The following is a 224318-nucleotide window of genomic DNA, read 5'->3' as shown; positions in this document are numbered from 1 at the left end:
CTCGGCTCGGCTCGGCTCGGCTCGGCTCGGCTCGGCTCGGCTCGGCTCGGCTCGGCTCGGCTCGGCTCGGCTCGGCTCGGCTCGGGCGAAGGCCCTGTCCACTCATGGTCACGCCCGCGGCGAGGCGGCGGGCATGGACAGCGACGCGACGTAGTCGCGCAGGGCCGCCGCGGCGACGGCGAGCGGGAAGCGGGCGCCCAGGTGCCCGTCCGGGCGGACGACGAAGCCGGTCGGGCCGTCCGGGTCGTAGAGCCGGGCGAACTCCCCTGCGGCGTCGTGGTATCCGGGGACAGCGGCCAGTCCGTCCAGGCCCGTCCGGGGTGCCTCGCGGGCGAGGACGGCGAGGGTCTGCGGGCGGTGTTCCGCCTGCGGGCCGCCGTCGGGCCACCGCACCACCCCGCTGGCGACCGCCGCCGCGGCCAGCTGGGCGGGCTCGGCCGCGTACAGGAGCAGGACGTGCTCCGTGCGGCCCCGCAGGATGTCGAGCAGGCGTAGCAGGTACGCGGCGACGGCGGTCGTCAGGCCGGCGCAGTCCGGAGCCCGGTCGCCGGGCCGGGGCGCTCGGGCCTGTCCGTAGGTGCTTCGGGCGAGGGGGCCGCCCCGGTAGCTGACGAGCAGTTGGGCCTCGCGGAGCATCACGGTCCGCGGGTCGTCGGGGTCGGCGTCGGTGCCCTGGGTGGCGTGACGAACGGTGCGGCCGACGACCTCTTCGCCGACCGGGCGGCGCTCGGCGTCGTAACTGGCGAGCAGGTCGGGGCCCGCCTCGCCGCGGCAGGCGAGGGCGAGCTTCCAGGCCAGGTTGCCGGCGTCCTGGATGCCGGTGTTCATGCCCTGCGCGCCGGTGGGCGGGTGGATGTGGGCGGCGTCGCCCGCGACGAACACCCGGCCTTCGCCGTAGCGGTCGACGATCCGGTGGCTGATCCGGAAGACGGAGGACCAGCGCATCCGGGAGAGGGTGGCCGGCATGGGGCCGAGGCGATCCACGACGGCCTGGATGTGGGGCAGTTCCGGGGCCCTGCCCGCCTCCAGGCCGTGCGCCACGCCGTCGCCCCTCGCGGTGCCGCCCGTGCCGTCCGAGCTGCCCGTGCCGTCCGGGACCGTGGCTGCCGTGGAGAGCCCGGGCGGGACCAGCATCGACATGCGATAGCGCCCCGTCCCGGGTAGCGGGATGCAGACCAGCAGGTCGTCGGTGGATCCGTCGTCGGCGACGTGGCTGGACCGTACGCCGTATCCGTACGGCAGGTCCCAGTCGGCCTCGACGTCGGCCAGCATGTACTCCTCGGGGAAGGCCCCGCCCTCGAAGGTCAGGCCCAGCTGCTTGCGGACGGTGCTGTGGGCGCCGTCGCAGCCGATCAGATACCCCACCCGGGCCTCCTCCTCGGCGCCGGCGGCCGTGCGGAGGACGGCGGTGACCCCGTCTTCGTCCTGCGTGAACGACAGCAGCTCGGTGCCGCGCTCGATGGTCGTGCCCAGGCCGATGACGTACTCCTCCAGGAGGCGCTCGGTCTCGTACTGCGGGAGCGCGGCGAAACCGTACGGCACCTCGGGCGGCAGCGTGAGCTCGATCCGCACCCGTTCCCGGCCGTTGACGTAGACCAGCTGCCCGCGCATGTCGATCGCCGCCTCCAGGGCGGCGCGGGCCAGGCCCATCCGGTCCCATATCTCCACGGGTGCGCGGCTGGATCCCGACGGCCTTGGCGTACGGGAGGGGGGCCGCGAGCCGGTCGATGAGGCGGCAGCGCACGCGCCTGCGGCGGAGCTCGGCGGCGGCGCTCAGTCCTACGGGACCTGCGCCCACGACGAGGACATCGGTCGTGCGGGTGCGCGCCACGGCTGCCTCCCAGCGGCTGATCCCCGGGTCGGTCCCCGACTCCCCCGCCGTCGTCCCGGTCGTCTCCATCGTCACTCGGCGGTGCGGGAGCGGCGAGCCGGGGATCCGGGAAATCAGTGATCGTTCCGGGGGCTGTCGTGGTGCAATGCGCGCATGACGAATCTCGTGGAGAAGGCCCGGCTGTTCCGTTCGCTGCACGTCCCCGGTAAGCCCCTGGTCCTGCCCAACGCCTGGGATGCCGCGTCCGCCCGGGTCGTGGCGGAGGTCGGTGCGCCCGCGGTCGCGACCACCAGCGCCGGGGTGGCGTGGTCTCTGGGCCACGGCGACGGGGATCACCTGAGCCGTGACGAGGCTCTGGGTGCCGTCGCGCGGATCACGGCCGCCGTCGACGTACCCGTCACCGCCGACATCGAGCGTGGCTACGCGGCCGACCCCGAGGGAGTGGCCGAGACCGTGCGGGGCGTCCTGGCGGCCGGAGCGGTGGGCATCAACCTGGAGGACAGCCTGCGGCCCGTCGCCGAACAGGTCGAGCGGATCGCGGCCGCGCGCCGGGCGGCGGACGAGGCGGGCGTCCCGCTGTTCGTCAACGCGCGCATCGACACCCACCGGATGCCCTCCGGCGACCCGGCGGCATGGCTGGCGGAGACGCTCGTCCGTGCCCGCGCCTACGAGGCGGCCGGTGCGGACGGCATCTTCGTCCTCAGTGGTCTGGACACGGCGACGATCGGGCTGCTCGTGGACGGTTCGCCCCTGCCGGTGAACCTCGTCGCCGGACCCGGCGCGCTGCCCGTCTCGGCGCTCGCCGAAGCGGGGGTCGCCCGTGTGAGCGCGGGATCCTCCATCGCCGAGGCGGCGTACGGACTGGTCCGACGGGCCGCCCGTGAGCTGCTGGAGCAGGGCACGACGGGCGCGCTGGAGGGTGGATTCGACTACGCGACGCTCAACGAACTGCTGCTGGCGGACCGTACGACCTGATGCGTGCGGGGGGCTACTTCCAGGGGGGCTACTTCCACTCGTAGATCTTGGCGGTGGCCTTCCCGCTCTCCTCCACATGGAACTCGAAGAGGCCGGCGATGCCGGTGAGTCGCGCGAACTTCTCCGAGACGGTCTCGAAGAAGAGCGCACCGCGCCAGTCGACCGCGCCGGTGTCGTCGAAGCGGCCCACGCCGGAGCCGTGCCAGGTGATCGTCTCGCCCTCCTGGGTCATCAGGACACCCTGGCCTTCTCCCCAGAGGGTGCCGTCGGCCCGTAGGACCGACTCGTACGTGCCCATGTCCTTGACCCCGACGCCCAGGAGGGTGCCGGTCGCCTGGAAGGACGCCTCCATTACGGGGTGGCCGCCGTCGGTGGACAGCACCCGGATTCCCGTGGTGTCTCCTTGTTCCTCGCCGAGCAGGTCGCCGAGCATGATGGGACTCCTCTCCGCGGATTCGACGCATGGGTCCCCTCTTCCGGACTACGCCCGGCCATGGGAGCTGTCAACCGGAGTCCCGGGGGCCGCGCGTCAGGGCAGGTGTGACAGCAGGAGCTCGGTGAGGCGGTCGGCCGTGCGGAGCGGCAGGTAGTGGTCGGCGTCCGGGATCGTCTCGCCGCGGGCTCCGGGGATGTCGGTGGCGAGTCGTTCGGCGATCACCGCGATCTCCGGGTGGTCGTGGGCACCGTGGACGACCAGAGTCGGCGCGGTGATGGCTCCGAGGTGCGGTTCGGCATCACGGCCCGTGGAGACGACGCAGTGCTGTTCGCTCACGACTCGCCGCTCGGCGTTCGAGGCGACCATCGTCTCGATGAGGTCCGCCCCGGGAGCCGTACGGCCCATGGCTGCCCAGATCGACAGTTCCAGCTCGGCCAGGGTGGCCGTGTCCCGCCCGCGCCGAGCCGTGGAGTAGGCCGACAGCTCGGGGCTCTCCGGCCAGACGTGACCGCTGACCGAGGCACCGACGAGGGCCAGGGCGGCGACGCGCTCCGGGTGGGCGAGGGCGAAGTCCAGCGCGGTCTCCCCGCCCATGCTCAAGCCGACCAGCGCGGCTCGGCGCAGTCCGAAGTGGTCGAGGACGGCGCGCAGATCCTCGACGTCGCCGAACGGCTCGCTCGGTGGTGTGGAGCGTCCGAGTCCGCGGGCGTCGTAGCGGATCACGTCGTGGTGGCGGGCCAGCTCGGGGACGACGGCGTCCCACAGACGGGAGTCCATGCCGGCGCCGTGCAGGAGCACGACCGGGGTTCCGGTGCCGCTGCGCTCGGCCCAGAGTCGACCGCCGTCGGGGGTGGGGACGAGGGCTTCGTGTGCCGGTCCGTCAGATCGTTCGGTGAAGTCGCTTGTCACGCGTTGATCATTTCAGAGCGTGCCGACCCTCGGGAGGGCCGCCGTTCGAGGCGGACGCCGGCGCGCGTACGCCCGTACTATCGAGGACTCTGATGGGCGGACGGGGCGGGGGCGGGGTTCATGGGGACGTCGAGGTCGGTGAGTCGACGTGGGTGGCTGATGCTCGGCGGGCTCTTCGTGCTGGGCGGGGGCGGCGCCGTCGCGTGCGCGTCCGGTGACGGCAAGGCCGAGCCGGACCTTCGGGAAGTGAACACCGACGTCGAACCGTTGCAGCGCCGGTTCGGAGCGATCGGCCGGCTGTCCGACCCCCACTGGCTCGGCTACAACCCGAACGACTCGGGGCGCGAATGGATTCCGGACCAGGATCCGCGGATCCGGGTCGTCGGGGTGGCGCGGCTGCCCGCCGGGGCCGTCACCTCCATCGTCGCCAAGCCGGTGCACGCCTTCGAGCCCTCCGTGCTCCCTCACCCTCCGGAGGAACTGGCGGAGTTCCTGCCCGAGGACGCCGCGTGGGTGAGCAGTGTCCGCTACGACAAGCTCATCACCGGCTCGCTCTACATCGGCCGGTTCCACCTCTCCCCGACGACGGACCACGTGTACTTCGACACCGTGAACCCCGAGATCGTGACGAGCACGCCGTCCATGCAGTGAGGCGGGCGCGCACGCCATCCTCACCTCACCCGCCGGGCCACCGCCCGCCGGCATGGTGCAGGGTGGATCCCATGCTTGCTGATCATGACGAGTACGACGTGGTCGTCACCGGCGTGGCTCCGGTCGGGGCCCTCGTGCGCACCGAGGGGTACGAGGGCTTCATCGACCAGGCCAAACACCCCTCATGGTGGTCGGACGCGCCCCGCCCGGCAGTCGGTGACCGCATGCGGGCCGTGGTGCTGGACGCCACCAGGAATCCGGCTCGGTTCAGCGCCCTGCCGAGTGACATCCGGACGGCCCGCGGCCTGCGCCACACCCGCCCGCTGGAACGGCTCTGCCCGCCGCCGCACGACAGTGGCCGGGCCGTCGAATGGGACGCCGTCGAGGAGAAGTTGGGCCTCGTCCTGCCGGCCGACTACAAGCGGCTCGTCCGGACCTACGGCGGCGGGGTCTTCGCGGGGCTGCTCTGGCTCCTGGAGCCGGACTGCCCCGACGCGATGTACGACCTCGTCGCCCAGACCGCCGAACGCGAGGAGATCCTCGCCGGTCTCTGGGACATGGGCGAGGAGAAGCCTTCGGAACTCGAAGCGGGCGACGTGCGGCTGGTGCCCTGGGGGTACGTGGAGGGCGCGGGCCACGTCCTGTACTGGCTGGTCCGGCCCGGCGTCGAGCCGGAGGAGTGGACCGTGATCCTCAACGAGGGCCGCGGCCCGTACTGGGAGGCCCATGCGATGTCGTGCAGCCGGTTCGTCCTCGATGTGGTCGCCGGCACGACGACGTCGTACTACTTCGACGACATCGACGAGATCGCCGACCCGGAGGAAAGGACCCTCTTCCTGCCCACCTCACGGATCCTCAGCCGCTAGGGGGTGCCTGGTAATCGATCTTGTGGTGGGTCGTGGCGAGGGCGCCTCGGGCCGGGGCCGGGCGGCCCCGCCGCAGGCCCGACGCGATCGCCCCGGACAAGGCGTACTCGTCCGGGGCGATCCGTCAGACCCTGCGGCGCAGGGGCACCCGGGGTGAAGGCCGGCATCTGCCGGTCACCGTGCCGATGGCAGGCTTCCCCGACGTCACGACGTGATCCACGTGCGTTTCTTATGCGCATGTGCCTGAATGAAGAGAGGTGAGTTGCCCCTCGATCACACAGCTCCGGACAGTGAATCTGGAATCGCTGCTTCCTTGTGGAAGTTTACGCAGGGCCCACCAATGCGACGTTATGCGATCGCTGAAGTGAGCAGATCGCCGGTCGCGTCACTCGGCGTGCGAGCCCTGCGAGCGGACGGGCCCACCCTGGATGTCTCAGTCGGAGGCCCACCCGCCGCATCAGGACGCCCCTCTGTGCTGTAAGGCGCCGTCACGCCGAGCCGTCACCCTGATCAGAGGATGGTGAGTCGTCATGACCCAGCAAATGAACCGGAACATCGCAGAACCAGGTCACGAGGAAATGGTGGCACGGGTTCGCGAAAGCCTGAAGAAGTCCGGAATCGACTCCTTCGATGCGATCGTGGAACGGTTGGCTGCGACCGCACCTCGAATCACGCATGAAGATCACCTCATGATGATCGGCCACACCGAAGGCGAGGCCCAACTGCCCCCGAGGCCACACCGACCGCCCGAGATGATGGTGGTGATCGACGGCGAGACGAACGAGCCCGAAACGGTCCACGAATTCGATGGACAAGCGCTCTACTCGACGCCTGGTCTCGATGGGAAAGGGAACGAAGTTCTCTACATGTTCACCTCACTCGAGGGGATGAGGGACCACCTTGTCGCTCATGCACGCCACGGCGACATCGGCACCTCCAACCCGGACTCACTCTCGGTCGACTCGCACTACTACGAGCACGACGACCTCGGTGGAGACTGGCTGCAGAATGGCCCCGGAAGGGGATGGAGTAACCTCAAGAATGTGCCCCGCGGAATCTTCGGCCTGGGGGACTGGAATGACATAATTTCGTCGGTCGACTGGTGTCGATGGCACATAACGCTGTTCGACAGGCCCAATTGGGGAGGCTCGCGGCTCGAACTTCCGGCCGGTCGGACACGCTACCACCTGAGCAATTTCGGATGGAACGACTGCGTCTCCGGAACCGTGAACTGGGGGAGACGCTTCTGAATTCTTGGAAACACACCAATTGTTGGCACTCGACACCCTGACGAGGTCCACCTCCCGTCCACGGTTCAGGAGGCCGCCAACCGGTCTGCGCGCCTCAGCCCCGGAAGCCCTCGGTCGGGACTTCCGGCAGCCCCCTCGACATCGGGGGTGGCGTGGCGAGAATGGGATTCCACGCCACGCGATGGGGGCAGCGTGTCACTGTTCATTCGGGCGAGCGGCAGGCAGCACGACAGCGGTGGGGCCCGGGGGTGGATCAGGTACGTGGCGGCCGTCGGGGTCGGTGCCTTCGCTCTGGCGCTGGCCGCCACCTGGACCTCGGGACCGCTGGCCACCGGGATCGGCGCGGCCGCCTCGGCCGTCTACGCGCTCGTCGCGGACCTCCTGCAGCCGTCCCAGCGGGTCCATGCTCCCGGCGGCGCCCTGCTCCGTACGGCGGCGGGACGCGTCCCCCGCTTCGGTCGGCTGGACCGGCCCGAGCTCGCGGGGGTCCACCCTGCCGACGGACCCGGTGACCGTCGCGCTCCTCCGCCGTACGTGGAGCGCGACGCGGAGCCCTCGGTTCGCCGGGCGCTGGAGGACGGCGGTTTCGTTCTCATCGTCGGCGAGTCGACGGCCGGGAAGACGCGCCTGGCGTACGAGGTCGCGCGGTCCCGGTTTCCCCGGCACGCGTTCGTACGACCCATGGACCGGAGCGCGCTGGCCCCGGCGGTCGCGGTGGCTCGTCGGCGTCGCCGCGCCGTGCTGTGGCTGGACGATCTGGAGAACTACCTGGGCGCCGACGGTGTGACGGCGCCCATGGTGGACGAGCTCCTCGGGCGTCGACCCGGGCGCGTCGTCATCCTGGCGACGATGCGCTCGGAGGAGTTCCGGCGGTACGACGCCCGCGAGGAGAGCCGGCTGACGGGGTCCGACCGGGACGCCTGGCGCGTCCAACGCGACGTGCTGAACGCGGCGGTGAAGATCCGGCTCGAACGGCACTGGTCCGAAGCGGAGCAGCTGCGCGCCGCGGCGCATCGCGAGGATCCACGGATCAGGCTCGCGCTGGAGAGCGGCGACCGGTTCGGACTCGCCGAGGTCGTGGCGGCCGGACCGGAGCTGCTCACCGCCTGGCAGAACGCCTGGGCTCCCGGAGCCAACCCCCGGGGTGCGGCGGTCGTGGCCGCCGCCGTCGACTGCCGCCGGTCGGGACTGCGGCGGCCGGTCAGCAGGGAATGGCTCCAGGACCTCCACCGTCCCTATCTCGCCGAGCGCGGAGGGCCCGACCTGCAGCCGGAGCCCTTCGCCGAGGCGATGGCTTGGGCCTGCCAGGCCGCGTACGCGACGAGCGGGCTGCTGATCGGGAACTACAGCCAGGGGTACACCGCCTTCGACTACGTGCTGACAGCCTCGGACCTGCCGCCCGTGCCCGACCACCTGTGGGACGCGCTGCTGGCCCTCGTCGAGCCCGCCGACGCCTACGACATGGGGCTCGTCGCGCATCAGGCAGGCAGGCTCCCCCGGGCCGCCGCCGCCCTCGAACGGGCCCGCGCGGGAGGCGCGGCGGAAGCCGACTTCCTCCTCGCGATCGTGACCGGCGACCGCGGCAGGCCACGGCACGCGGCCCGCGACCTCCTGCGCGTGGTGGAACGGAGGAGGGCGGCACTCGGCGCGGCTCACCCGGAGACACTGGCCGCCGTCCACCAGTGGGCGTTCTTCACGGGCGAGTCCGGCGAGGCCCGGGCCGCGTCGGCAGCGTTCGTACGGCTCGTCGCCGACGCCACGGCGGCACTGGGCGCCGAACACACCGACACCCTCGCCGCACGGCACCAGCAGGCCTACTTCGCGGGCGAGGCGGGCGAAGTCGACACAGCTGTACGGGAGTTGGCCGCCCTCCTGGACGTTCGGCTGCGGCGTGCGGAGGCCGACCATCCGCAGGCCCTCGCCGTGCGGCGCAGCCTCATCTGGTTCTCCAGCCTGCGGGGCGACCTCGCGGAGGCGGAACGCGAGCTACGCCTGCTCCTCACCGACGCCGAACGGGCCTTGGGGCCGCACAACCCCCATACCCTCGCCATCCGCAGCACCCAGGCGGCGTTCGCCGCGCAGGCGGGCCGCACCGAAGAGGCGATCGCGGAGTTCACCCGGCTCGTCTCCGAGCGGAGCCGCCTCCTCGGACACGACCACCCCCATGTGACGCACAGCCGACTCCAGCGAGTCCAGGGGCTGATCGCCGTCGGACGCGGCGCGGAGGCGCGGGGCGAACTCACGGAGATACTCGAGGAAGCGCGACGAGTCCTCGAACCCGGTCACCGACACCTCGTCCTGGCACGCTCCCTGCTCGCTCCGCCTCGGCACGAGCCGTGACCGCCGCCGCCCGGCCATCGGGGCGGAGTCACTGCACGTTCAGTCGGAACGGGTGGGTGAGGTCCTCCGGGCAGGAGAAGACGCGGAGTTCGCCTGAGCGGCCCATGGTGAGCTTCGGGTCACCCCCGCTGTCCAGCGTCAGGAGAAGTCGCATGCGGGCCCCGCAGGCGCAGTCGATCGGCACGAGGTCGGTGAGGTGCCAGCTCGGCCAGCCTCCGGCCTTCCAGCCGCGCAGGCAGGCCAGGTGGCGGTATGCGACGGCCCGGGCATCCGCCCACGCGTGTGCCGTGCCGACGAGCTCCGCCGGGAGTTCGTCCTCCGCGGGCAGATCGACGACGCGGACCGGGTCGAGGACGCAGGGACGGGGGAGGTAGACGCCCTTGGAGTGCTCCGGCCGCGGAGGGTCGGCCACCGTGCGGACCGACGCCGCTGCGCGGTGGCGCACTTCGACGTTCGGTCCCCAGTAGTGCGGCTGGCCGGGCGGCTCGGCATGGTCGTCCGGGCACCACAGCAGCTGGAGCAGGTCCGCCCCCTCCGGCAGGGGCAGGCCGGGGACGTCCCGGGCGTGGAGCTGGAGCACCGGGATCATCGGCACGGGGGTGGCGGGGTGCTCCGAGACGGTTCGGATCCGTTCCCAGGTCTTCAGGTCGATCGCGCTCGCCCCGTCCATGATCCGGGTCCTGGCCTCGTCCTCCTCCGCCCTCATCACGGACGAGCCTCGGGTCCGCGCCCGCCTGCGGGCCTTCATCCGGCGGTCGTACTCCTGCCAGAGCTCGCGGTCCCCGTCCGACAGCCTCTCCCGCTTCCCCACCACGTGCGGGGCCCGGCACACCGGCCACGGCTCGTCCGCCGGCCACAGCAGCGTTCCGCCGACGGAGCTGTCACGGGGGCCGGGGTCGCCCGCCGTCGGGCGGAGGAGAGTCGCCGGGCGGGCGTACGCGGCGAGGAGGTCGGGTACGTCATCGACCGGTGTCGGCCACATGGAGGCGCGGCCGGCGTCTTCCTCGGTCACGGTCGCTGTTCCTCCAGTCCTGCCGCGGCGGTGTCGATCATCCAGTGCATCACCGAATCCGGCAGCGCCGGGTTCATGACGGCGTCCCGCCCGAGGTCACGGTCGCGCAGCGCACGGACCAAGGACCGTGCGGGCAGTGCGGGATGACGGGCCGCCGCATGCCGGACGGCGGCGCTCCCGTCGTCGAGCAGGCGGACCGCCGAGGCCGCCGAGAGACGGGGGTCGGTGGCGGCCCGGAGCCGGACCTCGCCGTCCTCGTCCCGGCTGAACCGCTCCACCAGCTCGGGGGTGGATTCGGGGTCGTCCAGGGCCAGTTGGCGAAGGCGTGGGTGCGGGTCGGTCGCGTACGGGAGCAGGCCCGCGCGTGGGAAGTTGGGGTGGGTGCGAGGGCGCCCGGGTGAGCTGAAGCTGCCGTTCCACCACTGCCAGACCTCCAGCAGCATGTCGGCCGGCGCGTCGTCGCAGGATTCCGCGAGGAAGAGGCGTACGACCCTGTCCTCGTCCCGCGCGAGGCGTTCGACGACATCCGGCGGGAGATGCCGGGCCCTGGCGACGGTGCCGCGCAGCAGCGGGTGGCATGAGGCGGCGATCCGGCGCATCGCCTCCGGGTCGCCATGGAGGTCCCGCACCCAGGGCACGTCGTGCCGCATGCCGTCGAGGTCGAGGCCCGGCAGGCATTCCGCCCGCTGCTCCTCGGAGAGTTCGGGGTGGACGGACGCCGCCCGGCGCACCGGCTCGTTCTCGTCCGCCAGGAGCGCGGCGAGGGCGGCGGCCGGCAGTCGGGGGTGCGCGGCGAGGGTCCGTCGTACGTCCGCGTGTTCGTCGGCGGTGAGGAGGGCGAGCGCCTGGGGGTGCGCGTGCGGATCGGCGGCCAGGGTCCGTCGGATGTGGGGGTCGTCGTGCGCGGCCAGGGCCTCGTACGCGGCCCGGTCCATCGGGCGGGGCGAAGCCCCCGGGTGGGGTCGGGCATCGCCGGCGGCGGCGGCCCGTACGGACGGGTCCGGATCGGCGGCGAGGGCCGACAGGAGGTGTGCCGGGAGGCCGGGGGTCCTGGCGGCTTCCGCGCGGACGAGAGGGGACGGGTCGGTGGCGAGCCGTTCGTGTCCTGCTTCCGTCAGGCCGCCCCTGGCGGCGGCGATCTCGACGAGCAGAGCCCTCCGGGCCGGGCTGCCCTCGCCGAGGACCAGGGCGGTCCACTGCTCGGGGGCCATGGGCCGCCGTCGCTCGGCGAGCGCGGCACGGATCTGCGGGTCGGCGTGCGCGAGGGCGGCGTCGAGGACGGCAGCGGACGACGTGCGGTGCAGGAAGGAGACGGCTCCGAGGTCGAGCAGCCGGATCAGCACCTCGTCGCTCGCGGCGTCGTTGAAGCCGAGCCAGTCCACCCACGTCCCCCACAGCCGTTTCGTGGGCCGGAGCCGCGCGCTGCGCAGCCCGTCCCATGCGGCCTCGCGCTCCTCGGGGGTCTCCCGCGCCGTCGCCCGGGCCTCTTCCTCGCGTCGTTCCCGGACTCCGCCGACGGCGACGAGCCAGACCTCGTACTCCTCACAGGTCACTCCGAGGAGTGCGTCCCCGTCCACGGAGAGCGTGACGAACTCGGGCTGCCCGGCGCGGTCGCCGAGGACGCCCGCGAGGTCCCAGGTCGCGGCGAGGCGGACCCTGGCCCAGGTGTCGTCGTCCGCGACATGGATGAGGAACTCGCCCTTGTCGTCGATGACTCCGTACTCGCGCGCGAGTCGGTGCCACTGCACGTTGAGTGCCGGGACGAGGTCGGGTCGGTCCTCACGGACGGTGGCGGTCGGCACGGCCTCGTACCAGATGACGGGTCGCCAGGCGGCCGCGGGTGTCAGGACGTTCTCGGGGCCCCACTCCCCCACGAGCTCCAGTCCCGCCCGCTCCAGCAGTGCGGCCAGTTCCGCCCTCGTACGCCCGCGTCGGTTCCCCATGGCGCCATCCTGCCCGAGTCGGCGGGTGGGGCATCGCGGCGGGGGCACCAGTGCCCCCTCACGTCACTCCACCGTCCCCCACCATGCCCCGGCGGGCCCGGCGTCCGCCGCCGGGTGGTCGGCGGCGCCGTCGCGAAGGGCGAGCCGGGAGACGATGCGGTAGCGGTCGCCGCGGTAGAGGGAGCGCACGTACTCGACGGGTCTGCCGCCCGTGTCGGAGGTGATCCGGTCGAAGAGCAGCGCGGGTGAGAGGACGGGGACGTCCAGCAGCGCGGCCTCCTCCTCGCTCAGTACCGTCGGTTCGATGGACTGCACCGCGTGGGCCGTGCGGATGCCGCGCTTCTCGCGCAGGTGGGCGTAGAAGCCGCCCTCCATGTCGGCGACGGTGAGACCGGGGACCAGGTCCGCCGGGACGTGCAGGTGCTCCAGGGCGATCGGGTCGCCGTCCACATATCGGAGGCGGGTCACGTGCACCAGCTCCGCCGCCGGGGAGAGCGTGAGCTTGCGGCCGATCCGCGCGCCGGCTCGTACGGTGCGGAGTTCGAGCACCCTGCTCGTCCAGCCGCCCCGGCCGCCCTGACCGCGGGGCGCGTCGGCCGTGTGCTGTTCGGCGACCAGTTCCTGGGTGATCTTGGCGGGGGCGACGAACATGCCCCGGCCGTGCTCCCGCACCAGCAGGCCCGTGGCCACCAGTTCGTCGACCGCTGCGCGCAGGGTGGGGCGGGAGACGCCGAGGGTGGCGCAGAGGGTGCGCTCGGAGGGGATGGCGTCACCGGGGCGGCGGGCGTCGATGACGGTGAGCAGATGCTCCCGTACGCGCTCGCGCTTGAGCTCCGGCCGGGCCGCGCCATCCGACTGCGCCCCGGCCTGCGCGTCCGGCCGCGCCTTGGCCGGCCTGTCCGGCTGCGTCCTGGCCTGCGCGTCCGGCTGCGTCCCTGCCTGCGCCTTCGGCTGCGCGCTGCCCTCTCCGTGCGGCTTCATCCCGGCCCTTCTCCCCGTCGTCCGATCGGTTGCGCGTCAGTATGCATCCCCCTCGGTGGAGGAGGTCACGAGGCCGTCGCGCGTGAAGTCGAGGCGGGAGACGATGCGGTAGCGGTCACCGCGGTACACCGAGTGGACGTACTCGACGGGACGGCCCGCGGTGTCGAGGGTGAGGCGTTCGATCAGCAGGGCGGGCGAGAGGACGGGGACGTCGAGGAGCGCCGCCTCGTCCTCGCTGACGACGGTGGGTTCGATCGACTGGGTGGCCTCCTGGACGTGGACTTCGTGGTGCTCCCGCAGGTGGTCGTAGAGGTCGCCCGCTTCGAGCTCCTCCGGGGTGAGCGCGGCGCCGACCAGGTCCGCCGGGATGTGCAGGTGCTCGATGGCCATGGGGGCGCCGTCGACGAGGCGGAGGCGGGCGATGTAGAGCAGTTCGGCGGCGGGCGAGAGGCGGAGCCTGCGGCCGATGCGGGCGCCGGCCCGGACCGTGGCGGATTCCAGGACCGTGCTGGACCAGGTGCCGGAGGCCCGGGGGACGGCGAAGGCCGCGTCGTCGGGGGCGAGGCGCTGGGTGATCTTGGCGGGGGCGACGAACATGCCGCGGCCGTGTTCCCGTACGAGCGCGCCTGTGGCGACAAGTTCGTCGACGGCGGCGCGAAGGGTGGGGCGGGAGACGCCGAGGGTCGCGCAGAGGGTGCGCTCGGACGGGATCGGGTCGCCGGGGCCGCCGGCTTCGATCAGGCCCAGGAGGTGCTCCCGTACGCGTTCCCGCTTCAGCACCCCGCTGGAGGAGTCGTCGTTCATGCCGTGCCGCCCTTCATGCCACGCCCCCTGCTCGTCAGACGTCAACTGGTCAACTGGTAAGTCGGATACTAGTCGGCCGAGTTGACCTGTCATCGACTGAACAACACATCTTTTCCCGGGGATTGACGGCGCGATTGGTCCATGCCACCTTCTGGACACAGACCTGACCACCTAACCAATTGGTCAACTATCCATCGAGGTGCCCGTGCAGACTCTCCCCCGTACCGTCGTCCTCGCGACGGCTGTCCTCCTCGCCGCCACGGCCTGTGGCGGGCCGAGCTCCCCGGCCGCCGACGGCGGGGTGGAGAAGGTGACCGTATGGATCATGAAGGACAGCGTCACCGACTCCTTCCTCACCCGCTTCCGTGCCGGCTTCGAGGCGGAGCACAAGGACATCGACCTCGACATCCAGATCCAGGAGTGGGACGGCATCGGCGAGAAGGTCACGGCCGCCCTCGCCAGCAAGGACGCCCCGGACGTCATCGAGGTGGGCAACACCCAGGTCGCGCAGTACGCGGCGAGCGGCGGCGTCCGCGACCTCAGCGACAAGGTGACCGAGCTGAACGGCGCCGACTGGCTCCCGGGGCTCGCCGAGCCGGGCAAGGTCGACGGCAAGCAGTACGGCGTCCCCTGGTACGCGGCCAACCGTGTCGTGATCTACCACAAGGACCTCTTCGCCGCGGCAGGCGTCACCGCGCCCCCGAAGACGCAGGCCGAGTGGCTCGCCGTGACCGCGAAGCTCAACCGGGGCAGGACCCAGGGCATCTACCTCCCCGGCCAGAACTGGTTCACCCTCTCCGGCTTCGTCTGGGAGGAGGGCGGCGACCTCGCCGTCCAGGACGGCACGGCGTGGAAGGGCGCGCTCGACACCCCGCAGGCCCTCGCCGGCATGGACTTCTACCGGCGCCTCCAGTCCCTCGGCAAGGGTCCGAAGGACGCCGACGAGGCGAAGCCGCCACAGGCAGAGGTCTTCGCCAAGGGCGACGTCGCCCAGATCATCGCCGTGCCGGGCGGCGCGAAGATCGTCGAGGAGATCAACCCCGCGCTCAAGGGCAAGCTCGGCTTCTTCCCCGTGCCCGGGAAGTCTGCGGACCGGCCCGGTGCGGTCTTCACCGGCGGCTCCGACCTCCTCGTCCCCGAGGCGTCGACCCACCCGGAGGCCGCCTACCGGGTCGTCGCGGCCCTGGCGGGCGAGAAGTGGCAGACGGACATGGCGAGAACGATGAGCTACGTCCCCAACCGCACCTCACTCGCCCGCGTCATCCAGAACGACGCCGGCACGGCCGCGATGGCCGCCGGCGCGGCCCAGGGCCGGGCCACACCCAACTCCCCGCAGTGGGCGGCCGTCGAGGCCACCAACCCGATCAAGCAGTACATGACCGCCGTGCTGACGGGCGGCGATCCGGCGACGGCGGCCGCGACCGCGTCCCGGAGCATCACGAAGACCCTCGGCTCGTGACCGGGCCGGAGGCGACGAGCCGACCGGCACCGACGAGTCGCCCAGGACCGAAGCACGACCCGCGACCGAAGCTTCGGCCAGGACCGAAGAACCACCCGCGGCCGAAGCACCACTCAGGGCCGAAGCCCCGCCCAGGACCGAAGCGCCTCCCCCGCCTCCCCCATGGGTCCGCCCTCTGGCCGTACCTCCTCGTCGCCCCTACCGTCCTCGGCGGAGCACTCCTCCTCGGATACCCCCTCGTCCGCAACCTGCTGATCTCCTTCCAGGAGTACGGCATGGGCGAACTCATCCGCGGCGGCGCCCCTTTCGTCGGCCTCGACAACTACCGGACCGTCCTGACCGACCCCGAGTTCTGGGCGGTCGTTCGGCGCACCTTCTGGTGGACGTTCGTCAACGTCGTCCTGATCATGGGGTTCGGCACGCTGATCGCCCTGATGATGCGGAAGCTCGGCCGGCGGATGCGGATCCTCGTGACGAGCGGGCTCGTGCTCGCGTGGGCCAGCCCCGTCATCGCCACCACCACCGTCTTCCAGTGGCTCTTCGCCTCCCGCCTCGGCGTGGTCAACTGGCTCCTCGTCCGGCTCGGGTTCGAGTCCTTCGAGGGCTACTCGTGGCTGGCCGACGGCCCCGCCGCGTTCACCGTCCTCGTCCTGCTCGTCGTCTGGCAGTCGGTCCCCTTCGCCGCGATCACCCTGCACTCGGCGCTGCTGACCGTCCCCGCCGAGCTGTACGAGTCGGCCCGGCTGGACGGGGCCGGCGGCGGGCGGATCTTCCGCTCGATCACACTGCCCCTCCTCCGCCCGATCTTCGGCCTCGTCCTCTGCCTCGAAGTCATCTGGGTCTTCCGCTGCTTCGCCCAGATCTGGGCCGTCACCAAGGGCGGTCCGGGCGAGGCGACGACCACCCTGCCCGTCTACGCCTACCGCGTGGCCCAGTCCCTGCACCGCTACGACCTCGGGGCGGCCGTCTCCACGCTCACCGTCCTCCTCCTCGTGGCCGCGCTGATCGCCTACTTCCGCCAGCTGCTCCGACAGGAGGCCGACCGGTGACACCCCGCTCCCGTCTCCGTTCCCGCTCCCGCTCCTTGCGCCGACTCCCCCTGAACACGGCGGCGGCGGTCGTCTTCGTGCTGGCCGTCTTCCCGGTGTACTGGATGGTCCTCACCGCCTTCCGTCCGACCCGTGACATCCAGTCCGAGACCCCGGGCTTCCTCCCCGTCTCCGTCACCCTGGAGCACTTCGGGAAGGCCGTGGCCGCCGACGGCTTCTGGACTTTCTGGCGCAACAGCCTGCTCGTGACCGCCGGGTGCGTCCTGCTCGCCCTGGTGGTGGCGCTCGCCGCCGCCTTCGCCGTCGCCCGGATGCGCTGGCGCGGCCGGCGCGGCTTCATCCTCATGGTCTTCCTCGCGCAGGTCGCACCCTGGGAGGCGCTGTTGATCCCGATGTACGTCATCGCCCGGGACGCCGACCTGCTCGACCGGCTGGCGACCCTGAGCCTGATCTACTTCATGATCACCCTGCCGTTCACCGTCGTCACCCTGCGCTCCTTCCTGGCGGCCGTCCCGGCCGAGCTGGAGGAAGCCGCTCAGGTCGACGGCTGCACACGCGCCGTCGCCTTCCGCCGTGTGACCCTCCCCCTGCTCGCCCCGGGGCTGCTCGCGACCTCGCTCTTCGGATTCATCACCGCCTGGAACGAGTTCGCCTTCGCCAACATGCTCGTCATCAAGAACCAGGACGACCGCACGCTGCCCGTCTGGCTCTCGTCCTTCTCCAATGTCTTCGGCACGGACTGGGGCGCCACCATGGCCGCCTCCACCCTCTTCGCCCTGCCCGTACTCGTCCTCTTCCTGGTCCTCCAGGGCCGGGTCTCCGCCGGAATGACCGGCGGAGCCGTGAAGGGATAACGCACCTCGATGCCCCTGCCCCGACTCGTCCCCGCACCCACCCACCTCTCGCCCCTGCCCGGCCGGTTCACCTTCGACGCGAGGACCGCGCTGAGGGTCTCGCCCGGCGCCGACCCCGCCGCGCGACTGCTGCGGACCCTGCTCGGGCCGGCCACCGGGCTTCCGCTGCCCGCCCACCCGGACGGCTCCGTCGTCCTCGCCGTCGACAGCGCCCTCACCGGCCTCGGTGAGGAGGGGTACGGGCTCACCGTCGGCGCAGAAGCGATCCTGCTGCGGGCCGCCCACCCCCGTGGACTCCTCTCCGGGGTCCAGACCCTGCGCCAGCTCCTGCCCGTCGAAGCCCTCGGCGACGAGCCCGCGCGCGGGGTCGAGTGGTCCGTGCCCTGCGTCCAGATCACCGACACCCCGCGCTTCCCCTGGCGCGGTTCGATGCTCGACGTCGCCCGCCGTTTCCGCCCCGTCTCCTACCTCCACAGGTACGTCGACCTGCTCGCCCTCCACAAGCTCAACGTCCTCCACCTCCATCTCACCGACGACCAGGGCTGGCGCATGCCGGTCGCCGCCCTCCCCCGGCTCACCGAGGTCGGCGGGGTGCCGCACGGCGGCGCCTACACCCGGGCCGAACTCACCGGGCTCGTCACGTACGCGGCGGAGCGCGGCGTCACCGTCGTGCCCGAGATCGAGATGCCCGGCCACGTCCGCGCCGCGCTCGCCGCCTACCCCGAGCTCGGCAACCACCCGGGGCGTACGTATGACGTCTGGGACCGGTGGGGCGTCTGCGACACGATTCTCGGCGTCCACGACGAGGCCCTCGACTTCTGCCGCACCGTCCTGGACGAGGTGATGGACGTCTTCCCCTCCTCGTACGTCCACATCGGGGGCGAGGAGTGCCCCACCACCGAGTGGCACACCTCGGCGTCCGCGCTCCGGCGGGCCGCCGAGGAGGGGCTCGCGGGTCCCGACGCCCTGCACGGCTGGTTCATGGAGCGGATCGGACGGCACCTCCTCGACGCGGGCCGGCAGCCGCTCAGCTGGACCGAGAACGGCGCCGACCTCCCCCCGTACTTCACCGTCATGCCCTGGCGCGACTCCGACCACGGCCGCGTCGCCGTGCAACGCGGCCACCGCGTCGTCATGGCACCCCACCGCACGACCTACCTCGACTACCCCCAGTCCACGAGCCCTTCCGAACCGCCCGGCCAGGCCGGCGAGGTCGTCGACCTCCGCACGGTCCACGGCAACGACCCGGCGCCGGCGGAGTGGAGCCCCGAGGAGTCGGCACGGGTCCTCGGCTCCCAGGCCCAGTTGTGGACCGAATACGTGCCGACCGCGGCGCACGCCGAGTACCTCACGTTTCCCCGGCTCTGCGCCCTCGCCGAGGTCGTCTGGACCGGCCGGCACGACTGGCCCGGCTTCCAGGAGCGCCTCCGCCACCACAGGACCCGGCTCGACGCCCTCGGGGTGCCGCGCCGTCTCTCACCCGTGTCCGTCCCCACCTGAGGAGAGGAACCACCACCATGAACGTCCCCACGAGGACCAGGAGCGGCCTGCGGCTCCGTGCCGCGCTCGCCGTCGCCGCGGTGACCGGGCTCGGCGCCACCGCCCTGACCGCGCTGCCGGCGGCGGCCGCCGGTGAGGCCGTCACCGTCCAGTACCGGCAGAGCGCCACCGGCGGCGATCAGGTCGAGCCCTGGCTCAAGGTCGTCAACACCGGTACGGCGAGCGTGCCGTTGAGCCAGGTCAAGGTGCGCTACTACTTCAAGGCCGAGGCGGGGGCCTCGTACACCTACGCCTGCTCCTGGGCCGTGAAGGGCTGCGCGAACCTCACCGGCACCTTCGGAACCCTGGCCGCCCCGACCGCGACCGCCGACCGCTACCTGGAGGTCGGCTTCACCGCCGGCGCCGGCACGCTCGCCCCCGGCGCGGACACCGGCGACATGCAGCTGCGCTTCCACCGCTCCAACTGGCAGCCGCTGAACCAGAGCGACGACTACTCCTTCGGGCCCGCGCAGACCACGTACGCCAACTGGTCGAAGGTCACCGCGACCGTCGGCGGCGTCCAGGTCTGGGGGACGGCCCCTGCGGGCAACGAACCCACCCCGACGCCGACCGATCCGACCACTCCCCCGCCCACCGGGGCCGCGCTCTTCGACGACTTCGACTACACGGGCCACACCGACCCGGCGATCGCGGCCCACGGCTGGAGCGTCCGGTCCAACTCCGGCGGCCCCGGAGTGCCGGGCGCCACCTGGGCCCCCGAGAACGTCACCTTCGCCAAGGAGGGCACGAACTCCCTCATGAACCTGCGGAGTTCGACCGCCGGTACGGGCGAGTCGACCAAGCACACGGAGATCCTCACCCGCGCGTCGAAGTTCCGGAACGGCACCTACGCGGCGCGCGTGCGCTTCTCCGACGCGCCGCTGTCGGGACCGGACGGCGACCGCGTCGTCCAGACCTTCTTCACCATCAACGACCTCAAGGCCCCGATGGCCGACGACTACGCCGAGTACGACTTCGAGTACCTGCCCAACGGCGGCTGGGGCGAGCCCGCCAACATCCTCTACACGACGTCGTGGGAGACGTACCGGCCCGACCCGTGGGAGGCCGTCAACCAGCACTCGGAGGTCCGGGCGAGCTACGCCGGCTGGCACGACCTCGTCCTGACCATCGACGACAACTCCCTCGTCTACTACGTCGACGGCCAGGAGTTCGGCCGCCACGACGCGCGCTACCTGCCCGAACGGCCCATGTCCATCAACTTCAACCAGTGGCTGATAGACCTGGCCGGCCAGACCTCGACGACCCCGCGCGCGTACGACCAGAAGGTCGACTACGTCCTGCACGTCAAGGACCAGGTGCTGACCCCGGCCCAGGTGGCGGCCAAGGTCGCCGCGTACCGCTCGTCGGGCACCGCCTTCGAGGACTCGGTCCCGGCGGTGTCGTAGTCCCCACTGACCGGTGAGCCGAAGGGGGCGGGCGAGATCACCTTTCGCCCGCCCACTTCGGCGAGCCGGATGCCGGGCCGTTCAGCCCTGGAGGTGGGTGCCGATCGCGAGGAACGCCTGCACGAGCGGGACGGCCGGTACGGCCGGGGAGACGATCTGGGAGGCGTAGTGGACGATCACGAGGTCGAGCCCGGGTGAGACGAAGAGGCGCTGGCCGTGGATGCCGCTGGCCATGAACGATCCGTACGGGTCGTTCGGGATCCACCACAGGTCGTGGTACGAGAGGGTGGCGGGCGTGCTCGCCGGTGCACCGGGAAAGCGGACGCGTCGGGGGTGGCCGTCCTGGACACCGGAGACGATCGTCGAGGCCACGGCCTCGGGGACGACCTGCCGGCCACCCGTCGCGCCGCCGCAGCGGAGCGTCTCGCCGAGGCGGACCAGGTCGCGGGCGGTCGCGCCGAAGCCGCCCGAGGCGGCCTCCGTGCCGTCCGCGTCGAGGAGGTAGTAGGCGTCCTCCTCGGTGCCGATGCGGGACCAGATCATCTCGGAGAGCAGCGCCGAGGTGGTCGTGCCGGTGACCCGGCGCAGGACCTCCGCCAGGGCTTCGACGTTGCCGTTCTCGTAGCGGAATTCGACGCCCGGCGCGCCGGTGGACCGGGCGGTGGAGAGATGCTCGCGGATCGTCGCCGGCCCGCTGTAGCCGTACGGGCGCAGCCGGGGAGCGAGGACGGCGAAGTAGCGCTGGGCCTCCAGGGCCTTGTCGTACGGGCGGCCCGCGTAGCTCATCCGGGTGCCCATGTGGAGGAGGTCGTCGACCCGGGCCTCGCCGAACGCGGTGCCGGCCAGTTCGGGGACGTACTTCGTGACCCGGGTGCCGCGGTCGAGGAGCCCTTCGTGGGCGAGGGTCGCGGCGAGGAGGCCGAGGTAGGACTTGGCGGCCGAGGCGTTGAAGTGGGGGACGTGGGGCTCGTATCCGTGCAGGTACTGCTCGTGGACGAGTGTCCCGCGGTGCATGACGAGCAGGGCGTCGGTCTCGGCGCGGGCGAGCAGCTCGGCGAGGGGGAGCCGCCGCCCGTCCGGTCCTGCGAGGGCGAGGCCGTCGAGGGCGCCGGGGGGCGCGGCGGTCAGCGGGGTGGGCGTTCCGGTGGCGCGTCGGACACAGCGGCTGGGAACGAGCTCCCGGGCCGCTGTCATGTGCCGACGGGCCCAGGCCGGATCGGTGTATCCCCGCGCCCAGACGAGGTCGGCCAGTGGGGGTATGCCTGGTATGCCGGTCATGCGTCCGCTCCGCTCCGAGAGGTCGTGCGCCTACTGGGCTCGTTACCGTACATGGTGTTCGGTAACTCGACCAGGAAGGGCGTCGAAGAGCCGGAGAGCCCGCTTGGCAACGCGGCGGTTCAGGGGGTGAGGTCGAGGGCTCCGGGGGCGTCGGAGGGAGTGAGGCCGGTGGCCCAGACGCGGCCGTACACGGACAGGTCGCGCAGGTGGGCGGTGATGTCCGCGGCGCTGTAGCCGGTGTCGTTCTCGACCCACCAGGTCAGCAGGCCGATGAGCTCGCCGGTCCAGGCCCGGGCGACCACGTCGAGCGGGATCCTCGGCGTCACCCCGAGCTGTTCGGTCCGCGCCCGGAAGGCCGCCTCCGCGTGTGCGCAGATCAGGTCGGTGAACTCGCGCAGGGCCCGGCCGTCGCCCTCGCCGCGCAGGACGACCCGGTAGACGGGCTTCTCCTGTTCGGCGTGCTCGAAGATGTACTTCACCGGCAGGCCGGTGAAGCCCTGGGCGTGCGCCTGCCTGACCGCCGGCAGGAGGCGCTCACGGTCCTCCGCGAGGTCGCGGACGATGCCGACCAGCAGGTCCTCCTTGTCGCGGTAGTGGGCGTAGAACGTGGCCCGGCCGACGTCGGCGCGTTCGGTGATCTCCTCGACGGTGATCGCCTGGAACCCCCTGTCCAGGACCAGTTCGACCAGGGCCTGGCGCAGCGCGGCCCTGGTCCTGCGGACGCGGCGGTCCCCCGTCGGCTTCGTCTCCACGTCGACCCTTTCCCCTCCGGACTGTTGACCTGACCCTAACGCTGCCCTTACGTTGCCGCACACCAAGCTTGATACCGAACAGAATGTTCGGAAACTTTGGAGGTGCGATGAACCTCGGGCGGTACATACGCCGGACCGCCGGCCACCAACCCGATGCCGAAGCCGTGGTCTGCGGCCCCACCCGGCTGACGTACGCGGAGCTCGACGACCACAGCGACCGGCTCGCCGCCGCGCTCCGCGGACGCGGCCTGGGCAGGGGCGACCGCGTGGCGACCCTCGCCGCCAACCGCGCCGAACTCGTCGTCACGGAAGTCGCCCTGTACAAGGCCGGGCTGACACGCGCGCCGATCAACGCCCGGCTCGGTGCCACGGAGGTGGCCCACCTGCTGCGCGAGTCGGAGGCCCGGGTGCTGCTGACGGAAGCGGCCCACCTGGAGACGGCCCGCGCGGCCGTCCCCGGGACGGGAGTGAGGACGGTCGTCGGCTACGACGGCCCGAGCGATCTGGGGCCCGGCTACGCGCAGATCCTCGCCGAGGCCGAGGGTCGGGGCGGGGCCGAGGGTGAGGCCCCGGTCGACGTGGAGTGCGAGGAGGACGACGCCGCCGTCCTGCACTTCACGTCCGGTTCCACGGGAAAGCTGAAGGCGGCGGTCCAGACGTACGGCAACCGCCTGACCCTGCTGCGCAAGTCGGTCATGAGCGCCGACACCCGGATCGGCCCCGGCTGCCGGCAGATCCTCGCCGGGCCCGTCACCCACGCCTCCGGCATGCCCCTCATGGGCATCTTCTTCGCCGGGGGCTGCGCGATCGTCCTTCCGCGCTGGGACCCGGAGGAGTTCCTCGCCACCGTCGAGCGCGAGCGCGCCACCCACGCGTTCGTCGTCCCGACGATGGTCAACACCGTCCTCGCGCTGCCCGGCGCCCGTGACCACGACCTCTCCAGCCTGCGTCAGCTGATCTACGGCGCCGCGCCCATGTCCCCGCGGCGCATCCGCGAGGCGTGGGACCTGTTCGGCCCCGTGCTCTCCCAGGGCTACGGCTGCGGCGAGACGACCTCGGGTGTCCTGTTCCTGTCGACCGAGGATCACCGGCGGGCGATCGAGGGGGAGGACGAGGAGCTGCTGCTCTCCTGCGGACGGCCGCTGGCCGAGGCCGACGTGCGGATCGTCGACGAGGCCGGCGCACCCGTCGCGGACGGTGAGGTCGGCGAGATCGTCGTCCGCGGACCCGATGTCGTCCCCGGCTACCACAACGAACCGGAGCTCACGGCGGAGAGCTTCCGCGACGGCTGGTTCCACACCGGCGACCTCGCCCGCCGCAGGTCCGACGGGTACGTCTTCATCGTCGACCGCAAGAAGGACATGATCATCTCGGGCGGGTTCAACATCTACGCCGTGGAGGTCGAGTCCGTCCTCCACCAGCACCCCGCCGTCTTCGAGGCCGCCGTGGTCGGCGTCCCGGACGAGCGGTGGGGCGAGGCGGTCAAGGCCGTCGTCGTCCCCCGCGCGGGCGCCGTCCTCGACGAGGCCGGACTCATCGACTACTGCGCCGAGCACCTCGCCCGTATGAAGAAGCCCCGCTCCGTCGATGTCGTCGGCGCGCTGCCCCACAACCCCAACGGCAAGATCGACCGCCGTGCGATCCGCGAGCGGTACTGGGCCGGCACCGAGCGCCGCGTCCACTGACCCAGGAACAGGAACCCGCACCATGCCCTACTCCCTCGAACCCTCCTACGACGACGACCCGCGCCTCCGGGAACTGGTCGTCCGGCTCCGCGCCTACCTGAACGACGAGCTCCTCCCCTACGAGCGCGAGCGCGGCATCACCCCGGAGAGCCGGGTCGACCGCCCGACCCTCGAACACGTCTGGAAGCGCAGTCGCGAGCTCGGTTTCTACGGCATCAGCCTGCCGCCCGAACTCGGCGGCCAGGGCATCGGCTTCACCGAACTGTGCGCCCTGAAGGAGGAGTTGACCGCGTCGGGAGCGGCGCTCTCCCACTCCGTCCTCGGCGACATGGGCGGCCCGCTCCGGGTCGGCGCGATCGTGAAGTACGCCACCGCCGACCAGCTGGAGCGGTATCTCATGCCTGTCGTCCGCGGCGAGCGCGCCTGCTGCTTCTCGATCACCGAGGAGGACGCCGGATCCGACGTGCGGCGGATGAGGACCACCGCGACCCCCGACGGCGACTCCTACGTCCTCGACGGACACAAGGTGTTCAGCTCCGCCGCACCGTTCGCGGACTTCGCGATCGTCGTCGCCCGCATGGCCGGCACGGAAGAGGCGTACAGCGCGTTCCTCGTCGACCTCGACACCCCCGGCTGCCGGGTGTTCGACGGCGAAGTCCCCATGTCCGGCCAGCAGATGGAGGGCGACCTCGTCTTCGAGAACTGCCGGATACCCGCCGAGAACCTGCTCGGCGAGATCGGGCAGGGGCTGCGGATCGGCATCGGACGCATCACCCTCAACCGGCTCCTGCACTGCCCTTCCCTGATCGGCGCCGCCCGGCGCGCCTGGGACCTGTCGGTCGCCCACGCCAAGAGCCGTGTCGCCTTCGGACAGCCCCTGCTCGCCCTCCAGGCCGTCCAGCACAAGCTCGCCGACATGGCCACGGAGGTGTACGCCGCCCGTTCCATGGTCATGGCCACGGCGGCGCGCGCCGATCGCGGCGAGAACATCGCCGTCGAGGCCAACATGTGCAAGCTGTTCGCCTCCGAGGCGTGCTTCCGCGTCGCCGACCAGGCCGTCCAGATCCACGGCAAGGCCGGACTGACGCGCGGCCACGAGGTCGAGCAGATCTTCCGCACGCTGCGCATGTTCCGGATCGTCACCGGCACGACGGAGATCCACAAGAACGCCATCGTCAAGGCGCTCGTCTGAGGCGGGCGAGGCGGAACCGGCGCGCCCCGCGCCCGGTCGAGGGGATCCGCCTCGCCCCGGCCCGGCCTTCTGCTCCACCCACACCTCGCAGGAGTCACCCATGGCACCCCTACCTTCCGCGCCCGCCGCCCCGCGCTCCGACGAAGATGCGGCCGACGCTCCCCCGTACGACCGGCGCAGGGCCTGGCTCGTCACCGCCATGATCGTCGCCTTCATGGTCATCAACTTCGCCGACAAGGCCGTCCTCGGGCTCGCCGCCGTTCCGATCATGGACGAACTGCGCATCAGCAACAGCACCTACGGCCTGGTCTCCAGCTCCTTCTCGCTGCTGTTCAGCCTCTCCGGACTCGTCGTCGGCTTCCTGTCCTCACGCATCTCCAGCCGAACTCTGCTGTTCGTGATGACGCTGACCTGGGCCGTCGCCCAGCTGCCCGTCCTGATCGTGGCGGCCGTCCCGACGCTGATAGCCGGCCGTGTGCTCCTCGGCGCCGCCGAAGGCCCGGCCGCCTCCATGTCCATGCACGCCCTCTACAAGTGGTTCCCCGCGCACCGCCGGGGTGTTCCCTCCGCCCTGCAGATCGGCGGCGCCGCGCTGGGGACCCTCGTCTCCGCGCCCGTCCTCACCTGGCTCATCACCGACCACGGCTGGCGCTCCGCCTACGCCGCACTCGCCGTCGTCAGCGCGGCCTGGGCGCTGGTCTGGTGGTGCGTGGGGCACGACGGCCCCTTCGACCACGCCCGCCCCTCGGGCGCCGGAAAGCAGCCGCCCGGCACCACGCACCTCCCCTACCGCAAGCTCCTTCTGTCCGGCACGGTGCTCGGCAGCATCTCCAGCGCCTTCGGCGCCGCGTGGGCCCTCTCCCTCAGCCACGTCTGGCTGCCCTCCTACCTCCGCACCGAACTCGGCATGACCCCCGGTACGTCCGCGACCGTCATCAGCACCGTCTCCGCCTTCAGCCTCGTCCTGCTGCTGACCGTCTCGCCGCTGATGGACGCGCTCAAGGCACGTGGCGTCAGCAGCCGCTGGTCGAGCGGTGCCACCCAGGGCTTCGCGGTGTGCCTCGCCGGCTGCGCGATGGCGGTGTTCCCCTTCGTCGACGCGGCCGTGCCCCGCCTGCTGCTCATCGGGCTCGCCTTCGGCACCGTCGCCGTGGCCATCCCCCTCCACTACATGACCGCCGCCGAAGTCGTCCCCACCGCACAGCGTGGCGCTCTCTTCGGCATCGTCGCCGCCACGGGCACCCTTCCGGGACTCGTCGCGCCCTACCTCACGGGCCGCCTCATCGACGGCGCGGACACCGCGGCCTCCGGCTACACCACCGCCTTCCTGATCGCCGCCGTGGTCATGGTCCTCGCCGGTCTGCTCGCCGTGACGGCCATCCGCCCGGAGCGCGACGCACGACGCCTGGGTCTCGGTCAGGAGCCGCACCGAGCCCTGGCGGACAGCGCGCGCTGACGCCGCGCGCCCCCACAACGCCCCACCGCGCGCCGCCGCCGGTCGGCCACCTCACCTGCGCGGTTGTCCTGAACTGGACGCGTCCGCCCCTCGGCGTCGGGGAACGATCACCGACGTGCGTCGAGGGAGAGGTGCGGGTACGTGAGCCTGTCGAATGCGGCCGAGGCCTGGGGCGGTACGGAGGAGTTCGTCGCGCTGTCCTCGGCGCTGAGCGGATTCAGCGTGCCCGAACTGGAGAAGACGGGGATGGCCGAGGCGTACGCGGAGTTCGTCGCGGCGCAAGTGGGCGCCGGACCGTGCCGCGCGCTGCGGGCCGCCCTGGCCGGGCTCCCCCGTGCACCGGAATCCGTCGGGGAGCTCGCGGAGAGGATGGCGGAGGAGCCGCTCGACCTCGCGAGATCCCTCACCTGTCTCTGGTACACGGGCTGTTGGCCGGGGCGGCCGGGCTCGGCGCCCACCGTCGTCTCCGCCCGCGCCTACGCGGAGGGGCTGGTGTGGCGGGCCCTCGGCGGGCACGCGCCCGGCACCGGCCGGCCCGGGTTCGGGAGCTGGTCCGAGGCTCCTGACGGGGCCGTCCGATGAGCGCCGGAAGGAGGCCCGCCGCCGCTCCTGGTCCCGGTCCCTACGACGTGATCGTGGTCGGCGCCGGGATCGCCGGTTCGCTCGTCGCCCGGCGGCTCGGCGAGCTGGGGCGGCGGGTCCTCGTCCTGGAGGCCGGGCCCGCGGCGGCCGACCCCGAGTCCGGACACCGGCACGCCCTCCACACCTTCCTCACGGCCGGCGCCAAGGTACCCGGCTCCCCGTACGTCCCGAGCCCCGAGGCGGCATGGCCGGAGGTCACCGACCTGGCCGGCCCGCCCTCGGGCGGGTACACGGCCGAGGGCCACCTGCTCCAGCGGGGACCCCTCCCGTACGCCAGCGGATACATCCGCGTCAACGGCGGCACCGGGAACGTCTGGACCGGCCTCACCCCGCGGATGCACCCGGAGGACTTCCGCACGGCCGCGTTCGGCTACGGGCGCAGCTGGCCGATCGGCTACGACGAACTGGAGCCCCACTACCGGGCGGCGGAGTACGAGATCGGGGTCGCCGCCGACGTCGACGAACAGCGCGAGCACGTCGGGCTGTCGTTCCCGGAGGGCTACACCTTCCCGATGAAGGCCCTGCCCGTCAGCCGCCTCGACCGGATGCTCGCCGCGCGGCTCGACGGACGGACGCTGCCCGACCCGGCCACCGGTGACCCGGTCGTCCTGCGGGTCACCGGCACCCCGCACGGCCGCAACGGCATCCCCGATCCCCGCTACGCCGACGGCGCCGGGTACGTCCCCGTGGGCGCGCACGGCCGGCCCGACCCCGACAGCCGGTGCCTCGGCAGCGCCAGCTGCATCCCGATCTGCCCCAGCCACGCCAAGTACACACCCCTCAAGACCCAGGCCCGCTGGAGCGATTCGGTGACGCTCGTCGACCGGGCGGTCGTCCACCGGGTCCTCGTCGACGGCAACGGCCGCGCGACGGGCGTCGAGTACCTGCGCTGGGGTGCCGGTCCTGCGACGCCGGGCACGGTCTCCGCGGACGTCGTGGTCCTGGCCGCGCACGCCGTCGAGAACGCCCGACTGCTGCTCCTGTCCGGCCTCGCCAACCGCAGCGACCAGGTCGGCCGCAATCTGATGGACCATCCGGTGCTGCTCACCTGGGGGCTGATGCCCGAGGAGGTCGGCCCGTACCGGGGCCCGGGCTCCACCTCCGGTCTGGAAGGGTTCCGCTTCGGCCCCGCTCGCCGCGCCCGCGCGCCCTTCCGCGTCGAGATCGGCAACTGGGGCTGGGTGTGGGCCAGGGGGCCCGTCGACGGAGACGTCGCCGCGCTCCTGCGCACCGGGGGCGCGGGCGGCCGGGGGCTCTTCGGCCCGGCGCTGCGGTCCGCCGTGCGGGAGCGCGTGGGGCGCCAGTTCACGCTCCAGTTCGAGATGGAGCAGGAGGCGGACCCGGCCAACCGCGTCACCCTCGACCCGCGCAGCCGCGACGCGCTCGGCCTGCCGCGCCCGGCGGTCACGTACGACCTGTCCCCGCACGTCAGGGAGGGCATGGCCGCCGCGCGGCAGGTCTCCGACGGGATCTTCGCCCTGCTCGGCGCCGAGGACCACACCGACGCCGCGGCCGGTCCGGGCCGCTTCGAGCACCGGGGCAGGACGTACGCCTATCGGGGGGCCGGCCACGGAGCGGGCACCCACGTCATGGGCGACGACCCGGCCACCTCCGTCGTCGACTCCCACCAGCGCTGCTGGGACCATCCCGGTCTGTACGCCGTGGGCTGCGGCAGCATGCCCTCGGTCGCCACCTCCAACCCGACGCTGACCATGGCCGCCCTCGCGCTGCGCAGCGCGGAGGCCGTCGCGCGCGAGCTCGCCGCTCGCGACCGGCCCGCCGACCTCACCTCAGGAGCCGCCCCGTGACCCCCCTGCCGCTGCCGCCCGTCCCCGCGCCGTACCAACTGCCGTTCCACTACGGAGCGCTGCACCAGATCGGCGTCGACTTCCTCGTGGATCCCGAGCCGGTGCGGGATCTGCTGGCCAAGCGTCATCCGGCCCTCAGCGCGGCCGAGTTCGACGGGCGGGCCGTCGTGTCCCTCAACTACCAGCTGTACTTCGCCCAGTACGCCTTCGGCGGTGGTGTCACCCAGGAGATCGAGTTCAACATCATCGCCCACCCGACGGCGGAGGCCCACCGGCTGCCGCACCTCTCCTACGAGGAGTACGCGCACGGCGTCGACCAGACCCGGTTGCTCGGCATCGCCCGTGTCCATGTCCTGTGCGACAACCCGCTGGCCATCGACGCGGGACGGCGTCTCTTCGCCGAGCCCAAGCGTCCGGGCTGGTTCGAGACGACGATGCCGTCCCCCAACGGTCCCGCGGGTGACGCCTGGACCGTGCACTGCCGCAGGGCCTCGGCGGCCGCCGACGGTTCGGACACCGTGGTCCGGCACGACGAGGACGTCTTCACCCTCACCGCCGACCTCACGGGGCTGGGCTCGGTTCCGGCGAACAACGCCCCGGTCACCGGTTACGGCACCGATGCCGAGGGGCGCGCGCTGGCCGGGCCGATGAACCTCTACCAGCCCTACCGGCACCACGCGCTCGACCCCGTCGCCGATGCCGACCGGATCCGTCTGACCGTCCATGACGGGACGTCGGAGCTCGGGCAGGACCTCACCGCCCTCGTGGGCCCCGGCCCTGCGGTCGGCGCCTGGACGTTCCAGTCCCCTCCGGTGGCCGCCCACAACCGCCCGTACTACCTACCCAGCCCGCGCTGAGGGAGCCGCCCGGGGCCCGGGGGCTCAGGTCAGCAGGCTGTTGGGGTGCGAGGACCGCCGCGCCGCGGCGAAGAGCGCGTGGATCCGGGAGGCGGCCTCGTCGATGTGGGTGACGGCGGTGGGGAAGGGCAGCCGGGCGTCCTGGTGGCCCGTGGGGTACTCCAGGCGCAGGGTGATTCCGTAGCGGTCCAGGGCGACCGGCAGGACGCGGACCATGCGCCGCTCGGGGCGCGGCCGGACGAGGCGCAGGAGCAGCGGGACGAGTTCGGTGTGGCTGTCGACGAGGTGGGTGAGCATGGCCGCCTCGCGGGTGGCGATGGGGTCGACGTCCGCCGCGTGGAGGGCGTCCAGGGTGACGTACGTCCGTCCCTCGGCGTCCTCGAGGAGCGCCTGGCCGAACTCCAGGCACGTGCTCTCGGTCGCATCGTGCGCGTACTCCGCGCCGAGCAGCCCGGTGAGGGTGAGGCGCGCCCGAAGGCGTTCGCGTACGGCGGTGGGGGCGATGTCCGTGAGCTCCAGGCGAACGGGGATGCGCGCGTCCCGGCCGTCGTGGACTCCCTCGGACGGGTCGTGGAGGTGGAGGTGGCCCATCGGTCCCGTCCCGTCCAGGAGGTGGACCTCCTGGCGGTGTCCGTCGGCCACGACCGTCATCGAGTGCGCCGAGGCCAGGATCGAGCGCACGCGTTCCGCGGGGGTGGGCTGGGTGACGGGGGTACTGAAGGGGCGCATCCGAGCTCTCCAAGGGCGAGGTGAGGAGATACCCAAGTCGCTACTTAGGCAAGCCTAACCTAACTCATCCTTGGAGTGGTGGGAAGACGGAGGGCCGGGCCCGTCGGGTGACGGGCCCGGCCTTTCCCGGCAGGGGACGCGATCAGACGCGGTCGGCCGCGATGAGCACGTACTGGAAGGAGCCGTCCTTGTACGACTCGATGAACGCCTCCTCGATCCCGGTGACCAGGGACGAGGTGGCCCGCAGCTCCCAGTAGGGCAGGGTCGCGGGCGTCAGGTCGACGACCGCCTGCGGGACGAGCCGGTTGTCGGCCATGGCGCGGAGGTACTCACGACGGGAGTGGATGTTGCACTCGAAGTGCGCGTTGATCTGCGAGACCCACTTCGAGGGCTGGCCGTACCGCGGGTTCCAGCAACCCGTGATGGTCACGTAGCGGCCGCCGACCTTGAGGAAGCGGGAGTGCTCGGCGAAGAGGTCGTCCAGGTCGACGTACATGCTCGACTCGTTGTTCCACGAGGCGGCGATGCTGCCCTTCTCGAACGGCGTGTCGAGCATGTTGCAGACCTGGGCACGGACGTGGTCGTCGATGCCGAGCTCCTTCGCGCGCCGGTTGCCGAACTCGGCCTGCGTGGAGGAGAGGGTGACGCCCTCGACCTTGCAGCCGAAGCGCTGGTGCGCCATGACGCTCGAACCGCCGCGGCCGCAGCCGGCGTCGACGAGCGTGTCGTCCTGCCCGATGACGCCGAGGTGGTCGAGGAGGACCTCGGCCTGCGCCGACTCCAGGCGGTGCAGCTCGGCGATCAGCTTCTTCTCGTACTCGCTGTCCTCGGTGTCGCCGAGGGCGGTGTGGTCGATGTCGCCGATGCCGTAGTGGTGGTGGTAGAGCCCGTCGACGTCGCCGAGGCGCAGGTTCACGGGCCTGGCCTCCTGGTTCCAGTAACGGGCGATGTCGCTCTGGTAGGGCGACGCCGGAGCCGGCACGAACGCGGAAGTGGCGTTGGCGGAGGTGAGCTCGGTGCTGGTCACAAGGTTTTCCATTTCTTACCAGAAATCGGGCAGGCTGTAGCGGAAGGTGTTGGTCTGGTGCCAGTAGTGGTTGCCGTCGACCCATACGGCGACTCCCCGCAGGAAGCGCAGCACGCTGGGGACGGGACAGGCGGCGGCGAGGGCGGCGGCCTCGGACTCGAAGTCGCGCATGAGGTCGTTGTGGACCTCGACCGCCTTGAGGTAGCCGTCCTGGTCCGAGAGGTTCTCCCGGTCGGCGAGCACCACGGGCAGGTTCAAGTGCCGGCCGGGGCTGGCGAGTTCCTTGGTGTACGAGTACAGGTCGTTGACGATGGTGCACGCGTTCCCGGCGAGCGCGAGCACCCGCTGCATGGCGGGCTGGGCATGCAGGTCCGCCGGGAGTTCGTAGCCGCCGACGGTGTCGGTGATGGTGGGACACGGCCGGAAGTTGTTGAACTGCCGCATCACCAGGTACTCCCACACCTCGGGGGTGTGGTCGGTCTCGGCCCAGGAGCCCTCCGCGAGGTATCCCAGGTGGAGGCGGGCCATGTCGTGACGGAACCGGTCGGCCTGGGAGGGCGTGGCCTGCCGGACGAAGTACTCCATGGCCGAGCGGTACGAGCGTCGCGGGGCGTCCTCGTGGAGCGACTCCGCCCACTGCGGGTGGTACTCCGCCGTCGTGTGCAGGGGGTCGAGGGCGGTGTGCGCGAGGAGGAGGCGTCCGCCGAGTCCGACGGGCGAGCCCCCGTGGTCCTCGCAGTAGCAGTCGTCGACCGCGTTCTCGGCGACCATCAGTCGCGCGGCGATCATCAGGTGCTCGATGCTCGGGGCGTCCGGGTGGCAGGCGACCATGTACTTCCCGACGGAGAAGCCGTCGAACTGACCCTCCCACTCGTCGGGGTACAGCTGCACCTCGTCCAGCGCCCAGTCCTTGATCCGGCGGCTGAGCTCCTCCACCCGCACCGGATCGGGCTCCGCCACCGGGTGGTAGTAGAGACCCGGGATGTGCAGGGCGTCGACGGGTGCCGCGGGGGCCGGCGCGACCGGCGGTTCCACGACGGGCGGCTCCACGGGCCGGGCCGCCAGACTCAGCCCCGCCGTGCCGAGGCCACTGGGCCCGCGGAGGATCCGGCCGAGGTCGGGCCCCGGCTCCGGCTCCGCCACCGCGGCGGGAACGGGGACGGTCGACGGCGCGGCGTCGGCGGCTTCGACGCCGACGGAGCCGGCCTGGGTGAGGACGTGCGCCCCGAAGTGGGCCGCTGCGGTGGGCAGGCTCGACTGCAGAGGGGAAAGCCCGGGCTCGGGCATCCGTGACTCCTAGAGGGGGTGGGGTGGTTCGTCCCGGATCCCGGGCATGGTCGCCCGGCCCGGAAGGGGCCGGGCTGTGGTGTCGGCCGGACGGGTGCGGATCCGGTGCGGGTCAGCGCCTGCGGGCGATCTGGACGTTCTCCAGGACGCCGAGCGCATTGGGCACGAGGATCGCGGCGGAGTAGTACGTGGTGACCAGGTACGACATGATCGCCTGCTCGCTGATCCCCATGAACCGCACGGACAGGCCCGGCTCGTACTCCTCCGGCAGACCGGTCTGGCGGAGACCGATGACGCCCTGGTTGTCCTCGCCGAGGCGCATGGCGAGGATCGAGCTGGTGTTCTCCTTGCTGATGGGGATCTTGTTGCAGGGCAGGATCGGGACCCCGCGCCAGGACGGGACCTGGTGCCCGTCGAGGAGGACCGTGTCCGGGTAGAGCCCGGCCCGGTTCCACTCGCGGCCGATCGCCGCGATCGTCCGCGGGTGGGCGAGGAAGAGCTTGGTGCCGCGACGGCGGGTGAGCAGCTCGTCGAGGTCGTCCGGGGTGGGCGGGCCCGAGTGGGTCTGGATCCGCTGCTTGAAGTCGGCGTTGTGGAGGAGGCCGAACTCCGGGTGGTTGATGAGCTCGTGCTCCTGGCGCTCGCGCAGGGCCTCGATGGTGAGCTTGAGCTGCTGTTCGGTCTGGTTCATCGGGCCGTTGTAGAGGTCGGCGACCCGGGTGTGGACCTTGAGGACGGTCTGGGCGACGGAGAGTTCGTACTCGCGCGGCTTGAGCTCGTAGTCCACGAAGGCGCCCGGGAGCGCGACCTCGCCGACGTGGCCGGCGGACATCGCGATCTCGGCCTCGCCGTGACGGTTCTGCCGCTGCTGGGGAAGCGAGCTGAACTCGTCGAGGTGCGCCCGGAGGGCGGGCGCGGAGTCCACGATCGAGGCGAAGTCGGCGCGGGACAGCGTGAGCAGGGTGCCGGCGGTCTCGGCGGTGGCGGTGTAGTCCCACCTGGCGTCGGCGTCCAGGAGGGCGTTCTCGCCGAGGCGGTCGCCGTCGGCGAGGACGGAGACCGCGACCTCGTCGCCGTACTTGCCGACGGAGGTCTGATTGATCCGGCCGTGGGCGATCAGGTGGATCTGCTCCGCGGGGGTGCCGAGCGCGGCCAGCACCTCGCCGGCGCGGAAGTCGCGCTGGACGCAGCGGTCGGCGATCGCGGTGAGCACCTCGACGTCGTCGAAGCCGCGCAGCAGGGCGAGTTCGCCGAGCTCCTGCGGGATCACACGGACGCGGGAGCCGTCCTGGACGAACTCGATGCGGCCGTCGCCGACGGTGTAGCTCAGTCGGCGGTTCACCCGGTAGGCGCCGCCCTTCGTCTCCACCCAGGGGAGCATCCGGAGCAGCCAGCGGGAGGAGATCTCCTGCATCTGCGGGGTGGACTTGGTCGTGGTGGCGAGGTTACGGGCTGCCGCCGTGCTCAGGCTGGACTGCCTGGGCGGCTCCACCTGCACTTCCGGGCCGGTATCAACGGTCATCGGGGCGAGCTCTCCTTCGGGTGGACGACGGTCGGCGTGCGGACACCGCCGGTGAAAGAGGAAATAGGGGGTCAATCTCTGGGAATTCGTCCAGATCCCGGGGAACAGTAACGGCCGGTAAGCCCCGCTCACCCCATCAGTTCGAGGGCATTACCCCGAAAAAGTGATCTTGCTTCGCGGGAGGTTTAACCGGGCGGTCGACGGTTTCCGGCCACGTTCGTCGGGGAACGCGAAAGCCCTCCGGCTCCGTGGTGCGGGAGCGGGAGGGCTGCGCTGCGGCTCAGGGGTTACGCGCGACCGGCGGCCAGGTCCATCAGGCGGGCGAGGACGCGGCCTCCGGAGGCGGCCACGCCGTCGTGTTCCCACTCGTTGGTGACCCAGACGCGGGTGGCGCCGATGCGGCGGGCGGTGGCGAGGGAGATGCCCGCGTCGACGTACATGTCGTCGTGGTAGACGATCGCGGCGAGCGGGACCTCGTTGGCGGCGAGGCGGCTCGGGTCGTAGAGGGGCGGCCAGTCCGTGCGCGCGGCGAGCAGGTCGGCGGCGTCGGCGAAGGGGCGCAGGCCCGCGATCTCCCGGAACATCCAGGGGTACATCATCTCGCCGGTGAGCAGGAGGGGGTCGGCGTCCTCGGCGAACTCGGGGAAGTCGGCCAGGGCGCGGGCGGCCGCCCAGCCGGTCGGGCCCGCCCCCTGTCCGTACAGCGACTCCTGCATGACGGCGAAGAGTGGGTTGTCGGTGAAGCCGGTCAGGGTCGTCACCTGATGGAGGAAGGTGTCGCTCAACTCGCCGTCCTCGCCGAGGGCTTCGTCGAGGAGCCAGTGGACGCGCTCGAAGCCGTCGCCCATGCCGAGCGCGAGTCCGAGGGTGCGCAGGCGGTGCGGGGTGAGGCGGTCGCCGTTCGGGAGGCGGACGACGTCGGCCGCGAGGAGGTCGGCGATCTTCCGCAGGCGGGGGCCGTCCTCGGGGTAGCGGGCGTAGAGGTCGAGGACGCGGTCGCGGACGCGGGGGTAGGTGCGGGCGTACACGTCGTCGGCGGTGGCGGTGAGGCCGGGCAGGCCGCCGGTGACGTAGCAGGCGCGCAGCCCCTCGGGGGCCTGGGAGAGATAGGTGAGGGTGATGAAGCCGCCGTAGCTCTGGCCGAGGGTCTCCCAGGGGGCGTCGCCGCAGAGTTCGCGGCGGATCAGCTCCGCGTCGGCGACGATCGCGTCGGCCCGGAAGTGGGCGAGGTGTCCGGCGAGGGCCTCGGGTGAGGCGAACCGGGCGGCGGACCTCGCGGTGACCGGGGTGGAGCGGCCGGTGCCGCGCTGGTCGAGGAGCAGCACGCGGTGGGTCTTGAGCGCCTGGGCCAGCCATCCGGGCGAACCGGCGGACGGGCGGGGCGACTTGCCGCCGGGTCCGCCCTGGAGGTAGAGCAGCCAGGGGAGTTCCTCGCCGGCGCGGGCCGGGTCGGCGACCTCCCGGGCGAAGACCTCGATGGTGGGGCCGTCGGGCACCGCGTGGTCCAGAGGGACGGTGAAGGTGTGGTCGATGGTCGCGTACGCGGGGTTCATGGCTTCCTTCCACGGCCGCGGACGGCCGGTCGGATGTGACGTTGCATCGAGGGGTGGCCGTCGTCCGCCCGTCGAGAGAAGCCACTGTCCGGCCGTCGGCCGGTGCCGCTACTCCCCGGTCGGGCGGTCGCCCTTGGCCCAGAGGGAACGGACGTGGCCGAGGTGCCGGGTCATGCACTTCTCCGCGCCCTTGGCGTCGCCGGCGAGCATCAGGTCGAGCAGCTCCAGGTGCTCCTCGGCCGACGGGACGAGGCCGCCGCTCTTGTCCAGGGCGGTGAGCCCGTACAGACGGGACCGCTTGCGCAGTTCGCCGACGGTCTCGACGAGCCGTTCGTTCCCCGCGAGGCCGAGCAGCGTGAGGTGGAACAGCCGGTCCGCCTCCAGATAGCCGATGAGGTCGTGCTCGCGGGCCGCGCGCACGATGTCCTCGGCGACCGGCCGCAGCGCCTCCAGGTCCTCCCGGGCGGCGATCCGGGTGACCCTGCCGACCATCGGGATCTCGATGAGCGCGCGGATCTCGGTGTACTGGTCGAGGTCGCGCTCGTCGACCTCGGTGACCCGGAAGCCCTTGTTGCGGACGGGCTCGACCAGGCCCTCGCGGGCCAGGTCGAGCATCGCCTCGCGGACCGGGGTGGCGGAGATCCCGAAGTCCTCGGCGAGGGTCGGCGCCGAGTACACCACCCCGGGGCGGAGCTCGCCCGAGATCAGGGCGGCTCGCAGGGCATGGGCGACCTGGTCGCGCAGCCGCTCCCGGGAGGCGTTGAGGTCGCGGTGGGTCAGGTGCCCCATGACGGTGGTGATCCCTTCGTTCTGGTTGACATCACCACCGTACGATGTCACGCCGCGGGGCCCGCGGGTGCCAGCGTGTACGTCCGGCTCGACGTGTAGAAGTCGAGGGCCGCCCGGCCCTGCTCACGGGGCCCGTGGCTGGATGCCTTGGAGCCGCCGAAGGGCAGGTGGAAGTCGACTCCGGTGGACGGGGCGTTGAGCCGGATCATGCCGGTGTCGAGCAGGTCGAGGCCGCTCAGCGCGGTGTTCAGGTCTGCGGTGTGGACCGAGGTGACCAGACCGTACGGCACGGAGTTGGTGATCCGGATCGCGTGGGCGAGGTCCTCCGCCGCGAGCAGGGACGCGACGGGGCCGAAGACCTCCTCGCGCAGCAGGCGGTGCCCCGGGGAGACCTTCTCGACCAGGGTCGGGGCCGCGTACCAGCCGGACCGGTCGGGCACGGTGCCGCCGGCGAGGACGGAGAGCCCCCGGCAGGCCTCGCCGACCTGGTCGCGGGCGTACTCGTGGATGAGCGGCCCGCACACGGTGGCCGGGTCGGCGGGGTCGCCGACGGGGACGGCCCGCAGGGCTTCGGAGAGCGCCTCGCGCAGCGGGTCGAGCGCGGCGCCGACCGCGATGACCCGGCTGGTGGCGGTGCACTTCTGGCCGGCGTACCCGGAGACGGCGGCGGCGATGTGGGCGGCGGCCTGCTCGATGTCCGCGTCCGGCAGGACGAGCGCGGCGTTCAGGCCGCCCATCTCGGCCTGCACCGGGATGCCCCGGGCGGTCGCGGCCCGGGCAACGGCCTGGCCGACGGGGGTGGAGCCGGTGAAGGAGACGACGTCGGCGGCGGAGACGAGCGCGTTGCCCTCGGTCGCGCCGCCGGGCAGCACGGTGAACACCGCCTCGGGCAGGGCCCGCTGGACGATCTCGCCCAGGCGCTGGGCGCACGCCGTGGCTTCGGGGGCGGGCTTGAGGACGACCGTGTTGCCCGTGGCGAGCGCCGGGGCGGCCTTCCAGGTCGGGATGGCGAAGGGGAAGTTCCAGGGCGTGATGAGCCCTGCCACCCCGTGCGGGCGGCGGCGGGTCAGGAGCAGCCCGGGGCCCGCCGCGGTCTCGTGGACCGCTCCGGTGGGCTCGAAGGGCGCCTGGGCGTAGTAGCGCCAGATGGCGGCGGTACGGGCGACCTCGGCCCTGGCCTCGGCGAGCGGCTTGCCCACCTCGCGTACGGCGAGCGCGGCCAGTTCGTCGGCCGCGCCCTCGACGGCGGCGGCGACGGCTCCCAGGGCGGCCGAGCGGGCGGCGGCCCCGGCGAGCAGCCAGCCGGGCTGGGCGGCGCGCGCCCGCTCGACGGTGTCGACCGCCGTGAAGGCGCCGGGGGCGGGGATCCGCAGGAGCACGTCGGCCGGGTCGGCCGGGTTGCGGGAGATGACGGTCGGGAGTGTGTCGGTCACGGGAGGAAGCCTCCGGGGAAGGGTCGTCCGGGTCGAGGAGGTGCTGCGCGATGCCGGTGGTCCGGGCCCGGCCGGTGGCCGTCGGGACGACGGCGGGCGGGCCGCCGTCCCGGTCTCGACAGCGGGGACGGAATGCGGTGGAGACAGCGTGGACGCCGACGGTGGTGGTCGGCGGTGCGGGTCAGCGGTGACGGTCGGCGGTGCGGGTCAGCGGTGGCCGTCGGCGACGGCCTTCTCCGTGGCGGTCCGCACGCCGGCCTCGATCTCGCCGGTGAGCGGGTGGCGCGGGGGACGGGTCGGTCCGCCCCGGCGGCCGGCGATGTCCATGGAGAGCTTGATGGACTGGACGAACTCGGTCTTCGAGTCCCAGCGCAGGAGGGAGTGCAGGGACTTGTAGAGCGGCACGGCGGTGGCCAGGTCGCCCGAGACGGCCGCGTGGTAGAGCTCGGCGCAGCTCGTGGGGAAGGCGTTGGGGTAGCCGGCGATCCAGCCGACCGCGCCCGCGACGGCCAGCTCCAGGAGGACGTCGTCGGCGCCGATCAGAAGGTCGAGTTCCGGGGCGAGCTCGCCGATCTCGTACGCCCTGCGGACGTCGCCGCTGAACTCCTTGACGGCGACGATGCTGCCGTCGCGGTGCAGGCGCGCCAGCAGCTCGGGGGTGAGGTCGACCTTGGTGTCGATCGGGTTGTTGTAGGCGACGATCGGGATCCCGGCCTTGGCGACCTCGCTGTAGTGGGCGCGCACGGCGGCCGGTTCGGCGCGGTACGCGTTGGGCGGCAGGAGCAGGACGGATCCGGCCCCGGCCTCGGCGGCCTGCTCGGCCCAGCGGCGGGACTCGGCGCTGCCGTAGGCGGCGACGCCCGGCATGACCCGCGCCCCGTCACCGGCGGCCGCGACGGCGGTACGGACGACCTGGGCGCGCTCCGCGTCGGTGAGGGTCTGGTACTCGCCGAGGGAGCCGTTGGGGACGACGCCGTCGCAGCCGTTGGCGATCAGCCAGGCCACGTGCTCGGCGTACGCGTCGTAGTCGACGGACAGGTCCTCGCGGAACGGGAGGGTGGTGGCGACCATGATGCCGCGCCAGGGTCGGTCGGTGTTCCAGGTGGTGGCGGTCATGTCGACGGCCTTTCTGTAATGTGTGACATTTTATAGAAGGGGAAGGAAGAGAGGCCTCGTGGGCCTCTCCCCCGTGGTTCTAGAGGTTCTGTTCGGTTGCCCGCTCGTCCAGCGCGGCAAGTGTCGCGAGGGGTACGGGGACGGCGAACGGACGGCGTTCCGCCGGCGGTTCGGGTGTGCCGCCGCGCGCCGCGAGGCACGCCACGGCCGTCCCGCACATCCGCCCCTGGCACCAGCCCATGCCGGCTCGCGTGAGGAGCTTGACGGTCCGTGCGTCGCGCGCCCCGAGCTCGGTGACCGCCTCGCGCACACGCCCCGCGGTCACCTCCTCGCAGCGGCACACGTCCGTCTCGTCCTCCAGCCACGCGGGCCATCCCGGGCCCGGCGCGTGCGCCGCGGACATGACGTCCGCGAAGGCCCGCATCCGGTCCCGCCGGCGCCGGAGTTCGCCTACCCGGCCCGGGCCCACTCCCCGGCCCGGGTCCGGGTCGGCCCGGCGGCCGCGCAGCCGGGCGGCGATCGCCCGGCCCGCCAGCTCGCCCTCGGTGCGGGCGAGTTCGGCGCCTCCCACACCGCCGGTCTCACCCGCCGCCCACAGGCCGGCCACCGAGGTCTCCTGGAGGTCGTCCAGGGCGAGACCCAGGGTCCCGTCGGGCAGTGCGCGGGTGGCGCAGCCGACGGCCGTGGCCAGCTCGATCTGGGGCACGAGGCCGTGCCCGACGGCGAGCGCGTCGCAGGCGATCCTGCGACCCGTCCCCGGTACGGGCGTCCAGTCACCGTCCAGGCGGCTGACGGTGACGGCCTCCACCCGGTCGGTGCCGTGCACCTCGGTGACCGCGCTGCCCGGCAGCACCCGCACGCGGTGCCTGAGCAGTGCGGCCCCGTGCACCAGGGCTTCGGCGGCCTTCGCCGGATTGGTCACGAGCGCGCGGGGGCTGCGGGCGTACCGCAGATAGCCCGCGGCCTCGACCACGGCCGGGACCCGCGCGCCCGCCGCGGCGAGCGACGAGGCGACGGCGAGCAGCAGAGGGCCGCTGCCGGCCACCACGATGCGCCGTCCGGGCAGCACGAGCCCGGACTTGAGCATGGCCTGCGCCCCGCCGGCGCCGACGACACCGGGCAGGGTCCAGCCGGGGAAGGGGAGTTGGCGCTCGTACGCTCCGGTGGCGAGGAGCAGTGCCCGGGCCGTGATCCGGACGGGCTGCTCCTCGGTGCCGTCGGCGCCGGTGATCGCGTGGACCGCCCAGGTCTCGCCGGTTTCCCCTGCTGCCGCACCGGACTCGCCGGACTCCCGTACGACGGACCACACATGGTGGCCCGTCAGATGGGTGACCGTGCTTGCTGCGAGCCTTCGCCGCAGGTCGGAGAAGGCGGACCAGTCGTGGTGCAGGGCCTCGGGCCGTACCGCGCCCAGGGCGGGGGCGGGGTGCCGGTAGAACTGCCCGCCGGACTGGGTGGTGGAGTCCAGCAGGGCGACGGAGAGCCCCAGTTCGGCGGCGGTCACGGCGCCCGCGAGCCCCGCGGAACCCGCTCCGACGACCACCAGGTCGTACGGTTCAGACGGCGAGGCGGTCATGGCCGTGGCCTTCCTGGGTGGTGATGGCGTCGCCGGGGCGGGCGGGGACCAGGCAGGCGCGCCGGTTGGGCTCGCCGTTGACGGTGGCGAGGCAGTCGTAGCACTGGCCGATGCCGCAGAACGCGCCGCGCGGCCGTCCCCCTTCCCGGGTGGTGCGCCAGGCCAGGATGCCGGCGCCCCAGAGGGCGGCGGCGACGGTCTGGCCGGGCAGGGCGGTGACGCTCCGGCCGTCGAAGGTGATCTCGAACGGCGGATCGGGCTGTGCCCCGACCAGGTCGGCGGGCGTGCGGGCCACGGGCCCTCCTCTCGTGAAGGTGACGGTGACGGCGGCGGTTCGGGCGCGCGTCAGGGTGCCGGGTCGGATCCGGGTGCGGGCGCGGGTTCGGGGGCGGTGAACCGGTCCGGGCGGAACGGGTCGATGTCGAGGGGCAGTTCGCCACTCGTCAGGCAGCGGGCGATGATCTGTCCCGTCACCGGCGCGAGGCCGATCCCCGCCCCTTCGTGGCCGCAGGCGTGCAGCAGTCCGTGGACGCGCGGGTCGGGTCCGATCGCGGGCAGGTGGTCCGGCAGGTACGGCCGGAAGCCCGGGTAGGTCCGCATGGCCCGGACGGTGCCGAGGACCGGGAAGAGGCCGGTGGCCCCGGCGGCGAGCCGGCGCAGGACCTCGATGGAGAGGGTGCGGTCGAAGCCGACTCGTTCCCGGCTGGCACCGATGAGGACCGGTCCCGCCGGGGTGCCTTCGACGACCGCCGAGGTCTGGAGGGCGGCCGAGCCGCTGGCCACGTCGGCCACGTAGTCGGCGGCGTACACCTTGTGGCGCACCACGCGCGGCAGTGGTTCGGTGACGAGGACGAAGCCCCTGCGGGGCAGCACGGGGAGGTGGACGCCCGCGAGTTCGGCGAGGGCGCCGCCCCAGGTGCCGGCGGCGTTGACCACGTACGGGGCGTGGAGCTCGCCGGCCGCGGTCCGCACCCCGCGGATCTCGCCGGCCGCGCCGGTGAGGATGCCGGTGACCTCCTCCCCCAGACGCAGCCGGACGCGGTCGCCGGCGGCGTGCAGCAGCTGGGCCGCGGCGTGGGCGGGCATCACCTGGGAGTCCTGCGGATAGAGGAAGCCTCCGGCGAGGCCAGGAGCGAGGTGGGGCTCCAGATCATGGAGCCGGTCCCCGGGGACCTCCTGGGTGGTGACGCCCGCCTTCTCCTGGCGGGCCGCGAAGTCGCGCAGGGCGCGCATCCCCGACTCGCCGGAGGCGACCACGAGGCCTCCCTTGGCCTCGTACTCGACGTGCGGCGGGAGCACGTCCGCCAGCTCCCGCCACAGGGTGTTGGCGAGGAGGGCAAGTTCGAGCTCCGGTCCCGGCTCCTTGTCGGAGACCAGGAGGTTTCCCTCGCCGGCTCCCGTCGTCCCGCCCGCGACGGAACCGCGGTCGACGACGGTGACGGAGAGGCCGGCTTGGGCGGCGTAGTAGGCGCAGGCCGCGCCGACGACGCCGGCGCCGACGACGATGACATCCGAGGGTTTTCTCGTGGGCACGTCAGTAATATTTCACATTGCACTAGATCTTGCCAAGACCCCGAAACGGAGCATTCCAGTCGCAGGGCGCTCCCCCGAGCACCGCCCGGACACGGATGAGTAACGGACCGCCCGATACCTTGTCAGTGCAATTTCACATTACTATGTTACAGGTCACATTCCAGCCATCGGGCTGTTCGACCGCTCTCTCGGAGTGACCTATGAACAAGCGCACTTACACCCTGGCCACCGCCCTCGTGACGGCCCTCGCCCTCGGTGCGACCGGCTGTACCGACGGCAAGAAGTCCGACGGCACCCGGGACCGCGGCAAGAACCCCGCAATCTCCAACAACGGTGCGGTGGTCGGCGGCACCCCGCAGAAGGGCGGCACGCTGACCATCCTGTCCAACCAGGACTTCACCCACCTCGACCCGGCCCGCAACTGGGTCATGGGCGACATGGACTTCGGCACGCGCCTGCTCTACCGCACCCTCCTCACGTACAAGGCCGAGCCGGGCGCGAAGGGCGGGGAGCTCACCACCGACCTCGCCGAGGACCTCGGCGTCTCCTCCAACGGCGCCAAGACCTGGACCTTCAAGCTCAAGCCGGGGCTGAAGTACGAGGACGGCACCCCGATCACCGCCCAGGACGTCAAGTACAACGTGGAGCGGTCCTTCTCCCCCGACCTGCCCGGCGGCCCCGACTACGCGGCCCGCTACCTCGTCGGCGCCGAGGGCTACAAGGGCCCGGCGCAGGGCAAGCACCTCGACTCCGTGAAGACCCCGGACGACCGCACGATCGTCTTCGAGCTCCGCAAGCCCTTCGCCGAGTTCCCCTACGCGACCGTGCTGCCCACCTTCAGCCCCGTGCCCAAGTCCCAGGACAAGGGCCCGCAGTACGACAACCGGCCCTTCTCCTCCGGCCCGTACAAGATCGAGACGTACGCCCGGGACAAGCAGATCGTCCTCGTGCGCAACACCCACTGGAGCGCCTCGACCGACACCGTCCGCAAGGCCTACCCGGACCGGATCGTCGTCACGATGGGCCTCAAGGCCAACCAGATCGACGACCGCCTCATCGCCTCCACCGGCGGCGACGCCTCCGCCGTCGCCTGGGCCTCGCTCCGCCCCGAGTCCACGCCCAAGGTGCTCACCAAGCCGGATGTCAGGGCGCGTCTCCTCGCCGAGTCGACCAGCTGCACCGAGATGGTCCAGATGCATACCGGCCGCGCGCCGTTCGACGACGTCAAGGTGCGCCAGGCCGTGCAGTACGCCCTCGACCGCGAAGCTCTCGTCACCGCCACCGGCGGCCCCGCGCTCAACGACCCTGCCACCGCGCTCATGCCCGGCCTGCTCTTCCCCGGCGGCAAGCAGCCCGACACCCTGAAGATCCCGCTCACCGGCGACGTCGAGAAGGCCAAGCAGCTGCTGAAGGAGGCGGGCAAGGCCGGCGGCTTCTCCACGAGCGTCACCGTCTCCACCGGCGACAAGGCCGTCGGCGAGGCCATCCAGCAGTCCCTCGGCCGCGCCGGGATCAAGGTCACCATCGAGACCGTCGACCCGTCCGCCTTCTACGACACGATCGGCGACACCAAGAACCGCACGGACCTCGCCTACACCGGCTGGTGCCCGGACTTCCCCTCCGGCTCGACCTTCCTCCCCTTCGTCTTCGACGGCCGCTACATCAAGGAGAAGGGCAACTCCGGCAACCACTCCCTCTTCCGTGACGACGTCACGATGAAGCGCATGGACGAGATCGCCGCGATGACCGACGCCCAGCAGGCGAACAAGGCCTGGCAGGAGCTCGACGCGCAGATCCTCGCCAAGGCCCCGACCGCGCCCGCCCTCGTCGAGCGCAAGCCCCTGCTCATCGGCACCAACGTCGCCGGCGCCTACGGCCACACCTCCTTCGGCGGCCAGATCGACTACGCGACGATCGGCCTCAAGGACCCCGCGAAGAGCACCCGTTGAAGGCCGGAACGACCACGACCACGACCATGACCACCACCACCACCTCCGCCGCCCCGCCCGTCCGGGCGGGCAGCGGGCCCTGGCAGCTCGCCCGAGCGGAGCTGCGCCGCCGCACGTCCGTCAAGCTGTCGCTCGTCGTCGTCGCGTTCTTCGCGCTCCTGACCGTCGCCGCACCGCTGATCGGCTCGCTGGGCGGCTGGGGCCCCGAGGAGTTCGACAAGAGCGCCGTCGATCCGTACCTGGGCGGCCTGCCCATCGGGCCGCTCGGCGGCGTCTCGGCCGAGCACTGGCTCGGCGTCGAACCCGTCACCGGCCGCGACCTGTTCGCCCGGGTCGTGCACGGCGGGCAGGTCTCCCTGCTCATCGCCTTCTCGGCGACGGCGATCGTCGTCGTCGCCGGGACCGCGGCCGGCATCGCCGCGGGCTACTTCGGCGGCCGCACCGACACCGTGCTGTCCCGGCTGATGGACCTCACCATGTCCTTCCCGTCCCTCATCTTCATGATCGCGATGATGTCGGTGGCGCGGGACGTCAACCGGACCCTCCTGATGACCGTCGTCATCGGCCTCTTCGGCTGGCCCGGCATCGCCCGGGTCGTCCGCGGCCAGACCCTGTCGCTCAAGCACCGCGAGTACGTCGACGCCGCCCGCGTCGGCGGCTCCGGCCCCCTGCGGATCCTCGCCCGCGACATCCTGCCGGGCGTCGCCGGGCCGGTCATCGCGTACACCACGCTGATCATCCCCGGGATGATCGCCACCGAGGCGGCCCTCAGCTATCTGGGCGTCGGTGTGCGCCCGCCGACCCCGTCCTGGGGCCAGATGATCGCCGAGAGCGTCGCGTACTACGACACGGACCCCATGTACTTTCTCGTCCCGAGCCTCTGCCTGTTCCTCACCGTGCTCGCGTTCACCCTGCTCGGGGACGCGCTGCGCGACATCCTCGACCCGAGAGGCAGCGGCTCGTGATCCTCTACCTCGGCCGCCGGCTCCTGGGCGTCCTCGGCGTCCTTCTCGCCATCGCCGCCGTCACCTTCACCATCTTCTACGTCCTCCCCTCCGACCCGGCGGCCGCCGCCTGCGGCAAGTCGTGCAGCACCGAGCGCCTGGAGGCGATCCGCGCCAACATGGGCCTCGACGCCCCGCTGTGGCGGCAGTTCGCCGACTTCGTCACCGGCATCTTCACCGGCCGCACGACGGGCACCGGCCAGTACGCCCTGACCTGCGACTTCCCCTGTCTGGGCTACTCGTACGAGAACAGCCAGAGCGTGTGGGACCTGCTCGTGGACCGGCTGCCCGTCTCGGCCTCGCTGGCCCTGGGCGCCGCCGCGATCTGGCTGGTCCTCGGGCTCACCGCGGGCGTCACCGCCGCGCTCCACAAGGACACGCTCATCGACCGGGCCCTGATGGTCGGCGCGGTCGCCGCGGCCTCCCTGCCCGTCTACTTCACCTCGGTGCTGCTGATCTTCGGGCTGATCCGGGTCTCCGGTCTGCTGCCCTACCCGCAGTACGTGGCCTTCGGCGACGATCCGCTGTCCTGGGCCACCAACCTGCTGCTCCCCTGGCTGGCGCTCGCCGTCCTGTACGCCGCGATGTACGCGCGGCAGAGCCGCAGTTCGATGATCGAGAGCATGGCGGAGCCGTACATCCGCACCGCCCGCGCCAAGGGTCTCCCGCGCCGCACGGTCGTCGTCAAGCACGGGCTGCGCGCGGGCATGACCCCGATCCTGACCATCTTCGGCATGGACCTGGGCGGACTCCTCGCGGGTGCCGTGATCACCGAGTCCATCTTCGGACTGCCCGGCATCGGCCGCCTGTTCTACGGCGCCCTCTCCAGCGGGGACCAGCCCGTCATCCTCGGGGTCACCCTGCTCGCCGCCACCTTCATCGTCGTCGCCAACCTGGCCGTCGACCTGCTGTACGCCGTCGTCGACCCGCGAGTGAGGTACTGATGGCCGACCCTGCTCCCCTCCTGTCGGTACGGGACCTCACGGTCACCTTCCCCACGAAGCGCGGCCCGGTCCGGGCCGTCGACTCCCTCGCGTTCGACGTGCGGCCCGGCCGGACCCTCGGCATCGTCGGCGAGTCCGGCTCCGGGAAGTCCGTGACCTCGCTCGCCGTCATGGGCCTGCACACGGGCGCCGAGGTCACCGGCTCCGTCACCCTCGGCGGGCGCGAACTGATCGGCCTGTCCGACCGCGAGCTCAACGGGCTGCGCGGCCGGCGGATGGCCATGATCTTCCAGGATCCGCTGTCCAGCCTGCACCCCTACTACACCGTCGGGGAGCAGATCGCCGAGCACCACCGGGTCCACTTCGGCTCCCGCCGCGCGGCCGCCCGCGAGCGGGCCGTCGAGGCGCTCGGCGAGGTCGGCATCCCCGAACCGCGCCGCCGGGCCGGGGAGTACCCCCACCAGTTCTCGGGCGGCATGCGCCAGCGCGTGATGATCGCGATGGCCCTGTCCTGCGAGCCCGACCTCCTGATCGCCGACGAACCCACCACCGCGCTCGACGTCACCGTCCAGGCCCAGATCCTGGAGCTGATCGCCCGGATCCAGCAGGAACGGGGGCTCGCCGTCGTCATGATCACGCACGATCTGGGCGTGGTCGCGCGCGTGGCCCACGACGTCCTGGTGATGTACGGCGGCCGGGCGGCCGAACACGCCCCGGTGGACTCCCTCTTCGCCTCCCCCGCCCACCCCTACACCCGCGGTCTGCTCGACTCCCTGCCCCGGCTCGACGATGACGACGACGCGCCGCTGCGGGCGATACCGGGCAGCCCGCCGTCCCTGCTCGACCCCGCTCCCGGCTGCGCGTTCGCACCCCGCTGCCCCCGGGCGGCCGCCGGCTCCGAGGAGGAGCGGGCGCGCTGCGCGGGCGAACGCCCGCTGCTCGTCGGCCCGGAGGGGCATCCGGCAGCCTGCCATTTCCCTGCGTTCCCCGCGTACGAAGGCGTCGCCTCATGACCACGACCACCACCGCGACCTCGGGCGCGGCCACGAGCACGACGTCCACGCCCCTGCTCAGCGTGCGGGACCTGACGATGACCTTCCCGGGGCGCCGGTCCCGCTCGGTGCCCGTCCGGGCGGTCGACGGCATCGGCTTCGACGTGGCGGCGGGCGAGACCCTGGGCCTCGTCGGCGAGTCCGGCTGCGGCAAGTCGACCACCGGGCGCATGATCGTGCGGCTCCTGGAGCCGACCGCCGGCTCCGTCTCGTACGACGGACGCGACATCACGCATCTGTCGCAGCGGCAGCTCAAGCCGCTCCGCCGCGACCTCCAGATGGTCTTCCAGGACCCGCACTCCTCCCTCAACCCCCGCCAGACCGTGGCCCGGATCATCTCCGATCCGCTGATGGTGCAGGGGAGTTCGGCGGCCGACGCCCGCAAGCGGGCCGTGGAGCTGATGGATCTGGTCGGGCTCATCCCGGAGCACATCGACCGCTATCCGCACGAGTTCTCCGGCGGGCAGGCGCAGCGCATCGGCATCGCCCGGTCCCTGGCCACGAGCCCGCGGCTCGTCGTCGCCGACGAACCCGTCTCCGCGCTCGACGTCTCCGTCCAAGCGCAGATCGTCAATCTGATGGAACGGCTCCAGCGCGAGCTGGGACTCGCCTACCTCTTCATCGCCCACGACCTCTCGGTCGTCAAGCGGGTCTGCGACCGGGTCGCCGTGATGTACCTCGGCCGGATCGTGGAGATCGGGGTGAAGGAGCGGGTGTACGCGGCCCCCGCGCACCCGTACACGCGGGCGCTGCTCTCCGCCGTACCGCTGCCCGACCCGGCGGCCGAGCGGGCCCGGGAGCGGATCACGCTGCTCGGCGACCCGCCGAGCCCGGCCGCTCCGCCGCCCGGCTGCACCTTCCACCCGCGCTGCCCCAAGGCGCAGGAGATCTGTCGGACGGAGGCACCGCTGCTGCGGATCGCCTCACCCGGCGAGGCGCGCCAGGTCGCCTGCCACTTCCCCGAGGCGGCCTGAGCATGCCGAACGCCCCGGTCCCGCGTGTGCGGGGCCGGGGCGTTCGGCGTGAACCTGCCGTCCTTACGGCGCGGCGAGTGCCGCCTCGTAGAGCGCGCCGGCCACGGCGAGGTCCTCCCAGGCCATGCCGACGCTCTTGAAGAACCGCGGGCGTTCGGTCGTGGGGGTGCGGCGGCCGGTGACCAGGTCCGCGATGCCGGCGACGATGTGGTCCTCCTCGATCGTCCCTTCGGCCGTGGGGACGAGCAGGTCACCGGCCTCGCGCAGGGCGGCGCCGCGCGCCTCGACGTACACCTCGGACCGGGCCACGAGCGTGCTGTCGACCTCCCGGGCGTCCGGTTCGTGCGAGCCGACGGCGACGACGGTGGCGCCGGGGGCGACGAGCGCGCCGTCGAAGAGGGGCTCGCGGGCGGTGGTGCAGCAGACGACGAGGTCGGCCTTGGCCACGTCGTCGGGCGTGCCGGTCCGGGCGAGGACGCCGAGCGTGCGCGCGTACCCGGCGAGGGCCCGGGCGCCGATCTGGTTGCGCCCGACGACGATCGCCTCGGCGACCTGGCGTACGGCGAGGACGGCCTCCAGATGCCCGTACGCCTGGGGGCCGGTACCGAAGAGCACGAGGCGCAGCGGCTTGCCGGTGGGGGTCAGGTGGCGTACGGCGAGGGCGGAGACCGCCGGAGTGCGCAGTTCGGTGAGGGCGGCGCCGTCGAGGAGGGCGAGGGGGCGCAGGTTCGCGCCGTCGAGAAGCAGGTAGGAGCCCGTGATGCGGGGCAGACCCGCGGCGGGGTTGGCGGGGGCCACGCCGGCGATCTTCACTCCGGCGTAGGGGCCGAAGGCGGCGGGCATGAGGAGGAGTTCGCCGGCGGGCACGCGGACGGAGGTGCGGGCCGGTCCTTCCTCGGGGTCGAGTCCGGCGCGCAGGACGTCGGCCAGGACGTCGATCGCCGCGGCCGGGCCCAGCAGGCGGGCCATGGTCGCGGCGTCGATCTGGGTCAGGTGCGTCACAGCAGGAACCCCGTCCCCAGGTCGTCGTCAGGTTCGAGGAGGAAGGTGTGGGTGCCGGTGCGGTAGGCGGTTCCGGTGACCTCGGTGACTCCTCCGGGGAGCAGCCGGCCGGTGAACACGGTGCCCGCGACGGATTCGTGCGTCAGGGTCTCGCCGGGGGCGAGGCGCCCGTCCGCGGCGAGCAGGGCGAGCCGGGCGGAGGTGCCGGATCCGCAGGGCGAGCGGTCGATCTGGCCGTCGGCGAAGACGGTGACGTTCCGCTGGCGCGGACCTTCGCTGGTGGCGGCGTCGGGCAGGTCCTCGTACAGGATGACGCCGTACACGCCGGAGAGGCGCGGGTCGCCCGCGTGCCGGGTGGCCGGGTGGTCGGCGAGGGCCGCGCGGATCTCCTGGCCGGCGCGGACGAGCGCGGGCAGGGCCGCCTTGGTGGTGTCGAGGCCGAGGTCGCGGGCCGCGACGGAGGCGTAACAGGCGCCGGAGTGGGCGAGGTCGACCTCGACGGCTCCGAAGGAGGTCGTGACGTGGACCTTCCGGGCGGTGACGAAGGTCGGGACGTTGCGGAAGGTGACGCCCGTGGTGCGGCCGGCCGTGCGGTGCACGGTCGCGGTGACGCGGCCCGAGGGCACGTCGATGCGGACGGGGACGTCGCCGTCGTCGGGTGCCGGGACGCGGCCGGAGTCGACGGCCCAGGCGCCGAGCGCCATGGTGCCGTGGCCGCACGCCGTGGAGTAGCCGTCCTTGTGCCAGAACAGCACACCGAAGTGGGCGCCGTCGTCGTCGGCCGGGACGACGAAACCGCCGTACATGCCCGCATGTCCGCGGGGTTCCCGGACGAGGAGGCGGCGCACGTCGTCGAGGGGTCCCGGGCGCGGGTCCGTGGCCGTGCCGCCGGCGCCGATCACGGTGGCGCGCCGTTCGGCGACGGTGTCGCCGGGGATCGGTGGCAGGTCCTGGTCGACGATCCTGAAGGGTTCGCCTGCGGCGTGGTAGTCGGTGGTGCGCACGGAGTGCGGGGTGGTGCTCACGAGGTACGGCCTCCGGGAAACGGGTTCGGGGGAACTTGCCGGTGATGCGGAAACGCGGAAGCCGGGCCGGCCTCTCCCCCGTGAGTGAGGCCGGCCCGGACGACGGGGGGTCAGCTGCGCAGGGGGCCCTCACAGCTGAAGCTCGACGTGCCCGCGACCTTGCTGGACCAGATGTCGATCGGTCCGAAGGAGCAGTTCATGTCGGCGAGGTTGTTGGACGCGGTGCCCGCGCGGTCGAGGATGAAGTAGTCGACCGTCTCGGACATGTCCTTGAAGTTCTGGTCCTCGCTGGCCGAGTTGGACAGGTTGGCGGTGATCCGGCCGGTGCAGGTGAACCGGCGCTTGCCCGGGTCGCCGTTCTCGACGCAGTCGGGGGTGTTGTAGGTGGCGGTGGCGAACGCGGACTTCACGTTCGCGAGCGCGGAGTCGCGGAGCTGGTCGTTGGGCGTGTAGGTGGTGTTCGGGACGAACAGCTCGTCGACCTTGGCGATCTGCTTGTCGAGGAAGAGGTTGTACTCGCGCTGGATGTTGGCGTCGGAGCCCATCCGGTTGCGCCACGAGTCGTACGCCTGGACGTCGTTGGCCCGCAGGTGCCGGTACATCTCGCGCAGGAAGCCGGGCCGCTCGGTCCAGAGGTACTCGAAGAAGGTGCCGGCGTAGCTGTAGAAGCGGAAGCCGTCGCCGGCGTAGGTGGCGTTGAGGATCTGGCTCACGCTCATGCGGGGGCCGCCGTTGGCGGTGTCGCTGATGACGCTCTTGACGAGGGACTTGCGGACGGCGATGCCGTTGTCGCGGGTGGCTCCGTCGAAGAACTCGGCCGTGCCCTCGTCCATGAAGGTGGTGCGGTCGTTCTGGTACCACGGGCCCTCGCCGAAGGAGCCGTGCACGGCGTAGCGGCCGTTGAGGTAGTGGACGTACTCGTGGCGGAACAGCTCCTCGAGGGTGAGGGAGGAGTCCTGCGGGACGCGCCGCTGGTAGGTGTAGAAGGTGGCGCCGCGCTCGATGTAGATGCCGCCGTTGTTGGTGTCCATGCCGGTCAGGACGGGGTGGTAGTTCTCGTAGTCCGCGCGGGAGGCGTAGAGGACGATGTTCAGGGTGGTGTTGGTGTCGCCGGTGACCGGCTGCTCGCTGCCGAGGACGCGGTGGAACTGCGCCTTGACGAGCTTGCTGGCGTAGTAGAGCTGGTCGACGGTGGCCCGGTCGAGTCCGGTGCGGACCTTGATGCCGCCGTTGTCGTAGGTGTACGTGTACGGGAAGATCCGCTTCTCGATGTCCTCCTTGCACACGCCGTACGGCTTGCAGGCCTCGTAGAAGTTGAGCCACGAGACGACCTTCGCCCACTGCGGACTGCCGCTGCCGAAGGTGTTCACGACCGTGCCGAAGGTCTCGCCGAGTCCGGCGACGATCTCCGTCTTCAGGACCGCGATCTGGCCGAAGCGGCCGTACTCGCTGAGGGCGTCACGGGCCACCCAGGCGTTGGCGGTGCCCTTCAGGTGTCCGTAGGACGCGAAGGCCTTGAAGGCGGCGCGGTACGAGGGGTCGGCGGCCGCGGCGGCGTGGAAGCCGGCGTCCTGGTTGCCCGGGTAGATGCCGAGGTAGTTGACGGAGAGCGCGGCGAGCGCGGCACCCGCCCAGGCCGGGTCCTGGTTGGTGGCGGTGTGGGACGGGTCCATGGTGGCCAGGACCCGCTTGACCAGGCCGATCTGGTGCTGGCGCAGGCCGGGGCCGCTCGCGGCGTAGAGGGCCTCGCGCAGGGCGGTCGCGTTGCTCTTCGTGACGTCGAAGGTGCGCGGGGCGTTGCCGAAGGCGGTGACGGCCTGGGTGATCGCGTTCACGGTGGGCGCGTCGGTGGTGTCGATCTCGCCGCGCGAGAAGTCGTGGTACACGACGGCGTGCAGGTACGTGAACATCTCCTCCAGGTGCGAGGAGTTCTTGCCGTCGTGGGAGGCGGCCAGGCTCGATATACGGCGGGCGACGGCCTGCACGTGGGCGTCGGACATCACGGGGGTGAGCCGGGCGTCCCACTTCCAGATGAGGCCGTTGAGACAGCCCTCGTTGGTGACCGCGGGGTCGGCGAGGAAGTCGGCGAACCGCTCCGGGGAAAGACCGGTGATCCCGTCGAGCGTGCAGGGCACGCCCGCGGCCGTGGTGCCGGCGTCCGCGGCGGTCGTCCGCGCGGCGGATTCGGTGGCCTTGGCCGTCGACTTGGTGGCGGCCTTGGGGGTGGCGGTGTCGGTGGCCTTGGCCTTTCCGGCGACGCGGCCGGCGGCGAGACCGCCGGGGGCGGGCGCGGGTCCGAAGGTCGTGCCGGGAGCGGTGGCGAGGTGCTCGACCTCGTCGAAGGGGTTGGCCGCGGTCTTGGCCTGCGGCGCCGCCGGACCGGCCACCGGGGACGCCGGTGCGGGCGAGTTCTCCGTGTCCGCCGCGGACACGGCCGACTGGCCGGCGGAGGAGAGGAGGGTGACCGCGATGGCGGAGGCGAGCAGGGACGAGCGCACGCGTCGGTGGAGGGACAACAGAACTCCTGCTGTTGAGGGGGGTAAGTGCGGGGATCGGCAAGCAAGAACAGCTCTGGTTCGCACGGTGTATGACGGCGGTTCATCACCCCGTGTGCGCTGTAACATAGTAATGTGAAATTGCACTGACAACCCCTCCGGCGGCACCAGTTCTCCGGAGACTCCCGAGCCCCTCGGCTATGCCGGTGCAATCACCCTCATACCGGCACCACTCGCCCGCGGATGACTCAGCCGATGTCGTCGAGCCGGGCCATGTACCGGGCCACACCCCGCTGGACCCGGTAGAGGAAGTGGCCCCCGTCGCCGTCGGAGTCGTAGAGCTGGGTGGCGGCCGAGTCGTAGGCCATCCGTCGCGTGATGCCTTGCCAGGGGCGGGCGAGCAGGGCGCCCTTCAGCTCGTCGCGGCCGCCTTCGTCCCCCAGCCGGGTCACCCCTTGGACGGCGAAGCCCACGGCGTCGTACGCCTCGGCCGCCCATGAGGCGGGCGGGGTTCCGTAGCGCGCGCGGTGGGCGACGGCGAAGGCACGGGTGCGCAGGTCGGCGGCGGCGTCGAGGTGGCAGGCGGCCACGTACCAGCCCTCGCCGTCCCTGAGGAAGGGCGCCGCCAGGACGTGCTCCCCGGCCACGCACACACCCCGGTGACCGGCGGCGCGCAGGGCGCGCGCGAGGGCCGCGGCGCGGGCGGGCGTCACGCCCGCGAAGAGCACCGCGGCGGTGGGGTGTTCGGCGATCCGCTCCGCCGCAGCATCGAAGCCGGTACCGGCGGTGACCTCCTCCGTGACGATCGTGCCCACGGTCAGCTTTCCGTGGCTGACGGCCATCCGGAAGGTCGGCAGCCCTCTCCCGCCGTCGCCCAGATCCCGGACCACGACCGTCCGTTCCGCCGCGACGACCCGGTTGAGGTGACGTACTCCGGCGAGCGGCCCGACGGTCTCGGTGGCCCGGAGCATCAGCGCCGTGGTGGTGTTGACGGTGTTGAGGTCCTCCGTGTCGGCGCGCACCACCAGGACGGTGAGCCCCGCGGCTGTGCAGGCGGCGACGGCGGCGGGCACGGTGGTGTTGGTGCCGGCCGCGATCACCGCGTACACACGGGGGTCGGCGGCGAGCGCGGTCACGGCGGCCGCCGCCCCGGCCCCGGTGCCGCCGTCATGGACGGTACGGAGGGTGAGGTCCATGGTCCGGGCAGGATCCCGCCGGTGCCGGTCCACGGCGAGCTGCGCACCTCGTGCCTGGGCGGTGACGAGCGGGTCGGCGGAGGTACCGAGGAGCGCGACCGTGCGCTGGGGCAGGGCGCGCCGCTCCTTTCGCCCGCCGCCGGTGGGGGCGGGGGTACGGCCCCACTCCCACCAGGCGCCCGCACCCCCGACGACGGTGACTCCGAGGGCGGCGCCGGCGGCGAGCAGGCGGCGCCGGGAGGGCGGGATGACGGCCGCCCGCGTGGTCGGCGCGTCGGGGCCGGGGTCGGCACCGGCACCGGCACCGGCACCGGCCGTGGTCCCGCCGGTCTCGTCGACGTCGGCGGTCTGGTCGACGTCTGCAATCCCGTCGAGCTGGCTGGCCCCGCCGGTCCCGCCGTCGATCTGGGTGGGTCGGGGCAGAGGCAGGTCCAGGACGCGGTGCGCGCGTTCGGCGACCAGTGCGGGCAGGCCCTCCGGGAGCCAGCCGTCCTCCGTGAAGCCACCGAACGCCTCCCGCAGTTCACCCATGCACGGCCGGTCCTCGGGGTCCTTCGCCACGCAGGCCCGAACGGTCTCCGCGAGGGGCCCCGACAGGCCGTCGAGGTCGGGTTCCTCGTGGACGGTCCGGTAGAGGACGACGGGGGCCCTGCCGGTGCCGAAGGGATGCCGTCCCGTGGCGGTGTGGGCGAGGACGCAGCCGAGCGAGAACACGTCACCGGGCGGTCCGACCCGCCCTCCCCGGGCCTGTTCCGGGGAGAGGTAGCCGGCCGAGCCGATGACCGAGCCCGTCTCCGTGAGACCCGTCGACCCGACGGCCCGCGCGATCCCGAAGTCGATCAGACGGGGGCCGTCGGCGGCCAGCAGGACGTTGTCGGGCTTGACGTCCCGGTGCACGAGCCCGGCCGTGTGCACGGCGTCCAGGGCCTCGACGAGCGCCGCCGCCAGCGTCCGTACCCGATCGGCCAGCCACGGCCCGCGGACGGCGACGGCCTCGGAGAGCGGCAGCCCGGGGACGTATGCGGTGGCCAACCAGGGTTCGCGCGCGTCGGCGTCGGCGGCGAGCACCGGCACCGTCCACCGGGAGGTGATGCGCGCGGCCAGTTCGGCCTCGCGGCGGAACCTGGCCCGGAAGCCCGGGTCCGCCGCGTACTCCGCGCGGATCACCTTCACCGCCGCCCAGCCTCCGAGCGGGGTCCTGGCCAGGTAGACCACGCCCATGCCGCCCGCCCCGAGCCGGGCGACGAGGCGATGGCCGCCGACCGAGGACGGGTCGGCGGCGCGCAGGCGGTCCACGGCTCACGTACCGCGCGGGGAGACCGGCCCGAGCTGTCTGAACGCCGCGTCGCGCACCTCGTACGCGTACAGCGCGGTCAGGGCGACCCGGACCTGGTGGTAGTCGCCGAAGGCGTACGTCCGGTCGAGGCCCTCGAACGTCGCCTTCGGCATCCGCCCGGCCAGCGCTCCGCGGGCCGGACGCGTGTCCGCCCCCGGCTTCGCCGGGACGGTGGCGGCGAACTCGGTGAGCAGGAGCCGTGCGCTGTCGTACGCCTCCGTGGCGAACGGCTCGGGCGCCGTGCCGTACCTCGCGCGCCAAGCCGTCGTGAAGGCACGGGCCCTGGCGTCCGTGAGGACGGCCGGGTCGACGGCCGAGGAGACCACGTACCACCCGGAGCCCGCGGCGCCCGCCAGGCGGGGGAAGTCGCTCCCGTACAGCTGGGCGGACATCCAGCGCGGACCGCGGTAGCCGGTGGCCGCGAGCGTCCGGGCGGCTCGCGCGGTGCGGTCGGGCGGACCCATGTACGCGAACGCGTCGATGCCTTCGCGGACCAGGGACCGTACGGCGGCTTCCGCGTCGCCCGGCGCGGAGGCCGCGATCACCCGGGGGGCCGTCGGCTGTTTGAGAGTGTTGCGCCACTGGGCGGCGAGCGAGCCGCCCTGCTCCACGACGGCGGTGTCGCCGGACCTGTCGAGCACGATGCCGAGGCGGCCCGTCGCCGTCGCTCCCCTGGCTGCCGCGAGCGTGAACGCGTGCAGCGCGGCCCCGCTGCCGAGGGCGACGTGCGAGTACATCGTCTGGAACGAGGACTTCCGGGAGGTGACGTAGAAGTCGCTGAGACCGGTGGTGGCCGAGGCGTGGGTGAGCGAGGCCCCGTCGTACAGCGGTGCGGCGAGCCGCATCGCGATTTCGGTGACGGGGCCGAGGACGGCGACCACGGACCGGTCGGCGACGAAGTCGGAGGCCACGCGGACGGCCCCGTCCTGGTCTCCGCCGTCGTCCAGGACCTTCACCTCCAGGTCGCGTCGCTGCGCGTCCGCGTTGTGCCCGGCCACCGCGAGGTGCGCGGCACGCTCACAGGCGCGGCCGAGCCGGGCGGCGTCGCCCGTGCGCGTGGTGTGGACGCCGATGACGTACACCGGGCGGAGCGGGGCGGGCGGGGGCACGGCGGCGGGGTCGTTCCCGTCCCGCGAGGCCCACAGGGCGATACCGGTGCCGCCGCCCGCGGCGAGGAGAAGGGCGCCGGCGGCGGCCAGGAAGCGACGGCGGGGAGGGGAGGCCGCGTCCTTGACGCTGTCGCTGTCGGCATCAGGCTCGGCGGCCTCGTCGTCGAGCGCGCCGTCACGCTCGACGACGAGCTCCTCCTCCGGGGACGCGCCGCCCCGTCCCGCCACGGGCCTGTCGACCGCCGTCGGTGCCACCTCGGGCAGCGCGAGCCCCTCGGCGCCGCGTCGGGCGACGGTTCTGGCGACCGCGTCCGGCAGCCAGTGGTCGGCCGTCCCCGCGTCCTGCGGCGCGTCCCGCTCGATGCCCTCACCGAACAGGGCGATCAGCTCGGAGGTGCCGGGGCGCTCGTACGGGTCCTTGTCGAGGAACGGGGCGATCCGTTCCCGTATCCCGTCCGGTACGCCGGAGAGATCGGGCTCGTCGTGGACGGTCCGGTACAGCAGGGCGTCGGCCGTGCCCGTACCGAACGGGGGCCGGCCGCTCGCCGCGTACGCGAGGACGCAGCCGAGCGCGAACACGTCGCCGGCGTCGGCGGAGCCGTCGCCCGTCGCCTGCTCGGGCGCGAGAAAGCCCGGCGTGCCGATGACGAGTCCGGTGGCGGTGAGCCCGGTGCCCCGGATCGACCGGGCGATCCCGAAGTCGATCAGACGCGGCCCGTCGAGGGCGAGGAGGATGTTGCCCGGTTTGACGTCCCGGTGGACGAATCCGGCGGTGTGCACGGCATACAGCGCGTCGGCGAGGCGCGCGCCGAGCACCCGTACGGTGCGCGGCGGCAGCGGACCGTGCGCGGTGACCGCCTCGGCGAGCGAGGGGCCCGGCACGTACACGGTGGCGAGCCAGGGTGTGGGGGCGTCGGCGTCGGCGTCCATCAGGCCCGCCACCCAGGGGCTGTCGACCCGGCTCGCCAGCTCGATCTCCCGGGTGAATCGCGCCCGGAACCCGGGATCGTCGGCGTCTGCGCCCCGGATCGCCTTCACCGCGGCCGGGGCGCCGTCCTCGGAACGTCCGAGGTAGACCACGCCCATGCCGCCCGCGCCGAGGCGGCGCAGGAGGCGGTAGCCGCCGAGCCGGGACGGGTCGGACGGCAGCAGGGGTTCACTCATCGCCGGCCCCCTTGTCGTCGAGCTGCTTGCCGCGCTGCGCGCCGCGGCGGTCGATGTCCGCGCCGACGAGGCCGATGCCGGAGGCGACACCGGTGGTGGTCTCGGCCTCCTCGGCCTCGGTCTCGCCTCCGCCGGATCGGGCGGTGACCGAGAGGGTGATCGGTCCGAGCCGGTACTTGTACCAGGAGAAGCCGTTCCACACGCCGTTCCCCGACGTGTACTCCCCGGTCTCGTTCAGGTCGTCGTCGGAGATCGCCGCCCGCATTCCGCCGTGGCTGTCGCCCCGCGACCACAGTTTCCGGATCCGCTCGGTCGTGCTGAGCCGCTGCTCGGGGCAGCGCATCGAGGTCTCCAGGGAGACCGCCATGTCCCGGTCGGCGGCGGTGACGGACTCGTGCACGGTCACGGTCACCTTCACCCGCGCCGCCTCCTTGCCGCCCGCGCCCGGCTTCACGAACTCCCGGGTCAGGCTGGCCCGTACGTGCGGGGGCAGCGGCTCGCGGCGCCAGAGACAGTCCCTGCCGAGGACGGACCACCGCGTGGGATCACCTTCGTACGGATCGGCCCTGCGGAAGCCGGCCCCGAAGCCGTCCGCCGTGATCGTGACCGACCGGACGAAGGCGAGGGCCTCGGTCTTGGAGGAGGGCAGCGCCTTCTCGGGAAAGGTGTACTGGTCGTCTCGCGCGGCCGTGGCGGTCGAGGAGGGCTTCGGAGCCGGTCCCGCCGGCTCGCCGGCGCCGCTTCCCGTCGTACTCGGACTCGTCGTCGCGCCTGGCCGGACGGGGGCTTCCGCCCCACCGCCCGAGCACCCGGTCACCGCCACCAGCGCGGCGGCTCCCGCCGCCCGTAACGCGACGCGACGGCGTCTGTGCGTCGTCGCCATGTTCCCGCCCGTCGACACGTGTCCCCCCGACAACTCGAACGCGATGCACGAACCCTAGGGGTCACATGGTCACCCCTGACTCCAACTCATGCAATATTGTTGAACGTTAGGACGGAAAAACAATCTCGGCGACATCGAGACTCGCCCCGGACTCGCCCCCCAGGCTCGACCATCGCGCTCGACCGTCGAGTACGGACACGGAACCCCCGAACGCCCCCGCCGTCACTCGCGCCCCGGAGACCACATAGCCTCGTGCGACGACGGGAACACGAGCGGGGATCGGAAGATGACTGAGCCAGCGGGTGGGGACACCCACGCCGAGTCCGCGACCGTGCGCGTGTTCATCGCCCTCGCTCCGCCCGACGAGGCGAAGGACGAGCTGGCGCACGCGCTGGGGCCCGCCTACGACACGTACCCCCGCATGCGGTGGAACCGCATCGAGGACTGGCACATCACGCTGGCGTTCCTCGGTGAGCTCCCGGTCGCGGCCGTGCCGCTCCTGCGCCCCCCGCTCGCGCGGCTCGCGGCGACCCGGCGGCCCCTGGAGCTGGGGCTGGTGGGCGGCGGGCACTTCGACGAGCGGGTGCTGTGGAGCGGGATCGACGGAGACGTCGAGGGACTGCAGGAGCTCGCCGCCGAGGTGCGGACCGTGGTGCGGGAGTGCGGCATCACGTTCCAGGAGCGCCCCCTGCGCCCCCATCTGACACTGGCCCGGGCGCGCCGCGACGATCCGGCGAGTGTGGTGGAGGTCGCCGCCCAGCTGGCCGGCTTCACCGGCCGCAGATGGCGGACGGAACGCCTCCACCTCGTCGGGAGCAACTTCGGCCGCGGCCCTGCGCCGATCCGATACCGCGACATCGAGGCCTGGCCGTTCGACGCACCCTGAAACCGGGGCGGGGCGAGCTTCGTCGCTTGAGGGGACGGCCCGATGAGCACGGTCGCGGAGCTGCTCATGGCTGCTCATGGGCGTCGTACGAGACGGCGGGGACGAACGCGCCGGCGGCCCGGCACACGTCCTACGAAACGAAGCCCACGACGCCGAACCCGGGGCGCGACTCCACGTGACGGAGCCAGCCCATGACGTCCATGACGGCGTCGACGACCTCGGGCTCCAGCGGCGGCGCGTGGCCTGCCTGCTTGGTCTCCTCGAACTGGGCCAGGGCCTCCAGGCACTGCTTGTGCGTCCACTCGCCGCAGCGCGGCAGGTCGGAGGACGGGACGCCCGCGGGGAAGCCGCTGGAGTAGCCGAACTCCGCCACCGAGACGGCGGTGATCCGCAGGGCGCGCAGCCCCTCGTCGACCATTTCGAGCCAGTCGCCCCGGAACGGGCTGAAGCAGGAGTTGTCCAGGAAGGATCCGGTCAGCGAGCAGAGGCGCTTGTAGGCGTAGCCGTACTGGAAGGCGTACTGACGGTCCTCGGGAAACGGCCCGCCGTACACGACCGTCCGCAGCGCCTCGTACGCGGTGGGGGCGCCGTCCTCGATCTCGGAGGAGAACCAACTGTCGTCGGACGCCAGGTCGTCACCGAAACTGTCGCGGACGACCTGGAGCAACTGGTCGTCGCGCGACCCGACGAAGGCGCGCGCGGCCGTGGGGTCGATCAGGTACACGCTCAGGGATGAACTCATGTGATCACGTTAGCCACCGGCACTGACAACGCGATCACGGGTGGCGCGGCGCTTCACGCTCGCCGCAGTGTGGCCTCCTTGCCCCACTCCGACCCTTCGAGGAACAGGGTCACCCCCTTGAGCCTGAAATCGATCTGCGCCTCGGCTCGGCAGGTCTCCTTGGGGTCCTCGGTGATGACCTCGTGCACGACCAGCTTCTCCGACATGACAGCCAGCAGGGTCAGTTCGCCCTTGCACGACGCCAAGGGCCATTCGATCGTGCCGACCACCTGGCCCTCCTTCCCCGCCCACAGGTTCACAATGATCAGCTCCTCGTCATTGCTGGTGGAGCCGCGCCACTTCCCTGCCCAGCCTTCGGGGGTACGGCCACTGAGGGCCGGGGAGACGGGCGTCGCGGACGAGGAAGCATCCGCTTCGGGTGTCGTCGTCGGCGCCTTCGGTTCAGCGGGCCGGGTGGTACCTCCGGAAGGTGCGCCGTCACCTGTCCCGGCCGCAGCCGAATCGCCGGGGCGCCGCCCGTCCGACCTCGCCCCGTCGACCACGGGAAACAACCAGGCCAACAGTCCGACGATGATGCCGAGAGCCGTGACACCCAGACTCGCGAACACCGGCCATGGCGGCCTCGATGCAGCCACTCGCGCCTCCCCCGCTCCCAGCACTTCCGCGACCGGATCAATGGTGACTCATGCCCGGATCACCCGCCAGGGAACCCGCCACGGTTCGGCATGCGGCGGGCGAGCTGCTCGGAGAGCGCCGGAGCCGGTTCGAGGCCCCGACGCCGGCCGAGCTGGAGCTGTTGGATCCACCCCTGTCCTAGGCGGCGATCGGTGGCCGGCCACCGCGGAATCCGCGTGCTGCTGGGGTCGGGCTCGGGCAGGATGGCGTGATGGAGCAGCCTCTCGTCGTACCCGAGCTTGCCGCCGGTGGTGGTTTCGCCCTGCGGGCCTGGCGCCTTTCGGACGTTCCGCTTGTCCGTGAGGCGGCGGACGACGACTACATCCCGCTGACCACCACGGTCCCCAGCCCCTGGTCCGAGTCGGCTGCCCACGCGTTCGTCGAGCGGCAGTGGGGGCGGGCCGCATCGGGGGCCGGGTATCCGTTCGTCATCGTGGACCCCGACGGGCGTCCCGTCGGAACCGTGGGGCTGTGGCTGAGGGAGCTCGCGCTGGGGCGCGCCACGCTCGGCTACTGGGTCGTCGGGTCGGCGCGGGGGCGCGGCGCCGCCGGGATCGCCGTGCGGGCCGTCGCCGCCTGGGCGCTGAAGGACCTGCGGATCCCGCGGCTCGAGCTGTACGTCGAGCCGTGGAACACGGCCTCCGTACGAACCGCCGAGCGCGCGGGGTTCCAGCGTGAAGGGCTGCTGCGGGGTTGGCAGGAAGTCGGCTCCGAGCGCCGGGACATGTACATGTACGCCTTGCTCGACGGCGACCCCGTGCCCCGCGCTCAGGCGTAGGGGTCGAAGGGGATGCCCGACGGTTTCGCCTTCGCCAGGTGGGCGGCGAAGTTGCCGTCCTTGAGACCGAAGACCGCGCTGCCGAAGTTCGCCTGGGTGAGCTTGTCGCGGAGCCCCGCGGGGTAGCCGTTCCAGCCGACCAGGCTCGGGAACTGCCAGGTGTGCTGGTGGTTCTCGGGCGGCTCGTCGTTCGAGTTCGCCGGGCGGAAGCAGTGGGTGCTGATGCCGTCCTTGTGGTAGACGATCTTGGGGTGGGTGCCGTCCCAGCGGATCCGGTCGCGGCCGTACACCGAGAAGCCTCCGTGGGCGGAGGTGGAGACGTACTGCGCCTGGTTGTTCTGCACCCACACCACCACGTGCTCCCAGTCGTGGCGGTGTCCCCCGAGGCCGCTGCCGGCGACGGCCTGGTCCTTCTCGAAGTACAGACCGTAGATGATGGCGCACCAGCCGTTGTTGCACTTGTACCGCGCGTACCCGTTGGTGTTGGCGAGGTCCCATGAGTCGCGGCACTGGCCGTTGAGGGCGCCGGAGGGGTTGAGTCCGCCGTTGATCGTCCCGTCGGCGCCGATGGCCGGCGTGGGGTAGCAGCCGTCCGTGTCGTAGTCGTACGCCGGCTGGAACGTCTGCTCCAGACCGTCCGCGTTGGCGGGCAGGGCCGGCGGCGGGGCGGCGAGCGCGCTGCCCGCCAGGGCGACCAGCAGCGCGAGCGAACTACCGAGGGTGAGTGCTCCCTTGACGAGGTGGCGCTTGATCCTCACTCCGACTCCCTGACCTGGACTGGGCGGCGCGTGCGGCGCGCGCGATGGCGCGATTGGCATGCCCATTCCAAGCAGCGGGGAATCATGCGCGACCGAAGGGGATCAGTCGGGACGGTGGGGACGGTGGGGGCGGCGACCTTCAGGCGACGCCTCGCGGGCGGAACTGGACGCTGATGCGGGGTCCGACGGCGCGTGTCGTCTTCGGGACGGCGTGCTCCCAGGTGCGCTGGCACGAGCCGCCCATCACCACGAGGTCACCGTGCCCCAGCGGGAGGCGCAGCTCGACCGGCCCCCCGCCGCGCGGCCGGAACGCGAGATCACGAGGATCCCCCAGGGAGAGGATGGCGACCATCGTGTCCTGCGTGGCGGAGCGGCCGCTCCGGTCGCCGTGCCAGGCGACGCTGTCACGTCCGTCGCGGTAGAGGCAGAGCCCGGCCGTGACGAACGGTTCTCCGAGCTCGGGCGCGTAGTGACTGTTGAGGGCCTCGCGCGCCTCCAGGAGCGCGGGGTGCGGGAGGGGGACGTCCTCGCGGTAGTACGCCAGGAGGCGCGGCACGGCGACGACCCGGTCGTACATCTCGCGCTCCTCGGCCTGCCACGGCACGGAGCCGGCCAGCTCCTCGAAGAGCGCGTCGGCGCCGTGGAACCAGCCGGGCAGGTGGTCCACCCACGCACCACCACCGCCGAGCGCGATCCGCCTCAGGCCACCCAGCGGGCCCGGCCCACTGTCGGCCCCCTGGTCGAACAGGGAGCCCTGGAGGCCGGGGACATCGGATCGTGGCGCCGTCATGGGTCCAGCATAGACCCGTTATCGAATGTGTGTGCGAATGCGGTCAGGCCGCCTGTCAGTGGCGTGCTCCAGACTGGTGATCATGTTCACGGGGATCGACGACGTCGACTGGGCGTCCATGGGTCATGCGTACGGCAACGCCTCCGACGTGCCCGAGCTCCTGCAGGGGCTCGCCTCGGTCGACGCGGCCGAGCGGGAGATCGCGCTCGACGGGATGTACGGCGCGGTGCACCACCAGGGGGACGTGTACGACAGCACGGTGGCCTGCGTCCCCTTTCTCTTCGAGCTGGTCGCGACGGCCGGGCTGCCGGGGCGGGGCGAGATCGTCGAGCTGCTCCGCAGCATCGACGGCGACGGCCGCGACCCCGAGGAGATGGACTTCTGGTCCGACGACGAGGACGAGTACGCCGCCTGGGCGGAGCTCCTCGCGCGGGCCGAGTCGGACACCCGTGCGCGCAGCGGAGTGCTCCTCGACGTCCTCGCGGATCCCGACGCTCGGCTGCGGCGGGCGGTGCCGGGTGCGCTGGTGCAGTTGCACGGCGATCCGGAGGAAGTACTGACGGTGCTGCGGCGGCGGCTCGCCGTGGAGCGGGACGGGGGCACCCTGCGGGCCCTGGCCGCGGCTGTGGGAGAACTGGGCGTCCGGTACGAGGAGTTCGCGGACGCGTCGGGTGCCGTTCTGGCCGCCCTGCTCAACCACGGGGACGGGCCGGACAACCCCGGGCTGCGGTTGTCGGCTCTCGTGCAGCTCGCCCGCTGCTCGCCGTCCGGACCGCTTCCGGAGCGGGCCGTCGGGATCGCCCTCGATGCCATGCGGGAGGCCCGGGAGGGGGCGGAGGAGGACGTCGAGCGGGATGTCGAGGAGGGCGCCGAGGGAGGTGCCGGGAAGGGGGCCGAGGGTGACGGCGTCAGGTCCGGGACTCCGACGCTGATCTCCTACCTTCGTCAGCTCAGGGCATCCCGGCGCGGCTCGGTGAAGGCCCCCTGGGCCACGGAGCTTCTCGGGGAGCTGCACCGCGCCCTGGACGACCGGGTCGCCGAGCGCTTCTCGCTCCTGGAGGACCAGTTGCGCAGTCCCGACTGGGGGCAGAGGCGCGAGGCGATCGACATGGGCGGCCTGCTCCTCACCGGCTGGCGCGGCCCTCACGAGGAGTCCGTGCGGCTCCTGGGCGAGCAGCTCCGGGAGGCGGACCACCGCATCGTCCGGTGGGCTGCCGGAGAGCTGGAGGGGTTGTACGCGATCGGGGGCCCGGCGGTGGAGGCCCTGGCCGCGCGGGTGGCGGGGGGACCCGAGTTCCTCCCGCAGGCCCGGTGGCGCGAGACGTCCTACGGGGCGGCTCTGTGCGCGCTCGCCGCGCAGGGGGACGCTCGGGCCGTCCCCGCGCTCGGCGACGTGCTGCGGTTCGGGGAGGTGCCCGAGGACCTCGGCGACTGGATCGGCAGGATGGCCCCGGCGGCGGCCGCCGCGCTCGCGCCCGTGCTGCTCGGGAGGCTGTCCCGGATCGTCCCCGGGAAGCAGCCCCGCCGTACGGAACACCTGTTGAAGGCCGCGGCCGCTACCGGTGTCGCCGAGGCGGTCGGGCCCGCCCTGCGGATCCTGCGGGCACCCGCTGACGTGGCCCGCCCCGTGCTCCGCGACGCCGTGCGCGCACTCGCCGAGCTCGGCGAGCCGGCACGGGAGGCCCTGCCGGAGCTGCGGCGACTGGCCCGGGAGGGCGAGACGCACCTCCGTGTCCACGCGGCTGCGGCGCTCTGGTCGGCAGGGGGCGAGACGGAGGCCGTCCTGCCCGTCCTGTCCCTGGGGCTCACCGCGGACCACTGGTCGGGGCGGATCGACGCCCTGCGGGTGATCGCCCGCATGGGGCCCGAGGCCGCGGGCCTGCTGCCCGAGCTGCGCGGGCTCGTCGCGTCACCCGAGGAGAACGGCGGCTGGGTCGCGGGCGCCCTCGCCACGGCCCTGTGGGAGGCGGGCCGCGACGAGGAGGAGTCCCTGCCCGTACTGCTGCGCGCCTGGTCCGCGCATGTCGACAACCGGCCGGACGTGGCGGGCGTCTGGGCGCAGATGGGTACCGCGGCACGGTCCGCCGTACCGGTCGTCCGCAAGGAGCTCCTCGCCGCCCGCCGCCACGACAACACGGGCGGCACCGGCAGGATCCGCTACCGCTGCGCCGACGACGAACTGCTGCTCGGCCACGGGCGCGCGCTCCTGGAGGCCTGCCACGACTGAGGCGACGTGAACTCCGGTCGACGCGTTGTCGCCTGGCACCACGGACGACGGCGCGCGCAGCCTGCGCGCGTGCAGCGAGACAGACCGCGAGGTCGCCGGACACGGACGACGGGCGGCGGTCGGGCCAGGTTCGGGTGGCGGCCGACATCGTGTTGGTGCACGGGGACTGCTTCTCCTTCGCGACGCGGTCCGCAGCGCGGGCCGCGGTGCAACAGCTCGACGTGAGCGGCGACTCGAACCCCGTGCGGATCGCGGCGGGCCTGGTGGCGTGCGAGGCGGTCGTCAAGGACCCGTCCTCCTGCCGGACCAGGCCACAGGATTGGCCAAAGAGCGATCACTTGGTTCGCGGGGCCAGAGGATCGGGGAGGCCAGGACGAGTCCGACGCGGTCCTCTTGCCAGAGGAACTTGCAGCGGCTTCTTGCGGCGCGTCATGCCCACACCCACCAACACGACCACCATGCCCGCCGCCGCGCGCGGGCTGAAGGGTTCGTCCAGCACCACGAATCCCAGGACCAGCGACACCACGGGCAGCAGATAGCCGACGGTCGCGGCGTTGGTGGCGCCCTCGTCGGCGATGATCCGGTAGGTGAGGTGGAACGTGATCCCCGTGGCGAAGATCCCCAGGACCACGACCGCGATCAGGCCCGCCGGGGGGATGTGAGCCGGGGGCCGGCCGTCGAACGGCAGGCTCAGCCCGGTCAGGACGGTCGCTGCGACGAGCTGGGCGGAGGAGAGGGACAGCGTCGCGTGGCCCCGCCCCACAAGGTGCCGGCCCATGTACGCGAAGCCGACCGCGTAGCTCGCCGCCGCCGCGACGATGGCCAGGGCGCCCCAGCCGACCTGTCCCGTGCCCTGCCACGGGGCGAAGATCACCACCACGCCGGCGAAGCCGAGCAGCAGGCCGCCTGCGCGGACGGGGCGGAGACCGCGCTCCGTACCGAGGGCGAGGCCGAGCAGCAGGGACCAGAGCGGGGTCGTCGCGTTCAGCACTCCGGCCAGTCCCGAGCCGACGGTCCGCTGGCCGAGGCTGAACAGCGCGAACGGCAGGGCGTTGCACCAGAAGGCCGCCACGAACACATGGCCCCAGACGGCGCGACCGCGCGGGAGGCGCCGCCCTGTCGCCAGGCACAGGACGAGCAGGGTGCCCGCGCCGAGGAGGCAGCGGGCCACGGTGACCTGGAGCGGGGACAGGGCACGCAGGGCCAGCTCGATCCAGAGGAAGGTCGACCCCCACAACAGGGCGAGCACGCCCATCCGGGCCCCGGCCCGTACTCCGCTCTCGGCACTCTTCACTCTCGGTCTCCCCTTCCCAGGACCCCGTCCGGCTGAGGAGAACCACGATGCCGCCTCACCACCCTTCAGCACCATCACAAGATGGTTCAGCACGCTTAAGCTGAACTACATGCTTGACGTGAGACGGATGCAGATCCTGCGGGCCGTGGTCACCAGCGGATCGGTGACCGCCGCAGCAGCGGAGTTGGGGTACACACCGTCCGCGGTGAGCCAGCAGGTGGCGGCCCTGGAGCGGGAGGCCGGGACCGCCCTGCTCGAACGGGCAGGCCGCGGGGTACGGCCGACGGCGGCCGGCCTGCTCCTCACCCAGTACACCGCGACCATCAGCCGGAACCTCGCCGAGGCCGAAGCCGCCCTGGCCGATCTACGGGCCGGCCGGACCGGCAGCCTCGCCGTCCGCTACTTCGGCTCGGTCGGTCCCGCGCTGGTGGCCCCCGCACTGGCCCGGCTCCGCCGGGAGCACCCCGGCGTCCGGCTCGACCTCACACTGCTCGATCCTCAGGAAGCGCTCGCCGAGGTCGCCCGGGCAGACGCGGACGTCGCGGTCGTGGTCCGGCCGCGCGAGGACACGGCCCCCGGCCTCCGCCTCGTCCATCTGCTCGACGACGAGTACCTCGCGGCGCTGCCGCCGGGGCACCCGCTGGCCGCGCGGCGCGTCCTCGACCTGGCCGATCTGGCCGCCGAGCCGTGGGTCGGGAGCGAGCCTCAGGGGCCGTGCCTCGACGTGGTGCTCGGGGCGTGCGCCGCGGCGGGGTTCAGCCCGGACTTCGTGGCGGGCAGCGAGGACTACGCGACCGCTCTGGGGTTCGTCGCGGCCGGTCTCGGCGTCGGCCTCGTCCCCCGGCTCGGCACGGGCGGCCGCCGTACGGACGTCGTGCTGCGCAGGGTACGGAACCCCCGCCCGGTCAGGACCGTACAAGCGGCCGTCCGCGAGGGCGCGCCCGCCCACCCGGCCCTCACCACGCTGCTCGAAGCGCTCGCCGAGGAGGGGCGTCGGTCCGTGTCGGCGGATGCCGGGCGGCGGCCACGGGGCCGCGGGTAGTCCGAGGGCGGCCCGGTTGCCGTCACCTCGCGGCGGGGTCGCTCAGTGGGTCGATCGGGCGGTCGATCCGGTACACGTAGTGGGCACGGTCGTCGATCGGGTTGTCGGGTTCGAGAGAGGCCTCGGCGACTCGGTGGAGGCCTGCCTTCTCCAGGGCCCGCCAGGACGGACGGTTGGCCGTGTGGACGGGGACGATGATCGTGGTGCTTCCGGGGTGGTCGGTCCAGGTCGCCGCGACGATCGCCCGGATCAGCTCCGCACCGTGGCCCCGACCCGTCAGAACGGGTTCGCCGATCAGGTAGTCGAGGGTCATCGCACCGTCCGGTACGGCGACTTCGGCCGCCTTCAGCTCGGCCTCGTACTCCGGGTAGTCGGCGAAGCGGCAGCGCTGGATCAGGCCGATCGGCCGGCCGTCAAGGAGGACGAACAGGTCCTCCGAAGCCTCCTCGCCCCGGGCGGCCGGGCCGAAGTCGCGCGCGACGGCCTCGGGCGAGGTCTCATGGTTCCACCAGCGTGCGACGTGCGGCTGGGACAGCCACTCCCCCACCTGCGGGAAGTCGGCTTCGCCGAGCCTGCGCCAGGTGATCATCGGTGCTGCTCCACGGGTGGACGGACGGCATCTGTCGTACTCGACAAAGCGTAGGGCCCGCAGCGGACGCACTTCCGGCGAAAACGCGTTTCGCGCCGCGCGCCCGGCGCCCTACTGTGACGCGGTGACGACTCAGATGATCATCCTCAACGGCGGTTCCAGCTCGGGGAAGTCCGGGATCGTGCGGTGTCTGCAATCGGTGCTGCCCGATTCCTGGCTGGCCTTCGGCTGCGACTCGTTCGTCGACGCCCTGCCCGCGCGGATGCAGGCCTCGGACGACGGAATCGCCTTCGCGGCGGACGGCGAGGTCAGCATCGGGGCGGACTTCCTCACGCTGGAGGCGGCCTGGCGGGCAGGCGTCGCAACGATGGCGCGCGCGGGCGCGCGGATCATCATCGACGACGTCTTCCTCGGCGGATCGGCGTCACAGCAGCGGTGGCGGACGGCACTCGGCGACGTACCGGTGCTGTGGGTGGGCGTGCGGTGCGCGAGCGAGACCGCCGCCGGCCGGGAGATCGCGCGGGGAGACCGTGTCCAGGGCATGGCGGCGACGCAGGCGGAGTCGGTGCACAAGGACGTGTTCTACGACCTGGAGGTGGACACGACGCACACCGAGTCCCTGGACTGCGCGCGCATCATCGCCGCCCGGATCGGCTGAGACCGGCTGACATCGGCTTCGAGCCGCACCGTGACGCCGGACGGGCCCCCGGGCGCGTGTCCGGCGGAGCCGAGGCATCCGCCGCACAGGTGACTCACCTCATCAACCGACCGGCTGCCACTTCTGATTGGCCGCGCCCTCGCAGGACCGGATCTGCGCTCGGGTTGCTCCGCGCGTCGACTCGTGGCCGAGGGCCGGGACCAATCTGCAGAAGCTGCGGTGCCGAACGCGGCATGCCGACGTAGGGGCAGCGCACGGAGTTCCGGTCGCGACGTGCCCATCCGCGCACCCAAGGCATCAGGTGCTCGTTGTCGATCCGGAGTGTGCCGTCAGGCAGCAGGTGTCCGATGCTGTTCGCCGGATCATTGAGCGCCACGGTGCACTTCGCGATGTTGCCGTTGGACCGAATGACGAACGAGTTCGGACGTGCCGCGTAGCAGACATCCATGGATTTGGGTTCTCGCGAGGTGGATGGCCGGGCACCGAGTACCTCCTCAAGGTCCTCGATGATTTTGGCCCGTGCGCTCCCTGAAATGATGTCAATGGACTCGTCGTTGGGGCCGCCCATTCGTTCGACCGGCCTGAGGCTGACGGAGAAGCGCTCATCGTCAAGGAATGTGTCACGGACCTGAACGAGGAAGTCCGGCATACACGACAAGGTGGCGGGCGCGAGATGGATTCGGAGAGTGACACGCACCGGGACCCTACTTGCCCGGATCGACAACAGATTGTTCCAGACGCGCTGAAAGGTGCCGCTGCCGTTGACTCTGACGCGGGTGGTGTCGTGTACGGCTTCCGGCCCATCCAGGGAGATCTGGTAGGCGCGGATGCCAAGCGCTGCCAGCTTCTCCGTCGTCGGAAGATCGAGGAGATAGCCATTGGTGGTCATATCGGCCTCGTACCGCAGTCCTGGCCTGGCAGCCGCTGCTTCGGTGATGTGGGTCGACACATCCTCCACCACTCCTCGCCCCAAGAGGGGCTCGCCACCGAACCACGAGATGCTCAAGCGCTGCAGCCCATCCAGCCTTCTGTCCAACAGCCGCTTGATGCCCTGCACCGTGGTCGGATCCATCTGGCCGATCGCAAAGTCCTCGTAGCAGTATGTGCAACGGAAATTGCATTGCTCAGTTGGAAGGATGATCAAGTGCAGGGTTTCATCCGTGAATGATGCGACGAGTTCTTCCTGGAAGGCTTCTTGCGCACGACTGGACGAGCCGGCTGAATTACTCATGGATCACACCCCGATGCGTTGACGAAGGCGAACAGTGTTCGACAGGAGAGGAGTCGGAGCCACCTGCGGCCGGCCAGTCGCGGCCGCAGGCACTTGGGTCTCGGTCGACCGCTCGCTACTCCTGCGGGGTGAAGCCGCACATGGGCACGAGGTTGCAACCATTGTTGATTACGGTTCGCGCCATGGCAGGTGAGGAAGATTTTGCTTCTCGTAGCTGCGTTGCAATCTCCGGCGCATTGACGATGATGCGGCCTGCGTCGTCGACTTCGACGTCGACCGAGGGCTGGTTCCTGCCCCTTTCAGAACCCATAGCGGTCTCCTTTACGAATAGAGAATCGATGGCCCTTCCTCACCAACAGTCGTGCGCAGCCTCTCCCCCCGCCACTCCCCACAGCCAGACGGGCGACGAGTGGACCTCTTTCATCCTGTGCCGGGAGTGTGAAATGGCCTGGTGGGCGGGGGTGTGACAGGGCAGGACCCCTGGTCGTTCGACCGCCCCGACGGCACACCGCTCTTGTTCTCCCAGGCCACGCCGGGACACACCCACGACCTGACCGCCGCGGACGTAGGCGAACTTCGGCGAAGGCTGCGACTCGCTGAAGCGTGAGGGAGTAGGTGGTTGATCGAGGCTCCGGGAGGCTCACGGTCTCCGGATCGAAGGGCAAGGACATCCCTTCGGGATCGTGGAGCGCTTCGGCCCGGGCGGTGAGTGGGAGTTGTCCTTCGGCACCCTCCCGCTGGTCGCCGACCGGGCGGAGATCGACGCGCTCTTCCGGAAGCTGGCCCAGCCCTAGCTTGCTCTGGGTCTGGCCGAGCGCCCCGCGCGCGTCGGCATCGCCGATCCCCGCCCACCGTCCCCGACAGCCGACGTAGGCTTCGGTCGGCATCGACGCGGTGGGGAGCGGAGTACATGGCGACTGGGGAAGTACGGCGGTGGGGGTCGGCACTCGACTCGGTCGTCGTGTACGCGCAGGGGGCGGTCTGCGTCCGTCTCGCCCGGGGTGTTCTGCCCTCCGACGGCCGGATACGGGTGACGGGCCTGCCCCGCTCGCTGGACCCCGGGTCCCTGCGGGCTCGTGTCCGGGGAGCGGCCGGAGTGCGGGTGACCGAGGCTCGGGTGGAGGTCGAGGCCGAGCCGATCGGCACCGGGGCGTCCGATGCGACGCGGCGCGAGGTCGAGCGGCTGCTCGACGTGTACAAGGCTGCGCTGGGGCGCCGGGACCGGCAGCGGGAGCGCATCGACGAGGTCCAGGCCCTTCGCCCCATCGCACCCGCCCGCAAGCGCGAGGATCCGCACCGCCGTGCCCCGGTCGACGCCTGGCTGGAGCTCGCCGACTTCGTCGACGACCGGCTGACGGCTCAGCACGCGCGCCTCGTCGAGCTGGAGGAGGCGCTGCGCGTCGCCGAGCACGAGGTGACCGTCGCCACCGACCGGCTCGACCGCGCCTCCACCGACGCCCCTCAGGCGCACGTGCAGACCTCGGTGTGCGCGGTCCTGACCCTCGACGTCGCCGGTGCCGGTGAGGCCGGCCGTGACGTCGAGGGTGACCCTGAGGTGGAGGTCGAGGTGGAGTACGGGGTGCCCGGTGCCGTCTGGGTGCCGACGTACCGTCTCCGTCACCGTCAGGGCGACGACACCGGGCGCCTGATGCTGCGCGCCTCGGTCGCTCAGCGGACCGGCGAGGACTGGGCCGGCGTGCGCGTCGCGCTGGCCACCGCCGATCTCCGTCGCCGTACGGATCTGCCGCAGCTCCGCTCGATCCGGGTCGGACGCCGTCAGGAAGCCGCCGCGCCGTCCGGCTGGCGCGAGCCTCCGGCGGGGCTCGCCGACCTGTTCTCCGGTTTCGACGCGGCAGGGCCTCGGCCGGCTGTCGGCGGGACCGCGGCCTGGGGCGAGGCGGCCGGCGGCGCACCCGGATTCACTGCGCCGCCCCCACCGCCCCCACCGCCGCCATCGATGCCTCTTCCGTCGGCGCCGCAGGGTTACGGCGGTGCTCCCGGCGCGCTCCCCGCACCCGGCGGACCGGCCGGTGGCCTCTCGGAGGACCGCCGCCGTGCCGTCGGCGGGGCCTTCACCGGCGCCCCCGCTCCCCTGGCCCGCATGGCTCCCCCGCCGGCGCCGTCGGCACCCGGCGCGCCCGCCCCCGCCCCCGCCCCCGCCGCGCCTGCGCCCCCTCCGGCGCCGGTGAACGGTCCGCCGCGACCGAGCGGCGCCGAGCTCGACTACGCCGCCCTCGTCCTGTCCGGCCCCGAGGAGCAGGGCTCGCGCAGGGGCCGGCTGTTCCCCGACGCCCCCTTCGATCCCGTGGCGGCCGAGCACCGCCGGCGCGCCGAGGCGGTGGCCGCGCTGCCGCTGCCCGGGCACGCCAGGCGGCCCCGCGAGTCGGCCGGTTCCTTCGACCACCGCTTCGACGCCGCCGCCCGCGCCGACATCCCCTCGGACGGCACCTGGCACACCGTCACCGTCGGCGAGATCCCGGTCGGTCTGCGCACCGAGTACCTCTGCGTGCCGTCCGTGGAACCGACGGTGTACGCGACGCTGGTCCTCGACAACTCCACCCCTCAGGCCCTCCTCGCGGGGCCCGTGGAGGTCACCGTCGACGACGACTTCCTGCTGACCGCCGCCCTGCCCACGCTCGCGCCGGGCGGAGTCCGCCGGGTGGGGCTCGGACCTGCCGAGGGCATCCGGGTCACGCGGCGCACGAACGTCCACGAGTCGACCTCGGGCCTGCGCAACAACACCACCGTCCTCGACCACCGCGTCCATGTGGAGCTGGCCAACGGGCTCGCGAGGCCCGTCACGGTCGAGGTCCACGAGCGGGTGCCGGTCACCTCCGAGTCGGACGTGCGGATCGAGGAGCGCGCCGACTGGACGACGCCCGCCGCCGACACGGGGGCCGATCGCCACGCACCGGGCACCCGTGTCTGGCGGGTCGACCTGCCCGCAGGCGCCACCACCGCCCTCGACGGCGGTTACGAGATCCGCATCCCGACCGGCAAGGCCCTGGTCGGCGGCAACCGCAGGAGCTGACACCCTTCATGTCCACGGACCCGAAGCCGATACCTCTCCCCGTCACCGCCGTCACCTGCCTGGAGGACCGCGCCCACGTCGAACGCTCCACCGTGCTCGACCTGGTGGCCGGGGTCCAGCGGCTGCGTCTCGGCCCCATCAGCGCGCTGGCCGTCGACCGCACCCTCCACGCCGAGGTGACCGCCCTGACGACCGTCGGAGTGAACTCCGACATCAGGGCCGAACGCACCGACGAGCCGGCCGCCGGTCGTCCCGCGACCGTGCTCGACGTGCGGATCGTCCGCGACTGGACGCCGCGCGGTCCGCTGCCGTCGGCCGACGACGACTCGGACCTGCGCCGCCGCGTCCACGCCCTCGAAGAGGAGCGGGTCACCCTGGAGCAGCGGCGCGACCGGCTCGGCGCCCGGCTCGCCCTGCTCGGCCGCCTCGCCTCGGACGTCCTGCGGGAGATCGGCGAGGGCACGGGTCACGGGGAGAGCGAGCGGCCCCGCTGGGCCCGTGAGCTCGACCGGGTGGACGAGGAGCGCGACGAGCACGGCGAGCGACTCCGTACCGTCGAGGCCCGGTTGTCCGCCGTCACCGCCGAACTCGTCTCCTGCCGACGGGCCATGGAGCTCGCCGAGGAGGAGCCCGCCGAGCTGGTCGGCCATGTGGAGCTGACCGTGGAGGCCCCGGCCGCCGGGCCCGCCGGCCTGCGGCTGAGCCATCTGACCTCGTGTGCGCTGTGGCGGCCCGCCTATCGGGCCGTGCTCGACGGGAAGTCGCTGACGCTGGAGACCGAGGCGACGGTCTGGCAGCGCACGGGCGAGGACTGGTCGGACGTACGCCTGACCCTGTCGACGGCCCGCTCGGCGCTGGCCACCGAGCCGCCCCGGCTCGCGGAGGACCGTCTGACGCTCAAGGACCGCTCTGCGGCGGAGCGCCGTACCGTCGACGTCGAGCTGCGGGAGGAGGAGATCGGGAACCTCGGCCCGGCTCCGGTGCTCGGTCTGCCGGGGGTGGACGACGGCGGCGAGGCACGGGTGCTGAGGTCTCCCGCGCCGGTCTCGGTGCCCGGTGACGGGCGTGCCCACCGCGTGCCGCTCTCCGCCTTCACGACCGCCGCGCACCGGGAGTACGCCTGCTCCCCCGAGCTGTCCCCCCTGGTGACCCAGGTCGTGCGGTTCGACAACCTCTCCGGCCACGCGCTGCTGGCCGGCCCCGTGGACCTGGTCCGTGACGGCGGGTTCGGCGGTCGGGGCACGCTGGAGTTCGCCGCTCCCGGCGCCCCCGTCGAGCTGGCCTTCGGCAGCCGTGACGACTACCGGGTCGTCCGGCGGGCCGAGGAGAAGCGCGACACCACCGGGATCACCCAGCGGACCGTGGTCACCCGTACGGTCCAGTTGTACCTGTCGCGGTTCTCCGGCCCCGGCGAGCGGGACGACCGGGTGGTCGCGCTGCGGGAGCGGATCCCGGTCTCCGAAGTCGCCGCGGTGGAGGTGCGTCTGCGGGCGGACGCGTGCTCGCCCGTGCCGGACGAGGTCGACGCCGAGGGCATCGTCCGCTGGGACGTCGCCCTGCCGCCCGGCGGGCGCCGAAAGGTCACCCTGGTCTACGAGTTGTCGGCGAGCTCCAAGGTCACCGGTCTCTGACCGCCCCGCAGCGGACGCCTGCGTGGAGGTCCACGCGGAGCCATGAGCAGGGCGCTCGGGCAGGCGCCTACGCGGGCGTCCAGTCCGTCTGCGGCCAGTCGTACGCGTCGAAGCCGTCCGGCAGCTCGCCGCAAGGGGCGTACACATGGACGACGAAGGTCGACGTGGGCTCGTACCAGTCCACGTCCACCAGGTCGCCGCTCCCGGGGCGTTCGAAGCGGAATCCCCGGTCGGAGACGTTCTGGCTGACGAGCTTCCAGCCCTCCCGCTCCAGGCGCAGGCGGGTGCGGTCCTGCGCGGCGCGGGCGGTGTCCTCCGGTACGCCGACGATCTGCCACGACAGCCCGAAGCTGCGCACGTCGCTCCTGCCCTGGTCGATGTGGGCGAGGGACCTCAGGCCGCGGTAGTAGCAGGTGCCCGGCTCCACCCGCGAGGGCGCGTCGGGGGCGCCGGGCAGGGCCGCTTCGTCGTACACCCGCCGCGCCTCCGCCTTGAGCTGTGCGGCGACCCGGTCGGGGTCGGCCTTCGGGTACGGAGGGCCGTTCCACACCCAGTGGCCCGCGAAGCACACGCCGGCGACGAGCAGGCCGCCGCCGAGCCACAGGAACGGGCGGGCGCGACGGCTCCGCGGCGGGGGACTCGCCGCGGGACGCGGCATTCGGCTCAGCACTCGACTCATGATCCGGAGCCTAGGCAGCCGCCGTCGCGCCCCGCGTGGGCTCCCCTACTCATCCGCTACTCGATCCATGGGTGAGTAGCCGTCGGACCATGGCGGGAAGCTCTGAATGATGCTTCACTTCTTCCATGGCCTACCGCAAGACCCCCGCAGAGCTCCGTCGGCTCGAAACCGCCCGCGACCACCTCGTCGCCCGGGCGACCGAGGTCGTCGCCGAGGTCGGCTGGGCGCAGGCGTCCGTGACGGCGGTCGCAGACGCGGCCGGGATCGCCGCCGGCTCGGTCTACCAGCACTTCCCGTCCAAGGCCGCCCTCGCCGTCGAGGTGTTCCGGCGTGCCTCCGGCCATGAGGTCGAGGTCCTCGGCGAGGTGCTGCGCGCCGAAGGCGACCCCGTCGAGCGCCTCGCCCGGGGCGTGGAGACCTTCGCCCGGCGCGCCCTGGAGAACCGCGGGCTTGCGTACGCGCTCCTCGCCGCGCCCGCCGAACCGGCCGTCGGCGCCGAGCGGCTCGCCTACCGCCTGCGCTACCGGGCCCTGTTCGCCGAGACGGTAGAGCAGGGCATGGCGGCGGGGCTGCTGCCGCCGCAGGACGGGCGGATCACCGCCGCCGCCCTCACCGGGGCGATCGGCGAGGTCCTCGTCGATCCGCTCGGCACCCCTGACGAGGGCAGCACCGAGGCACTCCTCGTCGAACTCGTCGCCATGGCCCTGCGCTGCGCGGGCGCCGCGCCGGCGCCGTGACGCACGCGCACCTCCTTCCACCACTCGCCACCTGGAGGAATCCGATGACCGCCACCGTCCCCCGCACCGCCCCGAGCGCCGTGACGCACGAGGTGACCAACCAGCCCCCGCCGCTCTCGGGCCACGACGTCGCCGACGACCCGGTGCTGATCGAGGGTGTGCGCCGGGAGGGCGCGGAGTGGTACCTCGACGACCTGCACCGGATCGGGCGGCTGGCGGGCAGCGAGGAGACGCAGCGCTGGGCCGAGGAGGCCAATCGGTACGAGCCCGTGCTCCGCACCCACGACCGCTACGGCCACCGCGTCGACGAGGTCGACTTCCACCCCTCGTACCACTCCCTCATGGACGTGGCGGTGAGCGAGGGCCTCGCCGGCAGCGCCTGGGCCGATCCGCGGCCCGGCGCCCATGTGGCGCGCGCCGCCGGGTTCATGGTGTGGAGCAGCACCGAGGCCGGGCACGGCTGCCCCGTCTCCATGACGTACGCGGTCGTCCCCGCCCTGCGCCGCTCCCCCGAACTCGCCGCGCTCTACGAGCCGTTGCTCACGAGCCGGGTGTACGACCCGGGGCTGCGCGCGCCCGGCGGGAAGCGCGGTCTGCTGGCCGGGATGGGCATGACGGAGAAGCAGGGCGGAACCGACGTCCGCGCCAACACCACCACCGCCGAGGAGCAGCCGGACGGGACCTGGCGGCTGCGCGGGCACAAGTGGTTCACGAGCGCGCCGATGAACGACCTCTTCCTCGTCCTCGCCCAGGCGCCCGGCGGCCTGTCCTGCTTCCTCGTGCCGCGGGTGCTGCCCGACGGCAGCCGCAACACGTTCCGCATCCAGCGGCTCAAGGACAAGCTGGGCAACCGCTCCAACGCCAGCAGCGAGCCCGAGTTCGACGACACCGTCGCCTGGCTCGTCGGCGACGAGGGCAAGGGCGTGCGCACCATCATCGACATGGTGACCATGACCCGGCTGGACTGTGTGCTCGGCTCCGCCTCGGGTACCCGCGCCGCGCTCGCCCAGGCCGCCCACCACGCGCGCCACCGGTCCGTCTTCGGCGCGCGTCTCGTCGAGCAGCCCCTGATGCGGAACGTCCTGGCCGACCTCGGCCTGGAGTCGGAGGCCGCGACCGCTCTCGCGCTGCGCCTGGCCGGGGCGGCGGACCGTGCCCAGCGCGGCGACGCCGGGGAGCGCGCCTTCCTGCGGCTGGCCACGGCGGTCGGCAAGTACTGGGTCTGCAAGCGGCAGCCGGCCGCGGTCGCCGAGGCCCTGGAGTGCCTCGGCGGCAACGGCTACGACGAGGCGTCCGGCCTGCCCCGCCTCTACCGCGACGCCCCGCTCAACGGCATCTGGGAAGGCTCCGGCAACGTCAACGCGCTCGACATGCTGCGCGCGCTGGCCCGTGAGCCGGAGTCCCTCGACGCCTTCGGCGCGGAGATCGAGGCCGCCCTCGGGGCGGACCGGCGGCTCGACGCCGCGTGGCGCGAGCTGCGCGCGGAGCTCGTCCTCACCGAGGACGCGCAGCTGCGCGCCCGGCGGCTGATCGAGCGGGCCGCTCTCGTGCTCCAGGGTTCGCTGCTGGTCCGGCACGCGCCGACCGCGGTCGCCGACGCGTTCTGCGCGTCCCGCCTCGCCGGCGACCGCGGTCTCGCCTTCGGCACGCTCCCGGCCGGCACCGACTTCACGGCGCTGCTCGACCGCCTGCCGAGGTAGCCGAGGCCCGGCCCGGCAACCGACGCCGACCGGGCAACCGGCGCCCGAGCCTGCGTCCCACACCCGGCGCGGCGCCCGTCGCCCTACCGGGTAGCCGGGCAGCCGGCACCTTCCGCGACAGTCGGCACGTTCCGCGACAGCCGACGCCCGGCCCCCGTCAGTCCGCCGTACCCGAGTGGCTCCACCGAACGGCAGTCCCGGCGCCCGCCCTTCTCGTACGGGGGCGGGCGCCGGTGGCTCGTCCGGCGGGTCGGATCGGACTTCGCGGCGGTCAACGGTACGTATCGCCGTATCTAGGGTGTCCGCCATGACCCCCGCTCCCCCCGCCCACTTCGCCATGTTCTCGATCGCCGCCCACGGACACGTGAACCCGAGCCTGGACGTCGTCCGCGAGCTCGTCGCGCGCGGCCACCGCGTCAGTTACGCGATCCCCGCCCCCTTCGCCGAGAAGGTCGCGGAGACCGGGGCCACGCCCGTCGTCTACGCCTCGACGCTGCCGACCGACGACGACCCGGACGCCTGGGGCACGGAGCTCATCGACCACGTCGAACCGTTCCTGAACGACGCCGTGCAGGCCTTGCCGCAGCTCGCCAAGGCCTTCGAGGAGGACGTGCCGGACCTGGTGCTCCACGACATCACGGCCTACCCGGCCCCCGTCCTCGCCCACACCTGGGGCGTGCCCGCGCTCTCGCTGTGGCCGAACCTCGTGCCGTGGGAGGGGTACGAGGAGGAGGTCGCCGAGCCGATGTTCGCCGAGCTCAAGGCGTCGCCGCGCGGCAAGGCGTACTACGCGCGGTTCGAGGCGTGGCTGGCCGAGCACGGGGTCGACACCCCTCCGGACCGGCTGATCGCGCGGCCGAGGCGCGCGCTCGTGCTCATCCCCCGGGCGCTCCAGCCGCACGCCGACCGGGTCGACGAGTCCGTCTACACCTTCGTCGGCGCCTGCCAGGGCGCGCGCGCCGGCCAGGGCGAGTGGCGGCGGCCGGCGGGCGCGGAGAGGGTCGTCCTGGTGTCGCTGGGTTCCTCCTTCACTAAGCGGCCGGAGTTCTACCGGGCCTGCGCGGAGGCGTTCCGCACGCTGCCGGACTGGCACGTCGTCCTGCAGATCGGGCGGTTCGTCGATGCCGCCGAGCTCGGTGACCTGCCGGGCAATGTCGAAGTGCACTCCTGGGTATCCCAGTTGGCGATCCTGCGGCAGGCCGACGTCTTCGTCACCCACGCGGGTGCGGGCGGGAGCCAGGAGGGACTGGCCACCGCGACGCCGATGGTCGCCGTCCCGCAGGCCGTCGACCAGTTCGGGAACGCCGAGGTGCTGCAGGCCCTGGGGGTCGCCCGGCACCTGCCGATGGAGGACGTCACCCCCGAGCGGCTGCGCGAGGCCGTGCTCGCGCTCGTCGACGACCCCGAGGTGGCCCGCCGGGCCGCCCGCATCCAGGCGGACATGGCGCAGGAGGGCGGCACGCGCCGCGCCGCCGACCTGATCGAGGCCGAGCTCGACCGAGGCCCGCGGCGCGGCTGAGATCCCTGGGGACCGGCTACAGGGATTCCCGGCGACCGGCTGCCGGGTCCCTGGCGACCGGCTACCGGCTACCGGCTACCGGGATCCCTGGGGGTCGAGGCGTCAGACCACCGCACCCGAGCGGTCCCGGCCCGAGCCCGCCCGCTGCCGCTGAGCGGCCGTGGCCTGCGGTGCGGGGGCCGGGTGGCGGGACTCCAGGGTGACGGCCAACGGCATCGCGGTGAAGACGGTGGACGCCATGCCGAACACCACGCCGGCGAGCACGGCAATGGAGAAGTCCGTCAGCGAGTCGCCGCCCAGGACGGCCAGGGCCACCAGGACGAAGAGCGCGCCCATGCCGGTGTTGACCGTACGCGGGAGGGTCTGGGCGACGGCCCTGTCGGCGAGGTCGGGGAGCGGGATGCCGCCGCCCCGGCGCCGCAGTTCGCGCAGCCGGTCGAGGACGACCACGGAGTCGTTGACCGAGTAGCCGACGACCGTCAGCAGCGCGGCGAGGAACACACTGTCGACGGGCTTGCCCAGCCAGGCGAACAGGCCGACGACGAGCAGGACGTCCTGGGTCATGGCCGCGACCGTGGCCGCCGCGTACGTCCAGCGGAACCGGACGGTCAGGTAGAGGAGTTGGGCCGCCACCGCGAGACCGAGGGCGATGAGCGCATGGGTGCGCAGCTCGCCGCCGAGGCTCGGGCCGATCAGGTCGTCTCGCTCCACGGCGACCGGTCCCGCGACGCCGCTCAGCGCCTCGCGGATCTCCCGCTGCTCGTCGTCCCCGGTCTCCCTGGTGCGTACCGAGACGGACTCGTCGCCCGTCGTCTGCACCACGGCGTCGGAGAAGCCCGCGCCGACCACGGCCGCGCGTGCCGTGTCGGCGTCCACGGGCCGTTCGGCCGCGTACTGGACGACCCGGCCGCCGGTGAACTCGACGCCGAGTTCCAGGCCTCGGACGCCGATCCCGGACAGAGCCACCATCAGGAGCGCGGCGCAGCCGATCAGCCAGCGCCGGCGCCGGGCCATCAGCCGGGGCACGCGCCGGTTGAGGCGCGTCCGCAGCCGGCCGAGGCCGGCGATGCCGATGATCGCCGGCCGCCGGCGCACGGCGGGCAGCCGCAGGGTCCACTCCGCGAAGAGGCGGGTGATGACCATGGCGGTGAGCATCGAGGCGACGACGCCGATCGCGAGCGTCACACCGAAGCCCTTGACGGGGCCCGAGGCGAACACGAAGAGCAGGCCGGCCGCGAGCAGGGTGGTGACGTTGGAGTCCGCGACGGCGCTCCACACCTTGCCGAAGGCGGTCGCCACCGGGCGGCGAGGATCGCGCGCGGCGGCGGGACGGCCGAGGGCCGCGTACTCCTCCCTCGCCCGTTCGAAGACCAGGACGTTGGCGTCGACGGCGATGCCGACGGCCAGGACGAAGCCCGCGAGTCCGGGCAGGGTGAGGGTGGCTCCGAGGGCGACGACGGCGGCGTACGAGATCAGCCCGTACAGCAGGAGGGAGAGGGTCGCGAGGAGACCGAGGAGGCGGTAGACCACGATGACGAAGACGCCGGTGCAGGCCAGGCCGATCACGGCGGCGAGGGCGCTGGCGCGGATGGCGTCGGCGCCGAGCGTCGGTCCCACGGTGCTCTGCTCGACGGTCGTCACGGGCACGGGCAGCGCACCGCCCTGGACGAGCGCGGCGAGGTCGCGCGCCTCCTGCCCGGAGAAGCCTCCGGTGATCTGCGCGGAGCCGCCGCCGATGCCCGCTCCGCAAGGGACGCCGGACTGCATGGCGGGGGCGGAGACGATCCGGTCGTCGAGGACGATCGCGACCCTGCGGGCCGGGTCGCCGGGCGCCGCGCAGGCGGCGTCGCCGGTGAGCCGCGCCCAGGTGTCCGCGGCCCGGTCGCGGAAGGAGAGGTCGACGGTCCAGCCGCGGCCGGTCGTGGTGTCGAGGGTGGCCTCGGCCTCCTCGACGCCCTCGCCGGTGAGGGCGGGTGCCGCGAGGGCGAGGAAGCGGCCCGGCGCGTCCGGGTCGGCGAGGACGCGCTTCCCGTCGGCGGCCGCGGGTCCGGCCGGTCCTTCGGCGGCGCCGGTGACGGCGTGCAGGGTGAGCTGCGCCGTTCGGCCGATCACCTCGGCGGCCTGGCGCGGGTCGCGCAGGCCGGGGAGTTCGACGACGATGCGGCGCTCGCCGGAGCGGGCGAGCGAGGGTTCGGCGACGCCGAGGCCGTCGACGCGTTTGCGCAGGACCTCCAGGGCGCGGTCGGTGGCCGCCGCGTCGGCGCGGACGGAGGGCGTGTCCCGGGTCTCCAGGACGATGCGGGTCCCGCCGCGGAGGTCGAGTCCGAGGCGGGGCGGGGTGGTCAGGGTGATCCAGACGGAGAGCGCGACGACGGCGAGCGCGAGGAGCGCGCGCCAGAGGACGGCACGGGAGGACAGGGAGGACATGGGTGACTCCACGGGCGGCGCACGGTCGGCGGGCCGCCACCTGGTGGGGCCCTGCCGTCCGTGCCGGACGAACGGTCGGATACGCGCCGATGAAGGACCGGTCCGGGACATGCCGATGGCCCGGACGGCGGGCGCGGGAGAACGTCAGCTGTGCCGGGGAGCGGGAGGGCCGCGGGAGTCCCGCGGTGCGTGGCGGTCGCCGGGCGGCGCGCGCTCACGTCGGGGACCGCCCGCGAGGACGCCGCGGGCGGGTACGGAGAGGTCGGGCACCGCGGCGGCCGGCGCGGCGGGCGGGACCGGGAAGCGTACGGAGTGCTCGACGGCGGCCGGGAGTTCGGCGACCGTGTCGGCCGCGAGATGCGGATCCGGCGGCGTGGTGACGCGCTTGGCGCCGACGTGCGGGGTGTGGTCCGCGGCCCCGGCAGTCTCGGCGTGATGCGAGGCCCTGACGGTCTCGCCGTCGTGCGCGGCCCCGGAGGTCTCGCCGTCATGCGCCGTTTCGGGGTACGCGGTGACGGACACGGGCGCGGGGGCGGGGGCCGCCTGGGCGTCCGGTGTCTGGAGCAGGAGCAGGGACCACAGGGCGCAGAGGACCACGGTCAGGAGAGCCGTGAGCTGTCGCGCGGCACGTATCACCGGTTCGGCCCCCCTCTCCCGTACGTGGCTGTCTCACCGTCATGTGTGTGCTGGGGCCTCAGCGTAGACCGAACGGGATGCGGGCCGGACACCGGCTCGCGTCCTGGGGTGCCGCGCGCACGGCGGATGAGTACGCGTGCTCATGTCCGGGCCGCGGGGTCTCGGGACGATGGTCCTGTTCACCGCTTCGTCCTCGGATCCAGGGGGCCCACCCGTGCTCAGCCGTCTCGCCGCGAACCTCGTCCCGTTCTTCGGGCGTCTCACCGTCACGACCGACCCCGGGACCCGCCTCGAACCCGGCAGCATCCTGGTCGTCAACCACACCTCGCTCGCCGACCCGGCGCTCGTGCTCGCCGCGCTGCGCGGGCGGCTGGCCGTCGAACCCGTCCTGCTGGCCGCCGCGGGGCTCTGGCGGATCCCGCTGCTCGGCCGGGCCCTGGCCCGGGAGGGTCACGTGCCCGTCCACCGGAACTCGGCGCGGGCCGCCGCCGCCCTGGACCACGCGGCGGTCGCGCTCGCCTCGGGGCGGCACGTGATGCTGTACGCGGAGGGCCGCATCCCGCCTCGGGGGGACGCCGCGGAGAACCCGCCGGAGCTGTTCCGCACCGGGCTCGCGCGACTGGCGCGGGCGACCGGGGCGCCGGTCGTCCCGATCGGGCAGGCCGGTGCCCGCCGGATCACCTCGGGCGGGCGGACGAAGCAGATCGCGGGGGTCCTCACGGCGCCCGTCCGGAGGCCCGGGCTGCATGTGCACATCGGTGCGCCGATCCGGCTGCCGGAGGACGTGGCCGCGGCGACCGCCCTGGCCCACGGCGCGGTGACCGAGGCGTGGCGGACGGCGGCCGGGGCTCTCGGCGAGCCGGCGGCGCTCGGCCAGGGGGCGCCTCGCGTCGCGCCGTCGCGACCGGGGTGGCGCCGGTCGGTCCGGCGCCGGGGCTGACGCGCGCGCCGCCCGTCAGACGGTCGCGCCCGGGGCGCGCGGCGCGGAGTGCGCCTTCTCCTCCGCGTCGGCGAGCCAGAACAGCAGCGGGGAGAGGGCGAGTTCCAGGGCGGCGAGCGCCACCTGGAACGCGTGGGGCCAGCCCTCGACGGCGAGCGAGAGGAGGCGGCCCAGGGCTCCCAGCAGGAACACCGCGGTGAGCAGGCGGACGGCGGTGGCGGGGATGGGCCGCTGCCTGGCCGCCCAGAGCCAGGCGAGGCCGTACCCGGCGAAGATCGCGCCGAAGAAGCGGCCCAGGCTGTCGATCGTCGGGCCGGCCGACTCGGCGCCCGGGATCGAGGCGTTGCCGAGCAGGACGTGGGCGATCCCGATCGCGACGCAGGCGTACCCCATCGTCAGGACGAGCCCTCGAAGCGTCTTGGCTCTGGTCATGTCGGCAACCCCCAGCTAGTAGACACGCGTCCAGTAGGCACGTTCAGTAGAGTACGGCCGCTTACTAGACGCATGTCAAGTAAAGTGGCGGAGTGCCTCCCCGCCGACGCCTCAGCCCCGCCGACCGCCGCGCCCAACTCCTGGGAGTCGCCGCGCGGCTCTTCGCGGCACAGCCGTACGACCTCGTGCTGATGGAGGAAGTGGCCGAGCAGGCCGGAGTCTCCCGCGCGCTGCTGTACCAGCACTTCCCCGGCAAGCGCGACCTCTTCGCGGCGCTCTACCGGGAGGTCTCCGAGCAGCTGCTCGCCAAGGCGCGGTTCGACCCCGCCGACACGCTCGTCGAGCAGCTCGTCGAGGGCCTGGACGCCCACATCGAGTACTTCGCGGAGAACCGCAACACCGTCCTCGCGGCGAACCGCGTCCTGGCCGGGGACCTGCTCGTCCAGACGATCATGAACGACGAACTCGACGCCCTGCGCGAGCGCCTGCTCGGTGTGCTGCCGCTCGCCGACGCCCGGTCCCGGGAGGCCGTGTCGGCCGTGGTGAAGAGCTGGCTGGTCTTCGTCCAGGTGCTGTGCGTCGACTGGCTGACGCACGAGACGTGCACCCGCACCGAACTGCGGGACGTGTGCGTCGGTGCGCTCGTCGGCGCGCTGCGGCCCCTGCTCGACGACGACCCGGCCCCCGACTGGCCCCGCTGAGGGCGGGGTCGGTCGGGGGCCGGGTCTCGGGGGCGGTGGAGAGCGGCTGTCAGGCGCGCGGAAGAGCGGCCGCCAGGCCGAGGTCGCCGCCGGGCGGGGGCGTGAAGAAGCGGCTGACGTCCGCGTCCGTGACCTCGGGGAGCGTCGGCGGCGCCCAGTGGGGGTCCCGGTCCTTGTCGACGACCTGGGCACGGATGCCCTCGACGAGGTCGGGGGTGGTCAGTGCCGTGCAGGAGACGCGGAACTCCAGGTCCAGGACCTCTTCGAGGGTCGTGAGCGCGCGGGAGCGGCGGAGGGTGGCCAGGGTGGCCTTGAGCGCGGTCGGGGACTTCGCGAGGAGGGTGGTGGCGGCCTCCTTGGCGGCCGGGACGCCGGTCTCGAAGAGCTGCTCGACGATCGCCTCGACCGTCCCCGCGCGGTAGCAGGCGTCGATCCACGTCCGCTGTTCGTCCAGGACGCCGGGCGGGGGTGTCACCGTGTGCCGCGCGACGGCCTCGTCGGCGGGCAGGCGGGTCAGGTCCCGGGCCAGGGCGGGCAGCGCGGCCGAGGGGACGACATGGTCGGCGAGGCCGGCGAGGAGGGCGTCGGCGGCGCCGATGTGGGCGCCGGTGAGGGCGAGATGGGTGCCGAGCTCGCCGGGGGCGCGGCCGAGGAGGTACGTACCGCCGACGTCGGGGACGAGGCCGATGCCGGTCTCCGGCATGGCGACCCGCGAGCGCTCGGTGACGACCCGGACGGAGCCGTGGGCGGAGACGCCGACGCCGCCGCCCATGACGATGCCGTCCATGAAGGCGACGTACGGCTTCGGGTAGCGCGCGATGCGGGCGTTGAGCCGGTACTCGTCACGCCAGAAGGCCGCGGACGCCGTGCCGCCGGCGCGGGCGTCGTCGTGGATGGCGCGGATGTCTCCGCCCGCGCACAGGCCCCGCTCCCCCGCGCCCTCGATGACGACGGTGGTGACGGCCGGGTCGTGCTCCCACGCGGTGAGGGCCCGGTCGACGGCGAGGACCATGGGGTGGGTGAGCGCGTTGATGGCGCGGGGGCGGTTCAGGGTGATGAACCCGGCCCGGCCCTCCGTCCGGAGGAGTACGTCGGGCGTTCCGGTCGGCACGATCACTCGGCCCTTTCCCTTGGCGGCTCGCTTTCCCGGCCACCGTACCGGGCCACCTGGGTGCGGCTCGATCTGTTCGAACACCGGAAGTCGGCTGTTGTACTGCGCTCATGGCAGATCAGAGGCAGTGCACGGTGGTCCGGACCGGGTCGTACGAGGGAATCCAGGGGGGTGTGTTCGGTGCGGGTGTCAGCGCGCAGTCGGTGGGCGCGCAACGGTTGTGCCTGCACAGGCTGGTGATGGCGGCGGGGACTCGGGGACGGCCTCACCTGCACGAGGGCCATGAATCGGCCATCTACATCGAGTCCGGGCAGGTCGAGGTCTGGCACGGGCCCGGGCTCACCGAGCACGTCGTGCTCGCGGCGGGCGACTACCTGCACATCCCCGCGGACACCCCGCACCTGCCGGTGAACAGCGGCGACCGGGACATGGTGTGCCTGGTCGCGCGGACCGATCCGGACGAGCAGGAGGGGGTGCGGCTCCTGGACCTGCCGGTCTGGCTGGAGTCCCGGGTGGGGCCGCTGTCCGTGGGGGCGGGCTGAGCGAGGGGAGCCGCGCGTGGAAGCGCGACCGACGTGGGGGCGCCGCGTGTGGAGGCGCGGGCGAGGTGGGGGCGGGAAGGACTCATCCGCTTCTCGCGGATCCTGATTGCACGGTGCACGGTCAGTGATCGACCGCTACCCCGCGTCCTCGATGGCGAGTCCTTCCCGTCCCTTCCATGGAACCACCGCTCCGGTGGGGGCGCGAGCGCCCGTCGGAGCGGGTTTTCCGGGGTTCGGGGCGGATCAGGCCGGGAGCAGGTCCTGGGGGACGCGCACCTGGCGGGGGGTCGCCATGCGGAGTTCGACGATGTCGCGGACCGTGGGCCACTCCTCGTCGAGGATCGAGTAGAAGGCCGTGTCACGGACCGCGCCGTCGAGACCGCGGGAATGGGCCCGGCGGACACCTTCGCAGGTGGCGCCGAGGCGTTCGATCGCGATCCGGGAGCGGGTGTTGCGGGCATCGGCACGCAGCGTGATGCGACGGACGCCCCAGGACTCGAAGGCGTGCCGGAACATCAGGTACTTGGCCTCGGTGTTGATGCCGGTGCCCCGGGCGTCGCCGGCGATCCAGGTGTTCCCGATCTCGGCCGCGTCCGGAATGGCGGTCAGGGGATCGCCGTGGGGCAGGCCGGGAACGGGGGGCCAGATCAGGGGGCCCCGCCAGTAGTCGAGTTCGAGGAAGCGGGTCGATCCGATGACTCGTTCGTCGGCCGTACTGATCAGGGCGAAGGGCAGGCACCGGCCTGCCGCCTGATCCGCGAGGGCGCGGGCGATGTAGTCGAGGGCCGATTCCAGGCCGTCGGGCACGGGGGTGAAGGCGTAGGCCGATCGGTCCGCCCCGCCGGCCCGGGCGAGGGCTTCGGCGTGCCGCATCGCCAGCGGCTCCAGGCGCACGGTGCGCCCGGTCAGGAGAACAGGTACTGGCACGGAACCTCGGGTCTTTCACGGGCAGGGAAAGCTCCCGCCGCGGGTGGGCCGCGGCGGCAGCATGGAGGGAGGTTCTCGCTGGGTGCCGATCACGTCAAGCGAGCGACAAACGTGCAGGTAAAACGGTTCGTCACCGGTGCGAGGAGGACAGTATGCAGCCACAATCGCTCGGAGAACAGAACCCGGAACGAACCCGGATCCACGGGTGGGTGAAGCCTCGCGGACACCCGGGTTCGGCGGTCTCACGGGGCGGACGACGCCGCCCGCCAGTCGGACGGTGAACGCGCTCAGACGCAGGTGGGATGGCCCCAGCCCTCGGCGTTCTTCGCGATCGTCTCGCCCTTGTCGTACGCCTTCCCGCAGCGGCAGCGGCCGGAGAATCGGGCCTTGAGCGTGCCGCCGTTCGGGCGACTCCTGCGGGCCGAGGAGGAGCCGGCGGAGCCGGACGGGCCGGCGGGCGCGGAGGAGCGCGAGCGGGGCGCGGAGGAGCGCGTCGCCGGTTCGGGCGGGGGAAGCGGGGCGCCGGTGGCGGAGCCGAGGGGTTCCTGCGTACGGGCGCTGTGGCTGGCCGCACGGTCGGCGGCGTCGTTCAGGGGGTCGCCGTCGACCTGGTGCGCGGGGACGTAGACGAAGTCGACGTTCCGGCCGGTGAGCAGGGCGTCGATGCGGACGACGAGGTCCTTGTTGGCGACGGGCGTGCCCGCAGCCGTCTTCCAGCCCTTGCGCCGCCAGCCGGGCAGCCAGGTCGTGACGGCCTTCATGGCGTACTGCGAGTCCATGCGGACCTCGGCGGGGACCGCCGGGTCGAGGGTTTCGAGCAGCCGTTCCAGGGCCGTGAGTTCGGCGACGTTGTTCGTCGCCCTGCCGAGCGGGCCCGCCTCCCAGCGGTCGACCGATCCGTCGATGCCGCCGATGACCCAGGCCCAGGCCGCGGGGCCGGGGTTTCCCTTGGACGCGCCGTCGCACGCCGCGATGATCTTTTCCACCATCCCACGATCCTGACACGGCCCCGGGGACGGGCGGCCCCGCCCCCGGTCGGCCGGTCAGAAGTTGCCGTAGTTGACCTGCCAGGTGGGCAGGCCCATGCGACGCCAGAGGGCGACGACGCGGTCGCGGTCGTCGAGGGAGACGCGGACCGCGTAGCGGTGGCGCACATGGGCGTCGAAGAGCTCCGCCTTCACGATGTCGTCGCCGCGGCCGTCACCGGAGGCGCGCATCCACAGCTCGTCGTAGGGCACGCCGTGGCGGGCGAGCCAGGCCTCCGTGATCTCGCGGTGGTCCTCGCTGCGCCCCGACAGCAGGACGATCCGGTCGCTCTCGGCGGCCCGGAAGGCGCGCAGGGCGTCGCGCACGGAGACGTTGAGCAGGTCGAGGTCGCAGCGTGTGAAGTCGTACGGGCCGCGGTCGCCGCGCAGCGCGAGGGTGCCGTCGATGTCGCACATCACCGCCGACGGGAGGGCCTGGTCGGCGACGTACGGCGTGCCGGCGGGCCGGTCGCCGAGCCACTCCGCGGTGAGGCGCCAGCCGCCGCGGGTGGCCTTGGCGTGCTTGTCCGCGAGGATCCGGATGATCTCCTCGCCGACGGGCCGCTCGCGGGCGGCGTCCCGGCGCACGCACTCGTCGACGGGGACGTCGGTGAAGTCGTGCACGACGAAGGTGACGGGCCGGCCGGTGACGGCGGCCTTGAGCCGCTTCGGGATGTGCGGGGTCAGGTGGGTGTTGTCGACGACGACGTCGAAGCCGTCGTCGACGGCGGACCGGACGGCGGCGTCCTGGATGTCGAGGACGGTCCGCTCGTGGGCGTGCGAGCGGCCCCGCTCGGGGGCGGGCACGTCGAGCATGGTCCGCAGGTCGTCGAGGTTGACGCGGCGCACCCGGCCCTCGGCCTCGGCCTGGAGGGCTCGGGCGGCCGTCGTCTTCCCGGAGGCCGGGAGGCCGGTCATGACATGGACCACAGGCACGGTCAGTTCTCCTCGTCGTGAGTGAAGGGGTCGGTGGCCTCGGGGCGCAGCTGGCGCCAGACGAGGAGGTCGGTGGGGCGCCCGTCCAGGCGCAGGAAGAGCAGGGCGCGCAGCGCACGGTCGGGGACCTCCGCGGCGGCGCGGGCGAAGGCGGCACGGTCGCCCGCGAGGTGGGCGAGCCGCGCGTACGCCTCGTCGAGGGTCCGCTCGCGGCTCGCGGCGGCCGCTTCGAGGCGGGCGATCACCTCGCGCACCCAGGCGTCGAACTCGTCGGGGACCTGCTCCAGGAGGGCGTCGAGCGGCTTGCCGCCGGAGGCCTCGACCTCGGCGACGGAGCAGCCGATGCCGTTGGCCAGCTGCGCGGCGGGCAGGGCGGCGAAGCGCTGGATGCCGTGGCCGCGCCAGATGTCCCGCTCGGTGACGCCGGTGAGCACCTTGTGGAGGCGTACGTACTCGGCGATCTTGGCCTTGGCGCGCACGCCGGAGGCGAAGCGGAGCACGAAGCCCTCGGCGTCGGTGCCGGTGGCCGGGGCGCCGCCCGGGAGGGTGTTGGACTCGGTCAGGGCGACGAGCTCCGAGACGGTCATGGCGGGCCAGACGCGGACGACGGAGCCGATGGGGCCCCAGGGGCCCGCGGCCTCGGCGAGGGGCGTCTCGGTGCCGTCCGGGCCGAAGGCGGCGAGCAGGACGAGGTCGCGGCGGTCGCCGTAGTTCACGACGATGCGGTTCTGCGGGTAGAGGATCTCGGCGAGGTACGTCACGCCCGGGGTCAGGCCCGAGGTGTCGGCGGCGTCGAGCCGGCGCTGCGCCCAGGTGGCCTGGGTGCTGGTGAAGGAGCCCTTGGAGGCGGCGCGCCAGCGGCCGGCGTAGTGGAAGACGACGGCGAGGCTGCCGTCGACCTTGTCGTACACCTCGAAGGGCTCGTCGGGCAGCGGCGGCGCGTAGGGGCGGCCCGTGGCGTGCTCGGAGAGGTTGAAGAACTTGGGAAGGGGCAGCGCGACGATCCGCCCGGTGGTGTCGTCGGCGACGAGGCCCCGGCAGCGGGTGGTGGCGCTGTTCCAGCGCTGTTCGTACTGGCACGCGCGCGTGTACGTGTAGATCGACAGCGGCAGCTCGGGGTGGCTCTTGCGGGCGATGTGCCCGGCCGCGAGGGCTTCGTCGAGCTCCTCGGGCGCCATCAGGTCGTGCAGAGTCAGGGTCGCCTGGCTCATGGGGTCCCTCCCATTGGTCCGGTGATCCATTCTCACGGCGAGGCGGCCCGGAGGACAGTCAATATTCCCCTGCGGGGGCCGGGATCGGGCAGGACGGCGGGCTCCCCGAGCCCGGGCGTGTCGGTGGTGCCCCGTAGACTCGCCGTCGCCCCCGCCGGTGACGGAACCGGCGCAGTCGAAGGAAGCGAGCCCCATGAACCACGCGGACGGCACGGCACCGATCTACGCCGAGCTCATACGGGAGCGGGGGGATGTTCCGGCTGACGTCCGCCAGGTCGCCGAGGAGGTGCTGCGGGACCTCAGCCGGGTGATCCAGGTGCCGCCGCAGGGTGTTCCGGGGCCGCAGGGCGGCGTCGCGCACGCCGGTGTCGGGGCGCAGATGGCCGTCGCCGGGCACGCGGGCCCGATGGGGCAGGGTGGCCCGATGAGCCAGGGCGGTCCGATGGGGCAGGGCGGTCCGATGGGCCAGGGTGGTCCGATGGGGCAGGGCGGTTCCATGGGTCAGGGCGCCGCGATGGGGCAGGGCGCTGCCATGGTGCAGGCCGGCGCCGCCGTCGTTCCGCACCGGCCGATGCGCTAGCGCATCCCGCCGACGCCCTCCGGGGTTCCGTGCCCGGCCCCTCTGCGGTCCGGGCATTGTCAGTGCCGTAGGTCACGATGGGTCCGTTAGGCCCGTGCCGGTTCGGACGGGCCCCGTACGGCGAACAGGGGATGACCACATGGCCGAGGTACTGCTCTTCCATCACGCTCTCGGGCTGACCGAGGGCGTGAGCGCGTTCGCCGACGAGCTGCGGCGGGCCGGGCACACGGTGCACGTGCCCGACCTGTACGAAGGGCGGACGTTCGAGGACCTGGAGGCCGGCGCCGCGTACGCCCAGGAGGTCGGCTTCGACGTCCTCACGGAGCGCGGCGTGCGGGCGGCCGACTCGCTGCCGCGAGAGCTGGTGTACGCCGGTTTCTCGCTCGGCGTGCTGCCCGCGCAGAAGCTGGCGCAGACCCGGGCCGGAGCCCTGGGCGCCCTGCTGCTGAGCGCCTGTGTGACGGAGAGCGCGTTCGACCGTGTCTGGCCGGAGGGCCTCCCGATCCAGGTCCACGCGATGGAAGAGGACCCGTTCTTCGTCGACGACGGCGACCTGGCGGCGGCGCGCGAGCTGGTCTCGGACGCCGAGGATCGCGAGCTGTTCCTCTACGCGGGAAGTGCGCACCTGTTCGCGGAGCGCGGTTCGGCGTCCTTCGCGCCGGAGGCGACCGACGTGTGCGTCGGGCGCGTCCTCGGCTTCCTGGCCGGCCTCAAGGCGTAGGCGTGGGGCGCAAGGCGTAGGGCGTACGAGCGCGGGGCAGGGTCAGCCGATCGGTCGACCCCGGGGTCGACCGTCCGACCGCCGGTCCGGGGCCGGGCGGCGGACCGGGCGGGGCCCGGCGCGGGCGGAGGATCGGGGCAGGCGCGGAGACCGCTCACGGGTGGTGCCGTCCGCGTGTGTCCCGTACCGAGGAGTTCCCCATGACGAAATTCCGCCGTGCGTCCCGCTCCGCCCGGGTCCTCGTGCCCGGCGCGGTGGCCGTCGCCCTGCTCGCGGGCTGCGCCCAGGGGTCGGGGGCGGCGGAGAGCGCCTCACCCGCCGCCGGCACCTCGACTGTCACCGGCACCCCGCCGTCCACCGGCGCCACGCCCGCCACCGGCGCGTCCGGTGCCGTCACACCGGCGCCCTCCGCGTCCGTGCCCCTGCCCGACTCCTCGGCCTCCTCAACTCCGGGCACGCTACTCGTGACCGACTTCGGCTCGGACACCGTCACCTTCGTCGACCCCGAGCGTGGAGCCACGGGTTCCGTGAAGGTCGGCACCGCTCCGTACGGTCTCGTCCTCGGCTCCGACGGCCGGGCCTGGGTGGCGACGGCCGAGGGGGTGGCGGTCGTGGACACGGAGCGCCGGGAGCGGCTGGCCCTCGTCCCGTACCGGACGGACAGCGGCCCCGCGACCACCGGCGAGTACCGGGGCGGCGGCATGGGCATCGCGCTCGCGCCGGACGGACGGCGGGTGTACGTCGGGGTCAACGTGCCCGGGGGGAACGGCACGCTGGAGGTCCTCGACACGACGAGCCTGCGGTTCACGGACACGGTGCCCGTCGGGCGGCGCCCCTTCGACGTCGACGTGTCACGGGACGGCGCCGAGGTGTACGTGACGAACCACGACTCCTTCGACGTCACGGTCGTCGCGGCGGGGTCGCTGAGCCCGCGGCGCGTGGAGGTCGCCCCCTACGGGACGGAGGGTGGTCTCGGTTCGTGGCTCAAGCCGCACTACGCGGCCGTGCGGCCCTCGGACGGCAAGCTGCTGCTGCCCTTCGAGGGTGAGCGGCTCGCGGTCGTCGATCCCCGGACGGGCCGGACGACGATCGAACCGATGACGGCCGACACGCACCAGCACGGCACCGCGGTGACCGCCGACGGGACGCTCCTGACGGTGGGCACGGGCCCGATCGACCCGGACGTGGACGAGGGGCCCTCGCTCACCGTCCGACGGCCCGACGGCACCGAGCGGATCTACCCGCTGGAGGGACCCCACGAGAGCGTGGCCGTGTCCCGGGACGGCCGCACGGCCTATGTGACCGGCGGATTCACCCGGGACGGGTACTGGGACGGACTGACCGTCGTCGACCTCGACTCGGGTGACACCCGACGGCTCCCGGCGGGCTCGCGGCCGCTGGGAATCGTCGTCCTCTGACCCTCGGGAACGGCCGCGAAGCGAACCCCGCCGAGGAGCGATACCACCGCAATGGGGATAAAAAGGGTGAAGCACGGATAGTCAGCGAAAGGGCGGACAGCGTGACTCGACCGAGGATTCTCGTGGTGGGCGCCGGGTTCGCCGGAGTGGCCTGCGTGCGGCGGCTCGAACGGCGCCTGACGGACCGGGAGGCGCTGATCACGCTCCTTTCGCCGTTCTCCTACCAGCTGTACCTGCCGCTCCTCCCCCAGGTCGCCTCCGGGGTGCTCACCCCCCAGTCGGTCGCGCTGTCGCTCCGGCGCAGCCAGCGACACCGCACGCGGATCGTGCCGGGCGGCGCGGTCGGGGTGGACACGGCGGCGAAGGCCGTCGTGGTGCGGACGATCTCCGGCGAGTACGTGACCGAGCCGTACGACCACCTCGTCCTCGCGCCCGGCAGCGTGACCCGCAGCTTCGACATCCCCGGCCTCGCGGAGCACGCGCGTGGCATGAAGACGCTCGCCGAGGCCGTGTACATCCGGGACCACGTCATCGCCCAGCTGGACCTCGCGGACGCGAGCAACGACGAGGCCGAGCGGGCCGCGCGGCTCTGTTTCGTGGTGGTCGGCGGCGGCTACGCGGGCACGGAGACGGCGGCCTGTCTCCAGCTGCTCACCCACAACGCGGTCAAGCGGTATCCGCGGATCGACCCGCGGTTGATCAAGTGGCATCTCGTGGACATCGCGCCGAAGCTCATGCCCGAGCTGGGCGACAAGCTGGGCTCCGCCGCGATGAACATCCTGACCGGCCGGGGCATCGAGGTGTCGCTCGGTGTGTCGGTGGCCTCGGTCGACGAGGAGTCGGTGACCCTCACGGACGGGCGCGTCCTGCCCAGCAGGACGCTGATCTGGACGGCCGGAGTGGCGGCGAGCCCGCTGATCGGGACGCTCGGCGCGGAGACGCTCCGGGGCCGGCTCGTCGTCTCCCCCGACATGGCCGTGCCGGGTCTCGACGGCGTGTGGGGGCTCGGCGACGCGGCGGCGGTGCCCGATCTCGCCAAGGGCGAGGAGGGGGCGATCTGTCCGCCGACGGCGCAGCACGCGATGCGGCAGGGCAAGGCGCTCGCCGACAACATGGTGGCGACGCTGCGCGGCGAGAAGACCCAGCCGTACGTCCACAAGGACCTGGGCCTGGTGGTCGACCTCGGCGGGATGGACGGGGTGTCGAAGCCGCTCGGGGTGGAGCTGCACGGGATGCCTGCACAGGCCGTGGCCCGCGCCTACCACTGGTCCGCGCTGCGGACGAATGTGGCCAAGACCCGGGTGATGACGAACTGGCTGCTCAACGCCGCGGCCGGGGACGACTTCGTACGGACCGGGTTCCTCGCCGCGAAGGCGGGGACGCTGCGGGACTTCGAGTACACGGACGCCTATCTGACACCGGAGCAGGTACGGCTCCACACGGCCTCGTTCCGTGGCGGGGCGGTGGAGGCCGGCTGACCGCTCCCGAGAGCTCACGGGAGCTCCGGGCGCCAGGTGCACCGGGCCCGGTGGCTTCCGGTGACGACGACCGCGCGCGGCCCCGAATCCCTCGGTGACGGTTCACCGGGATCCCCGGGGTGGCGCGCGGTCGTCCTCAGCGTGCGATCTCGGGCGCCGGGCCCATGACGATGACGGGTTCGCGGGCGGGGTCGAGGGCGACGAGGAGCTCGCGCAGCGTGCCGCGTTCCAGAGCGATGCAGGCCTGCGTGGGCCCGCCGTGGTCGACGTGGATCCAGACGCCGCCGCCCTTCTCGGGGCCGAGCGGCCGCTCCTTGTCGAGGGGCGTGCGACCGGGCACACGGTTGTAGTCGATGGCGATGACGTGGTCGAAGGAGCCTTCGAGGGACTCGCCGGAGAAGCCGGTGCCGCTGATGGCGAACTCCTCGTCCTGGTCGTACGGCAGACGCGCGCCCGGGTCGGGGAGCCGCCCGCCCGCGTCGCCGAGCCGGAAGACGCCGATCGGGGTGCGCAGGTCCCCCGCGTCGTGGTCGGCGGTCCAGCCGCGGAGTGCGTTGTGGGCGGCCCATGGTCCCGCGGTCTTGCTCCACCGGCCCGCCGCGTTCCGCTCGTAGAGCACGGCCATGGCGGTGTTGCTGTCCGCCGTGGCTCCGGTGACGACGAAGACCTGTGTGGTGCCGTCGGGGACGCGGGCCTGGGTGATCGGGCCGACGCCGGGGATCCGGGTGACTCGTTCGGGGCGGGCGTCGCCGGCGGCGGGGGTCGGGGCGGCAGAGGTCGCCGGGGGCTTGGGAGTGGACGGTGCGGGGGCGGGCGGGGCGGTGCTCGCGCAGCCGGTGAGCAGCAGGGCCGCGCACAGCGTGCCGGCGTATAGCAGCGCGGGGGCGCCCTTGCGGACGGGCATGGGACGGCATCCTCCTGGCCGGGGGCAGTGCAGCGATCCGTACCCGTTCGGCGGTCGGGGCTGCCGCCGGGACCGCGCCGCCACCCGTTCGGCGTACGACCCGGTTGCGAGGGGAAAGAGGTTGACCGGCCGCGCCCGGCACGGTTTCCTGCCCGGATGAACGATCTTCGTATCGAACGGGCGCGGAGCGAGGCACAGCTCGCGGACTGGCGGACCGTCCACAACACGATCATCCCCACGGCCGTTCTCTCCCTCGACGAGGTGCGCGAACGGGCGGGGCGGAACCGGCTGGACGTCGCGTACCTCGGGGAGGTCGCGGTCGGCTGCTCGACGGTGCGCCCGCCGGACGAGGAGACGCCCGCGGCGACCGTCATCGCCCGGACACTGCCCGGCTTCCGCGAGCGGGGATTCGGGACCGCACTGTACGAGCAGGGGCTCGCGCACGCGCGGACGCTGAGCGACGAGGGGGTCGAGACGGTGGTCCTCGCCTCGAACGAGGAGGGGTTGCGGTTCGCGCTGGCGCGGGGCTTCGTGGAGGTGGAGCGGTACGTCCTGCCGGGCGACACGGTGCCCTTTGTGACGCTGCGCCTGCCCTGAAAGCCCGCGGCCTGACGATTCGTCAGGTCATCTCGTCACGGGTATGGGAACCTTCGCGGCCCGACGCTACCCTCCGCGCATGATTCGGACAGTGGTGTGGGGTACCGGAAATGTCGGGCGCGCGGCCATCCGTGCCGTGGACGCCCACCCGGGTCTCGAACTCGCGGCCGTCCTCGTGTCCGACCCGGCAAAGGTCGGCCGCGACGCGGGCCGGCTCGCCGGGCTCGACCACGACCTCGGGGTGGTGGCCGACGACGACGTCGGCACGGTGCTGGGCGGTCGGCCGGCTGCGGTGGTGTACGCGGCCTCCGGCGACACCCGGCCGGACGGGGCGCTCGCGGACGTGGCGCGGGCGGTGGCGGCGGGCGCGGTGGTGGTCACGCCCGCGCTGTATCCGCTCTACGACCAGCGCAACGCGCCGCCCGAGTTCCGGGATCCGGTGCTCGCGGCGGTCGCCGAGGGCGGTGGTTCGCTCTTCGTGTCGGGCGTGGACCCGGGCTGGGGCAACGACGTGCTGCCGCTGCTCGTGAGCGGGCTCGGCACCACGGTGGACGTGATCCGCTGCCAGGAGATCTTCGACTACTCGACGTACGAGCAGGAGGAGTCGGTCCGGGAGCTGGTGGGGATGGGCCGGCCGATGGAGTACGAGCCGCCGATGCTGTGGCCCTCGGTGCCGACCATGATCTGGGGCGGCCAGGTGCGGCTGATGGCCCGCGCGCTGGGCGTCGAGCTCGACGAGATCCGCGAGACGATGGAACGGCGCCCGCTGGAGACCTCGGTGAAGACGAGGACGATGGGCGTCTTCGAGGCGGGGACGCAGGGCGCGATCCGCTTCGAGGTGCAGGGGATCGTCGACGGGGAGCCCCTGATCGTCATCGAGCACGTCACCCGCATCCACCCCTCGTGCGCGCCGGACTGGCCGGTGCCGCCGGACGGCGCGGGGGCGCACCGGGTGATCGTCGAGGGCAGTCCGCGGATCGAGGTGACGGTGGCGGCGACCGACGAGGGCGAGAACCGCTCGGCGGGCGGCAACGCCACGGCGGTGGGCCGGCTCGTCGGGGCGATCGACTGGCTGGTGGCGGCGGAGCCGGGACTGTACGACGCGTTGGACGTACCGCTGAGGCCGGCGGTCGGGAAGCTCGGAAGGAGACCGCGGTGATCATCGACATTCCCGAGGGCCAGGAGCCGATCGGGTACGTGTGGGGCGACATGGTCCCGGAGATCGGGACGGCGGCGGCGAACTTCTCGCTGTCGGTGTACGCCCATACGACCCTGGGGCTGCGCGAGTTCGAGGCGGCGCGGCTGCGGATCGCGCAGATCAACGGCTGCGGGTTCTGCCTGGACTGGCGCACCGACCGGGACGGCGAGAAGGTCGAGGCCGGCTTCGACGAGGTGGTCGCGGCCTGGCGGGAGACGGAGGTCTCGGAGACCTTCGACGAGCGGACGCGGCTGGCCGCCGAGTACGCGGAGCGGTACGCGCTGGACCACCACGGCCTCGACGAGGAGTTCTGGGCGCGGATGACGGCGCGGTACAGCCAGGCGGAGATCGTGGAGCTGACGATGAGTCTGGGCTCGTGGCTGGCCTTCGGCCGGCTCAACCGGGTCCTCGGTCTCGACACGGTCTGCGTGCTGCCGACGCACTGAGCGGTGCGGAGAGGGGCCGGCCGGTGTTCCGGCCGGCCCCTCGGGCTGTTCTGGAGGGCTGTTCGCGAGGTCAGAAGTCCTCGGCGACGATCCGTTCGATGTTGCGTTCGGCGAGGGCCGTGATGGTGACGAAGGGGTTGACGCTGGTGTTGCCGGGGATCAGGGATCCGTCGATGGCGTAGAGGCCGGGGTGGCCGTGGAGCCGGCCGTAGTTGTCGGTCGCCCTGCCCAGGACCGCGCCGCCGAGCGGGTGGTACGTGAGGTGGTCGCCCCAGATCTTGTACGCGCCGAAGAGGTCGGTGCGGTAGATCGTCCCCTCCTTGCTGTTGATCTTGTCGAAGATGGACTTGGCCATGTCGATGGACGTCTGCTTCCAGGCCCGGTCCCAGCTCAGGTCGACCTTGCCGGTGGCCGGGTTCCAGCTGAACTCGGCGCGGCGCGGGGTGCGGGTGATGGAGAGGTAGAAGGAGGCGTAGGTCTCGATGCCGGTGGGCAGCGGGGCGACCTCCGCGAAGGCGCCGCCGGCGTTCCAGTTGTCGATGCCCGCGGTGGGCATGGAGGACTGCAGCTTCCCCGTGGGGTCCCACATGTGGTTGGCACGGCCGCACATGACGTTGCCGTTGTCGCCCCAGCCCTTGCCGATGTGCTCGTTGAGCGACGGCAGGGCACCGGTCGCCTTGAGGCGGGTGAGGAGCTTGCTGGTGCCGACGCTGCCGGCGGCGAAGAAGACCCGGTCGGCCCGGACGGTCTTGGTGACGAGGGTCGCGCCGGTGGTGTCGATCTGGTCGACCACCACGGTGTAGCCGCCGGCGGCGGCCGGGCTGACGGAGGTCACCCTGTGCAGCGGGGAGACGCTCACCCGGCCCGTGGCGGCGGCCTGGGCGAGGTACGTCTTCTGGAGGCTCTTCTTGCCGACGTTGTTGCCGTAGATGACCTCGCCCGCCAGGGCGGACTTCTGGACGGCCCCGGCGGCCTCCTGCTTCATGTAGTCCCAGTCGTAGACGTTGGGCACGAAGACGAAGGGGAATCCCGAGCGCTGGGCGTGCTTGCGGCCGACGCGGGCGTACTGGTAGCAGTCCGCGTTCTCCCACCAGTTCACGTCCACCGAGGTGACGCCGAGGCCCGCGTTGGCGCGCGGGTAGTAGGTGGAGTACATCTCGGCCGGGTCGACGGTGGGGAGGATCTCCGGGAAGCGCTCCCGGAGCGGGGTGACGGCCATCCCGCCGTTGACGAGGGAGCCGCCGCCGACGCCGCGCCCCTGGTAGACGGTGATGCCGGCGAAGTCCTCGGCGTCGAGGATGCCGGTGTGGATGGGCACGTCCTTGTCGAGCGGGAAGCCGAGGAACTGGCTCAGCGGCTGCCTGGTGCGGGTGCGCAGCCAGAAGGAGCGGTAGTCCGGGGTGGTGGTGTTGGCGAAGATCTTGCCGTCGGGGCCCGGGGTGTCCCAGGCCATGCCCATCTCGACCATGTGGACGTCCACGCCGGCGCGGGCGAGCCGCAGGGCGGCGACGGAGCCGCCGTAGCCGGTGCCGATGACGAGGGCGCGCACGTGGGAACCGTCGGGGATGGGGGTGCAGTTCAGGCCGGGGACCTCGGCGCGGGCGGGGGTCGTGATCGTTCCGGCGAGGGCGGCGGCGCCGAGAACAGAACCTGTTCCCGCGAGAAAGCTGCGGCGGCTTACGCGGTGGATTCCCTGGGCGGACAGGGGGTGTTCACTCATGTGATCTTCCTCACTCGCGAGTGAATGGGAACACGTTCTACGACCGCCCGCCGAGGAAGTCACGAGAAACCGACGGGTAACTTCAGGCCGGACACGCCCTCTTGATCGCCCCTGCTACGTATGCGGCGTGGGCCCGCGCCGCGGGCAGCAGCTCCACCCAGTCCCCGTACTCCCCCGCCAGGTACTGGTCCCTCGCGGCGGCCAGCACCGGTCGGTGCTCCTCGGGCAGTTCGCCGAGCACCTGCTGCGCCGCCGCGTCCTTCGACCGGATCCGGCCGGTGCGCAGGGTGGTGAGGATCCGGGCCAGGGTCAGCAGCACGTTGCGGGTGTCGTCGTCGAGGTCGGCGAGCAACTCCGGTACGCCCGCGACGATCGCGGCCCGCAGATCGTCCTCCGGCACCGGCTCGAAGAGCACGGACGGACGGGGGCCGTGGAGAGAGAGGTCCCCGGCGCGGGCCATGGTGAGGAGCGGGGCGAGGTCGGGGCAGGGCGCGGGGGCGGGGGTGAGGCCGCGCTCGAAGTCGTCGCGGAGCCATTCCCCGTACAGGTACTCGCAGACAGGCGGGTAGCGCCAGGGGCGTACGTCGGCGTGGACGACCAGGCTCAGCTCGACGGGCCGCGCGGGGCCCTCGTACGCCCGCCGGCCCGAGACGGCGAGCAGGGCGTCCGTGAGGGCGCGGCGCTCCCGCTCGGTGGTGCGCCGGGTCAGGGCGACGAGGACGTCCACGTCGCTGGTGGGCCGCAGTCCTCCGAGGACGGCGGAGCCGTGGAGGCAGGCCGCGAGGACGGCGTCCTCACCGAGGGTCTCGCGGACGATGCGCACGACGCGGCGGGCCGCCTCGTGGTCGGCTCCGTCGGCGGTGGCGCTCTCGGGAGCGGCGCCTTCGGGGGCGGCGCTTTCGGAGGCGTGGGCGGGCATGCGGCGGCTCCTGGCGGGTGACGGGCGCGGAGCCCGTCACCGTACCGGAGGAACGACGGAGCGGACGATCAGGCGAGCGAGGGGCCCGGGGCGCCCGTGAGCCGCTCGGGCGTGAGCAGTTCGGCGAGCCGGTGCGCGGGCAGCAGGCCCTTCTCCAGGGTGAGTTCGGCGACTCCCCGGCCGGTGGCGAGCGCCTCCTGGGCGATGGCCGTGGCGGCGGTGTAGCCGAGGTGCGGGTTGAGGGCGGTGGCGAGGCCGATGGAGTTCTCCACGGCCGCGCGCAGGGCCTCGGTGTTGGCCGTGATGCCGTCGACGCAGCGCTCGGCGAGGGTGAGGCAGGCGGCCCGGAGCGAGAGGAGGCTCTTCGAGAGGGCGTGGAAGATGACGGGCTCGAAGGCGTTGAGCTGGAGCTGTCCGCCCTCCGCGGCCATGGTGATGGTGATGTCGTTGCCGATCACCTCGAAGGCGACCTGGTTGACGACCTCGGGGATCACGGGGTTGACCTTGCCGGGCATGATGCTCGAACCCGCCTGGACCGCCGGCAGGTTGATCTCCCCGAGGCCCGCGCGCGGCCCGGAGGAGAGCAGGCGCAGGTCGTTGCAGGTCTTGGAGAGCTTGACCGCGATGCGCTTGAGGACACCGGAGAGCTGAACGAAGGCGCCGCAGTCCTGCGTGGCCTCGATGAGGTTGGCGGAGGTCACGAGGGGCAGGCCGGTCAGCTCGGCGAGATTGCGGCGGGCGGTCTCCGCGTAGCCGGGGGCGGCGTTGAGGCCGGTGCCGATGGCGGTGGCGCCGAGGTTGATCTCGTGGATGAGCTCGACGGCCTCGGCGAGGCGCCCGCGGTCCTCCTCCAGCATCACGGCGTACGTGGAGAACTCCTGGCCCAGCGTCATGGGCACCGCGTCCTGGAGCTGGGTGCGGCCCATCTTGACGACCTCGCGGAACTCCAGCGCCTTGGCGGCAAAGGCGTCCTGGAGCACGGCCATGGCGAGCAGCAGCTCACGGGCCGCGCCGATCGCCGCGATGCGGATGGCGGTCGGGTAGACGTCGTTGGTGGACTGGCCGAGGTTGACGTCCTCGTTGGGGTGGAGGCGGGCGTAGTCGCCCTTCGCGTGACCGAGGAGCTCCAGGGCGCGGTTGGCGACGACCTCGTTGGCGTTCATGTTCGTCGACGTACCGGCGCCGCCCTGCACGACGTCGACGACGAACTGGTCGTGGAGCCGGCCGGACCGGATCTCCCGGCAGGCACCGGCGATGGCGTCGGCCTTGTCGGCCGGGAGCAGCCCGAGCTCCTCGTTGGCGCGGGCCGCCGCTTCCTTGACGGCGGCGAGCGCGTCGATCAGCAGGGGGTAGACGGAGATCGGCGTCCCGGTGATGGCGAAGTTCTCCGTGGCGCGCAGGGTGTGCACGCCCCAGTAGGCGTCGGCAGGCACGTCCCGGTCGCCGAGCAGATCGTGCTCGCTGCGGACGGGGATGGGGTGCGGGGCGGGTGCGGGAACCATGGGTCCGTCCTGGGGAGGGGAGGGTGAAGCCCGCTGTCAGCGGGACGCGAGGGGTGCCGGGGGGGCACGGCTCCGCCACGGCCCGGCGGGAGCGCGGGGCCTTGCGGCGGGGAGGGGGCCGACGGTCGGTGATCGACGGCCGTGGGCCGGGGGCCGACGGCGACGGTCATGGCGGCCAGGAGCCGGCGGCCGGCGGTCGGCCGCCGGTGATCCACGGTCGGCCTGTGGCGGTCGGCCTGTGGCTTGGCTCCGGCTCGCGGACGGAGGGTGGGGAACACTCCGTCCGCGAGCCGGGGTTTCGGGGCCCCGTCAGGGGCCTGGGGGCGGGGCGACGGTCGACCGGTCCGTCACCCAAGTGCCCCTGCGGCTGCTCTCGGGGTCAGGCGCGCGTGACGACGGCCGAGGCCGACCGGGAACCGCCGGTGGCGAGCGCGGGCTCCGCCCGGACCGGTCCCTCCAGGAGGCGGCGCAGGAGAGCGGTGCGGCGCGCGGGGTCCGTGGCGCCGTCGCCTTCCGCGAGGAGCGCGGCGAGGACGGCGATCCGCGCCTGGGCGGCCCGGAGCGTACCGGTGAGCAGCGCGCCGGCGGCGACGAGGTCGACCGCTCCGCCGCCCGTGTAGATCTCGGCGAGCGGGCCTGCGGGGACGCGGGTGCTCACGGCGACGAGGGCGCCCTGGGCGACCGCGTCCGCGACGGCGGCGGTGATCTCGGGGGTGGCGTTGCCCGCGCCGGTCGCTTCGAGGACGATGCCCCGGGCTCCGGCTGCCAGGGCGGCCCGGATGAAGAGCGGGTCGCCGTCGGCGTGGTGCGTGACGATGTCGACCCGAGGCAGCGGGGTCGCGCCGGGGTCGGTGGCACCGGGGGTCACCGTCAGCGCGGCGTCGGGGAGCGACAGCGGGGCGGGGCGCTCCGGGAGGCGCTCGACGTCGACGCGGGAGAAGCCGACGCGGCCGAGGCGCTCGGCGGAGGGGTCCGAGAAGGCGTCGGCGGCAAGGGTCTGGGTCTTGACGGTGCCGCGGGCCGCGTGGACGCGTCCGTCGAAGACGACGAGGACGCCCAGCTCGCGGACGGAGGCGGCGACCTGGAGGGCGTCGTACAGGTTCCCGGGGCCGTCGCCGTCGCCCGTACCGAAGGGGCGCTGGGCGCCGGTCAGGACGACCGGGCGGGCGTCGCTGTGGTGGAGGTCCAGGAGGAAGGCGGTCTCCTCCAGCGTGTCGGTGCCGTGGGTGACCACGATGCCGTCGACGCCGGGGTCGGCGAACGTCTCGTGGACGGTCCGCAGGAGGGCGAGCTGGTGGGCCGAGGTCATGCGCGAGCTGTTCACGTTGAACAGGTCGACGACCTCGACGGTGACGCCCTCGGGGAGGGGGGCGGTGGCCAGGACGTCGCTGCCGGAGGCGTCGGCCGCGTAGCCCGTGCCCTGCCAGCGGCTGGCGATCGTGCCGCCGGTGCTGATGACGACGATCCGGCGCGGTCCTCCGTCGTTCGTCCGCATCATTGCCTGCCGTCCTTACTCGTACCGAAGCCACGACTCGCGCCGAGGCCACGAACCGGAATCACCCTGCTCCGCAACGATAGGACAGGAGGCACGCAAGCCGATTGCGAAATCGGCCGCAGAAATGTTTCATCGTGGTAGATAATTGCGCCATGGACCGAATCGATCTCCACATCTTGCGCGAGCTCCAGGACGACGGCCGGCTGAGCAACCAGGAGCTGGCCCAGCGGGTCGGGCTGAGCCCCTCCCCCTGTCTGCGCCGGGTGCGCCAGCTGGAGCAGGACGGGGTGATCCAGGGCTACCGGGCGATCATCGACCCGGAGGCGGTGGGGCGGGGCTTCGAGGTGCTCGTCTCGGTGGAGGTGCGGCGGGACCGCGAGACGGTGGAGGCCTTCGAGGAGGCGCTCCAGGACGTGCCGGACGTCATCGAGGCGTACCGGCTGTTCGGCAGTCCCGGTTGCCTGCTGCGCATCGCGGTGGCCGACCTCGCGGCGTACGAGCGGTTGTGGATCGAGCGGCTGACGACGCTGGCCGGGGTCACCGAGGTCAACTCGCAGATCATCATGAAGCGCATCAAGGAGCCGAAGGGGATGCCTGTGGACGTCCGGGGCGCGTGAGACCCCTTCGGCGTCGTTCGGTTCCTCCATATGCGAGAACGTCACGGAACAGCCTCTTTCCCGTTACATGACAGGTACCTGACCTGTGTCACCCTCCCGATGACACGAAGTCAACACGCGTAGACAGCGGAAGCCTTGAGCCGGTTTCCGCCGCACCGCGCGTATCGTCCCCGGGAAAGGGCCCCCCATGTCCGTTGTGCGGATCGGTAGATGGAAGGCGTGGGCGGCTGCCCTCGCCGCCACCCTCATGAGCGTCACGCTCCCCGCGATCACCGCGACGCCCGCCAGTGCCACGACGACCGCGTACGACAGCACGTACTACAAGAACGCGGTCGGCAAGACCGGCACGAGCCTCAAGTCCTCGCTGCACACGATCATCAGCAGCCAGACCAGGATCTCGTACGACGCCGTCTGGAACGCGCTGAAGGTGACCGACCAGGATCCCGCCAACACCAACAACGTGGTCCTTCTCTACAGCGGCGTCTCGCGCAGCAAGTCGCTCAACGGCGGCTCCGTGGGCGACTGGAACCGCGAGCACGTGTGGGCGCAGTCGCACGGCAACTTCGGCACCTCGGCCGGGCCGGGCACGGACCTGCACCACCTGCGCGCGTGTGACGTCCAGGTCAACAGCACCCGCGGGAACAAGGACTGGGACAACGGCGGCAGCGCGGTCAGCGGCGCGGCCGGCAGCTACACGGACTCCAACTCCTTCGAGCCGCGCAACGCCGACAAGGGCGACGTGGCCCGCATGATCCTCTACATGGCCGTCCGCTACGAGGGCGACGACGCCTGGGCCGACCTGGAGACCAACGAGTCGACCTCCAACGGCAGCGTCCCCTGGCACGGCCGCCTCTCGATCCTGAAGCAGTGGAACGAGCAGGACCCGCCGAGCGCCTTCGAAGAGCGCCGCAACGACATCATCCACAGCACCTACCAGGGCAACCGCAACCCCTTCATCGACCACCCCGAGTGGGTCGAGGCGATCTGGTAGGTCCAGCGCGACCGAACGAACGGAGCCGGGCCGGGCTCGTCACACCGGCCCGGCTCCTGCGCGTTCCGGGGGTGCTCACCGCGGGGGCGCACACGGATCGACCCGTACACCTGACCGCTCCCGGCGGCTTCAAACGCGAAATCCCGGATCTTCTCACGCTCTTCGCGCATACGTCAGGGGTGCACAAGAGGCGTTGCGCATCCGTTATAAACGGTGATTTTGCCCAACTATCACCCTGTTTTCCGTGCGTCGAAGCATGCATTCCCGCCACACCGACCTCCGGCGCACCTATCATGTTCCTCCTGTCTCGAACAAGGCCTCCGGACCAGGAAGTTCCGACTTCCACTGGGTAGCTTCGGCGCCCATGACCACAGCGACCACTGCCCGCACGACACCGCCGACGATCGCGGACGGCGCCGAACTCTGGCGGATCGCCCACGGCTCGGGGGAACTGGACCTCAACTCGCCGTACAGCTATCTGCTGTGGTGCCGCGACTTCGCCGACACGACCTCCGTCGCCCGTGACACCTCCGGGCGCCCGATCGGATTCGTCACCGGCTACCTGCGGCCCGACGCGCCGAAGACCCTCTTCGTCTGGCAGATCGCCGTCGAGGGTTCGCACCGCGGAAGCGGGGTAGCCGGAACCCTGCTGGACGCCCTGACCGCACGTGTGGCGACCGAGCACGGAATCGACCGGGTCGAGGCGACCGTCACCCCGGGAAACGTGGCGTCCGACCGCCTGTTCCGGTCCTTCGCGCGCCGACAGGGCGCGGACGTGACGAGGGAGGTCCTCTTCCCGTCGGCCGCCTTCCCCGCGGCGGGCCACGACTCCGAGGTGCTGTACCGCATCGGCCCGATCGGTCCCCCGGCGTCCTGAGCGCTCGACCGTCGCCCGCGTACGCCCCGGCGCTCGCGTACGCCATCCCCCACTCTGGAGAAGAGACTTCGTGACCCTGACCGACATCGCCACGACCGACATCGCCGCCCCCTCCGTCTTCGAGACCCTCGAATCGGAGGTCCGCAGCTACTGCCGCGCCTGGCCCGTCGTCTTCGCGCGCGCCACCGGGAGCCGGCTGTACGACGAGCAGGGGCGCCCGTACCTCGACTTCTTCGCCGGCGCGGGCTCCCTGAACTACGGCCACAACAATCCGGCGCTCAAGCGGGCCCTCCTCGACTATCTCGCCGACGACGGCATCACCCACGGTCTCGACATGTCGACGACCGCCAAACGGGACTTCCTGGAGACCTTCCACTCCACGGTCCTGGAGCCCCGCGGCCTGCCCTACAAGGTGATGTTCCCCGGCCCCACGGGCACCAACGCCGTGGAGGCCGCGCTGAAGCTCGCCCGGAAGGTCACCGGGCGACAGACGGTCGTCTCCTTCACCAACGCCTTCCACGGGATGTCGCTCGGCTCGCTCGCCGTCACCGGCAACGCCGCCAAGCGCGCCGGTGCGGGCGTCCCCCTCCACCACGCCATCCGCATGCCCTTCGACGACTACCTCGACGGGCACCTCCCCGACTTCCTCTGGTTCGAGCGGCTCCTGGACGACGCCGGCTCCGGCCTCGACCACCCGGCGGCCGTGATCGTCGAGACCGTCCAGGGGGAAGGCGGTATCAACGTCGCCCGGGCCGAGTGGCTGCGCGCGCTCGCGGAGCTCTGCCGCCGGCACGACATGCTCCTCATCGCGGACGACATCCAGATGGGCTGCGGGCGCACCGGCGACTTCTTCTCCTTCGAGGAGGCGGGCATCACGCCCGACATCGTCACCCTGTCCAAGTCCATCAGCGGCTACGGCCTGCCCATGGCGCTCTGCCTCTTCCGGCCCGAGCTCGACGTGTGGCAGCCCGGCGAGCACAACGGCACCTTCCGCGGCAACAACCCCGCCTTCGTCACCGCCACGGCCGCGCTCGACGCCTACTGGCGCGACAGCGCCCTGCGCGAGCGCACCCTGGGCCGTGCCGACCGGGTCGAGCGCGCGCTCCTCGACCTGTGCGCGGGCGACGAGCGCACCGGCCTCTCGGTCCGGGGCCGCGGGCTGGTGTGGGGCCTGGAGTTCAAGGACGGGGAGCGCGCCGACGCGGTGTGCCGACGCGCCTTCGAGACCGGCCTGCTCGTGGAGACCTCGGGGCCGCGCGGCGAGGTCGTCAAACTCCTGCCGCCGCTGACCGTGACGGACGACGAACTCGACGAGGGCCTCGGCATCCTGGCCCGCTCCGTCCGTCACACGGCCTGACCCTCGCCGCACATCCACCGGCAACAGACGTACCCGAAAGGCGACACCCCATGATCGTCCGTTCCTTCGACGAGCTGGAGAACACCGAGCGGCATGTGAGGGCCGCGTCGGGCACCTGGGAGAGCAAGCGCATCGTCCTGGCCCGCGAGCGGGTCGGCTTCTCCCTCCACGAGACGGTGCTGTACGCAGGCACCGAGACCTCCATGTGGTACGCGCACCACGTCGAGGCCGTCGTGTGCACGGCCGGCGAGGCCGAGCTCACCGACCTGGAGACGGGCCGCTCGTACACGATCGTGCCCGGAACGATGTACCTGCTCGACGGCCACGAACGCCACACCCTCAAGGTCAAGCGGGACTTCCGCTGCCTGTGCGTCTTCAACCCGCCCGTCACGGGCCGCGAGGACCACGACGAGAACGGCGTCTACCCCCTGCTCACCGAGCCCGGCCGGGCCGCCGGGGACGACGTCTGAGCCACGGCACGAACCCCACACGAGATCCGTACGCACCCCCGAGAGAAAGGCGGCACGCTCCCTCATGGCCTCCGCACCCACCCGCCCCGTCGACCTCTACCCCACCCGTGGCCCCAAGGAGGAACTGATCGGCCGCAAGGACCCCGTCGTGTGGTCCGAGCCCGGCACGGCGGGCCCCTTCTGGGCCCGTGAACTGGCGGAGTACGACCGCGACGGCTTCGTCACGGTGGACGAGCTCGTCACCCCGGCCGAGGTCGACGAGCTCCGGGCGGAGCTGGACCGGCTCGTCACCGACCCCGCCGTGCGGGCGGACGAGCGCGCGATCGTCGAGCCCCGCTCCCAGGAGATCCGGTCCGTCTTCGAGGTGCACCGGCTCAGCAAGGTCTTCGGCCGGCTGGCCGAGGACCCCCGGGTCGTCGGCCGCGCCCGCCAGATCCTCGGCTCCGACGTCTACGTCCACCAGTCGCGGGTCAACGTGAAGCCCGGCTTCGGTGCCAGCGGCTTCTACTGGCACTCCGACTTCGAGACCTGGCACGCGGAGGACGGCCTGCCGAGGATGCGGACCGTCTCGGTGTCGATCGCGCTCACGGCGAACCACACCACCAACGGCAGTCTGATGATCATGCCGGGCTCGCATCGCACCTTCCTCGGCTGCGCCGGTGCCACGCCCCAGGACAACTACAAGCAGTCGCTCCGGATGCAGGACGCCGGCACCCCGTCCCACGAGGCTCTGACGACCTTCGCCGACGCCTGCGGCATCCGCCACTTCACCGGTCCGGCGGGCTCGGCCACCTGGTTCGACTGCAACGCCCTGCACGGCTCGGGCGACAACATCACCCCGTACCCCCGGAGCAATGTGTTCCTCGTCTTCAACAGCGTCGAGAACCAGCCCGAGGCGCCCTTCGCCGCCCCGGTCCGGCGGCCCTCCTTCGTCGCCGCACGCCCCGGGGGCCGGTCATGACCGGCCCCGCGCCCCTCGACCGCCGGCGCTTCCTCGGCAGAACGGCGCTCCTGGGCGGACTCGCCCTGACGCCCGGCCTCCTGGCGGCGTGCACCCGCACCCAGGTGGGGACGGGGGCGCCCGAGGACGACGGCGCGCTCCTGGCGAGGCTGCGGAAACAGGGCTTCGTGCGGGTGGGGTTCGCCGGCGAGGCGCCGTACGGCTTCCAGGACGGCGCCGAGCTCGCCGGCGAGGCCCCGACGCTCCACCGCGAGATCTTCACGGCCCTCGGGGTACGCGAACTGCGCCCGACGCTGGCCGAGTTCGGGGCGCTGATCCCCGGGCTCCTGGCCGACCGGTTCGACGTGGTGAGCGCGGGCATGTCGATCACGCCCGAGCGCTGCGCCAAGGTGATCTTCTCCGAGCCGGAGTTCGTCTCCCCCACCGCCCTGATGGTCCGCGCGGGCAATCCGAAGGGACTCGACGACCTCGCGTCCTGCGCGGCGAAGGGCGCAACCGTCGGCGTGCTGACCGCCGCCGTGGAGGCGTCCTTCGCGAAGGCGGCGGGGGTCCCGGAAGGGTCGGTGAAGACGCTGGCCAAGCAGCAGGACGGGCTCGACGCCCTCCTGGCCGGCCGGATCGACGCCTTCGCGCTGACCGCCATCTCCCTGCGCTGGCTCGCGCGGACGAACCGGGGCGCCTCGGTCGAGGTGGCCGAGCCGTTCGTCCCGGTGGTCGACGGCGTACGGCAACTCGGCGCGGGAGGGGCCGTGTTCCGGCCGGGGGCGACCGGGCTGCGGGATGCCTTCGACACCGAGCTCCGGAAGATCACCGGGTCCCCGGACCGGTTCGTGGAGCTGATCGGGCACTACGGCTTCACCACGCGCGAGGTGCCTCCCCGTTCCCTGCGGACCGCCGACCTGTGCACAGGGTGAGGGGCGGCCGGCATGGCTGACTTCCTCCCCGAACTCAGCCGGGCGGTGCCCCGGCTCGCCGACGGACTGCTCGTCACGGTCGAGGCCACGGTGCTCGGCGCCGCGCTCGCCCTGGTCCTCGCGTACGCCCTCGGCCTGCTGTCCCGGTCGGCGCGGCCGCCGGTGCGCGGAGCGGCCCGGCTCGTCGTCGAGTTCTTCCGCGGAACCTCGCTGTACGTGCAGCTCTTCTGGCTGTTCTTCGCGCTGCCGATGCTCGGGTTCCGGCTGGAGCCGCTGGCCTGCGGCGTGCTCGCGCTCGGCCTCAACTTCGGGGCGTACGGCTCCGAGGTGGTGCGGGGCGCGGTCGCCGCGGTGCCCCGAGCCCAGACCGAGGCGGCGATCGCGCTGGGCATGGGCCCGGCACTGCGGCTGCGCCGGGTCGTGCTGCCGCAGGCGCACGCCCTGATGGTCGCGCCGTTCAAGAACCTGCTCGTCCAGCTGCTGAAGGCGACGCCGCTGCTCTCCCTGGTCACGGTCCCCGACCTGACCTTCCAGATCGACCAGCTGCGCTCGTCGACGGGGGCGACGGCCGCCTCGTACCTGCTGCTCCTGGGGCTTTACTTCGGCCTGGCCGTCGTGCTGAGCCTCGGCATGAACGCCCTGGAGCGGGCCGCGAAGGCCCGTGCCGGGCAGGAAGGAGGCGTGTGATGTGGGACGGGGAGGCGGCCCTGGCCGCTCTGCCGACCGTTCTGGAGGGGTTCGGCGTCACCCTGGTCGCGACCGTGCTGGCCTTCGCCCTCGCGGCGGTGCTGGGTCTCGCGCTCGCCCTCGCCCAGCGCGCCGGTCCGGCCTGGCTGGCCCTGCCGGTGCGCGGGGCGGCCGGGTTCGTCCGCTCGACCCCGCTCCTGGTGCAGCTGTTCGCGGCCTGGGTACTGGTGCCGGGCCTCGACGCGCCGGTGCTCGGTGTGCTGGTCCTGGGCGTGCACTACGCCACGTACCTCTCCGAGGTGTACCGGACGGGCATCGACGCCGTACCGAAGGGGCAGTGGGAGGCCTGTACGGCCCTGTCGCTGCCGCGCCGGCGGGTGTGGCGGGCGGTGGTGCTGCCGCAGGCCGTACGCAACGTGCTGCCGCCGCTGGGGAACTACGCGGTGTCCATGTTCAAGGAGACGCCGCTGCTGTCGGTGATCACGGTGCACGAGATGGTCCACGAGGCGAACACGTACGGCAGCACCCACTTCGCCTATCTGGAGAGCTTCACCCTGGCCGCCGCGGTGTTCCTGCTCGCGAGCTGGCCGACGTCCGCGCTGCTACGACGACTGGAGGCACGCCTTGCCCACTGAGGACCCGGCGGTCCGCTTCGACCGCGTCACGAAGCGGTACGGCGACCACACCGTGCTCGACGGCCTCGACCTGGAGGTCGCCCGCGGGGAGCGGGTGACCCTCATCGGCCCGAGCGGCTCCGGGAAGACCACGATCCTCCGCCTGCTCATGACGTTGGAACGGGTCACGGACGGAGTCATCCACGTGGCCGGACAGCCCTTCTCCCACATGCCGGGCCGAACGCCGGGGAAGCTGGTGCCGGCGAGCGAACGCCATCTGGCCGGGCGACGGCGGCGGATCGGCATGGTCTTCCAGCAGTTCAACCTCTTCCCGCACATGAGCGTCCTCGACAACGTCGTCGAGGCGCCCGTGCACGTCCTCGGCGAGAGCAGGGACGAGGCCGCGCAGCACGCGCGGGACCTGCTCGACCTGGTCGGGCTCGCCGACAAGGTCGACGCGCGGCCGACCCGGCTCTCCGGCGGCCAGCAGCAGCGGGTGGCCATCGCCCGCGCGCTCGCGATGCGCCCCGAGATCCTGCTCCTGGACGAGGTGACGTCCGCGCTGGACCCGGAGCTGGTGGCGGAGGTGCTCGACGTGCTGCGGGACGTCGCCCGCCGGACCGACATCACCCTGCTGTGCGTGACGCACGAGATGGGCTTCGCGCGGGACGTCTCGGACCGGATCCTGATGTTCGACCGCGGCCGGATCGTCGAGTCGGGACCGGCGGACGCGCTCCTGGACGCGCCCGCCGAGGAGCGCACCCGCGCGTTCCTCGGCTCGGTCCGCTGAGATCACCGGACCCGGACCGTCCTTCAGCCCTCAGCCCTCAGCCCTCACCGCCCTGCTCGATCATGCCGTCCCGCAACCGGTCGAGGCTCCGGGCGAGCAGCCGTGAGACGTGCATCTGGGAGACGCCGAGCCGCTCACCGATCTGCGTCTGGGTGAGCTCCTCCACGAAGCGCAGGTGCAGCAGCAGCCGGTCGCGGGACGGGAGGGCCTCCAGGAGCGGGGCGAGGGTGTGGAACTCCTCGAAGAGCGCGAGCGCCGGGTCCTCCTCGCCGATGAGGTCGGCCAGGGCCGCGTCCTCGTCCTCGCCGTGGCCGCCGGCGAACGTGGCGTCCAGAGACGTGGAGTGGTAGCCGTTGGCGGCGACCTGGGCCTCGATCACCTCGTCCTCGGACAGGTCCATGGCCGGCGCCAGCTCCGCGATGCGCGGGGCCCGGCCGAGCCGTGAGCTCAGCTCCTCGGTCGCCTTGGCCAGCTCCACCCGCGCCTCCTGGAGCCGGCGCGGGACGTGCACGGCCCAGGTGGTGTCGCGGAAGAAGCGCTTGATCTCACCCACGATGTACGGCACGGCGAAGGTGGTGAACTCCACCTCGCGCGACAGGTCGAAGCGGTCGATCGCCTTGATGAGACCGACCATGCCGACCTGGAGGATGTCCTCCCGCTCGGGGCCGCCCGTTCGGAAGCGGCCCGCCGCGTACACCACCAGTGACATGTTCATCTCGATGAGCGTGTTCCGGACGTACTGGTGGCCCGCGGTGCCCTCCTCCCGCGCCGCCAGTTCACGGAAGAACACCTTCGACAGGGCGCGTGCGTCCCGGGGTGGTACCTCGTGCGGCACCTCGGGAAAGGGCAGGTCCTCGCCCACGCCGTTCGTCGCATACGTCGTCGTCGCCTCGGCCGGATCGGTCCGCACGGGGACAACCTCCTCTGACTCGCGGTCCGTTCAGCGGTCCCGGTTCTCGTACCCCCGCTTCCCGAAGGCACTCCTCGTCCGATCCCGACCGGTTCCGCCCGGAAGTTTCCACCCGGAAGATTCCGCCCTGAGGGACACATCACCCCGGATCGAACGGGCAGACGAAACCCAACACTTGCCGAGGAACCGGCCAGGAACAGGAAGAAAGGGATCCGCGATGAAGACCTGGAGCGACACCCGGTCCCGGGCCCCCGGGACGGACCCTCACGGCGCCGGAAACGCCGGTACGCCCCCGGTCCGCGCCCCGGCCCAGGCGCGACAGCTCGTGCGACACACCCTCGCGGCGCTCGGCCCCCTGCGACCCTCCCAGGTCGACGACCTGCTGCTCGTCACCTCGGAGCTGGTCACGAACGCGCTCCGGCACGCGGGCGGTGTCACGGGCTTCGGGATCGGAATCGGACGTGACCGGGTGACGGTGTCCGTGTCCGACGCCAGCGGGGAGGCCCCGCTGTACCAGCGCCGTGAGGGGCTGCGCCCCGGGGGCTACGGCTGGCCGATCGTGCTCCGGCTGTGCCGCGAGGTGACCGTGGACGCGGGCCCGGACGGCAAGACCGTCCATGCGACGGTGGCGGTCGACCGCCGGTGACCGGCGCCGCGCCCACGAGCGCGCACAGGGCGGGCACGGGCTGTGCAAGGGTGAGCCGATGACCTCACGTTCGTACGACGTCCTCGCCGGCGCCCCGGACTCCCCCGTCCTCCTCCATGTCCCGCACTCCTCACGGGTGATACCCCCGGACGTGCGCGAGGGCATCCTGCTCGGCGACGGGGAACTGGACCGCGAGCTGGACCACATCACCGACGCCCACACCGCGGAGATCGCGGCCGTGGCCGCGGCCACCGCCGGAGCGACCCCCTGGCGGTTCGTCAACCGCCTGTCGCGGCTGGTCGTGGACCCCGAGCGGTTCCCCGACGAGCGCGAGGAGATGCTGGCCGTCGGGATGGGCGCGGTGTACACGCGGACCACGCACCGCGACGCGCTCCGCCCCGCCGGCTTCGACCCGACGCCGCTGATCGACAGGTACTTCACGCCGTACGCCGAGGGCATGGCCGCCGCCGTGGCGGGGCGCCTGGAGGCGACGGGGCGGGCCGTGATCGTCGACGTCCACTCGTACCCGACCGGGCCGCTGCCGTACGAACTGCACGGCGAGGGGCCCCGCCCGCCCGTCTGCCTCGGCACCGACGCCTTCCACACGCCGCCGGCCCTGCTGGACGCGGCGCGGGAGGCGTTCGGTGGGTTCGGGGGCCTGGCGACGGACACGCCCTTCGCCGGGACGTACGTACCGCTGTCGTACTACGGCAAGGATCCGCGGGTCGGCGCGCTCATGATCGAGATTCGCCGTGACGTCTACATGAGCGAGCCGGGCGGCCCGGCGGGACCGGGAGCGCAGGCGCTCGGGAAGGCCCTGGCGGCGCTCGTCGACGCGGTGCCGACGCACCCTTCGGCGTAGCGGCGACGGGACGGTCCCGGCCGCCTCCTGATGCGTTCGGTTCCCCCGAGGGCCGTCGGGGACACCGCACACCGCCCCGGCTCCTCATGGGCGCCGGGGCGGTGCCACGTCGTCAGCGCTGCAGGGTCAGCAGGCCCGGCCGGTAGGGCCACTGGCCGTAGTCGCCGCCGGAGTTCGGGTCGCGTCCCTGGTACAGGAAGCGCAGGTTGCAGGGGTCGACCGTGAAGGTCTGGTCGGCGGTCGCGCGGACCAGTTCGCCGTGGCTGATGTCGTTGGTCCAGGTGGCGCCGCTGTTGGCCTTGCCGGCGAAGGGACTGCTCTCGGTCGCGGCCTGGGGCGTCCACGAGCCGTTCAGGCTGGTGGCGGTGAAGGAGCGGAAGTACCGGCCCTGCGACCCGATCGCCTCGACGATCATGAGGTAGCGGTCCTCGCCCTGGAGCTTGTAGACCTGCGGGGCCTCGAACAGGTTGTTCGTGGTGTCGCTCATGACGATCGTCGAGCTCGTGCCGAAGCTGCTGGGGAAGTTCCCGATCGGCATGCTCGCCCGGTAGATCTTGCCGTTGTCACCGGCGAAGAACAGGTACATGTTCGTCCCGTCGCCGATCAGCGTCTGGTCGATCGGTCCCGTCCCGGAGTTGGCGATGGTCCCCGAGAAGAGCTCCTGCTCCGCCGACCAGCCGTTCGGGTTGGTCGGGTCGGTCGACGTCCGGTACGAGAAGGCGGTCCTGCCCCACTGGTAGGCGAGCACCCAGATGTTCTTCGGAGCGAAGTAGAAGAGCGTGGGCGCGACGACGGAATTCGACATCGCGTTCTGGCCGGCCGAGGCCATCTGCGACCAGTCGGTGAACGGAGTGAAGTTCATCGAACCCCAGCCCTGGCCCGTGCCCGCGGCGCCGTGCGTCGTCGCGTAGACGATGTGCCTGCCGTTGTAGGGGGCGACGGTGAAGTCCTTGAGCGCGGCCCAGCCCGTCCTGGGCTGCGCGAGCGCGCCCGTGGACGACCAGCGGTACGTCGGGGGAAGGGCGCAGGTGCCGGGGGTGCCGCCGCCGACCTTGACGAGCTGCCACTGCTGGTTGGCGCCGCCCCAGTCGTCGTACTGGACGATGTTCGCGCCGTCGGCGGTGGAGGCGCCCTGGACTTCGAGGGCCTTGCCGCTGTGGCGGGCGACGAGCCGGATGTGACCGTCCGCGCTGTCGGCGAGGCGCCACTGCTGGTTGGTGCCGTTCACGTCGGTCCACTGGGTGACCGCGGCGCCGTTGGCGGTGGAGCTGTTCTGGACGTCCAGGACCTTGCCTGAGTGGCGGGACTTGACGCGGTAGTAGCCGTCGCCGGAGGCGACGAACTGCCACTGCTGCTGGTTCTGGTCGTTCCTGGTCCACTGGGTGATGCGGGCGCCGTCGCCGGTCGCCAGGTTGTAGACGTCCAGGGCCTTGCCGCTGTTGCGGTTGACCAGGACGTACCAGGCGTTGGTGTCGACGCTGGCCGCGGCGGCGGGCGGGGCGGTGAGGAGCGAGGCCCCGAGAAGCAGGGACGACAGGACCGCGAGGACGAGGCTCAGGATCAGGGGTGGATGACGGAATCTCATCGGAATTGTTCCTCCGGGGGGTGGGGGTGGAGTGATTCCGGCGGGCCGCCGAGCGGTCGCGCCGGGAGGGTGGGGGCGGCATAGGGATGGAGGAGACCGCACATGCCGAAGAGCGGGTCCTCCAGGCGTTCGAGCCGTGACACCGCGCCGTGGTCGAGGTGGGAGAGATCTCCGGCCTTCAGCCGCTCCAACTGACGGCCGGTCTCCTCGGCCGCCGTCAGAGCGCCGTCACGCCAACGGATCACCCACTGATCCAGGAGTTCGCGTTTCAGGCGGTGGGCCGCGGCGTGGAACTCCGGCAGCCCTCCTTCGCGGCGCAGGTCCATGAACCCTTCGAGCGCCAGGTCGCGGCGGCGGCGCGCCGCCGCGCCGTGGTCGCCGGTCAGGGCCGCCGCCGCCTGGTAGGCGTCGGGGTCGGCCAGGACGGAAGCGGGGAAGGTGAAGACGGCGTCGCCGGCCTCGGGGAGGCCGCTGTTCTGCATCAGGACGACAAGCCGCAGGTCACCCGCGTTGACGAGACGGTGGATCGTTCCCGGGGTGAACCCGACGACGTCGCCGGCGCGCAGCGGAGTGTCGGCGAAACCGGAGCCGGTGAGGGTCTGGACGCTGCCCTCGCCGCCGATGACGACGTACGCCTCGGAGCAGACGAGGTGCATGTGAGGGGTGCCGCCGCACAGTCCGTCGGCGGCCTCCCAGTCGTACACGGTCAGCCCGGAGATTCCCACACCGCCCGGAAGCGGTGTCACCACGGGTGTTCCTCGACGTGCCGGGTCAGGCGGGCGAGGTCCCACGCGCCGTCGGCCACGACGATCCGGTAACGGCGCGACAGGGTGTCGCCCGGGGCCAGCGGCAGTTCCTTGTCGAACGCCAGGGACGGGTTGACGGCGGGGATGGGCTCGCTGCGGACGAACCACTGGCAAGGGGTGTCCGGGTCGTCCTGGAACAGCAGTGTGGAGGAGCGGTCGACCTCGTCGTGGGTGCCGATGTAGGCGAGCCATTCGCCCTGCTCGCCCATGCCGGGGCCGATCACGTCGCCGCCGGTGAACTCGCGCGGGCCGCGCCAGAACAGGCCGGAGTACCCGGCGAGTTCCCTGCCCTGTGTGCCGGGACTGCCGAACACCAGGTCGGTGCCGTGGACGTTGGTCAGCGCGGTGGTGACCTCGAGGGTCCAGGAGTCGGCTTCGACGTCGCACGCGGTCAGCATGCGACGTTCGTCGATCCAGTGCCCGCCGGCCATCGTGTGCCAGGCGAGGTGCTCGGTGATGACGGCGCGGTCGTGATCCGTCTCGGCGGATACGGCGAGGCTGCGCATCGTGCCGAGGTTCGGCAGGTCCACATAGCCCTGCCCGCGCAGGTAGGTGCCGCCGCCCCAGAAGTTCTGGCCCGATACCCATGACGCCGTGAACTGGACGCCCTTGTGCCAGCGGTGGTCGTGCGGGCGGTATCCGGTGACCACCTGGCCGGCGAGCGTGCGCAACGGATGCAGGTACGGCTTCGGCGCCTCGAAGGGGTCCATGACCGGCCGGTGCACGTACCGGAAGAGATCGGTGCCGCGCGCCCGGACGGTCAGCGCGTCCTCTTGTTCCAGGAGTTCGAACGTCATCGGAACACCTCCGGTCGTCCTCCGTGGAGCGAGGCGTAGAAGGGGTCGGCCGCGTCGATCTCCCCGCGCCGGACCGGTCGGCCGGTGATCGCGGCCTTGTAGAGGGCGGTGACGAGTTCCATGGTGGGCCTGCCGAGGTCGGGCCGGAGCCCGGCCGCGTAACCGTCCAGGAACTCCGCGAGCTGGGCGGTGTGCGAGCTGGGCACGTCGTCCGGCGGGTCCCACTTCGTGGCGGGCGTCCTGCCGGTGAACGTCCAGTCCGCGTTGGAGTAGCCGTACAGGTGCCGCAGCTCGACCGTGGCGTCGGTGAGGTCGAACCGCAGGTAGCTCTCCTCGCGCGGCGAGAGGACGCTGTTGACGACCGTCGCGATGGCTCCGTTCTCGAACCGGACCAGGGCCGTGGACACGTCCTCGGTCTGGACCTCGCGTTCGAGACGGCCGGCCATCGCGCGTACCTCGGCCCAGGGGCCGAGCACCGCGAGCATCAGGTCCATCTGGTGGATGCCGTGGCCGAGCGTCGGGCCGCCGCCCTCGCTCCGCCAGGTGCCGCGCCACGGCACGTCGTAGTAGGCGTCGTCGCGGTACCAGGCCGTGACGCACTGCGCGACCAGCGGACGGCCCAGGGTCCCGGCGGCGATGCTGTCGCGCAGGTAGCGGGCGCCGGAGCCGTACCTGTGCTGGAAGACCGCGCCCGCGGCGGCGGTGCCCTCGGCTGCATGGATCCGGTCGAGCTCGGCCAGCGACAGGGCCACCGGCTTCTCGCACCACACCCACGCCCCCGACTCCAGGCAGGCCACGGCCTGTTCGGCGTGCAGGTGCGGCGGTGTGCACAGGTGTACGAGGTCCGGCCGCTCCTCCCGGAGCATCGTGGCGAGGTCGGTGTAGAAGGCGTGGATGCCGTGCTCGGCCGCGAAGGCCTCGGCACGCACGGCATCCACGTCGACGGCGGCCACGATCTCGGCCCGGTGCGCCTGGGCCCGGAGGGCGGGTACGTGGCAGATGCCCGCGATCCCGCCCGTCCCGACGATCGCCGTCCTGATCATCCGCCGAGCACCTTCCTGATGGCGTGGTAGGCGGGCTTGGGCTGCAGGTTCTCGTCGTAGGGCAGCGCGGCGCCCTCGTCGGGGAAGACCCCGGGGATCCACGAGTACTTGTCCGTGTAGTCCCAGATGGTGACGCCGACGCACTTCTTCACCGCCAGGCAGGCCTTGACGTAGTCGGCGTACCAGGTGGCCTGGGTGGCGAGCTTCTCCGGTGTCGCCGGGAGCTCCATCCGGATGTCGAGCTCGGTGATCGCGACCTCGACGCCGAGGTCGGCGAAGCGCTGGATGTTCTCCTGGACGCCGGCGGGGAAGCCGTACTGGAGCGCCAGGTGGCCCTGGAGGCCGAAGCCCTCCACCGGGACGCCGTCGGCCTTCAGCTGCTTGATCAGGTGGTAGTAGGCGTCGCTCTTGGCGTTGATGCCGTCGACGTTGTAGTCGTTGAGGTACAGCTTGGCGCGCGGGTCGGCCTCGTGGGCCCAGCGCAGGGCGTCGGCGATGTAGCCGGGGCCGAGCGTCTTGTAGAAGATCGACTCGCGGTAGGTGCCGTCCTCGTTGAAGGCCTCGTTGACGACATCCCAGTGGATGACCTTGCCCTTGTAGTGCCGTGCCACCGTCTGGATGTGGTTCTTGAGGACGGGGCGCAGCTCGTCGGCGGTCCAGGTGCGGTCGGTGAGCCAGGCGGGGAGCTGGCTGTGCCAGACGAGCGTGTGGCCGCGGACCTTCTGGTGGTGGTCCTTGGCGAAGGCCAGGACCTCATCGCCGGCGGTGAAGTCGAAGACGCCGGGCTTGGGCTCGGTGGCGTACCACTTCATGGCGTTGCCGGGGGTGGTCTGGCCGAACTCGCTGCCGAGGAGCTTCAGGTAGGCGGCGTCGGTGAACTCGGGGTTGTCGGTGGCCGAGCCGAAGTACTTGTGGTGCTTCTTCGCCAGTTCGGCGAGCGTCTTGGGGCGGGGCTCGGCGGTCGCGGGGGTGGCGGCGAGGCCGGCGGCGAGGCAGACGGCCGCGGAGAGGGCGATCAGATGCCGGGAGATGGACCTGGACATGGGTGGCTCCTCGGTGATGGGCGAGTCGGTCGAGAACGACGGGTCAGTCGAGAACGATCGTGGTGAGCGCGCGCGGGGCGAGCCTGGCCGTGAGGGTCGTGCCGTGCGTGGAGGCGACGTCGGCCGGGGCGATCGAGCGGGTCTCGTCGGTGACGTAGCCGTCGGGGTGCCGGTCGTGTCCGCCGCGAAGGGTGAACTCGGCGGACTTCTCGGTGGTCGCGGTGTTGAGGATCTCGATCACGCGGCTGCCGTCCGGGTTGCGGAAGGCCGTGACACGCAGGGCGGGGTCGGCGTCCGTGACCGGCACGCGGACGGCGGCGGGGCGGATGAACCGGCTGAAGGCGGCCAGGGCCCAGTACCGCTTGGACACCCGGTAGTCGTCGCCGGGGTTGGCGAGCTGGATGAGGCCCCGGGTCGCGCCGAGGGACGCGCCGGTCCAGTAGACGTAGGCGTTCGCGTTGCCGACGGTCAAGGTGTTCTGGATGTCGGCGGCGACAGTGAGGCCGTCGTAGCCGCTGCCGTCGTCCCAGTTCTCGTTCCAGGTGGTGCCGTCCGGTGACCATTCGGACATCCACACGTGCTTGTCGGTCGGCTGCGGGACAGTGGTCGCACCGCTGTAGCGGTGGCCGGTGACGGTCCGCACGGCCTTGTCGGCCTCGGGGTCCGCCTCGATGGCCTCGGTGTAGGCGACCTGGCGGTCCCAGCCGGCGGCGTCGCAGCAGACCACTCCCGCCTTCAGTCCGGAGGCGCGGACGGTAGGTCCGAGCACCTTGAGGAAGTCGACGGCCTGCTGGGGGGTGAACCGCATCGAGGCGTAGGTCGCCGTCCAGTCGGGTTCGTTGGTGAACCCCAGGTCGGTGATGTCGATGCCTTCGCGCTCGTAGAACTTCGCGTACTGGACGAGGTAGTTCGCGTAGGCCTGACGCCAAGCGGGCAGGAGCTCGCCGCCGTTGTTCTCGCTGCCGTTGGTCTTCATGAAGGCCGGCGCGCTCCAGGCGTCGGCGTAGAACCGCTTGACGCCGTACGCCTTGGCCTCCTTGGCGAGCCAGACCTGGCCGCCGTCCCAGCCGTCCCAGACGTACTCCGGTGTGGCGTCCGGCCCGCCGGGGTCGGTGGGCAGGATCGTCGGCATGTGGTCGTAGACCCGGTCGGTCGAGGACCCGATGCCCAGGCGCAGGATCGACAGGCCCGCGCCCTTCTCCTTGCTGAGCAGCAGGTCGAGCACCTCGCGCTGCTTGGCAGGGCTGAGGCCGCGGGCGCCGTGCAGTAGGTCGGCGCGCTGGAAGGCCATGGAGAAGCCGAAGCCGTCGATGGGCTGGAGTGCGGCCCGGAAGTCGATGGCGGGTCGAGCGGGGGCGGCCTGGTTGGCCTGGTGGGCCTGGTGGGCCTGGTTGGCCGCCGACGGTACGGGTTCGGCGGCGGCCACCTGTGATGTTAGCGCTAACAATATGGCGGCTGTCAAGGCGGTCAGACGTTTCACTGGGTCTCCTCGGGGAGGGAAGGAGGGCGCGCGGGTCGGGTCAGCCCTTGGTCGCGCCGGCGGTGAGGCCACCAATCAGCTGGCGCTCGGCGACGGCGTAGAAGGCGAGGGCGGGGACCATGGCGAGCACGATGTAGGCGAGGACGAGTGCGAAGTCGGTCGAGTACTGGCCCTGGAACTGCTGGACGCCGACCGGGATCGTCTGCCATTTCGGATCGCTGAACACCAGTAGCGGCAGGAAGAAGTTGTTCCAGCTCGCGACGACCGCGAGCACCGAGACCGTACCGAGCGCCGGACGCGCCATCGGCAACAGAATCTGCCAGAAGAAACGGAACTTCGAGCAGCCGTCCATGGTGGCGGCCTCCTCGATCTCCGCCGGGATGGTCCGGAAGAAACCGCGCAGGATCACGATCGTCATGGGGAGCCCGAAAGCCGCCTGCGGGAGGATGACTCCGAGCGGATTGTCGAGCAGGCCGAAGGTGCGCAGCATGAGGAAGAGCGGAAGAACGGCCACGGCGAACGGGAACATCAGCCCGATCGTGAAGAGCGTATAGAACAACTCCCTTCCACGGAAGGCATATCTGGCCAGGACGAAAGCCGCCATCGCGGAGGCCACTACCGTGCAGACCGTCGTACCGATCGCGATGCCCGCGCTGTTGGCGATCTGCCGCCAGAACATGCCGTCGCCGAGAATTCCGATGTAGTTGCCGATCTTCCACTGCTGCGGAAGCCCGAACGGGTTGTTCGTCAGTTCCGCGGTGCTCTTGAAGCCGGAGATCACCGCATAGAGCAGCGGTACGGCGACGAACGCGGCGATCAGCCAGACCACGGCGTGCAGCGAAAGGCCGCGTACCGTCCGACGGGCGTTCATCGGCCACCTCCCGAGGTGACGGCCCCGCTCAGATCGCGGCGGAGCACGTATCGCTGGTAGAACAGCGAGAAGACGAGGCTGATCATGAACAGCACCACGCTGATCGCGCTGGCGTAGCCGACCTGGTACCGCTTGAAGCCGAACTGGAACATCGCGATCGCCATCGTCTCCGAGGAGTGGTTGGGCCCACCCGCGGTCATGACCCAGACGAGGTCAAAGAGCTGGATGGACCCGATGATCGACAGGAAGACACTGATCCGGATCGTCGGGCCGAGCAGCGGCAGCGTGATGTACCGGAAGCGCTGCCAGGCGCCGGCGCCGTCGATGGAGGCGGCTTCCAGGATTTCGGACGGGATGCTCTGCAGCCCGGCGAGGAACAGCATCATGTGGAAGCCGAAGTACTTCCAGATCATGACGACGAACAGGGTCGGCATGACCGTCGAGGGATCGGCGAGCCACTTGCCCTGGAGCCCCTCAAGACCCAGGAAGCCGGCGAGATGGTCGGCCATGCCGGCGCCGGGCAGGAAGATCATCGTGAAGAGGACCGCCGTGACCACCTCGGAGAGGATGTACGGCGCGAAGAACAGCATCCGGTAGACGGCCCGGCCGCGGAGCTTCTGGTTGAGCAGGACCGCGGTGAACAGGGCGAAGGGCAGCTGCACCAGGACCGACATGAGGATCAGGTACAGCCCGCGCCACAGGTCGCCGATGAAGACCTGGTCGTCGAAGAGCTTGGTGTAGTTCGCGAAGCCGACGAAGTCGGCCATGGGTCCGATCCCGCCCCATTTGAAGAAGCCGGTCCAGACGGCGACGACGATCGGGGCGAGGACGAAGACGAGGAAGAGGAGCAGGGCCGGGACGAGGAACCAGGCGACCGACGCCCAGGCACCCCACCGGCTCAGGCGTGAACGGGCCGGGGGCGGCGGGGGCGCCGCCACGGACTCCACCGTCCGTTCCTTTGTCAGGGTGGACACGGAGCTAGGCACTCTTCGCAGCCTCGGTGATCGACGCGGTGACCTGCTCGGGCGTCTTCTTGCCCGCTATGAGGTCGGCGACGCTGTCGTTGACCTCCTGGCCGACCGCCGGCGGGTACGCCTGGTCGAGGAAGAGCTGGAAGCCCGTCGCCTTGACCAGGCTCTCGGCCACCACCTTCTTGTTGGCGTCGGTGAGCCGGCTCTCCGCACCCTTGACCACCGGCAGGTAGCCGTTGGAGGCCAACAGCTTGGACTCGTTCTCCAGGACGAAGAACTTCAGGAAGTCCAGCGCCTCCTTCGGAGCGCCCTTGCGCAGTGCGAAGCCGCCGCCGCCACCGAACACCTCGGTCGCCTGCCCCACACCGCCGTCGACCGTCGGGAAGGGGAAGAAGCCCAGGTCCGCTCCGAGGTCGGCGCCCGCGTCCTTCTGCACCGACGGTCCCCACTGTCCCATCAGCTCCATGGCGGCCTTGCCGTTGCCCACGGACGCGGCCTGGCCGCCCGGGGTGGCGTAGCCGGCGCCGAGGAAGCCCGGCTGGAACGGCTGGAGGTCCACGAGCTCCTTGAGGTGGACGCCCGCCTTGACGAAGCCGGGATCGGTGAAGTCCTTGGAGGTCGCGGCCTTCTGCAGGGCGGGGAGGCCGGCGACGCGCATCGCGAGGTAGGCCCAGTAGTAGTGGCCCGGCCACTTCTCCTTGCCGGCGAGGGCGATCGGGGTGATGCCCGCGGCCTTGAGCTTCTTCACGACGCCGAGGTACTCGGCCCAGGTGGCCGGTGGAGCGGTGATCCCGGCCTTGGCGAAGAGCTTCTTGTTGTACCAGAAGCCGACCATGCCGATGTCGTACGGCACTCCGTAGGTGCGGCCCCCGATCTGGTAGGCCTGGAGCGAGACCGGGGTGAGCTGGGCCGACCAGTCGAGAAGGTCGGTGAGGTCCTCGACGAGCCCCGCGTCGACCTGCTGCTGGAGCACCCCGCCGCCCCAGGTCTGGTAGACGTCGGGCAGCTTGCCCGAGGAAGTGGTCGCGGTCAGCTTGGACTTGAACGCCTCGTTCTCCAACGAGGTCGTGCTGATCACGATGTTCGGGTGGGCGGCCGTGAACGCTGTGGCGATCTGCGGGAAGAGGGACTTGCCCGGTTCCGTCGTGGCGATGTTCCACCACTCGAACGTCACCTTGCCGTCGGCCGACAGGTTGCCGCCCGACTCGTCGGCCCCGCAGGCCGCGGTCAGGGCGACGGACAGGGTGGTCAAGCCCGCGAGCGCCAGGAAGCTGCGTCGGCTCGGGACGGTGCTGGCCATGGGACCTCCGTGAGGGGGGATGCCGGGTTCGATGCCGAGCCGCTGCCGGGTTCTTGCCGGTTCCGCGCTCGAAACTTTTTCGAAATACTCTCGAATTCCGTGGTGCCACAAACTAGGAACGCTGGGCGGCACGGTCAAGGCCTCTCACTGATTTATCTGGGAAATCTGCCGGCAACCTGGGCTTGACAAGCCGTCACGCCGCCCAGAAACTCTTCGAAAGTTTGCGATACAAATCGTCGCCCCACGGCGTCGAGGAGGAGAAACGTTGAGCGAGCAGCGTGCGACTCTGGCGGTCATCGCCGCGGAGGCGGGGGTCTCCCAGGCCACCGTCTCCAAGGTGATCAACGGCCGTTCCGACGTCGCGCCCGCGACCCGCGAACGGATCGAGGGCCTGCTGCGGGCCCACAACTACCTCCAGCCCGGCCGGCAGAACAGGGCCCGCAGATCGGGCCTCGTCGACCTGATCATCGGCGGTCTGGACAGCGCCTGGGCGGTGGAGATCCTGCGCGGCGTCGAGGCCGAGTGCGCCCAGCGGGGCGTCGGCACCGTCGTGTCGCTCGTCCCACCGGGCGAGGCCACGCCGTCGAGCTGGTCCGCGCTACCGGTCCAGCACCACAGCGACGGCGTCATCCTCGTCACCGCCTCGGTCACCCAGGCGCAGCGCGCCCAGGTCGAGCGGGGCGGGGTGGCGCTGGTCGTCATCGACCCGATCGACCTGCCGGACAACGGCGTACCGAGCATCGGCGCGACCAACTGGGGCGGCGGCCTCGCAGCCACCGAACACCTGCTGGAGTTGGGGCACCGCCGGATCGCCGCGATCGGCGGGCGCAAGGAGATGCTCTGCAGCCAGGCCCGCATCGACGGCTACCGGGCAGCCCTGGAGCGGGCCGGTATCGAGGTCGACCGCGACCTGATCCGGTTCGGCGACTTCCAGCACGAGGGCGGATTCCGGTGCGCTCAGGAGCTGCTCGCCCTGCCCGAGCCGCCGACCGCCATCTTCGCGGGCAGCGACCAGCAGGCGATGGGTGTCTACGAGGCCGCCAGGCAGGCCGGACTGAGCATCCCTCAGGATCTCAGCGTGGTCGGTTTCGACGACCTGCCGATGTGCGACTGGCTGTCACCCCCGCTGACGACGGTGCGCCAGCCGCTGGAGGAGATGGGCCGCGTCGCCGCCCGCACGCTGTTCCAGCTTCTGGAGGATCAACCCCTGGTCAGCCCCCGGGTGGAGCTCTCGACCGAACTCAAGGTCCGCGTCTCCACCGCCCCGCCCCGTCTCTAGGAGAACCCCGTGACCGAGCCTTGGCGTGACCCCCTCCTGCCCGCTTCCGTGCGAGTGGCCGATCTGCTGAGTCGGATGACGCTGGAGGAGAAGACGGGGCAACTGGCCGGCTTCTGGGCCCTGCCCTCCGATCCCGGAGCGCCCGTGGCGCCGATGGAGGACGATTCCGGCGAGCCGGCTCCGGGCCTCGACGACATCATCGGGCACGGACTCGGCCAGCTCACCCGGGTGTACGGCACCGCGCCGATCACGGCGGAAGCCGGGATGGAGCGGCTCGCCTCGCTCCAGCGGGAGGTGATCGAAGCCGGTCGGTTCGGCATTCCCGCCCTCGCCCACGAGGAGTGCCTGACCGGCTTCATGACGCTCGGGGCCACGGTCTTCCCCGGACCGCTCGCCTGGGGCGCGTCCTTCGACCCCGGGCTCGTACGGCGCATTGCCGCCGCCATCGGCGAGGGGATGCGGCGGGTCGGTGTCCACCAGGGGCTCGCTCCGGTGCTCGACGTCGTCCGCGACTACCGGTGGGGCAGGACCGAGGAGTGCATCGGCGAGGACCCCTATCTCGTCGGGGCGATCGGGACCGCCTACGTACAGGGTCTGGAGGGCGCCGGCGTCGTGGCGACGCTCAAGCACTTCGCCGGGTACTCGGCCTCGCGCGGCGGCCGGAACATGGCCCCCGTCGCCGTGGGGCCGCGCGAGTTCGCCGACGTGCTGGTCGAGCCCTTCGTACGGGCGCTGCGCGAGGGAGGCGCCCGGTCGGTGATGAACAGCTACACCGACGTGGACGGCGTCCCGGTCGCCGCCGACGAGCGGCTGCTGACCGGGCTGCTCAGGGACGAGCTCGGCTTCGGCGGTGTCGTCGTCGCCGACTACTACTCCGTCTCCTTCCTGGAGTCCCGGCACGGCGTCTCCGGATCGCGCGGCGCGGCCGGCGCGCTGGCGCTGACCGCCGGAATCGACGTCGAGCTGCCCACGGCCCGCTGCTACGGCGAGCCGCTGACCGCGCTCGTACGGTCGGGGGACGTGCCCGAGGAGCTCGTCGACCGGGCCGCGGAGCGGGTCCTGCTGCAGAAGGCCGAACTCGGCCTGCTCGACCCCGAATGGGAACCGGTCAAGCCCGAGCCGATCGACCTCGACCCGCCGGAGAACCGGGCGCTGGCCAGGATCCTCGCCGAACGGTCCACCGTGCTGCTCGCCAACGACGGCATCCTGCCGCTGCGGCCGTGCCGGGTCGCTGTCACCGGGCCGTATGTCGACGACCCCCACTCCTTCCTCGGCTGCTACTCCTTCCCCAACCATGTCGCGCTGCCGGGCGACCCCGGGGTGGAGATCCCGACGCTCCGCGAGACGCTCACCGCCGCCGGGTTCACGGTCACCGCGGACGATCCGGAGGTGAACGTGCTGGTACTCGGCGACCGGGCCGGCATGTTCGGCCGGGGCACCTCGGGAGAGGGCTGCGACGCCGAGACCCTCGACCTGCCCGGCGACCAGGCCGCACTCGCCTCCGCCGTCCTCGACTCCGGGGTGCCGACGGTCCTGGTCCTCGTCTCCGGCCGGCCCTACGCGCTCGGCGCGCTCGCCGAGCGCGCGGCGGCCGTCGTCCAGGCCTTCTTCCCCGGCGAGGAGGGCGGGACGGCGCTGGCACGGATCATCAGCGGGGCCGCCGAACCGTCCGGGCGGCTCCCGGTCTCCGTCCCCCGCCAGGTCGGCGGACAGCCCGGCACCTACCTTCACTCCACGTTGGGCGGTCGCACCGACTGGAGCTCGGTGGACCCGACTCCGCTGTTCCCGTTCGGACACGGGCTGAGCTGGACCAGCTTCGCCTACGCGGATCTCGTGTTGGATCCCGTCGCCCCGACGGACGGAGCCGTCTCGGTCGCGGTCACCGTGCGCAACGTCGGCGAGGTGGCCGGGACCGAGGTGGTCCAGCTGTACCTCTCGGACCCCGAGGCGTCCGTCGTCAGGCCGCGGCGGTGGCTCGCCGGATTCGGCAGGGTCGAGCTGGGGCCGGGTGAGGCCGCCCGGATCACCTTCTCCGTCCATGCCGACCGAACCTCCTTCACCGGAATCGATCTGCGCAGGAGAGTCGAGCCCGGAGAGGTCGGCGTGGCCGTCGGACGGTCCAGCGGCGATCTTCCGCTCCAGGGGTCCTTCGTCCTGCAGGGCCCCGTACGGCACCCGGCGGCCGACCGTGTCCTGTCCGTTCCGGTCGAGATCGTCGCGGTGCCATGACCACGTCGTTCGGTGATCCCGTACTGTCCGGTTTCCGGCCCGACCCGTCCGTCTGCCGCGTGGGCTCGGACTACTACCTGGTGACGTCCAGCTTCGAGTGGTTCCCGGGGCTTCCCGTGTTCCACAGCCGCGATCTCGTGAGCTGGCGGCGTCTCGGCTCCGCCCTTGACCGGCCGTCCCAGCTCGACCTCGACGGGTGCGAGCCCTCACGCGGCCTGTTCGCGCCGACGATCCGGCACCATGACGGGCTCTTCCACCTCGTCTGCACGCTGATGGACGGCCCCGGCCATTTCGTCGTCACGGCGACCGACCCCGCCGGGCCGTGGTCGGAACCGTACTGGCTGGAGGGCGAGGGCTTCGATCCGTCGCTGTTCTTCGACGACGGGCCGGACGGCGACGGCCGGGCCTGGTTCACCGCCTCCCGCGTACGGGACGAGTCCGCCGGCCACACCGAGATCTGGATGCGCGAATACCTTCCCCTCGAACGGCGGCTCACGGGACCCGAGTACGTCCTGTGGTCGGGAAGCCACCCGGCCGCCCGATGGGCGGAAGCCCCTCACCTCTACAGGATCGACGGTACCTACCTCCTGCTCACCGCGGAGGGCGGCACCGATGTGGACCACAGCGTGGTGGCCGCCCGCGCCGACAGGGTGACCGGTCCTTACGAGGGCGCCCCCGACAACCCGGTACTGCCTCCGGTCCCGAAGGGCCCGGTGACCTGCACCGGGCACGCGGACCTCGTACAGACGCCGTACGGCGACTGGCGGGCCGTCCTTCTGGGCGTGCGCCCGGGCTCCGCCCTCGGCCGCGAGACGTTCCTCAGCCGGGTCACCTGGCACGACGGCTGGCCGGCCTTCACTCCCGTCGCCCACACCGGTCTTCCCCGGCCCCTGCACGACGACTTCGCCGCCCTCTCACCCGACTGGAGCACCCTGCGCACGCCGCCACGCGCACCGTTCTGGACCACCGGTGACGGGCTCCGGCTCAGGCTCCGCCCCGAACGCCTCGGCGACTTCACCGTCCCCTCCCTCCTGGTCCGCCCCCAGGAACAGCCCGACTGCGACGTGTCCACCGAGCTGCGCTTCGCCCCGGCCGGACCGGACGAGGAGGCCGGCCTGGCCGTGGTCGTCGACGACGACGCCCACCTTCTCCTTCTGCGCACTGCGGAGGGACTCGTCCTGCGCCGCGGGCCGGACGTCCTGGCCCGCGTCACCGTCCCCCCGGGCCCCGTCCGCCTGGGGGTCCGTATCCGCGGCTTCGGCCACACCTTCGTCCACGCGGCGCCCGACGGCCCCTGGCAGGATCTGGCCACGGTCGACGCCACCTTCCTCACGCCGCTGTTCACCAGCGTCCAGCTCGGCCTCTACGCCAGCTCCCACGGCCACCCGTCCACGAACCAGGCCCATTTCCCGTGGTTTGACATCGCCTATCCGAACTAACCAAGCACTTGCTCACAGAGAAGCGGTCCCTGTCGAAACACTTTCGACAGGGACCGCCTTTTCTTCGCTCCAGTGAAATTCCGTGACGGGCCTTACGAACGGCCGATGTTTCCGAAACATCTTCGAAACCATTGACAGGCTCATGTCGAATTTCCACACTGATTCACGAGACGTCACCGCCACTTTCCGCAGTCCCATTCCCCGGACGCGAACATCGCCGTCGCGGATTCCTTCCGCCGCGCGCTCTCCCCCACCCGCGATTTCCCTTATCGGAGGTCCAGCCGTGCATTCCCACGCCACCACCCCGTCCACGGTCCGCCGGAAAAGAGGCGGCCTGTTCGCGGCGCTCCTCGTCGGCGCTCTCGGGTCCGCCACCGTCCTTGCGGCGCCGGCCTCACAGGCGGCCGAGACCACGCTCGGCGCCGCGGCGGCGCAGAACGGCCGCTATTTCGGTACCGCCATCGCCTCGGGCAGGCTGGGCGACGCAACGTACACGTCGATCGCGGCCCGCGAGTTCACCTCGGTGACGGCAGAGAACGAGATGAAGATCGACGCCACCGAGCCGCAGCAGGGGCAGTTCAACTTCACCTCGGGCGACCGCGTCTACAACTGGGCGGTGCAGAACGGCAAACAGGTGCGCGGCCACACCCTGGCCTGGCACTCCCAGCAGCCCGGCTGGATGCAGAGCCTCAGCGGCAGCGCGCTGCGCCAGGCGATGAACAACCACATCACCGGCGTGATGACCCACTACAAGGGCAAGATCGCCCAGTGGGACGTCGTGAACGAGGCCTTCGTCGACGGCACTTCGGGGGCCCGGCGCGACTCCAACCTCCAGCGCAGCGGCAACGACTGGATCGAGGTCGCCTTCCGCACCGCGCGCGCCGCCGACCCGGCCGCCAAGCTCTGCTACAACGACTACAACGTGGAGAACTGGACCTGGGCCAAGACCCAGGCCATGTACGCCATGGTCAAGGACTTCAAGCAACGCGGTGTGCCGATCGACTGCGTCGGCTTCCAGTCACACTTCAACAGCGACAGCCCGTACAACAGCAACTTCCGTACCACCCTCCAGAGTTTCGCCGCCCTCGGTGTCGACGTGGCCGTCACCGAGCTCGACATCCAGGGCGCCTCGGGCACGACCTACGCCAACGTGACCAACGACTGCCTGGCCGTCCCGCGCTGTCTCGGCATCACCGTCTGGGGTGTGCGCGACACCGACTCCTGGCGAGCCGAGCACACGCCGCTCCTGTTCAACGGCGACGGCAGCAAGAAGCCCGCCTACACCTCCGTCCTGAACGCCCTCAACGCCGTCTCCCCCAACCCCAACCCCACTCCGACCCCCTCCCCCGGCTCCGGACCGATCAAGGGCGTCGCCTCCGGCCGCTGCCTGGACGTGCCGGGCTCCGCCACCACCGACGGCACCCAGCTCCAGCTGTGGGACTGCAACGGCCGCACCAACCAGCAGTGGACCCTCACCTCCGCCGGTGAGCTCAGGGTCTACGGCGACAAGTGCCTGGACGCAGGCGGTACCGCCAACGGCGCCAAGGTGCAGATCTACAGCTGCTGGGGCGGCGACAACCAGAAGTGGCGCCTCAACTCCGACGGCACCATCGCCGGTGTCCAGTCCGGCCTCTGCCTCGACGCCGCCGCCGGCGGCACCGCCAACGGCACGCTGATCCAGCTGTACTCGTGCTGGAACGGCACCAACCAGCGCTGGACCCGCGTCTGACCCACCGCACCACGTCCAAGAGGGGAGCCAGGATCATCCTGGCTCCCCTCGGTGCTGTCAGGCGGAGGGAGGGTTGCCGTAGTAGGCGCCGGGGCCGTGCTTGCGTGTGAAGTGGCGGTCCAGTACGTGCTGCGGGGGTTCGACCGTGCCCAGGGCGATGGTGTGGAGCGCCATCTCGGCCACCGCCTCGCAGATGATGGCGTGCTCCAGGGACGCGGTGGCGCCGGCGCCCCAGGTGAAGGGGCCGTGATGGGCGACCAGGGCGCCGGGGACCTCCCGGGCCCGCGTGTCGTCACGGTCGAGGAGGTCCACGATGACCTGACCGGTGTTGTACTCGTAATCCGTGGCGCACTGCTGGGGGGTGAGCGCCGCGGTGACCGGGACGGGACCGTTGAAGGTGTCCGCGTGGGTCGTGCCGAGCACCGGTATCGGACGCCGGGCCTGGGCGAAGGCGACCGCGTGGGTGGAGTGCGTATGGGTCACGCCCCCGATGGAGGGGAAGGCCAGATAGAGGCTCCGGTGCGTCTCCGTGTCGGTGGACGGCCGCAGGTGGCCTTCCACGACGCTTCCGTCGGCCAGGGAGACGACGACCAGGTCCTCCTCGCTCAGCGCGTCGTAGGCCACGCCCGAGGGCTTGATGACGAAGACGCCGGCCTCCCGGTCCACGCCGCTCACATTGCCCCAGGTGAGGGTGGCCAGACCGGCCCGGGGGATGCGGAGGTTGGCCTCCAGCACCTCCCGGCGCAGTTCCTTGGAAACGGCGGTGCTCACGGAGGGCTCCGTCCTCACGGGGATGGATGGGGTGGTGGCGGAAGCGCTCACAGGCTCTGGGCCAGACGGTGGTACGCCTGGTTCCAGCGCAGCTCGCGCGTGAACCGCCGTACGGTGGTGTCCTCGTCGATGACGGCGAGTTCGGTCCGCAGCATCTCGGCGAGGTCCTCGAGCTCCTCGCCGCCCAGGGCGGTGGTCAGGACGGTGTGGTGCGGGGCTCCGGCAGTCAGCCAGGCCTCGGTGGAGGTACGCAGGTCCGGACGCGGGCGCCAGACGGCCCGGGCGACGGGGAGCTTCGGCAGCGGCTCGGGCGGGGCGACGACGTCGATGTGGTTGGCGACGAGGCGGAACCGGTCGCCCATGTCGGCGAGACCGACGACGACGGCCGGACCGGGATCGGCGTCGAAGACGAGGCGGACCGGGTCCTCGCGTCCGCCGATGCCGAGCGCGTGGATCTCGCAGCTGGGCGTCGCCGTCGTGATCGAGGGGCAGACCTCGAGCATGTGGGCGCCGAGGATGAGTTCCTGACCTGGCGTGAGGTCGTAGGTGTAGTCCTCCATGAAGGACGTGCCGCCGGGGAGGCCGTGGTCCATCGCCTTCAGCGTGCGCAGCAGGGTGGAGGTCTTCCAGTCGCCTTCGCCGCCGAAGCCGTAACCGTCCGCCATCAGGCGCTGCACGGCGAGCCCGGGCAACTGGCGCAGGCCGCCGAGGTCCTCGAAGTTGGTGGTGAAGGCGCGGAACCCGCCTTCCGTGAGGAAGGTGCGGAGACCGGCTTCGACGCGGGCGGCGTAGCGCAGGGAGTCGTGGCGCTCGCCGCCTGGCCGCAGCTCGGGCGCGAGGGCGTAGAGGTCCTCGTACTCCTTGACGAGGGCGGAGACGGCGTCCTCGGGGGCGGCGTCGACCACGGCGACGAGGTCGTTGACGCCGTACGTGTTGACCGAGACCCCGAACCGCAGCTGCGCCTCGACCTTGTCGCCCTCGGTGACGGCGACGTCGCGCATGTTGTCGCCGAACCGGGCGAGTCTGAGGGTGGTCAGTTCGGCGCGGCCGACGGCGGCGCGGGCCCAGCCGGCGATGCGGTCGACGACCTCGGGCGTGGAGACGTGGCCGGCCACGGTCTTGCGCGGGACGCCGAGGCGGGTCTGGACGAAGCCGAACTCGCGGTCGCCGTGGGCGGCCTGGTTCAGGTTCATGAAGTCCATGTCGATGGTGGACCAGGGCAGTTGACGGTTGGCCTGGGTGTGCAGGTGGAGCAGGGGCTTGCGCAGGGCGTCGAGGCCGGCGATCCACATCTTGGCCGGGGAGAAGGTGTGCATCCAGGCGATCAGGCCGACGCAGCGGTCGTCGGCGTTGGCCTCCAGCATGAGCGCGCGGATGGCGGCCGCATCGGTGAGGACCGGCTTCCACACCAGGCGCACGGTCATCTGGGGCCGGCCGGCGAGGGTGTCGCAGATGGTGCGGGACTGGTCGGCGACCTGGGCCAGGGTCTCGTCGCCGTAAAGACCCTGGCTGCCGGTGAGGAACCAGATCTCGCGGTCGGGCTGGGTGAGCGTCATGTCGGGTGTGCTCCTCGGAGGTGCGGGTGGGAGAAGTCGGGCCGAGGGTGGCCGGGGGCGGGGAGGCACCCCAGGCCGGTCGCGGGTGGCGAGGCAACCGGTCAGTCGGGGGTGGCGAGGCGCCCGGTCAGCCGGTGGTGGCGAGGCGTGCGGTGTTGCGGATGCGCCGCAGGCGGTGCAGGAGGAGGTCCGCGCCGGTGCCGAAGTACTCGTGCAGGGCGCGGTACTCGCCGAACAGCGCGTCGTAGGCGTCCGCGCGTGCCGGGTCGGGCACGTACGCGTGACGCTGGACGCTGCCCATGACGGAGGCGGCGGAGCGGACGTCGGGGTAGGCGCCCGCGGCGACGGCGGCGTGGATGGCCGAGCCGAGCGCCGGGCCCTGTTCGGAGGTGCCGACGGAGACGGGACGGCGGAGCACGTCGGCGTAGATCTGCATGAGCAGCGCGTTCTTCCGCAGGCCTCCGGTGACGATGAACTCCTCCACGGGAACCCCGCCGTCCTCGAAGGTCTCGACGATGATCCGGGTGCCGAAGGCAGTGGATTCGAGCAGGGCCCGGTAGACGTCCTCGGGGCGGGTGTCGAGGGTGAGGCCGGCGACGACTCCCGAGAGGTGGTGATCGACCAGAGGGGAGCGGTTGCCGTTCATCCAGTCCAGGGCGACCAGGCCGTGCGCGCCGACCGGCTGGTCGGCGGCCTTGCGGGTCAGCAGCTGGTGCAGGTCCTCGCCCGACGCGTCGGCCTCGGCGCGGTAGTGCTCCGGTACGCCCTGCCGGAGCCACCAGGCGAAGATGTCGCCGACCGCGCTCTGACCGGCTTCGTAGCCGTAGGCGCCCTCGACGATGCCGCCGTCGACGACCCCGCAGATGCCGGGGACTTCGGCGAGGGTCGCGCCGTTGAGTACGTGGCAGGTGGACGTGCCCATGATGGCGAGCATCCGGCCGTTCTCCACGGCGCCCGCCGCGGGCGCGGCGACGTGGGCGTCGACGTTGCCGGCGGCGACGGCGATGCCTTCGGGGAGACCGGTCCAGTGCGCGGCCCGGTCGCTCAGGGAGCCGACACGGGAGCCCAGCGGGGAGAGCGGGTGTTCCAGGCGCGTGGCCGGGAAGTCGGCGAAGTCGGGGTGGAGCCCGGCGAGGTACTCCGGCGAGGGGTAGGCACCGTCCTGGTGGATTCCCTTGTAGCCGGCGGTGCAGGTGTTGCGGGACTCGGCGCCGGTCAGCTGCCAGACGATCCAGTCGGCCGCCTCGATCCAGCGGGCGCAGGCGGCGTAGACGGCGGGGTCTTCTTCGAGGACCTGCAGGGCCTTGGCGTACTGCCACTCGGAGGAGATCTTGCCGCCGTACCGCGCGATCCACTTCTCGCCGCGGGCGTGGGCGAGGGCGTTGATGCGGTCGGCCTGCTCCTGGGCGGCGTGGTGCTTCCAGAGTTTGGGCCAGGCGTGCGGGCGGTCGGTCCACTCGGGCGTCAGGGCGAGCGGGGTGCCGTCCGGGGTGGTCGGCAGGACCGTGCAGGCGGTGAAGTCGGTGGCGATGCCGATGACGTGGGCCGGGTCGACTCCGGCGTCGGCGAGCGCCGCCGGGACGGCGGTGCGCAGGACGTCGCGCCAGTCCTCGGGGTGCTGAAGCGCCCAGTCGGGGGGCAAGGGGGCCTCGGTGGAGGGAAGACGGTCCTCGATGACGGCGTGGCTGTACTCGTGGACCGACGAACCGAGTTCGGCGCCGTCCCGGACCCTGACGACGACCGCGCGCCCGGAGAGAGTGCCGAAGTCGACTCCGATGGTGCAGGCCTCGGGGTGGTGTCGGGCCGCGGGGCCGGAAGGGGCGTGAGGGGTCACGATGCGTCTCTCTCGTCATGGGCGGGCCAGGGGAACATCCTGATTGTTAACGCTCACAATCTCGTTGGACAAGAGCTGGATGCAGTTCTGCCGAACATTCGGTGGGAATCAGGGCCTCGAAAGTGAGCGCTCACTCGGCGGATGCCGAAGAGCTGCCCCGCGGGAGGCGGGGCGGCCGACATGCGGAGGGAGAGCGAGCCGCGGGGGCGTGTGCGCGAGCGGGCCGCAGGGCTGCCCGGGCGGACGGGCGGGCCGACGCGTGTGCGTCCCGGCGCGCGGACACGCCGGGACGCACACGCCGGCCGACGGCAAGCCCGCCACCGACGACCGGAAGACGACGGAGGGAGCCGCCCGCCGCGTCAGGCCTCGCTCGAAGGCCGCGTGCTCGCGCGCATGATGAGCTGCGGCTGGACCAGGAGGTGTTCGGCCTTCTTGGCGCGGCCCTCGATGTGGTCCACCAGGAGCCGGATGCTGCGGCGCCCGATCGCGGCGAAGTCCTGGCGGACCGTCGTCAGCGGCGGCGGGAAGTACTCGGCCTCCGGGATGTCGTCGAAGCCTGCGACGGCGACCTGCCCGGGGGTGCGGATCCCGCCCTCGCGCAGCGCCCGCAGGACGCCGAGAGCCATCTGGTCATTGGCGACGAAGACGGCCGTGACCGGTGTCGCCCCGCGGCGGGCCAGGGCGAGACCCGCGAGCTCCTGCCCCGCCCGGTACCCGGACAACGGGCTCCAGTCCCCCGCCAGCACACGCGGAGGGCGGATGCCGTTCTCCTCCAGGACGGCGCGCCATCCCGCGGCGCGGGCCTCGCTCTCCAGCCAGTCCTCGGGACCGGCCACGTGCCAGACGGTGCCGTGCCCGGCGGCGAGCAGGTGCTCGGTGACCATGCGGGCGCCGAGCTCCTGGTCGAGGGAGACACTGGGCAGGTCGAGCTGATGCCCGCCCTCCACGGTGACCACAGGGAAAGGCGCGTCCAGTTCGGCGAGCGCCTGCACGTGCGAGCGCTGCGGGGTGATGGCGACGACGCCCTCCACTCCCCAGGCCGCGAGGTGGTCGATGGCGTCCTTGAGACCCTGCCCCGACCCGGCGCGCAGGCTGACGGTCGAGACGAGGTAGCCCTCCTCCCGGGCCGCTTCCTCCAGACCGGTCAGGGTGCTGGCGGGGCCGTACAGGGCGGTATTGACGGCGATGACGCCCAGCGTTCTCGTGCGGCGCGTCACCAGGGCGCGCGCGGCGGAGTTGCGACGGTAGCCGAGCCGCTCGATGGCCACGGTGACCTGGTCGCGGGTGGCCGCGCGCACGTTGGGGTGACCGCTCAGCACCCGGGAGACGGTCTGGTGGGAGACCCCGGCCTCTCGTGCGACGTCGGCCATCGTCGGCGGGCGGACGTCTTCCGCGGACTGCGCCACGTTCGCCTCCCTTCTCCGTGATCTCGGCTGCGTATCGATGCGAGAAAAACCTTATCGCCTCTTGTATCACGGCGTTGTGAGCGCTAACAATCTAGCTCGTCCGGAGTGCCGACGCCCTGGACCCCCAACCGGAACGGTGCCGTCCCGGTGGTGCGAGGACACGCGCCGCCGCCGAGCCCGCCCCGGTCGGAGCCGCCCTCGACGACGGGATGGGTAAGCCCCCCATGAAGAAGTTCCGATCCGCATCCGCCCTCCTGGCCGTGACCACCGGCTGCGCCCTGCTCCTCACCGCCTGCGGGCAGAACAGCGAGGGCGGCAGCGAGGAGACGAAGGACAAGAAGGACCTCACCATCGGCATCGCGATGCCGACCAAGTCCTCCGAGAGGTGGATCGCCGACGGCAAGAACATGACCGAGAGCCTGAAGAAGGCCGGATTCGCCACGAGCCTGCAGTACGGCGAGGACGACCCCGACCAGCAGGTCGCCCAGATCGAGAACATGATCACCCAGGGCGTCGACGCCCTGGTCGTGGCCGCCATCAACGGCGAGGCCCTCTCCAACGTCCTCCAGCAGGCGGCCGACGCCCACATCCCGGTCATCTCCTACGACCGGCTCATCCTGGGCTCCCCGCACATCGACTACTACGCCTCCTTCGACAACGAGAAGGTCGGCGAGCTCCAGGCCACGTACATCGTCGAGAAGCTGGGGCTGAAGGCCGGCGCGAAGAAGGGCCCGTTCAACATCGAGCTGTTCGCCGGGTCCAACGACGACAACAACACCAAGTACTTCTTCAACGGCGCCATGAAGGTGCTCAAGCCCTACCTCGACAAGAAGCAGCTGGTCGTGCGCTCCCAGCAGACCCAGCTCAACCAGGTCACCACGCTGCGGTGGGACGGCGGTACGGCCCAGAAGCGCATGGACGACCTGCTGACCTCCGCGTACTCCACGGCCCGCGTCGACGCCGTCCTCTCCCCCTACGACGGCATCTCCATCGGCATCCTGTCCGCCCTGAAGTCCGACGACTACGGCAGCGCCGCCAAGCCGCTGCCCGTCGTCACCGGCCAGGACGCGGAGGTCGCCTCCGTGAAGTCGATCATCGCGGGCGAGCAGACGCAGACCGTCTACAAGGACACGCGCGCGCTCGCGCAGGTCGCCGCCGACATGGTGACCGCCGTCCTCGACGGCAAGAAGCCGGAGATCAACGACGACACCACCTACGACAACGGCAAGAAGGTGGTCCCGGCCTTCCTGCTCGACCCGGTCAGCGTCGACAAGTCGAACTACCGGAAGATCCTGGTGGACTCCGGCTACATCGACGCCGGCGACCTCCGGTGACCCTCTCCCCCTCCCCCGGCATCCCCTCCCCGCCTCCGGCGGGCCCCGTCCTCGAGATGCGGTCCATAGTCAAGACCTTCCCCGGCGTCAGGGCACTCTCCGACGTGACCCTGTCAGTGGCGCGCGGAGAGGTGCACGCCCTGTGCGGGGAGAACGGCGCCGGGAAGTCGACCCTGATGAAGGTCCTGTCCGGCGTCCACCCGCACGGTACGTACGAGGGCGAGGTCCTCTTCGACGGCGAACCGTGCCGCTTCAAGGACATCCGCGCCAGCGAGCAGCGTGGAATCGTCATCATCCACCAGGAGCTCGCACTCGTCCCCTACCTGTCGATCGCCGAGAACATCTTCCTCGGCAACGAACCGTCCCGGCGCGGAATCATCGACTGGCACGAGGCGCTGCGCCGTGCCGCCGAACTGCTCAGGCGGGTCGGCCTCGACGAACACCCCGAGACCCGGGTCGCCGACATCGGTGTCGGCAAGCAGCAGCTCGTCGAGATCGCCAAGGCGCTGGCGAAGGACGTCCGTCTGCTGATCCTCGACGAGCCCACCGCGGCGCTGAACGACGAGGACAGCGCGAAGCTGCTGCGCCTGATGCGGGAGCTGAAGGACCAGGGCATCACCTCGATCATCATCTCGCACAAGCTGAACGAGATCGCCCACATCGCCGACTCCGTCACGATCCTGCGCGACGGCCGTTCCATCGAGACCCTCGACGTCAGGGACCCGGCCACCACCGAGGAACGCATCATCCGCGGCATGGTGGGACGGGACCTCGACAGTCGCTTCCCCGCGCGCACGCCGTACGAGGGCCCGGCCGACGACACACCCGTCCTGGAGATCCGGGACTGGACCGTGCGTCACCCGCTCGACCGTGCCCGCAAGGTGGTCGACGGGGTCTCGCTCCAGGTCCGGCGCGGGGAGATCGTCGGAGTCGCCGGACTCATGGGGGCCGGCCGGACCGAACTCGCCATGAGCGTCTTCGGGCGGTCCTACGGCCGATACGAGCGGGGCACTGTGCTCAGGGACGGCCGGGAGGTCCGGACGCGCACCGTCCCCGAGGCCGTCGCCCACGGCATCGCCTACGTCACCGAGGACCGCAAGCACTACGGTCTCGACCTCGGGGACTCCGTGAGCCGGAACATCTCGCTCGCGTCCCTCGGCGCCCTCGCCCGCCACGGGATCGTCGACGGGCACGAGGAGCGCAAGGTGGCCGAACGGTTCCGGCGGACGATGAACATCAAGGCTCCGAACGTCCTCGAACCGGTCGGCCGTCTGTCCGGCGGCAACCAGCAGAAGGTCGTCCTCAGCAAGTGGATCCTCGCCGGACCGGACGTCCTCATCCTCGACGAGCCCACGCGCGGGGTCGACGTGGGAGCCAAGTACGAGATCTACACCGTGATCGACCGGCTCGCCGCCGAGGGCAAGGCGATTCTCCTCATCTCCTCCGAGCTGCCCGAACTGCTCGGCATGTGCGACCGCTTCTACACCATGGCCGCCGGACGGCTGACCGGCGAGGTCGGCCGCGAGGACGCCACCCAGGAAGTCCTGATGCGGCACATGACGCAGGACACCGCCACATCCGACGAAGGACACCAGGCATGAGCACCGACGCCAGCACGAAGACGACCGTCCCCGCCGCCCGGGGCAGCGGGTCCCCGTCCACCGGGACACCGGTGGCCCGGGTGCTCCTGGACGGCGTCCGGCGGAACATGCGTCAGTACGGGATGCTCTTCGCACTCGGCCTGATCGTGCTCCTCTTCCAGATCTGGACGGGCGGCGACCTCCTGCTGCCGCGCAACGTCTCCAACCTGGTACTGCAGAACAGCTACATCCTCATCCTGGCCATCGGGATGATGATCGTCATCATCTCCGGGCACATCGACCTCTCGGTGGGCTCCCTCATGGCGCTGGTCGGCGGCCTCGGAGCCGTACTCATGGTCGAGCACCAGGTCTCCTGGCCCGTGGCGGTACTCCTCACGCTCCTGCTCGGAGCCGTCGCCGGCGCTCTCCAGGGCTTCTTCATCGCGTACGTCGGCATACCGTCGTTCATCGTGACGCTCGCCGGCATGCTGCTGTTCCGCGGGCTCACGGAGATCTTCCTCAAGGGGCAGACCCTCGGCCCGTTCCCCGACGGACTGCAGAAGGTCGCCAACGGCTTCCTGCCCGAGGTGGGGCCGAAGACCAACTACCACAACCTGACCCTGCTCCTCGGCCTCGGACTGGTCGCCTACGTGGTCGTCCAGGAGTTCCGGGACCGTCGCCGGCAGCGGGAGTTCACCCTGGAGACGCTCCCCACGGGCCTGTTCGCGCTGAAGGTGACGGCGCTGGTGGCCGCCGTCCTCGTCACCACCCTGCTGCTCGCCAGCTACAAGGGCGCCCCGGTCGTCCTCCTGATCCTCGCCGCGCTGCTCGTGGCCTTCGGATACGTGATGCGCAACGCGGTGATCGGCCGCCACGTGTACGCGATCGGGGGGAACCTGCCCGCCGCGAAGCTCTCCGGGGTCAAGGACAAGAAGGTGACCTTCGCGGTGTTCCTGAACATGGGAATGCTCGCGGCGCTCGCAGGCCTCGTCTTCGCGGCGCGCTTCAACGCGGCCTCGCCGAAGGCCGGCGTGAACTTCGAACTGGAGGCCATCGCCGCCGCGTTCATCGGCGGAGCGTCGATGAGCGGTGGAGTCGGTACCGTCCTGGGTGCCATCATCGGCGGCCTGGTCCTCGGCGTGCTCAACAACGGCATGAACCTCGTCGGGGTGGGCACCGACTGGCAGCAGGTCATCAAGGGCCTCGTCCTCCTCGCCGCGGTCGGCTTCGACGTGTGGAACAAGCGCAGGGCGGGCGCCTGACGCTCCTCCGGACATGGCTGTGCCCGCCGGTTCCTCCACCGGCGGGCACAGCCATGTCGACGTGTCCGTACGAGGGTCAGCCGCGGGTACTGAACCGCAGGACCGTCCTCGACCGGTACTCGACGCCCGGCCGAAGCACCGGAGACGGGTCACCGGGGCGGTTCGGGGAGTCGGGGAAGTGCTGGGTCTCCAGCGCGATGCCGGCGCCCGCCCCGTAGTGCGTACCGCTCTTGCCGAGCACCGTGCCGTCGAACTGCCCCGCGGTGTAGACCTGGAGTCCGGGCTCGGTGGTCAGCACCTCCATGTGGCGGCCCGTGGCCGGCGCGTACAGAACGGCGGCCCGGTGCGGTGTCCCGTCGCCGTAGGGGCTCAGGACGAAGTTGTGGTCGTAACCGCCGACCGTGCCCGGGCGGGCGAGGGCCTCGGCGAGGCTGAGGGGCCGCCGGAGGTCGAACGCGGTGCCGGCGACGGGGCGGTGGTCGCCGGAGGGGATGAGATCCGCGTCGACCGGTGTGTAGTGGGAGGCGGCGACGGCCAGTTCGTGGCCGAGGATGTCGCCGGCTCCCTCGCTCTCCAGGTTGAAGTAGGCGTGGTTGGTCAGGTTGACCGGGGTGGGGGCGTCGGTGACCGCCGCGTAGGAGAAGGAGAGTTCGTTGTCGCGGCCGACGAGACAGCTGACGGTGACGTCCAGGTTTCCCGGGAAGCCCTGGTCGCCGTCGGAGCTGCGCAGGTGCAGGAGCACGCCGGTCCACTCCGGGGTGTGCACGCTCTCGGCCTCCCAGAGCCGGGTGTCGAAGCCGTCGGTTCCGCCGTGCAGGGAGTGGCCGTCCTCCTGTGTGGTCAGCTGGTGCGACTTCCCGTCCAGGGAGAACCGGCCGTGTGCGATGCGGTTGGCGTAGCGGCCGACGGTGGCGCCGAAGTACCGGGCGGCGGTGGCCGTCAGGGCCGGGTCGTGGGGGGCGAGGACGACGTCGGCCCACGTGCCGTACCGGTCCGGCACCCACAGCCCGTGGAGGCGGGCGCCACGGGTGTGCACCTCCGCCGTGAGTCCGCCGGGGAAGCCGAAGGTCCATCGTTGTCCGGCATATGTGTCGGGGCGGCAGACCGGGGGGACCCCGGTGAGGGGCGGCGGATACAGGTTCATGGAGTCTCCTTGTCGGCGAGAGGGCACAGGCGAAAGAGGGGCAGGGAGGACCCTGCCCCTCCCGAGGCGCGTTCGTATGCGGGGGACGGCTCGGGGTCCGCCCTGGGCAGAGGGCCTATTCCGCCTGGCGGGCTCCGCCGAAGAGCCGTTGGAGGAGGATGAAGACGAAGAGCAGGCCGCCGATGACGATGCGCGTCCACCACGAGCTGAGCGTGCCCTGGAAGCTGATGACGGTCTGGATCAGGCCGAGGACCGTCACGCCCAGCGCGGTTCCCAGGACGAAGCCGGAGCCCCCGGTGAGCAGGGTCCCGCCGATGACGGCCGCCGCGATGGCGTCGAGTTCCATGCCGACGGCGTGCAGGGCGTAGCCGGACAGCATGTAGAACGTCAGCAGCAGGCCGCCGAGGGCGGAGCACAGGCCGCTCACGGCGTACACCACGATCTTGGTGCGTCCCACAGGCAGGCCCATGAGGCGGGCCGAGGACTCGTTGCCGCCCAGGGCGTAGACGGTACGACCGAAGCGGGTGTGGTGCAGGACGACGAAGGCGAGCGCCAGCACGACCAGGGCGATGACCACGGCGGGCGAGACGAACAGGCCGCCGGGCAGGAGCACCCGGGTCTGGGCGATCCGCGTGGTCGTCGGGTCGGTGATGGAGATCGACTCGGTGCTGATCATGTAGCAGAGGCCTCGGGCGAGGAACATGCCCGCGAGGGTGACGATGAAGGGCTGGATCTCGAAGGCGTGGATCACCCAGCCCATCAGGGCGCCGCCGCCGGCACCCACGAGCAGGACCACGGGCACCGCGAGGGCGAGCGGCAGGCCGTTCTGTTCGACGAGCCAGGCCGTCAGCATGGTGGAGAGGGCCACCATGGAGCCGACGGACAGGTCGATCCCGCCGGTGAGGACGACGAACGTCATGCCGATGGCCACGACGAGCAGGAAGCCGTTGTCGATCAGGACGTTGAGCAGGACCTGCGCGGAGAAGAAGCCTTCGTAGTTCAGGGAGCCGACCGTGAACATCGCGACCAGCAGAGTGGCCGTGACCATGAGCGGCAGGCGGGTGGCGTGCCGTACCGAGAACCGCTGGAGCGGCTTGGCGAGGGAGTTGAGGGCGGTGCTCACGGGTGGACCTCCTGCCGGCGGGCCGCCACGTCGCCGGGGGCGGGGGCCGGGTCAGGGCCGGATGGCCGGCGGCTGCGGGAGAGCCGCGCGCGGAACGCGGGCGACTGGACGAGACACACGACGATGACGACCAGGGCCTTGAAGACGAGGGTGGTCTCCGGCGGTACGCCGAGGGTGTAGATCGTGGTCGAGAGGGTCTGGATGATCAGTGCGCCCAGGACGGTCCCGCCGAGGGAGAAGCGGCCACCGGTGAGAGCGGTGCCGCCGATGACCACGGCGAGGATGGCGTCCAGTTCGATCCAGAGGCCCGCGTTGTTGCCGTCGGCGCTGGACACGTTGGAGCTGATCATCAGGCCGGCCACCGCCGCGCACACGGCGCTGACGACGTACACGGTGATCAGCAGCCCGGCGGCCCGGATGCCGACGAGGCGGCTCGCGACAGGGTTGCCGCCCACCGATTCGATGAGCATGCCGAGCGCGGTCCGCCGGGTGACGAGGGAGGTGACGGCGACGAGAGCGGCGGCGAGCAGGACGGCGAAGGGGAGGGTGAGCCAGTAGCCGCCGCCGATCATCTTGTAGGCGCCGCTGGACACGCTGATGATCTGGCCGTCGGTGATCAGCTGGGCCACGCCGCGCCCGGCGACCATGAGGACCAGGGTGGCGACGATGGGCTGGACGCCGAGGCGGGCGACGAGGAAGCCGTTCAGCAGTCCGATCGCGACGGCCACGCCGAGCGCAGCCGCGATCGCCGTGACGACGGTGGAGAGACTTCCGGGGTCCTGTGCCGTGGCGATGTGCTCGCACGCCAGGGCGCCGGCGATGGCGACCGTCGAGCCGACCGAGAGGTCGATGCCCCGGGTTGCGATGACCAGGGTCATACCGAGCGAGACGAGGATCAGAGGGGCGCCGAACTGGAGGATGTCGATGAGACTGCCGTACAGGTGTCCGTTCTGGACGCGGACTGCGAGGAAGTCGTGGGTGAGCGCGACGTTCCCGAGGAGCAGGGCGGCGAGGACGGCGGCGGGCCAGAACAGGGGGTGCCCGGTGAGGCGCCGGGTGCCGGGAGCCAGGGTCGGGCGCCCGGCGGCGCCGGTGTCGTCGGGTGGTGTCATGAGGTGGCTCCGGTGGCGATGGCGCCCAGGATCCGGTCGGGCGTCAGGGTGGTGTCGTTGGGGAGGGTGGCGACGAGGCGGTGGTCGCGCAGGACGCCGACCCGGTGGCTCAGCCGGAGGACTTCCTCGAGTTCGGCGGAGATGTAGAGGACCGCCGTGCCTTCGGCGGCGAGGCGTGTCACCAGTCTCTGGATCTCTGTCTTCGCGCCGATGTCGATGCCCCGGGTGGGTTCGTCCAGGATCAGCAGCTCGGGATCGGTGAGCAGCCACCGGGCGAGGAGCACCTTCTGCTGATTGCCTCCGCTGAGGTTGCGGACCTGTGCCTCGGGGGCGGCCGGGCGGATGTCGAGGACTTCGATCCAGCGGGCGGCGATCTCGTCCTGCCGGGCGCGGGAGAGGGGTCTGGTCCAACCACGTGCGGCCTGCAGGGCGAGCACGATGTTCTCGCGGACGGTGAGTTCGCCGATCAGGCCCTCCGCCTTGCGGTTCTCCGAGCAGAAGGCGATCTTGTGGCCGATCGCGGTGCGCGGGGAGCGCAGGACGGTGCGGTCGCCGTCGATCCGCAGCTCGCCCTCGTCGGCGTGGTCGGCGCCGAAGAGCAGCCGGGCCGCCTCCGTGCGTCCGGAGCCGAGGAGCCCGGCGAGGCCGATGACCTCCCCGCGGTGGATGTCGAGGTCGTACGGCTGGATGGACCCGGCCCTGGCGAGTCCGCGGGCGCTCAGGAAAGGGCGGTCCGCGGCGTCGGGAGTGGTGACGGCGTCAGTGTGGGACGTGTCGGCCAGTTCGTCGAGGGTGCGCAGTTCGCTGCCGACCATGCGGTGGACGAGGGTGACGGGCGTCAGCTCGTCGATCCGGTACTCGCCTTCGAGGCGGCCGTTACGCAGGACGGTCACCCGGTCGCACAGGTCGAAGACCTGGTCCAGGAAGTGGGTCACGAAGAGAATCGCGACGCCCCGGTCGCGGAGTCGGCGCACCAGCGTGAACAGCTGGGCGACCTCGTCCCGGTCGAGGCTGGAGGTGGGTTCGTCGAGGACGAGCACCTTCGCCTTGACGTCGACGGCGCGGACGATCGCGACGAGTTGCTGGACGGCGATGGAGTGCGCGTTCAGCGGCATGCGGACGTCGAGGTCGAGTTCCAGCTCGGTGATGAGCCGCTCCGCGCGCTGGTGGAGGGCCGACCAGTGGACGAGTCCCAGGCGCCGGGGCTCACGGCCGATGAGGATGTTCTCGGCGACGGAGAGGTTGGGGCACAGGTTCACCTCCTGGTAGACCGTGCTGATGCCGGCGTGCTGGGCTTCCAGAGGTTCGGTGAACCGTTGGAGGCCGCCGTCGACGGAGACGGTTCCCGCGTCAGGTGGGTGGACCCCGGTGAGCACCTTGATGAGGGTGGACTTGCCGGCGCCGTTCTCGCCCATCAACGCGTGGACCTCGCCGGGGAAGAGGCGCAGGTCCACGCCGTCGAGGGCGAGGACGCCGGGGAAGGCCTTGCGGATGCCACGGGCTTCCAGGACGGGCCGGTCGGCGCGGGTGGGTGTGCGGGGGGTGGGTGGGGCTGCCATCCGCCCTCCTCTCCTGAGGGGTCCGGGGCGGCGGGAGGGCCGCCCCCGGTCCGTGCGGGCGGTGGATCAGTACTGGCGGCTGGGCAGGGCGGCGGCGGCCTGGTCCTGCGTGAAGACGCCCTCCTTCGTCTCGACCCGGCGCGGGACGTCCTCGCCCGCCGCGACCTTCTTGGCGAGTTCCATCAGCTGGTCGCCGAGGAGCGGGTTGCACTCGACCACGACGTTGATCTTCTTCTGTTCCATGGCGACGAAGGCGTCCTTGATGCCGTCGACAGAGATCACCTTGATGTCGGTGCCCGGCTTCTTGCCCGCCTCCTCGATGGCCTGGATGGCACCCAGGGCCATGTCGTCGTTGTGGGCGTACAGGACGTCGATGTCCTCGTGGGACTTGAGGAAGGCCTGCATGACCTCCTTGCCCTTGGCGCGGGTGAAGTCACCCGTCTGGGAGGCGACGACCTTGAACTTGGGGTCGCCCTTGACGGCCTCGGCGAAGCCCGCCTTGCGGTCGTTGGCGGGGGCGGAGCCGGTGGTGCCCTGGAGCTCGACGACGTTGATCGGCTCGGAGGTTCCCTCGTACTCCTTCACGAGCCACTTGCCGGCCTCCTCCCCCTCCTTGACGAAGTCGGAGCCGAGGAAGGTCCGGTAGAGGGAGGTGTCCTGCGAGTCGACCGCGCGGTCGGTGAGGATCACCGGGATGCCGGCGTTCTTGGCCTCCTTCAGGACGGTGTCCCAGCCGGACTCCACCACCGGCGAGAAGGCGATGACGTCGACCTTCTGCTGGATGAAGGTGCGGATCGCCTTGATCTGGTTCTCCTGCTTCTGCTGCGCGTCGGAGAACTTCAGCTCGATGCCCGCCTTCTCGGCCGCGTCGCGCACGGACTTGGTGTTGGCGGTGCGCCAGCCGCTCTCGGCGCCCACCTGCGCGAACCCGAGCACCAGCTTGCCGTCGGAGGAACCCTTGCCGGCGCCGCCGGTGGTTCCGGTCGTCGCAGGCTCGGTGGTGCAGGCGGTCAACACACTGCCGGCCAGGGCGGCGGCGGCGATGATGCGGAGGGCTCTGTGGGCCATGTCGTGGTTCCTCTCGGGACGTGCGTCGTACCAGCCGGAGCCCTGAGATGGACGGGCCCGGTGAAGGTGTGGCTGCGCAGGGGTGGTTGAACCGGCGGCGGCGGGGTGCAAGGTCTGCTCCCGACGACTGGTGAGCCGGTCGACGCCAGTCATTGTGAGCGCTAACAGAGTTGTAACTCAAGAGTTTGCACGGCCGTTACTTGATTTCGATGCGAGGGAGCGCGATGACGGCGAACAGTACGGCAGCCATCTTGTGAGCGTTAACACTGATCGTCTAGGTACGGCTCCGGGCAAACCCCTCCGGAGTGCAGCCCGTTGACACGACCCACCCCCCTTCGTAGGGTCGCGGCACAATTTCGAACAGTGCCCGAAATTTCGAACAGCTGGAGTGTCCCCATGTGTTCCACTCGGTCGATCTCCCAGGGCACCTTCCTGTGAGCCCCCGGAAGCAGGCGGTCGCCCTCGACGCTCCGGAGACGTACCGCCTCGTGGAGCACACACCTCGACGGCCGGGGCCCGGCGAAGCCCGGGTGGACGTCCACGCCGTCGGGGTCTGCGGCAGCGACCTCGACTTCTACCTGGGCCGCCGTCCTGCTCCGTACGCCCGCTATCCAGTCACCCCCGGCCACGAGTGGTCCGGCACCGTCACCGCCGTGGGAGAGGGTGTGTCCGCCTCCCTGATCGGCCGCAAGGTCGTGGGAGAAGGGATCCGGAACTGCGAGACCTGCGCACCCTGCCGCGCCGGAGAGACCAACCTGTGCGCCGCCGGCTACGAGGAGACGGGGTTCACCCTCCCCGGCGCGATGGCTCCCACCCTCGTCCTCCCCGCCCGCCTGCTGCACACACTGCCGCCGGACGCCGACCTGACGGCCGCCGCGCTCCTCGAGCCCGCCGCCTGTGCGGCCGCCGCCGTCCTGAAGGCGTGCCCGCTGCCCGGTTCACGAGCGGCCGTCATCGGCTCCGGCACCCTCGGCCTGCTCGCCGCACAGCTCCTCGGCGCCTTCTCCCCGATCGAGCTGACGGTCGTCGGCACGAGCCCCGACCGAGCCGATCTGTCCCACCGCTTCGGAGCCACCGGCTACCGCACGTGGGACCGTGCCTCCGGTCTCTCGGACTTCGACCTGGTGATCGACGCCGTGGGCGGTACGTCGACCGCCAGCGCCGCGACGTCCCTGCTGCGGCCGGGAGGACACCTGGTCCTGACGGGTATCCCGGCCCAGGGGGCGGAGGGACTCGATCCCGCCCGGGTCGTCGCTCGGCAACTGTCCGTCGGAACGGCCTTCGGAGCCTCCTCCGGCGCCTGGTCCTACGCCGTGAGCGCCTTCTCCACGGCACGCCTGACGCCGCTCGAACTCGTCACGCACCAGCTGGGCATCGCCGAGTTCGAGCGGGCCATGGCACTCACGGGGAGCGGAGATCCTCGCGTGGGGAAGGTCCTGCTCCACCCCCAGAGCTCCTGACGAGCGCGCGCCCCCGAAGAGCGGCCCCGCGCGCGGAGCTCACATCGCCGGGATCGCATGCCTGGCGATGGCCCTCGCGTACCAGCGGGCGCTGCGCTTCGGGGTGCGCGGCTGGTTGGTGTGGTCGACGTGGACGGCGCCTACCAGTGCCGAGCACAGCGCGGCGACGGCGCGGCCGCCGGTCCCGGACGACGGCCCGTCAGGCGCTGGCGCGGGTGACCAGATGCGTGGGAAGGATCAGCGGGGTGGGTTTCTGCCCCTTGATGAGCGCGACGAGCATGCGCGCCATCTCACGGCCGAGAGCTTCTATGGGCTGGTGCACCGTGGTCAGCGGCGGCTCGGCGATCCGGGCCACGGCCAGGTCGTCGAAGCCGATCACGGCGACGTCGGCGGGGACACGGCGGCCGGCGGCGCGCAGCGTGCGCAAGGCTCCGGCCCCCATGTTGTCGCTGGCGGCGAACACTCCGTCCAGGTCCGGATGGCGCGCCAGCAGCGCCGCCATGGCGACCGCTCCGCTCGGCTCGGTGAAGTCACCGGCTGCCGGTGGGTACGGTTCGAGGCCCGCCGCCAGCATGGCGTCCTGGTAGCCGCGGTGGCGAGTGCGTCCCGCCTCGGTGTCCGGCCGCCCGCAGATCGTCGCGATCCTGGTCCGGCCGAGCGAGATCAGGTACTCGGTCGCCGCGCGCGCTCCTCCGAGGTTGTCGACGTCCACGTACCACCGCGGGTCCAGACCGACCGGCCGGCCGCCGAACACCACGGGAAGCTCCGCCTCCTCCGCCATGCGGGCCAGCGGATCGTCCTCGCGCAGCGCCATCAGCATCACACCGTCGGCCCCCTTCGACCGGAGAAGCTGCTCCACCCGCCGACGCCCCCGGTCGGAGGCGGTCAGACACAGCATCAGGTGCAGGTCGGCGTCTTCCAGCGCGGCCGAGGCACCCACGATCACCTGGGCGAAGAAGGGGTCCGCGAAGATCGACGGGTCCTCTCCCGAGACGACCAGGGCGGCCGCACCGGTCTGACGGGTGGCCAGCGCCCGGGCGGTGGGATTCGGTACGTATCCCAGTTGATGTACGGCCCGTTCGACGGCTTCCCGTTTGGCGCGACTGACGTGCGGGGCGTTGTTGAGCACACGCGAGGCCACCGACCGCGACACTCCGGCCAGTCCGGCCACCTCGTCGAGGGTCGACTGCCGGTGCGGCACGCCTTGCGCCATGAGCTGCCTTCCTGATCCCTGTCCGAACACTGGAAGACTGGAAGCGCTACCAGTTTCAGGACTGTAAACCCTTTCCCTCATCCCGTGAAGTGCTGATTGAGCAACGGCACTTGACAGTCCGGATCGGAGCGCCACACGATACGGCCACACCCCGGCCCCACAAATTGCCGACTGGGACCGCTTCCGGTGGGAGCGCTCCCGCGGCGTCTTGCGTGGCCGGAGTGTGCTGCCGCCCCCGCCCGTGCGCCACCGCACGGGGCACCTCGTGCCACCGTATTTCCCCACTGCGTCTCCCGCTCGGGACGAGACCGGGCGACGCATCCGCCGTCAGGAAACCGAGGTACCGTCATGCGCCGCAGAGTCCGCGTCCTCGTCGCAGCCCTCTCCGCACTGCCGCTGGCGCTCGCCGTCGCCCCGTCCGCCCACGCGGCGGATCCCACCGGCATGACAAGCGGGTTCTACGTGGATCCCGATTCCAGCGCGAAGAAGTGGGTCGCCGCCAACTCCGGTGACGGCCGGGCCCCCGCGGTCAACGCGTCCCTCGCCAACACACCCATGGCCCGCTGGTTCGGCTCGTGGAGCGGCACCATCGGCACTGCCGCGGGCGCGTACGTCGGAGCGGCGGACTACCACGACAAGCTGCCCGTCATGGTCGCCTACAACATCTACCACCGCGACTACTGCGGCGGGCACTCCGGAGGCGGCGCCTCGTCCCCTTCCGCGTACGCGAGCTGGATCGCCCAGTTCGCCGGCGGGATCGCCGGCCGCCCGGCCGTCGTCGTCCTCGAACCGGACTCCCTCGCGGACTACGGCTGCATGAACCAGACCCAGATCCGCGAGCGCCAGGGCATGATCAGCGGCGCCCTCGCCGAGTTCGGCCGCCAGGCCCCCAACACCTGGGTCTACCTCGACGCCGGGAACCCGGGGTGGGTGAGCGCGGCGACGATGGCCCAGCGCCTCCACGAAGCCGGGCTCCCGCGGGCACACGGCTTCTCCCTCAACATCTCGAACTACTACACCACCGCCCAGAACACCGCCTACGGCAACGCCGTCAACGGTGAACTCGCCGCCCGCTACGGCTACACCAAGCCGTTCGTCGTCGACACCAGCCGCAACGGCAACGGCTCCAACGGCGAGTGGTGCAACGCGGCCGGCCGCCGCATCGGCACGCCCACCCAGCTGGGCGGCGGCGCCGAGATGCTGCTGTGGATCAAGGCCCCGGGCGAGTCCGACGGCAACTGCGGCGTCGGGACCGGCTCCACGGCCGGCCAGTTCCTCCCCGAGGTCGCCTACAAGATGATCTACGGCTACTGACGGCCGACTCCTGTGGCCCGCCGCCCCTCGGCGGGCCACAGGAACACGATCGGCACACCAAAGGCCCGCTCCCCCTCCCTCCCATCCCTCCGACCAGGAGTCCCCATGAAGCCACGCAGCCTGCGGCGGCGCGCGACCGCCGCCCTCGCGGCACTCGCGGCCTGTGCCGCTCTCACCGCGACGCAGGGGCAGGCGCAGGCCGCACCCGCCGCCGACCCGCTCACCGCGACCACGAAGTTCTACGTGGACCCGCACAGCAAGGCCGCCAGGCAGGCGATCACCGACCTCGGGAACGGCGACTTCACGAACGCGGTGAACATGGCCAAGCTCGCGAGCTGGCCGCAGGCCGAATGGTTCACCGAGGGCACGCCCGACGAGGTCCGGGCCAAGGTGAGAACCCTCGTCCGCGAGGCCCGCGTGGTGAACCGGACCCCCGTCCTGGTCGCGTACAACGTCCCGGGCCGCGACTGCTCGCAGTACTCCAGCGGCGGCGCCGCGTCGTCCGCCGCCTACCGGCGGTGGATCGACGCCTTCGCCGCCGGCATCGGCGACGGCAAGGCCGTCGTCGTGGTCGAACCCGACGGTCTGGCACTCCTCCCGAGCGACTGCGGACCCGCCGTGGACCCGACCGGCGAGCTCACGGCGACCCGCGTCGCCGATCTCGCGTACGCCGTCAGGACCATCAAGGCCAAGAGCCGCACCGCGGTCTACCTCGACGCGGGCAACGTCCTGTGGCGGCCCGTCGGCGACATGGCGCGGCGGCTGCTCGACGCCGGCGTCCGGGACAGCGACGGCTTCGCCCTCAACGTGTCCAACACCCACCCCACCGATCACAACGCGCGCTACGGCGCCTGGATCGCCAAGTGCATGTGGTACGCCACCGAAGGGCCCGAGTGGGCCCGCGGCCACACCGACTGGTGCGCCACGCAGTACTACTCGCCCGCCGCGCCCAACGACGGAACCCCGGGCGGCACTGTCGACTCCGCCGACCCCGCCACCTGGCGCTGGACCGATGCCTGGTTCGACCAGAGCGTGGGCACCCCGCCGGTCGACGCGCTGCACCACTTCGTCATCGACACCAGCCGCAACGGTCTGGGCGCCTGGACCCCGGAGCCCGGCAAGTACACCGGCGACCCGGAGATCTGGTGCAACGCGCCCGGCCGCGGCCTCGGCCCGCGCCCGACCGCCGACACGGGCGTCCCGCTCGTCGACGCCTACCTGTGGATCAAGATCCCCGGCGAGTCCGACGGCAGCTGTACGCGCAACACCGGCGGCACGATCGACCCCGAGTACGGCATCGTCGACCCGCCGGCCGGCACCTGGTGGCCCGCCCAGGCCCACACGCTGGCCCGTAACGCGGCACCGCGGCTGACCTTCAACCGCTGAGACCGGCTCCCTCCGCCGTCGAAACCGTTGACGGCGGCGGCGGGGCGTCACTAGCCTCCGATCCAGTCCCCCGACCTCTCGACCTCCGTTCCGTGCGGCGCAATATGGGAGCGCTCCCATATCATGCCGTCCACCGACTCCGCTGCGTCCTCCCGGCACCCCACGACATCCCGAAGGAGCCGCACATGCCCCCCACCACCACCTCGTTAATCCGCAACCCCTCACGCCTCTCCACCGCGCTCCTCACGGGCGCGCTCCTGGTCGGCGGGCTCGCGTCCGCACCGGCCGTGGCGGGCGCGTCCGCCACGGCGGCGGCGACCACCGCCGTACGCGTCAACCAGGTCGGCTACCTGCCCGACGGACCGAAGCGCGCCACCATCGTCACGACGTCGGCACAGGCACTCGGCTGGCAGTTGCGGAACGCCTCCGGGGCGGTGGTCGCCTCGGGTTCGACCGTCGCGCGCGGCGCGGACGCCCCCTCCGGGCAGTCCGTCCAGGTCGCGGACTTCTCCTCGCACCGCGAGGCGGGCACCGGATACGTCGTGACCGTGGACGGCAGCAGCAGCGTTCCCTTCGACATCCGCGCGAACCTCTACGACACGTTGCGTTCCGACGCGATGGCGTTCTTCCACCACCAGCGCAGCGGCATCGCGATCGACGCCTCCCTGGTGGGTTCCGCCTACGCGCGCCCGGCCGCACACCTCGACGTCGCTCCCAACAAGGGCGACACGTCCGTCCCCTGTCAGGCCACGGTGTGCGACTACACCCAGGACGTCAGGGGGGGTTGGTACGACGCCGGCGACCACGGCAAGTACGTGGTCAACGGCGGCATCTCCACCTGGCTGGTCGTCAACTCCTTCGAGCGGGCGGATCGGGCGGGCGGGGAAGCGGCGCTGGGCGACTCCACCCTGCGGGTCCCCGAGCGTGGCAACGGCATACCCGACGTCCTCGACGAGGCGCGGTGGGAGCTCGACTTCCTCATGCGGATGCAGGTGCCCGACGGCAAGCCGTCCGCGGGCATGGCGTTCCACAAGATCCATGACGTGGCCTGGACGGGCATGCCCCTGCGCCCCGACCAGGACGCCCAGCCCCGCGAGCTGCACCGCCCGTCCACCGCGGCCACCCTCAACCTCGCCGCGGCCGCCGCGCAGTGCGCCCGGGTCTTCCGGCCGTACGACTCCGCCTATGCCGACCGCTGCATGTCCGCCGCTCGCCGGGCCTGGAGTGCCGCGAAGGCCAACCCGGCGGTGTACGCGCCGGCTTCCGACAGCACGGGCGGCGGCGCCTACGAGGACGCGCGGGTCACCGACGAGTTCTACTGGGCCGCCTCCGAGCTGTACGCGGCGACCGGCGAGAGCGCCTACCGGGACGCGGTCACGTCCTCACCCTGGCACACCTCCGCCGATGCCTTCAGCCCGTACGGCTTCGGCTGGGCGGACACCGCCGCGCTCGGCCGGCTCGTCCTGGCCACGGTCCCCAACGGACTGCCGGCGTCCGACCTGGCCCGGGTCCGTGCGTCGGTGACGGCGGCAGCCGACGGCTACCTGTCCAGGATGGCCGCCCAGGGTTACGCGGTACCCGTACCCGCCGACGGCTACTTCTGGGGGTCGAACGGCGAGGTCGCCAACGACGCCGTCGTCATGGCCGTCGCCGGGGAGCTGACGGGCGACGGCCGCTACCGCGCCGGCGCCCTGGAGACCATGGACTACCTGCTCGGCCGCAACGCCCTGGGCCTGTCCTACGTCACCGGCTACGGCGAGACGTCCTCGCAGAACCAGCACCACCGCTTCTGGGCCCACCAGTTGGATGCCTCGCTGCCGCACCCTCCGGCCGGTTCGCTCGCCGGCGGTCCCAACAGCGGTCTCCAGGACCCGGTGGCGCTGGCGAAGCTGACCGGCTGCGCCCCCGCGGCCTGCTACATCGACCACATCGACTCGTACTCGACCAACGAGGTGGCGGTCAACTGGAACGCCCCGCTGGCCTGGCTCGCCGCCTACGCCGCCGAGCGGACCTCCGCCGGCGGCGAACCGCCCACCGCCGCCTGCGCGGTGACGTACACGCTGAGCAACGTCTGGAGCACCGGCTTCACCGCGAACATCACCGTCAAGAACACAGGCCCCACGGCCGTGGACGGCTGGCAGCTGGCCTGGACCCACCCTGCCGGCCAGAGTGTCACGAGCTCGTGGAACGCCACCGTCACCCAGAGCGGCACCGCCGTCAGTGCCCGCAACGCGGACTGGAACCGGACGATCGCCCCCGGCGCGACGGTGAGTTTCGGAGTCCAGGGGACCCACACGGGCTCAACCCCCTCCCCCACGGCCTTCACACTCAACGCAGGCACCTGCGCCTGACCCCGGTGCCGCTCAGCCCCAACGGTGGACCGACACGATCGGCCTCATCCTCGCCGTGACCGTCGTCGAGCACGGAGCCACCCTCGGAATCGATGTCGAAGTCGTCGACAGAAACCCTGAAACCCGCGGACTTCGGGTCGCGAACTGCTGAACCGGGCCTTGTCCCGGCCTTGGGCGCACACGCGCCCGTCGGCGCTCAAGTGGCTCTTTAGCGGGCGGTCCCACTGTGGGGAGGGCAGCAACGCCCCCGCCCGCTTCCGCCGATCTGGAGACCCAAGGTGATCACCGACGTCGACCTCACCCGTCGCCTCCTGCCCGGTGACGGGCCGGGAGAGTTCTTCCTGCCGCCGCTGCCGCGGCTGCTGCCCGCGGGCTACCACCCCGACGCCGCCCGCATCGAGATCGCCTCCAACGGCTGGGTGCGGCGGATGCTGGCGGACTGCTTCGACTCCGAGGAGTCGCTGCTGTTCTTCCTGCGTCAGCGCAACGGGATCTACGGGCCGCTGACGGTGCCGTACGCCGAGGCGGGCAGGGCCCAGAACATCGCCGACTGGTACCAGTTCGTCACGGTGATCGACAGCTTCGTATCCGACGAGGCGGCACTGGGCGCCGACCACGCGGCGGCCGCCGAGACCTTCGCCGCCGTCGTCGCCGACCTGCGCGAGGGCGGGGTCGGTGGCCCCGCCGCGAGCCCGTACGGCCGCGCCGCCCAGGACCTGTGGCGGCGTATCGCGGCCGGGATGAGCGCACGGCAGGTCGATCGGCTCGTCGCGGCCCTCGAGGCGTTCCTGCGCGGGTGCGCGGAGGAGATCCGCAGCAAACTCGACAAGCAGGTTCCGCAGTTCGAGGCGTGCATGCGGGTGCGGGTCGACAGCTTCGGGTGCGAGTTCCTGGAACTGCTCACCGAGTACGCGGCCGAGGTCGACATGAGCCGGGCCGCCGCAGAGGGCCTGTTCGACGAGGTCCACCACCACGGCATGCGGCAGCTGATCCTCGTCAACGACCTGCTCTCGTGGCGCAAGGAGTACGCCCAGCGGGACACCATGACGACCGTCCGCGTGCTGTGCGAGGTCGAAGGGCTTGAGCTGCAGGACGCCGTCGACCGGCTGTGCGCCCTCGTGGAGCACCACGAACGCGCCTACATCGCGGCACGCGACGCGGTGCTGGCCGGCCCCCACGGGCATGAGGAGGACGTCCGCGCCTATCTGTCGGGGCTCGACCATCTGATCGGCGGAAGCCAGGAGTTCGAGTATCTGACGCCGCGCTACTTCGGCGACGGCTCGGTGTGGGACGGCTCGACTTCCGGCTGGATCAGTCTCACCGCGTCGGTGGCCCGCTTCCGTGACGCACCCGCTCCCGCGCCGAGCGCCCGACCCACCCGACCGCTGGTTTGAGGAGCGCCGTGACCACCGTCTCGCCACCGCCCCGCACGATGTCCTACGCGCTCGCGCCCGGGGCCCTGCCCCTGCTCGGCCACGCCGTACCGCTGGCCCGCCGACCGCTGGAGTTCCTGACCGGGTTGCCCCGGTACGGGGATCTGGTGGAGGTCCGGCTGGGGCGCCGCCCCGCCGTCATGGTCTGCCACCCCGAGTTGATCAAGCGTGTGCTGCTGGAGCCGCGGACCTTCGACAAGGGCGGGCCGCTGTTCGAGAAGGCCGAGCAACTCGTCGGCAGCGGGCTGTTCGCGGCGACCTGGGAGCCGCACCGCAGACAGCGGCGGATGATGCAGCCGGGCTTCCACAAGTCGCGGATGCCCGGGTACGTGGCGGTGATGCGGGAAGAGATCGCGGCGCTGCTCGACGGCTGGGCCGACGGCCAGGAACGCGACGTACGCGACGAGATGCACACGGTGACGCTCCGCATCGCCTCGCGCACCATGTTCACCAACCCGATGAGCGGGCGCGCCGCGGCCGAGGTGCAGGAGTGCATGCCGATCATCAACCGCGGCGTCTACAAGCGGATGGTCGCGCCGACCGCGCTGCTGGAGAAGCTGCCCACCCGGGAGAACCGCGAGTTCCAGCTCGCGCACGAGCGGATGGAGCAGGTCGTCGACGAGACGATCGAGCAGTACCGCAGTGCGGGCGTCGACCACGGCGACCTGATGTCGATCCTGATCGGCGCGGTCGACGAGGGATCCGGGCAGAACATGTCCGAGACGGAGATCCACAAGCAGGTCATGACGCTGCTGGCCGGCGGCATGGAGACGACGGCGAACGCGATCTGCTCGGCCCTGCACCTGATCACCGAGCACCCCGAGGTCGAACGGCGGCTGTGCGCGGAGCTCGACGAGGTCCTGGCCGGCAGGCCTCCGGTGTTCGAGGACCTCCCCCGCCTGCCGTATCTGTACCGGGTGCTGTACGAGACCCTGCGGATCCGTCCGCCGGTGTGGCTGCTGACCCGGATGACCACGTGCGACACCGAGCTGGGCGGCCACCGCATCGGCCGGGACACCATCGTGTTGCTCAGCCCCTATCTCCTGCACCACAACCCGGACCTGTTCGCGCGGCCCGAGACGTTCGACCCGGACCGGTGGCTGCCGGAGCGCGTCGACGACATCACCGAAGCCGCCATGCAGCCCTTCATCATGGGCAACCGCAAGTGCATCGGCGACAAGTTCGCGCTGAACGAGGCGATGATCGTCATCGCGACGATCCTGTCGGGCTGGTCGCTGCGGATGATCCCGGACGCCAAGCGGGTCTCGCTGCCCGAGGCGACGCTCGGCCCCGGCCCGATGCCGATGGTGCTGCACCGCCGCGCCGCCGCGCATCACACCCCGGCGCCCTCGGCCCGACCGGGCGAATGCCCCTACCAAGGCGGGCGTTCATGACCTGGGACGCTGCGGCACCGGCCGAGGCCCCGCACGGGCTGCCGGTCGTAGGCCATGCCGTGCAGTTGTGGCGGCGCCCGCTGCCCTTCCTGCGTGAGCTGTACGGGCGCGGTGACCTCGTGACGCTGCGCCTGGGCCGCCACCGCGCCTATCTGGCGTGCGGCATCGACGCGGTGCGCACCGTTCTGCACGGTCCGCGGACGTTCGACAAGGGCGGCCCGCTGTTCGAGAAGGCCCGGCTGCTGGTGGGTGACGGTCTGGTCAGTTCGGACTTCGCCACGCACCGCAGGCAACGCCTGTTGATGCAGCCCGCGTTCGGCGCCTCGCGGCTTCCCGGCTACACCGGGCTGATGGCCGAGCAGATCGACACGACGCTGAACCGGTGGCAGCACGGCCGGACACTGGACGTGGGCCGGGAGATGCACACGCTGGCCCTGGAGGTCGCGGCACGGACGTTGTTCGGTGCCCAGCTGGGCGAGCGGGCCGTCACCGAGGTCGTCGCGTGCATGCCGCTGGTCATGCGGGGCGTCTACCGGCGCATGCTCGTCCCGGCCGACTGGGTGCACCGCCTGCCGCTGCCCGCCAACCGGCGCTTCGACCAGGCCCGGGCCACGATGCACCGCGTCATCGCCGACACCGTCCGCTCCTACCGCGACGCCGGGAAGGACCACGGCGACGTCCTGTCGATCCTGGTGAGCTCCCGCGACGAGCACGGTACGTCACTGAGCGACGCCGAGATCCACGACCAGGTCATGACGCTGCTCATCGGGGCGACCGAGCCGCCGGGCTCCGCGCTGACCTGGGTGTTCCAGCTGCTGTCGGAGCATCCCGAGGCCGAGCGCGCCCTGCAGGCCGAGGCCGACGACGTGCTGCGCGGCAGGCCGGCCCGCGCCCTGAGCGCGGCGGACCTGGCGCGCCTGGAGCACACGCGGCACATCGTGCTCGAGGCACTGCGGCTCTACCCGCCGGCGTGGCTGCTCAGCCGCGTCGCCACCAAGGACACCGACCTTCTGGGCCATCCGGTGCCCAAGGGCGCCACGGTGCTGTTCAGCCCGTACCAACTCCACCATGACCAGGACGTGTTCCCGCATCCGACGCGCTTCGACCCGGGCCGCTGGCGCTCCCCCTCCCCCGCCGCTCGCGCCGCACTGCTGCCCTTCGGGGCCGGCAACCGCAAGTGCATCGGCGACGAAGTGGCCCTGACGGAACTGTCCCTCGCGGTCGCAGCCGTGGCGTCCCGGTTCAGGCTGCGGGCCGTTCCCGGTACGACGGCACGGCCCCTGGTCCGTGCTTCGCTCGGTGCCGAGCACGTTGTGCTGAGAGTCGAAGCACGTACGCCCCGCGGCGCGGCCACCGGCGGCGCGTCGGTCGGGTCCCGGGCGGTGGCGTCATGACCCAGGCGACACTGCCGGCCGTTCTCGTGGACGCCCCCCTGCGCCCGCCCGTCGAGGGCATGCGGCCCACCGCGGCGTACGGTGTGCTGGCCGGGCGGCTGGGAGCCGCCACCGTGCACGCGGACCTGCGGGCCTGCCTGGAAGGCATCGACAACGTCGTCCGCGCCGCGCCGCTGGTCATCCCGCCGGCCATGGCCGACGTCTTCTCGGGCGGCAAACGGCTGCGTCCGCTCCTGGTTCTGGCCGGCGCGCACGCCGCCGGCCCGCCGTCGGCGAGCACGCGCGGCCGCGCCGTGAGCGGTGCCCGCGCCGTGGAACTGCTGCATCTGGCAAGTCTCGTCCACGACGACATCATGGACGAGGCGGTGACCCGGCACGGGGTCGCGACCATCAGCGCACGGGCCGGCAACAGCCGCGCCCTGCTCGCCGGCGACTACCTCATCGGCCACGCGCACACCGCCGCTTCCGCCCTCGGCGCCGAGGCCGGAGCCCTCCTGGGCCACACCCTGGTGCGGCTGTGCGAGGGCCAGGCCGAGGAGGCCTCCACGCTCTTCGACGCCGACCGCGGTGAACAGTCGTACTTCAGGGCGATCGGCGGGAAGACCGGTGCCCTGATCGACGCGGCGTGCCGCACGGGCGCGCTCGCCGCAGGCCTGGACGCCACCACGACCCGGGCCCTGGGACGCTTCGGCCACCATCTCGGCGTGGGGTTCCAACTCCTCGACGACCTGCTTGACCTGACAGCGAGCCACGCCTCCACGGGCAAGCCGGTGGGGCACGACATCGCCAACGGCGTCTACACCTACCCCACACTCTGGGCGCTGCGCCGTGACCCCGGGCTGCGGCGGCTACTGGAGGAACTCGCCCGGTGCGAAGGGCCCCGCACCGGGCCGGCCGGCGAGGCGGCACACCGGGTCCGTGCCTCGGGTGCGCTCACCGCGACCCGGCTGGCGATCGCCCGTCGGCGTGAACGCTGCCTGGGAATCCTGGACGAGGCGGTCGACGGCATCGGCCCCGACGGCGTCGGCCTGCTGGCCGACCTCGCCATCGCCGTCCTGAGCCACCGCGACGGATGACCGCAGAACGGGGGGCGGTGAGGGTCCGAGACCCCACCGCCTCCACCGTTGTTCCCGCTCTTGCTTCTCTCGCCGTCTCCACATGCCGATGCCGGCCTGCCGCGCCGGACCCACGCAGGTATGGACGAAGGACTCCTCCCGTGCCTGGACGCCCAGCATTACCGGTCCCCGGCGCCAGGTCAGGCACTCTCGCCGGTCTCGTCGACCTCGACGTACGTGACGATCAGGATGCTCCCGAGCGCGGTCGCGTAGAAGATCACGCGGATGCCATCGTGCTGGTAGTCCCGCAGCGCCGACGCGGTGGCGTGCTGCTTCACGTCGGCCGGGGCCTCGGCGATCACACCCAGCGCGGCGTCGAGGCGGGCGGACTGGTCGACCGTCAGAACAGCGGCTTGGGTTTCGGCCGGCTCGATGAACACGATCCTCGGGCGCCGGCCGCGCGGGTGCTCAGGCAACTTCGAAGGCCTCGCAACTCCGCTCGGGCAGGCCCTTCTCGGCCCGATTGTCGTCCCAGTCGCGGCACCGGTTGAGGTCGATGCCCTCCGAGGCCAGGCTTTCAGGGAACTCTGCGCGCGCGGCTTCGCGGTGCTCACGCTGCTCGGCCTGGTCGAAGACGACGTGGGCCATCGGATCCTCCGGCGGTCGGGTATGAAGCCGAGGCTAGCGCAGCACGCCTGCCCCTGGGGTCGGGTCAGACAATGGAGGGTTCCTCGTTGTCCTGGGTGCGGTCGGCGATCCAGACAGGCAGTAGGCCGAACGCTGCCGGGCCACGAGCCGGCCCACGACTTGGCGCCCGATAGGAAGCCTGTCGCCAGCCACAAACGGTGGTGATCTCACCGTCTCTGAACAAGCTCAACTGCCGCCCGCCCGCGCGCACGGCGGCCGCCGCAGCGTCAACGCTGCCGTCGAGCCCGGCAACGGCCCCGAGCACCGATCATGATCGATCTCTGCGCCAGCCACTGTCCGTCATCGTGCTGGCCGTGGGCCGCCGCCTGGCCGGCACGTTCACCCGGTCAGCCGGACTGCGCGGTCGCCCCAGGAGGCCGGGGCAGCCCCCTGACGATGCCGGTTCCCGTGGGAGCTGGGGTCGGCGGACGCTCGCTCAGCGGGCGTCGAACCGGTCATTCAGGTACCGCAGGAACCGGCGCCGGGCTCCTCCCTCGTCCAGGTCGCTCAGGGACCGGGAGTGGGGTCGGTGCTGGAGATCTCCTAGCGGCCGGCCAGGGCACCCGTGCCCGGGGTGCTGAGGCCGGTCAGCTGCTCATCCAGACGCCGGCCGTCGTCTCTTCCCGTCCTTCAACCGGTCCACCCGGATCTGCACCCGACGGTCCTGGCGACCGGCCGGCGCGGCGTCACCTCCACCACCGACCTGCTCAATCGGAACCATCCGGGAGTTCCTCGACTGGTGCGACAACACCTACATCGAGCCGACGGCCGAGTAGCCGTCCGGCCCACTGCGGGTGCGCCAAGAAGAGGCCGGTCGCGTAGCGCACCGGCCGGTGTGCCGCTGTCCGGCGTTCGGGACGGACCGTCCCGCATCGCGTGAGCACCGCGGGGTTCGGTGGATACTGGCGTCCGATGACCACCGACCGCGCGACCACTCGGCCTCGACAGCACCATGCCGGTGAGCACCGAGGCCGAACCGGTCGGTGAGCGTACGGGCGAGTCGACGAAGGCGCCTGCGCGTGAAGTGATCCAGGTTCTGTCGACAAGCACCAGCCGCCCGTTCGGGAGCGGGGACGGCCATTAGGCTGGGGGCGTGTCGGTTCTCTCCGATTTCGCTGCCCTCCTGCCCGCCCCGGGCGTGCTCCGGGAACGCCTCCGTGTCCTCGTCGCCCTGGAAGCGGCCTTCGGGTCCCGGTGGGCGCGTTATGCGTTCGACGGTGTCGACGAGTCAGGGTTCGAGCGATTCCGGTTCGAAAACGGCGGTGGGGACGATTACCACGTCTTCCTCGGCCCGTCGTCGGTCTTCCTGCGCGCCTTCGACCACGAGTCGCCGATGAGGCCGTCATGGGCGGCGCGGCCTTCGACCGGGCGCTTGTCGAACGCCTCGCCTCCAAGACCGTCTGGGAACCCGTCGAGGAACTCCTCAGCAGACTGGACGCCCCGGCATCCTGACCAGGACGCGTATCGAGTCGTGATCAACGGGTTGTCCAGGTGAGGTCTTTGATCCAGATCATCGAAGCGGGCACGAGTCGTGCACGAACCAGTCACTGGCATACGCGGCAGGGGGCTGTCGGCGGCCCGTGAGGCGTTGGTCGTCGACGGTCCCCGCACACGTCTTCGCCGTTGAGCGGCGCCGACTGCGCGCCCTCGAAGGCACCGCTCGCCCGCGAAGGTGACACCGAGCGGGCCTACACCGAGGTCGCCGCCACGCGCCGCGGCCAGGGTCACGACCGCCCCCTGTAGGGCACGCGCCCCGCACCCGGGAAATCCGGACGAGAACGTCGACGGCTCGGGCTAGGGTGCGCTGCGGGATCGTTCGAGGGGGGCGCGTGGAACAGCGGGTGCGGGTGCACGAGGTCCGCATGGGCGGGGCCGAAGTCAGGGTGATCCGGCCGGACCCGGTGCCGGAGCGGGTGGCGCTGCGGGACGACGGCCACTGGCTGTCGATGTACGTCGACCGCGACGGCGCCGAGCGCCTCACCGGCCTGTGGGCGCTGGCCGCCCGCTCCGCCCGCTCCCTGGTCCATCTGCCGATCCGGGCCAATCCGGCCCCCGGCGGTGTCGTCGGCGACGGTGAACCGGTCGCGCTGGACCTGGTCCTGGCCCACCACAGCCTGCAGTTCCGGCCCTCCTCGTGGAAGGAGGCCCGGGCGCGACTCGGCCCCGGCCGGCCACACACGGCGGCCACCCCGGACCGCGACTTCCCCGACGCCGAGGACATCGACCACGAACGCCGGTACCACCGGACGTACCGCGACCACCTCGGGTTCGACATCGCCGCCCACACGCTGTTCGTCGTGGGCAGCGCGACCGCCTTCCGCGAGCACGGCACCGTGCTGCGCGGCCTCGCCGACGAGGCCCCGTCGCACGGGAAGCGGCATCCCGGAGACCGGCACTACTGCGTCGAGTTCACCTCGGGGCCGTGGTCGCGGCCGCGGACCCGGCGGAACGTGCCGGGCTCCCTGCACATCGAGTACTGCGACAGCTGGAGCGGCTGACCGTCACGCGTCCGGGTCCAGCGCCGGGAGTAACCGGGACTCCTCGTAGGCGAAGTGCTCCTCCAGGCGGGTGGCGAGGCGGTCGAGAGGGCAGCCGCAGGTGCTGTGCTCGCGCGGGCCCATCTCGGAGATGGGTGTCCAGCTCCGGCTGGTCGCCGCTCGATGCCGTACGGCACGAGAAGTCCGCCGGCAGCAGTGTGTTCATCGCGTTCACCCACGCCACTGGGTCCGGTCGGGGGTCGGGCCGACGGAACACGCCCGCGTCGTCGACGACGAGGTCCAGGAGCTCGACGGTGTTCTCGGCCTCGTGCCCGGTCTCGACGTGTCGCTGAGCCTCCGCGTGGGTGTTCGGGTCAGCGGCCGCGCCCCACTCGGGCTCGTCCATCCCCCAGCCGATGTCGCTCGCCCCGATGCCTCAGCTTCACCAACCCGATCCTCACGACGGTGGAGTACGAGACCTTCCTCGCGCGCGTGGCCGGGCGGCTAAGGGCTGTCCCGTAAATGGTCCCGAGCCGCCTCGGGCATGGCTGACTGCGGTGAAGCTCGTTGGCTTTTCAGGTGGCAGCCGCAGGGGGTGTTCCAGGTCTTCATGCAGGCAAAGACGTGATTGACCCGGGCTCAGACCTGTTTGCGGGACGGGTTGTGGCCCTGTCTCAGCCACGAAGGCCGGGCCGCATGGGTGCCCGTGCCTGCGGTTCGCCGAAGGGCCGGGCGGTGGCCGTGAGCGCAGGGGCGGCAGGGCAACGAAGGGTGCCCGTCGCACTGCCCTCCCGCGCCTTTCCCTCGCCGTCCGGGTCAGGCGATCTTGCGACTACCCGCTGGACCTACGACCGGAGCTCACCGATGTCACACCAGCACGAAGTACGTCATGCCCCCGCGAAGAAGCCGCCCGGCCCCAGGGGGCCCGAGCCCATGGGTCCCGCGGGGCTTCTGGCCCTCCAGCGTGCCGCCGGGAACGCGGCCGTGATGCGCGCGCTCCAGCTCGCCGGCCATCCTTACGCCCAGCCCCAGGCGGCGGTGGAGCAGCACCAGCACGGTGCGGGCTGCGGCCACCAGGAGGCCGTGGAAGGACCCGCCGTGCAGCGGTCGGCCGTGCACCAGGTGCTGCTCGGGGCCGGGCGGCCGTTGGAGACACCGCTGCGCGCCGAAATGGAGGCCCGGCTGGACGCCGACTTCTCCGACGTCCGCGTCCACGACGGAAGCGCCGCCCGCGCCTCTGCGAGCGAGATCGGCGCCCGCGCCTACACCTCGGGCAACAACGTCGTCCTCGGCGAGGGCGGCGGCGACAAGCACACCCTGGCCCACGAGCTCACCCACGTCATCCAGCAACGCCAGGGCCCCGTCCTTGGCAGCGACAACGGTTCGGGCCTGTCCATCAGCGACCCCACAGACCGTTTCGAACGGGAGGCGGAAGCGAACGCGAGCAAGGCAATGGCCCACGACCCCGAGCCGCGGGCCGTTGGGGTCCCCGAGTCCGCCTCCACCGGCCAGGCAGGATCCACCCCCGCCCACCCGGCGGTCCAACGCATGATGGGGCCGCCTCGGCTGACCCCGCAGCAGATGGCCCAGCTGCAACAGGAGCGGCAGGATCAGATGCAGCAACAGCTGCAATACCTCAGCCAGCAGACCATCGCTGCTGGAAACCCGAACTTCAACTACGGGCAGGGTTATGCCAGGCCCAACATCCCGGACGCCGCCACACGGCAGATCTTCCCGTACCAGACCGGAGCCCTCGCCTCTCCCGGAGCACAGCTCCGCGCGGAGGAGATCCAGGCGCAGGGCGGCACGTTCAACCCCTACGACCAGTGGGGACACAACAACTTCACCGGTCCCAACGGTGGCGTGGGAGCGACCCCGGCCGGCGTCTCCATGTCCCGGAACCATCGGCTGTCCGATCACTACATCGCGAAGATCCTCGAAAGTGCCGCCCAGAGGTACGACCACACGGTCCAGGCTCACCAAGCGGCCACGCTGAACTTCTTCCGGGCCTGTGTTCCGGGCAACGACGTACAGACCGCCGTCAACCAGTTCGTGACCCTGAGGAACCAGCCGGCCAATCAGACGCAGGCCGTGTTCCGCCAGTTGGTCTCCACGGTCTCGAACAATTCGAAGAACCTCCGCTTCGGTGTTTCCTCTACGAACAGCGGCATCGGAAAGGCCATGGACTCGGGCTACTACAAGAATGACGGCGGCCTGACGCCCTTCTCCGATGAGATCCATGGGGAGGTCTACGGCCTGGCCGACGCAGGCCTTATCTCAGTCGGGCTCGCCCAAGACGCCCTGGACGTGCGTCTTGGCAAGGAGACGTCGTCCGGTCTTCTCTGAGGACGGGAGTCGCACCGGTTCGGGTCCAGGCCCCGGATCGGCGACCGGACAGGACATGAGGGTTCCGGTGCCCCTCGTCGATCCGCAGCGGGCGGTCGAGTGGCCCGGCCGCCCACCGGCGCCACCTCGTTCACGTTTTCGCCTGCATGAAGACCTGGAAGATCCTCCCTGTGACTGCCGGTTGAAGGGCGAGCGCGCGTCATCGTGGTCGGCAGCCGGGCCGGGGGCCCGATGCGCGGGGCGCTCCTGGGCTCGACCCCTCACAAGCTCCTGCACATGTCCACCGTCCCCGTGCTGTGCGTGCCTCCCGAGGAACGGGTGAGGCGCGACCACGCGAGACCCGGGGGCGCAGGGGTGCCCCGGGTGCTATCTCGTTCCCGTCAGGGTCGCGTAGACCACCGTGTTGGCCTGATAGCCGGTGTCGCTCGCCCAGTCGCCGCCACAGGTGATCAGCCGCAGCTCCGGGCGGCCCGAACTGCCGTAGACCTTGTGGTCGGGGAACCGCTTCTTGGGATGGACCTCCACCGCGTCGACGGTGAAGAGGGCCGTACGACCGTCGTCGCGATCGATCTCGACAGCGGCGCCCCGGGAGAGGGTGCCGAGCCGGTGGAAGACGGCGGGGCCCGTCGGGGTGTCGACGTGTCCCGCCACGACGGCCGTGCCCGGCGCCCCGGGGGCGGTGCCGTCGGCGTACCAGCCGGCCACGGCGGGGTCCGCCGCCGGCGGGGGGCGCAGCGCTCCGGCGCCGTCCAGCTCAAGGGCGACGAGGGAGACGTCGACGCCGATGGCCGGAATCCTGATCCGCGCCGCGTCGGACGCGGGCAGCGGCCGGGGGCCGGAGCGGTCCCCGCCGGCCCCGGCGACGGGCCCCGCGAGCAGGGGTGCGGCCCGCGCCGTCGCCGGTGGCCGCGAGGCCCCGCCGTCCGGTGCATACGAGAGCAGGACGACGCCGACGAGGGCCACCCAGGCGAGTGCCCCGACCGAGGGAACGCGCCTGGACGGCGCTCTGCCGGGCTTCGGCCCGGAGCCGTGCTTCATGCGGATCGTGCCTTTGCTGCACGGCGTACCGGATCTCGCAGAACCGGAACCGGAGCCGTGGGCGTGGGCGTGGGCATGTGGGCTCAGGCCGCGTTCCGGGCGGCGGTGGCGCGGCGGCGCGTCCTGATCAGGACGCCCGCGGCGGCGCCGCCGAGGAGCAACGCGCCGAGGGCGTACGGGCCGCCGCTGCCGCCCCCGTCCGCTTCTGCGCCTGCGCCCGCGGCCCAGCCGAAGCCCGCTTCCACTGCACCGACCGGCTGGCCGGAGATCTGGTAGGTGACGGTCTGCTTGATGCGAGGCGGGCACTTGAGGGTCACGGTGTCCGTGCCGGAGACGGCGTCCAACGGAAGCTTGAACTCACCCACCAGGACGCCCGCCCGGTCGCCGGGCAGGAGGTGGAACTTCCCGCCCGCCTCCGACTCACCCTTGCCGTAGGTCTCCTTGCCGCAGGCGGTCGTGCTGACGGTGACGGTGGTCCCGGGGGCAGCCTTCCCCGGATTGACCCGGACGTCACCGTCGGGCGCCGCGACGGCGGGGGATGCGGACAGGATGAGGGCGGCCAGGGCGAGCTGGAGACCCGTACGTGCGAAACGCATGCTTCTTCTCTCCTTCGGCGGAGCTTTCCTGGCCGGCTGGGCAGCGCGGCGCCTGTGCTGTGCTCCGTGCACGAGAAGAACCCCGACCGGGGAGCACCGCAACGGGAGATTCGCGCGCGCTGTCCCCCGGTCGGGGTCTTGATCTGCCCTACTGGTGGTCATTTCCGCAGGTCACGGCGGCTCGTTCGGTGCTCGGGATCGGACGGCGTCCTGCGCGCGAACGGGCTAGCCGCAGGGATCACGAGCCGTCGTCGGTGCTGCCTGGTCCTGTTCATGGCGGAGACCTCCAGCCCAGCCGTGCCGGCCACGAGGAAGCGGTCAGTCCCGGCCCAGGATCGCCGTGAGGGCCTGCCGCAACGCCGCTCCGGGATCCGCCGACGCTCCTTCGGACCGCCACGCGACGAACCCGTCGGGGCGGACCAGCACCGCGCCGTCCGGCGTGACGCCGTGCGCCTCCGCCCAGTCCGTGTCGCTCGCGGGGGAGAGCTCCGCGTCGGGCCCGGCGCCGATCCGGTACGAGTCGAGCGGCACCGACATCTGCTGCGCGACGCGTGTCGCCGCGGTGTGCCAGTCGCCGGCGCCGTCCTCGGAACTCAGGAGTACCAGGGACCGCTCGTACAGATCGAGGGTGGAGACCTGGGTACCGGCGCGGTTCAGCCACATGTGAGGTGCCCGGCTTCCGGGTTCGCCATTCAGGCGCAGTCCGTCGGACACGACCGGCATCGTCCGGTCGGCGCCCAGGACGGCGCCCTGCGGATAGCGGTAGCCGAGCACCTCGTTGAGGATGCCGCCCTTCTTCCCCTGGGGGCCGCCGGATCCGGGGCCGGGGGTGTACCCGGGGTGGCTGTGTTCGACCGACCGCGCCGCAGCCCGGGAGCTCGTCGTCTCCGCGACCGGCCGGCGCTCCGCGTCGTAGGAGGCGAGCAGGCCGGGGCCGGCCCAGCCGCCCAGTACGGCCGCGAGCTTCCAGGCGAGGTTGTGCGCGTCCTGGATACCGGTGTTGGAGCCGAACGCCCCGGTGGGCGGCATCTCGTGGGCGGAGTCACCGACGAGGAACACCCGGCCGTCCGCGTACCGTTCGGCGACCCTCTGCGCCGCGTGCCAGGGAGCTCTGCCCGTGATCTCCACATCGAGGTCCGGCACCCCCACGGCCCGCCGGATGTGTTCCGTGCACCGCTCGTCGGTGAACTCCTCCAGCGTCTCGCCGTGTTCGGGGTGCCAGGGAGCGTGGAACACCCAGCGCTCCCGGTTGTCGACCGGCAGCAGGGCCCCGTCGGCCTCCGGGTTCGTCAGGTAGCAGACGATGAACCGCCGGTCGCCGACGACGTCCACGAGGCCGCGGGAGACGAAGGTGATGCTCACGTTGTGGAACAGGTCGCCCGGACCGCTCTGCCCGATGCCGAGTTGCTCGCGAACCGGGCTGCGCGGGCCGTCCGCCGCGACGAGATAGTCCGCGCGGATGGTGGTGTGTTCACCGGTGCCGCGACTCTTGACCTGTGCGGTCACCCCTTCGGCGTCCTGCTCGAAGGACATCAGCTCGGTCGCGAACCGCAGATCTCCGCCAAGCTCCCCGGCGCGCTTCAGCAGCACCGGTTCGAGATCGTTCTGGCTGCACAGACACCACCCGGCGGGGCTGAAGCGGGCGACCCCGCCGCCGGGGTCGATGTTCTTGAACAGCCACTCGCCGACATCGCCCACCAGGCTCGGCGTCTGCAGGATCCCGTTGTTGAGTGCCAGTACCGACGCGGCCTCCTGGATGGGCCGCATCATCCCGGCGCTGCGGAACAGCTCCATCGTGCGCACGTTGTTGCCGCGGCCACGCGGGTGGATCGAGGTGCCGGCATGGCGCTCGACCAGGGTGTGCGGCACTCCGAGACGCCCCAGGAACAGCGAGGTGGAAAGGCCCACCAACGAGCCGCCGACGATGAGTACGGGCGTGCGGTGACCGGTTGCTTCCCCGGCTGCGTCGAATCGGTTCATTGCTCGTCTCCGGCGCCGCCTGCGACGCGAGTTGGGGATGGGATGCAGATTCATGCCCTTCGGGGACGGGTTCGCGTGCCCGGGGCACTCGAATGACACGCGGTTCACTCGTCCGCTTCATGCGGCTCGCGTGCTGTCGGCGCTCCTGTCAAGGATCGACACATGCCGGTCTCTGCGTATCGGCGAAGTAGGTCGTCTCCCCACCCCCACCGAGAAGAGAAGAGGTGTGCCGGATGGCCCCCTCGGGACGCATCTCCCAGTCTGTGTTCGACGGCTCCAGGCTGCGGGTGATCCTCCTGCTCGACCTGTACGAAGGAGCGCAGCAGCAGTTCCTGGACGCGTACGAACTCATGCGCAAGCAGGTCGCCTCCGTTCCCGGCCACATCAGTGACCAGCTCTGCCAGTCCATCGAGAACCCCTCGCAGTGGCTCATCACCAGCGAGTGGGAGAGCGCCCCGCCGTTCCTCGCCTGGGTGAACAGCGAGGAGCACGTCGAAACCGTCAAGCCGATGCACAGCTGCGTCCGGGACACCCGATCGATGCGCTACAGCATCCTCCGGGAGACCAGCCCCGGTCAGCCGGCCTCGCGGACCGCGGCATCGGCCGACGCGCAGGTGGAGCCCCGCGTGGGCGACGGTGTGGCACGCCACGCCCTCACCTTCACCGTCAAGCCGGGTTCCGAGTCGAAGGTGGCGGAGATCCTGGCCGGGTACGAGTCACCCCAGGCCCAGGTCGACGAGACCACACGGCTGCGCCGCACCTCCCTCTTCATGCACGGCAACCGCATCGTGCGTGCCGTGGAGGTGGAGGGCGACCTGCTCGTGGCGCTGCGGCACGTGGCCCGTCAGCCCCAGGTGCGAGCGGTCGAGGAGGCCATCAACCCGTACCTCGAGCAGGACCGGGACCTTACCGACCCCGAGTCGGCACGTGTGTTCTTCACCCGGGCCGCGCTGCCGGCCGTCCACCACGTGGTGTCCGACCGGCCTGCTCCGGCCGACCTGCGACGGCACGCGCTGTACTACCCGGCCAAGGAAGGCCAGGGGATGGCGCTCGCCCGGCTGCTCTCCCATCAGGACCGGGCCGCCGCGGACGATCCGGACAACCCGGTGCACAGCAGCACCGTGTTCCAGCGCGACGACATCGTGGTGCGCCTCGTCGACGTCACGGGCGACCTCGACCTCGACCCCGTCGCCTCCCTCGGGCTCAAGGGCCCGGGGAAAGCAGCGGAGTTGGAACGACTCCTCGACGGCGCCGCGGTCGGCGTCGAGGGCTCCCTGGAGACGGAGCGCAACATCAACAGGCTTCTGTCGCACGCGGACATGCTGCCCGTCACGGACCGTTCGGCGCACTCCTGACGGCCGACCGCGGCTCGCACCGCGGTCGCTCCCCAGCACGTCACTGTCACATCTGGAGGTAGCAACCATGCTCAAGCAGCGTCCACGCATCGTGAAACTGAGCGAGACGGAACCCAACCGCAGGCGGGGAGGCGACCTGCGGGCCATGCTCACGCCGGCCACCGTGGGTTCCACCAGCGGCTTCATGGGCCTGGCGATCGTCCAGCCCGGCGAGCGCATCGGCGAGCACTACCACCCGTACTCCGAGGAGTTCGTGTACGTGGTCTCGGGCGCGCTGGAGGTGGACCTGGATGGCGACACGTACGCGCTCCAGACCGATCAGGGCCTCCTGATCCCGATCGACGTACGGCACCGCTTCCGCAACGTGGGCGATGTGGAGGCCCGCATGGTCTTCCACCTGGGCCCGCTCGCCCCGCGGCCGAGCCTCGGCCACGTCGACACGGAGATCACCGACGAGGCCGAGCTCGCCGCCGCGGGCCCGCACCTGACCGTGCACGACCCTGGCCGGGTGTCCGAGCGAAGCGGGGCCATCGAGTGACCCGGCGAGTGGCCGTCACCGGCATCGGTGTGGTCGCTCCAGGCGGCACCGGGGCGAAGGCCTTCTGGGACCTGCTCGCCGCCGGCCGTACCGCGACCCGCGGCATCACCCTGTTCGACCCGGTCGGGCTGCGCTCCCGCATAGCCGCCGAGTGCGACTTCGACCCGGCGGACCACGGACTGGATCCGGACCTGAGCCGCCACGCCGACCGGTACATCCAGTTCGCCGTCGTCGCCGCCGGGGAAGCCGTCCGCGACGCCGGACTCGACACCGACGCCGAAGACCCCTGGCGCGTCGCCGTCTCCCTCGGCAGCGCCGTCGGCGGCACCACCCGGCTGGAGCACGACTACGTGCTGGTCAGCGCGGGCGGGCAGCGGTGGGACGTGGACCACCGCGCGGCCGACCCCAAGCTGCACATGGCGTTCTCGCCGAGCACGCTCTCCTCCGTCGTGGCCGAGCAGTTCGGCGCCCGCGGCCCGGTGCAGACGGTCTCCACCGGCTGCACCTCCGGCCTCGACGCTGTGGGCTACGCCTTCCACACCATCGCGGAGGGCCGGGCGGACGTCTGCATAGCGGGTGCGTCGGACTCCCCCATCTCCCCCATCACCATGGCCTGCTTCGACGCCATCAAGGCCACGTCGCCCGACAACGACGACCCGGAGCACGCCTCCCGGCCCTTCGACAACAACCGCAACGGTTTCGTCATGGGCGAAGGCGCGGCCGTCCTGGTCCTGGAGGACTACGAGCACGCCAGGGCCCGCGGTGCGCACATCTACTGCGAGATCGGCGGCTACGCCACCTTCGGCAACGCGTACCACATGACCGGTCTGACCAGCGAGGGACTGGAGATGTCCCGGGCGATCGACTCCACGCTCGACCAGGCCCGGATCGACCCCACGCTGATCGACTACGTCAACGCGCACGGCTCGGGCACGCGGCAGAACGACCGGCACGAGACCGCCGCCGTGAAGCGGTCCCTGGGCGCGCACGCCTACGACACACCCATGAGCTCCATCAAATCCATGGTGGGGCACTCGCTGGGCGCGATCGGTGCGATCGAGGTGGCCGCCTGCGTGCTCGCACTGAAGCACCAGGTGGTACCCCCGACGGCGAACTACGAGACCCCCGACCCCGAGTGCGACCTGGACTACGTGCCGCGCACCGCCCGCCCCCGGAAGCTCAGGAACGTGCTCTCCGTGGGCAGCGGATTCGGCGGCTTCCAGTCCGCGGTGCTGCTGACGACGCCGGGTGGGAGGACACGATGAGCACTGAACGCCCGCGGCGTGCGGTCGTCACCGGGATCGGTGTGATCGCCCCCAACGGACTGCGTGCCGACGCGTACTGGAAGTCGGTCCGGGAAGGGCTCGGCGTACTGGACCGGATCACCCGTGAGGGCTGCGGGGACCTGCCCCTCAAGGTCGCGGGCGAGGTCCGCGGATTTGACGCCTCCGATCTGATCGAGGACAAGTTCCTCGTCCAGACCGACCGCTTCAGCCACTACGCCATGGCCGCGGCCCAACTCGCCCTCGACGACGCCGGCCTCGCCCGGGAGAACCCCGAGGAGCCCTTCGAGATCGGCGTGGTCACCGCGGCCGGGTCCGGAGGCGGCGAGTTCGGCCAGCGAGAGCTCCAGAAGCTCTGGGGCCAGGGATCCAAGTTCGTCGGCCCGTACCAGTCGATCGCCTGGTTCTACGCCGCGAGCACCGGCCAGATCTCCATCCGGAGCGGCCTCAAGGGGCCGTGCGGCGTGGTCGCGAGCGACGAGGCGGGCGGTCTGGACGCCCTCGCCCACGCCGCCCGCGGCGTACGACGCGGCACGGGGGCGGTGCTCGTCGGCGCCGCGGAGGCGCCCCTCGCCCCGTACTCGATGGTGTGCCAGCTCGGTTACCCCGAGCTCAGCACCGTCGAGGACCCGGACCGTGCCTACCGGCCCTTCACCGCCGGAGCCTGCGGCTTCGTCCCGGCGGAGGGCGGCGCGATGCTCGTCGTGGAGGACGAGTCCCGCGCCCGCGACCGGGGAGCGGCCGTCCGGGCCGTGGTCGCCGGCCACGGCGCCACGTTCACCGGCGCCTCCCGATGGGAGGAGTCCCGGGAGGGACTCGCCCGCGCCATCCGTGTCGCCCTCGACGAGGCCGGGTGCGCCCCCGAGGAGGTCGACGTCGTCTTCGCCGACGCCATGGGCGTACCGGAGGCGGACCGTGCCGAGGCGCTGGCGATCGCCGACGCCCTCGGAGCGCATGCCACCCGCGTCCCCGTCACGGCACCGAAGACGGGCATCGGCCGCGCCTACTGCGGAGCGCCCGTCCTGGACACCGCCGCCGCGGTGTTCGCGATGGAGCACGGCGTGGTGCCGCCCACTCCCAACGTGTTCGACATCTGCCACGACCTCGATCTGGTGATGTCCCGCGCTCGGCCCGCCGAGCTGCGCACGGCCCTCGTCCTCAGCCGGGGACTCATGGGATCCAACGCGGCGCTGGTCGTGCGCCGCGGCGACGACTCCGCCCGGTAGGACCGGGCGGGAAGGAGAGCACACATGATCACCACCGCACTGACCTTCGACGAACTCTCCACGCTGATGAAGCAGGCCGCCGGCGTCACCGTCGACGCCCGGGACCTGGAGAAGGCGCCGGACGCGCCGTTCACCACCCTCGGCCTCGACTCGCTCGGCCTGCTCGGGATCGTCGGCGAGCTGGAGAACCGGTACAGCGTGGCGCTGCCCACCGACGCCGAGCGCTGCAAGACGCCGGGCGAGTTCGTCGGCCTGGTGAACAACGCCCTCAGGACTGGAGTCTGACGTGGCCGGTCACACCGACAACAGCATCACGATCGACGCCCCGCTCGACCTTGTCTGGGACATCACCAACGACATCGAGAAGTGGCCCGACCTCTTCAGCGAGTACGCCTCCCTCGAAGTCCTCTCCCGCGAGGGCGACTCCACCACCTTCCGCCTGACCATGCACCCGGACGAGTCCGGGAAGGTCTGGAGCTGGGTGTCGGAGCGCACCGTCGACCGTCTCGGGCGGACCGTTCGCGCCCGCCGCGTCGAGACCGGCCCGTTCGACCACATGAACATCCGGTGGGAGTACGAGGAGACCCCGGCCGGCGTCCACATGCGCTGGGTGCAGGACTTCGCGATGAAGCCCGACGCTCCGGTCGACGACGCCTGGATGACCGACAACATCAACCGCAACTCCCGCACGCAGATGGCCCTCATCCGGGACCGCATCGAGCAGGTCGCCCGCGACCGTCGGAGCGCCCCGGTCCTGCCCGGCTGACCGAACCCTGCCGCGGACACCCGCACACCCGCACCCTGGAAGGACGCTCGATGCACCACGCCCTGATCGTCGCCCGCATGGCGCCCGGCTCGGCCCCGGCGATCGCCGACGTGTTCGCCGCCTCCGACCGTGGAGAACTCCCCCACCTGGTCGGCGTCACGCGGCGTCGCCTGTTCCAGTTCGGCGACGTGTACCTGCACCTCATCGAGTCGGACCAGGACCCGGGGCCGGCCATCGCGAAGCTGACCGGACACCCTGAGTTCCGCGACGCCAGCGAGAAGCTGTCGGCGTACGTCAGCGCGTACGACCCACAGACGTGGCGGAGCCCCAAGGACGCCATGGCGCAGTGCTTCTACCGCTGGGAGCGCGACACGGGTTCCTGATCCCCCGAGGTACGCACGGCAGGGAAACCCGAGGCCGCCCGCCCCGCGAACGACGCGGAGCGGGCGGCCTCGGGTTTCCCTCCTTCGTCCCGGTCAGGCGGGCACGGTGCACTCGAACGCATGGAGGTACGCGTTGACCGGGCGGATCTCGCCGATGACGAGCCCCGCGTCGGTCAGCCGGTCGACCATGCTCTGCCGGGTGTGCTTCGCACCGCCGACGTTGAGGAGCAGCAGCAGGTCCATGGCGGTCGTGAACCTCATCGAGGGCGTGTCGTCGACGAGGTTCTCGATCACGACGACCCGGGCGCCGGGGCGCGCCGCCTTGCGGACGTTGGCGAGCGCCCGACGGGTGCTGTCGTCGTCCCACTCCAGGATGTTCTTGATGATGTACACGTCCGCCTGGACCGGGATGTCCTCACGGCAGTCGCCGGCCACCACACGGACCCGGGAGCTGAGCGCCCCGCCGTCCCGCAGACGGGGGTCGGCGTTCTCCACCACTCCCGGCAGGTCGAGCAGCGCGCCGTTCAGGGTGGGGTGCTTCTCCAGCAGACTCGCCAGGACGTGTCCCTGTCCGCCGCCGATGTCCGCGACGGAGGACACGTCGCCGAGGTCGAGGAGGTCCGCGACGTCCTGTGCCGACTGCTTGCTCGACGTGGTCATGGCCCGGTTGAAGACGTGGGCGGACTCGGGCGCGTCTTCGTTGAGGTACGTGAAGAACTCCCGTTCGTACACGTCCTCGAAGACGTTCCGTCCGGAGCGCACCGCCTCGTCGAGCTTCGGCCAGACGTCCCAGGTCCAGGGTTCGGTGCACCACAGTGCGATGTACCGCAGGCTGTGCGGGTCGTCCTCGCGCAGCAGCCGGGACATCTCCGTGTGGGCGAAGGTGCCGTCGGGCTGCTCGGTGAAGACCCCTTGGCAGGACAGCGCGCGCAGCAGGCGGCGCAGTGTCCGCGGCTGGGTCTTCACCGCAGCTGCGAGGTCTTCCACGGTCATGGGCGTGTCGCCCAGGGCGTCGGCCACGCCCAGGCGGGCGGCCGCGCGTACGGCGGCGGCGCAGGCCGCCCCGAAGACGAGCTCCCTCAGCCGCATGGGCGGGGCGGGAGCCGGGTCAACCGTTGTCATCTGTTCGCCTTGTCCTTGCTGTCGTGCGATGGGCGGTGGCGGGAACCCGGTGGGTCAGCACATTCCGGCGGGTTCCGAGAGCGTGCAGGTGTTGTGGGTGAAGGTGTTTCCGCGGCCGGTGTCCCGGTCGGCCAGATCGGCGGGGCTGTTGCGCATCACCACGTTGTCGCGGATCGCGTTCTGCTCGTTCGGAGCGCCCACGAAGCTCTTGAACAGCACGATGCCGCCCGAGAGCGGCGAGGCGCCCACGTTGCCGACGACCCTGTTCTTCTCCACCACCGTCTCCTCGGCGCCGGTGAGGACGATGCCCGAGCCTTGCAGGAAGGGCAGACGGGGGGTCTTGGGGCAGTACTTGTTGTTGGCGTGGATGTCGTTGCGGCGCAGGGTCATCGCTCCGGCACGCGGCTTGGACTCGTCGCCCACCACGAACACCGCGGCGCAGTTCCCGGTCGCCTCGTTGTGGGCGACGGTCACGTTCCGCAGGCGCCGCACGGTGAGGCCGATCCGGTTGCCGGAGAGGCTGTTGTGCGTGACCCGGGTCCCCTTGGTGTCCGTGGCGCCTGCCTCCGTATCGGTGGTGTTGGCCAGGAACAGCCCGGCGTCGGCGTTGTTCCGGGCGGTGTTGTGGCTGAAGACACCACGGGTGGATCTCTCCTGGGCGATGCCCCACTTCCCGTTCTTCTCGGCGAGCACCTTGCGGACGGTGAGCCGGTCGGTCCGGGAGGCCCACAGGCCGTTGGCGGTGAAGCCCCTGAGCGCGAGCGAACGCACGGTGACGCCCTCGACGGGGGCGCTGTCCGTCCCGGTCACGCAGATGCCGTGACCGCCTTTGGCGCACGCGTCGGCGGCGGTGGCGTCGCCGGGCACGAGGACGGTGGAAGCGGAGCCCGAGCCGAGCAGGGTCAGGTCCGAGGTGGTGATGCGGACGCTCTCGCGGTAGGTGCCGGGTGTCAGGACGATGGTGTCCCCCGGCTTCGCGGCGTCCACGGCCTTCTGGATCGATTCGCCGGGCTTCACCAGGTGCACCGTCCGGCTCACGGCACTGGGCGCGGCCGCGCCCAGCCCCGAGGCCGTGAGGGCCACAGTGCAGGCCAGCAGGGCGATCTGTCGTTTGGTCATGTGCCGAAGCTAAGAGCGCGTATTCCGGCGTGCCACCGGTGATCCCCCAGGCGGGCCTAGGCATACCTCCCTGCGGTCCACGCTCGGGCGTGGCGCGCGGGTCCTCACGGACAACGGCGCTCCTCCGTGGATCATGGGGGGCCGCCGGGGGCGCCTCTTCGGCGCGGTCGGCGGCGGAGGGCTTCGGATGCGTAAGTGGTGGCCCCTGGCCGCGATCTGTATGGGCACGTTCATGCTGCTGCTGGACGTCACGATCGTGACCGTGGCGCTGCCCGCCATGGCGGCGGACCTCGGCACCACGCTCTCCGATCTGGAGTGGGTGGTCGACACCTACGCGCTGGCACTGGCGGCGCTGTTGCTCGGCGTCGGTTCCCGCGCCGACCGGATCGGCCGCAGGAAGGTCTATCTGGTCGGGCTGATCGTCTTCACCGCGGCTTCGGTGGTGTGCGCGCTCGCCCCGAACGCGGGTGTCCTGATCGGCGCCCGGGCGGTACAGGGAGTGGGCGCCGCCGGGATGTTCGGTACGACGATCGCCCTGCTCGGCATGCACTACAGCGGCCGTGACCGGGGGGTGGCCTTCGCCGTGTGGGGCGCCACCAACTCGGTCGCCGCGGCGGCCGGCCCGGTGGTCGGCGGAATCCTCACCCAGTATCTGGACTGGCGGTGGATCTTCTTCGTCAACCTGCCGGTCTGTCTGGCCGCCGTCGTGATGACGCTGCGTTCGGTGCGGGAGGCCAAGGGCCGGGGCGGTCGGCGCCCGGACGTGCTGGGCACGGTCACCTTCACGGTGGCGAGCGGGGCCCTCACCTTCGGGCTGATCCGCGCCCACTCCGAGGGCTGGGCGACACCTTTCACTCTCGGTCTGTTCATCACGGCGGCCGTCGCCCTCGCCCTGTTCCTCGTGGTCGAGACGAGGCACGAGGACCCCGTCCTCGACCTGTCGCTCTTCCGCAGACCGTCGTTCACCGGCATCATGCTCAGCGCCCTGTTCCTGCAAGGTGCGGCGTTCGCCTATCTGTTGTACGAGTCCCTGTGGATGCAGTCCGTCCTGGGGTACGAGCCCGTCGAAGCGGGTCTGTACATCCTGCCCATGTGCGCCTCCGCGTTCCTCGCGTCCGCGCTCGCGGGCCGCTTCGGTCCCTGGCCGCCGCGGTCGACGATCGGAGGAGGGCTGGCGCTCATCGCCCTGGGCGCCGGGATGCAGGCCACCCTCGACGCGGGGTCCTCGGGCAGCAGCCTCGTGGCGGGGCTCGTCGTCGCCGGTCTGGGCGTCGGGCTCGTGACACCCAGCCTGTCGGCGGCTGCCCTGGCCACGGTGCCGCCGGAGCGCGGAGGCATGGTGGGCGGTGCGGTCAACACCTTCCGCCAGTTGGGCTTCGCCTTGGGGATCGCCCTGTTCGGTGTGATCTTCCAGTCGCGGATCGAGGGTGTACTGAAGACCGACGGCGGCATCCCCGACCCGCACGAGGCGGCCGTCGTTCTGAGCGGCGGACACGCCCGGTCGTTCGTTGCCGGCTGGCCGGAGGACGAACGCGTCGAGATGGCGCACCTGGTGCGCGAGGCGTTCGCGTCCGGCCTGAACGCGGTGCTGGTCGTGGCGGCGGCGCTGGGGGCGGCGGCCTCACTGATCGTCATCGCGACGGTACGCGTCCCCACGGCCGGCGTCGGCCGGCAGCCGGAAGCGGGCACGGTCCCGGGCGGACAGGAGACGCGAGCGGACGCCGCCCCGTAGCGCCACTGCCGGCCGGAGTGTTCCGCCGATCCGATTCGGGGATACCTGTCATCGGTGCGGGCCATGCGGGTGATCGGGTGGCCGACTCCGTGACCGTTGGCGCGGCATTCGATCATTCCGCCCGACGAGGCGAGACAGTGGACGGGATTTTCGGCCGGACCAACCCGGGGCCCTCTCGACGTCGGCAGCCGGGTGTTGCGCCGCCCGACCACCCACTCGTCCGCAAGGGGACGCATCGATGACCGACTCCGGCACGTCCTACCGTGATCTCCGCGCCCTGGTGATCAACTGCACCCTCAAGCGGTCGCCGGAACGGAGCCACACGCAGGGGCTGATCGACATCAGCACCGGGATCATGGAGCGCCAGGGCGTTCAGGTCGAGGTGCTCAGGGCGGTGGACATCGACATCGCGACCGGTGTCTGGCCGGACATGACCGAGCACGGGTGGGAGACGGACGAGTGGCCGGTGATCTACTCGCAGGTGATGGCCGCCGACATCCTGACCCTGGCGGGGCCTGTGTGGCTGGGAGACAACTCCTCGGTCATGAAGAAGGTGATCGAGCGTCTGTACGCCTGCTCGTCGATCCTCAACGAGCGCGGCCAGTACGCCTACTACGGTCGCGTGGGCGGCTGCCTGATCACCGGTAACGAGGACGGCGCCAAGCACTGCGCGATGAACGTCCTCTACAGCCTCCAGCACCTCGGATACGTCCTTCCGCCGCAGGCCGACGCGGGCTGGGTCGGCCCGGCCGGCCCGGGGCCGTCCTACCTCGACCCCGGCTCGGGCGGTCCGGAGAACGACTTCACGAACCGCAACACGACCTTCATGACCTGGAACCAGCTCCACCTGGCGAGGATGCTCAAGGACACCGGTGGCATCCCGGCCCACGGAAACCAGCGCTCCGAGTGGGACGCCGGCTGCCGCTTCGACTTCGAGAACCCCGAGCACCGCTGAGTTTCGGTGTCGTGGCGCCAGGGCGTCAGATGAGGTCGCGGTGGCGGCCCACCTTGGTGGAGAAGAGGTAGAGCGGGGGCAGGAAGGCGGCGGCGCAGACGGTCCAGAGCGCGTTGTGGGCGCCGAAGCGGGTGGCGAGGAGGCCGGCGGTGAGTGCGCCGAGCGGCAGCGCGCCCCAGGAGACGAAGCGGACCGTGGCCATCACGCGGGACAGCAGCTCCGGGGGCGACTGGGTCTGCCGGTAGGTGCGGGTGGTGATCGAGCCGATGACCGTACCGAAGGCGAAGCCCGCGTTGCCCAGGGCGAACCAGTACGCGTCCCCCGCCGAGGTGGTCAGCGGGGCGAGCAGGAGCAGCGCGCCGCCGGCCAGGTCGGCCGCGATGACGCCCCACGCGGTACCGAGGCGGGTGGTCACCCGGACCGCGACGGCTGCTCCGGCGAGGGCGCCGACCCCGTCCATGGCGAGGACGAGGCCGAGCTGCACGGAATCGAGTCCGGCCTCGCGGACCAGGTAGAGGGGGGTGAGGGCGACGAGGGCCGCGTTGAGGAAGTTGGCGGCGGTCGCCCAGATCATGCAGGGCCGCATGACCGGGTGCCCGGTGACGTACCGCCAGCCCTCGCGCATCAGCCGGAGCGCGCTCTCGCCGGTGCGGGGCGCGGGGCGGCTCTCGGGGAGGGTACGCAGGAGCACGGCGGAGGCCAGGTAGCTGGCGGCGTCCACGACGAGCGCGCCGACCGGGCCTGCCGCGCCGATCAGGACGCCGCCGAGGGAGGGGCCGCCGGTGTCGGTGACGGCGTGCGTGCCCGACATGACGCTGTTGCGGGCGGCCAGCTGCTTGGCCGGGACGACGGCGGGCAGGAAGGTCGAGTTGCCGATGTCGAACAGCACGGTCGCCGAGCCAGTGACGAGCGCCGCGAACAGCAGGTGCGGATAGGTGAGCGTGCCGATCCACCAGGCGAGCGGCAGCGATCCGAGCGCCGCGAACCGTACGAGGTCGAGCGTGACCTGGAGTCGGCGCAGCGGCACGCGCTGCGCGAGCACGCCCGCCGGGAGGCTGAGCAGCAGCCAGGAGACCTGCCCGGCGGCGGCGAGCAGGGCGACCTGGAAAGCGGTGGCGTCCAGAACGGTGAGGGCGACGAGCGGCAGGGCGAGGGCGGTGACGGCGGTGCCCGCGCCGCTGACCGTGGCGGCGGCCCAGAAGCGCCAGAAGACGCCCGTCGACGAGGTCTCCCGTTCGTCGTCGCGTCGGTCGTGCTTCTGGATCGCTTGTGTTCCGCTCATACGGCGCCCACCCCCGGGTCTTGTTAGTCTCTTTTGGGAACCCACTCGTTCCAGGTGAGTTTCTATCCGGAACCGACCTCATGGCGCAAGATGGTCCCGACGGACGGACGCCGTGCGCGCAGAACTGGAGACGTAGCGATGAGGTCGATTCCCGAGCGGGACGCCGCCTGCGCGATCGCGCAGGCCGCGGCGGTGGTCGGCGACTGGTGGAGCCTGCTCCTGATCCGGGAGACCGCCCGAGGGCACCACAGGTTCGACGCGCTCCAGCAGGAGCTGGGCATCTCCCGGAAGGTGCTCACCGAGCGCCTGGCGCACCTGGTGGAGACGGGGGTGCTGGAGAAGGTCCCGTACCAGGAGCGGCCTACGCGGCACGAGTACCGGCTGACCGAGAGCGGCCGGGGGCTGCTGCCGGTCCTGCTGTCGATGCAGGACTGGGCCGACCGCTGGCTCCTCGGCGACGGCTCTCTCAGCGGCACCGCCGACGAGACGAGCGCGGAGGCACGGCGCGTCGCGGACCTGACGGGCCGGCGACTGCCGCGCCTGCGGCTGCCCGGTCACCGCGACGGCGCGCCGGTCGACCCGGTGGCCGACAGCGTGGCCACCGTCCTGTTCTGCTATCCGGCGACCGGGAGTCCCAGCCCCCTGCCGGAGGGCTGGTCGCACATCCCCGGCACCGTCGGCTGCACGCTGGAGAACCGGCTCTTCCGGGACGCCTACGAGGACTTCCGCGCCGCGGGCGCGGAGGTGCACGGCGTCAGCACCCAACGCCCCGACGAACAGCGCGTGTTCGCGAGCCAGGAGGACATCCCCTTCACCCTCCTTTCCGACGTCGACCTCCGCCTCGCCGCCGCCCTGCGCCTGCCCACCTTTCGCGCCGGACAACTGCTGCGACTGAAACGGACCGTGCTGGTCATCGACCGTGACGGCACGGTGCGGCACGCGCGCTTCCCGGTGACGGACATCCCGGCAGCGGTGAACGAGGCACTGGCCGAGGTACGGCGCCTGGCCGCGGAAGACTGACACGTACGGAACGAACCCCGAGCACCGCTGACCGGACGGCCGGCCACCTCGTTTTGGATTGTCGGAGGATCATCAATACGATCCGGCGATGATCACGAGAAAACGGCTGGCGACCGGGGCGGTCGCGCTGCTCGCCGCCCTGACCGCCGCGCTCCTGCCGACGAGCGCGGCCGCCGACGAGCCGGTGGCGAAGGAATCCCCCAAGGTCGAGCTGGTCCTCGACGTCAGCGGGTCCATGCGGGCCAAGGACATCGACGGCAAGTCCCGCATGTCCGCGGCCAAACAGGCCTTCAACGAGGTCCTCGACGCGGTGCCCGAGGAGGTCCGGCTCGGCATCCGGACGCTCGGCGCCGACTATCCGGGGCCCGACCGCAAGCGGGGCTGCAAGGACACCCGGCAGCTCTACCCGGTCGGTCCGCTCGACCGGACCGAGGCCAAGACCGCCGTCGCCACCCTCGCCCCCACCGGCTGGACGCCGATCGGCCCCGCGCTGCTCGGCGCGGCCGACGACCTCGGCGACGACGGGGCGACCAAGCGGATCGTGCTCATCACGGACGGCGAGGACACCTGCGCCCCGCTCGACCCCTGCCAGGTGGCACGGGAGATCGCGGCGAAGGGCATCCACCTCGTCATCGACACGCTGGGCCTCGTGCCGGACGCCAAGACCCGGCAGCAGCTCACCTGCATCGCGGAGGCGACCGGAGGCACGTACACCTCGGTCCACCGCACCGAGGAGCTCTCGCGCCGTGTGAAGCAGCTCGTCGACCGCGCCGCCGACCCGGTCGTCACCCCCGTGGGGACGAAGGGCACGGCGCGGTGCGTCGACGCCCCGCTGCTCAAGGCCGGTCTGTACACCGACCGCGAGACCTTCGGCGAGCACCGCTGGTACCGGGTGGACCTGCTGCCCGGCCAGGAACTGCGCGCCTCCGTCAGCGTGTCGGCCGACCGGGCCGTCAACAACGACTACGGAGTGCTCCTGCGCGCCGTCACCCTCCACGGCCGGGAGATCGTCCGCGGCTCCGAGGCGGGCGACGGCCGGACGGACGTCATCTCGACGGGCCTGCGGTACCCGAAGCCGGACCTCGACGAGGGTCCCGGGGACGTCAAGCCGGCCGCCGAGACGGTCTGCCTGCAGGTCAGCAACTCCTTCTCCGCTCCCCCGTCGGTCAAGACGACGCCGGGCATGCCGATCGAGCTGACCGTGGACGTCGTCGACGGCCCGTCGGCCGCCTCGGACGTGGCCGCCTTCGGTCTCGGCCGCGGCTGGTGGCTGCTCGGCGTGCTCGTGCTCGCCGGTTTCCTGGCCGGTCTGCTCTGGGGCTGGGTGTCCCGCTGGCGCGTCGCTGTCTGGAGGACCAACTGATGCGTACCGTACGCATGCTCGCCACGGCCGCCCTCGCGGGCGCCGCGCTCCTGGGTCTCACGGCGCCGGGCGCGTCGGCCGACACGCCCACCGCGGACCCGAGTGCCGGAGCGGGGCCGACGGAGGCCGGGACGACGTTCCGTACCGCCGCGAGGTTCCTGCCGGGGCAGCAGGCCACCGCGCAGGCCGCCACGGGTGACTACCTGTACTGGGTGTTCCCCGCGGACACCGGGCAGCGGCCGACGGTGAACGCCACGGTCACGCTCCCCGACTCCGCGCTGCGGCACGGTCCCACCACCTGGCGGGTCGACGTGTACGACGGGCTGCGGCGGCGTCAGCCGTGCATGTACGGGACGCAGTCCCGTACGGCGGCCAAGGAGGCCGCGTCGGTGGAGCTCGCCTGTGTGCTGCGGCCGGTCCGTGCCGCGGCGGACGCCTGGGCGAACGACCCGCTGCCCGGCAGCTACTACGTCCGGCTGACCGTCACGGGCCTGGCGGACGAGGACCTCGGCCAGCCGTTCACGGCCCGGGTCGGGGTGACGACCCTCGACAAGGGCGGTGCCTACGCCACGGACGGCTCGCTCGCCGCGCCGCTCGTGCCCGGGGCGACCACCGCCGACCAGGCGGAGGCGGACGCCGACGCGGGCCGGCCCTCGGCCGTGGAGGCGGCGGCCCCGGAGGACGGCTGGTCCTCGGGCTGGTGGTCCGACCGCTGGATCTGGACCGCGGCGGGCGGCGTCCTCGCGGCGCTCGCCGGCATCGGCGGCTACGTCCTGACCCGCGGCACGGGCCGCCCGCCCCGCGTCCCTCCGACCGTCTGAGCCACCCCGCACGCACCACCGAAGACCCCCACCGCCCCGTCGCGGTGGGGGTCTTCGCGCGTCAGGCCGTTTCCGTGCTCGGGCTGCCGATCGACGCCTCGATATGGGCGAGTTGAGCGGCCAGGATCTCCTCGAACGCGGCACGGCGGTCCGCTCCGAGGGGGCGGACGTCGCGGGCGAAGTGGGTCAGGGCGGGGAAGCGTTCGGGGTCGGCGCCGAGTACGGCGACGCGGAACAGCTCCATGCCCTGTTCGTACTCTTCGGAGGTGATGGTGCTGACCCCGGCCTCGGAGGCGATCAGCGCGGCAATGAGGACCGCCAGCCGGTGGTAGCGCGCCGGGATCTCCTCGTCGGGCAGCCCCGACGCACGCAGAGCCTGCAGCGCCTCTTCCATGACCAGCCGGGAACCGGCGCCGCCCGAGGCGTAGCGTCCCCAGACCGCGGCGAGCTGGGGCTGCTGCCCGAAGGCCTCCCTCAGCCGCAGGGCCAGGGACGTGATGCGCTGCTTCCAGTCGCCCTCGGGGCGATGGCCGTCCATCGCGGCCAGGAGGATCCGGTCGGCGACCGCGCGCAGCAGTTCGGTCTTGCTGCGGAAGTGCCGGTAGAGGCTGGAGGAATCGGTCCCGAGGACCGTGGCCAGTTTGCGCACGCTGAACGAGTCCGCGTCGCTCGTGCGCAGCATCTCCGCCGCCGTATCCAGGATCTCTTCGGTCGACCAACGCCTTCGGCCTGCCATCTTGCTCCTCTCGCAGGACCTCACCCTATCGGTGCACTTGGTGTTGCACGCACCGCGTGCATAATGAGGACACGAGCACCGTCCGGGAACACGAAAGGACGCATGACGTGAAGCACGCACTGGATTTCGCGGCGCTGGACGCCGCCATCGAGAACGTCCACCGCGCCGGGATGCCCGGCCTGTTCGCCGAGGTGAGGGACGGCGACCAGGTCTGGCGCGGGGCGGCGGGGGTCGCCGATGTCGCCACCGGCCGCCCCGTCACCGCCGACATGCGGCACCGCGTCGGCAGCATCACCAAGACCTTCACCGCCGCGGCGGTCCTGCAGCAGGTCGAGAGCGGCCGGATCGGTCTCGACACCCCGATCGGCCGGTACCTGCCGAAGCTGGTGCCCGGCGAACGCGGTGACGCGATCACGGTACGGATGCTGCTCAACCACACCAGCGGCCTCGCCGAGTACCTGCCGTACGCCTATCCCTCGTTGAAGGCGTTTCCCGTCCTCGCGGACACCGGGCCCCAGAGTCTGGACGACCACCGGTTCACGCGGTTCGACCCCGTCGAGCTGATCGCGATGGGGGTCACCGCGCCTGCCGTCGGCGCCCCGGGCGGCGCTCCGGGGGTGTACTCCAACACCAACTACCTGCTCCTCGTCGAACTCCTGGAGCAGGTGACCGGCACCACGGCAGAGCGGTACATCACGCGGAACGTCATCGAGCGCGCCGGACTCCGGAACACCGAACTCCCCACCGGGCCGTACGTCGACGGGCCGCACTCGCTGCTCTACGAGGCGTGGTTCGGGATGATCGACCCGCCCCGCGACTACAGCGTCTTCGACATGTCGTGGGTGGGGCCCTCGGCCTCGCTGATATCGACCGTCTCGGACCTCAACCGCTTCTACGGCAAGCTGCTGGCCGGGGAGATCGTCTCCCCGTCGTCGCTGGCCCAGATGCAGCGCACGGTCCCGGTCGTCTCCCAAGAAGGAAGGACGATCGACTACGGCCTCGGCCTGCACCCGCTGGAGAGTCCCGGTCAGGGCACGTTCTGGGGCCATGGCGGCACGGTCTGGGGCGGTGGAGCACTGGCCATGATCCGTGCCGACGGCAAGCGGCGGATGGCGGTCGCGGTGAACATGCAGAGGTGGAACAGGCTCGACTCCGCGGGCAGGCCGCAGCCCCATCCCATCGACGAAGCGCTGGCGGTCCTGCACCGCGTGGCGATGTACGGCTGACCGGGCCGCGGCCTCGCCGGGGCGACCGGGCCGCGGTCGTCAGGCGGAGCCGCGGTGAGCGGGGAAGCCATGGGCGCGGGCTCCCGTGACGACGGCGACGACGGGGGCCAGCAGGAGCAGGACGCCCCAGGGCAGGGCCCCCGCGCCGAGCCCGTCTAGGAGCAGACCGCCCGCGAGGCCGCCGGCCGCCATGGCCGCGTTCCAGAGGCTGACCAGCATCGTCTGGGCGGTGTCGGCGGCGTCCCCGCCCGCGTCGGCGACGGCCGTCTGGAGGAGCGTCGGCGCCCCGCCCCAGCCCAGGCCCCACAGCCCGGCGGCGACCAGCACGAGCGCGGTGCTTCCGGCCGGTACGGCGAGGGCGGCGGCTCCGACGGCGACGAGGACCGTCCCGCCGAGGGTCAGAGCCCTGAGCCGGCGGTCGATGGAGCGGCCGGTGATCCCGATGCCGGCCAGCGAGGCCACACCGAACACGAGCAGGACGAGTCCGGTGGAACCACCCAGGCCGAGGTGGCCCAGGTAGGCGGCGACGTAGGTGTAGAGGACGGTGTGGGCCAGGACGAGCCCGAAGGTGACGGCGAGGACCGGCAGGACGCCGGGCACTCTCAGGGTCCGGGTGACCGGGGCGCGTCCGCCGCTCCGCTCGCCCGGCAGGTCGGGGACGGCGAGGGCGATCCAGCCGAGGAGCCCGGCGGCGATGAGCGTCATGGCCGTGAAGGCGGCACGCCAGCCGACGGCGTCGCCGAGGAAGGTGCCCGCCGGGACGCCGAGCGAGAGCGCGAGCGGGATGCCGGTCATGGCGACGGCGACGGCTCTGCCCTGGAGGTGCGGCGGGGCGAGGCGGCGCGCATATCCGGCGAGCAGGGCCCAGGCCAGCCCCGCGGCGACCCCGGCGAGGAAGCGGGCGCCCATGGTGAGGGCGTACGAGGAGGAGACGGCGGTGACGGTGTTGGCGGCGGCGAATCCCGCGACCGAGGTGAGCAGCAGGCGCTTGCGGCGCCAGTCGGCGGTGCGGGCGGCGAGCGGGACGGCGGTGAGGGCGGTGCCGAGCGCGTAGACGGTGACCGTCTGCCCGGCGGCGGCCTCGCCGACACCCAGGTCGGCGCTCATCCCGGGAAGCACGCCGGCGGGGAGGGTCTCGGTGAGGCTCGTGACGAAGACGGCGGTGGCGAGGGCGAGCAGGGCGGGGAGGGGCAGTCGGCCGGCGGGCTTCGGAGAGCCGTTCACCGGGGATCCGTTCACCGGGGATCCGTTCACCGGGGATCCGTTCACCGGGGATCCGTTCACCGGGGATCCGGTCATCGGGGATCCGGTCTTCGGATGGGCGGGGGCGGGCGCTGCTGAACCGCCCGCCGCTGTCGCGTGGTTGCTCATGGACCTATGCTCGAACCCTCACATTGATGTGAAGGTCAAGCGAGTCCCGGGAAGGGGCGTCCCATGCGGATCGGGGAGCTGTCGGAGCGCACCGGCACACCGCGCAGGCTGCTGCGCTACTACGAGGAGCAGGGCCTCATCGTCGCGGACCGGCTGCCGAACGGCTACCGCGTCTACGACGAGTCGAACGTGGACCGGGTGGCGCAGATCCGGGGGCTCCTCGACGCCGGTCTGCCGACCCGGATCATCAAGCAGATCCTGCCCTGTCTGAACAAGCCGAGGATCATCCACTTCCCGGACGCCACACCGGAGATGCTGGCCACCCTTGAGGAGGAACGCGACCGGATGACCGAGCGGATCCGGTTCCTCACCAGGAACCGGGACGCGGTGGCGGAGTATCTGGTCGCCGTCCGGGAGAAGTTGGCGGCGGGTTCCGCCTGAAGCCTGTCGCGAAACGCCGCCGCCGGGCACGGAAGATCCCAGGGCCCTCACTCCATGCGGCGGGAACCCTCCAGGACCGCCTGCCGGATGCGGTGGTAGGTGCCGCAGCGGCAGATGTTGCGGATCGTGTCGAGGTCGGCCTCGGTGATCTCCCGGCCGGCCTCACGCGCCCGGCGGACCGTCGCCACCGCCGCCATGATCTGCCCCGGCTGGCAGAAGCCGCACTGGGCGACGTCGAGGTCGAGCCAGGCCTCCTGCATCGGGTGCAGGTCACTGCCCACGGTGTCGGGGAGGCCCTCGATGGTGGTGACCTCGTCGGTCGGGGCGAGGTCGTCGACGGGCACGGCGCAGGGCGTGAACGCCTTGCCGTTGAGGTGGCTCGTACAGGCCCGGCAGACGCCGACCCCGCAGCCGTACTTGGGTCCGGTGACACCGAGGACGTCCCTGAGGACCCAGAGGAGCCGGACGTCGCCCTCGACGTCGGCGGTGACGGCCTTGCCGTTCAGGATGAAGGTGTGCTGCGGCACGGGGACTCCAGCTCTCAGATGGTGCGGTCGCGGCCGTCGGTGGGCGAGGCCGGGACGGGCGGGACGGTCGGCAGGGGGGTGAAGGCGAGCGGCTCGGCGTGGTTGAGGGGGAAGACCGTCGGCATCGTGCCGGTGGCCCGCCCGTAGGCGCAGGCGACGGCGGCCATGGCGCCGGCCACCGCCAGCTCCCCCGCGCCGCCCGGCTTCTCGCCGTTCGAGGGCATCACGATGATCTCCAGCTCCGGCGGGGTGTTCCACTGCCGGGTGTAGAAGTACTGGTCCCAACTGCCTTCGAGGAAGTGCCCGTCACGCAGGTGGAGTCCGGAGGTGAGCGTGATGGCGATGCCGTCGGAGATGCCGCCCATCATCTGGGCCTCCAGTCCCCGCGGGTTGACGGCGAGACCGACGTCGACGGCGCAGACGACCTTCGTCACGCGCGGTCCCGTGTACGCGTTGGGGATCTTCCGTCCGGTGGTCGCCGGGCGGCAGTCGATCTCGGCGAGGACCGCGACGAAGGAGTGGTACTCGGCGTGGACGGCGATGCCCTGGGCGGTCCCGGGCGCCATCGTCCGGCCCCACTCCCCTGCCTGGGCGACCTTGTCGAGGACGGCGCGCGCCCGCGAGTCCTTCATGAGCTTGCGCCGCATCGCGTACCCGTCCTGGCCCGTGCGGCGGGCCAGTTCGTCCATGACGAGTTCCTGGGCGCAGCGGACGTTGGGCGAGTAGATGCCCCGCATGGAGCCGGTGTTGTAGCCCTTGTCGGTCTCGGAGAGGAGCTGGGTCGTGACGCCGAGGTGGTAGGGGCTCACCTGCGTGAGCTGGAACATCGTCTGGGAGAAGGTGGCGTCGGCGACGGGGAGCCGGGCCACCTCGGAGGTGAGGAGCTCGCCGATGCCGTGCCCGAAGTCGGTGGCCACGGAGGTGTGGCGCTGCTCGTACGTCAGGACCTCGCCCAGCGAGTACGTGGCACGGACCCTCGACGTGGACATCGGGTGCGTACGGCCCTGGCGGAAGTCGTCGGTGCGGTGCCACATCAGCTTGACGGGCTTGCCGAGGGCGCGGGAGACCTCGGCGGCCTCGTGGGCGGCGTCGTGGAAGAGCTTGCGGCCGAAGGAGCCGCCGCCCTCGGTGACGTGGACACGGACGGCGGTGGGCGGCAGGCCGAGCTTGAGGGCGATCTGTTCCTGGGCGACGATCGGGGCCTTCAGTGAGGCCCAGATCTCCGCGGAGTCCTCCCGTACGTCCGCGATGGCGCAGTTCGTCTCCAGGGCGGCGTTGCTGGAGAAGTGGAAGGTGAAGCGGGCGTCGACCGCCTTGGTGAGGAGCGGCAGGGCCGGGACCACCAGCGGGAGTTCGGCCCGGCGGAGCTTCTCCAGGACGGTGGCGTCGGAGGCGCCCTCGGCGGTTCCGGGGCCCCAGTCGACGTCGAGGGCGCGGACGGCGTCGACGCACTGGCCGAAGGTGCGGCCGCGGACGGCGACGCCGGTGGAGACGGTGACGACGTCGGTGATGCCGGGCATGGCGCGGACCTCGGCGAGGTTGGCCACGGAGCGGACGGTGCCGTTGATGGTGGGCGGGCGGCAGATCATCGTGGGCAGGGCGTCCGGGACCTGGAGGTCCATCGCGAACTTCTTGCGGCCGGTGACGGCGTCGAGGGCGTCGAGCCTGCGCTGCGCGGTGCCGACGACGCGGAAGTCGGACCGGTCCTTGAGCTCCACCTCCACCGCGGCGTTCGTGAGGGCCGCGGCCTTCGCGGCGAGTTCGCCGTAGCCGAGAAGCGCGCCGGCCGGGGAGAGGACCGCGCCGGCCTTCGTCGTGAGGGTCTCGACGGCGTCGCCGAGGACGAGGGAGGCGGCGTGCAGGAGGCGGCCGCGGGCGACGGCGGCGGCGACCCGGATCGGGGTGTAGGTGGAGTAGGTGGTGTTGGAGCCGCCGGTCAGCTGGTTGAAGAGCAGCTCGGGCCGGGCGTCGGCGAGCGTGACCTTCACCTTGTCCAGCGGCAGGTCGAGTTCCTCCGCGACGATCATGGCGCTGGAGGTCGTGACGCCCTGGCCGACCTCGGCGCGGGGCAGCGCGAAGTGGGCGGTGCCGTCGCTGTCGACGCGGATCGTGATGAGGTTGCTGGTCGGCAGGGCGGCCAGCGTCAGCAGCTCGTTGAGGTCGAGGATCTCCGCGGGTCCGGGCAGCGAGGGGATCAGCGCCGGGGCCGCAGCGGCGGCCTGCCGGGGCACGAGGGCCTCGGCGCCGAGCTGGGCGGCGACGGTGAGGGTGGGGGCGGCGAGGACGTAACCGAGGAACCGGCGCCGCCCGATGCCGGCCTCGCCGGTCGCGGCCGGAGGCGTGGCGCCTTCCCCGCTGCCGCTCGTGTGGTGGTCGTCCCGCGCGGGGTGCCGCCTCGGCATTCGGTGTGCCCTTTCGTCCAGGCCCCGGTCTTGCTACTGCCGGGTATCGTCAGAGGCGACGATCATCGCTCATGCGGGGGCCCCTTGGGGACCCTCCGGCACGGACGCCCGTCGTAGGGTTCCCGGCATGACCGAAGCCGCGCACCTCACCGACACCCGCCGCTCCTACGACACCGTCGCCGTCGACTACGAGCGGCTGCTCGGCGAGCAGTTGGCGACGACGCCCCTGGACCGGGCGATGCTCGCCGCCTTCGTGGAGAAGGTCGACACCTTCGACGGCCCTCGCGCGGTGGGCGACCTCGGGTGCGGGACGGGGCGCGTGGCGGCCCATCTGCGGGAGCTCGGCGCGGACGTGTTCGGTGTGGACCTGTCGCCGGGGATGATCGCGGTGGCCCGGGAGACGTATCCGGGCGTGCGCTTCGAGGTGGGGTCGATGACCGCGCTCGACCTGCCCGACGCCTCACTGGGCGGGGCGCTCTCCTGGTACTCCACGGTGCACATGCCGGAGGCCGAACTCAGCGCGTGCTTCGCGGAGTTCCGTCGTGTCCTCGCGCCGGGCGGGTTCGTCCTGGTCGCCTTCAAGGTCGGGGACGAGCGGGTGCGGCTCGAGCAGGCGTACGGTCACGAGGTGGCGCTCGACGTGTACCGCTGGTCGCCCGACCGGATCGCGGAGCTCCTGGCCGCCGCCGGCCTGGTCGAGGCGGCCCGCCTGGTGCGGGAGCCGGACCCCGTGGAGAGCACGCCCCAGGCCTTCCTGCTGGCCCGCAGGCCGCGCGACTGAACGCTCCCGCCGCAGGAACGGAGCTGCGCCCGGGAGAGCCGGGCGCGCTGCCCGCCGCCCGCGATGAGGGCGTTGACGGAGGCCATCGGGTCACCGCCCGCCGACCGGACGAGCAGCGCACCGAGCACCACGGGGCCGATGGCCACGGCGAGGGCCGCGCCGGTGGCGGTGACGTGCTGGAGGTGGCGGGTGCGCCGGGCGTCGAAGGTCATGTCCCCATTCCAGCGGCTGACGGGCGGCCGCGTATCGGTCGACGTACTCAGCCGGGCGGGGCGGCGTACTCACCCGGCACCGACCGCTGCTCGGCGGTTGCCCTCAGGGGTTCCCGCTCGGGGGCTTCTTCGGAGATCCTCGGGGGAATCGAACACCCCGGGCGTCCCCGGGCCGAAGCCAGGAGGCGCGACCGCCGTGACGAGCCGGACGACCGAGATGAGGGAGATGAGGGGGACGGGCGAGGTGAGGGAGACGGCTGAGACCAGCCTGTCAGGCGCGGTAGGCCCGGTCGTCCTCGTCGTGCAGCACGAGGAGGACGCCGGTCCCGGGCTCGTCGGGGAGCACCTCCTGCTGGCCGGCCTCCGTCTCGACGTGGTGCGTGCCTGGCGGGACGAGCCCCTTCCGGACGACCTTCGCGGTCACGCCGGGCTCCTGGTCCTCGGCGGGTCCGTCAACTGCCGGGACGACGGATCCGCCCCGTGGCTGCCCCGCGTCCGTACGCTCGTCCGCGAGGCGGTCGCCGGCGGGGTGCCGCTCCTCGGGATATGCCTGGGCGGCCAGATCGTCGCCGACGCCCTGGGCGGATCGGTCGTGACGCGGACGCGGGGGCCCGAGTTGGGCGCCGTCCCGCTGCGGCGGCTCGTCGCGGCCGACGGCGACCCCGTGCTCGGCGGAGTGCCCGAGGGCGCGCCGGCCGCGCAGTGGCACTGGGACGAGGTGGACCGGCTGCCGGCCGGCGCCGTCCCGCTGCTGGGCGGGGACGACTGCCCGTACCAGGCGTTCCGGGTGGGGCATGCGGGCTGGGCGCTCCAGTTCCATCCGGAGGCGGGGGTCGGCACGGTCGCGCGGTGGGCGGAGGCCGACGACGCGCAGGTCCGGGCGGACGGCGGTGACCCGGTGGCGGTGGTGGCCTCCGTACGGGAGGCGGAGCCGCGACTCCGTACGGTCTGGGGCGCGGTCTCCGAGGCCTGGGGCGCGGTGGTGCTGACCCACGCAGGAGCGGCCGCCGCCGGGGTGTGATCAGGGCGGGCGGATACTCGTGTCCGGGGTGGGTGCGCGAAGGGCGCGTCCGCTTGGCGGGACCGGGGCCGTGGGATTGTGTGGCGGTCGACCGTACCGCCACCGCACCACAGCGAAGGAGCTCCGCCGCCATGGCCGACTACCGGATCGAAACCGTCCGCACCGGGTACCGGAACTGGACCGCCCGCAACGACCGGGGCGCGGAGGTCCGGATGGCCGCCGCCGACGACGCGGACGCGCAGCCCTCGTTCACGCCGGTCGAGCTGCTGCTCGCGGCGATGGGCGGGTGCGGCGGTCTGGTCGTCGACCGGACCGCGCGCGCTGTGGACCACGACGACCTGCGGATCGTGGTGGAGTCGGTCTCGGACCCCGAGGACGAGGGCCGGGTGGGCCGGATCAGGGTCAGCTACGAGTTCGAGCTGCCGGACAACAACCCGCGGGCGGAGGAGGTGTTCGCCCGGGCGGTACGTCTGACGCACGAGAAGTTCTGCACGGTGAGCAGGACCGTCGAGCACGGCGCGCGCGTCGAGGCGATCCTCCCGGACGGAACGGTCGGCTTCGAGGGCTGACCGGACGCGCGCGGGGCCCTCAGCCGACCGTGACGTGGGCGAGGGCCCAGGAGGTGTGGTCGAAGGACGTCCGGGCGTTGGCGTCCGTCACCTCCAGACGCAGGACGCGGACGCCTCGTACGTCCACATCCACCGGTACGGGGCCGGTGGCCGCCGTCAGCGTGGGGGTGGCGAGGAGGACGCGGTCGTCGCCGTACACGGTGGCGCGGGTCGCGCCCACGGAGCTCTGGCGCGCCGAGAAGTCGTCGATGCCGACGAGCGCGGTGAACCGCTTCCCCGCGCCGCCGAGGTGGAAGGACACGTCGCTGTAGGCGTGGACTCCGAGGCCCTTGGGGTACGTGGTGCCGCCGAAGGCGATCGGCGTGCCGTCGCCCGCGCCGTTCTTGCCGTTGGAGCTGTCGCGCTCGACCGGGCCCCAGCCGTTGACGGCGCCGATCCAGGGCAGGTCCGAGAGGTACGCGTCCTTGGTGGGTGCCGGGGGCGGGGTGGTGGTGACGCCGTCGGCGGTGGCCGAGGTGGCCTGCACGGTCCAGCCCACGGGGGCGCGCAGGGTGACGGCGGCCGAGTTCCAGGGCCGCGCCGAGACGTTGACGAGGGTGGCGATCACGGTGAACGTCCGTGCTGGTATGGAACATTGAGGGAGCATCAGTTTCGTTCCTGAGTCGGCCCGGGGTATGCGTCCTGCCAGGAGGAACGCATCAGCACGCCGAGTCCGGTGACCCGGGCGGGGTACCGGGACGCGAGGTCGGACGTCTCGACGAGGTCGTACAGCTCGATCTGCCACTGGTCATCGAGGAGGGCGGCGGACGCGGCTATCGGCGCTTCAGGGCTAGACCAGGTCCTTGTCGTGCGGCGCCCGGCCCCCTCAGTCGATCACCGGCGCGGCCCTGACCCATGCACAGCACACAGCGCATGAAGAACGTTTGAATCCTCCCCTCCCTGAAGGGAGGGGAGTCCTCACCCTCCAGGGCTGATGTGGGAATTCCTGGCTCACGCCGCCAGGCGGGGCAGCACCTCGCCTGGACTTCCACGATCAGCACCAGCCGGGGTGAGACCAGCCCGGACCAGCATCACGCGGGCGGAGTTCTTGTCCCTGGAGGACACGGCTCCGCACACGGTGCAGGCATACGTTCGCTCGGAAAGAGGTAGTGCGTGCTTGGTTCTCGCTCCGCACTGCGCGCAGTCCATCGTGGTGTGCGCGGGATGTACCAGGTGCACGACACGGCCGTGCTTTCGCGCCTGCTCGATCAGAGCCGCCTTCGTGGCGCCGATCGCGGCGTCGGCCGCCTTGCGGGCCATGGTGGTCTTAGCGAGGAACTTCGGCCGGAAGTCCTCGACGGCCAGGGCGTCATGGTCGCGAACAACCTTCTTGGCCCACTTTCGGGCCGTGTCCTGGCGCTGCCGGGCGATCTTCTTGTGCAGCTTCGCGACCTGCCGCTTGGCGGCCTTGTAACCGTTCGAGCCGGGCTCGCCTTTTGCGGACTTTCGTCTCGCCATCATCCGCTGGTAACGGGCGAGCTTCTGCGCCGCGGTCTTGCCGTGCTGGGCGTGGGGAAGGTCATGGGCATCGGAGGTGGTGGTCGCCGTCTCCTTCACACCCCAGTCGATCCCGATCACGCGGCCAGACTCTGGCAGGGGCAGCACGCTGGCGGGTACGACGAAGGACGCATACCACGCCCCCGTGCTGTCCTGATGAACACGCACGCTGGACGGCTCGGCCGGAAGGTCCCGCGACCACACCACTGTCACCACGATGCCGCCCGCCAGGTGCAGACGGCCATCCTTCAACCGGAAACCACGCCGGGTGTAGTTGAGACTCGGCAGCGCATCGCGCTTCTTCTTCCACCGGGGCATCCCAGCCCGCCGGTGCATGGGCAGCCGATCCTTGATGTCCTTCTGTCCCTTGGCGCGGGACTTGCCGAAGTCACGTACGACCTGCTGCTGAGCAACCGAGGACCCCTCACGCACCCACGGGGTGAGCTTGCGGGCATCGGTCAGCATCCTGTCGAGCTGGGCCGGGCCACACGTCCGCTTCTCGCCAGTGGCTTTGTTGCGCAGGTATACGGCCTTGGACTTGGCGACGCACTCGTTCCAGACCCACCGGCACCGGTCCCACTCACCTACCAGGGCGGTACGGGCTGTGGACGACACGCGCAGCCGGAAGCTCCACCGAGCATGCCCTGCATCGTCCGTCCGCGCTTCCGCCGCCATGAACAGCAACCTATCCACGACGACCGACGATCAAGAGCAATTCACCTTGAAGAGGCCGTTCATCGCCACACTGAGTATAAAATGCTCCGCCCTAGCGGCGAAACGGCATCATCGGAGGCATGCTCCCCGGGACGGCTCCCATCCCTCGTCACGTCGGAGTCATCCCGCTCAATCGAGCCAGATCTCCCGGACCCCGCTCAGCGGGTCCTCGGCGATCCGGGGCTCGGCGTCCCAGATCATCGTGGCGCGCCGGTCGGTGGTGTAGCGCGGCCAGTCGGCGCCCGGGTCCTGGTCCGTCACGAAGGCGACCCAGGCCCGGTGCATGGCGTCGGCGAGGGCGCGCGGCGGGGCGTCGCCCGCGGACGGCGCGACGCCTTCGGAGTCGAGGACGTCGAAGGCGAAGGGCAGGTCGAGGCAGTGGAACGCGATGCCCATGACCGGCGAGCGCCAGGCGAACTCGTAGAGCCAGGTGGGCTGTTCCCGCGCGGCACGGGCGTCCGCTACGGCGAGGTTCGGGACGCGGAAGATGGAGTCCGTGAGCGCCTGCCCGAAGAGGAGGGCCTCGCCGCCCTCCGCGTATGCCTGGGTGAAGGCGTCGATCCGGGCCTCGTCGAGGCCGAGGCCGCCGAGCACGAGCGGCACCGGCAGTCCCTCGGGCGCGGGGATCATCGTGAACTCGTGCTCGGTGAAGCCGAGCATCAGCGGGACGTCGTCGCCCGCGCCGCCCGTCGTCAGGGCCTCCAGCGCGGGTACGGGGATCAGCTCGCCGTCCGCGAAGGGCGCGAGGGCCAGCATCGGCGGCAGTCCTTCGCGGTCCGGGCCCTCTTCGGCCAGCCGGTCCTGGAGCTCCAGGATCTCGTCGTCGCTCAGGTCCCGCAGGGCCGCGGCGGTGGCGGGGACACCGGTGCGGGAGGTGAGGAGCCGGGAGGCGGCGCGGGCGACCTCGGGACCGTCGGGGCGCAGGAGCGCGCCCGAGACGGAGATGACCCCGCGGAACAGATTACGGGCGGACGGGACGGCGAGGAGGGTCTGGACGGCGCCGCCGCCCGCCGACTGGCCGGCGATGGTGACCTTGGCCGGGTCGCCGCCGAAGGCCGCGATGTTGTCGCGGACCCATTCCAGGGCGGCGATCCAGTCCCGTACGCCCCGGTTGTCGGGGGCGTCCTCCAGGTGGAGGAAGCCCTCGATGCCGAGCCGGTAGCCGAGCGAGACGACGACGACTCCGTCCCTGTTGAAGGCGGCTCCGTCGTACCAGGGGCTGGCCGCCGAACCGGCGACGTAGCCGCCGCCGTGGATCCAGACGAGGACGGGGAGCCGGGCCTCCGGGTCGGCGTCGGGGGTGAAGACGTTGAGGTTGAGGACGCCGTCGCCCGGGATGGTGGGCTCGGGGATGATCACGACCTCGCCGAAGGGGCGACGCTGGGCCGTCGGGCCGTACGCGGTGGCGTCCAGCGGCTCCGTCCACGGCTCCGGCGGCACGGGCGCGGCGAACCGCAGATCGCCCACGGGGGGCTGCGCGTACGGGATGCCGAGGAAGCGGAGGCTGCCGTCGGCACGGCGTTCGCCGCGGACGGGCCCTCGGGCGGTGGTGACGGTCGTGCTCATGCGGTGCTGCTCCTTCTGCGCGGGGCGACACGGGGCCGGGACTGGAGCGTGTCACCGCCCACTTACACGTGTCAATCCCGGTGTCGAGCAGGTGTCGGTCGGGGCCTCGCGCCGTGGGAGCAGCAGGGGTGTCGCCAGCAGGAGGGCGCCCGCGAGGGCGATCGCCGCGCGGAGGCCGACGAGCCCCGCCAGGACGCCCCACAGAGCGGTCAGGGTCGCGGTGGTGGCCTTGCCGGAGACCGACCAGGCGGTGAGGGTGCGGGCGACGCGGCCGGTCTCCGTCAGGCGGAGCCGGTGGGCGGCGAAGACGGGGTTGAAGACACCGATGCAGGTGATCAGCGCGAACTGGACGGCCATGACCAGCAGGAGTCCGCCGACGCCGGGCCGCACGAAGGCCAGTCCGACCGGCCAGCACACGCGCAGCGAGCCCGAGACGAGGAGGACCCGGTGCCGCCCGAACCGGTCGACGAGCCCGGGCGCCAGCCGCGCGCCGATCAGGCCGCCGAGGCAGGGCACGGCGAAGGCGAGGCCGTACTGCCAGGGCGTGAACCCCAGCGGACCGAGCATCAGGACGGCGAGCAGCGGCGCGGTGGCCATGATCAGGGCGTTGACCAGGACGGTGTGGAGGAACAGCGGGCGCAGCTGCGGGTGGGCCAGGACGTGGCGCCACCCTTCGACGAGGTCGCCGAGGCGCGCGCCGGTCCGCTCCTCCCGCTCGGGGCGGGACTCCCGGCCGCGGATCGCCCGGATGCCCGCCGCCGAGAGCAGGTAGCTGACGGCGTCGGCGGCCACGGTGGCGACCGGTCCCAGGAGGGTGATCAGGGCGCCGCCGAGCGGCGGCCCGACGACGGTCGTGGTCCAGGTCGTGGACTCCAGCCGGGCCTGCGCCGCAACCATGGCCTCCGGCCGGACCAGCACCTTCAGGCAGGCACCGGCCGCCGCGCCGAAGGTGATGTCGGCCGCGGCGACGACGACCAAGACGAGCAGGAGCTGGGCGAGGCCGAGCCGGCCGAGGGCGTACGCGACGGGGACGCTCAGCAGCGCCGCGCACCGGACGAGGTCCATCGCGACCATCACCGACCGCTTGCGGCGGAACTCCACCCACGGCCCGAGCGGGACCGCGACCGCCGCACCCACCGCGGCGCCGATCGCGGCGAGCGAGGCGACCTCGGCGGCGCCTTTGTGGAGCACCGTGATCGCGAGCAGGGGGAAGGCGCTGAACGCGAGTCCCGTGCCGAGTGCGCTCGCCGCGTAGGCCGCCCACAGCCACCCGAAGTCACGCCCCGGCGACGCCCGCCCCCACCGTCCCCCCGCCATGTCCGTACTCCTCTTCTCGCCGCGTCGAACAACCGCGCGTCGGCCTCCGCCATCCAAGCCACTCACCGATACCGGGAGCAAACAACCGGATGCCGGGCAGGCCACAACCACGGGTTGTGGGGCAGGACACCCCCTAGCCTGAGGACCGTGGATCTCGAAGCCGTACGCACCTTCCTCGCCGTCCTGGAGTCCGGCCGGTTCGGTCAGGCCGCCGACGAGCTGTCGATCACCCAGCAGGCCGTCTCCAAGCGCGTCGCCGCGCTGGAGAAGGAGCTGGGCGTGCGGCTGCTCACCCGAACCGCGCACGGCGCCGAGGCCACGATCGACGGGCAGGCCTTCCTGCCGCACGCCCGTGCCCTGCTCCACGCGGAGGCCCGGGCGATCGCGTCCGTCCGCCCCGGCAGCCGTGCGCTGCGCGTGGACGTGATCGGCAGGCGGCTGGCGCCCGCGGCGCTGCTGCGGACGTTCCACCGGTCGCACCCGGAGATCGAGCTCGACGTCGTGACGCTCTTCGACGCCGACGCGGCCGTCGCGGCCCTGCGGTCCGGCACGATCGACGCGTCCTTCCGCGCGGTCACCATGCCCGGCCGGCACCTCCCCGAGGACATCGGGGCCCTGCCGGTCCTGGACGAGCCGATCGAGCTCCTGACCGGACCGGCCCACGCGCTGGCGTCCGCCCGCGCGGTCACGCCGGCGCGGCTCGCCGGGCACCGGATCTGGGTGCCAGGGATCGTCAGCGGGACCGAGTGGGCCGCCTACTACGCGGACCTCGCAGCCGAGTTCGGGCTCACCATCGAGGTGACGGGGCCCGACTTCGGCACCGAACCGCTCCTCGACACCGTCGCCGACTCCCCCGAGCTCGCGACCTTCGTGGGCGCGGGGACGCGCCTCGTCTGGCCCGAGGCCCACGACCTGCGGCGCATCCCCGTGCACGGCCCGACGCCGGTCTACCCGCACTCACTGCTCTGGTCCCTGGACAATCCGCACCCGGGACTGCTTGCCCTCCGCGAGCACCTCGCCGCTGCCGGCACCGAGCCCTCGGACGCCGCGGCGCTCTCCGGAGCCTCGGGGACGCCGACGGCCTCCGCGACCTCGGCGACCTCCGGTCCCGATATCTGGACACCCTCGTGGGCGCGCCAGCGGACGCGGCGCCCCGCGCTCTAGAATCGGACCGACCGGCCGCCGGACCAGTGGCGGGGGCCCGGCTGTTCAGGCGTTTCCGGGGGAAGGCGGCGCGCGATGAGGTGGAGCCTCGATGTCGTGCTGGTGTCGCTCGTCTTCCTCCTCGGCGCGGGATTCATCACGGCGGGTGTCGTCTGGAAGGGCCGCGCGGTGCGGCCGTTCGCCGCTTCCCGGGCACGGTCCGTCGCCCAGCGGGAGTACGCGCGCGATCTGCAGCGGGCGGCCGACCATGTGATCGCGGCGGCCCGCAGCTCCGCCGGGGACGGTGAACCGGCCATCGTGACCGTCGAGGCCGTGGTGAGCGTGACGCAGGACCGCTACGGGTACGCCGTGGTGGAGCGGCGGCACGCGGCGGCGGCACTGCGGCGCCGGTTCGAGCACTGGCGGTGCGCCGCCGACTGCGTCACGGACGCGTACGCCTACACGTAGGCACGGTGGACGCGGGCCGGCCAGGGGGCCGCCTCGTGGACGCGGGCCCGCCAGGGGGCCGCCTCAGCGATCCGCGCGACGCCGAACGAGTGGACTCGATGAGGCGCCCCACGGACGGGGCTCTCCGCCACGGGTACGGATGGTGATGTGGCTGCCTGCTCCCCGAACCGGAAGAGGCGCCCCCGACATGCGACGCATCCCCACCCGACGTCTGTTCGCCGCGGCACTGCTCGTGGCGTCCGTGCTGGCCCCGACGGTCGTGGCCCCGGCCCCGACGGTCCACGCGGCCGGCATCGACCGCCACGACAAGGACGACTGCCCGCCGGGCGGCCTCGGCCCGGAGGTGAACGCCCGGCTGGACAAGGCCATCAAGGACATTCGCGAGCAGGCGGGCATCCCCGGCGTCGTCGTCGGCGTGTGGATGCCGGGCAAGGGGAGCTACGTCCGCGCGAGCGGTGTCGCCGACACCGTGACCCGTGAGCCGATGTCCGCCGACTCGTACATCCGGATCGGCAGCGAGACCAAGACCTTCACGGTCACCGCACTGCTCCAGCTCGTCGACGACGGCCGGGTCGGCCTCGACGACCCGATCGCGAAGTACGTGCCCGGCGTCCGCAACGGACACCGGATCACGCTCCGCCACCTCGCGGAGATGCGCAGCGGCCTGTTCCCGTACACCTCCGACGCGGACTTCATCCACGATCTGCTGAGCGACCCTCAGCGGCAGTGGACCCCGGAGGAGGTGCTCCCGTACGGCATGAGGCACAAGAACACCTTCAAGCCGGGCGCGCAGTTCCAGTACTCCAACAGCAATCTGATCCTGCTCGGCCTGGTCGTCGAGAAGGTGACGGGGCAGCGGCTCCAGGACGTCATCCGCAACCGGGTGCTCCGGCCGTCCCACCTGTTCGGCACGCTGTTCCCGGTGGGCGCCGAGTTCCCGGAGCCGCACTCGCGCGGCTACACCGACCAGACGCTGAGCGGCGGGATCGCGGACGCCACCGACTGGAACCCGAGCTGGGGCTGGGCGGCGGGGGCGATGATCTCGAACCTCCAGGACCTGCGCCACTGGGCCAAGATCGTCGCCACCGGGGAGCTGCTCAGCCCGGAGACCCAGGCCCAGCGCCTCAAGACGCTGCCGACCGGCTTCCCCGGCACGACGTACGGCCTCGGCATCCTGAAGACCGAGGGCTGGATCGGGCACAACGGCTCGCTGCCGGGGTACGAGACGGTGACCGTCTATCTGCCCTCGAAGAAGGCCACCCTGGTCCTCATGCTGAACACGGACGCCCGCCGGGTCGACAACCAGGAGCCGTCCACGCTGCTCGCCCGGGCGATCACCCGGATCATCACCCCGGACAATGTCTACGCCGGCGGGACCTCGCCGCGTTAGCCACTCCCCGGGGAGTACCCGTCCCCGGGGATCTCCGCGGAGAGCTGCGTGCCCAGTTCCTCGAAGCCCAGCGCGGCGGCGACCCGCCGCGAGGCCTCGGGGCGGGCGCGCCACTGCGGCAGCAGTCCGGCGGCGAGCGCGTGGCCGACCGCGGCAGATGCCACCGTGCGCGCGAGTCCCCGGCCGCGTGCCGCCGGCGCGACCAGGACGCTGAGGTGGGCCGTCCGGCGGGGCCAGAGTTGGTACCCGGCGGCGGCCACCACCTCGTCGTCGTGGGCGCGGACGACGAACGCGGGCGACGTGATCCCGTCCAGAGCGGCCTCGTCCGCGTCCTCGTGGCCCGCCGCGCGCTCCAGGCCGCGCAGCGCCGCGTGATGGCCGGGCAGTTGCTCCACCGCCGAGGCGGCGGCCACCGGGCGGAAGCCTTCCGGGGAGGCGTACGACAGCGCCGCCGGGCCGAGGACGCGGGCCACGGGCAGTGCCTCGCGGTACGAGGACGCTTCCCCCGCCGCGTCGACGGACCGTCCGCGCAGCGCCTCACGCACCCTCGCGGCCACGCGCGCGTCGGGCGCCGTCACCAGCGCCGATCCGTCGAGGGTCACCACCCCCACCCAGCCCTTCGGGCACGTCCCCGACTCCGGGGACACCAGGACCTTCACCTCGCCCTTCGGCGGGAACGACCCTGGTGAAACGGACGCCAGCTCCTCCCACAGCCGTCGGGCCCCCGCGAGCGGCGAGGTCACCGGACGGCGTCCGGTACGGGCGTGGCCTGGTGGTAGTACATCCGCAGGGGCGCGTCGGCCGCCCCCGCCGGGTCCCGCCGCCACAGGGAGCTGCGGCGGGCCCGGTGGCCGTCGCGGACCGTCTCGAACGTGACGTGCACGAGTCCGGGGGCGAGCAGCACGCCCCTGACGGCGCCGGGTTCGTAGTGGGTGCCCTCCTCGGCGTTCCCGGCCATGTCGGGAAGCGCGGCGAGCATCTCCCCGTACGTCCAGCGGCGGCCGGAGGCGCCGACCTCTTCGAACTCGGGGTCGAGGAGTTCGACGGCGAGCGCGCGGGAGACGCGTACGGACGGGTCCAACAGGCGCAGTTCGCCCGCGATGGCCTCGGCGATGTCGGGATGCTGGGTCATGGGGGCATTCTGGCTGGTCAGCCGTGGCCGGGCCAGGGGTTTACCGCCAGGCCCGGCTCCGCGCTGCCTCTCACTCGAAGGCCGCTGCCGCCTCCTTGAGCGCCGCCGCGACGGTCTCGGGCGCGTCCGGGCCCGGTGCTCCCGGCCGGTAGGTGACGGAGCGGAGCCGGCCGGTGAAGCGGAAGGAGCGGTGGCGTTCGAAGAGGGGCCACGAGACGGGCGATTTGCGGTCGACGCCCACGCTGATGCCCTGGAAGGGGGCCATGCCGATGAGCTGGTGCACGCTGTCGGGGGCGGCGCGCCGCTCGCCGTCCACGGTGACGGTGAACCGCCAGCGGAGTCCCTCCTCGGCGGTGGCGGTGAGCAGGATCTCGTGCGGGCCTGCGGTCAGGGGTCCCGCGTCCGTCTCGTGGAGTCGGCCGTATTCGTTGTACGCGAAGGTCAGCCGGCCGTTCTCGGTGTAGAGGCTGTAGCCGCCGCCCTGGTCGCCGTGGGAGACGAGGACGCCTTCGCCGCTCTCGTCGACGAGGACCTCGATGGCGAAGGAGCGCAGGGAGACCAGCCGCGAGGAGCGGTAGCGCTCCAGCTCCGGGGTGCCGGGGAGCAGCGTGAGGGGCCGGGCGAGTCGCTGTTCGGCGGGGTTGCGGCGGGCGAGGGCGCCGCTGTGGTCGGGGAGGGGGAAGACTCCGTTGCGCCAGGCGGCCTCCTCCCAGGCGGCCGACAACTCCTTGACGAGTTCGGGCTGTTCCGCCGCGAGGTCATGGATCTCGGTGGGGTCGGTCCGGATGTCGTACAGGGCCCACTCGGTGTCGTCGTAGGGGGTTCCGGGCCGGTGGAGGGTGACGAGCTTGCGGCCGTCGCGGTAGTGGCTGCGGTTGCCGGTCATCTCGCAGTACTGCTCGGGGTGGGTCGACGTGTGGGCGGGGTCGGCGAGGACGGGGGTGAAGCTGATGCCGTCGGGCTCCTGGAGGGGGACGCCGCGGCGGCTCTCGGGCCGGGTGAGACCGGCGAGTTCGAGGAGGGTGGGGGCGATGTCGGTGACGTACTGGTACTGGGGGCGCGGTCCGGTGGCGAGCCTGCCGTCGCGGGTGCCTTCGGGCCAGGAGAGGACGAAGGGGACGCGCACGCCGCCCGCGTAGGTGTGGCCCTTGTAGAGCCGGAAGGGCGTGTTGGAGGCCATGCCCCAGCCGCGCGGGTAGTGGACGAGGCTGCGGGGGCCGCCGATGAGTTCGGGGTCGCGGTCGACGTCGGGGTCCCAGTCGCCGGGGAGTCGGGGGTGGTGGACGAAGCGGCTGAAGTAGGAGCGGGTGCCCTCGGGGCCGCCTTCGCCGGTGCCGCCGTTGTCGGAGGTGAAGACGATGATGGTGTTGTCGAGTTCGCCGAGGGCGGCGAGGGTGTCGGTGAGCCGGCCGAGGTTCTGGTCGATGTTGTCGACGAGGGCCGCGTAGACCTCCATGTAGCGGGCGTAGAGCCGCTGCTGATCCTCTGCCAGAGAGTCCCAGGCGGGGACGTCGAGGCCGGCCTCGCTGTTACGGGCGGGGAGTTCGGTGCCGGGCGGGAAGAAGCCGGCGGCGAGCTGGGCGGCGAAGCGCCGCTCGCGCAGTACGTCCCAGCCCTCGTCGTAGCGGCCGCGGTGGCGGGCGATGTCCTCGGCCTTGGCCTGGAGGGGGCCGTGGACGGCGTTGTGGGCGAGGTAGAGGAAGAAGGGCTTGTCGGGGTCGTGCGCGCGCAGCGCCTTCACCATGGAGATCGCCTGGTCGGTGATGTCGTCGGTGTAGTAGTAGTCGTCGGCGAACTCGTCGATGTCGAGGGGACTGTTGTCCCGGACGAGCTGGTGCGGGTGGAAGAGGCTGGTGAGGCCTTCCAGGACACCGTAGTACTGGTCGAAGCCCTTCTGGAGCGGCCAGTTGACGCGGTCGTTCGCCGCGTTGGAGGCGGAGTCGCGGACGAGGTGCCACTTGCCGACGGCGTAGGTGGCGTAGCCGGCGTCGTGGAGGAGTTCGGCGAGGGTGGGGATGTCGTCGGCGACCTCCATGCCGTAGCCGGGGAAGCCGGGGTCCGCGTTGGCGACCATGGCGTAGCCGACGCGGTGCGGGTTGAGGCCGGTGAGCAGGGCGGCGCGGGCCGGTGAGCAGAGCGGCATGGTGTGGTAGTTGGTGAGCCGCACGCCGTCGTCGGCGAGGCCGTCGAGGACGGGTGTGGGGATCTCCGAGCCGAACGGTCCGATGTCGCTGAAGCCCATGTCGTCGACGAGGACCACGACGATGTTGGGGGCCTTGGCCGGTGGGGTCGTACGGCTGGGCCAGGCGGGTTCGGACTCGGCGAAGGTGCGGCCGACGCGACCGGCGAAGCCTTCGTAGGGGTCGCGGCGGGGTGCGGTGCTCATGGGGAGGCGGGTCCTTCCGGGGGGAGTGTGCGGGCTGTGCGGAATCCGCCGTGGCCGGTCGAGGAGTCGGGGGTGTTGTGGGAGCGGGCGGCGACCCGGTAGCGGTTGCAGTAGGAGGCGTGGCAGAGGTAGGAGCCGCCCCGGATGACGCGCTCCCCCGGGCCGAAGGCGTCCTGGCACCACTCCCAGACGTTGCCGGAGGTGTTGTACAGGCCGTGGCCGTTGGGGGCGTACGCCGTGACGGGCACGGTGCCGACGCGTCCGCCGGGCCGGTCGGAGCGGTACGGGAAGTCCCCGGTCCAGGTGTTGCACCGTTCCTCGCCGCCGGGGGTGAAGTCGTCGCCCCACGGATAGCGGGCGCCGTCGAGGCCGCCGCGGGCCGCGTACTCCCACTCGGCCTCGGTGGGCAGCCGGACGCCCGCCCAGGCGCAGTAGGCGAGGGCGTCGTCGTACGAGACGTGGACGACGGGGTGGTCGGCGCGGCCTTCGACGTCGGAGCCGGGGCCCTCGGGGGTGTGCCAGGCGGCCCCGGTGACTCCGAGCCACCAGGGGGCCTGCGGGACCCGGCCGAGGACGTGGTGCGCGGCCGCGGGGTGGAGCAGGAGGTGGAAGACGAAGGAGGAGCCGTGGCGTTCGGCGTCGGTGCGGTATCCGGTGGCCCGGACGAAGTCCGTGTACTGGGCGTTGGTGACGGCGGTCGTGTCGATCGCGAAGGCGGCGACGGTGACCTCCCGCACGGGCCCTTCGCGGTCGGCCGGATAGCCCTCGTCGAAGGCGTCGCCCATGCGGAACGTGCCGCCGGGCAGCTCCGCCATGGTGCGGGGCGGCGGAGCGGTCCGTACGGTCGGCGGCGGGAGCAGTTCGACGGCCCGGGCGGCGCCGGCCGCTCCCGTACAGCGGCGTCCCGGGGTGCAGCAGGCGCTCACGCGGACACCGCCCCGGCGGGCACCCGCACGGGTACGGGTTCGGGCGCGGCGGCGAGCAGCGCGCGGGTGTACGGATCGCGGGGCCGTTCGCACAGCTCGTCGGCGGCGCCGGTCTCGACGATCCGGCCCTCGTGCATCACCGCGATGCGATGGCTGACCTGGCGGACGACGGCCAGGTCGTGGGCGATGAAGACGAGGGCGAGGCCCAGGTCGCGCTGGAGGTCGGTGAGGAGGCCGACGATCTGGGCCTGGACGGAGACGTCGAGCGCCGAGACGGGTTCGTCGCAGATGAGGACGGCGGGGTCGGGAGCGAGGGCGCGGGCGATGCCGACGCGCTGGCGCTGGCCGCCGGAGAAGGAGCGGGGGTGCCGGTCGGCGGCGGCCGGGTCGAGGCCGACGAGCCGCAGGAGCTCCGCGACGCGCTCGGCGCGCTCCCCCGGCGCGACGGTCCCGAAGGCGCGCAGGGGTTCGGCGACGATCTCCCCCACGGTCATGCGGGGGTTGAGCGAGGCGTACGGGTCCTGGAGGACCATCTGGACGCGGCGGCGTACGGAGTGCAGCGCGGCCCGGTCCGGTCGGGTGACGTCCCGGCCGTCGAGGAGGATCCGGCCGCCGTCGGCGGGGTGGGCGTGGGCGAGGACCCGTGCGAGGGTGGACTTGCCGGAGCCGGACTCGCCGACGATGCCGAGGGTCTCGCCCGCGGCGAGGGTCAGGGAGACGCCGTCGAGTGCGGTGAAGGAGCGGCGGCGCCGGCCCTTGTACGTCTTGCGGAGCCCCTCGGCGCTCAGGACGACGTCGCCGGGTGCGGGCCGGTCGATCGGGGCGGGGGGCGGGGGCGGCGGGAGTGGTTCGGTGCGCTCTGCGGCGAGGAGGCAGGCGGCGCGGACGGTCCCCGTACCTGTACCGATGCCTGTACCGATGCCGATGCCGATGGCACCGCCCGTGCCGGTGTCGCTGCCCGTGTCCGCGACGGCGGTGAGCGGCGGTGTGGTCGTGTGGCAGCGGTCCTCGGCGAGAGAGCAACGGGCCGCGAAGGCGCAGCCGGCGAGTGGCAGGGAGAGGTCGGGCGGGGTGCCGGGGATGCCGGTGAGCCGGGTGCCGGAGGGGGCGGAGAGCCGGGGCACGGCGGCGAGCAGACCGGCGGTGTAGGGGTGGCGGGGGCGGGACAGGACCTCGGCGGTGGGGCCGTCCTCGACGACGGTGCCGCCGTACATGACGAGGACGCGGTCGCAGGCGCGGGCGACGACGCCCATGTTGTGGGTGATGAGGACGAGCGCGGTGCCGGTGGTGCGGGTGAGGTCGCCGAGCAGGGTGAGGATCTGGTCCTGGACGGTGGCGTCGAGGGCGGTGGTGGGTTCGTCGGCGAGGAGGATGTCGGGTTCACCGGCCAGGGCCATGGCGATCAGGACGCGCTGGCGCTGGCCGCCGGAGAACTGGTGCGGGTGGTCGTCGAGGCGGCGCTCGGGGTCGGGGATGCCGACGAGGCCGAGGAGTTCGACGGCGCGGGCGCGGCGGGCCCTCCTGTCCCGCCCGCCGTGCGCCCGCAGCACCTCGTCGAGATGGCGGCCGACGGTGAGGACGGGGTTGAGGGCCGTCATCGGGTCCTGGAAGACCATGCCGACACGGGCTCCGCGTACGGCCCGCAGCGCGGGCTCGTCGGCGGTGGTGAGGTCCTGCCCGTCGAGGTGGACGGAGCCGCCGGTGATCCGGCCGGTGCCGGGGAGCATCCGGAGGAGGGCGAGGGCGGTGGTGGACTTGCCGGAGCCCGACTCGCCGACGACGGCGAGCGTCTCGCCGCGGCGGAGCGTGAAGGACACGTCCCGCACGGCGTGCAGTGCCCCGCCGTCGGGGGTGGTGAACTCCACGTCCAGGCCCTGGACTTCGAGGAGCGGCGGGGTGGTCATCGGCGTATCTCCCGGTTCAGTGCCTCGGCGGTCAGGGAGAGGCCGAGGACGAGCGCGGTCACGGTCACGAGCGGTCCCGCGGCGAAGTGCGGGGCCTGGGCGAGATAGGGCATGGACTGGCTGAGCACGGCTCCCAGGGTGGGTTCGGGGGGCCGCACTCCCACGCCGAGGAAGCTCATCGCGCCCTCGATGAAGACGGCGACGGTGAGGGAGACGGCGAACTGGACGACGAGCGGGTCGGCGGCGTTGGGCAGGATGTGCCGGGTGAGGATCCGGCCGCCGGAGGTGCCCCCGACGCGGGCGGCCGTCACGTACTCCCGGCCGCTCTGGACGAGGATGCCGGTGCGCAGGAGCCGCCCGAAGACGGGGATCTCGGCGAGGGCGATGACGATGATCACGGGGAGCCGGCCGGGGCCGAGGACGGCGGTGATGGCGAGCGCCAGGATCAGTCCGGGGAAGGCCAGGATCAGGTCGAAGGTGCGCTGGACGACGGTGTCGGCGATCGGGTGCGCGGCGGCGGCCAGGGCGAAGAGGCAGCCCAGGACGGCGCCGAGCGGGACGGCGACGGCGATGATGCCGAGGTCCGCGCGGATGCCGTACAGGAGGCGGGTGAGGAGGTCGCGGCCGAGGTCGTCGGTCCCCAGCGGGTGGCCGGGGGTGCCGGGGCCGGCGAGCGCGAGGGCGCTCTGGTCGGTGGGGCCGTGGCCGGAGAGGAGCGGGGCGAGGAGCCCCGCGAGGACGACCAGGCCGACGAGGGCGAGGCCGGTACGGCCGCGGGCGGTGGCGAGGGCGGCCCGGTAGGGGTGAAGGGGGCGGCGCGCGAGGGGCTGCGCGGCCTTCGTGAGGGTGGTGGTCATGGCGGTCACTCCCACCTGATCCGGGGGTCGAGCCAGGCGTGGACGAGGTCGGTGAGGAGCTGGACGAGGACGAAGACGGTGACGAGGAGCAGCAGGAGGTCCTGGACGACGGGGTAGTCGCGGCGGACCAGGGCCTGTTCGGCGAGCTGGCCGAGGCCCGGCCAGGCGAAGATCGCCTCGACGAGGACGGCCCCGCCGAGGAGGTTGCCGGTCTGCATGCCGAGGAGGGTGACGACGGGTGGCAGGGCGTTGGGCAGGGCGTGCCGCCAGAGGAGGCGTCGGGGCGCGATGCCGGCGGCGGTGGCGGTGCGGACGTAGTCCTCGCCGAGGGCGCGTTCGATGCCGTCCTTGAGGTAGCGGCCGAGGACGGCGGCGCTGGGCAGGGCGAGGCAGAGGGCGGGCAGCAGCAGGTACTGGACGCCGAGGTCGGGGGCGGCGAGGAGCGGGACGCGGCCGCCCGGGGGCAGGACGCCCAGGAGGACGGAGAAGAGGAGGACGAGCAGGACGCCGGTGACGAAGGGCGGGACGGCGAGCGCTCCGGTGGTGAGGATCCGGACGGTGCCGCGGAGCCAGCGGTTGCCGGAGGTCGCGCCGACGATGCCGAAGGCGGCGCCGAGGACGACGACGAACAGCAGGGCGCCGAGGGTGAGTTCGACGGTGGCGCCGATGGCTTCGCCGATCAGGTCGGCGGTCTGTCCGCCGATCGCGTAGGACGGTCCGAGGTCGCCGGTGACGAGGTCTCCGAGCCACTGGACGTACTGGCTGAGCAGGGAGGCGTCGAGGCCGAGGCGGTCCCGGATGGCCGCCTCGGTCTCGGGGCTCGCGTCGGGTCCGGCGAGGACGGCGGCGGGGTCGCCGGGGACGAGGCGGAGGAGGGCGAAGGCGGCGAAGGAGGCGACGAGGAGGACGAGGAGGGCGGAGGGGAGCCTCCGCAGCAGATGGCCGCGCATCTCATCCCGCCAGGTAGGCGTTGTCGAGGTTGAGGTAGGCGAACTTGTTGAGGGTGACGCCGTGCAGCTTCTTCGAGGCGACCTGGACGGCGCCGCGGATGACGAGGTCGATGATGAACGCCTCGTCGAGGAGGGTGTCGGTGATCTGCTGCCGCAGCGCGTTGGCCCGGGCGCCGGTCTCCGGGGTGGTCCAGGCCTCGCGGACGACCTTCGTGTAGGCGGCGGAGCGGAACCTGGAGGTGTTCTTGGCCTCGTTGAAGGGGTAGGCGCTCACCGCGAGGGTGGACGGCTGGACCTGGGCGAAGCTGTGGCTCATGGTCCAGAGGCCGGGCATGGACTGGGAGATGAGGTTCTTCTGGGCGGTGGCCGGGTCGGTGGGCTGGAGGGTGACCTGGACGCCGATCTGCTTGAGGTCGTACTGGATCGCCTCGGCGACGGCGGTGTCGCCGGGCAGGTTGATGTGGAGCAGTGGCAGGTCGAGCTTGGGGTGACCGGCGGACTTGAGGAGTTCGCGGGCCTTGCCGGGGTCGTACGTGTAGTGGGTGCGGCCGGCCTCGCTGAAGGCGGGCGAGGACTTGGGCCAGGGGGTGGCGGAGGCGAGTCCGTAGCCGCCGAGGACCTGCTTGAGGATGCGTTCCCGGTCGATGCCCCAGGCGAGGGCCTGTCGGACGGTCTTGTCGTTCAGCGGGGCCACGGTGGTGTTGACGCCGAGGTAGTAGGCGCCGCCTCCGGTGGTGTACTGGCTGATGGCGAGTTCGGGGGTGGAGGCGATGACGGGGAGGTTCTTGCCGGGGACGCCGAAGGAGAGCTGGGACTGGCCGGTGCGCAGCGAGGAGAGCAGGGCGTCGGCCTGCGGCACGACCCGGAACTCGACGGCGTCGAGGTAGGGGCGGTCGGGCTGCCAGTACTTCTCGTGGCGGGTGAAGCTGAGACCGGTGCCGGGGCTCCACTTGGTGAGCCTGAACGGGCCGGTGCCGTTGAGCTTCTTGCCGGTGACGGCGTCCTCGACGCTGTTCCGGTCGGTGAGGATCATGAACTCGAAGAGGTCGAAGAGGTTGTTCACCGGATGGGCGAGCTTGAGGACGAGTTCGTGGTCGCCGCGCTTGTCGAAGCCGGTGACGGCGGCGGCCGTGGCCCTCAACTGGGCCGCACGCAGCGGGTTCTGCAGGTTCTTCACCGCGAAGATCACGTCGTCGGCGGTGAAGGGCCTGCCGTCGTGGTACGTGACGCCGGTGCGGAGCTTGAGGGTGATGCTGCGCCCGTCCTGGGCGTACTCCCAGGAGGTGGCGAGTTCGGGCTGCGGCTTGAGCTGGTCGTCGTACCGGGTGAGGGTGTTGTAGATCAGCCGGTGCTGGAGCGACTGGCCGCTCTGGGCGAAGAGCAGGCTGGGCGTGAAGTCCGAGTTGATGGCGACGGTGAGGGTGCCACCGCGGCGGGCCTCGGCACCGGCCTTTCCTGCGGGTGTCTCGGGCTCGGAGACGGCCGAGCGGCAGCCCGTGAGTCCGAGCCCGAGGAGCAGGGCGCCGCCGCCCGCGGCGCGCAGGGTGGTGCGCCGGGTGGGGGTGAGGGGCGTGGAGGGACGGGACTCGGTCATCGTTGCCTGCCTGTGAAGGGAGTCGGAGGCGCACGGGGCGCGGCCATTCCTTCCGCTGCGGGAGAAATGGCCGCACCGGGCGTGCGGGGTACGCGCGGTGCGCTGTGCGGGACGGGGTGCGCCGGTACGGCAGTACGGCGAAGTACGGCGCGGTACGGAGATACGACGCGGTACGGCGACGTACGACGCGGTACGGAAAGTACGACGCGGTGCGGCGATTCAGCCGGCCGGCGGTCGGGACGCCAGGGCGCGCCGGGGTGCCGGAAGGTCAGGAGAGCCGGGGGATGTCCGGCGGGGTCGGGACGGAGTCAGCGGGCCCGACGGGGCCACCGGTTCGACGCCCGGCGCGGAGGTTCAGACGCGGACGGCACAGACCGCACTGGCCTGTCGACAGAGGTCGACGTGCCTGCGGGAGATGAGGCGCATGTCCGGATTCACGGGAGCAATATGACAGCGGCTCCGCGAGGCGGTCAACCGGCGTTGCCCGCATTCTGAGACGCCGTCACCCTTCCCCGCCCTCGGAGAGGAGTTCCTCGACCGTCTCAAGAGGCCTTCTGAACAGCGAATTCAGCAGAACCGTGCCCGCCGCGACGGGCAGCGTGGCCGGTCCGGCATGTGGACTGACGATGCGTTCGGGGTCGTCGCAGACGTGCGAGAGGTCGATCGCCGCCCCGCGGATCTCCTCCAGGTAGTCCGGTTCGAGGACGCTGGCGTGCTCGGTCACGACGACGAGATCGGGGTTCAGGACGTCGAGGAGCAGCGCGACGGCCCGGCCCACCGCGCGGGCCCGCTCGCGCAGAAGCCGGTCGGCGCGCCGGTCCCCCGCCGCCGCGGCGTCCACGACGAGGAACGTGTCGGGCTCGGGGACGATCCCGCGCCGCACGGCGGTGAGGCCGAGCGCGGTGTTCGAGGCGGTCGCCTCCAGGCACCCCGAACGCCCGCACGGGCAGGGGACGGTGGAGTCCGGCACGGGCAGGTGAGCCACGTCGCCGGCCGCCGAGCCGGGGCCCTGGTGCACGATCCCGGCGAGCCCGACGGCCGCGTCGACGACATTGCCGACGAAGAGATGGACGAGGCTGCGCCGGGCCGCGGGCCGCCCGAAGAGGATCTCCGACTGGGCGATGGAGCGGGCGTGGTTGTCGAGCCGTACGGTGTGCCCGCCGAGGCCCCGTGTGAGCTCGGCGGCGAGCGGGCGGCGGCGCCAGCCGAAGGCGTCGTGGCGGACGACGACCCCCTCGGCGGGGTCCACCCAGCCGCCGACGGCGGCGCCGACCCCGAGCAGGGGGCGGCCCCTGGTGTGCTCGTCGAGGAAGCCGCGGAGCGCGCGGGCGACGGAGGCGGGCAGGTCGTGCGGCGCGATGCCGTCGTGCGGATGGGTGCGGCGGGCCAGGACCCGGCCGCGCAGGTCGACCAGGCCGAGGGTCGAGCTGGGGACGCCGAGGTGGACGCCGCCGACGACGGGTCCGCCCGTGGCGCCGATGTGCAGGTCGACGGGGATCTGCGGACGCCCCACGCCCCCGCCTCCGGCCAGCTCCGGCAGTTCGCGCAGGAGGCCGAGCCGGGTGAGGTCGGTGGCCTGGCGCGAGACGGCGGCGGGGCTGAGTCCGGAGAGCCGGGCGACGGCGCCGCGGGCGACCGGACCGTGGTCGAGGACGGTCCGCAGCACGGTGGCGGCGTTGGCCTCGCGGCGGCCGTCGCCCGCCATCCGGGAGCCGTGGGAGGTGGTCGTCATGGGTGCCTCTCTGCGTCACTGTTGCGGCGGCGTGAATTCCCCGGGCTGCCGGCGGCGGGTCCGTCGCGGCTCCGCCCGTCCGGGCCGCCCCCGCCGGAATCCCTTGCGTCACCGCTGGTCAGCGGCGGTGCAGCTGGGCACGGAGAGCGAGGACACCGGGGGCGGGCAGGCGCCGATTCAACCATCACGGGGCGCGGTTCGTGGCCCGGAAGGCCGCTTGACGTCCCGCGACGGCCGCTGCGAGGCTCCGGGACATGTTCGCGACCTCCTCGTGTCCCGCCGGCTCCGGCGCCTGATCCTCGCGACCCTTCGCGTGACGGGCTCGCCGCCCTCACCCGTACCCCGGCGCCCACCTCGCCGGCTCCGTACACCGCGCACCACTCCCGGCACACCGCTGTCCCGTTCGCGGTGGCGGGTTCCTCGCCGTCATGTCATTGCTTCCGCTCCGGAATTAATTCCGGAATCCGTTCGCACCACCCCGAAAGGACCACCATGTCGACCGCTACCACCACCGTCACCGTCGAGAAGGTCGGCGGCCGCCTCGGCGCCGTCATCTCCGGAGTCCGCCTCGGCGGCGACCTGTCCGCCGGGACCGTCGCCGAGATCCGTGCCGCGCTCCTGGCGCACAAGGTCGTCTTCTTCCGCGGCCAGGACCACCTGGACGAGGAGGCCCACGAGGCCTTCGGCAAGCTGCTCGGTACTCCCGTCGCCCACCCCACCGTCCCCTCCGCCGACGGGCGTTACTCCTTCCCGATCGACTCGGACTACGGCGCCCGGGCCAACCAGTGGCACACGGACGTCACCTTCGTGCCGGCGTACCCCGCGTTCTCGATCCTGCGCGCGGTGACCATCCCGCCGTACGGCGGCAACACCCTCTGGGCCAACACCGCGACCGCGTACGCCCATCTCCCCGAGCCGCTGCGCGCCCTCGCAGACAGCCTGCGCGCGGTGCACTCCAACGACTACGACTACGCGGCCCTGCGCCCGGGCGTCCTGCCCGAACAGCTCGCGCGCTTCCGTGAGGTCTTCGCCTCGACGAAGTACCTCACGGAGCACCCGGTCGTGCGGGTCCACCCGGAGACCGGCGAGCGCACGCTCCTCCTCGGCAACTTCGTCCAGCGGATCAGCGGCCTCACGGGCGCCGACTCACGCGCCCTGCTCGCCCTCTTCCAGACGCACATCGAGCGCCCGGAGAACACCGTGCGCTGGCAGTGGCAGGTCGGCGACGTGGCGATCTGGGACAACCGCGCCACCCAGCACTACGGCGTGGACGACTCCGACGACCACGAGCGCAAGCTGCGCCGCGTGACCATCGACGGCGACGTGCCGGTCGGCGTGGACGGCGTCGCCTCGGTCCTCCTCGCGCCCGAGTCGGTACCGGACCCGGCGTTCGGCATCGCCTCCGGCGCGTCGCCGGCGGAGCCCGCCACCGTTTGAGGCGGAGGCGAGCCCGCCGGGAGCCGGAGGAAGCGAGCCGTGCCCGTCAGGATCCGGACGGTTGGGCGTAGTCGGCGAAGCCGACCCAGTCGAGGGCCACGCAGGGCTCGTCGCCGAGCACCCACGCGTCGTGTCCGGGCGTGACCTCCATGAAGTCGCCGGCGCCGAACTCCGTCGTGTCGCCGTTGTCCATGACGACCTTCATCCGGCCGCTGACGATGTATCCGACGTGCGACGCCATACAGCTGTCGGTGCCGGCGATCGGCTTCACATGCTTGGACCACTGCCAACCCGGCTCGAACACGGCGCGGCCGACCGCTCCGCGCGAGCCGTTGACGAGGTCCAGCCTGCCCTTGCCGTCCTCGAAGGGGCGGGTCTCGTCCGCTGAATCAAAGCTCTTCTGAACGATGCCGGCCATCATTCGCTCCTGGCGTGTAGAGGCCTGGCCCCGAGTCCACTTCCAGGCTACGCCGGGCTGCCCGGACCCACCTGTGTTTGGTGGTTCCGGGCAGATCGGCCGGGCGAATTCTGTGCGCTTCCCTTAGAGTGCAGACCTACACATAAAGGACAGATAAGAGCACAATGGAGCCGCGGCATGATTGCCACACGCCGCACAAGCGGTCAGACGTGCATGACGCCAGAAGGAGGCGAGTCGTATGGCCGACGTCTCTCACCGTCCTGGTGATATCGCGGGACACCCCGATGCGTCGGAAATGCGGGATCGTTACGCCCGCATGCTCCAGACCCGAGGTGTCGCGGCGGTCGAGGAACTCGTGATCCTCGCCGGCATCTACGCCGCGATCTCCCCGTGGACGGTCCACTTCTCCGCCGCCCAGCCCGCACTCGCCATCACGAACCTGGTCGTCGGCATCGCCCTCGCGGTGCTCGGCCTGTGCATGTCGATGGCTCCGGAGCGGTCGCAGGACCTCAACGTCGTCGTCCTGCTGATGGGCGCGTGGCTGATCATCGCCCCGTGGGTGGTCGGACAGAGCCCCGACACCGGCACCGTCCTCAGCAACGTGATCACCGGTGCGTGCGTCTGCCTGTTCTCCCTCACGGCCGGCGGACTGCTCATGACCAAGAGAAGGACGTGACGATCTGATCCCCCGGAACGGCGGCACCTCCCCCGCGGAGGTGCCGCCGTTCGCCATGTCCCGCTGTTCGTGATGTCCCGCTGCTCGTGCTGTCCCGCCGTTCATCCTGTCCCCCCGGGCACATAGAGCCGGTACGGAGCGTTTGCCGGCACCGGCTTGTGCACGGCGGCGCACGACCGGTGTCCACGGCCGCGCCTAGCCTCGCCGCATCGGCACCAACGAGGGGCGGTACCACCGGTGAACTGGCACATCCACGACTATCGCGAGAGCGATCTCGCCGCCGTCGTCCATCTGATCGACACCACCGCCGAGCTCGGGCAGGAGTCCGTGTTCTCGCTCGCCGAGTGCATCGGGGCCCTCACCTCGCGGCAGCCGGCCGTGGTCGCCGTCCACCAGGGCGTGCCCATCGGCGCCGCGCTCGCCTGTGTCGCCGGGGAGCGGGCCTGGGTGATGCGGGTCGCGATCTCCTCGGCATGGCGCGGCCGCGGCCTGGCCAGCGCCCTGCTCGTGGAGTTGGAGCGGCGGCTCGTGGCGGCCCGGGTCGGGCGGATCGCGTACGTGCTGCCGGAGGAGGAGCTCCTCGGCGAGGGGCTGCTGAACGCCGGGTACACCCGCCAGCCCGCCGTGGCGTACTTCGAGAAGGTGGAGCCCCTGCACGGGCCCGCCGCCGGGCTCCTCGACGACCTCGGCGGCCGGCTGCTCCCCGGTGACCTGTGGGCGAAGGTCGCCGGGATGGAGCGGGAGAAGGACCTCATCGAGCGGCGGGTCGTCCTGCCGCTGGCCGAGCCGGAGCGGGCCACCCGGCACGGGGTGCGGCCGCCGCGCGCGGTCTGTCTCTTCGGCCCGCCCGGCACGGGGAAGACGACGTTCGCGCGGGGCATCGCCTCCCGGCTCGGCTGGCCGTTCGTGGAGATCCTGCCGTCCCGCCTCGCCGACGAGGGGAACCTCGCCGCCGCCCTGCGGTCCGCGTTCGCGCGGATCGCCGAGCTGGAGCGGGTCCTCGTCTTCATCGACGAGGTCGAGGAGATCGCCCCGGTCCGCTCGGAGCCCGCGCAGCCCGGCGGCATGCACGGCGTGACCAATGAACTCCTCAAGCTGATACCGGGTTTCCGGGAGCGGGACGAGCGGCTGCTCGTCTGCGCCACCAACTCGATCCGCTCCCTCGACCCGGCTTTCCTGCGCCCCGGCCGTTTCGACTACCTCATCCCGATCGGTACGCCGGACAAGGTGGCGCGGGCGGCGATCTGGGCCCGCTACACGGACGGACGGACGGACGTCGACATCGACGAACTCGTCCTGGCGAGCGATCTGTTCACCCCGGCCGACATCGAGCACGCGGCCCGGATCGCCGCCCAGGCCTCCTTCGAGCGGGACCTGGTGGCGATCGGCGGCCGGGGCGGGGACGACCCGGACCCCGGCGCGAGCACGGCGGACTATCTGGAGGCCATCGCGCAGTGCCGGCCGACGGTCACCCCGGAGATGGTCGAGCAGTTCGCCTCGGACATCACGACACACGCCCGGATCTGAGGCCGAACTCCTCTCGCGCCGCGTCCAGTTCGGCCCGGTCGGGCGGATTGGCGCCGGCCCGGGAGACGGTGACGGCCGCCGCCGCCCCCGCCTTCCGCAGCAGCCCCGTGAGGTACTCGGCGCCGAGCGCGCCGAGTACCTCACGCTCCCGCCCGGCCAGGGTGTCGAGGACGGCGGACATGAAGGAGTCGCCCGCGCCGACCGTGTCCACGACGGCCACCCGGGGCGCGTCCTCGGTGACGGCCTCCTGCCGGGTGAGGGCGAGCGAGCCCTCGGCGCCCCGGGTGACAAGGACGACGGCCGGACCGAGGGCGAGCCAGCGGGCGGCGACCGTCCGCGGGTTCTCCCCCGGGTACAGCCAGGCGAGGTCCTCGTCGCTGGCCTTCACCAGGTCGCTGAGGGCGACACAGCGCTCGACGCGCGCGACCGCTTCGCCGTGCTCGCCCATCAGCCCGGGCCGCACGTTCGGGTCGTAGCTGACCGTGGCACGGTCCCGGAGCGCCTCCGTCACGGCGAGGACGGCCGCCGCGCCGGGCGCGGTGACGGCCGCGATCGAGCCGATGTGGACGTGGGCGGGCGCGGGGCGGGCCGGGTCGGCCTCCAGCGTCCAGGCGATGTCGAAGGTGTACGTGGCCTGGCCGCGGGCATCGAGGCCGACGACCGCCGACGGGGTGCGGGCGGGCACGCCCCCGACCTCCACCCGTACGCCCGCGCCCTTGAGGTGGTCCGTGATGAGCTGCCCGGAGGGGTCGTCGGCGAGCTGGGTGAGCAGGGTGACGTCCCGGCCGAGGCGGGCGAGGCCGTAGGCGACGTTGGCGGGGCTGCCGCCGGGGTGGACGCGGTCGGCGGCGCCGGAGCCGGCGGGGGCGCGGACGATGTCGGCGACGCACTCGCCGATCACCAGGATGGACATGGGTCGGAGCTCCTTGGCGTAGGCGCCCTGCTGGACGATCCGTGGATCGTACGTCGCCCCGCTCCGCGGCGGGGCGGGTCGGGGACCCGGGCGAGGGCCGCACGCGAGATACGGCTGCCGTCCCGCCGCTGCCAATATCCTGTTCGCGAAGCACCGCCGGCGGAGTCGCCGACGGTGACGGCGGTACGGGGGAAGGGCTTTCCGGTGGAGACGGTCGAGACGGTCGAGGGGCTCGCGGTCATCGCGTTCGGCGACGGGACGGAGCTGGAGGCCTGGCTGGAGCAGCACCACGGGGACACCCCGGGCATCTGGCTGCTGCTCGCCAAGAAGGGCACGGACCTCCCCTCGCCGACGGCGGACGAGATCCTCGACGGCACGCTCGTGTACGGCTGGATCACCGGCAAGCGCATCACGCGCGACGAGCGCACGTATCTGCAGAAGATCACCCCGCGCCGGCCGCGCAGCCTCTGGTCCCAGGTCAACGTACGCCAGGTCGAGGCGCTCACCGCCGCGGGCCGGATGCGCGAGCCGGGCCTCGCCGAGGTGCGGGCGGCGCGGGCGGACGGGCGGTGGGAGGCCGCGTACCCCTCCCAGAAGGACGCGACCGTCCCGGACGACCTGGCGGAGGCACTCGCGGCGGACCCGCGGGCCTCGGCGGCCTTCGACGCCCTGGGGAAGACGGACCGCTACCTGGTGATCCTGAGCCTGTGGCAGGCTCGTACGGCGAAGACGAGAGCGGCGCGCCTGGCCCGGGCGGTGGCGGCGCTCGCGGCGGGCGGGAAGCCCCGCTGAGGGCCCGGGGCCGCGGGTCGGGGCGGGCGCGGGCGGGCGCCGGGCCGGGTCAGCCCCGGCGGATCCGGTACAGGACCTGTCGGGCGTCCCACTCCACGAAGGACTCCGCGTGCTCCAGGCCGACGGCCTCCAGGAGGCGGCGCGAGCGGTGGTTGGCCTCCTGGGTGAGCGCGACCACGCTCGGCGTGCCCTCCAGGACCCGTGCGACGACCGCGCCCACCGCCTCCCGGGCGTAACCCTTCCCCCAGTGCTCGGGCAGGAACTGGTACGACACCTCCGTCTCCCCGTTCCGCGCGCCCGGCTCCACGGTGACGAGCCCGAGGAGGACGTCGTCCTCGGCCCGGATCACGGCGTGGCATCCGGCCGCCCCGACGATCCTGCGCTGCCGGATGCGGATGACGGGCTCGGTGACGGGGCCGCCGAGGTGGTGCCGTACCTCTGGGTCGGTCCACAGTCGGGTGACGGCCGCGAGGTCACCGCGGTGAACGGCCCGCAGCAGCAGCCGGTCGGTGGTGAGGGGCGCGGGCGGGGTGACGGTGGGCGTCGGGGCCGGGGTCGGAGAGGCGGGCATGGTTCGATCCTCTCAGGCCGCCCTCGTAAACGGCACCGCCGGTCCGGTACGTTCCGGTCCAAAGGACCGGAGACACGGAGACGGGGGCAGGGTGTGGAGAGGTCAGGGATCGTCCTACGACTGTGGGCGGCCGGGGAGATGCCGTACCGCGACGGGCTGTACCGCCCGGACGACACCGCGCTCGATCTCGACGTGGAGGGCCCCGGGACGTACCACCCGGACGCGGGGCAGCCGATCCCCTTCCGGCTCGGCGAACCGCTCCCCGTGGCCCTGGCCGTCGAGGAGGACGGCACCGTCGAGGTGGACCGCTTCTTCGAGAGCCCGCTGCCGGACGGATCGGGGTCACTGTGCGGCGGTGGCGGCGGGATGGGCAACATCGGCCACCTCGCCCGCCTCGACGCCGACGGCTCGCTGCGCTGGGCGGCCTTCATGTTCCACTCGAACCCGTTCCTGGGCGTGCGATACGAGGGCACGACGGCCGTCTTCAGCAACGACTGGTGGAACGAACTGCGCCTCGACCTCACCGACCCCGCGTTCGCCTGACCCTCCGCACGTGCCCACGAGCTCCTTGCTCAGAAAGACACGGCTGGTGCCCGGCGGGTCACAGGGGACCTCTCCCATGGACGTCCACCCCCGCTTCCGGTAGAAGCCCGGGGCCTGGAAGGAGAGCGTGTAGAGCACGGCCGTACGGCAGCCCCGGGCACGAGCCTCGTCCTCCGCCTGCCGGAGGACCTCACTGCCCAGCCCGCCGCCGCGCAGCCCGGGAGGCAGGAAGAAGAGGTCGACGAAGAGCATCCCGCGCGAGGTGTGCCCGGTCAGTCCGCCGATCACCCGGCCCTCCACCGGCTCACGCACGAGGACGGTGAGCTGTGCGCTGTCGTCGGCGCCCGACGTCTCGGCGTTGAACCCGTCGAGGCCACGGGAGATCACCGCGATGTCCGCGGGTGTCACGGCATCGGTGACCACCACTCTCGGACGGAGCGCGGTACGCGGTGCCGCTTCGGGGGTCGGGTCGGGTGCGGGCATGGTTCCTCCCATACGCGGGCGGGGCATCGGTGTCCCCGGTGCGGGGCGCGGGGCCGGCGCCCCGCGGGCCTCCCGACGCTAGGCCCCGGACGCTTCGAGGGACGTCGAACGGTTGTCGGCGACAATCTGGGGCATGGGCGAGGAACGTGCGGATCAGGACGTGGGCGTGGACCTCGCGGCCGTCGCCGGACTGCTGGCCGACCGGACCCGGGCCGCCTTCTGTCTGGCGCTGCTCGACGGCCGGGCGTGGACGGCGAGCGAGCTCGCCCGTCATGCCGGGGTCGCTCGCTCCACCGCGACCTCGCATCTCCATCTGCTCGTCGACGGCGGGCTCCTCGCCGAGGAGCGGCACGGACGCCACCGCTACCTACGGGTGGCCGACCACCGGGTGCTGGAGCTGATCGAGAGCCTCGCCGCGCTGGCCCCCCGACAGACCGTCCGGCCGCGCTCCCTGTCGGCCTCGGGCCGGCAGCAGGCACTGGCCCGTGCGCGACTCTGTTACGACCATCTGGCCGGGGCCGTCTCCCTGACGGTCATCGACGCGATGGTGGAGCGCGGCCTGCTGAGGTGGGGGCCGGACCCGGGGCTGACCCACGAGGGCGCGGCCTGGCTGACCGAGCTCGGCATCGCGGTGCCCAGCGGCTCTCGCCGTCCACTGGTGCGTGCCTGCCTGGACTGGACCGAGCGCCGCCCGCACCTGGCCGGCGCCGTGGGTGCCGCCCTCTGCGACCACGCCCTCACCACCGGCTGGCTCGTACGCATCGGCACGACCCGCGCCCTGACCGTGACCCCCGCCGGCCGCAGGGCATGGCACGACCACCTCGGCCCGCGACCGTAGAGGCCCACGCGACGGCTTTCACCGTCACACCGCCGCACAGGCGTCCGGAGGTCCGGAGGTCCGGCAGACCGGAGGTCGTTCCACCGGCTTCGGTCCAGGACCCGGCCAAAGATCATTTGAAATCACCGCCTACTGGACCCTCCGTACTCTGTCCGCCCGGTGTCTCGGCCAGGGCCGCCCCGAGGGGGCCCTGACGGAGCGTGTGTCGGTCAGGTTCGGGCGTGGTCGGTCATCCAGCGGGCGGCGAGGAGGCCCGAGGCCGCGGTGAGGACGGCGGCGGCGAGGACGGTGGCGTCCAGGCCCAGCGCGTCGGCGAGGACGCCCGCCGTCAGGGCGCCGGCGGCGTAGCCGATGTCGCGCCAGAACCGGTACGTGCCGAGGGCGTGGGCCCGCCAGGAGGGGTGGGCGTGGTCGGAGACGGCGGCGATGAGCGCCGGATAGACCAGCGCGGTGCCGAGACCCAGGCCGACGGCGGAGAGGACTCCGGCGAGAAGAGGGCGGTCGAGGAGTACGAGGGCGAGGAGGAGCGCCGCGGCCTGGACCAGCATGCCCGTCACGACGAGCGGCTTGCGGCCGACCCTGTCGGCGAGGTGGCCGGCCGGGATCTGACCGATGCCCCACAGGAGCGGGTAGAGCCCCTTGATCAGGCCGATCGCGGCGATGCCGAGTCCGCGATCGGCGAAGAGGAGCGGAAAGACGCCCCAGGTCAGGCCGTCGTTGAGGTTGTTGACCAGACCCGCCTGGCTGGCGCCGCGCAGGGAGCGGTCGCGCCATGACGTACGGGCGAAGGTCTCCTTGAAGGACGGTCTGCCGTTCTCGCCGCCCGGGGGCGCCGGGTGGCGGGAGAGTTCGAGGGCCAGGTGGGCGGCGGTGTCCTTGGCCAGCAGGGACAGGCCGAGTCCGGCGGCGAGGAAGACCACGCCGATGAGCTCGGGGGCGGGGCGCAGCCCGTAATGGGTGGCGAGATAGCCGGTGAGCAGGGCGGTGGCACCGACCGAGACGTAGCCGGCGGCCTCGTTGAGGCCGGTGGCGAGCCCCCGGCGGGCGGGTCCCACGAGGTCGATCTTCATGTTGACGGTCATCGACCACGTCAGCCCCTGGTTGACGCCGAGCAGGACGTTCGCGGCCACGATCCACCACCACGAGGGCGCCCAGGCGAGGACGAACGGCACGGGTGCGCCGATCAGCCAGCCTGTCAGCAGGAGCTGCCTGCGCCGGAAGCGGGCGGTGAGCACACCGGCGGCGAGGTTCGTGAGCGCCTTGGCGAGGCCGAAGGCGACGATGAACGAGAAGACGGCCAGGTTCCCGGCGAGCCCGAAGACCTCGGTGCCGATCAGGGGGACCGTCGTCCGTTCCAGACCGACGAGCGCCCCGACCGCCGCCGTGACGAGGACGAGCAGGACGAACTGCGCCCTGTTCTCCCGAAGGCCCAGACGCACGGTGCCGGGCGAGGGGGTGACGGGGGGCGAGAGCCGCCTCGCCGTGATCCCTCGTGTCATCTCGATCTCCCACCTGTTCCGATAACCGCAGACCACCATACCCCCACGGGTATTTTTCGGTAGAGGAAGGGACTGCGCCGCGCGATACCCCTAGGGGTATTTGACTTCCCTCGTCACCCCTGCCTACAGTCGGCGCCGTAAGTACCCCAGGGGGTATCCGAAAGGGTGATCTTCCATGCGTGAAGTGGATCTGGACGTCTTCGCCTCCGAAATGGCGGAGGGCGCCTTCGCCATCGACGTACGGGAACCGGACGAGTACCGCGCCGGTCACGTACCGGGGGTCCGCACCGCACCGCTCTCCGAGCTCGGCGCCCACCTTGCCGCGCTCCCCGCCGACCGGCTCGTCTACGTGATCTGTGCGAGCGGCAACCGGAGCGCCTGGGCCGCGGAGCACCTGGAGGCCGCCGGCGTCCACGCGGTCTCGGTCGCGGGCGGCACCTCCGGGTGGGCCCGCACCGGTCGCCCGGTCGTGCGCGGCTCGGACGTCCGGGCCGCCTGAACGGCCGGGCCGCCCACCCTCAGCGCACTTCTTCCCGTCTCGCGGGGCTTCCGCTCCGCGCCCGCTTTCTCCCTCGAAAGGTTCGCCGTGTTCTTCGCCCAGTACTACCTCGACTGCCTGTCCCAGGCGTCGTACATGATCGCCGACGAGAAGACAGGGCAGGCTGTCGTCGTCGACCCGCGCCGGGACGTGTCGGAATACCTCGCCGATGCGCGGGCGCACGGTTTCACCGTGGTCGGCGTCATCAACACCCACTTCCACGCGGACTTCGTCGCCGGCCACCTGGAGATGGCCGACGAGACCGGCGCGTGGATCGGTTACGGCTCCCGTGCCGAGACGGAGTACCCGATCCGTCACCTCGCCGAGGGCGAGCGGATCACCCTGGGTGACGTGGTGCTGGAGGTCATGGAGACACCGGGGCACACCCCGGAGTCGATCAGCGTCCTCGTCTACGAACACGCCGCCGACGCCGTCCCGTACGGGGTCCTGACGGGTGACGCCCTCTTCATCGGTGATGTCGGCCGCCCCGACCTGCTGGCATCGGTGGGCGTGACGGCCGAGGAGCTGGGCAGGATGCTGCACGACAGTGTGCAGAACAAGCTGATGGGCCTCGCGGACGAGGTCCGCGTCTTCCCCGCCCACGGCGCCGGTTCGGCCTGCGGGAAGAACCTGTCGACGGAGAAGTCCTCCACGATCGGGGAACAGCGGGCGACCAACTACGCCTGCGCCCCGATGGGTCGGGAGGAGTTCGTCGCACTGGTGACGGCGGGACAGTCCGCCGCACCTGGCTACTTCGCCTACGACGCCGACCTCAACCGCAGGGAGCGGCCCCTGTACGACTCCGCCGCCACGGCCCGTCCGCTGTCCTTGGAGGAGTTCGCCGGACTGCGGGCAGGTGGCGCCGTGGTGGTCGACACGCGTGATCCGCAGGAGTTCGCGGCCGGGCACCTGACCGGTGCGGTGAACGTGCCGGCCGACGGCCGGTTCGCCGAACAGGCCGGCACCGTCCTGGACCCCGCGGAGGAACTGGTGGTGATGGCGCCTCAGAACCGGGAGGAGGAGGTCGTCACCCGCCTCGCCCGCATCGGCTTCGACCGTGTCGTGGGCTACGTCCGCAACCCCGAGGACGCCCTGCGGGTGATGGAGGGCGAGGTCACCCCCGCCAGCCGCCTCACCGCCACCCACCTCAAGGCCGCCCTCGCCGGAAACAACCCGCCGCTCGTGGTCGACGTCCGCACCTGCGGCGAGCGCGAGGCCAACGGCTTCATCCCCGAGGCCCTGCACATCCCGCTGAGCGAGGTGTCCTCCCGGATCGGCGAACTCCCCACCGACCGTCCGCTGGTCCTGCACTGCGCCGGCGGCCACCGCTCCTCCATCGCCGCCAGCCTGCTGCGCCACCGCGGCATCGAGGACGTCTCCGACATCCTCGGCGGCTGGGCCGCCTGGGCCCTCGCGGCCGAATCCGCCGAGGTCTGACCGCCCGACCACTCACGAACCGCCGACGGGCACGGGTCATCCGGGCTCTTCCCGCCGTGCACCGCCGGCCCGCGGCGGAGCCGGGGGCCGCACTGCCTCCGCTCCCCCGACCCGTCGTGGGCGGGGCCGCACC

197 protein-coding genes and 3 pseudogenes are annotated in these 224318 nt (G+C 72.0%); 101 read left to right on the top strand and 99 right to left on the bottom strand.

The window, feature by feature from the left end; all coding sequences use genetic code 11:
* Nucleotides 1-108 precede the first annotated feature (108 nt).
* Nucleotides 109-1831 (bottom strand): annotated as a pseudogene (locus SGA01_RS01710) (FAD-dependent monooxygenase).
* Nucleotides 1832-1984: 153 nt separating this feature from the next.
* Here SGA01_RS01710 and SGA01_RS01705 point away from each other — a divergent pair.
* Nucleotides 1985-2806, top strand: coding sequence for an isocitrate lyase/PEP mutase family protein (locus SGA01_RS01705; protein WP_141292544.1), 822 nt, complete (start codon nucleotides 1985-1987; stop codon nucleotides 2804-2806).
* Nucleotides 2807-2834: 28 nt separating this feature from the next.
* Here SGA01_RS01705 and SGA01_RS01700 read toward each other — a convergent pair whose 3' ends face one another.
* The gene (locus tag SGA01_RS01700) at nucleotides 2835-3239 is read right to left on the bottom strand and encodes a hypothetical protein (RefSeq protein WP_141292542.1); all 405 of its coding nucleotides are present in this window, start codon (nucleotides 3237-3239) and stop codon (nucleotides 2835-2837) included.
* A gap of 96 nt (nucleotides 3240-3335) precedes the next feature.
* Entirely contained in the window at nucleotides 3336-4151 is an 816-nt protein-coding gene (locus SGA01_RS01695; RefSeq protein ID WP_141292540.1) for an alpha/beta fold hydrolase, read from the bottom strand.
* A gap of 138 nt (nucleotides 4152-4289) precedes the next feature.
* Here SGA01_RS01695 and SGA01_RS01690 point away from each other — a divergent pair, with 138 nt between their 5' ends.
* From SGA01_RS01690 to SGA01_RS01665, 5 genes are all read left to right on the top strand, one after another.
* Complete coding sequence (locus tag SGA01_RS01690) at nucleotides 4290-4802, top strand: hypothetical protein (RefSeq protein ID WP_141292538.1); 513 nt, start codon at nucleotides 4290-4292, stop codon at nucleotides 4800-4802.
* Between the two features lie 71 nt (nucleotides 4803-4873).
* Entirely contained in the window at nucleotides 4874-5668 is a 795-nt protein-coding gene (locus tag SGA01_RS41670; RefSeq protein WP_229917702.1) for an SMI1/KNR4 family protein, read from the top strand.
* Between the two features lie 32 nt (nucleotides 5669-5700).
* The gene (locus tag SGA01_RS42750; protein ID WP_371865962.1) at nucleotides 5701-5883 is read left to right on the top strand and encodes a hypothetical protein; all 183 of its coding nucleotides are present in this window, start codon (nucleotides 5701-5703) and stop codon (nucleotides 5881-5883) included.
* 315 nt (nucleotides 5884-6198) lie between these two features.
* Entirely contained in the window at nucleotides 6199-6918 is a 720-nt protein-coding gene (locus SGA01_RS01670) for a hypothetical protein (protein ID WP_141292537.1), read from the top strand.
* Between the two features lie 192 nt (nucleotides 6919-7110).
* Nucleotides 7111-9258, top strand: a complete 2148-nt coding sequence (locus tag SGA01_RS01665; RefSeq protein WP_141292535.1) for a tetratricopeptide repeat protein — start codon at nucleotides 7111-7113, stop codon at nucleotides 9256-9258.
* Between the two features lie 28 nt (nucleotides 9259-9286).
* On the opposite strand, the gene SGA01_RS01660 is transcribed toward SGA01_RS01665, so the two are convergent.
* The 4 genes from SGA01_RS01660 to SGA01_RS01645 form a co-directional block, all read right to left on the bottom strand.
* Nucleotides 9287-10270 (bottom strand): hypothetical protein, encoded by a 984-nt coding sequence (locus SGA01_RS01660; protein WP_141292533.1) that lies wholly within the window; start codon nucleotides 10268-10270, stop codon nucleotides 9287-9289.
* A complete protein-coding gene (locus tag SGA01_RS01655) occupies nucleotides 10267-12213 on the bottom strand; it encodes a PE-PGRS family protein (RefSeq protein ID WP_167533972.1) in 1947 nt (648 codons plus the stop codon). Before SGA01_RS01655 ends, SGA01_RS01660 begins: the two co-directional genes overlap by 4 nt.
* 63 nt (nucleotides 12214-12276) lie before the next feature.
* Entirely contained in the window at nucleotides 12277-13194 is a 918-nt protein-coding gene (locus SGA01_RS01650; protein ID WP_141292531.1) for a GntR family transcriptional regulator, read from the bottom strand.
* 36 nt (nucleotides 13195-13230) lie between these two features.
* On the bottom strand, nucleotides 13231-13998 hold the full coding sequence (locus tag SGA01_RS01645; RefSeq protein ID WP_141292529.1) for a GntR family transcriptional regulator: 768 nt from the start codon (nucleotides 13996-13998) through the stop codon (nucleotides 13231-13233).
* Between the two features lie 199 nt (nucleotides 13999-14197).
* Here SGA01_RS01645 and SGA01_RS01640 point away from each other — a divergent pair, with 199 nt between their 5' ends.
* From SGA01_RS01640 to SGA01_RS01620, 5 genes are all read left to right on the top strand, one after another.
* Nucleotides 14198-15457 (top strand): extracellular solute-binding protein, encoded by a 1260-nt coding sequence (locus SGA01_RS01640; protein ID WP_141292527.1) that lies wholly within the window; start codon nucleotides 14198-14200, stop codon nucleotides 15455-15457.
* 248 nt (nucleotides 15458-15705) lie between these two features.
* Complete coding sequence (locus tag SGA01_RS01635) at nucleotides 15706-16506, top strand: carbohydrate ABC transporter permease (protein ID WP_141292578.1); 801 nt, start codon at nucleotides 15706-15708, stop codon at nucleotides 16504-16506.
* Nucleotides 16503-17360: a carbohydrate ABC transporter permease gene (locus tag SGA01_RS01630; RefSeq protein WP_371865961.1), complete on the top strand. Its 858-nt coding sequence runs from the start codon at nucleotides 16503-16505 to the stop codon at nucleotides 17358-17360. Before SGA01_RS01635 ends, SGA01_RS01630 begins: the two co-directional genes overlap by 4 nt.
* Nucleotides 17361-17369: 9 nt before the next feature.
* Nucleotides 17370-18860 carry a beta-N-acetylhexosaminidase gene (locus tag SGA01_RS01625; RefSeq protein WP_141292525.1) on the top strand — a complete coding sequence of 497 codons (1491 nt, stop codon included), beginning with the start codon at nucleotides 17370-17372 and terminating at the stop codon, nucleotides 18858-18860.
* Nucleotides 18861-18877: 17 nt separating this feature from the next.
* Nucleotides 18878-20305, top strand: a complete 1428-nt coding sequence (locus tag SGA01_RS01620) for a cellulose binding domain-containing protein (protein ID WP_055645330.1) — start codon at nucleotides 18878-18880, stop codon at nucleotides 20303-20305.
* A gap of 81 nt (nucleotides 20306-20386) precedes the next feature.
* Here the strand turns inward: SGA01_RS01620 and SGA01_RS01615 are convergent, their stop codons facing one another.
* Together SGA01_RS01615 and SGA01_RS01610 are read right to left on the bottom strand one after the other, a co-directional pair.
* Nucleotides 20387-21583 (bottom strand): serine hydrolase domain-containing protein, encoded by a 1197-nt coding sequence (locus SGA01_RS01615; protein ID WP_167533971.1) that lies wholly within the window; start codon nucleotides 21581-21583, stop codon nucleotides 20387-20389.
* 119 nt (nucleotides 21584-21702) lie between these two features.
* Nucleotides 21703-22335: a TetR/AcrR family transcriptional regulator gene (locus SGA01_RS01610; protein WP_055645328.1), complete on the bottom strand. Its 633-nt coding sequence runs from the start codon at nucleotides 22333-22335 to the stop codon at nucleotides 21703-21705.
* A gap of 107 nt (nucleotides 22336-22442) precedes the next feature.
* Here SGA01_RS01610 and SGA01_RS01605 point away from each other — a divergent pair, with 107 nt between their 5' ends.
* From SGA01_RS01605 to SGA01_RS01580, 6 genes are all read left to right on the top strand, one after another.
* Nucleotides 22443-24020: an acyl-CoA synthetase gene (locus SGA01_RS01605; RefSeq protein WP_141292523.1), complete on the top strand. Its 1578-nt coding sequence runs from the start codon at nucleotides 22443-22445 to the stop codon at nucleotides 24018-24020.
* A 22-nt stretch (nucleotides 24021-24042) separates the two neighbouring features.
* A complete protein-coding gene (locus SGA01_RS01600) occupies nucleotides 24043-25212 on the top strand; it encodes an acyl-CoA dehydrogenase family protein (RefSeq protein WP_141292521.1) in 1170 nt (389 codons plus the stop codon).
* Between the two features lie 100 nt (nucleotides 25213-25312).
* Complete coding sequence (locus tag SGA01_RS01595) at nucleotides 25313-26668, top strand: MFS transporter (RefSeq protein WP_141292519.1); 1356 nt, start codon at nucleotides 25313-25315, stop codon at nucleotides 26666-26668.
* A 141-nt stretch (nucleotides 26669-26809) separates the two neighbouring features.
* Complete coding sequence (locus SGA01_RS01590) at nucleotides 26810-27250, top strand: hypothetical protein (RefSeq protein WP_229917698.1); 441 nt, start codon at nucleotides 26810-26812, stop codon at nucleotides 27248-27250.
* Nucleotides 27247-29118, top strand: a complete 1872-nt coding sequence (locus tag SGA01_RS01585) for a GMC family oxidoreductase (protein ID WP_141292517.1) — start codon at nucleotides 27247-27249, stop codon at nucleotides 29116-29118. Before SGA01_RS01590 ends, SGA01_RS01585 begins: the two co-directional genes overlap by 4 nt.
* Nucleotides 29115-29975: a hypothetical protein gene (locus tag SGA01_RS01580; RefSeq protein WP_141292515.1), complete on the top strand. Its 861-nt coding sequence runs from the start codon at nucleotides 29115-29117 to the stop codon at nucleotides 29973-29975. Before SGA01_RS01585 ends, SGA01_RS01580 begins: the two co-directional genes overlap by 4 nt.
* Nucleotides 29976-29999: 24 nt before the next feature.
* On the opposite strand, the gene SGA01_RS01575 is transcribed toward SGA01_RS01580, so the two are convergent.
* From SGA01_RS01575 to SGA01_RS01520, 11 genes are all read right to left on the bottom strand, one after another.
* Nucleotides 30000-30704, bottom strand: coding sequence for a DUF2470 domain-containing protein (locus SGA01_RS01575; RefSeq protein WP_141292513.1), 705 nt, complete (start codon nucleotides 30702-30704; stop codon nucleotides 30000-30002).
* A gap of 142 nt (nucleotides 30705-30846) precedes the next feature.
* Entirely contained in the window at nucleotides 30847-31743 is an 897-nt protein-coding gene (locus SGA01_RS01570) for a geranyl diphosphate 2-C-methyltransferase (protein ID WP_141292511.1), read from the bottom strand.
* Nucleotides 31744-31746: 3 nt separating this feature from the next.
* On the bottom strand, nucleotides 31747-33018 hold the full coding sequence (locus tag SGA01_RS01565; protein ID WP_141292509.1) for a family 2 encapsulin nanocompartment cargo protein terpene cyclase: 1272 nt from the start codon (nucleotides 33016-33018) through the stop codon (nucleotides 31747-31749).
* A 112-nt stretch (nucleotides 33019-33130) separates the two neighbouring features.
* Entirely contained in the window at nucleotides 33131-34540 is a 1410-nt protein-coding gene (locus SGA01_RS01560) for a family 2B encapsulin nanocompartment shell protein (protein WP_141292507.1), read from the bottom strand.
* Nucleotides 34541-34827: 287 nt separating this feature from the next.
* Entirely contained in the window at nucleotides 34828-36093 is a 1266-nt protein-coding gene (locus SGA01_RS01555) for an alpha/beta fold hydrolase (protein ID WP_141292505.1), read from the bottom strand.
* Between the two features lie 108 nt (nucleotides 36094-36201).
* Complete coding sequence (locus SGA01_RS01550) at nucleotides 36202-36882, bottom strand: GntR family transcriptional regulator (RefSeq protein WP_055646544.1); 681 nt, start codon at nucleotides 36880-36882, stop codon at nucleotides 36202-36204.
* Between the two features lie 47 nt (nucleotides 36883-36929).
* On the bottom strand, nucleotides 36930-38315 hold the full coding sequence (locus SGA01_RS01545; RefSeq protein ID WP_141292503.1) for an aldehyde dehydrogenase family protein: 1386 nt from the start codon (nucleotides 38313-38315) through the stop codon (nucleotides 36930-36932).
* 207 nt (nucleotides 38316-38522) lie between these two features.
* Nucleotides 38523-39431 carry a dihydrodipicolinate synthase family protein gene (locus SGA01_RS01535; protein ID WP_141292501.1) on the bottom strand — a complete coding sequence of 303 codons (909 nt, stop codon included), beginning with the start codon at nucleotides 39429-39431 and terminating at the stop codon, nucleotides 38523-38525.
* 79 nt (nucleotides 39432-39510) lie between these two features.
* Nucleotides 39511-41007 carry an NAD(P)/FAD-dependent oxidoreductase gene (locus SGA01_RS01530; protein WP_141292499.1) on the bottom strand — a complete coding sequence of 499 codons (1497 nt, stop codon included), beginning with the start codon at nucleotides 41005-41007 and terminating at the stop codon, nucleotides 39511-39513.
* Nucleotides 40988-41302, bottom strand: a complete 315-nt coding sequence (locus SGA01_RS01525; RefSeq protein WP_055645314.1) for a (2Fe-2S)-binding protein — start codon at nucleotides 41300-41302, stop codon at nucleotides 40988-40990. The genes SGA01_RS01530 and SGA01_RS01525 overlap by 20 nt, the downstream gene beginning before the upstream one ends.
* A gap of 50 nt (nucleotides 41303-41352) precedes the next feature.
* On the bottom strand, nucleotides 41353-42540 hold the full coding sequence (locus SGA01_RS01520; RefSeq protein ID WP_141292497.1) for an NAD(P)/FAD-dependent oxidoreductase: 1188 nt from the start codon (nucleotides 42538-42540) through the stop codon (nucleotides 41353-41355).
* A 200-nt stretch (nucleotides 42541-42740) separates the two neighbouring features.
* On the opposite strand from SGA01_RS01520, the gene SGA01_RS01515 reads away from it, so the two are divergent.
* From SGA01_RS01515 to SGA01_RS01495, 5 genes are read left to right on the top strand one after another with little or no spacing between them, the layout of a single operon-like run.
* Nucleotides 42741-44489, top strand: coding sequence for an ABC transporter substrate-binding protein (locus SGA01_RS01515; protein WP_141292496.1), 1749 nt, complete (start codon nucleotides 42741-42743; stop codon nucleotides 44487-44489).
* Between the two features lie 26 nt (nucleotides 44490-44515).
* Nucleotides 44516-45454: an ABC transporter permease gene (locus tag SGA01_RS01510; RefSeq protein ID WP_141292495.1), complete on the top strand. Its 939-nt coding sequence runs from the start codon at nucleotides 44516-44518 to the stop codon at nucleotides 45452-45454.
* Complete coding sequence (locus SGA01_RS01505) at nucleotides 45451-46437, top strand: ABC transporter permease (RefSeq protein WP_141292494.1); 987 nt, start codon at nucleotides 45451-45453, stop codon at nucleotides 46435-46437. Before SGA01_RS01510 ends, SGA01_RS01505 begins: the two co-directional genes overlap by 4 nt.
* Entirely contained in the window at nucleotides 46437-47450 is a 1014-nt protein-coding gene (locus SGA01_RS01500) for an ABC transporter ATP-binding protein (RefSeq protein WP_141292493.1), read from the top strand. The genes SGA01_RS01505 and SGA01_RS01500 overlap by 1 nt, the downstream gene beginning before the upstream one ends.
* Entirely contained in the window at nucleotides 47447-48463 is a 1017-nt protein-coding gene (locus SGA01_RS01495) for an ABC transporter ATP-binding protein (RefSeq protein ID WP_141292492.1), read from the top strand. Before SGA01_RS01500 ends, SGA01_RS01495 begins: the two co-directional genes overlap by 4 nt.
* Nucleotides 48464-48526: 63 nt before the next feature.
* Here SGA01_RS01495 and SGA01_RS01490 read toward each other — a convergent pair whose 3' ends face one another.
* The 6 genes from SGA01_RS01490 to SGA01_RS01465 form a co-directional block, all read right to left on the bottom strand.
* Nucleotides 48527-49465: an ornithine cyclodeaminase family protein gene (locus tag SGA01_RS01490; RefSeq protein ID WP_371865958.1), complete on the bottom strand. Its 939-nt coding sequence runs from the start codon at nucleotides 49463-49465 to the stop codon at nucleotides 48527-48529.
* On the bottom strand, nucleotides 49462-50490 hold the full coding sequence (locus tag SGA01_RS01485) for a proline racemase family protein (protein ID WP_141292491.1): 1029 nt from the start codon (nucleotides 50488-50490) through the stop codon (nucleotides 49462-49464). Before SGA01_RS01485 ends, SGA01_RS01490 begins: the two co-directional genes overlap by 4 nt.
* A 110-nt stretch (nucleotides 50491-50600) precedes the next feature.
* Nucleotides 50601-53006, bottom strand: coding sequence for a collagenase (locus tag SGA01_RS01480; protein ID WP_229917696.1), 2406 nt, complete (start codon nucleotides 53004-53006; stop codon nucleotides 50601-50603).
* 227 nt (nucleotides 53007-53233) lie between these two features.
* Nucleotides 53234-55477, bottom strand: a complete 2244-nt coding sequence (locus tag SGA01_RS01475) for a bifunctional serine/threonine-protein kinase/ABC transporter substrate-binding protein (RefSeq protein ID WP_141292489.1) — start codon at nucleotides 55475-55477, stop codon at nucleotides 53234-53236.
* Nucleotides 55478-55480: 3 nt separating this feature from the next.
* Complete coding sequence (locus SGA01_RS01470) at nucleotides 55481-57790, bottom strand: bifunctional serine/threonine-protein kinase/ABC transporter substrate-binding protein (protein ID WP_141292488.1); 2310 nt, start codon at nucleotides 57788-57790, stop codon at nucleotides 55481-55483.
* Nucleotides 57783-58673, bottom strand: a complete 891-nt coding sequence (locus tag SGA01_RS01465; RefSeq protein WP_229917694.1) for a hypothetical protein — start codon at nucleotides 58671-58673, stop codon at nucleotides 57783-57785. Before SGA01_RS01465 ends, SGA01_RS01470 begins: the two co-directional genes overlap by 8 nt.
* Before the next feature lie 286 nt (nucleotides 58674-58959).
* On the opposite strand from SGA01_RS01465, the gene thpR reads away from it, so the two are divergent.
* Nucleotides 58960-59559 carry an RNA 2',3'-cyclic phosphodiesterase gene (gene thpR / locus SGA01_RS01460; protein ID WP_141292487.1) on the top strand — a complete coding sequence of 200 codons (600 nt, stop codon included), beginning with the start codon at nucleotides 58960-58962 and terminating at the stop codon, nucleotides 59557-59559.
* A gap of 130 nt (nucleotides 59560-59689) precedes the next feature.
* On the opposite strand, the gene SGA01_RS01455 is transcribed toward thpR, so the two are convergent.
* Nucleotides 59690-60301: a DUF7691 family protein gene (locus tag SGA01_RS01455; RefSeq protein ID WP_141292486.1), complete on the bottom strand. Its 612-nt coding sequence runs from the start codon at nucleotides 60299-60301 to the stop codon at nucleotides 59690-59692.
* A gap of 53 nt (nucleotides 60302-60354) precedes the next feature.
* Nucleotides 60355-60909 carry a hypothetical protein gene (locus SGA01_RS01450; protein WP_141292485.1) on the bottom strand — a complete coding sequence of 185 codons (555 nt, stop codon included), beginning with the start codon at nucleotides 60907-60909 and terminating at the stop codon, nucleotides 60355-60357.
* A 278-nt stretch (nucleotides 60910-61187) separates the two neighbouring features.
* On the opposite strand from SGA01_RS01450, the gene SGA01_RS01445 reads away from it, so the two are divergent.
* A complete protein-coding gene (locus SGA01_RS01445) occupies nucleotides 61188-61754 on the top strand; it encodes a GNAT family N-acetyltransferase (protein WP_141292484.1) in 567 nt (188 codons plus the stop codon).
* On the opposite strand, the gene SGA01_RS01440 is transcribed toward SGA01_RS01445, so the two are convergent.
* Nucleotides 61745-62512: an NPP1 family protein gene (locus tag SGA01_RS01440; protein ID WP_229917692.1), complete on the bottom strand. Its 768-nt coding sequence runs from the start codon at nucleotides 62510-62512 to the stop codon at nucleotides 61745-61747. The genes SGA01_RS01445 and SGA01_RS01440 overlap by 10 nt on opposite strands.
* Nucleotides 62513-62651: 139 nt before the next feature.
* Nucleotides 62652-63302, bottom strand: coding sequence for an alpha-ketoglutarate-dependent dioxygenase AlkB family protein (locus SGA01_RS01435; RefSeq protein WP_141292482.1), 651 nt, complete (start codon nucleotides 63300-63302; stop codon nucleotides 62652-62654).
* Between the two features lie 82 nt (nucleotides 63303-63384).
* Here SGA01_RS01435 and SGA01_RS42545 point away from each other — a divergent pair, with 82 nt between their 5' ends.
* Nucleotides 63385-65529 (top strand): HEAT repeat domain-containing protein, encoded by a 2145-nt coding sequence (locus tag SGA01_RS42545; RefSeq protein WP_141292481.1) that lies wholly within the window; start codon nucleotides 63385-63387, stop codon nucleotides 65527-65529.
* Between the two features lie 334 nt (nucleotides 65530-65863).
* On the opposite strand, the gene SGA01_RS01425 is transcribed toward SGA01_RS42545, so the two are convergent.
* A complete protein-coding gene (locus SGA01_RS01425) occupies nucleotides 65864-66784 on the bottom strand; it encodes a DMT family transporter (protein WP_218037798.1) in 921 nt (306 codons plus the stop codon).
* A gap of 148 nt (nucleotides 66785-66932) precedes the next feature.
* Between SGA01_RS01425 and SGA01_RS01420 the strand changes: the two genes are divergently transcribed.
* Complete coding sequence (locus SGA01_RS01420; RefSeq protein WP_141292479.1) at nucleotides 66933-67865, top strand: LysR family transcriptional regulator; 933 nt, start codon at nucleotides 66933-66935, stop codon at nucleotides 67863-67865.
* Nucleotides 67866-67887: 22 nt separating this feature from the next.
* Here SGA01_RS01420 and SGA01_RS01415 read toward each other — a convergent pair whose 3' ends face one another.
* The gene (locus tag SGA01_RS01415) at nucleotides 67888-68454 is read right to left on the bottom strand and encodes a GNAT family N-acetyltransferase (protein ID WP_141292478.1); all 567 of its coding nucleotides are present in this window, start codon (nucleotides 68452-68454) and stop codon (nucleotides 67888-67890) included.
* A gap of 124 nt (nucleotides 68455-68578) precedes the next feature.
* On the opposite strand from SGA01_RS01415, the gene cpt reads away from it, so the two are divergent.
* Nucleotides 68579-69112, top strand: a complete 534-nt coding sequence (gene cpt / locus SGA01_RS01410; RefSeq protein WP_229917690.1) for a chloramphenicol phosphotransferase CPT — start codon at nucleotides 68579-68581, stop codon at nucleotides 69110-69112.
* Between the two features lie 94 nt (nucleotides 69113-69206).
* Here the strand turns inward: cpt and SGA01_RS01405 are convergent, their stop codons facing one another.
* Both SGA01_RS01405 and SGA01_RS01400 read right to left on the bottom strand, forming a co-directional pair.
* Nucleotides 69207-70343, bottom strand: coding sequence for a radical SAM protein (locus SGA01_RS01405; protein ID WP_141292477.1), 1137 nt, complete (start codon nucleotides 70341-70343; stop codon nucleotides 69207-69209).
* 115 nt (nucleotides 70344-70458) lie between these two features.
* Nucleotides 70459-70653, bottom strand: a complete 195-nt coding sequence (locus tag SGA01_RS01400) for a hypothetical protein (RefSeq protein ID WP_141292476.1) — start codon at nucleotides 70651-70653, stop codon at nucleotides 70459-70461.
* A 600-nt stretch (nucleotides 70654-71253) separates the two neighbouring features.
* Between SGA01_RS01400 and SGA01_RS01395 the strand changes: the two genes are divergently transcribed.
* Both SGA01_RS01395 and SGA01_RS01390 read left to right on the top strand, forming a co-directional pair.
* Nucleotides 71254-73374 (top strand): DUF4139 domain-containing protein, encoded by a 2121-nt coding sequence (locus SGA01_RS01395; RefSeq protein ID WP_141292475.1) that lies wholly within the window; start codon nucleotides 71254-71256, stop codon nucleotides 73372-73374.
* Nucleotides 73375-73382: 8 nt separating this feature from the next.
* The gene (locus SGA01_RS01390; RefSeq protein WP_141292474.1) at nucleotides 73383-75005 is read left to right on the top strand and encodes a DUF4139 domain-containing protein; all 1623 of its coding nucleotides are present in this window, start codon (nucleotides 73383-73385) and stop codon (nucleotides 75003-75005) included.
* 67 nt (nucleotides 75006-75072) lie between these two features.
* On the opposite strand, the gene SGA01_RS01385 is transcribed toward SGA01_RS01390, so the two are convergent.
* Nucleotides 75073-75684, bottom strand: coding sequence for a hypothetical protein (locus SGA01_RS01385; RefSeq protein WP_141292473.1), 612 nt, complete (start codon nucleotides 75682-75684; stop codon nucleotides 75073-75075).
* Between the two features lie 125 nt (nucleotides 75685-75809).
* Here SGA01_RS01385 and SGA01_RS01380 point away from each other — a divergent pair, with 125 nt between their 5' ends.
* From SGA01_RS01380 to mgt, 3 genes are all read left to right on the top strand, one after another.
* Complete coding sequence (locus SGA01_RS01380; RefSeq protein ID WP_141292472.1) at nucleotides 75810-76421, top strand: TetR/AcrR family transcriptional regulator; 612 nt, start codon at nucleotides 75810-75812, stop codon at nucleotides 76419-76421.
* Between the two features lie 44 nt (nucleotides 76422-76465).
* Complete coding sequence (locus SGA01_RS01375) at nucleotides 76466-78121, top strand: acyl-CoA dehydrogenase family protein (RefSeq protein ID WP_141292471.1); 1656 nt, start codon at nucleotides 76466-76468, stop codon at nucleotides 78119-78121.
* A gap of 307 nt (nucleotides 78122-78428) precedes the next feature.
* On the top strand, nucleotides 78429-79640 hold the full coding sequence (gene mgt / locus SGA01_RS01370; RefSeq protein WP_141292470.1) for a macrolide-inactivating glycosyltransferase: 1212 nt from the start codon (nucleotides 78429-78431) through the stop codon (nucleotides 79638-79640).
* Between the two features lie 102 nt (nucleotides 79641-79742).
* Here mgt and secD read toward each other — a convergent pair whose 3' ends face one another.
* Nucleotides 79743-82067 carry a protein translocase subunit SecD gene (gene secD / locus SGA01_RS01365; RefSeq protein WP_141292469.1) on the bottom strand — a complete coding sequence of 775 codons (2325 nt, stop codon included), beginning with the start codon at nucleotides 82065-82067 and terminating at the stop codon, nucleotides 79743-79745.
* 144 nt (nucleotides 82068-82211) lie between these two features.
* On the bottom strand, nucleotides 82212-82703 hold the full coding sequence (locus tag SGA01_RS01360) for a hypothetical protein (protein WP_141292468.1): 492 nt from the start codon (nucleotides 82701-82703) through the stop codon (nucleotides 82212-82214).
* A gap of 214 nt (nucleotides 82704-82917) precedes the next feature.
* Between SGA01_RS01360 and SGA01_RS01355 the strand changes: the two genes are divergently transcribed.
* Nucleotides 82918-83643 carry a lysophospholipid acyltransferase family protein gene (locus SGA01_RS01355; RefSeq protein ID WP_229917688.1) on the top strand — a complete coding sequence of 242 codons (726 nt, stop codon included), beginning with the start codon at nucleotides 82918-82920 and terminating at the stop codon, nucleotides 83641-83643.
* Nucleotides 83644-83658: 15 nt separating this feature from the next.
* Here SGA01_RS01355 and SGA01_RS01350 read toward each other — a convergent pair whose 3' ends face one another.
* The gene (locus SGA01_RS01350) at nucleotides 83659-84075 is read right to left on the bottom strand and encodes a DUF4345 domain-containing protein (RefSeq protein ID WP_141292467.1); all 417 of its coding nucleotides are present in this window, start codon (nucleotides 84073-84075) and stop codon (nucleotides 83659-83661) included.
* A 92-nt stretch (nucleotides 84076-84167) separates the two neighbouring features.
* Between SGA01_RS01350 and SGA01_RS01345 the strand changes: the two genes are divergently transcribed.
* Nucleotides 84168-84776 (top strand): TetR/AcrR family transcriptional regulator, encoded by a 609-nt coding sequence (locus SGA01_RS01345; protein WP_141292466.1) that lies wholly within the window; start codon nucleotides 84168-84170, stop codon nucleotides 84774-84776.
* A gap of 49 nt (nucleotides 84777-84825) precedes the next feature.
* On the opposite strand, the gene SGA01_RS01340 is transcribed toward SGA01_RS01345, so the two are convergent.
* Nucleotides 84826-85887, bottom strand: a complete 1062-nt coding sequence (locus SGA01_RS01340) for an enoyl-CoA hydratase/isomerase family protein (RefSeq protein ID WP_371865967.1) — start codon at nucleotides 85885-85887, stop codon at nucleotides 84826-84828.
* A 110-nt stretch (nucleotides 85888-85997) separates the two neighbouring features.
* On the opposite strand from SGA01_RS01340, the gene SGA01_RS01335 reads away from it, so the two are divergent.
* On the top strand, nucleotides 85998-86429 hold the full coding sequence (locus SGA01_RS01335; RefSeq protein WP_141292464.1) for a cupin domain-containing protein: 432 nt from the start codon (nucleotides 85998-86000) through the stop codon (nucleotides 86427-86429).
* A gap of 243 nt (nucleotides 86430-86672) precedes the next feature.
* On the opposite strand, the gene SGA01_RS01330 is transcribed toward SGA01_RS01335, so the two are convergent.
* The 4 genes from SGA01_RS01330 to SGA01_RS01315 form a co-directional block, all read right to left on the bottom strand.
* On the bottom strand, nucleotides 86673-87356 hold the full coding sequence (locus SGA01_RS01330; protein ID WP_141292463.1) for a GNAT family N-acetyltransferase: 684 nt from the start codon (nucleotides 87354-87356) through the stop codon (nucleotides 86673-86675).
* A 287-nt stretch (nucleotides 87357-87643) separates the two neighbouring features.
* Nucleotides 87644-88345 carry a ribonuclease H family protein gene (locus SGA01_RS01325; protein ID WP_141292462.1) on the bottom strand — a complete coding sequence of 234 codons (702 nt, stop codon included), beginning with the start codon at nucleotides 88343-88345 and terminating at the stop codon, nucleotides 87644-87646.
* 54 nt (nucleotides 88346-88399) lie between these two features.
* The gene (locus SGA01_RS01320) at nucleotides 88400-89317 is read right to left on the bottom strand and encodes a phosphatase domain-containing protein (RefSeq protein WP_229917686.1); all 918 of its coding nucleotides are present in this window, start codon (nucleotides 89315-89317) and stop codon (nucleotides 88400-88402) included.
* A 2-nt stretch (nucleotides 89318-89319) separates the two neighbouring features.
* Nucleotides 89320-90528, bottom strand: coding sequence for an RNA ligase (locus SGA01_RS01315; protein WP_141292461.1), 1209 nt, complete (start codon nucleotides 90526-90528; stop codon nucleotides 89320-89322).
* Between the two features lie 193 nt (nucleotides 90529-90721).
* Between SGA01_RS01315 and SGA01_RS01310 the strand changes: the two genes are divergently transcribed.
* From SGA01_RS01310 to SGA01_RS01295, 4 genes are all read left to right on the top strand, one after another.
* Nucleotides 90722-91108 (top strand): hypothetical protein, encoded by a 387-nt coding sequence (locus SGA01_RS01310; RefSeq protein WP_141292460.1) that lies wholly within the window; start codon nucleotides 90722-90724, stop codon nucleotides 91106-91108.
* A gap of 139 nt (nucleotides 91109-91247) precedes the next feature.
* Nucleotides 91248-91829, top strand: coding sequence for a dienelactone hydrolase family protein (locus SGA01_RS01305; RefSeq protein ID WP_141292459.1), 582 nt, complete (start codon nucleotides 91248-91250; stop codon nucleotides 91827-91829).
* A 200-nt stretch (nucleotides 91830-92029) separates the two neighbouring features.
* Entirely contained in the window at nucleotides 92030-93247 is a 1218-nt protein-coding gene (locus SGA01_RS01300) for a YncE family protein (protein ID WP_141292458.1), read from the top strand.
* A gap of 101 nt (nucleotides 93248-93348) precedes the next feature.
* Nucleotides 93349-94725 (top strand): NAD(P)/FAD-dependent oxidoreductase, encoded by a 1377-nt coding sequence (locus SGA01_RS01295; RefSeq protein WP_141292457.1) that lies wholly within the window; start codon nucleotides 93349-93351, stop codon nucleotides 94723-94725.
* Nucleotides 94726-94861: 136 nt separating this feature from the next.
* On the opposite strand, the gene SGA01_RS01290 is transcribed toward SGA01_RS01295, so the two are convergent.
* Nucleotides 94862-95629 carry a hypothetical protein gene (locus tag SGA01_RS01290; protein ID WP_141292456.1) on the bottom strand — a complete coding sequence of 256 codons (768 nt, stop codon included), beginning with the start codon at nucleotides 95627-95629 and terminating at the stop codon, nucleotides 94862-94864.
* Between the two features lie 156 nt (nucleotides 95630-95785).
* Between SGA01_RS01290 and SGA01_RS01285 the strand changes: the two genes are divergently transcribed.
* From SGA01_RS01285 to SGA01_RS01275, 3 genes are all read left to right on the top strand, one after another.
* Nucleotides 95786-96226, top strand: a complete 441-nt coding sequence (locus SGA01_RS01285) for a GNAT family N-acetyltransferase (RefSeq protein ID WP_141292455.1) — start codon at nucleotides 95786-95788, stop codon at nucleotides 96224-96226.
* 79 nt (nucleotides 96227-96305) lie between these two features.
* Nucleotides 96306-97385: an NAD(P)H-dependent amine dehydrogenase family protein gene (locus SGA01_RS01280; protein ID WP_141292454.1), complete on the top strand. Its 1080-nt coding sequence runs from the start codon at nucleotides 96306-96308 to the stop codon at nucleotides 97383-97385.
* Nucleotides 97382-97870, top strand: a complete 489-nt coding sequence (locus tag SGA01_RS01275; protein WP_141292453.1) for a carboxymuconolactone decarboxylase family protein — start codon at nucleotides 97382-97384, stop codon at nucleotides 97868-97870. The genes SGA01_RS01280 and SGA01_RS01275 overlap by 4 nt, the downstream gene beginning before the upstream one ends.
* Nucleotides 97871-97940: 70 nt before the next feature.
* Here SGA01_RS01275 and SGA01_RS01270 read toward each other — a convergent pair whose 3' ends face one another.
* The 4 genes from SGA01_RS01270 to SGA01_RS01255 all read right to left on the bottom strand — a co-directional run bounded on the left by SGA01_RS01270 (nucleotide 97941) and on the right by SGA01_RS01255 (nucleotide 103509).
* Entirely contained in the window at nucleotides 97941-99590 is a 1650-nt protein-coding gene (locus SGA01_RS01270) for a GMC oxidoreductase (protein ID WP_141292452.1), read from the bottom strand.
* An 82-nt stretch (nucleotides 99591-99672) separates the two neighbouring features.
* Complete coding sequence (locus SGA01_RS01265; RefSeq protein ID WP_141292451.1) at nucleotides 99673-100509, bottom strand: aminoglycoside adenylyltransferase family protein; 837 nt, start codon at nucleotides 100507-100509, stop codon at nucleotides 99673-99675.
* A gap of 68 nt (nucleotides 100510-100577) precedes the next feature.
* On the bottom strand, nucleotides 100578-102011 hold the full coding sequence (locus tag SGA01_RS01260) for an aspartate ammonia-lyase (RefSeq protein ID WP_141292450.1): 1434 nt from the start codon (nucleotides 102009-102011) through the stop codon (nucleotides 100578-100580).
* Nucleotides 102012-102390: 379 nt separating this feature from the next.
* Nucleotides 102391-103509, bottom strand: a complete 1119-nt coding sequence (locus SGA01_RS01255; RefSeq protein WP_141292449.1) for an asparaginase — start codon at nucleotides 103507-103509, stop codon at nucleotides 102391-102393.
* 149 nt (nucleotides 103510-103658) lie between these two features.
* Between SGA01_RS01255 and SGA01_RS01250 the strand changes: the two genes are divergently transcribed.
* From SGA01_RS01250 to ehuA, 10 genes are all read left to right on the top strand, one after another.
* Nucleotides 103659-104123: an Lrp/AsnC family transcriptional regulator gene (locus SGA01_RS01250; RefSeq protein ID WP_141292448.1), complete on the top strand. Its 465-nt coding sequence runs from the start codon at nucleotides 103659-103661 to the stop codon at nucleotides 104121-104123.
* A gap of 187 nt (nucleotides 104124-104310) precedes the next feature.
* A complete protein-coding gene (locus SGA01_RS01245) occupies nucleotides 104311-105114 on the top strand; it encodes an endonuclease I family protein (RefSeq protein WP_141292447.1) in 804 nt (267 codons plus the stop codon).
* A 364-nt stretch (nucleotides 105115-105478) separates the two neighbouring features.
* Complete coding sequence (gene ectA / locus SGA01_RS01240) at nucleotides 105479-105991, top strand: diaminobutyrate acetyltransferase (RefSeq protein ID WP_141292446.1); 513 nt, start codon at nucleotides 105479-105481, stop codon at nucleotides 105989-105991.
* Nucleotides 105992-106076: 85 nt separating this feature from the next.
* Entirely contained in the window at nucleotides 106077-107348 is a 1272-nt protein-coding gene (gene ectB / locus SGA01_RS01235) for a diaminobutyrate--2-oxoglutarate transaminase (RefSeq protein WP_174867189.1), read from the top strand.
* A gap of 50 nt (nucleotides 107349-107398) precedes the next feature.
* Complete coding sequence (locus SGA01_RS01230; protein ID WP_141292445.1) at nucleotides 107399-107818, top strand: ectoine synthase; 420 nt, start codon at nucleotides 107399-107401, stop codon at nucleotides 107816-107818.
* Between the two features lie 64 nt (nucleotides 107819-107882).
* Nucleotides 107883-108779, top strand: a complete 897-nt coding sequence (thpD, locus tag SGA01_RS01225) for an ectoine hydroxylase (protein ID WP_141292444.1) — start codon at nucleotides 107883-107885, stop codon at nucleotides 108777-108779.
* Nucleotides 108776-109693, top strand: a complete 918-nt coding sequence (gene ehuB / locus SGA01_RS01220) for an ectoine/hydroxyectoine ABC transporter substrate-binding protein EhuB (RefSeq protein WP_141292443.1) — start codon at nucleotides 108776-108778, stop codon at nucleotides 109691-109693. The genes thpD and ehuB overlap by 4 nt, the downstream gene beginning before the upstream one ends.
* A 12-nt stretch (nucleotides 109694-109705) precedes the next feature.
* Complete coding sequence (gene ehuC, locus SGA01_RS01215; protein ID WP_141292442.1) at nucleotides 109706-110380, top strand: ectoine/hydroxyectoine ABC transporter permease subunit EhuC; 675 nt, start codon at nucleotides 109706-109708, stop codon at nucleotides 110378-110380.
* Entirely contained in the window at nucleotides 110380-111015 is a 636-nt protein-coding gene (ehuD, locus tag SGA01_RS01210; protein WP_141292441.1) for an ectoine/hydroxyectoine ABC transporter permease subunit EhuD, read from the top strand. Before ehuC ends, ehuD begins: the two co-directional genes overlap by 1 nt.
* The gene (ehuA, locus tag SGA01_RS01205; protein ID WP_141292440.1) at nucleotides 111005-111784 is read left to right on the top strand and encodes an ectoine/hydroxyectoine ABC transporter ATP-binding protein EhuA; all 780 of its coding nucleotides are present in this window, start codon (nucleotides 111005-111007) and stop codon (nucleotides 111782-111784) included. Before ehuD ends, ehuA begins: the two co-directional genes overlap by 11 nt.
* Before the next feature lie 37 nt (nucleotides 111785-111821).
* On the opposite strand, the gene SGA01_RS01200 is transcribed toward ehuA, so the two are convergent.
* Entirely contained in the window at nucleotides 111822-112694 is an 873-nt protein-coding gene (locus tag SGA01_RS01200) for an RNA polymerase sigma factor SigF (RefSeq protein WP_141292439.1), read from the bottom strand.
* 217 nt (nucleotides 112695-112911) lie between these two features.
* Here SGA01_RS01200 and SGA01_RS01195 point away from each other — a divergent pair, with 217 nt between their 5' ends.
* Complete coding sequence (locus tag SGA01_RS01195; RefSeq protein ID WP_141292438.1) at nucleotides 112912-113340, top strand: ATP-binding protein; 429 nt, start codon at nucleotides 112912-112914, stop codon at nucleotides 113338-113340.
* Nucleotides 113341-113398: 58 nt separating this feature from the next.
* Nucleotides 113399-114202, top strand: a complete 804-nt coding sequence (locus tag SGA01_RS01190; protein WP_141292437.1) for an N-formylglutamate amidohydrolase — start codon at nucleotides 113399-113401, stop codon at nucleotides 114200-114202.
* 112 nt (nucleotides 114203-114314) lie between these two features.
* Here SGA01_RS01190 and SGA01_RS01185 read toward each other — a convergent pair whose 3' ends face one another.
* The 6 genes from SGA01_RS01185 to SGA01_RS01160 are packed head-to-tail and all read right to left on the bottom strand — an operon-like array spanning nucleotide 114315 to nucleotide 120767.
* A complete protein-coding gene (locus tag SGA01_RS01185) occupies nucleotides 114315-115787 on the bottom strand; it encodes a non-reducing end alpha-L-arabinofuranosidase family hydrolase (protein WP_141292436.1) in 1473 nt (490 codons plus the stop codon).
* Nucleotides 115784-116533, bottom strand: a complete 750-nt coding sequence (locus SGA01_RS01180; protein ID WP_141292562.1) for a cupin domain-containing protein — start codon at nucleotides 116531-116533, stop codon at nucleotides 115784-115786. The genes SGA01_RS01185 and SGA01_RS01180 overlap by 4 nt, the downstream gene beginning before the upstream one ends.
* On the bottom strand, nucleotides 116530-117390 hold the full coding sequence (locus SGA01_RS01175; RefSeq protein WP_141292435.1) for a DUF6807 domain-containing protein: 861 nt from the start codon (nucleotides 117388-117390) through the stop codon (nucleotides 116530-116532). Before SGA01_RS01175 ends, SGA01_RS01180 begins: the two co-directional genes overlap by 4 nt.
* Nucleotides 117387-118433 carry a Gfo/Idh/MocA family protein gene (locus SGA01_RS01170; RefSeq protein WP_141292434.1) on the bottom strand — a complete coding sequence of 349 codons (1047 nt, stop codon included), beginning with the start codon at nucleotides 118431-118433 and terminating at the stop codon, nucleotides 117387-117389. The genes SGA01_RS01175 and SGA01_RS01170 overlap by 4 nt, the downstream gene beginning before the upstream one ends.
* The gene (locus SGA01_RS01165) at nucleotides 118430-119476 is read right to left on the bottom strand and encodes an endo-1,4-beta-xylanase (protein WP_141292433.1); all 1047 of its coding nucleotides are present in this window, start codon (nucleotides 119474-119476) and stop codon (nucleotides 118430-118432) included. The genes SGA01_RS01170 and SGA01_RS01165 overlap by 4 nt, the downstream gene beginning before the upstream one ends.
* Before the next feature lie 43 nt (nucleotides 119477-119519).
* Nucleotides 119520-120767 (bottom strand): glycoside hydrolase family 30 protein, encoded by a 1248-nt coding sequence (locus SGA01_RS01160; protein ID WP_371865965.1) that lies wholly within the window; start codon nucleotides 120765-120767, stop codon nucleotides 119520-119522.
* Here SGA01_RS01160 and SGA01_RS42745 point away from each other — a divergent pair.
* The gene (locus SGA01_RS42745) at nucleotides 120756-120908 is read left to right on the top strand and encodes an MYXO-CTERM sorting domain-containing protein (RefSeq protein ID WP_371865964.1); all 153 of its coding nucleotides are present in this window, start codon (nucleotides 120756-120758) and stop codon (nucleotides 120906-120908) included. The two genes, SGA01_RS01160 and SGA01_RS42745, sit on opposite strands and share 12 nt — an antisense overlap.
* Before the next feature lie 88 nt (nucleotides 120909-120996).
* Here the strand turns inward: SGA01_RS42745 and SGA01_RS01155 are convergent, their stop codons facing one another.
* The 3 genes from SGA01_RS01155 to SGA01_RS01145 are packed head-to-tail and all read right to left on the bottom strand — an operon-like array spanning nucleotide 120997 to nucleotide 124098.
* A complete protein-coding gene (locus tag SGA01_RS01155; protein WP_141292431.1) occupies nucleotides 120997-121827 on the bottom strand; it encodes a carbohydrate ABC transporter permease in 831 nt (276 codons plus the stop codon).
* Nucleotides 121824-122801 (bottom strand): carbohydrate ABC transporter permease, encoded by a 978-nt coding sequence (locus tag SGA01_RS01150; protein WP_371865956.1) that lies wholly within the window; start codon nucleotides 122799-122801, stop codon nucleotides 121824-121826. The genes SGA01_RS01155 and SGA01_RS01150 overlap by 4 nt, the downstream gene beginning before the upstream one ends.
* 4 nt (nucleotides 122802-122805) lie before the next feature.
* Nucleotides 122806-124098 (bottom strand): extracellular solute-binding protein, encoded by a 1293-nt coding sequence (locus tag SGA01_RS01145; protein ID WP_141292429.1) that lies wholly within the window; start codon nucleotides 124096-124098, stop codon nucleotides 122806-122808.
* A 265-nt stretch (nucleotides 124099-124363) separates the two neighbouring features.
* Between SGA01_RS01145 and SGA01_RS01140 the strand changes: the two genes are divergently transcribed.
* The 4 genes from SGA01_RS01140 to SGA01_RS01125 all read left to right on the top strand — a co-directional run bounded on the left by SGA01_RS01140 (nucleotide 124364) and on the right by SGA01_RS01125 (nucleotide 130774).
* A complete protein-coding gene (locus SGA01_RS01140) occupies nucleotides 124364-125377 on the top strand; it encodes a LacI family DNA-binding transcriptional regulator (RefSeq protein WP_141292428.1) in 1014 nt (337 codons plus the stop codon).
* 9 nt (nucleotides 125378-125386) lie between these two features.
* Nucleotides 125387-127606 (top strand): beta-glucosidase, encoded by a 2220-nt coding sequence (locus SGA01_RS01135; protein WP_141292427.1) that lies wholly within the window; start codon nucleotides 125387-125389, stop codon nucleotides 127604-127606.
* Entirely contained in the window at nucleotides 127603-129045 is a 1443-nt protein-coding gene (locus tag SGA01_RS01130; RefSeq protein ID WP_141292426.1) for a glycoside hydrolase family 43 protein, read from the top strand. The genes SGA01_RS01135 and SGA01_RS01130 overlap by 4 nt, the downstream gene beginning before the upstream one ends.
* Nucleotides 129046-129328: 283 nt before the next feature.
* Entirely contained in the window at nucleotides 129329-130774 is a 1446-nt protein-coding gene (locus SGA01_RS01125; RefSeq protein ID WP_229917682.1) for an endo-1,4-beta-xylanase, read from the top strand.
* Between the two features lie 57 nt (nucleotides 130775-130831).
* Here the strand turns inward: SGA01_RS01125 and araD are convergent, their stop codons facing one another.
* The 4 genes from araD to SGA01_RS01105 form a co-directional block, all read right to left on the bottom strand.
* Nucleotides 130832-131545 carry an L-ribulose-5-phosphate 4-epimerase AraD gene (araD, locus tag SGA01_RS01120; RefSeq protein WP_174867188.1) on the bottom strand — a complete coding sequence of 238 codons (714 nt, stop codon included), beginning with the start codon at nucleotides 131543-131545 and terminating at the stop codon, nucleotides 130832-130834.
* A 47-nt stretch (nucleotides 131546-131592) separates the two neighbouring features.
* Nucleotides 131593-133101, bottom strand: coding sequence for an L-arabinose isomerase (araA, locus tag SGA01_RS01115; RefSeq protein ID WP_141292424.1), 1509 nt, complete (start codon nucleotides 133099-133101; stop codon nucleotides 131593-131595).
* A gap of 127 nt (nucleotides 133102-133228) precedes the next feature.
* Complete coding sequence (gene araB / locus SGA01_RS01110; protein WP_141292423.1) at nucleotides 133229-134935, bottom strand: ribulokinase; 1707 nt, start codon at nucleotides 134933-134935, stop codon at nucleotides 133229-133231.
* A gap of 359 nt (nucleotides 134936-135294) precedes the next feature.
* Entirely contained in the window at nucleotides 135295-136341 is a 1047-nt protein-coding gene (locus tag SGA01_RS01105) for a LacI family DNA-binding transcriptional regulator (protein WP_141292422.1), read from the bottom strand.
* A 224-nt stretch (nucleotides 136342-136565) separates the two neighbouring features.
* Here SGA01_RS01105 and chvE point away from each other — a divergent pair, with 224 nt between their 5' ends.
* From chvE to mmsB, 3 genes are read left to right on the top strand one after another with little or no spacing between them, the layout of a single operon-like run.
* Nucleotides 136566-137675: a multiple monosaccharide ABC transporter substrate-binding protein gene (gene chvE, locus SGA01_RS01100; protein WP_141292421.1), complete on the top strand. Its 1110-nt coding sequence runs from the start codon at nucleotides 136566-136568 to the stop codon at nucleotides 137673-137675.
* Nucleotides 137676-137731: 56 nt separating this feature from the next.
* Nucleotides 137732-139276, top strand: a complete 1545-nt coding sequence (gene mmsA / locus SGA01_RS01095; RefSeq protein WP_141292420.1) for a multiple monosaccharide ABC transporter ATP-binding protein — start codon at nucleotides 137732-137734, stop codon at nucleotides 139274-139276.
* Nucleotides 139273-140517, top strand: coding sequence for a multiple monosaccharide ABC transporter permease (gene mmsB / locus SGA01_RS01090; protein WP_141292419.1), 1245 nt, complete (start codon nucleotides 139273-139275; stop codon nucleotides 140515-140517). The genes mmsA and mmsB overlap by 4 nt, the downstream gene beginning before the upstream one ends.
* A gap of 76 nt (nucleotides 140518-140593) precedes the next feature.
* On the opposite strand, the gene SGA01_RS01085 is transcribed toward mmsB, so the two are convergent.
* The 5 genes from SGA01_RS01085 to SGA01_RS01065 all read right to left on the bottom strand — a co-directional run bounded on the left by SGA01_RS01085 (nucleotide 140594) and on the right by SGA01_RS01065 (nucleotide 146523).
* Entirely contained in the window at nucleotides 140594-141661 is a 1068-nt protein-coding gene (locus SGA01_RS01085; protein ID WP_141292418.1) for an aldose epimerase family protein, read from the bottom strand.
* Between the two features lie 115 nt (nucleotides 141662-141776).
* On the bottom strand, nucleotides 141777-142784 hold the full coding sequence (gene yjfF / locus SGA01_RS01080) for a galactofuranose ABC transporter, permease protein YjfF (RefSeq protein WP_141292417.1): 1008 nt from the start codon (nucleotides 142782-142784) through the stop codon (nucleotides 141777-141779).
* Nucleotides 142781-143896 (bottom strand): ABC transporter permease, encoded by a 1116-nt coding sequence (locus SGA01_RS01075; protein WP_141292416.1) that lies wholly within the window; start codon nucleotides 143894-143896, stop codon nucleotides 142781-142783. Before SGA01_RS01075 ends, yjfF begins: the two co-directional genes overlap by 4 nt.
* Nucleotides 143893-145455 (bottom strand): sugar ABC transporter ATP-binding protein, encoded by a 1563-nt coding sequence (locus tag SGA01_RS01070; protein WP_141292415.1) that lies wholly within the window; start codon nucleotides 145453-145455, stop codon nucleotides 143893-143895. The genes SGA01_RS01075 and SGA01_RS01070 overlap by 4 nt, the downstream gene beginning before the upstream one ends.
* Before the next feature lie 66 nt (nucleotides 145456-145521).
* A complete protein-coding gene (locus SGA01_RS01065; protein ID WP_141292414.1) occupies nucleotides 145522-146523 on the bottom strand; it encodes an ABC transporter substrate-binding protein in 1002 nt (333 codons plus the stop codon).
* A gap of 434 nt (nucleotides 146524-146957) precedes the next feature.
* Between SGA01_RS01065 and SGA01_RS01060 the strand changes: the two genes are divergently transcribed.
* Nucleotides 146958-147983 carry a zinc-dependent alcohol dehydrogenase gene (locus SGA01_RS01060; protein WP_141292413.1) on the top strand — a complete coding sequence of 342 codons (1026 nt, stop codon included), beginning with the start codon at nucleotides 146958-146960 and terminating at the stop codon, nucleotides 147981-147983.
* Nucleotides 147984-148182: 199 nt separating this feature from the next.
* Here SGA01_RS01060 and SGA01_RS01055 read toward each other — a convergent pair whose 3' ends face one another.
* Entirely contained in the window at nucleotides 148183-149196 is a 1014-nt protein-coding gene (locus SGA01_RS01055; protein ID WP_167533969.1) for a LacI family DNA-binding transcriptional regulator, read from the bottom strand.
* 348 nt (nucleotides 149197-149544) lie between these two features.
* Here SGA01_RS01055 and SGA01_RS01050 point away from each other — a divergent pair, with 348 nt between their 5' ends.
* The 7 genes from SGA01_RS01050 (at nucleotide 149545) to SGA01_RS01020 (ending at nucleotide 159544) form a co-directional block, all read left to right on the top strand.
* Nucleotides 149545-150510 (top strand): glycoside hydrolase family 6 protein, encoded by a 966-nt coding sequence (locus SGA01_RS01050; RefSeq protein ID WP_141292412.1) that lies wholly within the window; start codon nucleotides 149545-149547, stop codon nucleotides 150508-150510.
* A 105-nt stretch (nucleotides 150511-150615) separates the two neighbouring features.
* Nucleotides 150616-151896 carry a glycoside hydrolase family 6 protein gene (locus tag SGA01_RS01045; protein ID WP_141292411.1) on the top strand — a complete coding sequence of 427 codons (1281 nt, stop codon included), beginning with the start codon at nucleotides 150616-150618 and terminating at the stop codon, nucleotides 151894-151896.
* Nucleotides 151897-152081: 185 nt separating this feature from the next.
* The gene (locus tag SGA01_RS01040; RefSeq protein ID WP_141292410.1) at nucleotides 152082-154247 is read left to right on the top strand and encodes a glycoside hydrolase family 9 protein; all 2166 of its coding nucleotides are present in this window, start codon (nucleotides 152082-152084) and stop codon (nucleotides 154245-154247) included.
* Between the two features lie 278 nt (nucleotides 154248-154525).
* Nucleotides 154526-155641, top strand: a complete 1116-nt coding sequence (locus SGA01_RS01035) for a terpene synthase family protein (protein WP_141292409.1) — start codon at nucleotides 154526-154528, stop codon at nucleotides 155639-155641.
* Nucleotides 155642-155649: 8 nt separating this feature from the next.
* A complete protein-coding gene (locus tag SGA01_RS01030; RefSeq protein ID WP_141292408.1) occupies nucleotides 155650-157074 on the top strand; it encodes a cytochrome P450 in 1425 nt (474 codons plus the stop codon).
* Nucleotides 157071-158468, top strand: a complete 1398-nt coding sequence (locus tag SGA01_RS01025) for a cytochrome P450 (RefSeq protein WP_167533968.1) — start codon at nucleotides 157071-157073, stop codon at nucleotides 158466-158468. The genes SGA01_RS01030 and SGA01_RS01025 overlap by 4 nt, the downstream gene beginning before the upstream one ends.
* Nucleotides 158465-159544 carry a polyprenyl synthetase family protein gene (locus SGA01_RS01020; RefSeq protein WP_141292406.1) on the top strand — a complete coding sequence of 360 codons (1080 nt, stop codon included), beginning with the start codon at nucleotides 158465-158467 and terminating at the stop codon, nucleotides 159542-159544. The genes SGA01_RS01025 and SGA01_RS01020 overlap by 4 nt, the downstream gene beginning before the upstream one ends.
* A 179-nt stretch (nucleotides 159545-159723) precedes the next feature.
* On the opposite strand, the gene SGA01_RS01015 is transcribed toward SGA01_RS01020, so the two are convergent.
* Together SGA01_RS01015 and SGA01_RS01010 are read right to left on the bottom strand one after the other, a co-directional pair.
* Nucleotides 159724-159963, bottom strand: a complete 240-nt coding sequence (locus SGA01_RS01015; protein WP_141292405.1) for a hypothetical protein — start codon at nucleotides 159961-159963, stop codon at nucleotides 159724-159726.
* Between the two features lie 28 nt (nucleotides 159964-159991).
* Nucleotides 159992-160171, bottom strand: a complete 180-nt coding sequence (locus tag SGA01_RS01010) for a hypothetical protein (RefSeq protein WP_141292404.1) — start codon at nucleotides 160169-160171, stop codon at nucleotides 159992-159994.
* Between the two features lie 1868 nt (nucleotides 160172-162039).
* Between SGA01_RS01010 and SGA01_RS01005 the strand changes: the two genes are divergently transcribed.
* From SGA01_RS01005 to SGA01_RS00990, 3 genes and pseudogenes are all read left to right on the top strand, one after another.
* On the top strand, nucleotides 162040-162708 hold the full coding sequence (locus tag SGA01_RS01005) for a hypothetical protein (RefSeq protein WP_141292403.1): 669 nt from the start codon (nucleotides 162040-162042) through the stop codon (nucleotides 162706-162708).
* 966 nt (nucleotides 162709-163674) lie between these two features.
* On the top strand, nucleotides 163675-165033 hold the full coding sequence (locus SGA01_RS42740) for an eCIS core domain-containing protein (protein ID WP_371865954.1): 1359 nt from the start codon (nucleotides 163675-163677) through the stop codon (nucleotides 165031-165033).
* Between the two features lie 192 nt (nucleotides 165034-165225).
* Nucleotides 165226-165348: pseudogene (locus tag SGA01_RS00990) on the top strand (universal stress protein); the annotation flags it as partial.
* A gap of 51 nt (nucleotides 165349-165399) precedes the next feature.
* Here SGA01_RS00990 and SGA01_RS00985 read toward each other — a convergent pair.
* The 3 genes from SGA01_RS00985 to SGA01_RS00975 form a co-directional block, all read right to left on the bottom strand.
* On the bottom strand, nucleotides 165400-166071 hold the full coding sequence (locus tag SGA01_RS00985) for a class F sortase (RefSeq protein WP_141292401.1): 672 nt from the start codon (nucleotides 166069-166071) through the stop codon (nucleotides 165400-165402).
* Between the two features lie 83 nt (nucleotides 166072-166154).
* On the bottom strand, nucleotides 166155-166667 hold the full coding sequence (locus tag SGA01_RS00980; RefSeq protein WP_141292400.1) for a sortase: 513 nt from the start codon (nucleotides 166665-166667) through the stop codon (nucleotides 166155-166157).
* A 318-nt stretch (nucleotides 166668-166985) separates the two neighbouring features.
* Entirely contained in the window at nucleotides 166986-168647 is a 1662-nt protein-coding gene (locus SGA01_RS00975) for an FAD-dependent oxidoreductase (protein ID WP_141292399.1), read from the bottom strand.
* A gap of 233 nt (nucleotides 168648-168880) precedes the next feature.
* Here SGA01_RS00975 and SGA01_RS00970 point away from each other — a divergent pair, with 233 nt between their 5' ends.
* The 7 genes from SGA01_RS00970 (at nucleotide 168881) to SGA01_RS00940 (ending at nucleotide 174198) form a co-directional block, all read left to right on the top strand.
* Complete coding sequence (locus SGA01_RS00970; protein ID WP_141292398.1) at nucleotides 168881-170002, top strand: SchA/CurD-like domain-containing protein; 1122 nt, start codon at nucleotides 168881-168883, stop codon at nucleotides 170000-170002.
* 67 nt (nucleotides 170003-170069) lie between these two features.
* Nucleotides 170070-170540, top strand: a complete 471-nt coding sequence (locus tag SGA01_RS00965) for a cupin domain-containing protein (protein WP_141292397.1) — start codon at nucleotides 170070-170072, stop codon at nucleotides 170538-170540.
* A complete protein-coding gene (locus SGA01_RS00960) occupies nucleotides 170537-171805 on the top strand; it encodes a beta-ketoacyl-[acyl-carrier-protein] synthase family protein (RefSeq protein WP_141292396.1) in 1269 nt (422 codons plus the stop codon). The genes SGA01_RS00965 and SGA01_RS00960 overlap by 4 nt, the downstream gene beginning before the upstream one ends.
* Nucleotides 171802-173049, top strand: a complete 1248-nt coding sequence (locus SGA01_RS00955) for a ketosynthase chain-length factor (protein WP_141292395.1) — start codon at nucleotides 171802-171804, stop codon at nucleotides 173047-173049. Before SGA01_RS00960 ends, SGA01_RS00955 begins: the two co-directional genes overlap by 4 nt.
* Before the next feature lie 24 nt (nucleotides 173050-173073).
* Nucleotides 173074-173334, top strand: coding sequence for a phosphopantetheine-binding protein (locus SGA01_RS00950; protein ID WP_141292394.1), 261 nt, complete (start codon nucleotides 173074-173076; stop codon nucleotides 173332-173334).
* Nucleotide 173335: 1 nt separating this feature from the next.
* Nucleotides 173336-173815, top strand: coding sequence for an SRPBCC family protein (locus tag SGA01_RS00945; RefSeq protein ID WP_141292393.1), 480 nt, complete (start codon nucleotides 173336-173338; stop codon nucleotides 173813-173815).
* A 50-nt stretch (nucleotides 173816-173865) separates the two neighbouring features.
* A complete protein-coding gene (locus SGA01_RS00940; RefSeq protein ID WP_024756987.1) occupies nucleotides 173866-174198 on the top strand; it encodes a TcmI family type II polyketide cyclase in 333 nt (110 codons plus the stop codon).
* Between the two features lie 93 nt (nucleotides 174199-174291).
* Here SGA01_RS00940 and SGA01_RS00935 read toward each other — a convergent pair whose 3' ends face one another.
* A complete protein-coding gene (locus SGA01_RS00935) occupies nucleotides 174292-175320 on the bottom strand; it encodes a methyltransferase (RefSeq protein WP_141292392.1) in 1029 nt (342 codons plus the stop codon).
* Between the two features lie 54 nt (nucleotides 175321-175374).
* Complete coding sequence (locus tag SGA01_RS00930) at nucleotides 175375-176439, bottom strand: right-handed parallel beta-helix repeat-containing protein (RefSeq protein WP_141292391.1); 1065 nt, start codon at nucleotides 176437-176439, stop codon at nucleotides 175375-175377.
* 187 nt (nucleotides 176440-176626) lie between these two features.
* On the opposite strand from SGA01_RS00930, the gene SGA01_RS00925 reads away from it, so the two are divergent.
* Complete coding sequence (locus SGA01_RS00925) at nucleotides 176627-178171, top strand: MFS transporter (RefSeq protein ID WP_141292390.1); 1545 nt, start codon at nucleotides 176627-176629, stop codon at nucleotides 178169-178171.
* A gap of 238 nt (nucleotides 178172-178409) precedes the next feature.
* Entirely contained in the window at nucleotides 178410-179126 is a 717-nt protein-coding gene (locus SGA01_RS00920; RefSeq protein WP_141292389.1) for a flavodoxin family protein, read from the top strand.
* 25 nt (nucleotides 179127-179151) lie between these two features.
* Here SGA01_RS00920 and SGA01_RS00915 read toward each other — a convergent pair whose 3' ends face one another.
* Complete coding sequence (locus SGA01_RS00915) at nucleotides 179152-180408, bottom strand: MFS transporter (protein ID WP_141292388.1); 1257 nt, start codon at nucleotides 180406-180408, stop codon at nucleotides 179152-179154.
* 138 nt (nucleotides 180409-180546) lie between these two features.
* Here SGA01_RS00915 and SGA01_RS00910 point away from each other — a divergent pair, with 138 nt between their 5' ends.
* From SGA01_RS00910 to SGA01_RS00900, 3 genes are all read left to right on the top strand, one after another.
* A complete protein-coding gene (locus SGA01_RS00910) occupies nucleotides 180547-181428 on the top strand; it encodes a winged helix-turn-helix transcriptional regulator (protein ID WP_141292387.1) in 882 nt (293 codons plus the stop codon).
* Nucleotides 181429-181516: 88 nt separating this feature from the next.
* Nucleotides 181517-182791 carry a VWA domain-containing protein gene (locus tag SGA01_RS00905; RefSeq protein ID WP_141292386.1) on the top strand — a complete coding sequence of 425 codons (1275 nt, stop codon included), beginning with the start codon at nucleotides 181517-181519 and terminating at the stop codon, nucleotides 182789-182791.
* On the top strand, nucleotides 182791-183612 hold the full coding sequence (locus SGA01_RS00900) for a hypothetical protein (protein ID WP_141292385.1): 822 nt from the start codon (nucleotides 182791-182793) through the stop codon (nucleotides 183610-183612). Before SGA01_RS00905 ends, SGA01_RS00900 begins: the two co-directional genes overlap by 1 nt.
* A 61-nt stretch (nucleotides 183613-183673) precedes the next feature.
* Here SGA01_RS00900 and SGA01_RS00895 read toward each other — a convergent pair whose 3' ends face one another.
* The gene (locus SGA01_RS00895; protein WP_141292384.1) at nucleotides 183674-184348 is read right to left on the bottom strand and encodes a TetR/AcrR family transcriptional regulator; all 675 of its coding nucleotides are present in this window, start codon (nucleotides 184346-184348) and stop codon (nucleotides 183674-183676) included.
* 107 nt (nucleotides 184349-184455) lie between these two features.
* Here SGA01_RS00895 and SGA01_RS00890 point away from each other — a divergent pair, with 107 nt between their 5' ends.
* On the top strand, nucleotides 184456-185574 hold the full coding sequence (locus SGA01_RS00890) for a serine hydrolase domain-containing protein (RefSeq protein ID WP_167533967.1): 1119 nt from the start codon (nucleotides 184456-184458) through the stop codon (nucleotides 185572-185574).
* Between the two features lie 39 nt (nucleotides 185575-185613).
* On the opposite strand, the gene SGA01_RS00885 is transcribed toward SGA01_RS00890, so the two are convergent.
* Nucleotides 185614-186828, bottom strand: coding sequence for an MFS transporter (locus SGA01_RS00885; protein ID WP_371865963.1), 1215 nt, complete (start codon nucleotides 186826-186828; stop codon nucleotides 185614-185616).
* Between the two features lie 180 nt (nucleotides 186829-187008).
* Here SGA01_RS00885 and SGA01_RS00880 point away from each other — a divergent pair, with 180 nt between their 5' ends.
* Nucleotides 187009-187386, top strand: a complete 378-nt coding sequence (locus SGA01_RS00880) for a MerR family transcriptional regulator (protein ID WP_141292383.1) — start codon at nucleotides 187009-187011, stop codon at nucleotides 187384-187386.
* Between the two features lie 47 nt (nucleotides 187387-187433).
* Here SGA01_RS00880 and SGA01_RS00875 read toward each other — a convergent pair whose 3' ends face one another.
* Both SGA01_RS00875 and SGA01_RS00870 read right to left on the bottom strand, forming a co-directional pair.
* Nucleotides 187434-187913 carry a (2Fe-2S)-binding protein gene (locus SGA01_RS00875; protein WP_024757086.1) on the bottom strand — a complete coding sequence of 160 codons (480 nt, stop codon included), beginning with the start codon at nucleotides 187911-187913 and terminating at the stop codon, nucleotides 187434-187436.
* Nucleotides 187914-187927: 14 nt separating this feature from the next.
* Nucleotides 187928-190315 (bottom strand): molybdopterin cofactor-binding domain-containing protein, encoded by a 2388-nt coding sequence (locus SGA01_RS00870; RefSeq protein ID WP_141292382.1) that lies wholly within the window; start codon nucleotides 190313-190315, stop codon nucleotides 187928-187930.
* A 127-nt stretch (nucleotides 190316-190442) separates the two neighbouring features.
* Between SGA01_RS00870 and SGA01_RS00865 the strand changes: the two genes are divergently transcribed.
* The 3 genes from SGA01_RS00865 (at nucleotide 190443) to SGA01_RS00850 (ending at nucleotide 192898) form a co-directional block, all read left to right on the top strand.
* Complete coding sequence (locus SGA01_RS00865) at nucleotides 190443-191096, top strand: class I SAM-dependent DNA methyltransferase (protein ID WP_141292381.1); 654 nt, start codon at nucleotides 190443-190445, stop codon at nucleotides 191094-191096.
* Nucleotides 191097-191552: 456 nt separating this feature from the next.
* The gene (locus SGA01_RS00855) at nucleotides 191553-192329 is read left to right on the top strand and encodes a type 1 glutamine amidotransferase (protein WP_229917678.1); all 777 of its coding nucleotides are present in this window, start codon (nucleotides 191553-191555) and stop codon (nucleotides 192327-192329) included.
* 131 nt (nucleotides 192330-192460) lie between these two features.
* Complete coding sequence (locus tag SGA01_RS00850) at nucleotides 192461-192898, top strand: OsmC family protein (RefSeq protein ID WP_141292380.1); 438 nt, start codon at nucleotides 192461-192463, stop codon at nucleotides 192896-192898.
* Nucleotides 192899-192917: 19 nt separating this feature from the next.
* On the opposite strand, the gene SGA01_RS00845 is transcribed toward SGA01_RS00850, so the two are convergent.
* From SGA01_RS00845 to SGA01_RS00830, 4 genes are all read right to left on the bottom strand, one after another.
* Nucleotides 192918-193505, bottom strand: a complete 588-nt coding sequence (locus tag SGA01_RS00845) for an NPCBM/NEW2 domain-containing protein (RefSeq protein WP_229917676.1) — start codon at nucleotides 193503-193505, stop codon at nucleotides 192918-192920.
* A 383-nt stretch (nucleotides 193506-193888) separates the two neighbouring features.
* Nucleotides 193889-195109, bottom strand: coding sequence for an RNA-guided endonuclease InsQ/TnpB family protein (locus SGA01_RS00840; protein ID WP_141292379.1), 1221 nt, complete (start codon nucleotides 195107-195109; stop codon nucleotides 193889-193891).
* Nucleotides 195110-195277: 168 nt separating this feature from the next.
* Complete coding sequence (locus SGA01_RS00835) at nucleotides 195278-196714, bottom strand: carboxylesterase/lipase family protein (protein ID WP_141292378.1); 1437 nt, start codon at nucleotides 196712-196714, stop codon at nucleotides 195278-195280.
* 51 nt (nucleotides 196715-196765) lie between these two features.
* Nucleotides 196766-198031, bottom strand: coding sequence for an MFS transporter (locus SGA01_RS00830; protein WP_141292377.1), 1266 nt, complete (start codon nucleotides 198029-198031; stop codon nucleotides 196766-196768).
* 147 nt (nucleotides 198032-198178) lie between these two features.
* On the opposite strand from SGA01_RS00830, the gene SGA01_RS00825 reads away from it, so the two are divergent.
* The 3 genes from SGA01_RS00825 (at nucleotide 198179) to SGA01_RS00815 (ending at nucleotide 201032) form a co-directional block, all read left to right on the top strand.
* Entirely contained in the window at nucleotides 198179-199195 is a 1017-nt protein-coding gene (locus SGA01_RS00825) for a LysR family transcriptional regulator (RefSeq protein ID WP_141292376.1), read from the top strand.
* A 75-nt stretch (nucleotides 199196-199270) separates the two neighbouring features.
* The gene (locus SGA01_RS00820) at nucleotides 199271-199642 is read left to right on the top strand and encodes a hypothetical protein (RefSeq protein ID WP_055645201.1); all 372 of its coding nucleotides are present in this window, start codon (nucleotides 199271-199273) and stop codon (nucleotides 199640-199642) included.
* A gap of 187 nt (nucleotides 199643-199829) precedes the next feature.
* The gene (locus SGA01_RS00815; protein WP_141292375.1) at nucleotides 199830-201032 is read left to right on the top strand and encodes a serine hydrolase domain-containing protein; all 1203 of its coding nucleotides are present in this window, start codon (nucleotides 199830-199832) and stop codon (nucleotides 201030-201032) included.
* Here the strand turns inward: SGA01_RS00815 and SGA01_RS00810 are convergent.
* The 10 genes from SGA01_RS00810 to SGA01_RS00770 form a co-directional block, all read right to left on the bottom strand.
* Nucleotides 201029-201775 carry a GNAT family N-acetyltransferase gene (locus SGA01_RS00810; protein WP_141292374.1) on the bottom strand — a complete coding sequence of 249 codons (747 nt, stop codon included), beginning with the start codon at nucleotides 201773-201775 and terminating at the stop codon, nucleotides 201029-201031. The genes SGA01_RS00815 and SGA01_RS00810 overlap by 4 nt on opposite strands.
* Entirely contained in the window at nucleotides 201772-202164 is a 393-nt protein-coding gene (locus SGA01_RS00805) for a nuclear transport factor 2 family protein (protein WP_141292373.1), read from the bottom strand. Before SGA01_RS00805 ends, SGA01_RS00810 begins: the two co-directional genes overlap by 4 nt.
* A 70-nt stretch (nucleotides 202165-202234) precedes the next feature.
* The gene (locus SGA01_RS00800) at nucleotides 202235-204550 is read right to left on the bottom strand and encodes an arylsulfatase (protein ID WP_141292372.1); all 2316 of its coding nucleotides are present in this window, start codon (nucleotides 204548-204550) and stop codon (nucleotides 202235-202237) included.
* Entirely contained in the window at nucleotides 204547-205476 is a 930-nt protein-coding gene (locus SGA01_RS00795; RefSeq protein ID WP_371865953.1) for a formylglycine-generating enzyme family protein, read from the bottom strand. Before SGA01_RS00795 ends, SGA01_RS00800 begins: the two co-directional genes overlap by 4 nt.
* Entirely contained in the window at nucleotides 205473-207380 is a 1908-nt protein-coding gene (locus SGA01_RS00790) for a dipeptide ABC transporter ATP-binding protein (RefSeq protein WP_141292371.1), read from the bottom strand. The genes SGA01_RS00795 and SGA01_RS00790 overlap by 4 nt, the downstream gene beginning before the upstream one ends.
* Nucleotides 207377-208237, bottom strand: a complete 861-nt coding sequence (locus SGA01_RS00785; protein WP_141292370.1) for an ABC transporter permease — start codon at nucleotides 208235-208237, stop codon at nucleotides 207377-207379. The genes SGA01_RS00790 and SGA01_RS00785 overlap by 4 nt, the downstream gene beginning before the upstream one ends.
* A gap of 5 nt (nucleotides 208238-208242) precedes the next feature.
* Nucleotides 208243-209187 (bottom strand): ABC transporter permease, encoded by a 945-nt coding sequence (locus SGA01_RS00780; RefSeq protein ID WP_141292369.1) that lies wholly within the window; start codon nucleotides 209185-209187, stop codon nucleotides 208243-208245.
* A 1-nt stretch (nucleotide 209188) separates the two neighbouring features.
* Nucleotides 209189-210781, bottom strand: a complete 1593-nt coding sequence (locus tag SGA01_RS00775; RefSeq protein ID WP_141292368.1) for an ABC transporter substrate-binding protein — start codon at nucleotides 210779-210781, stop codon at nucleotides 209189-209191.
* Between the two features lie 354 nt (nucleotides 210782-211135).
* A complete protein-coding gene (locus SGA01_RS42735; protein ID WP_329625827.1) occupies nucleotides 211136-211207 on the bottom strand; it encodes a putative leader peptide in 72 nt (23 codons plus the stop codon).
* 76 nt (nucleotides 211208-211283) lie between these two features.
* The gene (locus SGA01_RS00770; protein WP_141292367.1) at nucleotides 211284-212513 is read right to left on the bottom strand and encodes an ROK family transcriptional regulator; all 1230 of its coding nucleotides are present in this window, start codon (nucleotides 212511-212513) and stop codon (nucleotides 211284-211286) included.
* 492 nt (nucleotides 212514-213005) lie between these two features.
* Between SGA01_RS00770 and SGA01_RS00765 the strand changes: the two genes are divergently transcribed.
* Nucleotides 213006-213950, top strand: coding sequence for a TauD/TfdA dioxygenase family protein (locus SGA01_RS00765; RefSeq protein WP_141292366.1), 945 nt, complete (start codon nucleotides 213006-213008; stop codon nucleotides 213948-213950).
* Nucleotides 213951-213996: 46 nt separating this feature from the next.
* Here the strand turns inward: SGA01_RS00765 and SGA01_RS00760 are convergent, their stop codons facing one another.
* Entirely contained in the window at nucleotides 213997-214368 is a 372-nt protein-coding gene (locus SGA01_RS00760) for a cupin domain-containing protein (protein WP_141292365.1), read from the bottom strand.
* Nucleotides 214369-214684: 316 nt separating this feature from the next.
* On the opposite strand from SGA01_RS00760, the gene SGA01_RS00755 reads away from it, so the two are divergent.
* Nucleotides 214685-215044: an SPW repeat protein gene (locus tag SGA01_RS00755; RefSeq protein WP_308699030.1), complete on the top strand. Its 360-nt coding sequence runs from the start codon at nucleotides 214685-214687 to the stop codon at nucleotides 215042-215044.
* A 237-nt stretch (nucleotides 215045-215281) separates the two neighbouring features.
* Nucleotides 215282-216571, top strand: a complete 1290-nt coding sequence (locus SGA01_RS00750) for an ATP-binding protein (protein ID WP_141292364.1) — start codon at nucleotides 215282-215284, stop codon at nucleotides 216569-216571.
* Here the strand turns inward: SGA01_RS00750 and SGA01_RS00745 are convergent.
* Complete coding sequence (locus tag SGA01_RS00745) at nucleotides 216549-217484, bottom strand: carbohydrate kinase family protein (protein ID WP_141292363.1); 936 nt, start codon at nucleotides 217482-217484, stop codon at nucleotides 216549-216551. The genes SGA01_RS00750 and SGA01_RS00745 overlap by 23 nt on opposite strands.
* Nucleotides 217485-217688: 204 nt before the next feature.
* Between SGA01_RS00745 and SGA01_RS00740 the strand changes: the two genes are divergently transcribed.
* Entirely contained in the window at nucleotides 217689-218276 is a 588-nt protein-coding gene (locus SGA01_RS00740) for a YdeI/OmpD-associated family protein (RefSeq protein ID WP_141292362.1), read from the top strand.
* A 49-nt stretch (nucleotides 218277-218325) separates the two neighbouring features.
* Here the strand turns inward: SGA01_RS00740 and SGA01_RS00735 are convergent, their stop codons facing one another.
* Entirely contained in the window at nucleotides 218326-218847 is a 522-nt protein-coding gene (locus SGA01_RS00735; RefSeq protein WP_141292361.1) for a GNAT family N-acetyltransferase, read from the bottom strand.
* 93 nt (nucleotides 218848-218940) lie between these two features.
* On the opposite strand from SGA01_RS00735, the gene SGA01_RS00730 reads away from it, so the two are divergent.
* Nucleotides 218941-219390 (top strand): hypothetical protein, encoded by a 450-nt coding sequence (locus tag SGA01_RS00730; RefSeq protein ID WP_229917674.1) that lies wholly within the window; start codon nucleotides 218941-218943, stop codon nucleotides 219388-219390.
* 93 nt (nucleotides 219391-219483) lie between these two features.
* Here SGA01_RS00730 and SGA01_RS00725 read toward each other — a convergent pair.
* Nucleotides 219484-219873: pseudogene (locus SGA01_RS00725) on the bottom strand (GNAT family N-acetyltransferase); the annotation flags it as partial.
* A gap of 133 nt (nucleotides 219874-220006) precedes the next feature.
* On the opposite strand from SGA01_RS00725, the gene SGA01_RS00720 reads away from it, so the two are divergent.
* Nucleotides 220007-220711: an ArsR/SmtB family transcription factor gene (locus SGA01_RS00720; RefSeq protein ID WP_141292360.1), complete on the top strand. Its 705-nt coding sequence runs from the start codon at nucleotides 220007-220009 to the stop codon at nucleotides 220709-220711.
* Between the two features lie 209 nt (nucleotides 220712-220920).
* Here the strand turns inward: SGA01_RS00720 and SGA01_RS00715 are convergent, their stop codons facing one another.
* Nucleotides 220921-222210 carry an MFS transporter gene (locus SGA01_RS00715; RefSeq protein WP_141292359.1) on the bottom strand — a complete coding sequence of 430 codons (1290 nt, stop codon included), beginning with the start codon at nucleotides 222208-222210 and terminating at the stop codon, nucleotides 220921-220923.
* Nucleotides 222211-222385: 175 nt separating this feature from the next.
* On the opposite strand from SGA01_RS00715, the gene SGA01_RS00710 reads away from it, so the two are divergent.
* Both SGA01_RS00710 and SGA01_RS00705 read left to right on the top strand, forming a co-directional pair.
* Entirely contained in the window at nucleotides 222386-222709 is a 324-nt protein-coding gene (locus SGA01_RS00710; protein ID WP_141292358.1) for a rhodanese-like domain-containing protein, read from the top strand.
* An 87-nt stretch (nucleotides 222710-222796) separates the two neighbouring features.
* Nucleotides 222797-224185 (top strand): MBL fold metallo-hydrolase, encoded by a 1389-nt coding sequence (locus SGA01_RS00705; RefSeq protein WP_141292357.1) that lies wholly within the window; start codon nucleotides 222797-222799, stop codon nucleotides 224183-224185.
* The last annotated feature ends 133 nt before the right edge of the window (nucleotides 224186-224318 follow it).

Origin of the sequence: Streptomyces gardneri (assembly GCF_006539185.1) — a bacterium.
In the GTDB taxonomy this organism is placed as follows: Bacteria; Actinomycetota; Actinomycetes; order Streptomycetales; family Streptomycetaceae; genus Streptomyces; species Streptomyces gardneri.
This window is presented reverse-complemented; position numbering and strand designations above follow the sequence as displayed.

Coding starts and splice junctions, on each gene's coding strand:
- SGA01_RS01705 (WP_141292544.1), top strand. CDS start 1,985: ATGACGAATCTCGTGGAGAAGGCCCGGCTGTTCCGTTCGCTGCACGTC.
- SGA01_RS01700 (WP_141292542.1), bottom strand. CDS start 3,239: ATGCTCGGCGACCTGCTCGGCGAGGAACAAGGAGACACCACGGGAATC.
- SGA01_RS41670 (WP_229917702.1), top strand. CDS start 4,874: ATGCTTGCTGATCATGACGAGTACGACGTGGTCGTCACCGGCGTGGCT.
- SGA01_RS01670 (WP_141292537.1), top strand. CDS start 6,199: ATGACCCAGCAAATGAACCGGAACATCGCAGAACCAGGTCACGAGGAA.
- SGA01_RS01655 (WP_167533972.1), bottom strand. CDS start 12,213: ATGGGGAACCGACGCGGGCGTACGAGGGCGGAACTGGCCGCACTGCTG.
- SGA01_RS01650 (WP_141292531.1), bottom strand. CDS start 13,194: ATGAAGCCGCACGGAGAGGGCAGCGCGCAGCCGAAGGCGCAGGCAGGG.
- SGA01_RS01645 (WP_141292529.1), bottom strand. CDS start 13,998: ATGAACGACGACTCCTCCAGCGGGGTGCTGAAGCGGGAACGCGTACGG.
- SGA01_RS01625 (WP_141292525.1), top strand. CDS start 17,370: ATGCCCCTGCCCCGACTCGTCCCCGCACCCACCCACCTCTCGCCCCTG.
- SGA01_RS01620 (WP_055645330.1), top strand. CDS start 18,878: ATGAACGTCCCCACGAGGACCAGGAGCGGCCTGCGGCTCCGTGCCGCG.
- SGA01_RS01615 (WP_167533971.1), bottom strand. CDS start 21,583: ATGACCGGCATACCAGGCATACCCCCACTGGCCGACCTCGTCTGGGCG.
- SGA01_RS01605 (WP_141292523.1), top strand. CDS start 22,443: ATGAACCTCGGGCGGTACATACGCCGGACCGCCGGCCACCAACCCGAT.
- SGA01_RS01600 (WP_141292521.1), top strand. CDS start 24,043: ATGCCCTACTCCCTCGAACCCTCCTACGACGACGACCCGCGCCTCCGG.
- SGA01_RS01595 (WP_141292519.1), top strand. CDS start 25,313: ATGGCACCCCTACCTTCCGCGCCCGCCGCCCCGCGCTCCGACGAAGAT.
- SGA01_RS01585 (WP_141292517.1), top strand. CDS start 27,247: ATGAGCGCCGGAAGGAGGCCCGCCGCCGCTCCTGGTCCCGGTCCCTAC.
- SGA01_RS01575 (WP_141292513.1), bottom strand. CDS start 30,704: ATGCGCCCCTTCAGTACCCCCGTCACCCAGCCCACCCCCGCGGAACGC.
- SGA01_RS01570 (WP_141292511.1), bottom strand. CDS start 31,743: ATGGAAAACCTTGTGACCAGCACCGAGCTCACCTCCGCCAACGCCACT.
- SGA01_RS01565 (WP_141292509.1), bottom strand. CDS start 33,018: ATGCCCGAGCCCGGGCTTTCCCCTCTGCAGTCGAGCCTGCCCACCGCA.
- SGA01_RS01560 (WP_141292507.1), bottom strand. CDS start 34,540: ATGACCGTTGATACCGGCCCGGAAGTGCAGGTGGAGCCGCCCAGGCAG.
- SGA01_RS01555 (WP_141292505.1), bottom strand. CDS start 36,093: ATGAACCCCGCGTACGCGACCATCGACCACACCTTCACCGTCCCTCTG.
- SGA01_RS01550 (WP_055646544.1), bottom strand. CDS start 36,882: ATGGGGCACCTGACCCACCGCGACCTCAACGCCTCCCGGGAGCGGCTG.
- SGA01_RS01535 (WP_141292501.1), bottom strand. CDS start 39,431: ATGACCGCCACCACCTGGAACACCGACCGACCCTGGCGCGGCATCATG.
- SGA01_RS01530 (WP_141292499.1), bottom strand. CDS start 41,007: ATGACCGCCTCGCCGTCTGAACCGTACGACCTGGTGGTCGTCGGAGCG.
- SGA01_RS01515 (WP_141292496.1), top strand. CDS start 42,741: ATGAACAAGCGCACTTACACCCTGGCCACCGCCCTCGTGACGGCCCTC.
- SGA01_RS01510 (WP_141292495.1), top strand. CDS start 44,516: ATGACCACCACCACCACCTCCGCCGCCCCGCCCGTCCGGGCGGGCAGC.
- SGA01_RS01500 (WP_141292493.1), top strand. CDS start 46,437: ATGGCCGACCCTGCTCCCCTCCTGTCGGTACGGGACCTCACGGTCACC.
- SGA01_RS01495 (WP_141292492.1), top strand. CDS start 47,447: ATGACCACGACCACCACCGCGACCTCGGGCGCGGCCACGAGCACGACG.
- SGA01_RS01470 (WP_141292488.1), bottom strand. CDS start 57,790: ATGAGTGAACCCCTGCTGCCGTCCGACCCGTCCCGGCTCGGCGGCTAC.
- SGA01_RS01465 (WP_229917694.1), bottom strand. CDS start 58,673: ATGGCGACGACGCACAGACGCCGTCGCGTCGCGTTACGGGCGGCGGGA.
- thpR (WP_141292487.1), top strand. CDS start 58,960: ATGACTGAGCCAGCGGGTGGGGACACCCACGCCGAGTCCGCGACCGTG.
- SGA01_RS01455 (WP_141292486.1), bottom strand. CDS start 60,301: ATGAGTTCATCCCTGAGCGTGTACCTGATCGACCCCACGGCCGCGCGC.
- SGA01_RS01445 (WP_141292484.1), top strand. CDS start 61,188: ATGGAGCAGCCTCTCGTCGTACCCGAGCTTGCCGCCGGTGGTGGTTTC.
- SGA01_RS01435 (WP_141292482.1), bottom strand. CDS start 63,302: ATGACGGCGCCACGATCCGATGTCCCCGGCCTCCAGGGCTCCCTGTTC.
- SGA01_RS42545 (WP_141292481.1), top strand. CDS start 63,385: ATGTTCACGGGGATCGACGACGTCGACTGGGCGTCCATGGGTCATGCG.
- SGA01_RS01425 (WP_218037798.1), bottom strand. CDS start 66,784: ATGGGCGTGCTCGCCCTGTTGTGGGGGTCGACCTTCCTCTGGATCGAG.
- SGA01_RS01420 (WP_141292479.1), top strand. CDS start 66,933: ATGCTTGACGTGAGACGGATGCAGATCCTGCGGGCCGTGGTCACCAGC.
- SGA01_RS01415 (WP_141292478.1), bottom strand. CDS start 68,454: ATGATCACCTGGCGCAGGCTCGGCGAAGCCGACTTCCCGCAGGTGGGG.
- SGA01_RS01405 (WP_141292477.1), bottom strand. CDS start 70,343: ATGAGTAATTCAGCCGGCTCGTCCAGTCGTGCGCAAGAAGCCTTCCAG.
- SGA01_RS01400 (WP_141292476.1), bottom strand. CDS start 70,653: ATGGGTTCTGAAAGGGGCAGGAACCAGCCCTCGGTCGACGTCGAAGTC.
- SGA01_RS01395 (WP_141292475.1), top strand. CDS start 71,254: ATGGCGACTGGGGAAGTACGGCGGTGGGGGTCGGCACTCGACTCGGTC.
- SGA01_RS01390 (WP_141292474.1), top strand. CDS start 73,383: ATGTCCACGGACCCGAAGCCGATACCTCTCCCCGTCACCGCCGTCACC.
- SGA01_RS01385 (WP_141292473.1), bottom strand. CDS start 75,684: ATGAGTCGAGTGCTGAGCCGAATGCCGCGTCCCGCGGCGAGTCCCCCG.
- SGA01_RS01380 (WP_141292472.1), top strand. CDS start 75,810: ATGGCCTACCGCAAGACCCCCGCAGAGCTCCGTCGGCTCGAAACCGCC.
- SGA01_RS01375 (WP_141292471.1), top strand. CDS start 76,466: ATGACCGCCACCGTCCCCCGCACCGCCCCGAGCGCCGTGACGCACGAG.
- mgt (WP_141292470.1), top strand. CDS start 78,429: ATGACCCCCGCTCCCCCCGCCCACTTCGCCATGTTCTCGATCGCCGCC.
- secD (WP_141292469.1), bottom strand. CDS start 82,067: ATGTCCTCCCTGTCCTCCCGTGCCGTCCTCTGGCGCGCGCTCCTCGCG.
- SGA01_RS01350 (WP_141292467.1), bottom strand. CDS start 84,075: ATGACCAGAGCCAAGACGCTTCGAGGGCTCGTCCTGACGATGGGGTAC.
- SGA01_RS01335 (WP_141292464.1), top strand. CDS start 85,998: ATGGCAGATCAGAGGCAGTGCACGGTGGTCCGGACCGGGTCGTACGAG.
- SGA01_RS01325 (WP_141292462.1), bottom strand. CDS start 88,345: ATGGTGGAAAAGATCATCGCGGCGTGCGACGGCGCGTCCAAGGGAAAC.
- SGA01_RS01315 (WP_141292461.1), bottom strand. CDS start 90,528: ATGAGCCAGGCGACCCTGACTCTGCACGACCTGATGGCGCCCGAGGAG.
- SGA01_RS01310 (WP_141292460.1), top strand. CDS start 90,722: ATGAACCACGCGGACGGCACGGCACCGATCTACGCCGAGCTCATACGG.
- SGA01_RS01305 (WP_141292459.1), top strand. CDS start 91,248: ATGGCCGAGGTACTGCTCTTCCATCACGCTCTCGGGCTGACCGAGGGC.
- SGA01_RS01300 (WP_141292458.1), top strand. CDS start 92,030: ATGACGAAATTCCGCCGTGCGTCCCGCTCCGCCCGGGTCCTCGTGCCC.
- SGA01_RS01290 (WP_141292456.1), bottom strand. CDS start 95,629: ATGCCCGTCCGCAAGGGCGCCCCCGCGCTGCTATACGCCGGCACGCTG.
- SGA01_RS01285 (WP_141292455.1), top strand. CDS start 95,786: ATGAACGATCTTCGTATCGAACGGGCGCGGAGCGAGGCACAGCTCGCG.
- SGA01_RS01280 (WP_141292454.1), top strand. CDS start 96,306: ATGATTCGGACAGTGGTGTGGGGTACCGGAAATGTCGGGCGCGCGGCC.
- SGA01_RS01270 (WP_141292452.1), bottom strand. CDS start 99,590: ATGAGTGAACACCCCCTGTCCGCCCAGGGAATCCACCGCGTAAGCCGC.
- SGA01_RS01265 (WP_141292451.1), bottom strand. CDS start 100,509: ATGCCCGCCCACGCCTCCGAAAGCGCCGCCCCCGAAGGCGCCGCTCCC.
- SGA01_RS01260 (WP_141292450.1), bottom strand. CDS start 102,011: ATGGTTCCCGCACCCGCCCCGCACCCCATCCCCGTCCGCAGCGAGCAC.
- SGA01_RS01255 (WP_141292449.1), bottom strand. CDS start 103,509: ATGATGCGGACGAACGACGGAGGACCGCGCCGGATCGTCGTCATCAGC.
- SGA01_RS01250 (WP_141292448.1), top strand. CDS start 103,659: ATGGACCGAATCGATCTCCACATCTTGCGCGAGCTCCAGGACGACGGC.
- SGA01_RS01245 (WP_141292447.1), top strand. CDS start 104,311: ATGTCCGTTGTGCGGATCGGTAGATGGAAGGCGTGGGCGGCTGCCCTC.
- ectA (WP_141292446.1), top strand. CDS start 105,479: ATGACCACAGCGACCACTGCCCGCACGACACCGCCGACGATCGCGGAC.
- SGA01_RS01230 (WP_141292445.1), top strand. CDS start 107,399: ATGATCGTCCGTTCCTTCGACGAGCTGGAGAACACCGAGCGGCATGTG.
- thpD (WP_141292444.1), top strand. CDS start 107,883: ATGGCCTCCGCACCCACCCGCCCCGTCGACCTCTACCCCACCCGTGGC.
- ehuB (WP_141292443.1), top strand. CDS start 108,776: ATGACCGGCCCCGCGCCCCTCGACCGCCGGCGCTTCCTCGGCAGAACG.
- ehuC (WP_141292442.1), top strand. CDS start 109,706: ATGGCTGACTTCCTCCCCGAACTCAGCCGGGCGGTGCCCCGGCTCGCC.
- ehuD (WP_141292441.1), top strand. CDS start 110,380: ATGTGGGACGGGGAGGCGGCCCTGGCCGCTCTGCCGACCGTTCTGGAG.
- SGA01_RS01195 (WP_141292438.1), top strand. CDS start 112,912: ATGAAGACCTGGAGCGACACCCGGTCCCGGGCCCCCGGGACGGACCCT.
- SGA01_RS01190 (WP_141292437.1), top strand. CDS start 113,399: ATGACCTCACGTTCGTACGACGTCCTCGCCGGCGCCCCGGACTCCCCC.
- SGA01_RS01185 (WP_141292436.1), bottom strand. CDS start 115,787: ATGAGATTCCGTCATCCACCCCTGATCCTGAGCCTCGTCCTCGCGGTC.
- SGA01_RS01175 (WP_141292435.1), bottom strand. CDS start 117,390: ATGACGTTCGAACTCCTGGAACAAGAGGACGCGCTGACCGTCCGGGCG.
- SGA01_RS01170 (WP_141292434.1), bottom strand. CDS start 118,433: ATGATCAGGACGGCGATCGTCGGGACGGGCGGGATCGCGGGCATCTGC.
- SGA01_RS01165 (WP_141292433.1), bottom strand. CDS start 119,476: ATGTCCAGGTCCATCTCCCGGCATCTGATCGCCCTCTCCGCGGCCGTC.
- SGA01_RS01160 (WP_371865965.1), bottom strand. CDS start 120,767: ATGGCCTTCCAGCGCGCCGACCTACTGCACGGCGCCCGCGGCCTCAGC.
- SGA01_RS01155 (WP_141292431.1), bottom strand. CDS start 121,827: ATGAACGCCCGTCGGACGGTACGCGGCCTTTCGCTGCACGCCGTGGTC.
- SGA01_RS01145 (WP_141292429.1), bottom strand. CDS start 124,098: ATGGCCAGCACCGTCCCGAGCCGACGCAGCTTCCTGGCGCTCGCGGGC.
- SGA01_RS01130 (WP_141292426.1), top strand. CDS start 127,603: ATGACCACGTCGTTCGGTGATCCCGTACTGTCCGGTTTCCGGCCCGAC.
- araA (WP_141292424.1), bottom strand. CDS start 133,101: ATGACGCTCACCCAGCCCGACCGCGAGATCTGGTTCCTCACCGGCAGC.
- chvE (WP_141292421.1), top strand. CDS start 136,566: ATGAAGAAGTTCCGATCCGCATCCGCCCTCCTGGCCGTGACCACCGGC.
- mmsA (WP_141292420.1), top strand. CDS start 137,732: ATGCGGTCCATAGTCAAGACCTTCCCCGGCGTCAGGGCACTCTCCGAC.
- mmsB (WP_141292419.1), top strand. CDS start 139,273: ATGAGCACCGACGCCAGCACGAAGACGACCGTCCCCGCCGCCCGGGGC.
- SGA01_RS01085 (WP_141292418.1), bottom strand. CDS start 141,661: ATGAACCTGTATCCGCCGCCCCTCACCGGGGTCCCCCCGGTCTGCCGC.
- SGA01_RS01075 (WP_141292416.1), bottom strand. CDS start 143,896: ATGACACCACCCGACGACACCGGCGCCGCCGGGCGCCCGACCCTGGCT.
- SGA01_RS01070 (WP_141292415.1), bottom strand. CDS start 145,455: ATGGCAGCCCCACCCACCCCCCGCACACCCACCCGCGCCGACCGGCCC.
- SGA01_RS01065 (WP_141292414.1), bottom strand. CDS start 146,523: ATGGCCCACAGAGCCCTCCGCATCATCGCCGCCGCCGCCCTGGCCGGC.
- SGA01_RS01055 (WP_167533969.1), bottom strand. CDS start 149,196: ATGGCGCAAGGCGTGCCGCACCGGCAGTCGACCCTCGACGAGGTGGCC.
- SGA01_RS01050 (WP_141292412.1), top strand. CDS start 149,545: ATGCGCCGCAGAGTCCGCGTCCTCGTCGCAGCCCTCTCCGCACTGCCG.
- SGA01_RS01045 (WP_141292411.1), top strand. CDS start 150,616: ATGAAGCCACGCAGCCTGCGGCGGCGCGCGACCGCCGCCCTCGCGGCA.
- SGA01_RS01040 (WP_141292410.1), top strand. CDS start 152,082: ATGCCCCCCACCACCACCTCGTTAATCCGCAACCCCTCACGCCTCTCC.
- SGA01_RS01025 (WP_167533968.1), top strand. CDS start 157,071: ATGACCTGGGACGCTGCGGCACCGGCCGAGGCCCCGCACGGGCTGCCG.
- SGA01_RS01020 (WP_141292406.1), top strand. CDS start 158,465: ATGACCCAGGCGACACTGCCGGCCGTTCTCGTGGACGCCCCCCTGCGC.
- SGA01_RS01010 (WP_141292404.1), bottom strand. CDS start 160,171: ATGGCCCACGTCGTCTTCGACCAGGCCGAGCAGCGTGAGCACCGCGAA.
- SGA01_RS42740 (WP_371865954.1), top strand. CDS start 163,675: ATGCGCGCGCTCCAGCTCGCCGGCCATCCTTACGCCCAGCCCCAGGCG.
- SGA01_RS00985 (WP_141292401.1), bottom strand. CDS start 166,071: ATGAAGCACGGCTCCGGGCCGAAGCCCGGCAGAGCGCCGTCCAGGCGC.
- SGA01_RS00980 (WP_141292400.1), bottom strand. CDS start 166,667: ATGCGTTTCGCACGTACGGGTCTCCAGCTCGCCCTGGCCGCCCTCATC.
- SGA01_RS00975 (WP_141292399.1), bottom strand. CDS start 168,647: ATGAACCGATTCGACGCAGCCGGGGAAGCAACCGGTCACCGCACGCCC.
- SGA01_RS00970 (WP_141292398.1), top strand. CDS start 168,881: ATGGCCCCCTCGGGACGCATCTCCCAGTCTGTGTTCGACGGCTCCAGG.
- SGA01_RS00965 (WP_141292397.1), top strand. CDS start 170,070: ATGCTCAAGCAGCGTCCACGCATCGTGAAACTGAGCGAGACGGAACCC.
- SGA01_RS00955 (WP_141292395.1), top strand. CDS start 171,802: ATGAGCACTGAACGCCCGCGGCGTGCGGTCGTCACCGGGATCGGTGTG.
- SGA01_RS00950 (WP_141292394.1), top strand. CDS start 173,074: ATGATCACCACCGCACTGACCTTCGACGAACTCTCCACGCTGATGAAG.
- SGA01_RS00940 (WP_024756987.1), top strand. CDS start 173,866: ATGCACCACGCCCTGATCGTCGCCCGCATGGCGCCCGGCTCGGCCCCG.
- SGA01_RS00935 (WP_141292392.1), bottom strand. CDS start 175,320: ATGACAACGGTTGACCCGGCTCCCGCCCCGCCCATGCGGCTGAGGGAG.
- SGA01_RS00930 (WP_141292391.1), bottom strand. CDS start 176,439: ATGACCAAACGACAGATCGCCCTGCTGGCCTGCACTGTGGCCCTCACG.
- SGA01_RS00925 (WP_141292390.1), top strand. CDS start 176,627: ATGCGTAAGTGGTGGCCCCTGGCCGCGATCTGTATGGGCACGTTCATG.
- SGA01_RS00920 (WP_141292389.1), top strand. CDS start 178,410: ATGACCGACTCCGGCACGTCCTACCGTGATCTCCGCGCCCTGGTGATC.
- SGA01_RS00915 (WP_141292388.1), bottom strand. CDS start 180,408: ATGAGCGGAACACAAGCGATCCAGAAGCACGACCGACGCGACGACGAA.
- SGA01_RS00910 (WP_141292387.1), top strand. CDS start 180,547: ATGAGGTCGATTCCCGAGCGGGACGCCGCCTGCGCGATCGCGCAGGCC.
- SGA01_RS00905 (WP_141292386.1), top strand. CDS start 181,517: ATGATCACGAGAAAACGGCTGGCGACCGGGGCGGTCGCGCTGCTCGCC.
- SGA01_RS00900 (WP_141292385.1), top strand. CDS start 182,791: ATGCGTACCGTACGCATGCTCGCCACGGCCGCCCTCGCGGGCGCCGCG.
- SGA01_RS00895 (WP_141292384.1), bottom strand. CDS start 184,348: ATGGCAGGCCGAAGGCGTTGGTCGACCGAAGAGATCCTGGATACGGCG.
- SGA01_RS00880 (WP_141292383.1), top strand. CDS start 187,009: ATGCGGATCGGGGAGCTGTCGGAGCGCACCGGCACACCGCGCAGGCTG.
- SGA01_RS00870 (WP_141292382.1), bottom strand. CDS start 190,315: ATGCCGAGGCGGCACCCCGCGCGGGACGACCACCACACGAGCGGCAGC.
- SGA01_RS00865 (WP_141292381.1), top strand. CDS start 190,443: ATGACCGAAGCCGCGCACCTCACCGACACCCGCCGCTCCTACGACACC.
- SGA01_RS00850 (WP_141292380.1), top strand. CDS start 192,461: ATGGCCGACTACCGGATCGAAACCGTCCGCACCGGGTACCGGAACTGG.
- SGA01_RS00840 (WP_141292379.1), bottom strand. CDS start 195,109: ATGGCGGCGGAAGCGCGGACGGACGATGCAGGGCATGCTCGGTGGAGC.
- SGA01_RS00835 (WP_141292378.1), bottom strand. CDS start 196,714: ATGAGCACGACCGTCACCACCGCCCGAGGGCCCGTCCGCGGCGAACGC.
- SGA01_RS00830 (WP_141292377.1), bottom strand. CDS start 198,031: ATGGCGGGGGGACGGTGGGGGCGGGCGTCGCCGGGGCGTGACTTCGGG.
- SGA01_RS00820 (WP_055645201.1), top strand. CDS start 199,271: ATGAGGTGGAGCCTCGATGTCGTGCTGGTGTCGCTCGTCTTCCTCCTC.
- SGA01_RS00815 (WP_141292375.1), top strand. CDS start 199,830: ATGCGACGCATCCCCACCCGACGTCTGTTCGCCGCGGCACTGCTCGTG.
- SGA01_RS00805 (WP_141292373.1), bottom strand. CDS start 202,164: ATGACCCAGCATCCCGACATCGCCGAGGCCATCGCGGGCGAACTGCGC.
- SGA01_RS00800 (WP_141292372.1), bottom strand. CDS start 204,550: ATGAGCACCGCACCCCGCCGCGACCCCTACGAAGGCTTCGCCGGTCGC.
- SGA01_RS00790 (WP_141292371.1), bottom strand. CDS start 207,380: ATGACCACCCCGCCGCTCCTCGAAGTCCAGGGCCTGGACGTGGAGTTC.
- SGA01_RS00785 (WP_141292370.1), bottom strand. CDS start 208,237: ATGACCACCACCCTCACGAAGGCCGCGCAGCCCCTCGCGCGCCGCCCC.
- SGA01_RS00780 (WP_141292369.1), bottom strand. CDS start 209,187: ATGCGCGGCCATCTGCTGCGGAGGCTCCCCTCCGCCCTCCTCGTCCTC.
- SGA01_RS00775 (WP_141292368.1), bottom strand. CDS start 210,781: ATGACCGAGTCCCGTCCCTCCACGCCCCTCACCCCCACCCGGCGCACC.
- SGA01_RS00770 (WP_141292367.1), bottom strand. CDS start 212,513: ATGACGACCACCTCCCACGGCTCCCGGATGGCGGGCGACGGCCGCCGC.
- SGA01_RS00765 (WP_141292366.1), top strand. CDS start 213,006: ATGTCGACCGCTACCACCACCGTCACCGTCGAGAAGGTCGGCGGCCGC.
- SGA01_RS00760 (WP_141292365.1), bottom strand. CDS start 214,368: ATGGCCGGCATCGTTCAGAAGAGCTTTGATTCAGCGGACGAGACCCGC.
- SGA01_RS00755 (WP_308699030.1), top strand. CDS start 214,685: ATGCTCCAGACCCGAGGTGTCGCGGCGGTCGAGGAACTCGTGATCCTC.
- SGA01_RS00745 (WP_141292363.1), bottom strand. CDS start 217,484: ATGTCCATCCTGGTGATCGGCGAGTGCGTCGCCGACATCGTCCGCGCC.
- SGA01_RS00735 (WP_141292361.1), bottom strand. CDS start 218,847: ATGCCCGCCTCTCCGACCCCGGCCCCGACGCCCACCGTCACCCCGCCC.
- SGA01_RS00720 (WP_141292360.1), top strand. CDS start 220,007: ATGGGCGAGGAACGTGCGGATCAGGACGTGGGCGTGGACCTCGCGGCC.
- SGA01_RS00715 (WP_141292359.1), bottom strand. CDS start 222,210: ATGACACGAGGGATCACGGCGAGGCGGCTCTCGCCCCCCGTCACCCCC.
- SGA01_RS00710 (WP_141292358.1), top strand. CDS start 222,386: ATGCGTGAAGTGGATCTGGACGTCTTCGCCTCCGAAATGGCGGAGGGC.